This window comes from Rhodococcoides fascians A25f, assembly GCF_000760935.2.
Classification (GTDB): Bacteria; Actinomycetota; Actinomycetes; order Mycobacteriales; family Mycobacteriaceae; genus Rhodococcoides.
This window is the reverse complement of sequence record NZ_CP049744.1, coordinates 57,672-288,357: the sequence shown is the minus strand read 5'-3', so window position 1 is coordinate 288,357 and position 230,686 is coordinate 57,672. Positions and strand designations below refer to the sequence as shown.

At 64.2% G+C, this 230,686-nt stretch carries 211 protein-coding genes, 3 tRNA genes and 1 riboswitch (2 of these 215 only partly in view); of the genes, 103 read left to right on the top strand and 111 right to left on the bottom strand.

Annotation, left to right across the window (positions count from 1 at the left end; genetic code table 11):
* Positions 1-900 carry the 5' portion of a formamidase gene (gene fmdA, locus BH93_RS01415; protein ID WP_037174873.1) on the bottom strand. 354 nt of this gene lie to the left of the window's left edge, so the window shows 900 of its 1,254 coding nt (coding positions 1-900); it begins with the start codon at positions 898-900; the stop codon falls past the left edge of the window.
* A 140-nt stretch (positions 901-1,040) separates the two neighbouring features.
* On the opposite strand from fmdA, the gene BH93_RS01410 reads away from it, so the two are divergent.
* Positions 1,041-1,328 (top strand): FmdB family zinc ribbon protein, encoded by a 288-nt coding sequence (locus BH93_RS01410; RefSeq protein WP_155291024.1) that lies wholly within the window; start codon positions 1,041-1,043, stop codon positions 1,326-1,328.
* Positions 1,329-1,370: 42 nt separating this feature from the next.
* Positions 1,371-2,591 (top strand): FAD-binding domain-containing protein, encoded by a 1,221-nt coding sequence (locus tag BH93_RS01405; RefSeq protein WP_037174874.1) that lies wholly within the window; start codon positions 1,371-1,373, stop codon positions 2,589-2,591.
* 48 nt (positions 2,592-2,639) lie between these two features.
* Here BH93_RS01405 and BH93_RS01400 read toward each other — a convergent pair whose 3' ends face one another.
* From BH93_RS01400 to BH93_RS01390, 3 genes are read right to left on the bottom strand one after another with little or no spacing between them, the layout of a single operon-like run.
* The gene (locus BH93_RS01400; RefSeq protein ID WP_037174875.1) at positions 2,640-3,413 is read right to left on the bottom strand and encodes a DUF4097 family beta strand repeat-containing protein; all 774 of its coding nucleotides are present in this window, start codon (positions 3,411-3,413) and stop codon (positions 2,640-2,642) included.
* A complete protein-coding gene (locus BH93_RS01395; RefSeq protein ID WP_037174876.1) occupies positions 3,410-4,066 on the bottom strand; it encodes a response regulator transcription factor in 657 nt (218 codons plus the stop codon). Before BH93_RS01395 ends, BH93_RS01400 begins: the two co-directional genes overlap by 4 nt.
* Positions 4,057-5,331 carry a sensor histidine kinase gene (locus tag BH93_RS01390; protein ID WP_052065272.1) on the bottom strand — a complete coding sequence of 425 codons (1,275 nt, stop codon included), beginning with the start codon at positions 5,329-5,331 and terminating at the stop codon, positions 4,057-4,059. The genes BH93_RS01395 and BH93_RS01390 overlap by 10 nt, the downstream gene beginning before the upstream one ends.
* 135 nt (positions 5,332-5,466) lie before the next feature.
* Between BH93_RS01390 and BH93_RS01385 the strand changes: the two genes are divergently transcribed.
* Complete coding sequence (locus BH93_RS01385; RefSeq protein ID WP_037174877.1) at positions 5,467-6,099, top strand: DedA family protein; 633 nt, start codon at positions 5,467-5,469, stop codon at positions 6,097-6,099.
* 38 nt (positions 6,100-6,137) lie between these two features.
* Positions 6,138-6,320, top strand: coding sequence for a hypothetical protein (locus BH93_RS01380; protein ID WP_230592311.1), 183 nt, complete (start codon positions 6,138-6,140; stop codon positions 6,318-6,320).
* Here the strand turns inward: BH93_RS01380 and BH93_RS01375 are convergent.
* From BH93_RS01375 to BH93_RS01345, 7 genes are read right to left on the bottom strand one after another with little or no spacing between them, the layout of a single operon-like run.
* A complete protein-coding gene (locus BH93_RS01375; protein WP_037174878.1) occupies positions 6,308-7,138 on the bottom strand; it encodes a MerR family transcriptional regulator in 831 nt (276 codons plus the stop codon). The two genes, BH93_RS01380 and BH93_RS01375, sit on opposite strands and share 13 nt — an antisense overlap.
* Before the next feature lie 36 nt (positions 7,139-7,174).
* Positions 7,175-7,678 carry a GNAT family N-acetyltransferase gene (locus BH93_RS01370; protein WP_197914525.1) on the bottom strand — a complete coding sequence of 168 codons (504 nt, stop codon included), beginning with the start codon at positions 7,676-7,678 and terminating at the stop codon, positions 7,175-7,177.
* A 35-nt stretch (positions 7,679-7,713) separates the two neighbouring features.
* A complete protein-coding gene (locus BH93_RS01365; protein WP_037174879.1) occupies positions 7,714-8,805 on the bottom strand; it encodes an ABC transporter ATP-binding protein in 1,092 nt (363 codons plus the stop codon).
* 21 nt (positions 8,806-8,826) lie between these two features.
* Positions 8,827-9,993 (bottom strand): galactokinase, encoded by a 1,167-nt coding sequence (galK, locus tag BH93_RS01360; RefSeq protein WP_037174880.1) that lies wholly within the window; start codon positions 9,991-9,993, stop codon positions 8,827-8,829.
* Entirely contained in the window at positions 9,990-11,135 is a 1,146-nt protein-coding gene (gene galT, locus BH93_RS01355; RefSeq protein WP_080739117.1) for a galactose-1-phosphate uridylyltransferase, read from the bottom strand. The genes galK and galT overlap by 4 nt, the downstream gene beginning before the upstream one ends.
* Positions 11,122-11,937 carry a DeoR/GlpR family DNA-binding transcription regulator gene (locus tag BH93_RS01350; protein ID WP_032378862.1) on the bottom strand — a complete coding sequence of 272 codons (816 nt, stop codon included), beginning with the start codon at positions 11,935-11,937 and terminating at the stop codon, positions 11,122-11,124. Before BH93_RS01350 ends, galT begins: the two co-directional genes overlap by 14 nt.
* Positions 11,937-13,970, bottom strand: a complete 2,034-nt coding sequence (locus BH93_RS01345) for a beta-galactosidase (protein WP_037174881.1) — start codon at positions 13,968-13,970, stop codon at positions 11,937-11,939. Before BH93_RS01345 ends, BH93_RS01350 begins: the two co-directional genes overlap by 1 nt.
* Positions 13,971-14,181: 211 nt before the next feature.
* Between BH93_RS01345 and BH93_RS01340 the strand changes: the two genes are divergently transcribed.
* From BH93_RS01340 to BH93_RS01325, 4 genes are read left to right on the top strand one after another with little or no spacing between them, the layout of a single operon-like run.
* Positions 14,182-15,477 carry an ABC transporter substrate-binding protein gene (locus BH93_RS01340; RefSeq protein WP_032401573.1) on the top strand — a complete coding sequence of 432 codons (1,296 nt, stop codon included), beginning with the start codon at positions 14,182-14,184 and terminating at the stop codon, positions 15,475-15,477.
* Between the two features lie 58 nt (positions 15,478-15,535).
* Positions 15,536-16,435, top strand: a complete 900-nt coding sequence (locus tag BH93_RS01335) for a carbohydrate ABC transporter permease (protein WP_037174882.1) — start codon at positions 15,536-15,538, stop codon at positions 16,433-16,435.
* Positions 16,435-17,364 (top strand): carbohydrate ABC transporter permease, encoded by a 930-nt coding sequence (locus BH93_RS01330; RefSeq protein WP_080739118.1) that lies wholly within the window; start codon positions 16,435-16,437, stop codon positions 17,362-17,364. Before BH93_RS01335 ends, BH93_RS01330 begins: the two co-directional genes overlap by 1 nt.
* Positions 17,361-19,493: an alpha-galactosidase gene (locus BH93_RS01325; protein WP_197914523.1), complete on the top strand. Its 2,133-nt coding sequence runs from the start codon at positions 17,361-17,363 to the stop codon at positions 19,491-19,493. The genes BH93_RS01330 and BH93_RS01325 overlap by 4 nt, the downstream gene beginning before the upstream one ends.
* 18 nt (positions 19,494-19,511) lie before the next feature.
* On the opposite strand, the gene BH93_RS01320 is transcribed toward BH93_RS01325, so the two are convergent.
* Together BH93_RS01320 and BH93_RS01315 are read right to left on the bottom strand one after the other, a co-directional pair.
* Positions 19,512-19,787, bottom strand: coding sequence for a YrhK family protein (locus BH93_RS01320; RefSeq protein WP_037174883.1), 276 nt, complete (start codon positions 19,785-19,787; stop codon positions 19,512-19,514).
* Between the two features lie 50 nt (positions 19,788-19,837).
* The gene (locus BH93_RS01315; RefSeq protein WP_037174884.1) at positions 19,838-21,100 is read right to left on the bottom strand and encodes a reverse transcriptase family protein; all 1,263 of its coding nucleotides are present in this window, start codon (positions 21,098-21,100) and stop codon (positions 19,838-19,840) included.
* 464 nt (positions 21,101-21,564) lie between these two features.
* Here BH93_RS01315 and BH93_RS01310 point away from each other — a divergent pair, with 464 nt between their 5' ends.
* Entirely contained in the window at positions 21,565-22,116 is a 552-nt protein-coding gene (locus tag BH93_RS01310; protein ID WP_080739138.1) for a DUF3558 domain-containing protein, read from the top strand.
* 26 nt (positions 22,117-22,142) lie between these two features.
* Positions 22,143-22,529, top strand: coding sequence for a hypothetical protein (locus tag BH93_RS01305; protein WP_037174886.1), 387 nt, complete (start codon positions 22,143-22,145; stop codon positions 22,527-22,529).
* A gap of 30 nt (positions 22,530-22,559) precedes the next feature.
* Here the strand turns inward: BH93_RS01305 and BH93_RS01300 are convergent, their stop codons facing one another.
* Both BH93_RS01300 and BH93_RS01295 read right to left on the bottom strand, forming a co-directional pair.
* On the bottom strand, positions 22,560-24,875 hold the full coding sequence (locus tag BH93_RS01300) for an ABC transporter permease (protein ID WP_242459088.1): 2,316 nt from the start codon (positions 24,873-24,875) through the stop codon (positions 22,560-22,562).
* Positions 24,876-24,987: 112 nt separating this feature from the next.
* Positions 24,988-25,707 (bottom strand): ABC transporter ATP-binding protein, encoded by a 720-nt coding sequence (locus BH93_RS01295; protein ID WP_165712601.1) that lies wholly within the window; start codon positions 25,705-25,707, stop codon positions 24,988-24,990.
* Between the two features lie 250 nt (positions 25,708-25,957).
* Here BH93_RS01295 and BH93_RS01290 point away from each other — a divergent pair, with 250 nt between their 5' ends.
* Entirely contained in the window at positions 25,958-26,509 is a 552-nt protein-coding gene (locus tag BH93_RS01290; RefSeq protein ID WP_080739119.1) for a DUF3558 family protein, read from the top strand.
* Positions 26,510-26,535: 26 nt separating this feature from the next.
* Positions 26,536-26,922 (top strand): hypothetical protein, encoded by a 387-nt coding sequence (locus tag BH93_RS01285; RefSeq protein ID WP_037174889.1) that lies wholly within the window; start codon positions 26,536-26,538, stop codon positions 26,920-26,922.
* Here the strand turns inward: BH93_RS01285 and BH93_RS01280 are convergent.
* Positions 26,906-27,436, bottom strand: coding sequence for a GNAT family N-acetyltransferase (locus tag BH93_RS01280; RefSeq protein WP_037174890.1), 531 nt, complete (start codon positions 27,434-27,436; stop codon positions 26,906-26,908). The genes BH93_RS01285 and BH93_RS01280 overlap by 17 nt on opposite strands.
* 279 nt (positions 27,437-27,715) lie before the next feature.
* On the opposite strand from BH93_RS01280, the gene BH93_RS01275 reads away from it, so the two are divergent.
* The 4 genes from BH93_RS01275 to BH93_RS01260 all read left to right on the top strand — a co-directional run bounded on the left by BH93_RS01275 (position 27,716) and on the right by BH93_RS01260 (position 31,279).
* Complete coding sequence (locus BH93_RS01275; protein ID WP_080739120.1) at positions 27,716-28,663, top strand: ABC transporter ATP-binding protein; 948 nt, start codon at positions 27,716-27,718, stop codon at positions 28,661-28,663.
* Between the two features lie 9 nt (positions 28,664-28,672).
* On the top strand, positions 28,673-29,455 hold the full coding sequence (locus BH93_RS01270; protein ID WP_037174891.1) for an ABC transporter permease: 783 nt from the start codon (positions 28,673-28,675) through the stop codon (positions 29,453-29,455).
* Between the two features lie 73 nt (positions 29,456-29,528).
* On the top strand, positions 29,529-30,674 hold the full coding sequence (locus BH93_RS01265) for a sensor histidine kinase (protein WP_037174892.1): 1,146 nt from the start codon (positions 29,529-29,531) through the stop codon (positions 30,672-30,674).
* Entirely contained in the window at positions 30,671-31,279 is a 609-nt protein-coding gene (locus tag BH93_RS01260; RefSeq protein WP_037174893.1) for a response regulator transcription factor, read from the top strand. Before BH93_RS01265 ends, BH93_RS01260 begins: the two co-directional genes overlap by 4 nt.
* An 84-nt stretch (positions 31,280-31,363) precedes the next feature.
* Here BH93_RS01260 and BH93_RS01255 read toward each other — a convergent pair whose 3' ends face one another.
* Positions 31,364-32,191, bottom strand: a complete 828-nt coding sequence (locus BH93_RS01255; RefSeq protein ID WP_037174895.1) for an SDR family oxidoreductase — start codon at positions 32,189-32,191, stop codon at positions 31,364-31,366.
* 167 nt (positions 32,192-32,358) lie between these two features.
* A complete protein-coding gene (locus tag BH93_RS01250; protein WP_037174896.1) occupies positions 32,359-32,916 on the bottom strand; it encodes a helix-turn-helix domain-containing protein in 558 nt (185 codons plus the stop codon).
* Between the two features lie 66 nt (positions 32,917-32,982).
* On the opposite strand from BH93_RS01250, the gene BH93_RS01245 reads away from it, so the two are divergent.
* The 4 genes from BH93_RS01245 to BH93_RS01230 all read left to right on the top strand — a co-directional run bounded on the left by BH93_RS01245 (position 32,983) and on the right by BH93_RS01230 (position 35,922).
* Positions 32,983-33,681 carry an AzlC family ABC transporter permease gene (locus BH93_RS01245; RefSeq protein ID WP_037174897.1) on the top strand — a complete coding sequence of 233 codons (699 nt, stop codon included), beginning with the start codon at positions 32,983-32,985 and terminating at the stop codon, positions 33,679-33,681.
* Positions 33,678-33,989: an AzlD domain-containing protein gene (locus BH93_RS01240; RefSeq protein WP_037174898.1), complete on the top strand. Its 312-nt coding sequence runs from the start codon at positions 33,678-33,680 to the stop codon at positions 33,987-33,989. Before BH93_RS01245 ends, BH93_RS01240 begins: the two co-directional genes overlap by 4 nt.
* Positions 33,990-34,497: 508 nt before the next feature.
* Positions 34,498-35,517 (top strand): DUF5914 domain-containing protein, encoded by a 1,020-nt coding sequence (locus BH93_RS01235; RefSeq protein WP_037174900.1) that lies wholly within the window; start codon positions 34,498-34,500, stop codon positions 35,515-35,517.
* Positions 35,518-35,922, top strand: a complete 405-nt coding sequence (locus BH93_RS01230) for a VOC family protein (protein ID WP_037174901.1) — start codon at positions 35,518-35,520, stop codon at positions 35,920-35,922.
* On the opposite strand, the gene BH93_RS01225 is transcribed toward BH93_RS01230, so the two are convergent.
* A complete protein-coding gene (locus BH93_RS01225; protein WP_037174902.1) occupies positions 35,906-36,394 on the bottom strand; it encodes an SRPBCC family protein in 489 nt (162 codons plus the stop codon). The genes BH93_RS01230 and BH93_RS01225 overlap by 17 nt on opposite strands.
* Positions 36,391-36,735, bottom strand: a complete 345-nt coding sequence (locus tag BH93_RS01220; protein ID WP_037174903.1) for an ArsR/SmtB family transcription factor — start codon at positions 36,733-36,735, stop codon at positions 36,391-36,393. Before BH93_RS01220 ends, BH93_RS01225 begins: the two co-directional genes overlap by 4 nt.
* Before the next feature lie 227 nt (positions 36,736-36,962).
* Here BH93_RS01220 and BH93_RS01215 point away from each other — a divergent pair, with 227 nt between their 5' ends.
* The gene (locus BH93_RS01215) at positions 36,963-37,412 is read left to right on the top strand and encodes an Hsp20/alpha crystallin family protein (RefSeq protein WP_032402026.1); all 450 of its coding nucleotides are present in this window, start codon (positions 36,963-36,965) and stop codon (positions 37,410-37,412) included.
* A 38-nt stretch (positions 37,413-37,450) separates the two neighbouring features.
* On the top strand, positions 37,451-37,624 hold the full coding sequence (locus tag BH93_RS01210) for a hypothetical protein (protein ID WP_155291025.1): 174 nt from the start codon (positions 37,451-37,453) through the stop codon (positions 37,622-37,624).
* A gap of 51 nt (positions 37,625-37,675) precedes the next feature.
* On the opposite strand, the gene BH93_RS01205 is transcribed toward BH93_RS01210, so the two are convergent.
* Genes BH93_RS01205 through BH93_RS01175 form a run of 7 tightly spaced genes read right to left on the bottom strand, consistent with a single transcriptional unit; the run spans position 37,676 to position 44,265 of the window.
* A complete protein-coding gene (locus BH93_RS01205) occupies positions 37,676-38,131 on the bottom strand; it encodes a GNAT family N-acetyltransferase (RefSeq protein ID WP_037175177.1) in 456 nt (151 codons plus the stop codon).
* Positions 38,132-38,139: 8 nt separating this feature from the next.
* Positions 38,140-39,657: an NAD(P)/FAD-dependent oxidoreductase gene (locus tag BH93_RS01200; RefSeq protein ID WP_037174904.1), complete on the bottom strand. Its 1,518-nt coding sequence runs from the start codon at positions 39,655-39,657 to the stop codon at positions 38,140-38,142.
* On the bottom strand, positions 39,654-40,391 hold the full coding sequence (locus BH93_RS01195; RefSeq protein WP_037174905.1) for a class I SAM-dependent methyltransferase: 738 nt from the start codon (positions 40,389-40,391) through the stop codon (positions 39,654-39,656). The genes BH93_RS01200 and BH93_RS01195 overlap by 4 nt, the downstream gene beginning before the upstream one ends.
* Positions 40,388-40,621 (bottom strand): RNA-binding S4 domain-containing protein, encoded by a 234-nt coding sequence (locus BH93_RS01190; protein WP_032401604.1) that lies wholly within the window; start codon positions 40,619-40,621, stop codon positions 40,388-40,390. The genes BH93_RS01195 and BH93_RS01190 overlap by 4 nt, the downstream gene beginning before the upstream one ends.
* Before the next feature lie 43 nt (positions 40,622-40,664).
* Positions 40,665-42,851, bottom strand: a complete 2,187-nt coding sequence (locus BH93_RS01185) for a heavy metal translocating P-type ATPase (RefSeq protein WP_037174907.1) — start codon at positions 42,849-42,851, stop codon at positions 40,665-40,667.
* The gene (locus BH93_RS01180; RefSeq protein ID WP_037174909.1) at positions 42,848-43,726 is read right to left on the bottom strand and encodes a hypothetical protein; all 879 of its coding nucleotides are present in this window, start codon (positions 43,724-43,726) and stop codon (positions 42,848-42,850) included. The genes BH93_RS01185 and BH93_RS01180 overlap by 4 nt, the downstream gene beginning before the upstream one ends.
* A 26-nt stretch (positions 43,727-43,752) precedes the next feature.
* The gene (locus BH93_RS01175) at positions 43,753-44,265 is read right to left on the bottom strand and encodes a GNAT family N-acetyltransferase (protein WP_165712597.1); all 513 of its coding nucleotides are present in this window, start codon (positions 44,263-44,265) and stop codon (positions 43,753-43,755) included.
* Between the two features lie 124 nt (positions 44,266-44,389).
* Between BH93_RS01175 and BH93_RS01170 the strand changes: the two genes are divergently transcribed.
* A complete protein-coding gene (locus BH93_RS01170; RefSeq protein WP_242459087.1) occupies positions 44,390-46,069 on the top strand; it encodes a cutinase family protein in 1,680 nt (559 codons plus the stop codon).
* Positions 46,070-46,091: 22 nt separating this feature from the next.
* Here BH93_RS01170 and BH93_RS01165 read toward each other — a convergent pair whose 3' ends face one another.
* Positions 46,092-47,324: a hypothetical protein gene (locus BH93_RS01165; protein ID WP_155291026.1), complete on the bottom strand. Its 1,233-nt coding sequence runs from the start codon at positions 47,322-47,324 to the stop codon at positions 46,092-46,094.
* A gap of 16 nt (positions 47,325-47,340) precedes the next feature.
* The gene (amaB, locus tag BH93_RS01160) at positions 47,341-48,876 is read right to left on the bottom strand and encodes an L-piperidine-6-carboxylate dehydrogenase (RefSeq protein WP_037174912.1); all 1,536 of its coding nucleotides are present in this window, start codon (positions 48,874-48,876) and stop codon (positions 47,341-47,343) included.
* Positions 48,877-49,000: 124 nt separating this feature from the next.
* Here amaB and lat point away from each other — a divergent pair, with 124 nt between their 5' ends.
* Positions 49,001-50,329, top strand: coding sequence for an L-lysine 6-transaminase (lat, locus tag BH93_RS01155; RefSeq protein WP_037174913.1), 1,329 nt, complete (start codon positions 49,001-49,003; stop codon positions 50,327-50,329).
* A gap of 68 nt (positions 50,330-50,397) precedes the next feature.
* Positions 50,398-50,802: a hypothetical protein gene (locus tag BH93_RS01150; protein ID WP_037174914.1), complete on the top strand. Its 405-nt coding sequence runs from the start codon at positions 50,398-50,400 to the stop codon at positions 50,800-50,802.
* 1 nt (position 50,803) lies between these two features.
* On the opposite strand, the gene BH93_RS01145 is transcribed toward BH93_RS01150, so the two are convergent.
* Positions 50,804-51,658 (bottom strand): LysR family transcriptional regulator ArgP, encoded by an 855-nt coding sequence (locus BH93_RS01145; protein WP_037174915.1) that lies wholly within the window; start codon positions 51,656-51,658, stop codon positions 50,804-50,806.
* Between the two features lie 75 nt (positions 51,659-51,733).
* Between BH93_RS01145 and BH93_RS01140 the strand changes: the two genes are divergently transcribed.
* The 4 genes from BH93_RS01140 to BH93_RS01125 all read left to right on the top strand — a co-directional run bounded on the left by BH93_RS01140 (position 51,734) and on the right by BH93_RS01125 (position 53,769).
* Positions 51,734-52,351, top strand: a complete 618-nt coding sequence (locus BH93_RS01140; RefSeq protein WP_032378816.1) for a LysE/ArgO family amino acid transporter — start codon at positions 51,734-51,736, stop codon at positions 52,349-52,351.
* Positions 52,352-52,471: 120 nt separating this feature from the next.
* Positions 52,472-52,825 carry a PLD nuclease N-terminal domain-containing protein gene (locus BH93_RS01135; RefSeq protein ID WP_032401614.1) on the top strand — a complete coding sequence of 118 codons (354 nt, stop codon included), beginning with the start codon at positions 52,472-52,474 and terminating at the stop codon, positions 52,823-52,825.
* 33 nt (positions 52,826-52,858) lie between these two features.
* Complete coding sequence (locus tag BH93_RS01130; RefSeq protein ID WP_037174916.1) at positions 52,859-53,380, top strand: mycothiol transferase; 522 nt, start codon at positions 52,859-52,861, stop codon at positions 53,378-53,380.
* Positions 53,377-53,769, top strand: a complete 393-nt coding sequence (locus BH93_RS01125; protein ID WP_037174917.1) for a VOC family protein — start codon at positions 53,377-53,379, stop codon at positions 53,767-53,769. The genes BH93_RS01130 and BH93_RS01125 overlap by 4 nt, the downstream gene beginning before the upstream one ends.
* Positions 53,770-53,773: 4 nt before the next feature.
* Here BH93_RS01125 and BH93_RS01120 read toward each other — a convergent pair whose 3' ends face one another.
* Positions 53,774-54,199: a VOC family protein gene (locus BH93_RS01120; protein WP_052065274.1), complete on the bottom strand. Its 426-nt coding sequence runs from the start codon at positions 54,197-54,199 to the stop codon at positions 53,774-53,776.
* On the bottom strand, positions 54,180-54,557 hold the full coding sequence (locus BH93_RS01115) for a VOC family protein (protein WP_037174918.1): 378 nt from the start codon (positions 54,555-54,557) through the stop codon (positions 54,180-54,182). Before BH93_RS01115 ends, BH93_RS01120 begins: the two co-directional genes overlap by 20 nt.
* A 51-nt stretch (positions 54,558-54,608) precedes the next feature.
* On the opposite strand from BH93_RS01115, the gene BH93_RS01110 reads away from it, so the two are divergent.
* From BH93_RS01110 to BH93_RS01100, 3 genes are all read left to right on the top strand, one after another.
* On the top strand, positions 54,609-55,433 hold the full coding sequence (locus tag BH93_RS01110; protein ID WP_242459086.1) for a helix-turn-helix transcriptional regulator: 825 nt from the start codon (positions 54,609-54,611) through the stop codon (positions 55,431-55,433).
* Between the two features lie 115 nt (positions 55,434-55,548).
* Positions 55,549-56,619, top strand: coding sequence for a phospho-N-acetylmuramoyl-pentapeptide-transferase (gene mraY, locus BH93_RS01105; protein ID WP_032379473.1), 1,071 nt, complete (start codon positions 55,549-55,551; stop codon positions 56,617-56,619).
* A gap of 16 nt (positions 56,620-56,635) precedes the next feature.
* Positions 56,636-56,848, top strand: coding sequence for a hypothetical protein (locus BH93_RS01100; protein ID WP_032378810.1), 213 nt, complete (start codon positions 56,636-56,638; stop codon positions 56,846-56,848).
* A gap of 11 nt (positions 56,849-56,859) precedes the next feature.
* Here the strand turns inward: BH93_RS01100 and BH93_RS01095 are convergent, their stop codons facing one another.
* Positions 56,860-57,522: a hypothetical protein gene (locus BH93_RS01095; protein ID WP_155291027.1), complete on the bottom strand. Its 663-nt coding sequence runs from the start codon at positions 57,520-57,522 to the stop codon at positions 56,860-56,862.
* Positions 57,523-57,734: 212 nt separating this feature from the next.
* On the opposite strand from BH93_RS01095, the gene BH93_RS01090 reads away from it, so the two are divergent.
* Positions 57,735-58,865, top strand: a complete 1,131-nt coding sequence (locus tag BH93_RS01090; protein ID WP_052065344.1) for a Cmx/CmrA family chloramphenicol efflux MFS transporter — start codon at positions 57,735-57,737, stop codon at positions 58,863-58,865.
* A 28-nt stretch (positions 58,866-58,893) separates the two neighbouring features.
* Positions 58,894-59,358, top strand: a complete 465-nt coding sequence (locus tag BH93_RS01085; RefSeq protein WP_052065275.1) for a MarR family transcriptional regulator — start codon at positions 58,894-58,896, stop codon at positions 59,356-59,358.
* Positions 59,359-59,360: 2 nt separating this feature from the next.
* Here the strand turns inward: BH93_RS01085 and BH93_RS01080 are convergent, their stop codons facing one another.
* Positions 59,361-59,585, bottom strand: coding sequence for a hypothetical protein (locus BH93_RS01080; protein ID WP_037174921.1), 225 nt, complete (start codon positions 59,583-59,585; stop codon positions 59,361-59,363).
* Complete coding sequence (locus BH93_RS01075; protein WP_037174922.1) at positions 59,578-60,303, bottom strand: haloacid dehalogenase type II; 726 nt, start codon at positions 60,301-60,303, stop codon at positions 59,578-59,580. Before BH93_RS01075 ends, BH93_RS01080 begins: the two co-directional genes overlap by 8 nt.
* Positions 60,304-60,605: 302 nt before the next feature.
* Between BH93_RS01075 and BH93_RS01070 the strand changes: the two genes are divergently transcribed.
* Complete coding sequence (locus BH93_RS01070; protein WP_052065276.1) at positions 60,606-60,989, top strand: cupin domain-containing protein; 384 nt, start codon at positions 60,606-60,608, stop codon at positions 60,987-60,989.
* Complete coding sequence (locus BH93_RS01065; protein WP_037174923.1) at positions 60,986-61,450, top strand: GNAT family N-acetyltransferase; 465 nt, start codon at positions 60,986-60,988, stop codon at positions 61,448-61,450. The genes BH93_RS01070 and BH93_RS01065 overlap by 4 nt, the downstream gene beginning before the upstream one ends.
* Before the next feature lies 1 nt (position 61,451).
* Here BH93_RS01065 and BH93_RS01060 read toward each other — a convergent pair whose 3' ends face one another.
* A complete protein-coding gene (locus tag BH93_RS01060) occupies positions 61,452-62,525 on the bottom strand; it encodes an aldo/keto reductase (protein WP_037174924.1) in 1,074 nt (357 codons plus the stop codon).
* Positions 62,526-62,652: 127 nt separating this feature from the next.
* Here BH93_RS01060 and BH93_RS01055 point away from each other — a divergent pair, with 127 nt between their 5' ends.
* The 3 genes from BH93_RS01055 to BH93_RS01045 all read left to right on the top strand — a co-directional run bounded on the left by BH93_RS01055 (position 62,653) and on the right by BH93_RS01045 (position 65,101).
* Positions 62,653-63,513 carry a helix-turn-helix transcriptional regulator gene (locus tag BH93_RS01055; RefSeq protein ID WP_037175186.1) on the top strand — a complete coding sequence of 287 codons (861 nt, stop codon included), beginning with the start codon at positions 62,653-62,655 and terminating at the stop codon, positions 63,511-63,513.
* Positions 63,514-63,601: 88 nt separating this feature from the next.
* Positions 63,602-64,471 (top strand): AraC family transcriptional regulator, encoded by an 870-nt coding sequence (locus BH93_RS01050; RefSeq protein ID WP_037174925.1) that lies wholly within the window; start codon positions 63,602-63,604, stop codon positions 64,469-64,471.
* Between the two features lie 138 nt (positions 64,472-64,609).
* Entirely contained in the window at positions 64,610-65,101 is a 492-nt protein-coding gene (locus BH93_RS01045; protein ID WP_037174926.1) for a hypothetical protein, read from the top strand.
* 102 nt (positions 65,102-65,203) lie between these two features.
* Here BH93_RS01045 and BH93_RS01040 read toward each other — a convergent pair whose 3' ends face one another.
* Positions 65,204-65,650 carry a MarR family winged helix-turn-helix transcriptional regulator gene (locus tag BH93_RS01040; RefSeq protein ID WP_197914521.1) on the bottom strand — a complete coding sequence of 149 codons (447 nt, stop codon included), beginning with the start codon at positions 65,648-65,650 and terminating at the stop codon, positions 65,204-65,206.
* Between the two features lie 57 nt (positions 65,651-65,707).
* On the opposite strand from BH93_RS01040, the gene BH93_RS01035 reads away from it, so the two are divergent.
* Both BH93_RS01035 and BH93_RS01030 read left to right on the top strand, forming a co-directional pair.
* Positions 65,708-66,235 (top strand): phenolic acid decarboxylase, encoded by a 528-nt coding sequence (locus tag BH93_RS01035; protein ID WP_037174929.1) that lies wholly within the window; start codon positions 65,708-65,710, stop codon positions 66,233-66,235.
* Position 66,236: 1 nt separating this feature from the next.
* On the top strand, positions 66,237-66,692 hold the full coding sequence (locus tag BH93_RS01030) for a DUF3237 domain-containing protein (protein ID WP_037174930.1): 456 nt from the start codon (positions 66,237-66,239) through the stop codon (positions 66,690-66,692).
* An 81-nt stretch (positions 66,693-66,773) separates the two neighbouring features.
* Here the strand turns inward: BH93_RS01030 and BH93_RS01025 are convergent, their stop codons facing one another.
* Both BH93_RS01025 and BH93_RS01020 read right to left on the bottom strand, forming a co-directional pair.
* Complete coding sequence (locus tag BH93_RS01025) at positions 66,774-67,205, bottom strand: PPOX class F420-dependent oxidoreductase (protein ID WP_032401631.1); 432 nt, start codon at positions 67,203-67,205, stop codon at positions 66,774-66,776.
* Complete coding sequence (locus tag BH93_RS01020; protein ID WP_197914519.1) at positions 67,202-67,702, bottom strand: tetratricopeptide repeat protein; 501 nt, start codon at positions 67,700-67,702, stop codon at positions 67,202-67,204. Before BH93_RS01020 ends, BH93_RS01025 begins: the two co-directional genes overlap by 4 nt.
* A 37-nt stretch (positions 67,703-67,739) precedes the next feature.
* Here BH93_RS01020 and BH93_RS01015 point away from each other — a divergent pair, with 37 nt between their 5' ends.
* From BH93_RS01015 to BH93_RS01005, 3 genes are all read left to right on the top strand, one after another.
* Complete coding sequence (locus BH93_RS01015; RefSeq protein WP_037174932.1) at positions 67,740-68,642, top strand: LysR family transcriptional regulator; 903 nt, start codon at positions 67,740-67,742, stop codon at positions 68,640-68,642.
* Positions 68,643-68,756: 114 nt separating this feature from the next.
* A complete protein-coding gene (locus tag BH93_RS01010; RefSeq protein WP_052065279.1) occupies positions 68,757-69,866 on the top strand; it encodes an isocitrate/isopropylmalate dehydrogenase family protein in 1,110 nt (369 codons plus the stop codon).
* 3 nt (positions 69,867-69,869) lie between these two features.
* Positions 69,870-71,186, top strand: a complete 1,317-nt coding sequence (locus BH93_RS01005; protein WP_037174933.1) for a CitMHS family transporter — start codon at positions 69,870-69,872, stop codon at positions 71,184-71,186.
* Position 71,187: 1 nt separating this feature from the next.
* Here the strand turns inward: BH93_RS01005 and BH93_RS01000 are convergent, their stop codons facing one another.
* Positions 71,188-71,556 carry a glyoxalase gene (locus BH93_RS01000; RefSeq protein ID WP_037174934.1) on the bottom strand — a complete coding sequence of 123 codons (369 nt, stop codon included), beginning with the start codon at positions 71,554-71,556 and terminating at the stop codon, positions 71,188-71,190.
* Between the two features lie 60 nt (positions 71,557-71,616).
* On the opposite strand from BH93_RS01000, the gene BH93_RS00995 reads away from it, so the two are divergent.
* The gene (locus BH93_RS00995; protein WP_197914517.1) at positions 71,617-72,087 is read left to right on the top strand and encodes a nuclear transport factor 2 family protein; all 471 of its coding nucleotides are present in this window, start codon (positions 71,617-71,619) and stop codon (positions 72,085-72,087) included.
* Between the two features lie 119 nt (positions 72,088-72,206).
* Here BH93_RS00995 and BH93_RS00990 read toward each other — a convergent pair whose 3' ends face one another.
* The 4 genes from BH93_RS00990 to BH93_RS00975 form a co-directional block, all read right to left on the bottom strand.
* On the bottom strand, positions 72,207-72,965 hold the full coding sequence (locus BH93_RS00990) for an ABC transporter ATP-binding protein (RefSeq protein WP_032378793.1): 759 nt from the start codon (positions 72,963-72,965) through the stop codon (positions 72,207-72,209).
* Positions 72,962-73,987, bottom strand: coding sequence for a FecCD family ABC transporter permease (locus BH93_RS00985; protein ID WP_037174936.1), 1,026 nt, complete (start codon positions 73,985-73,987; stop codon positions 72,962-72,964). Before BH93_RS00985 ends, BH93_RS00990 begins: the two co-directional genes overlap by 4 nt.
* On the bottom strand, positions 73,984-75,012 hold the full coding sequence (locus BH93_RS00980) for an ABC transporter substrate-binding protein (protein ID WP_037175192.1): 1,029 nt from the start codon (positions 75,010-75,012) through the stop codon (positions 73,984-73,986). Before BH93_RS00980 ends, BH93_RS00985 begins: the two co-directional genes overlap by 4 nt.
* An 18-nt stretch (positions 75,013-75,030) precedes the next feature.
* Positions 75,031-75,145: riboswitch (cobalamin riboswitch) on the bottom strand.
* A gap of 43 nt (positions 75,146-75,188) precedes the next feature.
* Entirely contained in the window at positions 75,189-76,388 is a 1,200-nt protein-coding gene (locus BH93_RS00975) for an MFS transporter (RefSeq protein WP_037174938.1), read from the bottom strand.
* Positions 76,389-76,435: 47 nt separating this feature from the next.
* On the opposite strand from BH93_RS00975, the gene BH93_RS00970 reads away from it, so the two are divergent.
* The 4 genes from BH93_RS00970 to BH93_RS00955 all read left to right on the top strand — a co-directional run bounded on the left by BH93_RS00970 (position 76,436) and on the right by BH93_RS00955 (position 80,071).
* Complete coding sequence (locus BH93_RS00970; RefSeq protein ID WP_242459085.1) at positions 76,436-77,485, top strand: LacI family DNA-binding transcriptional regulator; 1,050 nt, start codon at positions 76,436-76,438, stop codon at positions 77,483-77,485.
* Between the two features lie 106 nt (positions 77,486-77,591).
* Positions 77,592-78,941, top strand: a complete 1,350-nt coding sequence (locus BH93_RS00965) for a putative bifunctional diguanylate cyclase/phosphodiesterase (RefSeq protein WP_052065280.1) — start codon at positions 77,592-77,594, stop codon at positions 78,939-78,941.
* A 15-nt stretch (positions 78,942-78,956) separates the two neighbouring features.
* Positions 78,957-79,376: a TIGR03668 family PPOX class F420-dependent oxidoreductase gene (locus BH93_RS00960; RefSeq protein WP_037174941.1), complete on the top strand. Its 420-nt coding sequence runs from the start codon at positions 78,957-78,959 to the stop codon at positions 79,374-79,376.
* A 140-nt stretch (positions 79,377-79,516) separates the two neighbouring features.
* Positions 79,517-80,071 (top strand): GNAT family N-acetyltransferase, encoded by a 555-nt coding sequence (locus BH93_RS00955; protein ID WP_037175196.1) that lies wholly within the window; start codon positions 79,517-79,519, stop codon positions 80,069-80,071.
* Here BH93_RS00955 and BH93_RS00950 read toward each other — a convergent pair.
* Positions 80,053-81,036 carry a hypothetical protein gene (locus BH93_RS00950; protein WP_037174942.1) on the bottom strand — a complete coding sequence of 328 codons (984 nt, stop codon included), beginning with the start codon at positions 81,034-81,036 and terminating at the stop codon, positions 80,053-80,055. The two genes, BH93_RS00955 and BH93_RS00950, sit on opposite strands and share 19 nt — an antisense overlap.
* Before the next feature lie 303 nt (positions 81,037-81,339).
* Between BH93_RS00950 and lysX the strand changes: the two genes are divergently transcribed.
* The 5 genes from lysX to BH93_RS00925 all read left to right on the top strand — a co-directional run bounded on the left by lysX (position 81,340) and on the right by BH93_RS00925 (position 87,854).
* Positions 81,340-84,651 (top strand): bifunctional lysylphosphatidylglycerol synthetase/lysine--tRNA ligase LysX, encoded by a 3,312-nt coding sequence (lysX, locus tag BH93_RS00945; protein WP_037174943.1) that lies wholly within the window; start codon positions 81,340-81,342, stop codon positions 84,649-84,651.
* Between the two features lie 108 nt (positions 84,652-84,759).
* Entirely contained in the window at positions 84,760-85,656 is an 897-nt protein-coding gene (locus BH93_RS00940; protein ID WP_197914515.1) for an alpha/beta fold hydrolase, read from the top strand.
* Positions 85,657-85,756: 100 nt separating this feature from the next.
* Positions 85,757-86,761 carry a beta-ketoacyl-ACP synthase III gene (locus BH93_RS00935; protein ID WP_032378786.1) on the top strand — a complete coding sequence of 335 codons (1,005 nt, stop codon included), beginning with the start codon at positions 85,757-85,759 and terminating at the stop codon, positions 86,759-86,761.
* Between the two features lie 164 nt (positions 86,762-86,925).
* Positions 86,926-87,327 (top strand): PPOX class F420-dependent oxidoreductase, encoded by a 402-nt coding sequence (locus tag BH93_RS00930; protein WP_037174944.1) that lies wholly within the window; start codon positions 86,926-86,928, stop codon positions 87,325-87,327.
* Between the two features lie 50 nt (positions 87,328-87,377).
* The gene (locus BH93_RS00925; RefSeq protein WP_052065281.1) at positions 87,378-87,854 is read left to right on the top strand and encodes a DUF4190 domain-containing protein; all 477 of its coding nucleotides are present in this window, start codon (positions 87,378-87,380) and stop codon (positions 87,852-87,854) included.
* On the opposite strand, the gene BH93_RS00920 is transcribed toward BH93_RS00925, so the two are convergent.
* The gene (locus BH93_RS00920) at positions 87,840-89,069 is read right to left on the bottom strand and encodes an MFS transporter (RefSeq protein WP_052065346.1); all 1,230 of its coding nucleotides are present in this window, start codon (positions 89,067-89,069) and stop codon (positions 87,840-87,842) included. The genes BH93_RS00925 and BH93_RS00920 overlap by 15 nt on opposite strands.
* An 82-nt stretch (positions 89,070-89,151) precedes the next feature.
* Here BH93_RS00920 and BH93_RS00915 point away from each other — a divergent pair, with 82 nt between their 5' ends.
* The 3 genes from BH93_RS00915 to BH93_RS00905 all read left to right on the top strand — a co-directional run bounded on the left by BH93_RS00915 (position 89,152) and on the right by BH93_RS00905 (position 92,278).
* Positions 89,152-90,063, top strand: a complete 912-nt coding sequence (locus tag BH93_RS00915) for a LysR family transcriptional regulator (RefSeq protein WP_155291029.1) — start codon at positions 89,152-89,154, stop codon at positions 90,061-90,063.
* A 4-nt stretch (positions 90,064-90,067) separates the two neighbouring features.
* A complete protein-coding gene (locus tag BH93_RS00910; protein ID WP_037174946.1) occupies positions 90,068-90,682 on the top strand; it encodes a histidine phosphatase family protein in 615 nt (204 codons plus the stop codon).
* A gap of 87 nt (positions 90,683-90,769) precedes the next feature.
* Positions 90,770-92,278 (top strand): phage infection protein, encoded by a 1,509-nt coding sequence (locus BH93_RS00905; RefSeq protein WP_037174947.1) that lies wholly within the window; start codon positions 90,770-90,772, stop codon positions 92,276-92,278.
* Here the strand turns inward: BH93_RS00905 and BH93_RS00900 are convergent.
* Positions 92,213-92,509 (bottom strand): putative quinol monooxygenase, encoded by a 297-nt coding sequence (locus BH93_RS00900; protein ID WP_032378781.1) that lies wholly within the window; start codon positions 92,507-92,509, stop codon positions 92,213-92,215. The two genes, BH93_RS00905 and BH93_RS00900, sit on opposite strands and share 66 nt — an antisense overlap.
* 98 nt (positions 92,510-92,607) lie before the next feature.
* Here BH93_RS00900 and BH93_RS00895 point away from each other — a divergent pair, with 98 nt between their 5' ends.
* Positions 92,608-94,134 (top strand): MFS transporter, encoded by a 1,527-nt coding sequence (locus BH93_RS00895; RefSeq protein ID WP_037174948.1) that lies wholly within the window; start codon positions 92,608-92,610, stop codon positions 94,132-94,134.
* On the opposite strand, the gene BH93_RS00890 is transcribed toward BH93_RS00895, so the two are convergent.
* The 4 genes from BH93_RS00890 to BH93_RS00875 all read right to left on the bottom strand — a co-directional run bounded on the left by BH93_RS00890 (position 94,113) and on the right by BH93_RS00875 (position 101,756).
* The gene (locus BH93_RS00890; RefSeq protein ID WP_032378779.1) at positions 94,113-95,015 is read right to left on the bottom strand and encodes a cutinase family protein; all 903 of its coding nucleotides are present in this window, start codon (positions 95,013-95,015) and stop codon (positions 94,113-94,115) included. The two genes, BH93_RS00895 and BH93_RS00890, sit on opposite strands and share 22 nt — an antisense overlap.
* Before the next feature lie 207 nt (positions 95,016-95,222).
* Positions 95,223-96,674, bottom strand: a complete 1,452-nt coding sequence (locus tag BH93_RS00885) for a glutamate synthase subunit beta (protein ID WP_037174949.1) — start codon at positions 96,672-96,674, stop codon at positions 95,223-95,225.
* Complete coding sequence (gltB, locus tag BH93_RS00880) at positions 96,667-101,256, bottom strand: glutamate synthase large subunit (RefSeq protein ID WP_037174950.1); 4,590 nt, start codon at positions 101,254-101,256, stop codon at positions 96,667-96,669. The genes BH93_RS00885 and gltB overlap by 8 nt, the downstream gene beginning before the upstream one ends.
* 414 nt (positions 101,257-101,670) lie before the next feature.
* Positions 101,671-101,756, bottom strand: a tRNA-Leu gene (locus BH93_RS00875).
* A 207-nt stretch (positions 101,757-101,963) separates the two neighbouring features.
* Between BH93_RS00875 and BH93_RS00870 the strand changes: the two genes are divergently transcribed.
* The 7 genes from BH93_RS00870 to pknB all read left to right on the top strand — a co-directional run bounded on the left by BH93_RS00870 (position 101,964) and on the right by pknB (position 111,792).
* Positions 101,964-103,466, top strand: coding sequence for a DUF3662 and FHA domain-containing protein (locus BH93_RS00870; protein WP_037174951.1), 1,503 nt, complete (start codon positions 101,964-101,966; stop codon positions 103,464-103,466).
* A gap of 170 nt (positions 103,467-103,636) precedes the next feature.
* A complete protein-coding gene (locus BH93_RS00865) occupies positions 103,637-104,101 on the top strand; it encodes an FHA domain-containing protein FhaB/FipA (protein ID WP_032378775.1) in 465 nt (154 codons plus the stop codon).
* Positions 104,098-105,540 carry a PP2C family protein-serine/threonine phosphatase gene (locus BH93_RS00860; protein ID WP_037174952.1) on the top strand — a complete coding sequence of 481 codons (1,443 nt, stop codon included), beginning with the start codon at positions 104,098-104,100 and terminating at the stop codon, positions 105,538-105,540. Before BH93_RS00865 ends, BH93_RS00860 begins: the two co-directional genes overlap by 4 nt.
* On the top strand, positions 105,537-106,994 hold the full coding sequence (locus BH93_RS00855; protein WP_032378773.1) for an FtsW/RodA/SpoVE family cell cycle protein: 1,458 nt from the start codon (positions 105,537-105,539) through the stop codon (positions 106,992-106,994). Before BH93_RS00860 ends, BH93_RS00855 begins: the two co-directional genes overlap by 4 nt.
* Positions 106,991-108,475 (top strand): peptidoglycan D,D-transpeptidase FtsI family protein, encoded by a 1,485-nt coding sequence (locus BH93_RS00850; RefSeq protein WP_037174953.1) that lies wholly within the window; start codon positions 106,991-106,993, stop codon positions 108,473-108,475. The genes BH93_RS00855 and BH93_RS00850 overlap by 4 nt, the downstream gene beginning before the upstream one ends.
* Before the next feature lie 6 nt (positions 108,476-108,481).
* Positions 108,482-109,858 (top strand): serine/threonine-protein kinase, encoded by a 1,377-nt coding sequence (locus BH93_RS00845; protein ID WP_032378771.1) that lies wholly within the window; start codon positions 108,482-108,484, stop codon positions 109,856-109,858.
* The gene (pknB, locus tag BH93_RS00840; RefSeq protein WP_032378770.1) at positions 109,855-111,792 is read left to right on the top strand and encodes a Stk1 family PASTA domain-containing Ser/Thr kinase; all 1,938 of its coding nucleotides are present in this window, start codon (positions 109,855-109,857) and stop codon (positions 111,790-111,792) included. Before BH93_RS00845 ends, pknB begins: the two co-directional genes overlap by 4 nt.
* An 8-nt stretch (positions 111,793-111,800) precedes the next feature.
* Here the strand turns inward: pknB and BH93_RS00835 are convergent, their stop codons facing one another.
* Positions 111,801-112,442 carry an aminodeoxychorismate/anthranilate synthase component II gene (locus BH93_RS00835; protein ID WP_037175204.1) on the bottom strand — a complete coding sequence of 214 codons (642 nt, stop codon included), beginning with the start codon at positions 112,440-112,442 and terminating at the stop codon, positions 111,801-111,803.
* A 13-nt stretch (positions 112,443-112,455) separates the two neighbouring features.
* A complete protein-coding gene (locus BH93_RS00830; RefSeq protein ID WP_037174955.1) occupies positions 112,456-113,199 on the bottom strand; it encodes a DUF881 domain-containing protein in 744 nt (247 codons plus the stop codon).
* A 202-nt stretch (positions 113,200-113,401) separates the two neighbouring features.
* Here BH93_RS00830 and crgA point away from each other — a divergent pair, with 202 nt between their 5' ends.
* Complete coding sequence (gene crgA, locus BH93_RS00825) at positions 113,402-113,665, top strand: cell division protein CrgA (RefSeq protein ID WP_032378768.1); 264 nt, start codon at positions 113,402-113,404, stop codon at positions 113,663-113,665.
* Positions 113,666-113,701: 36 nt separating this feature from the next.
* Positions 113,702-114,187, top strand: coding sequence for a PH domain-containing protein (locus BH93_RS00820; RefSeq protein ID WP_052065282.1), 486 nt, complete (start codon positions 113,702-113,704; stop codon positions 114,185-114,187).
* A gap of 97 nt (positions 114,188-114,284) precedes the next feature.
* Here the strand turns inward: BH93_RS00820 and BH93_RS00815 are convergent, their stop codons facing one another.
* Entirely contained in the window at positions 114,285-115,211 is a 927-nt protein-coding gene (locus BH93_RS00815) for a rhomboid family intramembrane serine protease (RefSeq protein ID WP_037174956.1), read from the bottom strand.
* A gap of 24 nt (positions 115,212-115,235) precedes the next feature.
* On the bottom strand, positions 115,236-115,772 hold the full coding sequence (locus BH93_RS00810) for a peptidylprolyl isomerase (protein WP_094616207.1): 537 nt from the start codon (positions 115,770-115,772) through the stop codon (positions 115,236-115,238).
* A gap of 82 nt (positions 115,773-115,854) precedes the next feature.
* On the opposite strand from BH93_RS00810, the gene BH93_RS00805 reads away from it, so the two are divergent.
* On the top strand, positions 115,855-116,235 hold the full coding sequence (locus BH93_RS00805) for a hypothetical protein (protein WP_052065283.1): 381 nt from the start codon (positions 115,855-115,857) through the stop codon (positions 116,233-116,235).
* Here the strand turns inward: BH93_RS00805 and BH93_RS00800 are convergent.
* From BH93_RS00800 to dnaA, 15 genes are all read right to left on the bottom strand, one after another.
* A complete protein-coding gene (locus BH93_RS00800) occupies positions 116,230-117,861 on the bottom strand; it encodes an alpha/beta hydrolase (protein WP_052065285.1) in 1,632 nt (543 codons plus the stop codon). The two genes, BH93_RS00805 and BH93_RS00800, sit on opposite strands and share 6 nt — an antisense overlap.
* A 137-nt stretch (positions 117,862-117,998) precedes the next feature.
* Complete coding sequence (locus BH93_RS00795) at positions 117,999-118,997, bottom strand: GGDEF domain-containing protein (protein ID WP_230594633.1); 999 nt, start codon at positions 118,995-118,997, stop codon at positions 117,999-118,001.
* Positions 118,998-119,202: 205 nt separating this feature from the next.
* Positions 119,203-120,153: an acyl-ACP desaturase gene (locus BH93_RS00790; protein ID WP_032379456.1), complete on the bottom strand. Its 951-nt coding sequence runs from the start codon at positions 120,151-120,153 to the stop codon at positions 119,203-119,205.
* Positions 120,154-120,566: 413 nt separating this feature from the next.
* Positions 120,567-120,639 (bottom strand) — tRNA-Ala (locus tag BH93_RS00785).
* A 190-nt stretch (positions 120,640-120,829) separates the two neighbouring features.
* Positions 120,830-120,903, bottom strand: a tRNA-Ile gene (locus BH93_RS00780).
* Between the two features lie 109 nt (positions 120,904-121,012).
* Positions 121,013-122,374, bottom strand: a complete 1,362-nt coding sequence (locus BH93_RS27845) for a DUF3566 domain-containing protein (RefSeq protein ID WP_037174957.1) — start codon at positions 122,372-122,374, stop codon at positions 121,013-121,015.
* A complete protein-coding gene (gene gyrA, locus BH93_RS00770) occupies positions 122,375-124,918 on the bottom strand; it encodes a DNA gyrase subunit A (protein WP_037174959.1) in 2,544 nt (847 codons plus the stop codon).
* A 68-nt stretch (positions 124,919-124,986) separates the two neighbouring features.
* Positions 124,987-127,029, bottom strand: a complete 2,043-nt coding sequence (gene gyrB / locus BH93_RS00765) for a DNA topoisomerase (ATP-hydrolyzing) subunit B (protein WP_032401659.1) — start codon at positions 127,027-127,029, stop codon at positions 124,987-124,989.
* 256 nt (positions 127,030-127,285) lie between these two features.
* Positions 127,286-128,383: a PDR/VanB family oxidoreductase gene (locus BH93_RS00760; protein WP_037174960.1), complete on the bottom strand. Its 1,098-nt coding sequence runs from the start codon at positions 128,381-128,383 to the stop codon at positions 127,286-127,288.
* A 32-nt stretch (positions 128,384-128,415) separates the two neighbouring features.
* Positions 128,416-129,333, bottom strand: coding sequence for a metal-dependent hydrolase (locus tag BH93_RS00755; RefSeq protein ID WP_037174961.1), 918 nt, complete (start codon positions 129,331-129,333; stop codon positions 128,416-128,418).
* Between the two features lie 167 nt (positions 129,334-129,500).
* On the bottom strand, positions 129,501-130,064 hold the full coding sequence (locus BH93_RS00750; protein WP_032378760.1) for a DUF721 family protein: 564 nt from the start codon (positions 130,062-130,064) through the stop codon (positions 129,501-129,503).
* Positions 130,061-131,311, bottom strand: coding sequence for a DNA replication/repair protein RecF (recF, locus tag BH93_RS00745; RefSeq protein ID WP_037174962.1), 1,251 nt, complete (start codon positions 131,309-131,311; stop codon positions 130,061-130,063). Before recF ends, BH93_RS00750 begins: the two co-directional genes overlap by 4 nt.
* Entirely contained in the window at positions 131,312-132,235 is a 924-nt protein-coding gene (gene gnd / locus BH93_RS00740) for a phosphogluconate dehydrogenase (NAD(+)-dependent, decarboxylating) (RefSeq protein WP_037174963.1), read from the bottom strand. It lies immediately after the preceding gene.
* 65 nt (positions 132,236-132,300) lie between these two features.
* Entirely contained in the window at positions 132,301-133,485 is a 1,185-nt protein-coding gene (gene dnaN / locus BH93_RS00735) for a DNA polymerase III subunit beta (RefSeq protein WP_032378757.1), read from the bottom strand.
* A 584-nt stretch (positions 133,486-134,069) separates the two neighbouring features.
* On the bottom strand, positions 134,070-135,602 hold the full coding sequence (gene dnaA / locus BH93_RS00730; protein WP_037175211.1) for a chromosomal replication initiator protein DnaA: 1,533 nt from the start codon (positions 135,600-135,602) through the stop codon (positions 134,070-134,072).
* A gap of 653 nt (positions 135,603-136,255) precedes the next feature.
* Here dnaA and rpmH point away from each other — a divergent pair.
* From rpmH to BH93_RS00685, 9 genes are all read left to right on the top strand, one after another.
* Entirely contained in the window at positions 136,256-136,399 is a 144-nt protein-coding gene (gene rpmH / locus BH93_RS00725; RefSeq protein WP_026347786.1) for a 50S ribosomal protein L34, read from the top strand.
* 30 nt (positions 136,400-136,429) lie between these two features.
* Positions 136,430-136,810, top strand: a complete 381-nt coding sequence (gene rnpA, locus BH93_RS00720) for a ribonuclease P protein component (RefSeq protein ID WP_037174966.1) — start codon at positions 136,430-136,432, stop codon at positions 136,808-136,810.
* Entirely contained in the window at positions 136,807-137,136 is a 330-nt protein-coding gene (yidD, locus tag BH93_RS00715; protein WP_037174967.1) for a membrane protein insertion efficiency factor YidD, read from the top strand. Before rnpA ends, yidD begins: the two co-directional genes overlap by 4 nt.
* Positions 137,137-137,140: 4 nt before the next feature.
* Complete coding sequence (gene yidC, locus BH93_RS00710) at positions 137,141-138,229, top strand: membrane protein insertase YidC (RefSeq protein ID WP_037174968.1); 1,089 nt, start codon at positions 137,141-137,143, stop codon at positions 138,227-138,229.
* 109 nt (positions 138,230-138,338) lie between these two features.
* Positions 138,339-138,941: a Jag family protein gene (locus tag BH93_RS00705; protein ID WP_080739140.1), complete on the top strand. Its 603-nt coding sequence runs from the start codon at positions 138,339-138,341 to the stop codon at positions 138,939-138,941.
* A gap of 1,815 nt (positions 138,942-140,756) precedes the next feature.
* On the top strand, positions 140,757-141,434 hold the full coding sequence (gene rsmG, locus BH93_RS00700) for a 16S rRNA (guanine(527)-N(7))-methyltransferase RsmG (RefSeq protein ID WP_037174972.1): 678 nt from the start codon (positions 140,757-140,759) through the stop codon (positions 141,432-141,434).
* Positions 141,435-141,516: 82 nt separating this feature from the next.
* Positions 141,517-142,527 (top strand): ParA family protein, encoded by a 1,011-nt coding sequence (locus BH93_RS00695; protein WP_032378750.1) that lies wholly within the window; start codon positions 141,517-141,519, stop codon positions 142,525-142,527.
* Between the two features lie 4 nt (positions 142,528-142,531).
* Entirely contained in the window at positions 142,532-143,608 is a 1,077-nt protein-coding gene (locus BH93_RS00690) for a ParB/RepB/Spo0J family partition protein (RefSeq protein ID WP_037174973.1), read from the top strand.
* Between the two features lie 235 nt (positions 143,609-143,843).
* A complete protein-coding gene (locus BH93_RS00685) occupies positions 143,844-144,524 on the top strand; it encodes a hypothetical protein (protein ID WP_037174975.1) in 681 nt (226 codons plus the stop codon).
* A gap of 49 nt (positions 144,525-144,573) precedes the next feature.
* On the opposite strand, the gene BH93_RS00680 is transcribed toward BH93_RS00685, so the two are convergent.
* The 8 genes from BH93_RS00680 to BH93_RS00645 form a co-directional block, all read right to left on the bottom strand.
* The gene (locus BH93_RS00680; RefSeq protein WP_032378747.1) at positions 144,574-145,767 is read right to left on the bottom strand and encodes an N-acetylmuramoyl-L-alanine amidase; all 1,194 of its coding nucleotides are present in this window, start codon (positions 145,765-145,767) and stop codon (positions 144,574-144,576) included.
* A gap of 136 nt (positions 145,768-145,903) precedes the next feature.
* Positions 145,904-146,236: a thioredoxin gene (gene trxA / locus BH93_RS00675; protein WP_008711582.1), complete on the bottom strand. Its 333-nt coding sequence runs from the start codon at positions 146,234-146,236 to the stop codon at positions 145,904-145,906.
* A gap of 43 nt (positions 146,237-146,279) precedes the next feature.
* Entirely contained in the window at positions 146,280-147,269 is a 990-nt protein-coding gene (trxB, locus tag BH93_RS00670; protein WP_037175214.1) for a thioredoxin-disulfide reductase, read from the bottom strand.
* Positions 147,270-147,395: 126 nt separating this feature from the next.
* A complete protein-coding gene (locus BH93_RS00665; RefSeq protein ID WP_037175215.1) occupies positions 147,396-148,133 on the bottom strand; it encodes a hypothetical protein in 738 nt (245 codons plus the stop codon).
* 59 nt (positions 148,134-148,192) lie between these two features.
* On the bottom strand, positions 148,193-148,774 hold the full coding sequence (gene sigM / locus BH93_RS00660) for an RNA polymerase sigma factor SigM (protein WP_052058538.1): 582 nt from the start codon (positions 148,772-148,774) through the stop codon (positions 148,193-148,195).
* Between the two features lie 99 nt (positions 148,775-148,873).
* Positions 148,874-153,100, bottom strand: a complete 4,227-nt coding sequence (locus BH93_RS00655) for a lipid II flippase MurJ (protein ID WP_037174978.1) — start codon at positions 153,098-153,100, stop codon at positions 148,874-148,876.
* Positions 153,097-155,529 carry a glycoprotein gene (locus BH93_RS00650; RefSeq protein WP_371832080.1) on the bottom strand — a complete coding sequence of 811 codons (2,433 nt, stop codon included), beginning with the start codon at positions 155,527-155,529 and terminating at the stop codon, positions 153,097-153,099. The genes BH93_RS00655 and BH93_RS00650 overlap by 4 nt, the downstream gene beginning before the upstream one ends.
* Positions 155,530-155,531: 2 nt before the next feature.
* Complete coding sequence (locus BH93_RS00645; RefSeq protein ID WP_032379451.1) at positions 155,532-156,104, bottom strand: NUDIX hydrolase; 573 nt, start codon at positions 156,102-156,104, stop codon at positions 155,532-155,534.
* Between the two features lie 101 nt (positions 156,105-156,205).
* Here BH93_RS00645 and BH93_RS00640 point away from each other — a divergent pair, with 101 nt between their 5' ends.
* Complete coding sequence (locus tag BH93_RS00640; RefSeq protein WP_037174981.1) at positions 156,206-157,672, top strand: CCA tRNA nucleotidyltransferase; 1,467 nt, start codon at positions 156,206-156,208, stop codon at positions 157,670-157,672.
* A 51-nt stretch (positions 157,673-157,723) separates the two neighbouring features.
* Here BH93_RS00640 and BH93_RS00635 read toward each other — a convergent pair whose 3' ends face one another.
* Genes BH93_RS00635 through BH93_RS00625 form a run of 3 tightly spaced genes read right to left on the bottom strand, consistent with a single transcriptional unit; the run spans position 157,724 to position 161,519 of the window.
* Entirely contained in the window at positions 157,724-159,226 is a 1,503-nt protein-coding gene (locus tag BH93_RS00635; RefSeq protein ID WP_037174982.1) for a DUF4185 domain-containing protein, read from the bottom strand.
* Between the two features lie 57 nt (positions 159,227-159,283).
* Positions 159,284-160,570: an MFS transporter gene (locus BH93_RS00630; RefSeq protein ID WP_037174984.1), complete on the bottom strand. Its 1,287-nt coding sequence runs from the start codon at positions 160,568-160,570 to the stop codon at positions 159,284-159,286.
* A gap of 10 nt (positions 160,571-160,580) precedes the next feature.
* Complete coding sequence (locus BH93_RS00625; RefSeq protein ID WP_037174985.1) at positions 160,581-161,519, bottom strand: NAD-dependent epimerase/dehydratase family protein; 939 nt, start codon at positions 161,517-161,519, stop codon at positions 160,581-160,583.
* Positions 161,520-161,637: 118 nt separating this feature from the next.
* On the opposite strand from BH93_RS00625, the gene BH93_RS00620 reads away from it, so the two are divergent.
* Complete coding sequence (locus BH93_RS00620) at positions 161,638-162,327, top strand: TetR/AcrR family transcriptional regulator (protein WP_032379450.1); 690 nt, start codon at positions 161,638-161,640, stop codon at positions 162,325-162,327.
* Positions 162,328-162,389: 62 nt separating this feature from the next.
* Positions 162,390-162,998, top strand: coding sequence for a YqgE/AlgH family protein (locus BH93_RS00615; RefSeq protein WP_037174987.1), 609 nt, complete (start codon positions 162,390-162,392; stop codon positions 162,996-162,998).
* A 104-nt stretch (positions 162,999-163,102) separates the two neighbouring features.
* Here the strand turns inward: BH93_RS00615 and BH93_RS00610 are convergent, their stop codons facing one another.
* The 4 genes from BH93_RS00610 to BH93_RS00595 are packed head-to-tail and all read right to left on the bottom strand — an operon-like array spanning position 163,103 to position 166,899.
* Entirely contained in the window at positions 163,103-164,464 is a 1,362-nt protein-coding gene (locus tag BH93_RS00610; protein ID WP_037174988.1) for a glutamate decarboxylase, read from the bottom strand.
* 34 nt (positions 164,465-164,498) lie between these two features.
* The gene (locus BH93_RS00605) at positions 164,499-165,500 is read right to left on the bottom strand and encodes a bile acid:sodium symporter family protein (protein WP_037174989.1); all 1,002 of its coding nucleotides are present in this window, start codon (positions 165,498-165,500) and stop codon (positions 164,499-164,501) included.
* A 9-nt stretch (positions 165,501-165,509) separates the two neighbouring features.
* The gene (locus BH93_RS00600) at positions 165,510-166,490 is read right to left on the bottom strand and encodes a hypothetical protein (RefSeq protein WP_037175217.1); all 981 of its coding nucleotides are present in this window, start codon (positions 166,488-166,490) and stop codon (positions 165,510-165,512) included.
* 4 nt (positions 166,491-166,494) lie between these two features.
* Complete coding sequence (locus tag BH93_RS00595; protein WP_032379448.1) at positions 166,495-166,899, bottom strand: SdpI family protein; 405 nt, start codon at positions 166,897-166,899, stop codon at positions 166,495-166,497.
* 68 nt (positions 166,900-166,967) lie between these two features.
* On the opposite strand from BH93_RS00595, the gene leuS reads away from it, so the two are divergent.
* A complete protein-coding gene (gene leuS / locus BH93_RS00590; RefSeq protein WP_037174990.1) occupies positions 166,968-169,790 on the top strand; it encodes a leucine--tRNA ligase in 2,823 nt (940 codons plus the stop codon).
* Between the two features lie 34 nt (positions 169,791-169,824).
* On the opposite strand, the gene BH93_RS00585 is transcribed toward leuS, so the two are convergent.
* Positions 169,825-170,433, bottom strand: a complete 609-nt coding sequence (locus BH93_RS00585) for a hypothetical protein (protein ID WP_037174992.1) — start codon at positions 170,431-170,433, stop codon at positions 169,825-169,827.
* Between the two features lie 219 nt (positions 170,434-170,652).
* Here BH93_RS00585 and BH93_RS00580 point away from each other — a divergent pair, with 219 nt between their 5' ends.
* Positions 170,653-171,339, top strand: a complete 687-nt coding sequence (locus BH93_RS00580; protein ID WP_155291030.1) for a hypothetical protein — start codon at positions 170,653-170,655, stop codon at positions 171,337-171,339.
* Positions 171,340-171,348: 9 nt separating this feature from the next.
* Here BH93_RS00580 and BH93_RS00575 read toward each other — a convergent pair whose 3' ends face one another.
* Positions 171,349-171,774: a pyridoxamine 5'-phosphate oxidase family protein gene (locus BH93_RS00575; protein ID WP_032378735.1), complete on the bottom strand. Its 426-nt coding sequence runs from the start codon at positions 171,772-171,774 to the stop codon at positions 171,349-171,351.
* A gap of 46 nt (positions 171,775-171,820) precedes the next feature.
* Between BH93_RS00575 and BH93_RS00570 the strand changes: the two genes are divergently transcribed.
* Both BH93_RS00570 and BH93_RS00565 read left to right on the top strand, forming a co-directional pair.
* Positions 171,821-172,588 carry a molybdopterin-dependent oxidoreductase gene (locus BH93_RS00570; RefSeq protein ID WP_242459084.1) on the top strand — a complete coding sequence of 256 codons (768 nt, stop codon included), beginning with the start codon at positions 171,821-171,823 and terminating at the stop codon, positions 172,586-172,588.
* Positions 172,572-173,180 carry a cytochrome b/b6 domain-containing protein gene (locus tag BH93_RS00565; RefSeq protein ID WP_037174994.1) on the top strand — a complete coding sequence of 203 codons (609 nt, stop codon included), beginning with the start codon at positions 172,572-172,574 and terminating at the stop codon, positions 173,178-173,180. Before BH93_RS00570 ends, BH93_RS00565 begins: the two co-directional genes overlap by 17 nt.
* 6 nt (positions 173,181-173,186) lie before the next feature.
* On the opposite strand, the gene BH93_RS00560 is transcribed toward BH93_RS00565, so the two are convergent.
* The 3 genes from BH93_RS00560 to BH93_RS00550 all read right to left on the bottom strand — a co-directional run bounded on the left by BH93_RS00560 (position 173,187) and on the right by BH93_RS00550 (position 177,848).
* Positions 173,187-174,611, bottom strand: coding sequence for a phenylacetate--CoA ligase family protein (locus tag BH93_RS00560; RefSeq protein ID WP_037174996.1), 1,425 nt, complete (start codon positions 174,609-174,611; stop codon positions 173,187-173,189).
* A 128-nt stretch (positions 174,612-174,739) separates the two neighbouring features.
* Positions 174,740-176,614, bottom strand: coding sequence for an ATP-binding protein (locus BH93_RS00555; protein ID WP_155291031.1), 1,875 nt, complete (start codon positions 176,612-176,614; stop codon positions 174,740-174,742).
* A gap of 46 nt (positions 176,615-176,660) precedes the next feature.
* A complete protein-coding gene (locus tag BH93_RS00550; RefSeq protein WP_155291032.1) occupies positions 176,661-177,848 on the bottom strand; it encodes a TetR family transcriptional regulator in 1,188 nt (395 codons plus the stop codon).
* A 284-nt stretch (positions 177,849-178,132) separates the two neighbouring features.
* On the opposite strand from BH93_RS00550, the gene BH93_RS00545 reads away from it, so the two are divergent.
* A complete protein-coding gene (locus BH93_RS00545) occupies positions 178,133-178,507 on the top strand; it encodes a helix-turn-helix transcriptional regulator (protein WP_155291033.1) in 375 nt (124 codons plus the stop codon).
* Between the two features lie 180 nt (positions 178,508-178,687).
* Here the strand turns inward: BH93_RS00545 and BH93_RS00540 are convergent, their stop codons facing one another.
* Both BH93_RS00540 and BH93_RS00535 read right to left on the bottom strand, forming a co-directional pair.
* Positions 178,688-179,359 (bottom strand): SDR family oxidoreductase, encoded by a 672-nt coding sequence (locus BH93_RS00540; RefSeq protein ID WP_037175000.1) that lies wholly within the window; start codon positions 179,357-179,359, stop codon positions 178,688-178,690.
* A gap of 13 nt (positions 179,360-179,372) precedes the next feature.
* Positions 179,373-179,888: a DinB family protein gene (locus BH93_RS00535; RefSeq protein WP_032402798.1), complete on the bottom strand. Its 516-nt coding sequence runs from the start codon at positions 179,886-179,888 to the stop codon at positions 179,373-179,375.
* A gap of 106 nt (positions 179,889-179,994) precedes the next feature.
* Here BH93_RS00535 and ggh point away from each other — a divergent pair, with 106 nt between their 5' ends.
* Complete coding sequence (ggh, locus tag BH93_RS00530; RefSeq protein ID WP_037175002.1) at positions 179,995-181,332, top strand: glucosylglycerate hydrolase; 1,338 nt, start codon at positions 179,995-179,997, stop codon at positions 181,330-181,332.
* 9 nt (positions 181,333-181,341) lie between these two features.
* On the opposite strand, the gene BH93_RS00525 is transcribed toward ggh, so the two are convergent.
* On the bottom strand, positions 181,342-182,028 hold the full coding sequence (locus tag BH93_RS00525) for a thioesterase domain-containing protein (RefSeq protein WP_037175222.1): 687 nt from the start codon (positions 182,026-182,028) through the stop codon (positions 181,342-181,344).
* A gap of 231 nt (positions 182,029-182,259) precedes the next feature.
* Between BH93_RS00525 and BH93_RS00520 the strand changes: the two genes are divergently transcribed.
* Positions 182,260-182,934, top strand: coding sequence for a glycoside hydrolase family 25 protein (locus tag BH93_RS00520; protein ID WP_052065347.1), 675 nt, complete (start codon positions 182,260-182,262; stop codon positions 182,932-182,934).
* Here BH93_RS00520 and BH93_RS00515 read toward each other — a convergent pair.
* Entirely contained in the window at positions 182,882-184,159 is a 1,278-nt protein-coding gene (locus BH93_RS00515) for an MFS transporter (protein ID WP_052065288.1), read from the bottom strand. The genes BH93_RS00520 and BH93_RS00515 overlap by 53 nt on opposite strands.
* 78 nt (positions 184,160-184,237) lie before the next feature.
* Between BH93_RS00515 and BH93_RS00510 the strand changes: the two genes are divergently transcribed.
* Together BH93_RS00510 and BH93_RS00505 are read left to right on the top strand one after the other, a co-directional pair.
* The gene (locus BH93_RS00510; RefSeq protein ID WP_037175005.1) at positions 184,238-184,783 is read left to right on the top strand and encodes a PadR family transcriptional regulator; all 546 of its coding nucleotides are present in this window, start codon (positions 184,238-184,240) and stop codon (positions 184,781-184,783) included.
* The gene (locus BH93_RS00505) at positions 184,784-185,500 is read left to right on the top strand and encodes a hypothetical protein (RefSeq protein ID WP_037175006.1); all 717 of its coding nucleotides are present in this window, start codon (positions 184,784-184,786) and stop codon (positions 185,498-185,500) included. It abuts the gene before it with no gap.
* 3 nt (positions 185,501-185,503) lie between these two features.
* Here the strand turns inward: BH93_RS00505 and BH93_RS00500 are convergent, their stop codons facing one another.
* The 7 genes from BH93_RS00500 to BH93_RS00470 all read right to left on the bottom strand — a co-directional run bounded on the left by BH93_RS00500 (position 185,504) and on the right by BH93_RS00470 (position 207,575).
* The gene (locus tag BH93_RS00500) at positions 185,504-186,538 is read right to left on the bottom strand and encodes an alpha/beta hydrolase (RefSeq protein WP_155291034.1); all 1,035 of its coding nucleotides are present in this window, start codon (positions 186,536-186,538) and stop codon (positions 185,504-185,506) included.
* Positions 186,535-201,063 (bottom strand): non-ribosomal peptide synthetase, encoded by a 14,529-nt coding sequence (locus BH93_RS00495; protein WP_242459083.1) that lies wholly within the window; start codon positions 201,061-201,063, stop codon positions 186,535-186,537. The genes BH93_RS00500 and BH93_RS00495 overlap by 4 nt, the downstream gene beginning before the upstream one ends.
* Before the next feature lie 429 nt (positions 201,064-201,492).
* Complete coding sequence (locus BH93_RS00490) at positions 201,493-203,544, bottom strand: PhoX family protein (protein ID WP_037175008.1); 2,052 nt, start codon at positions 203,542-203,544, stop codon at positions 201,493-201,495.
* Positions 203,545-203,624: 80 nt separating this feature from the next.
* Positions 203,625-204,353 (bottom strand): amino acid ABC transporter ATP-binding protein, encoded by a 729-nt coding sequence (locus tag BH93_RS00485; RefSeq protein ID WP_037175009.1) that lies wholly within the window; start codon positions 204,351-204,353, stop codon positions 203,625-203,627.
* 1 nt (position 204,354) lies between these two features.
* Positions 204,355-206,163, bottom strand: a complete 1,809-nt coding sequence (locus BH93_RS00480; protein WP_037152058.1) for an ABC transporter substrate-binding protein/permease — start codon at positions 206,161-206,163, stop codon at positions 204,355-204,357.
* 85 nt (positions 206,164-206,248) lie between these two features.
* On the bottom strand, positions 206,249-207,013 hold the full coding sequence (locus BH93_RS00475) for an LLM class F420-dependent oxidoreductase (RefSeq protein WP_037175010.1): 765 nt from the start codon (positions 207,011-207,013) through the stop codon (positions 206,249-206,251).
* 52 nt (positions 207,014-207,065) lie between these two features.
* Positions 207,066-207,575, bottom strand: coding sequence for a TIGR04338 family metallohydrolase (locus tag BH93_RS00470; protein WP_037175011.1), 510 nt, complete (start codon positions 207,573-207,575; stop codon positions 207,066-207,068).
* 98 nt (positions 207,576-207,673) lie between these two features.
* Here BH93_RS00470 and BH93_RS00465 point away from each other — a divergent pair, with 98 nt between their 5' ends.
* The 6 genes from BH93_RS00465 to BH93_RS00440 all read left to right on the top strand — a co-directional run bounded on the left by BH93_RS00465 (position 207,674) and on the right by BH93_RS00440 (position 214,785).
* The gene (locus tag BH93_RS00465) at positions 207,674-208,399 is read left to right on the top strand and encodes an ATP-binding cassette domain-containing protein (protein WP_037175012.1); all 726 of its coding nucleotides are present in this window, start codon (positions 207,674-207,676) and stop codon (positions 208,397-208,399) included.
* Positions 208,396-209,145, top strand: coding sequence for an ABC transporter ATP-binding protein (locus tag BH93_RS00460; protein WP_037175013.1), 750 nt, complete (start codon positions 208,396-208,398; stop codon positions 209,143-209,145). The genes BH93_RS00465 and BH93_RS00460 overlap by 4 nt, the downstream gene beginning before the upstream one ends.
* Positions 209,142-210,659, top strand: a complete 1,518-nt coding sequence (locus BH93_RS00455) for an ABC transporter substrate-binding protein (protein WP_052065290.1) — start codon at positions 209,142-209,144, stop codon at positions 210,657-210,659. Before BH93_RS00460 ends, BH93_RS00455 begins: the two co-directional genes overlap by 4 nt.
* 4 nt (positions 210,660-210,663) lie before the next feature.
* A complete protein-coding gene (locus BH93_RS00450) occupies positions 210,664-212,415 on the top strand; it encodes an ABC transporter permease subunit (protein WP_197914513.1) in 1,752 nt (583 codons plus the stop codon).
* A complete protein-coding gene (locus tag BH93_RS00445) occupies positions 212,412-213,677 on the top strand; it encodes an MDR family MFS transporter (protein ID WP_037175014.1) in 1,266 nt (421 codons plus the stop codon). Before BH93_RS00450 ends, BH93_RS00445 begins: the two co-directional genes overlap by 4 nt.
* 295 nt (positions 213,678-213,972) lie before the next feature.
* Positions 213,973-214,785: a MerR family transcriptional regulator gene (locus BH93_RS00440; RefSeq protein WP_080739123.1), complete on the top strand. Its 813-nt coding sequence runs from the start codon at positions 213,973-213,975 to the stop codon at positions 214,783-214,785.
* On the opposite strand, the gene BH93_RS00435 is transcribed toward BH93_RS00440, so the two are convergent.
* Positions 214,786-215,604: a DUF2786 domain-containing protein gene (locus BH93_RS00435; RefSeq protein WP_037175228.1), complete on the bottom strand. Its 819-nt coding sequence runs from the start codon at positions 215,602-215,604 to the stop codon at positions 214,786-214,788. It abuts the gene before it with no gap.
* A gap of 189 nt (positions 215,605-215,793) precedes the next feature.
* On the opposite strand from BH93_RS00435, the gene BH93_RS00430 reads away from it, so the two are divergent.
* From BH93_RS00430 to BH93_RS00415, 4 genes are read left to right on the top strand one after another with little or no spacing between them, the layout of a single operon-like run.
* On the top strand, positions 215,794-217,074 hold the full coding sequence (locus BH93_RS00430; protein WP_032378716.1) for an ABC transporter substrate-binding protein: 1,281 nt from the start codon (positions 215,794-215,796) through the stop codon (positions 217,072-217,074).
* A gap of 14 nt (positions 217,075-217,088) precedes the next feature.
* Positions 217,089-218,135 carry a carbohydrate ABC transporter permease gene (locus BH93_RS00425; RefSeq protein ID WP_176457401.1) on the top strand — a complete coding sequence of 349 codons (1,047 nt, stop codon included), beginning with the start codon at positions 217,089-217,091 and terminating at the stop codon, positions 218,133-218,135.
* Positions 218,132-218,953: a carbohydrate ABC transporter permease gene (locus tag BH93_RS00420; RefSeq protein ID WP_032367661.1), complete on the top strand. Its 822-nt coding sequence runs from the start codon at positions 218,132-218,134 to the stop codon at positions 218,951-218,953. The genes BH93_RS00425 and BH93_RS00420 overlap by 4 nt, the downstream gene beginning before the upstream one ends.
* Positions 218,950-219,123: a hypothetical protein gene (locus BH93_RS00415; RefSeq protein WP_165430164.1), complete on the top strand. Its 174-nt coding sequence runs from the start codon at positions 218,950-218,952 to the stop codon at positions 219,121-219,123. The genes BH93_RS00420 and BH93_RS00415 overlap by 4 nt, the downstream gene beginning before the upstream one ends.
* Here BH93_RS00415 and BH93_RS00410 read toward each other — a convergent pair.
* Positions 219,107-219,991: a LysR family transcriptional regulator gene (locus BH93_RS00410; protein ID WP_037175015.1), complete on the bottom strand. Its 885-nt coding sequence runs from the start codon at positions 219,989-219,991 to the stop codon at positions 219,107-219,109. The genes BH93_RS00415 and BH93_RS00410 overlap by 17 nt on opposite strands.
* Positions 219,982-220,401 carry an MmcQ/YjbR family DNA-binding protein gene (locus BH93_RS00405; protein WP_037175016.1) on the bottom strand — a complete coding sequence of 140 codons (420 nt, stop codon included), beginning with the start codon at positions 220,399-220,401 and terminating at the stop codon, positions 219,982-219,984. The genes BH93_RS00410 and BH93_RS00405 overlap by 10 nt, the downstream gene beginning before the upstream one ends.
* Before the next feature lie 108 nt (positions 220,402-220,509).
* Between BH93_RS00405 and BH93_RS00400 the strand changes: the two genes are divergently transcribed.
* Positions 220,510-220,860 (top strand): nuclear transport factor 2 family protein, encoded by a 351-nt coding sequence (locus tag BH93_RS00400; protein WP_037175017.1) that lies wholly within the window; start codon positions 220,510-220,512, stop codon positions 220,858-220,860.
* Positions 220,861-221,002: 142 nt separating this feature from the next.
* Here BH93_RS00400 and BH93_RS00395 read toward each other — a convergent pair whose 3' ends face one another.
* From BH93_RS00395 to BH93_RS00370, 6 genes are all read right to left on the bottom strand, one after another.
* Complete coding sequence (locus BH93_RS00395; protein ID WP_032378712.1) at positions 221,003-222,085, bottom strand: inositol-3-phosphate synthase; 1,083 nt, start codon at positions 222,083-222,085, stop codon at positions 221,003-221,005.
* Positions 222,078-222,668 (bottom strand): PadR family transcriptional regulator, encoded by a 591-nt coding sequence (locus BH93_RS00390; RefSeq protein ID WP_032378711.1) that lies wholly within the window; start codon positions 222,666-222,668, stop codon positions 222,078-222,080. The genes BH93_RS00395 and BH93_RS00390 overlap by 8 nt, the downstream gene beginning before the upstream one ends.
* A 163-nt stretch (positions 222,669-222,831) precedes the next feature.
* Complete coding sequence (locus BH93_RS00385; RefSeq protein WP_052065292.1) at positions 222,832-223,833, bottom strand: ArsR/SmtB family transcription factor; 1,002 nt, start codon at positions 223,831-223,833, stop codon at positions 222,832-222,834.
* Between the two features lie 12 nt (positions 223,834-223,845).
* Positions 223,846-224,058 (bottom strand): hypothetical protein, encoded by a 213-nt coding sequence (locus BH93_RS00380; RefSeq protein ID WP_155291036.1) that lies wholly within the window; start codon positions 224,056-224,058, stop codon positions 223,846-223,848.
* A gap of 122 nt (positions 224,059-224,180) precedes the next feature.
* Positions 224,181-225,023 (bottom strand): DUF1707 SHOCT-like domain-containing protein, encoded by an 843-nt coding sequence (locus BH93_RS00375; protein ID WP_037175018.1) that lies wholly within the window; start codon positions 225,021-225,023, stop codon positions 224,181-224,183.
* Positions 225,024-225,048: 25 nt separating this feature from the next.
* Positions 225,049-225,864: a DUF1707 SHOCT-like domain-containing protein gene (locus tag BH93_RS00370; protein ID WP_242459082.1), complete on the bottom strand. Its 816-nt coding sequence runs from the start codon at positions 225,862-225,864 to the stop codon at positions 225,049-225,051.
* A 121-nt stretch (positions 225,865-225,985) separates the two neighbouring features.
* Between BH93_RS00370 and BH93_RS00365 the strand changes: the two genes are divergently transcribed.
* Positions 225,986-226,396: a DUF5318 family protein gene (locus BH93_RS00365; protein WP_230592444.1), complete on the top strand. Its 411-nt coding sequence runs from the start codon at positions 225,986-225,988 to the stop codon at positions 226,394-226,396.
* Between the two features lie 518 nt (positions 226,397-226,914).
* Here BH93_RS00365 and BH93_RS00360 read toward each other — a convergent pair.
* Positions 226,915-227,178 carry a hypothetical protein gene (locus BH93_RS00360; RefSeq protein ID WP_165712581.1) on the bottom strand — a complete coding sequence of 88 codons (264 nt, stop codon included), beginning with the start codon at positions 227,176-227,178 and terminating at the stop codon, positions 226,915-226,917.
* Between BH93_RS00360 and BH93_RS00355 the strand changes: the two genes are divergently transcribed.
* Together BH93_RS00355 and BH93_RS00350 are read left to right on the top strand one after the other, a co-directional pair.
* A complete protein-coding gene (locus tag BH93_RS00355; protein ID WP_037175019.1) occupies positions 227,129-229,216 on the top strand; it encodes a transglycosylase domain-containing protein in 2,088 nt (695 codons plus the stop codon). The two genes, BH93_RS00360 and BH93_RS00355, sit on opposite strands and share 50 nt — an antisense overlap.
* A gap of 113 nt (positions 229,217-229,329) precedes the next feature.
* On the top strand, positions 229,330-230,686 hold the 5' portion of the coding sequence (locus BH93_RS00350; protein ID WP_052065351.1) for a glycosyltransferase family 87 protein. Its footprint extends 95 nt past the window's final position; 1,357 of the gene's 1,452 nt are visible here — the first part of the coding sequence; it begins with the start codon at positions 229,330-229,332; its stop codon lies beyond the right edge, outside the window.

The following is a 230,686-nucleotide window of genomic DNA, read 5'->3' as shown; positions in this document are numbered from 1 at the left end:
ATTTTCGCTCACCCCGTAGGTCTCCATACCACCCTTGATCAGGTCGACGTGCAGGTCCATGAAACCACCCATTTCGATGGCTCCGCAGAACGTGATCTCCCCGTCTCCCTGCGAGAAGTGCAAGTCTCCGAACGACAACTTCGCCCCCGGCACGAACACCGGATAGAAGACGCGGGTGCCCTTGGTGAGGTTCTTGATGTCCTGATTTCCGCCGTTCTCTCGGGGCGGTGCCGTCCGCGCGGCTTCACCTGCAACACGGGAGAATTCGTCACCGCTCAGGGAACCGAGGATCGCACCGTCGAGTTCGGGAGCCAGCGCCAGTGGCGGGACACGATGAGGGTCCGTGGCGATCAGGGCACCTTCACGGGCGTTCCACTTGGCCAGAAGAGCAGCCGACGGCGCGGTCCCCATCAGCCCTGGGTGGGTGATTCCCGTGTACTTCACGTGCGGTACGTGGCGAGATGTGGTGGTCTGCCCGGAAAAATCCCAGATCGCCTTGTACGCGTCGGGGAATCGATCGGTGAGGAACCCGCCGCCGTTCTCCTTGGCGAAGATACCCGTGTAGCCCCAGCCCTGGCCGGCCAGCGGACCCGAATCCTCCTGCGGGATCGGTCCGACGTCGAGAATATCGACGATCAACAGATCACCGGGCTCGGCTCCTTCGATATGGAACGGCCCGGACAGCGTGTGCACGTTGTTGAGCGGCGCATTCAGGATGTCCTCGGCCGAGTCGTCGTTGTGGATGGCACCGTCGAACCATTCGCGACAATGCGCTCGAAAGGACGTGCCGGGTTTGACCGTAACCGCCGCCGGGATATCGGGATGCCATCGGTTGTGGCCGACGATCTCCTGTTCGGTGAAGCTCTTCGTCGAGTCGAGCGGAAACAGCAGTTCGGGCACGAGGCACCTCCGGTTGCGCGGATTCTCCTCCCTCGATCATTGCACCGTCGTGAAGTATCCGGCCCGGTATACCGTGTAAATCTTGTATGACGTTGCGCCGGAACGCCACTGATTCGGCACCTCGCGCTACTCTCGGATGCGTGCCCACCTACAGCTTCCGCTGCGCACAGCGTTGCGCACCCGTCGAGCAGCGATTCGCCATGGCCGGCGTTCCCGGCGAGGTGCCGTGCCCGGACTGTGGCGAGGCAGCTGCACGACAGATCTCTTCTCCGGCCCTCGGCAGAGGAAACAGCACTGCGATGAAGGCACACGACGCCTCACGCGCCACGGCGGACACGCCTGCCGTCGTCTCGTCTCTGCCGGGCGCGGGCCGATCCGCAACCAGGACGACATCGAACCCGCTCCACCGTCGCCTGCCCCGCCCCTGACAGCTGCGTTTCCCTTCCGGACCGACGGGGAAGTCCGACGGCATGCCCGAGCTGCCCCCTCCCCCGTCCATCACCGACGGTGCCGCCACCGACGACGTCGTCGCCTGGGTTGCCGAGCATCTGGGTGATCTGACGCGCGAGGGATCGGACGGGGTTGCCGCCGGCGCCATTCGCGGTGGGCAGTCGGCTGCCGACGTCGCACTGGCCGGGCTGGACATCACCGGCTACGCCCGCGACCGCAGCACCGTTCTCCCGGTGAATCGCCGCGGCGCAAGCCGCATGTCGCCGTACATTCGCCACGGACTGCTGACGCTACGAGAAGTCTGGGACGCGGTCGCCGACGCTCCCCCACGCGACCGTGCCCGGTACCGCGACGAGCTCATGTGGCAGGAGTATGCCCGCCATCTCTACGCACGAGTCGGCACCGATCTGGGTCGTTCGCTACGCCGTGAGCAACCGCGTCCGCAGGGCTGGACGGCGCAGCCCTGGCCCGAGGAGATGAACTGCATGTCTTCGGTGCTGGGTGAATTGCACGAGGACGGTTGGCTGGTCAACCAAACTCGCATGTGGTTGGCCTCCCAGTGGGCAGTGCGCGCCGGAGCGACGTGGCGCGACGGTGAGGACGAGATGTTCGCGCATCTGCTCGACGGCTCTCGCGCCGCGAACCGCCTCGGCTGGCAGTGGACCGTCGGCACCGGAAGTGGAAAGGTCTACGGCTTCAGTCGATGGCAGGTGAACAAGCGTGCGCCCTCCCTGTGCCGCAATTGTGCACTGAAAGACGCGTGTCCTATCGAGAATTGGCCCGACGACGATCTCGGACCGGCGGTCGACGGCCCCGATCTCGACAAGGGACCGGTACCCGCAGGTCCGGCTCACGTGGAAGGCGATGGTGCAGAACAGGTCTGGCTGACAGCCGAATCGCTCGGCACCGCAGACCCCGCCATGGCGGCCGACCCCGATCGACCTGCCGTCTTCGTGTTCGACGAACCACTGCTGCGAAAGCTGAGACTGTCCGGGAAACGGTTGGTCTTCCTCGCCGAAACGCTCGGCGAGATCGCGTCGACCCGGCCGTTGGAGGTGCGTCGCGGCCGAGTCTCCGACGAGCTCTCCGGGCGGTCGCTGGCCGCCACCTGGGCGCCCGTTCCCGGCTTTTCCCGCATCGCCGACGCCATCGCGCCGGTCGAGTTGCATCCGTGGCCCTGGCTGACGCGTCCCACCACATCCTCGGTCCGTTCGTTCAGCGCATGGCGTCGGAGTCATTGAACGGCAGTCATCGAACAGCAGTGATCGAACAGCAGTCGTTGACCGGAACTACCTACGCTGCACCGAGATCTGGCCTTCCTCGCTGGTGATCGACACCGATCGCCGCGAACTCGGATCGTCGATGACGTCGGTCTCGACGTCCCCCTTCTCCGACGACGCATCGACGTCGTAGAATTCGGCCGCCGGTAGCTGGATCGTGCTGTCTCCCATCGTGTTCTGCACGAGTACCGAATCGGGTGGAACTCGCGAGTCCAGAACGACCTGACCGAATGTCGTGTCGACCTCGATCGCAGACACAGCCGCATCGCTGATGTCCACGTCACCGAATCGCGTGGTCACATCCAGGGTTCCTGCGGAGCCACGAGCGATCACCGCCCCGGAGGCAGTTGTCACCGATGTCTGCGCATCCACGTTGGAGAGAACGACATCGCCCGCCATCCCGTTGATATCGAGCACCGACCCGGCGGGAATCCGAAGCTCGACATCGACATCGCAACTGCCCCGATTTCGGTGCGAACATTCCACCGCGATCTTCGATCCGTCGTCACTGATATCGACCGTCGGGATATCTCCCCGGTAGGACCCGTCGGCCCGTACGTGCACCTCGGAATCGGGGCTCATCGACACCGTCACATGTGCATACCTCGTCGTGAACGCGAGATTGTTCCCGGACACGGCATGGTCTTCGGTGTAGTCGAAAGACTGCATCTTCGGCGTGGTGAAGCCGTATGCGATCGCTGCCGTCGTAGCTGCACCTGCGGTGCCCACGACCACCACGGCAACCGACACGGCAACGATGTTGCGCCACAACACTTTCTTCATCGAATAGCTCCCAGGTATCGTAGAACGGCCATGACGCGGCGATGATCAGCGCTGTCTCCGAGCAGACCGAGCTTGGCGAAGATGTTTCCGATGTGCTTCTCGACGGCTGCCTGACCGACCACCAGCGCGGCCGCGATGCCGGCATTGGACTTACCTTCGGCCATGGCCGTCAACACTTCTCGCTCCCTCGGCGTCAACGAATCGAGAGGATCCGATCGCGGTGCGCGAGCCAGAATCTGCTGCACCACCTCGGGATCGATGACGGTACCGCCGTCTGCAACCGTGCGTACGGCGTCGGCGAAGTCGTCCACATCGGCGACACGATCTTTCAACAGGTACCCGACGCCGTCGGTACTCTGCCGGATCAGCTCGGCCGCGTAGCGTTCCTCCACGTACTGCGAGAGCACGAGAACACCTACGGCGGGCCATCGTTGGCGAATGACCAACGCTGCGCGCAGACCTTCGTCCAGAAAGGTGGGCGGCATCCGTACATCGATCACGCACACGTCGGGGAGCGGGTCGGCAGCAGACATCGACGCGAGTAGCTCCGACGCATCGCCCACCTTGCCGATCACGTCGGCTCCAGTGTCGGTCAGCAGTCGAGCAACACCCTCTCGCAGCAGAACCGAATCGTCGGCGATGATCACTCGCACGGGATGGTCACCTCCAGACTTGTCGGGCCGCCGGTCGGTGAGCTGACCGACAACGTGCCGTCGATTCCGCTGAGCCGATCCGCGAGACCGGCCAAGCCTCCGTTCGGAGCGATATGCGCACCACCGCAACCGTCGTCGACCACCTTCACATGCACAGCGGACCCACTCCTCGTGACGTCGACTCGAACGCGGCCGGCGCTTGCGTGTTTGCTGACATTGGTCAGGGCCTCCGAGACGACGAAATAGACGGTCGCTTCGGCGGTGGCGTCCGGGCGTTGCGGCCCGGACAGGGCCGGGTCCACCTCGATCGTCACCGGCACCGAACACAGGGCCGCGACCGACGACAGTGCCGCATCGAGTCCTCGGTCGGTCAGGATCGGCGGATGCAGACCACGGGTGAGGGTTCGGATCTCGCCGATCGCATTCTTGGCTTCCCGGTGAGCGTCGTCCAGCAATTCCTTCAGCACCGCATCGTCGTCCGCGGAGACGCGCGACTTCGCCTGCCCCAGCGACATCGCCACCGAGACCAGGCGCTGTTGGGCCCCGTCGTGCAGATCGCGTTCGATGCGGCGGCGCTCGGCATCTGCGGCGTCGACGACCCGTGCCCGGCTCACCGTCAGCTCGTCCACTCTCCTACTCGATTCGGACTGTCCGAGAAGCGCTGCGGCACTCCACCAGTCGAGTCTCGCCAAGCCGGTCACCAGCAACGGCAGTCCCGCGACGAAAGTGGCCAGAGCAGCGACGCCGACCAGCGCGACGAGCGGGAAGCCCACCCGATCACCGATTTCGAGCTGATTACCGACCGGGTTCGTCACGATCCACGCGAACGGTGCCGCTGCGAGAACGGGGAGAACCAGAAAGAGCGCGGGCAGCAGGAACACCAGGACAGCCGAGACCGGAATGCGAGCAAGCCAGTAACACAACGACTTCCACAGTCCGACGTCACGGACGCACCAGACGAGCTTGCGCCAGCTGGTGGGATAGACGATCACCGTCGGTCCCGCGATGGCGATACCGCTCGTGAAACCGATTCCGGCTCTAGCGGCGATATCCATCCATCGAAGCACCACTATCGTCAGCGCGAAGACCAGCACTCCGCTCAGCGCAAACGGGAGTGCGCAGACAGCGAGCACCAGCAAGCCCAGGATCATCCAGCCGCCGAGGCCGGCCAGCATCGACGCGAGCAGCGAGCCCAGCGCCAGCCACCAGTTCGGAGATATCCAGGCCCTGAGCGGATTCAGGGGAATCGGTAGTGCCTCGTTCATGCGGATCAGCCTAAGTGGGCGCTTGTCGACTTGTCCCCACTGTGAACCCACGGCTCATGGTAGGGCGCGCACTACCATCGATCGGTGGGACGACCGTGGTGTTTCCCTATCGGCTGGCGAGAATATTCGACGGGTATGAACTTCAACCTATTCGACGTCGATCGACTCTCGGCCGTGCCGGTCTGGGTCGTCCTCGCAGGTGTCGTAGTGCTGCTGGCCTTCGAATCCGGCTCTCTGCTCGGTCTTTTCACGCCCGGGAACAGTGTGCCGATCACGCTGGGAGTACTGACATCGATAGGCGTCGTACCGTGGTTTCCCGCCGTCGCCACTGCGGCGTTGGCGTCGAGCACGGGAGCCCAGTGGGCGCTCTGGCGCAGTCGCCGCAGCAAGACGATTCTCGGGTCGGGCCGCATCGAATCCGCGTTGCCGCGCACGCTGACCCGGGTGGTCCTCGGAGTGACTGCGTCGGCACAAGCACGACCACGCACGGTGGCGGCCGCAGGCCACCTCGTTGGAGGCATCCGCACCATCGCCCCTCGACTCGTCGCTGCAACCACCCTGCGACGGCGTGAATACGCGGTGATCAGTCTCGTCGCAGCCGGGGTCTGGGCCACCGCGTTGGTGAGTGTCGGCGCATGGTTGGGCGACCACACTGCCATCCGGACGGCTCTGGGATACGCCTGGATTCCGGCCGTGACGGTCGTGGCACTCACCCAGCTCAGGCGTCGAACACGCTGGTCTTCTCCCGAACTTGTCGGAGCCCGGTGATATCAAGGATGTAGGAAAAACGACAGAAGGGAATTCGCGTGTCCACCAGCTTCGATACTTGCCACGGCACACTCGTGATCCATGCGGTCGGCGGTGCGGAGTGCACGGAGCCGGACTGCGTGGACCTCGAGTACGTCCGTCACTTCCTAGTGCTCGAGTGCGAAGAAGTCACCGGCGGCTGCCAGTGCACCGCACTCGTCGAGCTCGCTCAGGCGTCCTGACGTCGGACCACCGGCTGCTGGAGTTCGGTAACCCAGTTCTCCTGCGGCTGCGGCTCCGACACCAGGTAGAACTCCCGGCAGACGCCTGAGAGCTCGTAGCCGTTGGCCTCGATCCACGCCATCAACTGCTCCCACGTTTCACCGATCGTGGCCATCGACCCGTGATGCACGGTCGTGGCAGCCAGATCGACCGGCGGCAGTTCCCGTACCTCGTATCCCTCGCCGGCCACGACCTCGGGCCCCACCTCGAACGCGGCGTGCACGGTGATGCCCGTGCCGTCTCCGTCGTCGACGGCTTCGTACATGGCGATCGACGAGGGGCCGAACGTCACGCCGTGCCCGGCGAGCGTCTGAGCGAGTCGGGCATACATCGGACCGATGACCGGGCCGATGTTCTGCGGACCGAACCCCGCGGCGGTCTCCGTGACGGCAGCGATGCGAGTGGCAGGCAACGACTTGGTGTCCACGGTGATCATCGAAATCCCTTCGGTGTGGGAGAGCCGCGCATCGATGCGACGCAGCCGAGCGGCGTCGAGATCGAGTCGACGCACGACGTCATCGCGCTTCGCGGCAAGCATCTCGCGTAGACGGTCACCATCGACCTGGCCATGCACGATCTGCGTCACCTCGTCGAGCCGGAACCCGAGGTCCTTGAACATGAGAATGCGTCCCAGAACCTCGAACTGCGAGCCGTCGTACGAGCGGTATCCGGTGAACGAATCCACCCGTGCCGGCGTCAACAACCCGATCTCGTCGTAATGCCGAAGCATGCGAACCGACACCCGGCCGATAGATGCGAACTCTCCAATGCTGAACATGACCCTCCGAGAATCTCGTCTCACACAGTGTGAGGGTCAAGCGCAGAAAATCGGGTGCACAGGAATCTGGAAGCGAACCGCCGACCCGGTGCAGTCGACACGTTCACCTCCGACACGCTTCAGGGTCGCTATCGAGGCCGCGTTGCCCACCTCGCATACCGCCGTCACTCGGGTCATGCCCACGTCTGCGGCGAGCCTCAGCACCTCGCGTACTGCCCGAGAGGCGACTCCCCGACCTCGTTCGGACGGTCGAACCCCGTAGCCGATGTGCCCGAGACGGTCGGCGAGCTCGTGGCTGTCGTGTCTGAGTGCGACGCCGCCCAATACGCGTTCGCCTTCCACGATCCACCGGTACGTACATCCCGCGTCGCTCCGAAGCCGATCGATCCAGTCCGAGAAACCCTCGACGCTGCAGACATCATCGGCGGCCGTCAATCCGAACCCGTCCTCGTGAAAGCCCGGCCCCCACTCGTTGTGGGCATCCAGCCACGGCTCGCGCAGGTCGACCGTCGGAGCGGCCAGTGTCGAGTGAACCGGCACAGATACCCGCCTCCGTTTTTGATCAGTGCACCAGCTCAGGGGCGCAGATTCAATCCCGTCTTCGTCGAGAAGTAGTGCACCGTCTCGGCGCGCGGGGCGATTCGAATGACGTCTCCCTGAGAGGGCGTCGCGATGTCGGGGATCCGGGCGATGATCTGCGCCCCCAGCGTGCCGAGATTCGACGCGTCCTCGACGGTGCGGCCGTAGATGTAGGCATCTGCACCGAGTTCCTCGACAACGTCGACGACGATGTCGGTACCGGAATCGGACAGCGTCCACGCTTCCGGTCGCACGCCCATCGTCACGCGGCTGCCGTCGATGCGGTCGGCAATCGATCGCTCGATGGGCACCGTCAGCGATCCGATTCTCGCGGCACCGGCGACAACGTCCACCTCGAACAGGTTCATCGCGGGCGAGCCGATGAAGCCGGCAACGAACGCATTGACCGGACGCTCGTAGAGCTCCTTCGGGCTGGCGCACTGTTGCAGCACACCGGCTTTCATGATCGCCACCCGATCGCCCATGGTCATGGCCTCGACCTGATCGTGGGTGACATACACCGTGGTGGTGCCGAGCCTGCGCTGCAGCAGGGAGATCTGCGTACGGGTTTGGACGCGAAGCTTGGCGTCGAGGTTCGACAGCGGCTCGTCCATGAGGAACACCTGCGGGTTCCGCACGATCGCACGGCCCATCGCAACACGCTGACGCTGACCACCGGAGAGCGCCTTGGGTTTACGGCCGAGGTAGTCGGTCAGGTCCAGAATCTTCGCCGCTTCCTCGACGCGTCGGCCCACCTCTGCCTTGTCCATACCGGCGATCTGCAACGCGAAGCCCATGTTCTTCGCGACGGTCATGTGCGGGTACAGCGCGTAGTTCTGAAACACCATCGCGATGTCACGTTCCTTGGGTGCCAATGAAGTGACGTCGCGGTCACCGATCTTGATGGCACCGTAGTCGACGTCCTCCAGCCCGGCGAGCATGCGCAGCGAGGTGGACTTTCCGCAGCCGGAAGGACCGACGAGAACGAGGAATTCGCCGTCCTCGATAGCGAGATCCAACGATTCGACCGCTGCAACGTCCGATCCCGGATACAGCTTGGTCGCTCCTTCGTAGGTGACCTGTGCCATGGGAGTGCTCCTTTGTAGAGGTTAGAAGAATCGATGCGCGGAGCCGGCGGGCTCGGCGCGGAGAAATGTGGGCTGTGGCAGTCCGGCTCGTGCTGCACTGGAGTCGATCTCGACCACCACGGCGTCGACGATGTCCGACGGCACCAGGGCAATGGCCGATCCGCCGAATCCTCCGCCGGTCATGCGAGCCCCATGCGCACCTGCGCGAAGCGCTGCGTCCACGGCACTGTCGAGTTCCGGAGAGCTGACCTCGTAATCGTCTCGCAACGATACGTGCGAGGCCGTCATCAACTCACCGAGTTCGGAGCCTGCGGCACCGCGATCGAGTAACTCGGCTGCCTGCTCCACCCGCCCGATCTCACTGATGACGTGGCGAACTCGGGAGAGCAGAGTGTCGTCGACGAGGCGCGAGGCGGTCTGCTCGAGATCGAGGCCGCGCAGCGTCGTGACCCCCAATTCGGCGTATGCGGTGTCGAGCGACTTCCGACGCGCTCCGTACTGGCCGTCGACCAGCCGGTGCGGTGCGTTGGTGTCGATCACCAGCAGCCTGGTTCCCGACGCATCGAGATCGAGGGGGATCTGACGCGTCGACCCGTCGAGACAATCGAGCAACAGCGCGTGTCCCGGCCGAGCCGACATCGCGATGTTCTGATCCATGCCGCCCGTCGACGCACCGGCGATCTCGTTCTCGGATCGAATGCTGGCGTCTATCAGGATGTTTCGATCGACCTGCAGATCGAAAAGCTCACTGAGCGCCAGAGCGAACGAGCACTCGAGGGCTGCCGAACTCGACAGGCCCGAACCCACCGGCACCGAAGAGTGCACGGCAACATCGACTCCGCCTATTCCGTGCTCCTGCAGCGCCCAGGCCACGCCCGCCACGTACGCGGCCCACCCCGACGGTGTGCCCGGGCCGATTTCCGCGAGATCACCCGTCCACGACTCGTCGGTGTGCGTCGATACGGCGCGCATCACCGTGTCCTCGCGGCGACGTACCGCGACCGCGGTGGCGTAGGGCAGCGCGAACGGCAACACGAGCCCGCCTGCATAATCGACGTGCTCGCCGATGAGGTTGACCCGCCCCGGGGCGATCCAGACGCCATCGGGTTCACCGCCGAACGCGCTACGAAACAGCGCTGCGGCCCCGTCGGCGAGATCTTCCTCGCCGACGACATCGAGCCACTTCATCCGAGTACCTCGCGCAAACGATCGGCGATCCGTTCCGGCGTAGTGTCGTTGACCCACGCGCCCATCGCCGATTCGGATCCGGCCAGGAACTTCATCCGACCCGGTGAGCGCATCATCGAAAACAGTTGCAGGTGCAGTCGTCCCAGTTCGCGGCCAGCTCCCACGGGGGCTTGGTGCCACGCCGAGATGTACGGCACCTCGTCGACGCCCTCGAAGAACGCATCGACTCCGCGCAGCAGGTCTCGGTAGACCCCGGCAAGTTCGTCACGCTCTGCGTCGTTCAACTCGGCGAGGTCCGCCACATCGCGACGAGGGGCGAGGTGAACCTCGACCGGCCACCGCGACGCCGCCGGCACGTAGGCGACCCAATGCTCGGCGTCGACGACGATGCGTCGACCCGAACGCAGTTCGGCAGCGAGGACATCGGCCAGCAGTACTCGTCCGGTGCTCTCGAAGTGCTTGCGAGACTGTCGCATCAGCGCATCGGTCCGGGGCGGGAGGTAGGGGTATGCGTAGATCTGACCGTGCGGGTGCGTCAGCGTGACGCCTATTTCCTTGCCGCGGTTCTCGAAACAGAAGACCTGCTGCACGCCGGGGACCGCGGAGAGCGCAGCGGTGCGGTCGGCCCAGACGTCGATGATGGTGCGGACCCGAGAGAGCTCCAGCGAGACGAAGGAAGCGTCGGGATCGCTGGCGAAACAGATCACCTCGCAGCGACCGGTGCCGGGCGCGAGTGGCCACAGTGCCTCACCGTCCACCTCTGTCGGAAGTGTCTGCTGTGCAGCAGTTTCCGACAGTGACGGGAATCGGTTCTCGAACACGACCACGTCGTAATCCGCAGCCGGGATCTCCGTCGCCGGCCGGTCCGGTCGGCTCGGTGCCAGCGGCGACGCGTCGGCCGGCGGCAAGAACGTCCGGTCCATCCGCTGAGCGGCGATGACGATCCATTCGCCGGTGAGAACGTCGAATCGCATCTGCGACTGCGACATCGACGGCGAGAGCGCGCGGGTGTCGACCAGGTCGCGGGTGGCTCCACCGGAGACGTAGGGCTCGGTGTCGTCGTAATAGATCAGCTCTCGACCATCGGCCAGAGTGGTCGACGTCTTGCGCAGTGCGTGCGTCGTGGCGTCATGCGCGGTCATCGAGTACTCGTTCCTCGTTCGTGTCGACAGGGCCTCCGGCGATCACCACGTCGTCTACCACCTCGGACAACGCGTCCTGTACGCCGGAGTCGAGTCCGGCATCGGTGACGAACACGTCGACGCGAGAGAGCGGAATGGTGTTGGCGAGCGCACGGACACCCCACTTGGTGTGGTCGGCCAGCACGATGACGCGGCGGGACGACGCCACCAGCGCCTGATTGGTCTGTGCCTCCATGAGATTGGGGCAGGTGAGCCCCGATTCGATGTCTACCCCGTGCGTCCCGAGGAACAGCATGTCCAGGTGGATGCTCTGCAGTGCACTGACCGTGAGCGGCCCGACCAACGCGTAGGAGGGTGTGCGTTCCCCGCCGGTGAGCAACACGGTTTGATCCGTCCGGCCACCGGTGTGAAACAGGTCGGCAACGGGAAGAGAATTGGTGACGACGGTGATGTCCGGGACGTCGAGCAGTTCCTCGGCCAGCGCGTGCGTTGTAGTGCCGCCAGAGATACCGATCGATGTTCCCGGCCGCACGAAACGCGCAGCGGCTTTCGCAATTGCGGCCTTGGCGTCGCGATCGAGTTCGGACTTGGCCGAGAACCCCGGCTCGAACACACTCGCCGATCGGGGGAGGGTGACGCCGCCGTGTACTCGCTCGACCAGACCCCGGGCGACGAGTTCGTTGATGTCGCGTCGAATGGTCATGTCCGACACCGACAGCGCTGCACCCAGATCGGCGACCTTGACTGCGCCCGAGGCCGTCACCTGGTCGAGGATCTTCTGCTGACGCTGATGGGCGAGCATCAGCGGGTCTCGGCGATCACTGCGCTACCGCCTGCGGCCACGATCAGCTCACCGTCGACCTGTGCCCCACTGACCAGGTCGGTACCTGTGGCCGGCACGCTGACCTTGTCGCTCCCGTGGTTGAGTACGAAGAGCCAGGACTGCTCCCCTGCCGATCGTCGCACGATCTCCACATCGTCTCCGAGGTCGCGTCGGGTATCGATTTCTGCTGCAGCGCAGAGCTTGTCGGCCAGCGTGGCCCAGCCCGCCGCGTCGGGGACGGTGGCCGCGTACCAGGCGGCACCGGAGCCGACTGCGCGCGTGGTCAGCGCGGGAACTCCGCGCAAGTGGCCCTGGGTGTGCCGCGCGAGTACGTCGACATCCTCGGACGCAGTGAGGTATTCGCTCCAGATCTCCCCGAGGGTCTCGTTGTCGAGAGTCAGGGTCTCGCCCTCGGCGAGCGGAAAGAACTCCTCGACTCGGACGCCGAGCAGCTCGCGGAAGGCACCCGGGTAGCCGCCGAGTCGCACGTGATCGTCCTCGTCGGCAATTCCCGAGAAAGCAGTGACGAGCACCTGCGCACCTGCTTCTGCGGCGTCGGCTATCCGCGCCGCGGTCTCGTCGCTGCACAGATAGAGAGCCGGAACCACGATCACGTCGTAATCGCTCAGGTCCGTCGACGACGGGACGACGTCGCAGGTCACGCCCGCGGAAGTGAATCCGCGATGTGCGCGTCGAGCAATCTCCATGGGCTGCATCGCCATCGACGGATGGCCCTCCTGCTCGCACGCCCACTGCGAGGCCCAGTCGAAGAGCACGGCAACCCGAGCATCGACGGTGCTGCCTGCCACCGGGGCCATGCGACGCAGAGCCGCGCCGAGCTCGACGACCTCGCGCCAGCGGGCGGAGTCCTCACCGGCGTGGGGAACCAGAGCCGAATGGAACTTCTCCGCACCCGCCTTGGAGGCACGGAACTGGAAGTAGGCGATACCGTCTGCTCCGCGAGCCATGTGCGCCAGCGAGTTACGCATCATCTCGCCGGGAACTTTGGCGCGGTTGATGTGCTGCCAGTTGACGGCGCTGGTGGAGTGCTCCATCAACAACCATGGTCGACGGCCGGCCACGCCACGGGTGAGGTCGGCCGAGAACGAGAGCTTGTGATGTGCTGCGGCGTCGCCTGTTTCGGGTCCGACGAGGTAGTGGTCGGTGGAGACGATGTCCTGCTCGGGGGCCCACGACGCGTAGTCCATGTTGCCGGCGAGCGCGGGGCCCTGTCCCATACCCACCATGAAGTTAGTGGTCACGGGAATCTCGGGGGTGATGCTATTCAGCACGGCCTTCTCGGCGCGGTACTGCTCGAGCAGTGCGTCGGAGCAGAAGCGTCGCCAGTCGAGCTGGTGGGTCGGGTTGCCGAACGTGGTGCTCACCGATGGAGGAACGATCTCGTCCCAGTCGCTGTAGCGCTGGCTCCAGAAGTCGGTGCCCCAGGCGGTGTTGAGGGTCTCGAGGTCGATGTACCTGGCGCTGAGCCATTCCCGGAACGCGTAGGCACTGTCGTCGGAGTAGCACAGGGCGTTGTGGCAGCCGAGTTCGTTGGAGACATGCCACATCGCCAGCGCGGGGTGCTCACCGTAGCGGTGCGCCATCTTCTCGACCAGCGCGAGTGAATGTTCGCGGTACACAGCGGAACTGGGGCTCCACGTCTGACGACTTCCGATGGCGTACCGGTAGCCGCGATCGTCGACCGGACGCATCTGCGGGTAGGCCGTGGCCAACCAGGGTGGGGGCGACGCGGTAGCCGTGGCCAGATCGACCCGAATCTCGCCCTGGTGCATCAGGTCCATGACCCGATCGAGCCACTCGAAGTCCCACGTCGTCGCGGTCGGCTGGAGGCGCGCCCAGGAGAAGACACCGACGGTCACGAAGTCGACACCGGCCTCGTGCATCAGCTCGACGTCGCGATGCCACACGTCCTCGGGCCACTGCTCGGGGTTGTAATCGCCCCCGAAAGAAATTCCCTGGGTCGGCCAGGTGCTGCGTCGCGCTGTGTCCATGCTCACAATATGAACGAGCGGCTCTCAGATGTCAACATGAATGAACATTTTCCCACTGGCGCAGGTGAAGGGACCATCTAGAGCTTGACAGACGCTGCCGAGTCATGTTTCTGTAACCTGCATCACCCCGAACGGTCAGTAAACGCACATCGTTGAACATCGTTGATGTTCGTTTCTGATCGTTATCGACATTTTCCGGCGAAGGATTCTCATGAACCCACACGAGTGGCCGCGTACGTGGCAGCCGTCTCGGCGCGACTTCCTCAGGTCAGCGCTCGTTGCCGCCGGCGCAGTGACCGCCGGTGGCGTGCTGTCGTCGTGCTCGAGCAGTCTCGATCCCAACACGGTCACGCTCGGCTCGCGGCTGTCGGACAAGAACTCCAAGGTCGGAGTCGAGGACTTCGTTGCCATGTATCGGCAACAGACCGGTGGCGACATCCGCGTCAACACCGTCGATTCGACGTCGTTCCAGGAGAACGTCAACAACTACCTCCAGGGGACGCCGGACGACGTGTTCACCTGGATGGGCGGCTACCGAATGAAGTACTTCGCAGACAAGGGTCTGGTGGAGGACGTCTCGAATGTGTGGGCGAGCAACGGCGGCGGATACAGCGACAGCTTCAAGGAGAACTCGACCGGATCCGACGGCAACCAATATCTGATTCCGTTCTTCTACTACCCCTGGGCAGTGTTCTACCGGCCGAGCCTGTGGGCCGAGCGCGGATACGAACCGCCCAAGACCTACGACCAGTGGGTCGCGCTGAACAAGCAGATGCAGGCCGACAACATCACCCCGATCGGCTTCGGTGCCCGTGACGGCTGGCCACCGATGGGGACGTTCGACTATTTGAACCTGCGCCTCAACGGTGTCGACTTCCACCGCACCCTGTTGGCCGGTGATGTCAGCTGGACCGACAACCGCGTCCGCACGGTGTTCGACACCTGGCGCGAGCTCTTGCCGTTCCATCAACCGCAGCCGTTGGGCCGCAAGATCGCCGATGCGCAGACGGCGTTGCTCAACAAGAGCGTCGGGTCCCTGGTCGCCGGCATGTTCGTCGCACAGAGCTTCCCCGCCGGGGCCGAGCGGGACGATCTGGACTTCTTCCCCTTCCCCGAACTCGACTCCGCCATCGGCAGTTCCGCGGTCGAGGCACCGATGGATGGCTTCATGATGCGCGCCGACCCGCGCAACCGTCCCGCTGCCGAGAAGCTCCTGACCTTCCTCACCGGACCCGAGCCTGCAGTGGCCTATGCGAAGCAGGATCCGCAGGCCATCCCCGCACACCGTGATGCCGACCTGTCGGATTTCCCTGCACTGGTGCGTAAATCGGCAGACCTCGTGCAGAACGCCGGATCCATCACTCAGTTCTTCGACCGCGACACGCGACCCGACTTCGCGTCCATCGTCATGATCCCGGCTCTGCAACAGTTCATCGGCAACCCGAACGATGTCGACGGATTGGTCCGCAGCATCGAGCGCCAGAAGTCGGCGGTGTTCGGAACATGATCGTGCGCAGTGTGATTCGACCCCCATCATTCACTCGACCTCGAGATCAGGTAATGCCATGACCGCACCCGAACGGGTCAAGTCGCCGAAGATTCGGCGCAGTGTTCGCGAGAAGTGGACCATCGCAATGATGCTGGGCGTTCCCGCGATGATCGTCATCGGTCTCGTCTGGATTCCCACCGTGTTCACGGTGATCCTCTCGTTCGCACGCTGGGACGGAATCGGCGGCACGTCGAGTATCGAGTGGATCGGTACTCAGAACTACGTCGACGCGGTCCAGGCGTATCCACCGTTCCAGCAAGCACTGCAGAACAACGTGCTGTGGCTCGTCTTCCTGTTCCTCGTCCCCACCGTCATCGGTATCCTGCTCGCAATTCTGCTGGACAAGAATCTCAAGGGATCTCGGCTCTACCAGAGCATCTTCTACATCCCCGTGGTGCTGTCGATGGCCCTCATCGGATTCATCTGGCAGCTCATCTACTCCACCGAGGGCGGCGTCCTCAACAGCCTGCTCGGCACGGACGTCGACTGGCTCGGCGATCCGGACATCAACATCTGGGCCGTCATGGTCGCGGCAGGGTGGCGTCACACCGGCTACATCATGCTGTTGTACTTGGCCGGCCTCAAGGCCATCGACCCGTCCGTCCGCGAGGCTGCGGTGATGGACGGTGCCGGGCCGATTCGCACGTTCTTCAGCGTCATCTTCCCGCTGATGAAGAACACCAACCTGCTGATCATCGTCATCACCGTCATCGAGGCGCTACGCGCTTTCGACCTCGTGTGGGTGATCAACAAGGGCCGCAACGGACTCGAGCTGATCTCGGCTCTCGTGACGGCGAACGTCGTCGGTGAGGCGAGCCGGATCGGATTCGGTTCGGCACTGGCCACCATCATGCTCGGCATCTCGCTCATCTTCATCGCCCTGTACCTCGCCATCGTTCTTCGGAGCAAAGACTGATGACCACTTCACTCACGCGCACAGCACCTCCCGAGCGCGATCCACTGACCCGCAACCGGGCCGCCGTCGCCAATCGTCGACGCGCGGGCACCGCACAGATCGCGATCTACGTGCTGCTGACGGTCATGGCGCTGGCCTGGCTGTTCCCACTGGTGTGGGCGGTGTACAACTCGTTCCGCGACTACGACTACGTGCTGCTCAACGGGTACCTGTCGGTGGGCGGCTTCACGTTCGACAACTACATCGACTCGTGGCAGATCGGCGGCATCCCGCACTACTTCCTCAACTCGATGATCATCACCGTTCCGTCGGTGCTGCTCATCCTCTTCTTCGGCTCGATGGCGGCGTTCATCCTGGCGCGCTTCAGCTGGAAGTTCAACATCTTCATGCTGGCGGTGTTCATCGCCGGCAACCTGCTGCCGCAGCAGACCCTGCTGACCCCTTTGTTCCGGCTGTACAACGCAATTCCGGTTCCGTACTGGATGAGTTCCTCGGGCTCGCTGTACGACAGCTACTGGGGCCTGATCATCGTGCACGTCGCCTTCCAGACGGGCTTCTGCGTCTTCGTGCTCAGCAACTACATGAAAACCGTGCCGTACGAACTGCTCGAGGCCGCGACCGTCGACGGCGCAGGCTTGTTCCGGCAGTACTGGCAGGTCGTCATGCCGCTGTGCCGGCCCGCGCTGGCCGCACTCGCCACCCTCATGGTGACGTGGATCTACAACGACTTCTTCTGGGCCCTGGCCCTGATGGTCAGCGGTGACAAGCTTCCGGTGACAACGGCGCTGCAGAATCTGCAGGGCAGCTTCTTCACCGACACCAACCTGCTCGCGGCGGGCTCGGTACTGGTGGCGCTGCCGACGGTGCTGGTTTTCATTGCGCTGCAACGCCATTTCGTGTCCGGTCTGACGATGGGTGCCAACAAGTGAGCTTCACCGTCCTGCGCCGCGACGGCGTCATGGTGATCCTCGGACCGTCGTCCACCGCCGTTCCCGCCGTGCTGCACTGGGGCTCCGATCTCGGTGAGCTCACCGAACACGACCTCGCCGAACTACGCAGGGCAGCAATACCGGCGGTTCCGCACTCGAGTGTGGATGTGCCGCGGTGGCTCACCCTCGCACCCGGCGGCGACGACGCCTGGCAGGGCACCCCGGCTCTGGCGATGCATCGTGACGGTTCGGTGCAATACCCGCGCTGGGCTGAAGTGACGATCTCCGCGACCGAATTCGGTTGCACTGTGGCCGCTTCCGATAGCGAGCTGGGCATTTCGTGGTCGATCGAGTTGTCCCTCGAGGTCGGCGGATCACTGCGCGTTCGTCAGGGTATCCAGAACGTGAACGGTGGACCCCTGACCGTCGACGGCGTTGTGACCCTGATGCCGTTGCCGGACACCGCAACAGAACTCCTCGATCTGACGGGCCGTCATTGCCGCGAGCGCACTCCGCAGCGTCGACGGTTCGACCACGGTGCGGTGGTGCGCGCGTCGCGCCGCGGACGAACGGGGCACGACGCCACCCTGGTTCTCACCGCAGGCAGCGAGGGCTTCGGCTTCCGCAGCGGCGAGGTGTGGGGTGCCCACGTCGCGTGGAGCGGGGATCACCTGCACCTGGCCGAGCGGCTTCCCGAGCGGGCCGGTCAGGCCTCGGGCGTTCTGGGCGGTGGTGAACTACTCGCGCCCGGTGAGGTGGTGTTGCAGACCGGCGAGACCTACTCGACGCCGTGGGTACATTTCGTTTATTCGGCTGTTGGACTTGACGGTTCGGCGCACTCGCTGCACCGCTGGATGCGCTCCCGTCCGGCGCATCCCTCGTCGCCGCGGCCGGTGGTGCTCAACGTGTGGGAAGGCGTCTACTTCGACCACGATCTCACCCGGCTTCGCGGTATCGCCGATGTCGCCGCGCGCGTGGGAGTCGAGCGATTTGTGCTCGACGACGGTTGGTTCCGCCACCGACGTGACGATCGAGCCGGTCTCGGTGACTGGCAGGTGGACGAGGGGGTCTGGCCCGATGGCCTGGCCCCGCTCTTCGATCACGTCCGAACGCTCGGGATGAGCCCCGGCCTGTGGTTCGAGCCCGAGATGGTCAACCTGGACTCCGATATGGCTCGGGCACATCCCGATTGGCTGCTCGCAGCGCCGGACCGCATTCCCCTCGAATGGCGTCATCAGCACGTACTGGACCTGACCCGTGACGACGTATTCGACTATCTCCTCTCGGCCATCGATGCGGTGTTGACCAACGAGCGGCCGGACTACGTGAAGTGGGACCACAACCGGGACCTGATGCTGGCGGTCGATTCCGACGGTCGCGCTGCGGTGCACGCACAGACCTCGGCGTTCTATCGATTGCTCGACGCCTTGCGATCCCGCCATCCACAGGTCGAGTTCGAGTCCTGTGCATCGGGCGGTGCCCGCATCGATCTGGAGGTACTTGAACACACCGACCGCGTCTGGGCGTCGGACACCAACGATCCGCTCGAACGTCAACGCTTGCAACGGTGGACGACGCAGTTGTTGCCGCCGGAGTTGATCGGCTCGCATGTCGGTCCGCAGATCGCGCATACGTCGGGCCGATGGTCCACTCTCCAGTTCCGTTGCCTGACATCACTGTTCGGCCACGCAGGGCTGGAGATGGACGTCACCGAACTGTCGTCCGAGGACCACGAGTACCTGACGACGTGGACCGGGCTGTACAAGGAATTGCGCGGGCTGTTGCACTCCGGCGATGTTGTGCGCGCCGACCATCCCGACCCGAGTGTCTGGGTACACGGAGTCGTGGCGGCGGATCTGTCGGAGGCCGCATACTCGGTAGTGCGGATGGATACCTCGCCCGAGGACCGTACCGATCGCGTCCGACTCCCGGGTCTGGATCCACATGTTCGGTACCGCGTCGAGTTCGTGCGGGAGCTCAGCGACCTGGGCAACGGCATCGAACTTCCACCCTGGATCGCCGACGGCGGGACAGTCGAGCTGTCGGGGTCGATGCTGGCGCAGGCGGGCGTGGCTCTTCCGGTGCTGTTCCCGCAGACCGGGGTTCTGCTGCGGGTGCGAGCCCTCTGAGGCGTATCGGGCCTGCGGTCAGTAGTCCTCGTCGCTGTCCGCGGCCGACTGGCCGCGCCCGATCCTGGTGAGATGCACGCGCCGGGCGAGGCGGATCATCGGCCGGATGAGCAGTTCGATACTTCCGAGGAGGAACAACCACGTGCCGGCCACGGTGGTGCTCTCGTGGAAGAACAGGATGCTGCCGATGATGAACCAGACCGCAACGAGGATGTCGTTGATGATGCTGACTACTTCCCATCGCTGACGGATCACCAACTCCTCGCGTCCGATGGTGAAGGTCAGGTCGTTCATAGCGGCTCCTCGGAGGAATGAGTGGTTCGGAGTCGCCTACCCCATTCGCGCTACTCGAACCATCGGACCCCAGACGCCATGGATAATAACTTTGCGCGACGCGTCTCGTTCGTCTCGCCGATCCGGGCGATACGTCCGTAGACGTGTGCTCGAAAGTCGTTGTGGTCATGCAGGTTCTGCTCAGCTGGTCCGGTGCTGATGCAGTTGTGCAGCAGTGCCCTGAGATTGTCGTATTCCTCTCGGGGTACTGCCGGCCACGAGTTGACGACGAGCCCGGTCAGCTGTTGTCGCTGATGAGCGCGTCGAACCCTGGTCTTGTCGGGATGAATCGTGAAGCCTTCGTCGTGTGCAATCTGCGAAATCAGCCACAGCAGTCTGTCCACGTCGATGTCTGCACCACCGGAGAACGCCAGATCGTCGGCGTATCGGCTGTAGCGAGCGCCGACGGACCGGGCCAGGCCTGCGGCCCGGATATCGAGCTGTCGCGCAGCCAGATTCGCCAACGCGGGTGACGTGGGCGCGCCCTGCGGCAAGTGGGTGGCGCGAAGCCGCGCCGAAGTGGGACGGTCCACGCCGACCAATTCGCGGGCCGGGGTCACCGTGGTGCACAGCGCGGCGAGATTCGCCGCGACCTTCCTGGGATAACCGACCGCCTCGAAGATCGCGACCACGCGATCGAACCCGATGGACGGAAAGAAGCGTCGGAGATCCACCGAGATCACCACGTCGCGTTCGGAATGCGGCATCGCGAAGGTACGCGGGCTGCGGGCCTTCCTGAACCCGTGCGCAGCCGGGTGAGCTGGAATTCGATCGAGTATGCGGCGCAGTATCTTTCGCTGTATCTCACGCAGGCGCGGTTTCGGCACTTCCAGCAATCGAATGCCCTGACGTTTGTCGAGTCGTGCAGATCGATAGTGCTGCAACGGGAACGGCGCAGTACGTAGCCTGCCCTGCAGGTCAGCGAACCATTCCATTTCGGAGATCGTCAGGTCGAGAGACCGTGCAAGCTGACCGGTCGTTTCGTACCGTGGTACCTCGAATCGCCAGGGCTTGAAGCCGGAGCTCGTCTTCGGTCGCTGCGAGGACACGGAGGGTTCCGGGATGAACGGAAGATCGCGTAGCAGAACGAAAATCGATGCCTCGTCGAAAGGCGGGCTGGAATACAGATTGATGATTCGGTCTGCGAGCCACGAGGCTCTTTCGGGCATGAAACGTGCGAACGCAACCTCGAGCCCCGACCGCGTCCACTCGGCCTCGGCGGCCAACCGCGCCAAAGTCGCGGCCGCCCGTGGGGTCAATTCGCGTTCGGTCACAGGCGGCTACCGATCGGGTGCAGCGCTGTGACATGCAAGGCTGTGACATGCAACGACGCGGGGCGACCGAAATCTTTCGTCCTCGGAGCAGGCGAGCACGCGGAGCGTGCAGAGCTGCTTCGGACGCAGTGCTCGATTTTCGTGATGTACCCAGGGGTTACCCCTGAGACCGGTCCCGCGGACCAACTCTCGCCCACGCGCCGCTGCATCCCTCCACCATGCCAAATCGACGCCGATCTGTCAGCGCGTTGCCCGCGGGACCGTCACGGAAGGATCGATTCGAGTGCGCCCATGACATCGGAGATCTGTGGCCGCACCTGATGGTTCACTATCGTCCACCGCGCGCGACTACCCGCCGGTGGATTGCGATTCTGATCGCCCAGGTTCGAAGCGAAGGTAGTGGAACCATCACGAGCCCCGCCGCGTCCAAGAACGTAGGTGTTCTCGAGGAACGGACAAGAGCAATGCGCAGGGCACGTCGATGGATCCCGATGATGGCGACACTTCTGCTGATCGCGGGCTGCTCGAGCACTACCGAAGGGGAATCGACGCCGCGGGTGGAAACCAGCACCACCGTCGCGGCACCAACTACGCCATGGGATCCCTGCACCATCCCCGACGAGGCAATCGAGCGAGCGGGATTGAACGTGGAGACGAAGGAGTCGGGAATCTTCGGACGCGATCAATACGGATTCAAGATTTGTGGTTGGGAGAACCAGGCACCAACCGGTGTGTACTACTTCTCGATCTTCGTCGGGCTCGAAAGCATCGACTACATCGACGAACCGAGTACTTTCGATCGACTCCAGCCCGTTCGAGTGGGCACTCGCAACGCCATCCAGTATCAGCAGGTCAATGCCGATTCGACGCGCAACTGCGGTGTCGCGTTCACCGCCGGACCGGAATTGATAAGAGCAACTTGGATCACTGGCGCACTCGTCCGCAAACCGGCGTACGACCCGTGCACGGAGCTCAACTCCACGGTCACAAAGCTCGATTCCGAATTTCCCAGCTAGATCTTCGATCGAAGGATGCCGAGACTGTGACCGACGCCCAGCCGAACCTCATCGCACATTGGCAAGACCTGAACGCCCAAGCCGACGCCGGCACGATCACCATTCCCGCCGATGTCGCCGCGAAATGCGACGCAGCCTGTGTCACCTACCTCGCTCACCTTCAAAAGATGCACGCACAGGCGACCCAGCTGGGCGAATTCCAAGACTGGGGCGACTTCAAATCCGCCCAGGATTTGCAAGGCAAATTCATGCGTCTCGCCACCGGCACCGATCGGTCTCTCGACATCATTCTTCAACAGCACGTCGAGGTCATCGAATCCATGCGGATGCTCTTTCGTCGCTATTTCGACGAGACCGAGGCTACCGATGACCGGACATCCGCGAACATCACTGCACTCGCTCCAGAAAACTGAATGCGCACATACATTCTCGGTTGCCCACGGCTATCCGGTCCGTACCCGTAGTCCCCGTCGGGTCACCAGCACGGTTGCCGTCGTCGCCAGAGCCCAACATCCCGAGACCACCCACAGCACCGTCGACCACGACATCTGCAGGCCCACTACGGTTTCGGTCACCTGAGACAAGCCGGCCGCCATCGCCAGCAGTGGAGGCACGGTGACCATCACCCCGAGCGCAGAGCCGATCAGAACAATCACACCAGTCTCGCCGACGGCCTTCGTCAGCAGTTGCCGGTCGGTTCCACCGGACGCTCTCAGGACGGAAATATCGTCCTTGCGTCGGTACGCCGATATAGCCGTGCTGTTTGCCACCGCGAGACCGCTGTACCCGACGCCCATTGTGATGAGCACGGCCGCAAGCCAATTGGTGAGGCGCGCGTCGACCATGTAGTCCTGCAACGCGAAACTGTGTGCGTCTTCGACCCTCGCACCTGCGGTCAAGTGTGTCGGTGCCATGTCTTCCGGAACGAACACGACCTCGGTCAATGCCGACGGATCATGATCGCGTACCAGTGCGCGCGGCAGCACGAATGCACCACGCGCGGGGTCGAGCGGGAGCACCTGCGACACCACCACGCTCTCGGAACGACCGTCTGCGAAGGTCACCGACATCTCCTCGCCGGCCCGCACATCGAACAGACTCGCTGTTGCCTCGTCCAGCACTGCCCGCCCCGGTGCGGCGCACCGTTCATCGAGGCTGCCGACGGCGTCGACGACGGTCACGGTGCCGTCAGGTCCAGGAACGAATACGCGTGACGGTAGTCCGGCAGTTGTTCCTACCGGACCCGCCGCTGTTTCGGCTACCACCTGATCGCTCAGACCCCCGGTTCCATCGGGGGTCACGGCTGCCAGTCCGCGCAACTGCTCGGTCTGCTCGGCCGGATACGCCACGGCCATCGTCTGCACCATTCCGCTCAGCAGCACCGCGAAGCCGACGGCGGCAATCACCGGAGCCACGGTAGCGGCCGCACGGCGTGACCCCGTCATTAGCTCCGCTCTGACCAGCATCGATGCCGCCGATCGAGAGCGCCGTGTGAACGGCCGAGTCACGACGCCGGCGATCGGCCCGATCACGATCGGCGCAAGTAGCGCCGCAGCCAGGATCAGCAGCATGGCCGCAGCGACCGCGGTATTCACTCTGCTGTCGGTAGCCGCTGTTGCTGTCGACACCGTCGCACCCAGACCACCGATGAGCGAGGCAAGCCCGATGAGCCAGCGCAGCGTCGTCATGGGACGTCGTTCGACGGCGGCATCGAGAAGGGCCTCGATGGGATCCACTGTGGCGGCCGATCGAGCGGGCATCCAGGCACCGATCAACGCCACGGTGATGCCGATGCTCACCGCCACCAGTAGAGGCCACGCCGATATCCGAACCTGCAACTCCGGCGGTTGAACGTCGAGTTTCAGCAGCAACATTCGCAGCGCAGGTGACGCTGCGATGCCGAGGCCTGCACCGACGAGACCACCCACGAGGCCGATGACCGCGGCCTCTCCGAGCACCAAGCGTCGTACTTGTCCCGTGGCAGCACCGATGGTTCGCAGCAGGGCGATCTCCCGTCGGCGTTCGGATGTCGCGAGGGCGAATGTCGATCCCACAACGAAGACGGTCGTGAACAGGCCGATGGTGGCCATCGCGACGATCAGCTGAGTGCCCAGATTCCGCCGGTGCGAGACGAACTCGGGCTCCAGCGCTGCGCGATCGGTGCCAGTGGCCACTCGTCCCCCGTCACCCAGCTTTTCTTCGACCCTTGTCTCGAGATCGTCCAACCGCCCATCGGGCGTCGCTACGACGCCTATAGCGCGTACACCGGGGTCCAGCTGCGCGGCACGTTCGTCAGCGAAATAGAGCCCTGGCCCGTCCTGCGTTCCCGCCACCGCGAAGTTCTCGAGCCCCGCGGCGAGATTGACCGAGACCGTGTCGCCTACCGCGAGACCCAGTGAATCGGAGACAACAATCTGGTCGGGGTTCGTCGGTGCAGCCCCCGATGTCAACCGAAGGGGTGTCAATTGCGCACTTGCCCAACCGTGTCCAGCGTCCTGCGCTCTCTCGTCCTCGACCGGTGCACCGTCGATGAACGGCTGGGCATAGAAAGACCTATCGGTGACGACTGCCTCCACTCCGGGCACGGCACCGAGATCGGCGGCAACCTGCCGAGCCCGCTCTGCACTCCAGGGAATGAAGTCCGCCGTGTTGCCGAACTCGTTCACGGCCTGCGCGGGCAATGCGAGTAGCGCCGCACCCTCCAGCCGCGGCTGAACCACCGGTCGTGCGGAGTCGTAGATGATGAGCGTCGCGCTCATCAGGGCAACCCCGAACGTCGTGGCCAGCAGTGTTGCCAGAAAGCTTCTCCAATGAGTGCGAAGGTTCGCCGATGCCAGCATCATCCGTCCAGTCCGGCCATGCGAGCGGCAATCACGGCCGCAATGTCCGGTCGCTCCCGTTCGATCTCCAAGGAATCGACGATGAGCCCGTCTTGAGAAAGATTGCTACGTCGGCGTAAGAAGCGGCAAGTGGGTCGTGCGTGACCATCAGAGTGGTCTGCTGGTGATCGTCGACGAACGTGCGCATCAGCGACAGAACATCTTTCGATGAGCGCGAGTCCAGGGCACCGGTCGGTTCGTCCGCGAAGAGAACGTCCGGCCGGGTGATGAGGGCCCGCGCCAGGGCAACTCGTTGCTGCTGACCGCCCGACAATTCGGCAGGACGATGGAACGCGCGATCCTCGAGCCCCACTGCCGCCAACGCCGCCGTCACTTCACTCGCCGGAATACGAGACCCAGCGAATCGTGCTGGTAACTCGATGTTTTGCGCTGCGGTCAACGAATTCACCAGATTGAACGCCTGAAATACGAATCCCACCCGGCGGCGACGCAATTCGGTGCGCGCCTTCTCGTTGAGTTGGGCGATGTCGGTGCCCGCAATCGTGACGATGCCACTGGTCGGACGATCCAGACCTGCTGCGCAGTGCAGCAGCGTCGACTTACCCGAGCCCGAGGGTCCCATGATCGCAGTGAAACTACCCCTCGCGAAGTCCATCGACACTCCGTCGAGAGCTGTGACTGCACGATGGCCCTCGCCGTGCACCTTCCGGACATCGTCGAGCCGGACCGCCGGTGCGTCATCTCGAATCATGCAGTAATTGAATCTGTTTCGTCGACGCGGCACAGTGCCGCACGCACTACACAATATTCGGGGGTCTGCCCTACCAACTGCGACGAGCGATGTGCCTACGATGGCCGGCCCCTCGATCCACGCCCCGGATCGTGAAATAAACCGGCAATCCCAGCATCAGGCGCGTAGCTGGTACCTGGCCCGTCCCGGGAACCGAAAACAGCTGGCCTGCGTCCAAGCAGATGGGACTTTCGCGAGAACAGGTGAGGCAATGCGTGGAGCACGTCGATCGGTACCGGCAGCAGTGGCGCTTGTGCTGCTCACTGGCTGCTCAGGTGCCACTGCAGGGCAGCCGTCACCCGGGGTCCAGACCAGCAGCACCGTCGCGGCCCCCACTACGCCATGGGATCCCTGCTCCATCCCCGACGAGGCCATCGAGCGAGCGGGATTGAACGTGGAGACGAAGGAGTCGGGAGTGTTCGGACGCGATCAAAACGGATTCAAGATCTGTGGATGGGAGAGCCAGCCATCGGATAGCAAGTACTACTTCTCGATATTCGTCGGATTGGAAGATATCGACTACATCGACGATCCGAGCAAGTTCGACCGACTCCGGTCCGTTCGAGTGGGAACACGCGACGCCACTCAGTATCAGCAGGTCGGTGCCGACGCGTCCTTCAATTGCGGCGCTGCCTTCACTGTTGGGGCCGAACTGATCATGACGACACTGAACACGAGCGCATTGGTCGATCTCGTACCGTACGACCCTTGCACTGAACTCAGCGAACTCACCGCCAGCCTCGATTCCGAGCTACCCAACTAGACCTGCGATCCGAGGATGTTCAGACTATGACCGACGCCCATCCGAACCTCATCGCCCACTGGCAGGGCCTCAACGCCCAAGCGGAAGCCGGCATGATCACCATTCCAGCCGATGTGGCCGCGAAATGCGACGCCGCTTGCGTCACCTACCTCGAGCATCTCGACAAGATGAAGATCGACGCGACAAAGCTGGCCGTGGTCACTTCTTGGGGTGACTTGCCGTCCGCACAGGCGTTGCGTGACAAGTTCCTCGCGAAAGCCACCGGCACCGATCGGTCTCTCGACGTGATTCTTCAGCAGCACATCGACGTCATCGAATCGATGCGGATGCTCTTTCGTCGCTACTTCGACGAGACGGCCGACACCGATGATCGGACGTCGTCGAACATCACGGCGCTCACTCCGGAGAACTGATAGACCGCAACGCTTTTCTGTGGACCTCGACTTTGCGTTTGTCGTTGTCCAGTCGCCGTTCGACCGGCAGATAGCCGAGTGAACGCCACCATCCGATGCTCTCGACCATGCTCACCATCGGACCCACGAACACATGGGTCCACCCCTGTGCCACAAGAATGCGCTCGAGCTCCGCCAGCACCGGATTCGCCACACGCTCATGCTCTAGTTCCCCGTCGACGATCAGACTCCCCACCCACGGTTGGCCTTCGCGGGGATGCGGAACCAGCAACGTCATCACGCCCACGATTCGTTCTGATGCACGAATCACCAGGCAGTGAGAGTTCTCCATGACCGTGTTGTGCCAGAGAAATTTCTCGACATCCACCTCGGTGAAGACGGTGACACCGGTGTGCAACGTACTCGCGTCGAGGAACTCGGGGTTGCTGTTGAACACGGCCAGGAACCGCTCGGTGGTGTCTCCGCCATCGACCTCACGGACCGTATACGAACCCGCGGCGAATCCGATTTCCATCACGCCACGATAAGTCCACTACCCAATCCACGCCCTTCATCGTCATTCACGCCCGCTCTAGGCGGTGTGAATCCCCACGAGGGGCGTGAATCCCTGCATCGGGGCACTTACGTGACACCTGGTCCGTAGTTGCACGTGACAGATGTCAGCAGTTCGCCATGACGGCCGAAACGACCTGGCAATTGGCGTTGACCTGCGCTTTCTTCTAGGTGGAGAGTCTGATGTGTCGCCGAGGAACACGGCTGAAGATCCACAGACGAAAGAGCGAAGGGAACACACATGATCACGCAGAATTCGACTCGCACCGAGGCGGTGGGTACCGAGACAGCATTCGCGGTACACGCCACCGGTGTCCACAAGTCGTTCAGCGACTCCACGGGCTCGAAGTTCCGCGCCGTTCGCGAGTTGAACCTCTCGATTCCCCGCGGGCAGGTTGTGGCGTTTCTCGGGCCGAACGGCGCAGGCAAGAGCACGACGATCGACATGATCCTCGGACTCACCGAACCGGACGGCGGCACCATCGAGGTGCTCGGCACCGATCCGCTGACCGCCGCGTCGACAGGACGCAGCGCAGCGGTACTGCAGTCCGGTGGACTGTTGCCGGACGTCACTGTCGGCGCACTGGTCGCGATGATGGGCTCGCTGTACATCGGGGCCGATCCTGCCGCCGCGATCACCCGCGCCGGGCTCGGTGAACTGGTGAATCGACGCGTATCGAAATGCTCTGGTGGCGAACAGCAGAAGGTGCGGTTCGCCCTCGCATTGCTCTCCAACCCCGAGCTACTACTGCTCGACGAGCCGACCGCCGGCATGGATGTCACTGCGCGCAAGCACTTCTGGCAGGCGATTCGCGCGCAGGCAGCCAACGGCACGACCGTCATGTTCGCAACCCACTACCTCGAAGAGGCACAGGACTTCGCCGATCGAATCGTCGTCATCGTCGACGGTGCCCTCGTCGCCGACGGCACGGTGGCCCAGATCAAGGCCACCGTCTCCAATCGGACCGTCGACGCCAACCTGCCACGCTCCGAGGCCGAATTCGTTGCAGCGCAAACCGGCTCGCGACTGCAGGAACTCGCCAACGGCCGGTTCCGCTTCGTGTGCACCGATACCGACCCCGTGGTGCGCGCACTGAGCACGTCGACCTCCGCGACCGATATCGCGATCGTGTCGGCCTCACTCGACGAAGCATTCTCGGCGCTGACCGACCGCACTCACCAGAACTGAGGACATCCGATGACCACTACGACATCACTACGCCCCCGCCGCGGACTACACCCCACGTTCGTACTGCACGACATCCGCAGGCAGATCACCCCACAGAATCTGATCTTCACCGTCGCGCTGCCCGCCGTGCTCTACCTCGCCCTGTTCCGCGTCGTCGAGCCCAGCGCCGGAGTCGATCTGCCGCACGGCAACTTTCAGACCTGGATGATGATCGGAATCGCCGTCTACGGTGCGTCGATCGGCACCATCTCGCGGGCCGCGGGCATCTCGAACGAGAAGGCCAACGGCTGGCTGCGGACAATTCGCCTGTCGCCCTTGGGTGCCGGCGGCTACGTCGCATCGCGCATCATCGCCTGCCAGGTGTACGCGGCCATCCCGGTCATCGTGGTCGGCATCCTCGGAGCACTCACCGGAGCCCGCGCCGACGCGATCGTGTGGATCACCGGCCTCGTCGTGGCCTGGATCGGATCTGCCATCTTCTCCGCCCTCGGCCTTGTGCTGGGGATGCTGCTGCCACCCGAGGTCGTCACCCACGTTCCTGGCGTCGTCATGACCGGCCTCGCCTTCCTCGGCAACATCTTCATCCCGCTTTCTGGCGGCATGCTCGCCGTCGCACAGGTGACACCGCTTTACGGTGTGGCGACGTTGGCCCGCTACGCGCTGACCGACGGCTACAACCTCGACGGATCTCACGCCTCGCTCGCAGGTGCCCTCATCAACGTCGCAGCCTGGTTCTTCGGATTCTCCTTCGCCGCCGTCCGACGATTCGCTGGGGCGACCGGCCGCCAGTGACATACAGGTCACGGTTGCCCAGCGCGGAGGCGTCGTCGATAGTGTGGGTTCCTCACCGGAGAAAGTGACAGCAGTGACCACGCAGAAAACCGATGCCCGACGCAACGAGCGGTTCCCCAGCGCGTTGGTCGCGTTCATTGCGAGTTGGTTCGTCGTCGCGCTGTTCACGTTCATTTCACTGACAACGGTGTTCGATCACCGGGAAAGCATCGGATACGGGCTTGCTCTCCTGGCCGCAGCGATGGTCGTCTTCATTGCGGTGATCCTGGTGCTGGCACAACGCATGTCGGTACTGGGACGCGTCGATTCACGGCTGACGGTGGCGGCATGGATCGCCATTCCGCTCGGCATCGTCCTCGTCCCGCTTTCCGAGGTCTGGGAGATGAGCGCGATGTCGGTGGCGATCGCGGCGACCTTGGTACGTGGGCGCTGGGCACCAGCCGTCGTCGGCGGTGTGTTCGTCATTGCGACCGTTGTCACTGTCGGCGTGGACCGCGCTGAGCCCCTAGAGGCGTTCGGAATCACGTTGTTCAACACGTGTACGACTGTGGTGCTGATCGTACTCACCGAGCTTGCACTGGCACTCGACGCTTTGCGGGCGTCTCGTGAACAGGTTGCCAGGCTGCTCGTCGATGCTGAGCGACATAGGATTTCGCGGGATTTGCATGACGTCATCGGCCGAACTCTGGTGACCGCGCAGCTACGCAATCAGGCTGCACTGCAGATGTTCGAGAATCAGCCGGAGAAGGCCCGCGAGCAGCTCGGGCATGTGCACGAGGTCCTCAACAGTGGTCAGGCCGATCTGAGGAGGATTACCAGCGGACCCATCCTCGACGACTTCGTGTCGGAGCTGGCAGCCGTCGAAGCGATGTGTGCCCGGCTGGGCATCGACTGCCTTACCTCGGTGGAAGCGCCGCCGGGCAGCGACGTGGACCGCATCTTCGCCGCGGTCGTACGCGAATCGTCCACCAACATGCTCAAGCATGCTCACCCACGCAGGTGCACCGTTCGAGTCACCGCTGAGAAGGACTGCGACGTCTTCGAGTTCACCAACGACGGCGTCACACGTGAGGAGACCGACGCAGGTACGGGAACCGGGATCGCTGCACTGACCCGTCAGGTGGAAAACGTCGGAGGCAGATTCACAGCCGGTAAGACGGTAGCGGGTACCGAGTTTCGAGTCGTGGCCACCATCCCGCGGGCAAAGGCAGACGTATGACAATCACAGTGTTGCTCGCCGAGGATGTCGCACTGCTCGCCGATGCATTCGAGGTGTTGCTGTCCACCGACCCGGACGTAGAAGTGGTCGGTCGAGTGTCGCGTGGAGACGAAGTATGCGATGCCGTATCTCGCCTGCGCCCGGACCTCGTCCTGATGGACATCGACATGCCCGGGATGACAGGCATCCAGGCCACCGCCGCCCTTCGAGCAATGAATGATCGCACCCCAGTGCTGCTACTGACCGCGCTCCCCGGCAGCGGACATGTGCACGATGCCTTGGCCGCTGGAGCGAATGGGTATCTCCTCAAGAGCACGGACGCGGTGCACCTTTTTGCCGGCATCAAGGCGGTGTTCTCGAAACACACCGTCATCGATCCGGCCCTGGCTGCGGAGGCGTTGCGGGCGGGGCCGAATCCACTGAAAGAGCGCGAACTCGATGTGTTGAGGCTCGTCGACCAGGGCCTGTCCACCAAACAGATCGGCGAACGGCTGTTTCTGAGTCCCGGTACCGTACGCAACTACCTCTCGAGCACCATCACCAAGCTGGGCTCGACCAGTCGACTCGAGGCCATAAAGTCCGCACGCGAAAACGGGTGGCTGTAGACGCACCCGGTGGTTCACGATCGATCTCGATGCGCGAGAAGCCGCCGATCGGATGCGATCGTGAACCTTCAGGTCCGCCGAAGCTCAGCCTCCGTGCGCCTCGACGGCCACAGGCTGCCATTCGCGCCAGTTGGCCAGTCGCGACTCGTAGTCCTTCGTCGCGATTTGCAGCGGTGCATCGCCGAAAAAGACTCGCAGTGGCGGCTTTTCGGCGTCGATCACCTTGAGCAGTGCCGACCGTGTTGCGCTCGGATCACCGGGAGTTGCCTGCCGGGCACTGCGCAGCTTCGCGGCCTTTTCCCGAATCGGGTCGTACGCGGCGATGTCGGTGGACTTCTTGGCAGACGGGCCGGACCAGTCTGTGGAGAACCCACCCGGCTCGATCAGCGTCACGTGGATACCGAAGTCTTCGACCTCCTGGGCCAAAGCCTGACTGAATCCCTCGAGGGCCCACTTGGAGGCGTGGTACGCACCGACATTCGGGAATGCGGAGATTCCGCCGATGGACGACACCTGAAAGATGTGGCCACTCCCCTGCTCACGCATGAACGGCAGCGCCGCCTGCGTGACCCACAGCGCTCCGAAGACGTTGGTCTCGATCTGCGCGCGGGTGTCCTCCTCGGAGATCTCCTCGATCATGCCGAACTGACCGTAGCCGGCGTTGTTGATGACGATGTCAAGTGAGCCGAACTTGTCGTAGGCCTGCTGCACGGCCGCGAAGTCGGCCGCGCGATCGTTGACGTCGAGCTCGATCGGCAGGATCGCGTCGCCGTACTGCTCCACGAGATCCTTCAGAGTGTCGGTGTTGCGAGCAGTGGCTGCGACCCGGTCGCCACGTTCGAGGGCTGCGATCGCCCACTCGCGACCGAATCCCTTGGATGTACCGGTGATGAACCACGTTTTGGGTGCCATGAATCTCGTCCCTTCGCTACACGGACAAAAGTAGGGACGACGTCCGCTGCAAACGCCTCTCGGCGAGTGGTCGCTCGTAGCGACAAATGGGGTGAGGCCCGGGGCTTGCCAAGCGAACGCCGTCGAAAGAGTCCAACGAGGTGCCGTCGCCGACTATTCCCCGCACGTCAGCTGTGTTCGGTGATCATCACCGCCATGGTGTTCGGCTCCAGCGCCTCGAAGATGTGCGGCACATCGCCCGGGTAGGCGACATAGTCGCCCGGTACCAGTTCGACGGCCTCCCCCGTCGGCCCCACCATCGCTCGTCCTGCGCTGAGCACCACATGCTCGACGACATTCGGCGAGTGCGGGTCCGAGCGCCTCGGCTCGCCGACGTCCGCGCTGATCAGATAGATGTCCCGTCGCGCGTTCGGCGGTGACGACGCCAGCAGCGTTGCCGTGTAGTCCGCCCTGTCCGACGCGAATCTCGGCCCCTCTCCTGCTCGAATCAGGCGGACCGACTGCTTCGCGGGCTCGACCAGCCTGGAGAACGGCACGCCCAATGTGACGCTGAGCGCCCAGAGCGTTTCGAGACTCGGGTTACCGGTTCCCGATTCCAGTTGCGACAGAGTCGACTTCGCAATACCGGCACGGCGAGCCACCTCGGCCAGAGAGAGGCCGACGCGTCGTCGTTCCTGCTGGAGGGCTGCAGCGATAGCTGCTATCGGTGGACCGGCATCCGCCATTCGTTCACTCCATCGGTACGTACGTTTGATTTGACGAACACTCTAACATCGTCCACTATAACGATCATGCGTTCGACATGGCGAACCCTGCAGGGGGTCAACATCCGCGACATCGCGTTGGTCTGTCTGGCCGATGCCCTCGTCGGAGCCTCGTTCGGTGCGATCTCCGTGGCCGCCGACCTGCCGCTGTGGCTACCGGTGGTGATGTCACTGGTGGTCTTCGCGGGCTCCTCACAATTCATCTTCGTCGGCATACTGGCCGTCGGCGGTAATCCCGTCGCCGCAGTGGCCAGCGCGTTGCTCGCCAACACCCGACTGGTTCCGCTCGGCTTCTCCATCGGAGCTGTGTTCGAGAACGTGTCACCGCTGAAGAGACTGCTGGGCACCCACCTGATCACCGACGAGGCAGTCGCCTTCACCGTCGCAGAAAAGGACGAGGGCGGCCGTCGAACAGCGTTCTGGCTGTGCGGAATCGGACTGTTCGTCACCTGGAACATCGGGGTCGTGATCGGCACCCTCGCCGGTGGCGCGATCACCGATACGGCCGCGCTCGGACTCGATGCGGCGTTCCCGGCCATCCTGCTGGGACTGATCATGCCTGCCCTCCGAGACCGAGCTACCCGCAATGCCGCCCTCGTCGGCGCAGTGATCGCCCTGGTCGCCTCGATGTTCCTGCCCAGTGGACTCCCGGTGCTCCTCTCGTTGATCGCCGTCGTTCCGGCCATGCTCTCCACTGCTCCTGGCACCCAGAAGGAACCCGCATGAACCTCACGATCCCGCTGATTGCCCTGGTCGTCGGCACCTACGCGCTACGCATCGCTGGGCCGGCACTGCGCACGCGCATCACCATCTCGCCGCGCATCGACAGGGTCATGAACACGTCCGTTGCCGTCGTGTTCGTCGCGTTGGTCGCCACCTCCTCCCTGCTCGTGGGCAAGGAATTCGCGGGCTTCGCGGCCCCGATCGGCGTCACCGTCGCGGGCATACTCGCCTGGCGAAAAGCACCCTTCGTCGTCATCGTGATCGCCGCAGCAGCAACCACTGCGGGGCTGCGCTGGATCGGCGTCAACTGACATCCACATCCGAACCACATCCACAACGAATCCGAATCCGTCCCGCGCGCTCCCCGACACCGCACCCAAGTCCACTCGATGTGACATTGACCCGCGAAAAGGCCACCAGATGTCACATCGAGTGCAGCGGAACGGGAACAATTGCGACCAAGCCACCGAACCTTTCGTGCACTCCCGACACGGCAACCAACCGATTGCGCCGCATTAGCGATCTCCCCTCCTGGGTGCCATCGACACACGGCTTCGCTAGGTGATCGATACCTCGAGCCAACTGACCTGAGCGTCCACTATTCACCTGCAACCACGGAATACCGCTCCTTGAGCCAAATTGTGGACACTGACAGCAGTCCACTCGAACAGCCGCCTTCCTCCCCGTTCACCGACGCCTCAAGTCCACTCGATGTGACATTGACCCCCGAAAAGGCCACCAGATGTCACATCGAGTACCGAGGAACGGGAACAATGGAAGAGGAACACGGGAAAACGACTGTCGACTTTGGGAGCAGCAATGACCGCGCTGGATGCAGTACGACGACGGTGGCCGAAGACGATGCCTCTGCAGCCGTTGCCGTCGGAGTCGTGGGCCAAGCAGGAGCCCACCTGGAAAGGCGCGAATCCCCAGGTCATCGAGTCCGCTCTCAAGCGCGCAAAGACGCGGACCTCGGGCAACTGGTTCGTGTTCGCCGCCAGTCGCGACATCAAGGCCGACAAGCCGTTCGGTCGTTATGTGGGCACGACCGAACTGGTTGCCTGGCGTGACTCGGCAGGCAAAGTACACATCGGTCCCGGCGCGTGTCCGCATCTCGGTGCGGCGCTGGACACCGCGAAGATCGAGTGCGACGCGCTGGTCTGTCGCTGGCACGGTCTGGCGCTCGGCCCGAAGGGCAAGCCGGGTTGGCGTCCGGTTCCCGCATTCGACGATGGAGTTCTGGTGTGGGTGCGGCTCGACGAGGTCGGCGGGGAGGAGCCGACGCCCGTCCCCGTGGTCCCGATCCGCCCGCCCGCCTCGACCGCAATCGCCGGCGTGGTCACCCTTGTCGGCAAGTGCGAGCCCGACGACATCATCGCCAATCGCCTCGATCCTTGGCACGGCGCGTGGTTCCACCCGTACTCGTTCGCGAGACTGAAGGTGGTCAGCGCGCCCACCGAGATCGACGTGCCCGACGAGGACGATCGCTTCCTCGTCGACGTGACCTTCCGAGTCAGCCGCGGCGTCGGAGTTCCGGTACGGGCCGAGTTCGTCTGCCCCGGTCCCCGCACCATCGTCATGCGCATCCTCGACGGTGAAGGTGCGGGCAGCGTCGTCGAAACGCATGCGACGCCACTGGCCCCAGCAGCCGACGGCACGCCGCGCACCGCCGTCATCGAAGCCACGATCGCCAGCTCCGATCGCCCGGGATTCCAGATGGCGCGCAAGGTATCCGGGCTGCTGCGACCGGCGATGAACTTCACCGCCGCACGCCTGTGGAAGGACGATCTCGACTACGCCGAACGCCGCTACGAACTGCGCTCGACAGGCCGGGCCTGAGTGCAGCTCTACCACGTGTGCTTCGCCGTGCAGGATCTCGACGCGGCGATGTCGGACCTGTCGGCGACGACCGACGCACGGTGGCGAGCGCCTCGTACAGGCACGCTGGGCGAGTGGACGTATCGCATCGTATTCTCCGTCGCCGCTCCGCATTTCGAGCTGATCGAGGGACCACCCGGTAGCCCATGGGACTCCACAACGGGCCCGCGATTCCACCACCTCGGGTTCTGGTCCGACAACATGGACTTGGACCGCACGGCCCTGGACGGCGTCGGACAAACCGTGTTCGACGCCTGCCCACTCGGCCGGCCGTTCAGCTATCACCGGATCGACAGCATCGGAGCGAACATCGAACTGGTCGACCGCTCAGCCGAACCGGGCTTCCGCACTACGTGGGATCTTTGACCACCTGACCCTCGACAAACTCGGCCAGTTGACCGATGACGGTTCCCCAACCGTCGTAGAACCCGTAGTCCTCGTGCATCTTTCGATCCTCTTCGTTGCGGTGCATCACGTGGGCGCGGTAATCCGTCCCGTCGGGATGATCGGCGAACGTGATCACCGCGGTCATGAACAACTGCGGTGCGGGCCGCCATCCCTCGACGAGTGAATTCGTGAACACGATGCGCTCACCGTCGTCGACGGCGAGGAAACAACCGTCGATGTGAGGCTCGTATGGTCCGCCGGATTCGCTGATCAGTGTGCGGAATGCGCCACCGGGCTTCGGATCCCAGGCATCGACGCGGCACAGCGCGGGCGCCGGAATCCACCACTTCTCGAATTTCGACGGGTCCGTCCATGCGTCCCACACGGCGGCGCGCGGAGCCTTGATGACGCGGGAGATGGTCAGGTCAAGAGCAGGATCGATCGATGTCATTGCGCTTCACTTTCTTTCGAGGTGCCGGTGACGAAGTGTTCGAGGCGATCGGTGCGGGATTCCCAGACGGCCCGCTGCTCTTGTAGCCAGTGACCGGCGACGTCCAAGTTGGCTCGTTCGATCGTGCATGCGCGCACTCGACCGACCTTGCGCGTGCTTATCCAGCCACTGCGCTCGAGCAGGTGAATGTGTTTCATGAACGACGGCAGGGTCATGTCGAACGGTTCGGCAAGTTCGCCCACCGTGGCCGGACCGGACCCCAACCGGCTCAACACGGCCCGGCGGGTCGGGTCGGCCAGCGCCTGGAACACGTCGTCGAGAACAATCGAATACTGAGCCATACGGCACACTATCCAGATCTGATACTTAGCGCAAGAGCTAAGCGTTGGCGACGCCGTGTAGGAACTCGACCTCTGCTGCGCCGCAGCACTATTGGTGCTGAAAATTTCCCAAGAAACTGTCCCAAGACTCTTGGCACTCGCCACATGAGAGTGCTAATTTCTGTTCTGCACAGTCAAGAGCGACTCGCCACAGGGGTGAGCGCATCTGCGTACAGGAGGTGGTTGCTGTGCTTCGATTCGATCCGTTCCGTGACGTCGATTCACTGGCCTCGGCGATGCTGGGTGTCTCTTCCGGTTCGGACCGCGCCCCACGATTCATGCCGATGGATCTGTACAAGGTCGATGATCACTACGTACTCAGTGCCGATCTGCCAGGCATCGACCCCGGATCTATCGACGTCGACGTCGATCGCGGCACCTTGACGCTCACCGCCCATCGTTCGGTACCGGAAAGCTCGGGTGTGCAGTGGATTTCCTCGGAGCGCTTCGCCGGAACCTACCGTCGCCAGGTTTCACTCGGTGATGGCGTCGACACCGAGCGTATCGCCGCGTCCTACGACAACGGCGTTCTGTCGGTGACGATTCCGCTCGCAGAGCGTGCGAAACCTCGAAAGATCGACATCGCTCGCACCGAGTCGACCGGCGAGCAGAAGTCCATCGAACACGAGCCGGCCTGAATCGAACCGACCACGACACGGCAGTGGGGGTGATGCGCATGGAATCCGATGCAGTGGTGTGGGCGGAATCGACCGATCGTGAGCACTGGTGGCGCACGGTGGTGGGCGTCGAGACGAGCATGAGGGAATGCTCGACGGCTGATGTGCTCGATCAGTGTCGAGCCGAGCCCCTCGATGACGATCTGTACCCGCACACTCAGCAAGCAGCGTGACGAGAGGGGCCGGCACCGAACACTCGGTGCCGGCCCTAGTCGCCCGAACCCCTACAGCGACAACGAGTAGAACGTGCTCGACGGATCCAGCACATAGTCCGCGAAGGGCGGGCACTCGACGAATCCGTGGCGCACATACAGCCTGCGGGCGGCAGCGAAATAGTCCTGGGTTCCCGTTTCCAGGCTCACCCGCACGTACCCGCGACGACGCGCATCGTCGAGCACGTGCACGAGCAGACTCGACGCCACTCCGCGTCCCCGCGCCTCCGCCGACGTGCGCATCGACTTCAACTCGCCGTGCTCAGGGTTGAGTTCCTTCAGCGCTGCAATGCCCCAGAGCGTGTTCACATCCCATACCGTCCATACGCTGACGTCCGATCGGCTCAGTCCGGACAGATCGAGGGCATGCACACTCTCGGCAGGCGAGGTGGCGTGCATGTCCGTGAGATGCTCGGTGAGCAGTGCACGGACTTCCGGACGCGACAGATCGTCGACCTCGATCCGCATCTCCGACGTCACCGATTCATGAGCTTTTCGATGGCGTCGAACATCTTGAATCTTCCACTCGTGGGCACTGTTTCGATGTCATGTCCCGCGATACCCCAGCTCGACAGAAGGGTGTTGGCAGCCTGCAACCCTGTGGTGGCTGCGCGCTCCATCAACGCTACCGGCAGATCGATGCGGATGCCGTCGCCGGCGAGGACCAGCGCAGGTTCGGGGGTGCGGACCGTAGGCCGCTCGGCGAACGCTCCGAGTCCGAACATGGGGCAGTCGTCTCGCCATTCGGACCGCTCGGCAATCACTTCTGCCGCAGCCGTTTCCGGATAGATCTCGTGCATCCGATCCATCAACTGCGCGCGGGTGACTTCCTCGGATTCCTCGGCAGCGTAGGCGTGCAGTTCGACGACGGAGCCGCCGGTGCGGGCAGCCCACTGCGCGGCCTCGTCCTCGAACCGTTCGAGCACACTGATGTTGTCGATCGGCGGCATGCCCCCGGTGCCGATGAAGGCGGGGCGATCTGCGTTGACCGGTTTGCTCAGCCACACCCGGTGCACCAGGAACGGCGGTGTGTTCTGCAGCGCGGCAATCTGTTCCCGCCACGCGGACGTCCCGAGTTCGGGTGACTGCGCGAGCACTCGCTGCAATCCTGCGATGTCGGTGGCGAGGACCACCGCGTCGGCATCGATGATTCCGCCGGCATCGACGCGGAACTTACGCAGTCCGCCGCGGGTGATCTCGCCACACGGTGTCGACGTTCTGATCTCGACACCGAGCCCGGTGAGGTACTCACCCAACGGATTCCACAGCGCCTGTGGGTACGCGTCGCATGGAACGTCGAAGATCAGGCCCTCGGAAGAACCCAGGAAGTAGATGTGGAACATCATCGCCAGCTCGGCGGCAGACATCTTCTCGGGATCGGCGAAGAAGCTACGCGAGAACACCCCGAATGCCAGATGCCGCGCTGCCTCGGGAAAGTTGATGTTGCGCAAAAACTCTGCGGCCGGAGTGGTGTCCAGCTCGTCGAAAGTCTTGGGCACGCTCACCGTCATCAGCGGCAGTGCCGCGATGCCGTTGAGGTCGGTGAGGTCTTTCCACCGGAACGTCGGACTGCGCTTGACGAACGCGAACGCGTTGAGCGGCGGCGTATCCGGTAGCCCCTTGAATCCGTCGATTCGGCCGTCGCCGTCGATCAGCGGGTAATCGTCCACCGGACGCAACCGAGCCAACCCTGGATCTGTGCGGCGCAACAGGTTTCGGAGGTTGTAGTACTGACGGAAGAATGCGTGAAAGCCGCGGCTCATGGTCGCGGGCGAGCCGTCCTCGAGCGTCGTGTCCCACCCGCCGACGCGGCCGCCGAGGTAGCTCTCGCGCTCGACCACGTGCACCTTCACGCCGCGCTCGGCCAGGGCGGTTGCGGCGCTCAGTCCGGCGATACCGCCGCCGACCACCACCACATGTGGAACGTCGGCCAACTGGCCGGCATCGGAATACCCCTGCGGCGCAGCATGGGTGACCTTCTTGGAATCGGTCAACGCTCTTCCTCCGCGGGCCGGGAGCCGAGGAACGTGTGCACCACACCGTTCTGCCATCCGGTCATCGTCTCTCTGGCGACGCCGGTGTAACCCGCGCGCTGCATCCGCCGCATGAAGGCAGAGGCACCGTCGAAGGTCACGACACTGCGCCAGAGGTGCCGGTACAGGGTGGCGTCGCGCGTCGCCAGCCAACCGAGCGGAATGATGATGCCCCAACTGACCACGTTCCAGGAGATCCTGGCTCGCAGCGAATCGTGTACCGAGTACTCGTGGAATGCGATGGTCGAGCCCGGGCGGAGCAGCGACAGAAGCGATTTGAGCTCGGTGTCGGGTTCGTCGACATTTCTGATGAGATACGCCGCCAGGATTGCGTCGAACGGGCCGTCGACCCCGTTGACCGCCAGGTCCTCGACACGCGAGTGCACGAACGTCACGTTCGCCGGCCAGTCCTTGCTACGGGCCACCTCGAGCATTTCGGCAGACGCGTCGGCAGCGACGATCTCCGCATGCGGAGCGGCTTCGAGCAGCGCGGCAGTGGATGCACCCGTGCCGCAACCGATGTCGAGCAGACGCAGGCCCGCACCGAGATCGGGGATCCGCAGGCGCTGAGCCGACTTGAGCAGGTGTTCGTGATAGCCGGGGTTCGCTCCGACCAGTCGGTCGTACGCCTTCGCGCCGACGTCGAATGCTCCGGGAACTTCGTTACGCGGCAGTCCGCTCTTACCGACCTTCACAGTGCCTCTTCCTTGCTCACGCGGGCAGAGGGCCCACCCTGGACCGTTACGACATCACCGTGCTGCAACTGCCGTCCGCGCCGCACATCGACGTCGCCGTTGACGCTCACCAGACCGTCGGCGATGACGCCCTTCGCCTCGGCACCGGATTCGATGAGGTTGGCGAGCTTGAGGAACTGACCCAATCTGATCGATTCGTCGCGAATGGGGACATCGTGTGCGTCGGACATGGCTCCATCCTGTACTAGCGCGCCGTTCGCTGCTACCAACGAGTCACATCGACGAACGGAACCTCCGCAATCGCAGGCTGTTGGTCACCACGAACACCGACGACAGAGCCATCGCGGCACCGGCGAGCATGGGGTTGAGCAGGCCCGCAGCGGCCAGCGGAACGGCAGCGACGTTGTAGGCGAAGGCCCAGAACAGGTTGCCCTTGATGGTGCTCAGCGTGCGCCGTGAGAGCCGGATGGCATCGCCGACAGCCCGCAGATCTCCTCGCACCAAGGTGAGATCACTGGCCTCGATCGCCACATCGGTGCCGGTCCCCATCGCGAGGCCAAGGTCGGCCGTGGCCAGCGCGGCCGCGTCGTTGACGCCGTCGCCGACCATCGCCACCACCTTGCCGGACGCCTGCAGCTCTCGGACGGCATCGACCTTGCCCGACGGCAACACGCCTGCGATGACCTCGTCGATTCCCACCTCGGCAGCGATGGTCCGGGCGGCGGCCTCGTTGTCTCCGGTCAGCATCACCGGAGTCAGGCCGAGTGCCCGCAGCTCGGCGACGGCCTGCTTCGAGGTCGGCTTGACCGAGTCGGAGACCACCAGCACCCCGCGGGCCTTGCCGTCCCACCCGAGCGCGACGGCTGTCCGGCCCTGATGCTCGGCGGTCTCGAAGGCGTCGGCCAACTCTGCCGGCAGGGGCATCGACCAGTCGGCCAGCAGTGTGCGACGGCCGATGACGGCAGCGCGCCCATCCACGACGCCCTGCACCCCGAGACCCTCGAGGCTGGTGAACTCCTCGACAGCCGTGGACTGGGTCGAACCCGCGATGGCCCGGGCGATGGGATGCTCCGAACCCGATTCCAATGCTGCCGCCACGGCACGGACAACGTCCTCGTCCTCACCGTCGGCCACGTGCACCGAATGCAGTGTCATCTCGCCGGTGGTGACGGTGCCGGTCTTGTCCAGTACGACGGTGTCCACGCGTCGGGTGGATTCGAGAATCTCCGGGCCCTTGATAAGAATCCCGAGTTGCGCAGCCCGGCCGGTGCCGACCATCAGCGCGGTGGGCGTGGCCAATCCGAGCGCGCAGGGGCACGCGATGATGAGCACTGCGACCGCAGCGGTGAACGCGCCGGCCGCGGAACTGCCCGCACCGAGCCAGAATCCGAGCGTGGCGACCGAGATCGCGATGACGATCGGCACGAAGATGCCGGAGATACGGTCGGCCAAGCGCTGTGCCTGCGCCTTACCCGTCTGCGCGTCCTCGACCGCTTTCGCCATCTGCGCCAACTGGGTATCCGATCCGATTCGGCTTGCGCGCACAACGATTCGGCCACCGACGTTGACAGTCGCACCGACCACGGCATCGCCGAGGCCGACCTCCACAGGCACGGATTCGCCCGTCAGCATCGATCGGTCGACGGCCGAGGAGCCGCTCTCGACGGTGCCGTCGGTGGCTACCTTCTCACCCGGACGAACGACGAACAGATCTCCGACGACCAGCTGTTCGATCGGAATCTGTTGTTCTTCATCGCCTTTCAGGACCGAGACCGTCTTGGCACCGAGGTTCATCAGCGCGCGCAACGCTGCCCCGGCCTGCCGCTTGGATCGACTCTCGAACCAGCGGCCGGCGAGGATGAACGTGGTCACGCCCGCCGCGGCTTCGAGGTAGATGTTGTTCGCCCCGTCGGTCCGCGCGATCGTGAACTCGAACGGATGCGTCATACCGGGTGTTCCTGCGGTTCCGAAGAACAGTGCGTACAACGACCATCCCAGCGCCGCAAGGGTTCCCATGCTGACGAGGGTGTCCATTGTCGACGTGCCGTGCCGCAGGTTGGTCCACGCGGCGCGGTGGAACGGTAGAGCCCCCCACACCACGACGGGCGCAGCGAGCGTCAGCGAGAGCCACTGCCAGTTGGTGAACTGCAACGCCGGAATCATCGCCATCGCGATCACCGGAACGCTGAGCACTGCCGAGACGATCAACCGCTGTTTCAGCGGATCGGTGGGGAGTTCGTCCGCAGGCTCGGCGGCGTGCACAGTGGCGGTGTAACCGGCAGCTTCGACGGCGGCGATCAGATCCTCGGTGGCCACGCCGTCACTGGTGACGCGTGCCTTCTCGGTGGCGTAGTTGACCGTCGCCGACACCCCGTCGAGCTTGTTGAGCTTGCGTTCGATGCGGTTGGCGCACGACGCACAGGTCATGCCGCCGAGGATCAGTTCTGTTTCCTGGCTCATGCCTGCCCCTCCCGTACCTCGATGGTGAATTCGGCCGTGTGCACGACGCCTCCGTGCTGGAAGTCCAGATAGAGCGCATATGTTCCCGCGGTGGGGGCATCGACCGTGAAGTCGACCGTCGGACCCGGCGGCCCGTCTTCGGGGTGTACGTGCAGGTACGCCAGGTCGTCTGCCCGCAGAGCCACCAGATGCCCGTAGGCACCGAGGTACGGCTCGAGATCGGTGACCTCGTGACCGTCCTGCTCGATCGCCAGCAAGACGGTGGAGTTCGTGCCCGCGGTGACCGCGCCGGCGAGTGTCACGGTGTAACCGTCGACACTCGATGTCACATTTGGTGGACTCAGAGGCTGCGGCCGATAGTCGCCGGGAACGGTCAGCTCGGCTCCGAGGGTGATGTTCTCCCCGCCGGCCGGGGTGAAGTCCGCGAACAGACGGTGCGGGCCGGGCGTAGTGAGATCGAGAGCCGTCGACCATCTTCCCGACGCGTCACGCGTCGGATGTACGTGCTGGAAGTCCGTCAGATCGCGCCGAACGACGATGAGGTGCAGCTCCTCGGTGTGCATGACGTCGTAGTCGGTCAGCGCCGCCCCGTCCGGTCCGGTGATCGTGAAGGCGACCGGTACGTCCGGTCCGGACTCGACGACGGATCGATCGAGCTCGAGGGTGTAGCCGTCCTGGGTGGCCTGGAGCCCGGCCGGAATCGACGTCTCCTCGTTGTGCTCGTCGTGACCGGTGTGTGACGCGGCCGCGGTTGCCGGGGCCGCTGGTCCGATCGTGTCGCCGACGAACAGTGCCGCGAGAAACAGAAATGCGATGCCCACGAAGAATCCGACGAGTTTGGTGGGGGCGTCGAGTTCCTGTCGTCCGAAGTTCATGGAACTACCCTACCCCCCCAGGGTATCTAAGCGGTAGTTCCGAGATGCATCTTGTAGCCGACGTGGGAGTCGACGAAGCCGAGACGGGTGTAGAAGCGATGCGCGTCCGTGCGACGGACATCGGAGGTCAACTGCACCAGAGCACATCCCCGCTGCTCGGCCTCGTCTATCGCCCACGTGATCAGCGCGCCGCCGAGTCCCCGGTTGCGCCACCGAGCGTCCACTCGAACGGCTTCGATCTGCGCCCGCAGCGCTCCCCCGCGCGCCAGCCCCGGAATGACCGTCAACTGCAGTGTTGCCACCACCTCGTCACCGTGCATCGCCACGACCTGCAGGTTCCGCGGATCCGACGAGATGTCATCGAAGGCGGCGCGATACCCGTCCATGTCGTCGGCGGACTCCCGCGTGACACCCAGCGGGTCGTCGACCAGCATTGCCACGATCGACTCCAGGTCCGACGCAACCGCCTCACGCACGGCACACGTCGACCCGTCGGTCAGGTCGAATTCCGTCGATGTCATTCGGGGGTGAATTGTCATGCGCACGACGGTAAATCATCCGCTTTGTAACGCGAATGACCCCGAGGACGAAATGCCGGGTAACCCACTGGCAACTGCAGTCGGGAAATTCGGTGTCGGGCCGTGAGCGATGGGGATCGAAAACATGATTGTTGGCAAGTCGAAGCGAGTGCGCGTTGCCTTGAGCGCGTTCGCAATCGGAGCACTCGGTGCCGGAGTGGTCATCGCCGCACCGTGGTCCACGTCGTCGACGACTACCGAAGCGTCCATCGAACTGGTGTCGACGGCAACGTGCTACGACATGGTCAGCATCGCCATCGGCGGCCGCGGCGACACACCCCGCGAGGGCGTCAAGTGGCTCACCACACCCGACGGCGAACGACTGCCTGCCGCGATGTCCGGCGACTACTCCAGCGACTGGATCGACCAGGCCGTACGCGCGCCCAACAACGGCAACGTCGTTCCGGATTCGTACGCCGCGGTGTACGTCGAATACCCCGCCGATCTGTCGAGCTACGAGAACGCTGTACAGACCGGTGTCACCAACTCGCAGACCATCATGAAGTCCATCACGGCGTCCTGCCCCAAGACGCGATTCGCCATCGTCGGGTACAGCGAGGGTGCAGACGTCGCCCGCCGCACCGCCATGGAGGTCGGCAACCAGGTTGCCGCGGCCGATGGCACCTACGGAATTGTCGATCCCTCGCAGGTCGTCGGAGTCGTCATCTTCGCCGACGCCGGCCGCGTCTCGGGAGAAGGCCCCTTCCCCGGTGCCGAGAACCCGTTCAGCAACCCCGACGGCTTCGACACCAAGTACCAGAACGGCAACACCGCAATTCCCGGACAGGGCGCACTGCCCGGCACGTCCGGCGGATTCGGAGCGCTCGACGGCCGAGTGGCATCCTTCTGCTCCGACGGTGACCTCACCTGCGCACTGCCGGAGAACACGTCACTGATTCACCTGGCCGCCAACGTCGGTCGCCAGGTCAATGCCGACGCACTGCAGAACGAGCAGCTCACCCCCGCCACCGGTGCAGATCTCGCACTGGCGCTGGGACGGATCGCAGTCAACGCCTTCAACGACATCGCCTCGCAGCCCAACTGGATGCAGAGCGACGAGACATTCCTCGACGTGCTGATCAAGGTGTCCGAGCCCAACTACAAGCCCGGCACCGTCACCACTCCCGTCTCGGCCAAGGTCGACGGCGAGCAGGAGCCGATCGAAACCGGTCAGATGGTCGACCTGGCATACCTGCCGCAGAAGATCTTCCGCGAGATCACCGGCTTCATCGCCTCCAACCAGAACACCGTTCCGGTGATCATGAACGACCCGTACGGCCTCACCTTGGGCCCCGGATCGGGACACCACTTCGATTACTGGCGTGACGCCGATGCCGCCAACGGCAAGCCGTTGACCTCGGTGCAGTACGCCGCGGCCTGGTTGACCCAGCTGGCGGAAGAGGCCAACAGGGGCGAGCCGATCAAGTCCGCAGCGGTTCAGGAGAAGGCCGGACGTGCAGCGGTCGAGACGATCGTGGCACCCGCGACCACCTCGGCAACGCCGACTCCGACGGCCACGACGACCGCACCGGTCACCACCAGTCCCGTAGTGACCACCACGGTTCCGGTTGTGCCTGCACCCGCCGCAGAAGCACCGGCACCGGCGTCCGAGCCGGTCACAACCCCCGAGTGCACCGTCCCCGTCGAGGGTGTGACGCCCGTCGAGGGTGCACCGCCGCTCTGTGTGACCCCGACCGAGACGGCTGCTGAAACAGCGACCGAGACCGTGGCTCCGACCACCACCGAGGTTGTACCTGCTCCCTAGGTGAACGGAAACTCGTAGTCCGCTACGAAGTTCCGCGCACGACGGTGGGTCTGCGCATCAGCAGCGCGCAGGCACCCGTCATCACCGCAACAACCACGAGCCCGGCCACCGATAACACCAGGTGGTCGGGCTCGCTTGTGCGCGTGGCGACTGCAACGTCCGAAGACAGGCCCGGCTGATAACTCGCGGCGTACACCACCACCGGCAGAGTCATGGTGAACAGCGCGGGCAGCGAGAGTGCCAATGCACCCGGTGAGGTCGTCAGAGCGGACACCACAACGTAGGCAGCGACCAACGGCAGCACGAACCCCGTTCCTGTCGGCACCTCGAAGTAGCCCTCGATCACGCCCGCAAAGGCGATCACGAGCAGCCCGCCCAGTCCGATGTACAGCTGCGGCCACCGGTAGCCGATCCCAGCTCCGACGATCAACAGTCCAACACCGAGAGCCAGCTCGGCACTGTCCCCAGCGGCCAGGCCGAACGAGCCGAACACACCTGCCGACAGCGCACAAAGCACCAGCAGCACGCGTCCATCGCGACCAGGAAGAAGAAACGACGCCAGCACTGCGAAGGCCGTCACACCGGCGAGGCTGCCGAGCCAGAACGCGCTCCCGGCGTTGTGACCGGCGGCAATCCAGCTCAGGACTCCCGCTGCGACGGGCAGTGGAATGCCGACCAGCAGAATTCGCCGGGTCTCGTACGGCTGTAGCTCCTCGCGGCGGTGCGCCAGGAACAGCGCAACCGCGGTGCCCGACGCGAAGATCACCATCACTATCGCTCGCTGCGGGCTCACGTCGTCCTCGGCACCGACCACATCCCAGACGAACACGGGACCGTCGTTCGCCTCCAACAGCGCATCCAGCGCACCACCGAGCAGACCGGCCCCGAGGACGGCAACTGCCAACGCGGCCTGTGCACCTCGATGCCGCCCGGCCAACACTGCAGCCGCGGCGAGTAATGCACCGGTGGCCAGTGCGCCGGCCCAGTGGCCGAGCAATCCGGTCACCATTCCAACGGTCTGGAACACGATGACGAGCACCGCTGCGATCGCCATCACGATCGAGGTGCGTGCGCTCGCACGTGCCAGCCCGACCGAGGCCACGCAGGCAGAGATCGCAACGACGGTCAGCCCGTTGACAATTGCCCAGAACGAATGGAATTCCGCGGTGCTGCTCAACAGGGATTGAAGCGGGCCGATGTCACTGATGGCATAGCCGACGACAAAACCGGCCAGGACCATCGACAGTACTTTCATACTGCCGATCATGCCGTCAGCCGAATTTCACTCCCTGCGCCAGGGGCAGTTCGTTGGAGTAGTTGACGGTGTTGGTTGCACGGCGCATGTAGGCCTTCCATGCGTCCGAACCGGATTCGCGTCCGCCGCCGGTTTCCTTTTCACCACCGAAGGCACCGCCGATCTCTGCGCCGGAGGGTCCGATGTTGACGTTCGCGATGCCGCAGTCGGAGCCGGCGGCAGACAGGAAGCGCTCCGCTTCACGCAGGTCGGTGGTGAAGATCGACGACGAAAGTCCCTGCGGCACATCGTTGTGCAAGGCGATCGCCTCGTCGAGGGTCTCGTAGGTCAGGACGTACAGGATGGGCGCGAAGGTCTCGTGCTTGACGATGTCGGTCTGCGCGGGCATCGTCACGATCGCGGGCTGAACATAGAACGAGTACTCGTCGACCACGTTCACCCGCTCGCCGCCGACCACCACGGTTCCGCCGTCGGACACTGCGGTCTCGAGGGCTTTCCGATAACCCGAGAAGGCACCAGCATCGATGAGCGGGCCCACCAACGTGTCACTGGCCAAGGGAGATCCGATCGACAGCGTCTCGTACGCCGCAACCAGCTTGCCGACCAGTTCGTCCGCAACCGAGGCATGCACGATGACGCGTCGAAGCGAGGTGCAGCGCTGACCTGCCGTGCCGGCGGCCGAGAACACCAGTCCGCGCGTCGTCAGATCGAGATCGGCCGACGGCGTCACGATCGCCGCGTTGTTGCCGCCGAGTTCGAGCAACACCCGGCCGAATCGTTCGGCAACCCGCGGGGCCACGGCCCTGCCCATTCTCGTCGAACCGGTGGCCGACACCAGTGCGACACGTGAATCGTCCACCAGCGCTTCGCCGGATGCGCGTCCACCGACCACCAACTGAGCGATCTTGGGGTCCACGCCTGCCGCAGCGGCGGCACGCTCGAACAGTGCCTGCACTCCGACGGCAGTCAACGGGGTCTTCTCCGACGGCTTCCAGATGACGGTATCGCCCGCGACGAGCGCGAGGGCGGTATTCCAACTCCATACCGCAACAGGGAAATTGAAGGCGGTGATGACGCCGACGACTCCGAGCGGGTGCCACTGTTCCATCATGCGGTGCCCGGGCCGCTCGGTGGCAATGGTGTTGCCGTACAGCTGACGTGAGAGTCCGACGGCGAAGTCGCAGATGTCGATCATCTCCTGCACCTCACCGAGGCCCTCGGACACGATCTTTCCGGCCTCGATCGACACCAGCGCGCCCAGATCCTCCTTGTGCACCCGCAGTAGTTCGCCCAGTTCGCGGATCACCTGACCCCGCACCGGGGCGGGCACCTGCGACCACGAGGAGAACGCGGTGTGCGCGTCGGCGATGACGCTCTCGACGTCGGCTGCAGACGCAGACGTCAGCGACGCCAGGTTTCCGCCGGTGATGGGCGAGCGCGCGACGATCGCGTCGGGTCCAGCGGGAGCGTCGAGCGCGATAGTCGCACCCAGCCGGTCGAGGATGGCGCGAGTGCGCACACTCAACTCGTCGTGGGTGATGGATGCAGACATGCGCGTACACCTTCCGTGGAGAGAACCGAACCGTCGGAGATCAGCCTACCGACGAGGGTCACGACCGTATAATTTCCTGCGTATTGGGCTTGCTTACGGAATATTAACGCGTATCTTCGACGTCATGACGCAAGTATTACAGCGCACCGGAGTGACGATCGACGCCTCCAACGTTCGCAACGTGATCGGTGAACACCTACTGGCCGACGGCTTCGAGCTGGTCCTCGACCTCGATGGCTCGACCGGTTCCACCCTGGTCGACGCCAGGGACGGCACCCGCTACCTGGACCTGTTCACGTTCTTCGCGTCCAACGCCCTGGGCATGAACCATCCCGCCCTCATCGACGACCCCGAGTTCCGGGCGGATCTGATGCAGGCGGCGATGAACAAGCCCAGCAACTCCGACATCTACACCGTGCCCATGGCCCGGTTCGTCGACACGTTCGCCCGTGTACTCGGTGACGATCGATTGCCGCACCTGTTCTTCGTTGAGGGCGGCGCACTGGCAGTAGAGAACGCGTTGAAGGTGGCGTTCGACTGGAAGTCACGCTGGAACGAAAGTCATGGTCTGGACCCATCACTGGGCTCCCAGGTGATGCACTTCGAGCATGCGTTCCACGGCCGTTCGGGTTACACGATGTCGTTGACCAACACCGACCCGAACAAGGTTGCACGCTTCCCGAAGTTCGACTGGCCACGAATTCCGTCCCCGTTCATCAGATCCGACGCGAACATGGACGAGTTGGAAGACGCTTCATTGGCAGCGGCCCGCCTGGCCTTCGAGGCCAACCCGCACGACATCGCTTGCGCCATCATCGAACCCATCCAGGGCGAGGGTGGAGATCACCACTTCCGGCCTCGCTTCCTGCAGAAGTTGCGCGACCTCTGCCACGAGTTCGACGCCTTGTTCGTCATGGACGAAGTTCAGACCGGTGCCGGAATGACCGGTACCGCATGGGCTTTCCAGCAGCTCGACGTCGTGCCGGATATCGTCGCCTTCGGCAAGAAGGTGCAGGTCTGCGGCGTCATGGCCGGCGGCCGTGTCGACGACATCGACGACAACGTCTTCGCCGTCAGCTCTCGCATCAATTCGACGTGGGGTGGCAACCTCACCGACATGGTGCGGTCGCGTCGAATACTGGAAGTGGTCGAGTCCGAGAAGCTCATCGACCGCGCCGGCACGCTCGGAGTAGTGCTGCTGACCATGCTGGAGGAGTTGGCAACGCGACACACCGTGGTCTCGGAGGTACGCGGACGCGGTCTGATGTGCGCCTTCTCCTTGCCCGACGCCGCCACTCGCGACCGAGTGATCGAGCTGTTACGTACCGAGGAACATGTGCTGGCGCTCGGCTGCGGTGACGCGGCAGTGCGATTCCGCCCCGCACTGACGATCACCGAAGCCGAGCTGACCCAGGCCGTCGCGGCCATCGATCGGGTGCTGACCATGCTCTGACGTTGTCAGGTAAATCTTGACAAACCGACCTCCTGTTGTCAGGCTGTTCCTGACACAGGAGGTCGATCATGGATCCCATCACCCTCGCCACCGAGGCGGATATCTCTGCTGCAACGCGGGCAGTCGTGACAGCAGCGGCCATCGAGGCCGGACGAGTTGCCGACGAGATCATCGGCACAGGCCCCCTGCCGGGAACACCGGAATGGGATGCCGAGCAATCGACCGACCTGCCCGCACGACGCAGCCTCGCGTGGCATCTGTTGAGTCTTCGCGTGCAACTGGCAGCGGGGCTCGACGGCCTCGAAACCGTGGTGGTGCTGAGGGTTCAGGGTACAACGTGGGCGACGATCGGAACGGCAGTCGGCATGTCACGACAGTCGGCCCACGAGCGGTGGGGTGCCCGATCGGCGGCCGTTCTCGATCCCGTCGGCGACGGGCTGCCCGAGATCGTGCCGAACGACAACCCGGCCTGAGCTACAACAGCATCCTCGCAGCACCTGCTGCCACGGCGTCGGCTGCTCGCTGGAGTGCGGGAGAGGACAGCGACCACTGCTGCCAGTACAGCAGCACATCGTCGATTCCATTGTCGTCGAAGCACTTCAGCGAGTCACGGGCCTGCAGATCGGGGATCATGCCCCAGCCGAAGCCGAGGTCGACGGCCCGCGCATAGTCCGCGGACGCCGGCACCAGATGCCGCGGAGGCTCGTGTGGTTCGATACCGAATCGCTGTAAGTAGTTGTCCTGCAACCGGTCATCGACGTCGAAGACCACCACCGGGGCGACGCGCAACGCAGCGGCCGTCACCCCTGTAGGGAACCACCGTTCGATGAATTCAGGCGTGGCCGACGGCCGGTAGCGCATCGAACCGAGGCGCCGAACGGTGCAGCCACGAACCGGATCGGCCACCGATGTGATTGCGGCAGAGACGATCCCGTCGTGCAGCAGTTGAGCGGTACGATCCTGATCTTGCCGATGCAGGTCGAAGGTCGTCTGGGACGCCAGTGGCGCGAGCACAGGCAGTACCCAGGTCGCCATCGAATCCGCATTGACGGCAATGGAGACAGGAGCGGCGATTCCGTCGTCGTTCAGTTCGGCCCGAGTCTGGTCGGTCAAGGTATCGATCTGGCGAGCCAGACGCAGTACTGCAATGCCGGATTGAGTGGCCACCACAGGTTTGCTTCGCTGCACCAATGTTCGCCCCAACGACTGCTCGAGCGACTTGATTCGCTGGCTTACCGCCGACGGCGTCACGTGCAGCGCCCGAGCCGCAGCCTCGAACGTTCCGCCGTCGACCACGGCTTTCAGGGCTCTGAGCTGCTCGATCTCCATCGTATGAAGGTACTCTAATCAATACTGAAAAACATTCGCTGGACCTAACTGTGGCTTCCTCCTAGCGTTACAGTCATGACATCGCTTGCCGCCGCACAATCGACGCTCACCGGATTGGGCGTCGGGCTCTCGCTCATCGTCGCCATCGGCGCGCAGAACGCGTTCGTGCTGCGCAAGGGCCTGCAACGCACCCATGTGTTGCCGGTGGTGGCGGTGTGCGCCCTGTCCGACGCGGTACTGATTCTGGCCGGGGTGGCCGGCATCGGGGTACTCGTCGACCGCTTCCCCGTCGCTCTGCGCGTCGTGACCGTCCTCGGTGCCGTGTTCCTCCTCGTCTACGGACTGATGGCACTCAATCGAGCGCGCACTCCCTCGACGATGACGACCGAGACGACCGGTGGCGGTTCACTGATCGCGGCCGTCGCCACCTGTCTGGCACTGACCTGGCTCAATCCGCACGTCTACCTCGACACGGTGGTGTTCCTCGGTTCCATCGGAAACCGTCAGCCAGGAGACCTGCGTTGGTGGTTCGCCATCGGCGCGATGCTGGGCAGCGTGCTCTGGTTCACCGCGCTCGGCTACGGCTCACGTGTGCTCAGTCCGCTGTTCGCGCGGCCGTTGGCCTGGCGAATCCTCGACCTCGGGATCGGGATCATGATGCTCACCCTGGCGGCACTGCTGGTATTCGGCTGAACCCTGACTATCTAGGTCGTTCCGCAGGCTCCACTCCCGACACTTGATCCGCGGTACAACGAGTGATCTGATAGTCGCGGTAGACCGACCGCACGGTCTCGAAAACCCTGGAGGACTCCCGTGCCGTACCTCGGCCTGTTGATCATGCTGATGGCCATCTTCTGTCTGATCGACGTCATCACCGCCGATGACTCCGGCATCCGCCACCTCCCGAAAATGGTGTGGCTACTACTCGTCATCGTCCTGCCGTTGGCCGGCTCCATCGCATGGCTCGTCGTGGGAAGACCCGAAGGCGGCGGCATCTGGGGTGGCAGCGGTGCACCGCGCACCGCGTCGGCATACCCCGAGTACGACGCCAAACCCGGCCGGGCCGTCGCCCAGTCGCAGGAAAGCGACGAGGAGTTCCTCCGCCGCTGCCGCGCCCGCGCCGAGGAACAGCGTCGCATCGCCCGCGAACAGCGCAAGAGCGAATGAGCCAACAGCGCTCAGTGCACGCGGAATAGCACCATGGCCAAGCTGACGACGTTTCCCGAACCGAACTCCGCCCTGTCCGATCCCGCCGACCTGTTTCGCGAGTACCTACGCTTCTATCGCGGCGAGTTGGTTCGGCGAATCACTGCCCAGAGCGACGATTCCCTGACCACCACAACCGTTCCCTCGGAGTGGACCCCGCTGCAGATGTTGACCCATCTGGTGCACATGGAGCAGCGCTGGTTCGTCTGGGGGTTTCTCGGCAGGGCGGTCGACGCGCCGTGGGGTGACGAGAAGGACGGCTCCTGGCATGTGCCGGCCGAGGTGGACGCCGAGACCCTCCTGACCAGGCTCGACGACGGTGCCAGGCTCACCGAAGAAGTATTGAGCACACACCGGATGGACGAATTGGCCACGCTCGGTGGAAGATTCACCGATGAGCAGCCGACTCTGATCTGGATCTGCTTCCATGTACTCCAGGAATACGCCCGTCATCTCGGCCACCTCGACGTCGCTGTCGAACTGGCCGGCGGGCCGAGAGGTGAGGGACCGGCATGAGAATCAACATCACCAGCGTCTTCGTCGACGATCAGAGCAAGGCGCTGACGTTCTACACCGACGTACTGGGCTTCGTCGTCAAACACGATGTATCCATGGGTGGACCCGATCGTTGGCTCACGGTCGTCTCACCGCAGGATCCGGAAGGTACCGAGCTGCTACTCGAGCCCAGTGGTCATCCCGCAACCGCGCCGTTCAAGGATGCGCTCTTCGCAGACGGCATCCCGTTCACGCAGTTCGCGGTGGACAGTGTTGCAGCAGAATACGATCGGCTCATCGGCCTCGGCGTTCGGTTCACTCAGCAGCCCACCGAGATGGGCCCGGTGATCACTGCGGTGTTCGACGACACCTGTGGAAACCTGATTCAGATCATCGCTCCGGCGAGCTGACAACTCAGACGTTCGCGTACAGATCGACGGTGGTGCCGTCGGGATCGTGCACGACGGCATAACGCTGACCCCAGAACGCATCCCACGGCTGCAGGTGGCCGGTGTACCCCGCCTCGGTCACCGCTGCCCACGCCGCGTCCACTCCGGCGGCGGAACCGCAATCGAAGGCGAGCGCAACGCGATGACCGCCGCTGGGCGGCGTCCACGTCGGGTCGAAGGAGGTAATCGTGGACGGGAGATCGAACAACAGTCGAACGCCGCCGAGGTCGACCTCCACATGTTGCTCGGCATCGGCGTCGGCCGGAATATCCAGTCCCAGAACGCGATAGAACGCCAGTGCGGCAGCCATATCGGCGACGACGATTTCGATTCCTGCCAGACGTGGTTTCACGACGACAAGGCTAGCCGCGTCAGCCCCAGTTCGCGGCATTTGTCAGGCAGAAGGGATGCCCTGCCGGGTCGAGCAGGACGAGCCAGGTCTCACCCGGCTGGTCGTCGGGCAGCGTCGCCCCGAGTTTCACGGCGACCGCCGCCGCAGCGTCGAGATCCTCGACCGCAAGATCGAAGTGAAACTGCTTGCTGCCATTGAGATTCGGCCACGGCGGCGGCTGATAGTCGTCGACGCGACCGAATCCGAGCGCACTGCTCGGACCCTGCAGCATCGCGTACTCCTGCTCCGAATGTACGACGCTCCAGCCCAACAAGGACGACCAGAATGTCGCGTTGGCCGCAGGGTCTGCGCAGTCCAGGGTGACCATCTTCAGCGTGGCCACGGGTGTCTCGGTCATGGTGTTCCTCCTTCACAGCGAATGTCGGACCAGACTCCTACACTGACGCCCGTGCCGGATAGGAAAAATGCGACAGCCACCCAGTCCGGCGTCCTGCGGCCGGATCAGCTGGCGCAGTACGTCGACCTGGTACGGCTGCCGTGTGCGGCGGAGTTGGAACCGTGGGTCGAGAACTACTGGCAGCTGCAATGGGATCTGCCGCCCGGCATCTCGTACCGCAGTTCGACGCTCCCGCACCCTGCCTGCACGCTCAGCGTCGAACGCGGCTGGACCAGAGAAGGTGTCGTCGACCCTGTAGTGGTGACCGGAGTGCTCACGCGCCGCTTCGACGTCGTGCTCGCCGAATCCGGTTGGGTCTTCGGCGTCAAGTTCCGGCCGGGCGGCTATGCGGCCTTCACGGGAACGGTGGCTCGAAGCCTGCGCGACGTCCAGGTGGCTCCGCCCACTCCGTTCCGAGCCGACACCGTCGACGCATTGGCCGAACTGGGCGGACATCTGGACGCCGACCACTGCCGAACCGTCGTCGATGCGGTTCTCACGCCCTATGCACCGGACGTCGAGCCGGAGTACGAGGTCGTTCTGGACATCATCGGGACCATGCTGGGCGATCGGACGCTGATTCGCGTCGCCCAGGTGGAAGAGCGGTGCGGGATAGGCACTCGGCGGGTGCAGCGGCTGTTCGAGCGTTATGTCGGAGCGACGCCCAAGTGGGTTCTCGGCCGGTATCGCATTCACGATGCGCTCAGTGAGCTCGACGGCGGCTACTCGGGTCCACTGGCAGACCTTGCGGCGCGATACGGCTGGTTCGACCAGGCGCACTTCACGCGCGAGTTCACCGAATTGGTGGGAATGCCACCGAGTTCGTATCAACTGTGAGTAACGCCTTCGTCACGCATTGGGACTTTTGCCGGTTCGTTTGGCACAGTATCCCGCGGTGCTCGGTAGTTTCGGGCGGGGAACAGCAGCACAGAGGAAGAGTGGGCTCCAACGCATGATCAACATTCTTGTTGCCGGTGGTATCGCGTTGGCGGTCTCGATTCTGTTGACGCCGTTTCTCATCGCGCTGTTCACCCGGCAGGGCTTCGGCCAGGAGATTCGCGTCGAGGGCCCGGCAAGTCACCAAGCCAAGCGAGGGACCCCGACGATGGGCGGCGTCGCGATCATCGTCGGTCTGTGGGCCGGCTATCTCGGCTCCCACCTCGTGGCGATGGGCGGGGACGGCCCGTCGGCGTCTGCCCTGTTGATCCTCGGTCTCACGACTGCTCTCGGCGTCGTCGGTTTTCTCGACGACTACATCAAGGTCCGCATGAAACGAAGCCTCGGTCTCAAGGCAACCGGCAAATACGTCGGGCAGATCAGTGCAGCGGTGATCTTCGCAGTGTTGGCGCTGCAGTTCCGCAATGGGAACGGGCTGACGCCGGGCAACGTCGAACTCTCGCTGGTGCGCCAATCGACGTTCTTCACGATGGCCCCGATCGTTTTTGTGCTGTTCTGTGTATTCCTCATCGTCGCGTGGTCCAACGCGGTCAACCTCACCGACGGGCTCGACGGTTTGGCGGCAGGATCGATGACCCTCGTCCTCGGCGCGTACACCGTGATGACGTTCTGGCAGTACCGGCAGTCGTGCGCGACCAACTCCGTCGCCGGGTGCTACCAGGTACGCGATCCACTCGACCTCGCCGTCGTCTGTGCCGCAGCCGCAGGAGCCTGCATCGGATTCCTGTGGTGGAACGCCGCCCCGGCCAAGATCTTCATGGGCGACACCGGTTCGCTCGCCCTCGGTGGACTGCTCGCAGGCCTGTCGATCGTGAGCAAGACCGAGCTGATCGCCGTGGTCTTCGGAGCTCTGTTCGTAGCCGAAGCTGCATCGGTCGTCATTCAGGTCGCCTCGTTCAAGAGCACCGGCAAGCGGCCGTTCCGAATAGCGCCTATTCACCACCACTTCGAGTTGGGCGGCTGGGCGGAGACGACGGTCATCATCCGGTTCTGGCTGTTCGCCGCGATCGCGTCGGCATTGGGGCTCGGGTTGTTCTACAGCGAATTCCTTGCGGCCGTCGGCTGACCTCTACGATTCCGATATGACTGACGAATTGTCCCCGGTGGCCAAGGTCGATGCTCTCGCCGCCGAACTCGAACAACTCGATGCTCGACGCGTCGCCATCGGGGTCGAGCTCGTCAACCTTCAATTCGGCCTCGACGGGGATGCCAAGATCCGCGCGACAGAGGTGTTTCACAGCGACTACCTGGAGCGTCTCTTCTCGTTGGTCGACGAACTGCGCACCGACGAATAGTTCTGGCCTCGCTACACCGCGTCCGGGTCCGAGCGCGACAGCAGAGTCAGCCGGAAGTCTCTCAGCGACAGAGTGAGTGCGGCCAATGCTGCAACAAGTACGTCGCCGACCGGAAACACCAGCCACGGATTACTGATGGTGGGGGTGAAGGTCGATGCTTCGCCAATTCGTGTGATGTAGGGCGTATCCGAGACGTAGGTGTCAGAGACGTAGGTGTCCGAAACTGAACTACCGATTGACGTCCAGCCGAAGTCAGCTGCAGGAGGCGAGTTGATCTCGATGCTCAACGGATGCTCCCACGACCAATTCGACGCGGATTCGGTTGGTTGCGGTGGCCAATGCGTCCAGGCGAGTGCACTGCCCGCTCCCAGTGCCGCACCCACGACGATCAACAATCCGAACAGGTGGATGCGGCTGCGTTCACGATCCCGGACGATGCGCAGACCCGAATCGACGAGAAACGACGCCGCCACCAAACCGATCACCAGACCGGCACCGACGAGATAGAAGGTGACGGGAAACCAGCTCGGCCGCAGATAGGCCGCACCGATATCGGGCGCGCCATCGGACGAGCCGGCAATGGCGACATGCCACACGACCGCTGCCGCACCACCTATCGAGGCACCGACTGCGGCGAGCACCGCCACGAGGCCTTTCCCTGATGGGCTGTCCACGGTCGGGACTCTACCCACGACGGAAACTCGGTGGCGTCGGAGGGAAACCTCGCGTTACGGTGTTTCGGTGAGTTCACCCGAGGCATCCAGATTCGAGCTACCGGCACCCCGGTAGCTCGACGAAACCGAAGCACTCGATCACGACACGTTCGGTGAGCACCCGTGTGCCGGTCCATTTGTCCTGGACCCGTCTCACATTCGGAGAAACCTCCATGCCACCGCTCGTATTCTTGCTGTCCACAGCTGTCTTCGCGCAGGGAACGTCAGAGTTCATGCTGGCCGGACTGCTGACCGACATCGCCACCGATCTCCACACAACGGTCCCCCGCGCTGGATTGCTGACCTCGGCATTCGCCATCGGCATGATTGTCGGGGCACCGGTCATGGCCGTAGCGACACGGCAGTGCCCACCGCGTCTGGCCCTGTGCTCATTCCTGGCGACCTTCATCGCGATGCACGTACTCGGCGCATCGACCAACAGCTACGCGCTGCTGTTCGTCTCGCGGGTAGTGGCCGCATTCGCCAACGCCGGTTTCCTGGCACTCACCTTGGCCATCGTCTCGGCATCGGTCACACCCGATCGCCTCTCTCGCGCCGTCGCCACGATCCTTGCCGGCACCACTCTCGCACTCGTTGTCGGCGTTCCGTTGGGCACACTCGTAGGAACACTTCTGGGTTGGCGTGCGGCACTGTGGGCTGTGGCGTTGCTGTCGGTTCCTGCGCTCGTCGCCGTGGCATCGGCTGCACCCGCCACCCAGGACGTGCGAGCCATGGGTTCGCTGGCCACCGAATTGGCTGTCCTGCAACGACGCTCAGTGCAGCGGGTCCTCGTTCTCTGCGTTCTCGTCAACGGTGCCACCTTCTGTTCGTTCACCTACTTGGCTCCCGTCGTCACCGAACGAGCGGAATTGCAGACAGCGATGGTGCCGGTAGTGCTTGCGTTGTTCGGACTCGGCGCTCTGGGGGGAGTCTGGACCGCAGGCAGGTACGGTGACCGGCACGCGAGGAGAGTCGTGACGTTGGGTGGCACAGCGCTTCTCGTCGGTTGGTGTCTGTTCGCGCTGCTATCCCAGAGCCCGGTCGCCATGTTGGTCTTTGCCTTCGTGCAGGGCGGACTGTCGTTCGCCCTCGGCAGCACACTGGCGAGCCGAGTGATGCTCAACGCGGTCGGTGCGCCGACGATGGCGGGCTCGTTCGCAACAGCGAGCTTGAACATCGGTGCTGCCGCCGGGCCTGCTCTCGGCGGAGTGGTCTACAGCTCGGCACTCGGACCGATCGGGCCACTAGCCGCCAGCGCAGTCTTGGTGGGTACAGCTCTTGTGGCATCTGTCCTGTTGACCTGAAGCGTGGTTGAGGTTCTACTGTCGTTTCATGAACTCACAAGCACACCGACAACCACGACCGATGCAGCCACCCGAGCGACAGCCGATCGGATTCTGGACCGCGCGCGCCGGAGAGGCCATCCGAGCACGTACCCGCGGCGCCCTCCACGACATCGGCATCACCCAACCCGAATGGTGGCTCCTGCATCAGGTCTCGCTGCATCCCGCAGGGGCCGACAGGGAAGCGACGATCGAGAAGATCGGCCACAACGACACCCCGGAGGCAATCGTCGAGGCACTCGGCTCCGCACGTGCGAAGGGCTGGATCACGGAGTCCAATTCACGTGTGACGTTCACCCCGGACGGTAAGGAACAATTCCGACGTGGGGCGGACGTTCAGCAGATGCTGCAGGACGAACGTATGCAGGGCATCGGTGAGGACGAGTTCGTCACCGCAATTCAAGTGTTGCAGCGAACGATCCAGAACGTCGGGGGCGACGCCTGGCATTGGTGAGCTCAGCTGCGTCGAATGCGGCCGACCGATACCGCAATCGCCAGTCCCAGAAGTGCACCGAGAACAGGCAGGCCGAATACCAGGACCATCCAATCGGGCGCACCCTGATACTGCTCGTCGCCGACGAATGCGTAGTTCACCCGCTGCGGCTGGCGCTCCCACAACAGATAGCCGACCGCACCGATGAGACCGACCGTAAAACCGATCAGCGTGAACAACTTACGCATTCGGGCGCGCCTCTCGGGCAGCTGTTGCGAATGCGGCCATACTCGGGAACTTCATATCGAAGCTGTACTCCTCGGACGGTTCCGGTGTCGCACCCCATCCGGGGCGATCGTGCCGCCGATCGATCCACACCGACGCGAGGCCATGACGTTTCGCCGGTACGTGATCGTGGAACAGACTTTGCGCGACGTGGAGCAGACGCGACCGGGGCACGCCCAGGTTATCGAGTACTCCATCGATTGCGTCGAAGTGGTTGTCGGCCGGCTTGTATGCCCCGACATCCTCGGCAGTGACAATGGCGTCGAACTGAACGCCGAGACGGCGATTGCTACCCGCAAAACCGTCGCGGTGAACGTTGGACAGTATGACCAGCTTGTACCGCTGGGCGAGCGACGCCAGCGCGTCGGCTGAGTCCGCGAAAGCCGGCCAATCCGGAACAGATGCTCCGAGCTTGTCCGCCCAATCGGCCGAGACAGAAATTTCCAGTGTGTCACCGGTCCTCACGAAGGCCTCGGCGAGTATTCGGGGGTAGAGGGCGGCCGGAGAATCTCGCTGCGCCCCAGCTTCGTTGGGGCCATAGGCCGTAAGCAACTCGTCGTCCGACAGCTCCGAGCCGGCCTGCTGCGCCCACGCTCTGAGCACCTCGAGAATGCCGGCTTCCCAGTCGATCAACGTCCCGTAACAGTCGAAGCTCAGCACGTCGTAGTCGGCGAGATTCATGTGGCAGCGCTCCTAGCGAAAATCAATGGCGGACGACGAGTCGTGCCGATACCGTCTGCAGGTCATGAGCATCGTACTGCCCTTGACCTGTTCTCGACATCTGACTGGCGCTGCTATCGCCAGATCGGACACTGATCGATCGTGATTCAAACCTGTTGCGCTACAGCACATATGACTCGGAGCGCGGAGTCCTATCCGAAAATATCCGACAAGCGAACAGTCTCGCAACGATTGCGCCGGGCCGTCGGCCAGAACCGAGTAGAGTTTCACCGAGCCGACTCGACGGACAACGAAGGTAGCCCATGAGCATCGACAGCGGCAGTACCGGCAACCACAAGCGCAACGTCGACGACGCCCTGAGCAAGATCGACAAACCCTGGCAACCGCACCGACTCGCCAGCATCAACGACTACGACGTCAAGGTGGTCAAACTTCTCGGCGAATTCGTCTGGCACACGCACCCGGACACCGACGAGATGTTCTTCGTCCACAGCGGAGAACTCACCATCCAACTGCGTGACCGCGACGTTGTACTCGGGCCCGGTGATGTTTTTGTCGTCCCGGCAGGCGTCGAGCACTGTCCCAAGGCAGCCGAAGAGGTGTCGGCTCTGCTGTTCGAGCGATCGGGCACCGTCAATACCGGCGATGCAGGCGGCGACAGGACCTCGCAGGTCAAAGAGTTGTGACGGCAGTTCTGCTGCGCCCGGCTGTTCGGTCCGACGCCGAGTTTCTGTTCTCCATGGCGTCGGACGTCGAGGTAGTTCGATGGGTTGGCGACGGAAACCCATGGAGTAGAGAGTATTTCGATCATCGTTTTGCGGTGGCACTGAACGCGACGGGCAGCCGCGAGCCGGACGTGCAGAAGTGGTTCGTCGGGACTACCGAGGAGCCGGCGCGTGTGGGGTTGCTCAGCACCATTCGTCGATCCGACCACCTGGAGGTCGGCTATTGGGTACATCCGGACCATTGGGGTCGCGGCTACGCGGGCAAGCTTCTCGTTCACGCGCAGGAGCATGCGTCCGGTCTACCGTTGGCAGCGCAGGTGTATCGGGAGAACGGAGCCTCTTGTCGGGTTCTCGAGCGGGCCGGGTTCGCACTCGTCGACGATGGAGATCCCCTCACCTACCGGCGTAATCCGGTGCCCTGACTCACCACGTCCTGACAGGCCGGGGACGAACGGTGGTGCGGCCGGTCGTGACGCCACGCACCATCGGGCGCATCAGAAATTCGTGGGGAAACCCGGGATCGACAGCGCTGACTGCATGCAGTGTGTCGAGCTGCGATCGGTCGAATGCGACATCGAGAGCAGAGATGTTCTGCTGCAACTGTTCCAACGTCCGCGCCCCGATCAGCGAACTGACGACCGATGGATGCCGAAGGGTCCATGCCAACGCCACCTGAGCAGCGGTGACCCCGAGTTCGTTCGCGACGTCGACGACGGTATCCGCAATCTCGAGCCCGCGCGCGGTCAACGTTCCGTTCGCCTTCGCGTGATCGCGCCGCGTCCCAGCTGGACTCGCTGAACCGACCGCCACAAGGTCTGCGGCAGTGTATTTCCCCGTCAGCACCCCACCGCCCAGTGGGGCCCACGGAACGACGCCGATGCCCAGACTCGCTGCCATCGGCAACAATTCCCGCTCGGTCGTCCGTTCGATCAAGCTGTACTCCACCTGGAGTGCCGCAAACGACGGCCAGCCGCGTAGCTCCGCTGTGGTCTGCATGCGCGCGACTTCCCATGCCGGTGTATCCGAAATGCCGATGTACAGAACCTTTCCCGAACGGACCAGCTCACCGAGCGAGGCGATGATCTCGTCACCGGGCGTCACGCCGTCCCAGGCGTGCAGGTACAACAGGTCTATGTAGTCGGTGCCGAGGTTCCGCAGGCTTGCTTCGACGGACCCGCGCAGGCTCTTCCTACTGCCCCCACCCGCATTCGGATCCGACGGATCACGCGTCGCCGCGTATTTCGTGGCGACGACAACCGAATCACGGCGGCCCCGGAGGAGTGGGCCCAGGTACTGCTCCGACTGGCCGTCGGTGTAGATATTGGCGGTGTCGACCATGTTTCCGCCGGCATCGAGGTAGGCGTCGAATATTCTTCTCGAGTCGACCTCGTCTGCACCCCAGCCCCAGGCGGTTCCGAATGTCATCGCTCCCAGCGAGAGTGGTGATACTCGAAGACCGGAGCGGCCCAGCAATCGGTACTCGTCCATGCGTGTCATCGATCATGTCTCCTTCGTGTGCGGTCCCACTCACCGTCCTTGCCCCGTCGGGAAACGGGAAGGACAAGATCATCCTGGGACGAGCGATACCAGGCTGATCGCACCGAAGTGGCCTACCGTGGATCGGGTGAGTACTCGGTTGGGTCGAAACGAACTGGCAGCATTTCTGCGTGCCAGGCGCGAGGCGCTCAAGCCGTCGGATGTCGGTCTACCACCACGGATAGGGGCTTCCCGGACACCCGGTTTGCGGCGTGAGGAGGTCGCTGCGTTGGCTGGAGTGAGCGTGGACTACCTCGTCCGGCTCGAACAGGCACGGGATGTTCGGCCATCCGCCCAGGTGGTTCAGTCCCTGTCGAATGCGCTCAAGCTGTCTCCCGATCAGACCGGCTACCTGTTCTCGCTCGCCGGCCATCGTGCACCGGAGCGGGCCTCCGCCCACGAGGTGCCCGACGGCATTCGGCAGCTGATCGACGACGTCGCCCCACTGCCTGCGATGGTGCTCGATCACCGGCTCGACATCCTGGCCACGAACGACATGATGGCCGCATTGCTGCTCGACATCGACCGACGACCCGTCGTGGACCGCAATGTTCTTCGAATGTGTTTCCTGGACAATCGATTCGATGGATTCTACGAGGCCCGTGATGATGTCGTTCGGGGTGCAGTCGCCGACCTTCGCGCTGCCTGGGTGAACCACTCACACGACGCGAAGTTGGCAGCGTTGATCGAGGAGCTCGAACGAGGGAGCACGGAATTCTCCCGCTACTGGCAGTCCCGGGAAGTGTCCGTGCGGAACCGAGGTGACAAACCGATGCGGCATCCACTTGTCGGGCAGATCACCGTGACATTCGATGTCCTCACCCCGCTCGGTGACCCGGACCTGCGGCTCATCGTCTACCGTCCGGCGGACGCGCAATCCCGTTCTGCGTTGAACGAACTCGGGCGTCTGCGCACGCAGCGATCGCAGCGGCGCCTGCACACCATCTGAATCCGACTGTGCCGGGCACAGAAAGTCGGGTTTGCGCTGCCGTTTCTGCCTATCGTTTCGGTCAGAACGAGGGAAGGTCTGGCGGCACATGCTCGAACGATGGAACGCAGCACTCGACTACATCGAGGACAATCTCGACCACGAGATCGAAACGACCGAGCTCGCCCGCATTGCGCTGACATCGGAGTACCACTTCCGACGCGTGTTCTCGGCTCTTGCCGGGATCCCGCTGTCGCTGTACATCCGAGAACGCCGAATGACATTGGCAGCAGCGGAAATCCTCGACGGACAGGGCGTGCTCGACATTGCGACGAAATACGGATACTCGGCCGATGCATTCACCCGAGCCTTCCGAGATCTGCACGGCGTCACACCGTCTCAGGCACGCCGACCCGGAGCCATCCTTCGTTCCCGACAAGCAGTGACATTCCACCTGACCATCGAAGGACGAAGCACCATGCGATACCGCATCACCGACCTGCCGCCATTCCACATCGTCGGCAAAACCACCCGAATCCCACTTCGGTTCACCGGCGAGAACACCGCAATGACCGAATTCCACCGAAGCCTGGCCCCGGGAACCGGCGACCGACTGCGCGAACTCGCCGACCTGCCCGAACTCCCCCAGATCCTGTTCGTCAGCGACGGCTTCGAACCCGAACGCGAGGACGGCAGTCTCTTCGACTACTACTTCGCCGTCGCCACCACATCGCCCGCACCACCCGAATGGAACACCCTCACCGTCCCCGCATCGACCTGGGCGGTATTCGAAACACGCAGCGATACCGCACTCGCCCCCGCCCTCCAACAACTCTGGGCCGACGCCTTCGGCGAATGGTTCCCCTCCAACCCCTACGAAACAATCCCCGGACCTGAAATCCTCACCGTCACCGAAAACACCTCCGACTGGTCCTCCGGAGCAGGAGAACTGTGGATCCCGATTCGACGAAGTCTCTAGCCATTGCCTCGGTTCTTCTCGCGCACCCCCATTCCCTCGGCACTCAATGTGACCTTCGGTGGCCTTTTCGGGGGTCAATGTCACCTTCGGTGGACTGCGCGAGGGGGTCCGGCATCCAGTTCTCGATAATCTGGCGATATGGGTACGAGTCGACGGCAGGTATTACGTCGTCGATATTTGTCCCTGGGGTTGGGAGAGTTGGCCGCAGCCGGGGTGTTCCTGACGATTGCGCTTGCCATGGTGGTGCCAAGGCTCGACAAGGAAAGCCGTCTAGCGTTGTGGTTCGCGCTGGTCCCTTTGCTGGTCGTGCTGGTGCAAGCAGGAATCTATTGGCTGCTGGCACGCTCCTGGGTCGAGCGTCACCCAATGCCGCCTTCTCTGCGCACTATCTACCGCGCCTTTCGCAGAGTGGACCTCGCGTTGCTGGTCGGCGGTTTACTGGGAGTGATGGTGTGGCTCCCCGACAACCTCGGTACCGGTCTCGGAGTTCTGGCCATCTGGTTCTTCGGGGTCATCGAATACGTCAACTACTTCGCGATTCGACTGTCCTATCCCCCGCGCCTCTGGCTGTCGACCGTGGGCCAGTTGCGCACACCTCGCCTCGTCCGGGATCTGAACACCGGTAGTTGACCCCTCAGAGCACGGGCGCGCAGTGCACTCGATGTGACATCCGGTGGCCTTTTCGGAGGTCAATGTCACATCGAGTGGACTGCACGATCCCGGCCGTTGAAATCAAGAAGGCCGGCGAGCCAAGATCGTCGTCAGGTCGGCCAGAGCTGAAGTTGCCGCAGACAGTGCTCGACGGCCGTCCGGGGTCAGTTCGTCGAGCGCCTCGGAGAGCACCTGAGAGCTGACCGCGTCGTATTCGGCCAAGAGGTGCATTGCCTTCGGTGATGCGGTGAGGGCCGCTCCGCGCAGGTCGTCCGACGAGACCGATCTTTCGACGAGTTCGGCATCAACCATTGCTTTGATCAGATTGCTCACGGTGGACCGAGCGAGGTTCAGGTGTGCGGCGAGGCTCCCCGGGCTCATATACGGCTCAGCGACAAGAGCTCTCATGACCTCGATGTGCGAATCGGGAATGTCTGGTAGTTGCGCGGCTTCTCTCGTCGCACGAAGCAACGAACGTCGCAGCGGTCCCAGTTGTCGACCGAGTTCGATCGCGGTGGAGTGCATCATTCGATGGTCCCACAATTAGTTTTGCCGCAAACATAGTTTTGTGACAAAATGGCTTTCATGAGCGCAGACACCACCGTCCACAACCTTGTTCCGGCTCAAGACCTCAGCGGCATAGTCGGACACCGCTTCATCTACACCTACGCGAACAACTGGCAGTACGAGATGTACGTCAAGAACGCAACCACCATCGACTACCGCATCCACACCGGCATGGTCGGCGGACGATGGGTCAAGAACCAGGAGGTCGATCTCGTCCAACTCGACGACGATGTCTACAAGATCTCCTGGAACGAACCCACAGGAACATCCGTCGTCGTCAACGTCATACCCGGTAAGCGACGTCTGCACGGCACTATCTTCTTCCCTCAGTGGATCGAGCTGGACGGTACGAAAACCGTTCTGTACCAAAATGATCATCTCGACGAGATGCGCGCCTACCGTGATGCCGGACCGACCTACCCCATTTACGTGGTCCCCGAATTCGCCCGCATCACTCTGTTTGAGTACGTCGGCATCGACGACGAGACGATCGTGTCGGTCGCGCCCAGCGATTTGCCCGACGGATTCGCCGACCGAACGAACTGACGTGGGCCCCGAGCTGATCTTCGTCGCACATCTGTCGGTGACCGTGGGCGAACCGATCGACATGGGCGAGGTGGTCGATGGTCACCGTCGCATCGTGCCGATCCTCGGCGGGACCGTCGAGGGCCCTCTACTGCGCGGACGAGTCCTGCCCGGCGGAGCGGATCACCAGATTCTCCGCACGGCCACACTCACCGAGTTGGACGCCAGATACGCGCTCGAGACCGATGCGGGCGAACGAATCGCCGTACACAACATGGGCATGCGAAGTGGTGCCGAAGATGACATCGACGCACTTGTCCGCGGTGAACATGTGCCCCCCGAGCGCATCTACTTCCGAAGCCAACCACGCCTGTCCTCCGCCGCGAGCCGCCTCACTTGGATGAACGAACGACTGTTTCTCGGATCCGGTCAGCGATTGCCGAACTCCGTGGAGTTGGACGTGTATCAGGTCACCTGAGCGGTGCGATGACGTGCACTCAATGTCACCTTCGGTGGCCTTTTCGACCGTCGATGTCACATCTAGTGGACTCGAGGGCGGTCAGGTGAGGGACTGCCCGTAGACGTGGGTCACAGATATCGTCACCAACACTCGTCGGTCGGCGACCATGACTGCTCGGTATTCGTTCCAGTCAGGGTGCTCACCGGCCGCAGCGCGGTAGTAGTCGACCAGAGCCTCGATTTCGGGGCTGTTCGGTGACGTACCCGGGCCGGTGAGGGTGACGGTTCCTTCCGCCGTTGCCCATGCCGTGCCGTCGGCGTTGGTCACTTCGAGAGCGGCACGTGGATCTCGGCGCAAGTTGGCCGTCTTCGCTCGTCCTTCGGTCACCGAGATCCGGATGGTGTCGGCGGCGCGATCGTAGAACGGCGTCACCGGCGACAACTGCGGAAGTCCGCTGGACTTGATGGTGGCCAGCACGCCGATTCGGCTCTGCTCGAGAAGGTCGTGTGGATCGAATGCGCTGTCGGTCATGGATTCCCCTCAGGTCGTGTGGACAACTCGGCCGCGTATGCCCCGATTGCTCGACGATATTTCCCCGTCGCCGGGTTCGCGGCCTGAAGTGCACTTCGTAGCGCCTGTGCCGCATCCCCGATATCCCAGAGAGTCAGCGCCACGAATGCGTCACGTGCAGAGATGTAATCGTTCGAGAACTCGAAATCTCGCAGCACCTGAAGCGCTTCGTGCAATCGCCCCACGTTGCGCAATGAGCTCGCCAACTGGATCCGGGCTTGATTCTCTCGGTCGCCGTCGAGCCCAGCGGACAGGGAGGCTTCGTACAACGGGACCGCACCCGCTTCGTCGCCCAAGAAGTCTTCGAGCGATGCCCGCTCGAACAGCACTCGAGCATCCGAATACGATGTGACCGAAAACAAGTGCTCCATCTCGACTCGCATCCGGACGGGGTCGGCGTCGTCCGCGTCGCGCCAGAACGCCGCTACGGGGTCCACGTTGTCTCCTCCTGTCGTCACGCGCTCCATCGTCGCAGACACCGCCTAGTCTCGACAGATGGATGTGGAACTGTCCCTTCTCAAGTTGCTGGTGGAAATCGACCGCAGTGGGTCGATGACGGCCGCCGCCGAACGGCTCATGTTCACCCCTTCAGCGGTGTCACAGCAGGTCAAGAGGCTCGAGGCCGTCGTCGGAACCCCCGTCCTCGAGCGACACGCGCGCGGAGTGCGCCTCACCGAGGCCGGTCGGCTCGTAGCCGGACGAGCGTCCGCGATCGACACGCAACTGTCTGCCCTGCGCGCCGACCTCGACGATCTACTCGACGCCCGCAGCGGCCACGTCAACCTGGGCGTCTTCCCCTCCTTCGCTGCATCTCTTCTGCCTGATGTCATGGGCGCATTTCGCTCGGCGCACCCGGGGATCGAACTGGGCATACGGTCGTCACGACTGCGCGACCTGCACGCCATGCTGCTGGGACGTGAGGTAGATCTGTCCCTGGCATGGGACTACCCGGAATTGCCGATGGTGGTCGACGACGTCGAGACCGAAGTCATCGCCGACGACGCCACGGTCCTTCTCGTTCCAGCGGGTTGGTCGCGCGGAGGTCCGGTTCTGCTCGAATCGCTCGCAGACGAGCAGTGGATCGTCCGCGCATCGCAGCACCCCATCACCACGATGTTTCGATCATCCTGTCGCAAAGCGGGTTTCGAGCCGAGGGTCCTGGTCGAGTCCAACGACTACATGGAGTCTCAGGCAATGGTGGCCGCCGGGCTGGGACTCACCGTGGCACCCGCCATGACCACTCGCTATCTGCGCGACGGCGTCGACTCCATCGCCCTGGACGAACTGTCGAAACGGCGAATCCTCCTGTGCCGACTCGATCAACGGAAACCGACCCCCGCGACGGACGCCATGAGATCGGTCCTCGTCGCACTGTTCGCAGCCATGAATCTCACTTAAGTCAGATGTAAGAAACAGTCTCTGGTCTTCACGCTCACGGCCCGGCAAGGTATGCCACAGGTCACAACGAGGACCGAGTCCGCAACGGTGCGGACGTGAACACCTGGAGACATCGTGACACCCGGACATTCCGCAGACGCCGCTACCAACACCGTCGACCTGGTGATACTCGCCGGGGACGGCATCGGTCCCGAGATCAGCGTCTCGACGGTCTCGGTCGTCGAGGCCGCGCTCGCACGCAACGGCATCAGCGCTACGTTCACCGACGGCACCATCGGCTTCGACGCACTTCGCGCATCGGGGACGACGATGCCCGACGCAATCGTCGACCTCGCACGCGCAGCCGACGGCGTCGTCCTGGGCCCGGTGTCCCATCTGGACTATCCCCCGACCTCGGAGGGTGGCGTCAACCCGTCTGGAATTCTGCGGCGAAAGTTGGACCTGTACGCCAACATCCGTCCGGCCAGAACCATCTCGGCTCTGCCGAATCCGCTCAACAAGAGTTTCGACCTCGTGATCGCCCGAGAGAACACCGAGGGCTTCTACGCCGATCGCACCATGTTCGCAGGTGGAGGCGAATTCATGCCGACAGAGGACCTTGCCCTCGCCGTCCGAAAAGTGACTCGACGCGGTTCCGAACGGATCGTTCGCCGCGCCTTCGAGCTTGCCCAGACGCGTCGATCGAAGGTCACAGTGGTACACAAGGCCAACGTTCTCAGGCTGAGCGACGGGCTCTTCCTCGAGGCGGCGAGGGCCGTCCGGCAGGACTTTCCCGGCGTCGACTACGAGGAGTTATTGGTGGACGCAGTCGCCGCATTGCTCATCCGTCGACCGGAGTCGTTCGACGTCATCGCCACCACCAACATGTTCGGGGACATCCTGTCCGACGAGGCGACCGAACTCTCGGGCAGCTTGGGGCTGGCAGCGTCGCTCAATGTCGGCGACAGTCATGCCGTTGCGCAAGCCCAGCACGGATCGGCACCCGATATCGCCGGGCAAGGAATCGCCAACCCGGCATCCTTGATCGGTTCGGCAGCCATGCTCCTGGACTGGATCGGTCAGCAGCGGGGCGACGAAAGACTCTCTACAGCCGGACGATCGATTCATCGAGCCATCGACGCAGCCGTGGGCAGGCCCGAGACGCGCACCGCGGACCTCCACGGAACCGCGACCACCGAGCAATTCACGCGCGCGGTGATCGAGCACCTCGATTCGGAGATCTGAATCATGTTGGCAGTACTCGGATTCTTGTCTCTTGCATCCTTCATGCTGGTCGTCATCAAGAAATGGGCGACGGCGCTCGTAGCCGTCGTCACCATCCCCATCGCCGTTCTGCTGATCAGCGGTCAGGGCGCAGCACTGCCCGACATGGTGGCGGAGGGCATCGAAACCGTGGCTCCCACAGCGATTCTTCTGCTCTTCGCCGTTCTGTATTTCGGAATCATGATGGACGCCAAACTCTTCGACCCCATCTCACGTGGCATCATCCGATTGTCCGGCGGGGATCCCGTCAAAATCTGCGTCGGCACAGCGGTTCTGGCACTATTGGTCGCACTCGACGGTGACGGCACGACGTCGTACATGATCATTTGCTCTGCGTTTCTGCCCATCTATCGCAAGCTCGGAATCAACCCCCTGGTGATTGCCACAATTGCCACGATGGCTCTCGGGACGATATCCGGCACCACACCGTGGGGTGGGGCTGCCACCCGAGCGATCAGCGTGCTGCAGATCGATGCCACCGACTACTTCGTGCACATGCTGCCTGCCATGCTGCTGATGTCTGCGGCGATCATCGGGCTTGCGTACCTGTTGGGGCGCAGCGCACGTAAGAAGATTTCCTCGGACCGCATCGCCGAAGTCACCGCACACGTATCCTCTGGTGGGCACCAAAAGGGCTCGGAGGGAACACTTCTGACGAAGGCAACCTGGCGAACCTGGGTCAACGCCGCACTCACGGTCACACTGCTGGTACTGCTGGTGCTGGGAGTTGCAGACCTACTGGTGCTGTTCATGCTCGGGTTCATCATCGTGCTGATCGTGAATCACCCCAAGCCCTCCGATCAGGGCGACGTGATCCGATCGCATGCGGCCAACGCCGTCCCCGTCGTCATATTGGTCCTCGGTGCCGGCGTGTTCACCGGCATCCTCACCGAAACCGGTATGACAACCGCCATGGCAGACGCGCTGATCTCGCTGATTCCGGATGGTGCCGAGGGCATGATCCCTGCCGCAGCAGCACTGATCGGCATACCGTTGAGCTTCTTCATGGCCAACGATGCCTACTTCTTCGGCATCGTGCCGGTCCTCGCGGAATCTGCTGCGCAATACGCCATCCCACCCGAAGAGATGGCGCGCGCCGCAGTGATCGGACAGATGGCTCACTCGATCGGGCCCGCGTCGGCACCGCTGTGGGTTCTGCTCGGCTTGGTCCGCGCATCACTGGGCGACTTCCAGCGCTTCGCATTCCTGTGGGTACTGGCCGCGTCGCTGATGTACATCGTCTTCGCGATACTGACCGGAGCCATCTCGGTGGGTCTGTGATCTATTGTGCTGCTACAAATTCGATGCGATTGCCCACCCCGTCGCTGGTATGGAACCGTCTTCGCCCCGGGATCTCGTCCGAGTCGGCCCAGTCCACCGGATAGCCGGCAGCCAACAACGCCGTAGCAGTCGCATCGACATCGACGACGAAGGCCGGATGAGCCTTCCGCGCCGGCCGGAAGTCGTCCTCGATGCCGACGTGGACCTCACCGTCGGGACCGCCCACCCCCGGCACACGAAACCAACAGCCCCCGCGCACAGCCAACAGCGGCGGCTTCGCGATCTCCTGCCAGCCCAGAGCGCCCACGTAGAACTCACGCTCGCGGTCCTCGCCGCCCGCCGGACATGCGACCTGCACATGGTGAATCATCGAACGAACGTACCGCCATCTCGATTGACACGTCGGTGAACGGTAGGCAAACGTATGGGTATGCAACTGAGATTTCTGGCCGGCGTCTCGACGGCCTTTGCAGTCAAGCTCCTGGTGATGCGAGCGCTGACACTCAAGCTGCAGCGAGACATCGCGGCACTCAACAACGGCGACTACCGACCCCTGCTGTCCTCTTTCCACCGAGATGCAGTGCTCAAATTCGCCGACGGTGACAGCCGCTGGTCTGGTACCCACCGCGGCCGCCCGGCCATCGAAAAGTTCTTCCAGGACTTCGTCGCCGCCGGCATCAAGGGGCAGATCACCGAAATCTACAGCGGCGGGGCACCCTGGCGAATGACCCTGCTCGCGCGCTTCGACGACCACGCCCACACAGCCGAAGGTAGCGAGCTCTACAGCAACCGCACGGTGCTACTGGTCCGCACGAGCTGGGGAAAAATCGTCTCGCAGGAAGACTTCTTCGAGGACACCACACGCATAGACGCATTCGAGAAGAAACTCCGCCAACTCTGAAATCGCCCGCCGATTCCTCCGGTGCACCATTTCCGCCTGCACTCGATGTGACATTTGGTGGCCCTTTCGGGGGTCAATGGCACATCGAGTGGACTCATGGGGCCCGGTAGCGAGAGGAATCAGGGACGTCGGTAGGTCACCTGTGGATAGTTGTCGGCATTCGTGACGCTGGCGTGCACGTTGTACACCGTGCGGACCAGGTGTTCGGTGATCACATTTTCCGGGGTTCCCGATGCCACGATGGTTCCGTTGTTCAGGACGACGATGCGGTCGCAGAACATCGCGGCGAGGTTGAGGTCGTGCAGGGCGATGTAACTGCTCAGAGGTAGGCCTGCGACGAGGGTGAGGATGTCGAGTTGATGTTGGATGTCGAGGTGATTGGTCGGCTCGTCGAGCAGTAGTTCGGTGGGCTGTTGAGCCAGGGCGCGCGCGATCTGGACGCGTTGGCGCTCGCCGCCGGAGAGCGTGTGCCAGCGCCGGGTGGCTTTCGACGCCATGGCGGTGTCGGTCAGTGCTCGGGCTATCGCGATGTCGTCGTCCGCCGCGTCTCCACCGAGGATTCCGTGGTGCGGTATTCGCCCGAGACGCACGACATCGCGGACGCTGATGTCGACGTCGGTGTCGGAGTGTTGGTCGACCATCGCCACGCGCCGGGCCACGCGCCGTCGACGCAACGTACGGAGGCTGTCTCCGTCGAGCAGCACGTCGCCACTGTCGGGGGCGACGATGCCCGCAAGGATTCGTAGCAGGGACGACTTGCCCGATCCGTTGGGGCCGATCAGACCGATGGTCTCCCCCGGTTCCGGCTCGAAGCTGATGCCGTCGAGAATGGGGTGTCCGCTGCGTGTCCATCGAATATCTCTGGCGTGCAGTGTCATCGGGATCTCCTGAGCCGGAACAGAATGAGGGCGAAGGCAGGCACTCCGATCAGTGCAGTGACCACTCCCACGGGAATTTCCTGGGGTGCGAACACTGTTCGGGCAATGGTGTCGACCCAAACCATGAAGATGGCGCCGATGACCACCGTCGTCGGCAATAGTCGACGGTGCCGCGCCCCGACGAGAAAGCGGGCGGCATGCGGGAGGACCAGCCCCACGAAGCCGATTGCCCCTGCCGCGCTGACGAGGGCGGCGGTGATCAATGCAGTGATGACCAGCAACAGGATTCGCACCCATTTCACCGGAACGCCGAGAGATGCGGCCGCGTCGTGCCCGAACGTGAAGGCGTCGAGGGCAGAGGTGTTGAACAGGCACACCGTCATCCCCAACAGCGTGACCGCACCGCACAGTGCCACGTCCGTCCAGTCGGCACCGCTCAGGGAGCCGAGCAGCCAGAACAGCACCCCACGAGTCTGCTCGGCATCGGCCGAAGAGATGACGATGAACGACGTCAGGGCCGAGAACAATTGTGTGCCAGCCACTCCCGCCAGTACGACGCGGTCGTTCCCACCGCCCGCTCCGGCGGCGAGCAGCATCACCAGGACGAACGAGAGCAGCGCACCCGCGAACGCTCCGGTCGACAGTGACAGTGCGCCGCCGCCGACTCCGAGCACAGCTACGACGACGGCGCCGGTGGACGCTCCCGACGAAATTCCCAAGACGAACGGGTCGGCCAGGGGATTGCGCAGCAGCGACTGCATGATTGCGCCGCACAGCGCCAGTCCGGCGCCACACACGGCGGCGAGCAACGTCCTGGGCAGCCGCAGCTCCCAGACGATGCCGTCCTCGATGCGACTGACCTCCGCCGTCCCGATACCGATGTGCCCCAGTATCACTCGATACACATCGGATACCGACACCGACGCCGGGCCGATCGTCACGGCCACCCCGATCGACAGCACCAACACCGCACAACCACCGAGCAGAAGCGGGATCAACAACCCGCGATCGGTTCGGGTCATCGGGTGGTCAGTCCCCAATTCTTCAGAGCTGCAGCCACTTTCTCGACTCCGTCGACGGTACGAATCGACGGGTTGAGGTCGGCACCGTTGACGACGATGTAGCGCTTGTTCTCGACGGCCGTCAGACGGCTCGTGACGGCATTCGATTCGAGGAACTCGATCTTGCTGTCGAGGGCATCTCCTGCGATGCTGCGACGGCTCAGATCCGCGAGAACGAGCGCCGTCGGATTGCGGTCGAGAACACTCTCCCAATTGACCTGGGGCCATTCGTCGGTGGTGTCGGAGTAGATGTTCTCGGCGCCGACAGAATTGGTGATGATGCCCGACGACCCGCAGCACCCCGCCATGTAGGGGGTGTCGGTGTCGGCGAACCAGTACGCCAACGTCGTACCCGAGGCGTCGACCGCACCGGAAGCCTTCGCGAAGCGGTCCTGCAGCTCGCTGACGAAGCGCTCACCGCGGTCGCGCACGTCGAAGATCGCCGCCAGGTCTCGGATCTCCTGATAGACGGTCTCGATCTCGAGCGGCCGGGTGCGAGCACCGTCGGAATTGACGCTCTCGTCGGTCTTTCCGTTGCAGTCGGTCGGTGAGAGGTAGTTCGGTACACCGAGTCGATCGAACTGGCTTCGGTCGGCGACACCCCCCGGACCGAGGGTCCCGCCGAAGGAGGCAGACACGAAATCGGGCTCGGTGTCCAGCACGACCTCGAGTGACGGCTTGTTGTCGGCCAGTCTCGGAACCTTCGCGTTGTCCGCTTCGAGATCGGAGCGAACCGGGTCCGTCCACGTGGCGGTGCCCACCATTCGGTCGGCCAGTCCCAGGGAGAGGAGGATTTCCGTCGAGCTCTGATTCAGCGACACTGCGCGTTGCGGCGGTGCGTCGACGACGACCTCGCGGCCGCAATTCTCGATGGTCAGCGGATAAGTGCCGGTCGTCGGAGTGGCCGCGTCGGTGGTCGCCGCGGACGAACAACCGGCGAGAACAAGGATGGAGACAGCGCCTAGGACGGCGAGAGTGGTGCGCATCGTCAGAGCTTCCTGCTGAGGGCTCGTGTCGCGGAGCCGCGGATGGAGGTGAATCACGACGTCCGAGCATTCGGACTTCGAGCTCTCACCCGTCACCGTTGCGCGCCAGCTCCGGAATTGCACCGGATTCCCTCGTTCGTCGCGTGCTGACCCTATCGTGCGGGGTACCGCAACGGTCAGCGTGTCGCTGCTGTCACCGGCTCCTGTGCGTGGGCTCGCGGGAAAGTGTTGCGCGCCAGTAGAACCACCGCCAGGGCGCCGGCAACCAGGACCGTTGCAGCAGCGGTGACGGCCACGATGCCACTGACATCGACGACGACACCGCCCACCAGGGCGCCGGTGGCGATGGCCAGTTGGAACGCGACCACGTAGATCGCCGACGCCTTGTCCGCGTCGGCCGGTGCCGCCCGCACCACCGCAGATTGAATGCACACCGGGAGCGTGGTGAATGCCAGCCCCCACAACGCGATGGCCACGACGGCGAACACGGCGAAGCTGCCCGGTGCTCCACTGAGCGTGCACCACAGAATCGCCACCGCGACGGCAACTGCACCGAGGGCAGCGATGGTGGAGTGACGGGGCCAACGGTCGTACGTTCTGCCGATCACCCAGATGCCGACCACTCCGAACAGGCCGTACAGCATCAACATCAGCGTCAGTGTGGTTCCGGCCGAACCGATTGCCCGATCGACGATCAGAGCGAAATAGGTGTACGCGGCGAAATGACCGAGGACGGCCAGAAACGTCACACCACACAGAATCGCCAGGGTGCCGTCGAGCACCCGCGGTGTCGTTTTTTTGTCCGAAACCGTGCGGCTGACCGGCAGGGAGGGAAGTACGAAATACAGCGCCACCGCGATGGCAGCCGCGACTATCCCGAGAATCGTTGCAGCGGTGCGCCATCCGAGCCATTGACCCAGGGCAGCGGTGAGCGGATTGCCGGCAACCAATGCCAACGAGGTGCCCGCGTATACCGTGGCGATGGCCTTGCCCTGCTTGCCGGGTAACGCCAGCGACGCTGCGACGGGCGCAACGACGGCCCAGAATATGCCGTGCGTTGCGGCACAGAGCATTCGCGAGATCACCAACATCGGATAGCCGACGGACACTGCGGAGAGCAGTTGCGAGAGTGCCAGCGCGGCAACGGTGATCACGACGACTCGGCGACGTGGCCACTCGCGCACGAACCTGATCAGCGGCATCGTCATCACAGCGACGCCGTAGGCGTAGAAGGTCAGCAGGAGCCCGACGGCCGCTTCGCTGACACCGAGATCGCCGGATATCTCCGGGAGCAAGCCCACGGGCAGGGTTTCCGCCGTGACGTAGATGAAGGCGGCCGCGGCGAGCACGAGAAGCTTCGGTAGTGGTGACGACATGCTGTGTATCGTTACACAACATGGCGGTATCGCGCTACAGTTGCCCGGTGAACACTCGGGTGACCATGGCGGACGTCGCCGCGGCGGCAGGCGTCTCCACCATGAGCGTGTCGTACACCTACAACCAACCGAACCGCGTTTCGGAGACCACCAAGGACCGCGTCCACGCAGCAGCGGCGCATCTCGGTTACACCGGTCCCAACCGCGCGGCCCGCTCGTTGCGGAGCGGCAAGCACAACAGCATCGGCGTCGTACTCGGAGAAAAGCTGACCTATGCCTTCGAGGATCCGCAGGCTCGACGCTTCCTGTCGGGTATCGCCGACGCGTGTCTCGACGCCGACACCGCGCTCGTGATGCTTCCGAACCTGCATCGCGACAAGGATATTGCTCGAATCCGTGACGCCCAGGTCGACGGATACGTGGTGTGGACCACCGAGATCGCCGACCCCCTCCTCGACGTACTCGTCGACACCGGCCGTCCGACGTGCATCCAGGGTGGGCCCGACCATCCGGGTCTGGAGTGGATCACCATCGACGACCGCGCAGCGGCCGACGCCGTGGCCACTGTTGCGCTGAAGGACCGACTACACCCGGCGATCGTGGCCCTTCGACCCGATTCGCTACGCACGTCGACCGTCGTACGCGGCGCGGACCCGTCGGCCGCCTCGATGCCGGTGACGCGCGCTCGACTGGACGGTTATCGCGACGCGTGCCTGCGCGTGGGTATCGACTGGTCGACGGTGCCGACTCTGTTCACCACCCACAACGCGCGCGCAGAGGGTGATCGCGCCGCGCGACTGTTGTTGCAGGACAACGTCATCGACACCTTGCTCGTGATGAGCGACGAACTCGCACTCGGAGCTCTCGACGCTGCAGCGGCGTCCGGTGTCGAGATTCCATCACGGCTGGCCGTCACTGGATGGGACGACTCCAGCGCTGCAGCGGCCGCGGGGTTGACCACGGTGGCGCAGTCCTTGTTCGACCAGGGACGCTCGGCGGCTCGGTGGGCACTCGGGCTCGACGACTCCGTGGACGCCGCGGCCTGGAAGGTCGAAGAACGAGGCTCGACAGGAGCCGAAACGGGCCACAAACCGTGAACAGCGTGATCTAATAGGTCATAAAAAGGGGATGTCCCCGGTTTATAGCGTTAAAGCAAACTCTCAGCTAGTATCCGTTGTGGCTATCCGGCCATGAGGGGGAACAGTGAGCCGAGAGCACGACGCGCCGCCCCGTCATGTCGCCGCCCGCCACGATGCGCTGACCGGACTTGCGAGCCGTGACGAGATTCTTGCCCTCATCACCGCAGAATTCGATTGCCGGAGCTCGGACCGCCACTTCAGCGTCCTGCTGGTCGACATCGATGGATTCCGAGAATTCAACGACGCACTCGGGCCGGCCCAAGGTGACGAACTGCTGTGCATGATCGCCGACCGACTCACCGCGTCTCTGCGCCCCGGCGACACCATCGGCCGACTCGCCGGCGACGAATTCGTCGTCATCGCACGCCGATGCCACTCCATCGCCGCCCGGGCAATGGCCGCGGGATTCGCGAGCATCTTCGAGCCCGCCTTCGAGCTCGGCAATCGGCAACTGACCCTCACGGCCAGCGTCGGAGTCGCCTCCAGTACCGACACAGACATCAGCGCAACGCAATTGGTTCACAATGCCACCGCAGCGATGCACGCAGCGAAGGCCGTCGGGCGAAACAAGCATCACGTCTTCACCGACGAGTTGCACAACACCAACCGCACCCGACTGGAACTCATCGAACGGCTCCGCGGCGTCGCCATGGTCGAGCGTGAGCTGACGATGGCCTATCAGCCCATCGTCGAACTGGCGACGGGAACCGTGGTCGGCGCGGAAGCGCTCATCCGATGGAACCACCCCGAACTCGGCCTGCTGATGCCCGATACCTTCATACCCCTCGCCGAAGACGCCGACCTCATCGTCCCACTGAGCATGTGGATCATCGCCGAGGTCGCGGGCACGATAGCCGATTGGCAGGCCCGCGACATCCACCTCCAGATCGGGGTGAACGTCAGCCCGGCACACTTCGCCACCGGAACCCTCGCCACGGACGTCATCGACATCGTCGACACCTATCGCATCGAACCCGGACGGCTTGCGCTCGAACTCGCCGAATCGCAGACACTGCACGATCTCGATGCAGTGCACTACCAACTTCGCGACGTCCAACGCCACGGCGTTCTCATCGCCATCGACGATTTCGGCAGCGGCTTCTCCTCCCTCGAGCGACTCGCTACCCTTCCCGTCGACATCCTCAAGATCGACAAATCTCTCACCCAACACCTCGACAGCGACAACCTGCACCGGCGCCGCGCCATGACCACGCTGTGTACCGCCCTCGTCGACGTCACGTCCACCCTCGGCAAAGACACCGTCATCGAGGGAATCGAGACCGCGGAACAACTCCAGATCTGCACCGACATGGGCGTAACGTTCGGCCAAGGACACCTGCTCGGACGCCCCATGTCCAGTGCGGCACTCGAACAATTCATCGCCCGACACAGCACCCACAGCGAATCCGCATAACCCGAGGAACCGAACGTGAAGATCGACAACGAAGTTCAGCGCTTCACCGACGCACCCCGAGCTCAGCTCTCCACCATCAACCCCGACGGCACACCACACCTGGTACCGATCGTGTTCGCCGTCACGGACACCGGCGACCGCATCGTCACCGCCATCGACTGGAAGCCCAAAACCACCCAGAAACTCCAGCGACTGGACAACATCCGCGCCGACTCCGCCGTCAGCCTCATCGTCGACCACTACACCGACGACTGGTCCCAACTCTGGTGGATCCGCGCCGACGGAAACGCCCACATCGCCGAATCCTCCAGCACCGACGGCACAGCGGCCATAGACGCCCTGGTCGCGAAATACAGTCAATACAAGAACAACAGACCTGAGGGCCCGGTGATCATTATCGAAAAACTGTCCTGGCGATCCTGGTCCGCTTCCTGACACGCGATCGGCTCGTCCACTCAATGTGACATCCGGTGGCCTTTTCGACCGTCGATGACACATCGAGTGGACAGGACAGCGGACGAACGTGCAACGAAATTCGTTCGCCGATATGCCTCGCAGTCGTCAGACTGATCACTATGGTCGCTGCGCCTCCCGATTGGATCGAGACCGAACGCCTCGTGATTCGTCGTGAGTCGGCGCACGATTCCGTCATCGTTGCCGATGCGATCGCTCGCAATCACACGCGGCTACTTCCGTGGATGGGGTGGGTGACGGATGAATCTGCCCAGGTCGCTACGCAGGTTGCTCGTATCGCAGACGCGCGTGAGCAATGGGACGCCGGCGAGATGTTCGACTACGGGATCTTCGACCTGGTCGACGGGTCCTTCATGGGCAAGATCGGTATGCATCGCAGAATCGGTCCGCACGGAATCGAATTGGGGTACTGGCTCGACGCCGAGGCCGAAGGACGTGGAGTGATGACGGAGGCGACCGCGGCGCTCGTGCGGGAGGCACTCGAACTCGACGGCATCACGCGGGTCGAAATCCATTGCGATGCAGCGAATTCGAGGAGCCAGGCCGTACCCGAGAGGCTCGGTTTCGCCCTGGACCGCATCGAGCATCGATCGATCGCGGCGGCATCCGAAACCGGCCGACACATGGTGTGGGTGTATCAGCCGGATCGTCGGTAGGTCCGGTCCGGTGTCGGGCGCACCCTGACGTTGGGACGCTCCCGTGCTTTGGCCTGCTCGTAACGTGACCGCAGGTCCGACAGCACCCGTTCCGGATCGTCGCGTATGTCGCTCGGAAGGTGTGTCACCACGATGAGGCCGGCGTTCTGCGCTCGCTCGCGTCTCTCCACAGTCGCTCTGTGGGCCGTTGGCGACAGGTGGTACTCGAGCGAGTCGATCTCCCAGTCCAATGCAACGTCGTCGAGCCAATTGTCGGCGATCAAGAGAAATTTTCCCTGCGCGTCGTAGACAGCCACGTTGTGTTGCATCGCCGGAAGTCCGCTGCGTCGATACAGCTTCTGGGCTTGGGCTTCGGCCACAGAATGTGCGCCCGCAGCCAGTTCCCGCAACACTCGCCGGGGCATCGCAGTCCCTCGGGTGCTGCCGGCGTCGAGTTCCTTCATGATCGCGTCCACGGTGGCCGCTCCCCGCTGAACGACGCTCGCAATCAGACCCATGCACTGTTCGGTATTCCTCATCCGCCGAACCGCATCGCACAGGCACCGAACAACCGGCGCGACGCGCAGCCCCGACTTGATCTCCGGGGTCGGCATCCGCCACGTACGCTCCACCGCTGCGAAACCCACGGACTTGCGATGCTGCGACTCGGGAATGAGTGCAAACGTTTCATCGAACGACCCGGCCGACCCCAATCCATGCAACGCCAACCCGGCCCGACCGCTGATCACGGCATCGCGTCCGCAGTAGATCGACACTGCAGTCGCTCGTTCCATCGGCGTCAACGACCGGTTCTTCAAGAACACCAGTCCGGGCAGCGCCCGAGACCAGATGCCGTCGGGCAGGGTGCGTCGAACAATTGTCTTCGACGCCACCCCGAGCTCCAGCAGATGCGACGTCCGCACCAATCCACGGTCCGACGCAGCCGCGATCACCTTCGCATCGATCTTTGCGCCGCCCCGCTTCATACCCCTGATGGTGCTCTGCCCGCACGGGCGCAATCTCACTAAACGACGGTGAACGTGCTGGGCTGTGGATAACTCACACCCTGTGGACAAACGCCTGACCCTCCGATGCCGCACCGGGCGATGGTGATCCCACAATCGGCGTCCAGTCGGGAGTCAGGGGCCACTCGATGTGACATTGACCGTCGAAAAGGCCACCGTCGGTCACATTGAGTGGCGAGCGGGGTGGGAATCCGTCGCCTGACTCGGGGCTGACGGGGATACCGTCTACCTTGCATAGGTGCATTCTGACTTCGGGAGTGAGATATGACGGCGACAGCAGTTCCCTCGGAGCGGTCCGGATCCTCGGTTCCCCGGTCGTTTTCGCCACCCGAGCGCGGTCGTTTGCGCGAGGTTCCGCACATCGCGGGGCTGGTGCTCGGGGTGTTCGCGGCGGCGTTGTTTCTGTGGAGTCTGTCGCCGACTCTTCGCTATCTCGTTCACGCCCCTCGCGAATACGTCGACAGGTACTACTTCGATGCGCCGGATACGAGTTTGTCCTGGGCGCTCGTTGTCGGGCTGCTGGCGGCGGCGTTGGCGAGTCGAAAGAGAATTGCGTGGTGGTTGCTGACCATCTATTTGGTGTTGTTGGCGATCACCAATGTCGTCGAAGGTATGCAGGACAAGGACATCAATTCATGGATTGCGCTGGCGGTCCATGTAGTTGCGGCAGGGTTGCTGATCTCTGCGCGTAAGGAGTTCTACACCCGTGTCCGTCGCGGTGCGGTGTGGAGGGCGCTCGGCGTGCTCGTTCTCGGAGCGACCATCGGAACCGTCATCGGGTGGGCGTTGGTGGCGTTGTTCCCTGGGTCGCTGCCGGAAAGCCAGACATTTCTGTGGGCCTTCAACCGCGTCACGGCGTTGGCGACCGTGGACAACGAACAGTTCGACGGCAGGCCCAACGGCTTCGTCAACACGGCGTTGGGACTGTTCGGCGCATTGGCGCTGTTGGGGGCCGTGGTCACGCTGTTCCGATCGCAGCGCTCCAGCAACGCGCTCACCGGTCGCGACGAATCGGCGCTGCGCGGCCTGCTCGACAAATGGGGTGCCGACGATTCCCTCGGCTACTTCGCAACGCGCCGCGACAAGGGCGTCATCTTCGCCACCAGCGGCAAGGCGGCGGTGACGTATCGCGTCGAGGTGGGGGTGTGTCTGGCGAGCGGTGACCCGATCGGCAACCCCGAGGCCTGGCCGCATGCCATTTCGGAATGGCTCGACCTGGCCGAGAAGTACGGCTGGACCCCAGCTGTCATGGGGGCCAGCGAGATCGGAGCTACGGCCTACAAGCGCGCCGGGCTCAGCGTCCTCGAACTCGGCGACGAAGCAATCCTGAAAACCAAGGATTTCAACCTCAATGGACGCGAGATGCGCCCCGTGCGTCAGGCGGTCAACCGGGCTCGCAAGGCGGGTGTCGTGGTCACGGTGCGTCGTCATCGCGATATCTCCTCGCAGGAGATGACAGAGATCATTTCCTGCGCGGATGCGTGGCGCGATACCGAGACCGAGCGCGGATTTTCGATGGCATTGGGCCGGTTGGGTGATCCGCTCGACGGCGATTGTCTTCTGGTGCAGGCGGTTCAGGGCGAGAAGGTGGTGGGTGTTCTCTCCCTGGTGCCGTGGGGACGAACCGGCGCCTCGTTGGATCTGATGCGCCGCGATCCAGCGTCACCCAACGGAGTGATCGAGCTGATGGTGACCGAATTGGCCACCGGTGCAGATCATTTCGGTGTCAGCAAGATTTCGCTGAACTTCGCGGTGTTCCGCGCTGCATTCGAGGAGGGCAGCCGAATCGGTGCCGGTCCGGTGCTGCGGATCTGGCGCAGCATGCTGGTCTTCTTCTCTCGGTGGTGGCAGCTCGAGGCGCTGTATCGATCGAACGTGAAGTATCTGCCGGAGTGGGAGCCGCGCTACCTGTGCTTCGCCGACAATCGAGTGTTGCCCAAGGTCGGCATCGCGTCCGCCATCGCCGAGGGCTTCCTCACGCTCCCGACGTTCCGGCGCGCATCGAAGCACACCGGGTCTCATGTCGCGGTGCCCGCCGCTCTGGCCGACGCCGAGGACATCCATCCCGACGGCAGCGGACCGAACACTCTCGCAGACGAACCCGTGCCCGGCCGAAAACGTCCGGACCAGGTGCGCGTTCGCATGTCGAAACTCGAACGCCTCCGGAACGAGGGTATCGAGGGATATCCCGTCGCTTATCCCCCGACCCACACGGTCGGCGACGCGGCGGCCTCGCCTCAGGGAACGACGGTCCGGATCGCGGGCCGCATACTGCGTATCCGCGACTACGGCAGCGTGTCCTTCGCCGTCATCCGGGACTGGTCGTCCGATATCCAGGTGCTGTTCGACCGCGAACGCGTCGGCGACAGAATCGAAGAATTCGATACCGACTTCGACCTGGGTGACCTCATCGAGGTCAGCGGAACCATCGGGTACAGCAGGCGTGGTGAGCTGTCGCTGCTGGCCACCGAGTGGCGGATGAATGCCAAATGCCTACATCCCTTGCCCGACAAGTACCGCGGTCTGACCGACCCGGAAGCACGGGTGCGGCAACGCTACGTCGATCTGGCGATCAATCGCGATGCTCGCTCCCTACTCATTGCACGGTCCAATGTTGTGAAATCCCTACGTGATTCGTTGGGAGAGCGCGGCTACATGGAGGTCGAGACCCCGATCCTGCAGCAGGTGCACGGCGGTGCGAACGCGGCACCGTTCGTCACTCATATCAACGCCTACAACCTGGATCTGTATCTGCGGATCGCCCCGGAGCTGTATCTCAAGCGCCTGTGCGTGGGCGGTATGGAGAAGGTGTTCGAGATCGGCCGGGTGTTTCGCAACGAGGGCGCAGATTTCAAGCACAATCCCGAGTTCACGATCCTCGAAGCCTACGAGGCGCACAGTGACTACGAACGCGCAATGGTGTTGTGCCGCGAGCTGATTCAGCGGGCGGCCGTTGCGGCGCACGGTCGCGAGATCATCCTGCGTCCCGACGGCCCGAACGGGGAAATGATCGAGATCGACATCTCCGGCGAGTGGCCTGTCAAGACACTGCACGGTGCCGTCGCCGAGAAGCTGGGGGTACCCGTCGAACCGGAGACTCCACTGGAGGAGCTGCAGCGACTGTGCGACGAAAACGACATCCCGTACGAGAAGTCCTGGGATGCAGGGGCGCTCGCGCAAGGAATGTACGAGCATCTCGTCGAGGACTACACGGAGTTCCCTACGTTCTACAAGGACTTTCCGACGTCGATGTCACCGTTGACCAGACCGCATCGGAGCATTCCGGGCGTGGCAGAGAAGTGGGATCTCGTCGCGTGGGGCGTGGAACTGGGTACCGCGTACAGCGAACTGACCGACCCCGTCGATCAACGGCAGCGCCTCACCGAGCAGTCACTGTTGGCAGCCGGCGGCGACGAGGAAGCGATGAGCTTGGACGAGGATTTTCTGCAGGCGCTCGAACACGGAATGCCGCCGACCGGCGGTCTCGGAATGGGTGTCGACCGGGTGGTCATGTTGATCACCGGAGGCAGCATCCGTGAAACGTTGGCTTTCCCGCTGGCCAAGCCACGTCAGTGACGCCTGAGTTCACAGTTCCGACTGGACTGAACGACGCAAAACAGGGAATATGGTTGTAAACCGTGGCGAAAACCGGAAACGCGTCACCGCTATCGCCCTGGAGAGAACATGGACCGTGGAGACAGAATCGAGCCCAGTGCGTTGTTTCCCGTGAAACATCCGCCGGGACGCTTCGTCGAGGTCGACGGCCAGCGCCTCCACGTACTCGTGCGCGGCTCCGGCCCCACGGTTGTCCTGTGCGGCGGACTCGGCAGCAACTGGTTCGACTGGCAGGACACCGTCGACATTCTGGGCCACAAGCACCACGTCGTGGTCATCGACCGTCCCGGCTTCGGACTCAGTGATCCGCTTCCCGCCGGTGTCACCCCCACCGTGCGGGGCGAAGCCGAACGCATTCTCGGAGTTCTCGACGCGCTCGGCGTCACCGAACCGGCGGTGGTTGCCGGCCATTCGATCGCAGGCTTCTATGCCGAGGCTGTCGCCCGGATGTACCCGTCTCGCATCTGCGGGGTTCTGCTTCTCGACTCCAGCGCCGAATCCGACCCGCGACGCATCATCCCGGCGGCCGTGCGCATCGAGGCCGCACGCAGGATCGCAGCGGTGCTCAGTGGAACCGGCCTGCAGAAACTGGTCGGCCCCCGTGTTCGACGCGTCCTCAATCAAGCAACGCCGCCCGACGGCATACCGCAGGAAACGTTCGACTGGGTGGACGACATCTACCGCCGGCCCACCTATCTCGCCGCCGCGCTGACCGAGGACGTCGTGTATCCGGATCTCGCTGTCGAACTGAATCGCATTCGTAAGCAGTTCCGACTCGACGTCCCCGTTATCGTGGCGGCCGCACACACCGGCAGGCCGTCGCCGTGGGGCAAGAGATGGATACGAACGCAGCGCAAACTCGCCGCCTACCTGCAAGCGGATTTCACCGTCGTCATGCCCGCCCATCACCACGCCATGATCGACAAGCCTGCCGAGGTCGCGGCCCTCATCGCCGAACTGGTGTGAACTCCTCGCGGCGACGCACGTAACGTGTGTCACCGAGCCCGCAGCCCAAGACCCGAGCCGAAGCTCGGCGATGGCGCGGTAGCACGAGAGGAAATTCAAGATGGGTGCGATCAGCACAACGCAGGGACGACAGTCGAAACTACTCGGACTCGGCGTTCACCGCCCCGAGCGAGTCGTGACCAACGACGAGATCTGCGAATTCATCGACTCGAGCGACGAGTGGATCCAGACGCGATCGGGAATCAAGAACCGGCGCTTCGCCGATCCCAAGGAAAACGTCGTGGAGATGTCCATCGCGGCAGGCCGTAAGGCGCTCGAAGCCAGCGGAATCACGGCCGACCAAGTCGACACCGTCATCGTCGCCACGTCGACTCATCTCGAGCTGACCCCTCAGGCCGCCGCAAAGGTGGCACACGGCCTCGGCACCAAGGGGCCGGCCGCATTCGACATCTGCGCCGGCTGCGCAGGCTTCTGCTACTCCCTCGCCGTCGCATCGGACCTGGTCAAGGCCGGAACGTCCAAGTACGTCCTGGTCATCGGCGCAGAACAGCTCAGCGTCACTACCGACCCCTACGACCGCACCACACGATTCATCTTCGCCGATGGCGCCGGTGCCGTGGTGGTCGGACAGAGCGACGAAACCGAGATCGGGCCCGCCGTCTGGGGCTCGGACGGCTCGCAATCCGACGCCATCGTCCAGACAACCGACTGGTACGACTACATCACCGAGGAAGGCCTCGAGCGACCCTGGATCCGGATGAACGGCATCTCCGTCTTCCGCTGGGCCGCATTCGAAATGGGCAAAGCTGCGCAGCGTGTCCTCGACGTCGCCGGCATCAAAACCGACGAACTGCACGCCTTCATCCCCCACCAGGCCAACAGCCGCATCACCGAACTGCTGGCCAAGAGCCTGAACCTCGCCGACGGCACCCCGGTCGCCAACGACATCGCGGAAACCGGCAACACATCGGCAGCCTCGATTCCCCTGGCCATGGAAGAACTGTTGCGCACCGGCAAAGCAAAAGCAGGAGATACCGCACTCCTCCTCGCCTTCGGTGCCGGACTCTCCTACGCAGGACAGGTAGTCAAACTCCCCAACCTGTAGTCGACACCTGGACTCGACTCGATTCCCACCGCGCCCGGATCCCCCAGTCGCTCGATGTGACATTCAGTGGCCTTTTTGGCAGTCAATGGCACATCGAGTGGACTTCGGGGGGCGGTGTGGGCGGAAGCAGGACCGGAGCGGTGGTCGAGTCGTAAGGTTGATGTATGCCGAAGCCCCCGTTGCCCGATGATGCTGTGGAATTGTTGAAGAAGCCGAATCCCGCGGTCATGGCTGTGGTTCGTGCCGATGGAACGCCGATCACCGCACCCACTTGGTATTTGTGGGAGGACGGGAAGATTGTGCTCAATTTCGACGCGTCTCGGAAGCGTCTCGAGCACATCAGGGCCAATCCGAAGGTCTCCATTTCGGTGTTGGACGAGGCCAGTTGGTACACGCATGTGACGGTGCACGGCTCGATCGAGTTGCAGGACGACCCGGATCTGGTGGATATCGATCGCATTTCGACGCATTACACCGGGAATCCGTATCCGGTTCGGGATCAGCCTCGGGTGACCGGATACGTGACCGTCGACGCGTATGTGGGCTGGGGCAAGCTCGGGACGTAGCCACTGCGTGCGCTCTTGCGGCGGCGGTGTCGAAGTGTCAAACTCCCGCAATGGTGAATCCGCAGGGCGAGGGCAGCGATCCGTTCGACGCATCCGACAAGGATCAGCCCTACCCGGGCCAGCAGCAGTACCCGCCGTACCAGAACCCCCAGTACCAAAACCCCGAGTTCCAGAACCCTCAGTACCCCAACACCCAATATCAAAATCCCCAGTACCCCAACCCGCAGTACGGGAATGCACCGTATGCCGGTGGGGGATATCAGACGCCCGCACCCACCAACACGCTGGCGATCGTCTCCCTCGTGTTGGCGATTCTGGGTCTGACGTTTCTGCCACTGATCGCGTCGGTGTGCGCCGTGGTCTGCGGCCACCTGTCGCGTGGTCAGATCAAGCGCACCGGCGAGGGCGGATCCGGGTTCGCTACGGCGGGCCTGGTGGTCGGGTACGTATCGATCGCGCTGTTCGTCATCGTGGTGGGGGCCATCATTCTGTTCGCGGTGGCGGCGTCGACCTCATCGACCTACTGAGACTGGCCGCGCCAGCCGACCGCCCAGGCACGCAGCCCAGATTCCTGCGACGACGGCCAACGCAATGACGAACAGCGCCAACGCGTTCCATCCCAGGGATTGGAAGACCACGCCGCCGAGCCAGCCGACGATGGACGATCCGCCGTAGTAGAAGAGGTTGTACAACGAGGTCGCCTGAGCGCGGCCGTGCACTGCGCGTTGCCCGGTCCATCCCGACGCGATGGCGTGGGCGGCGAAGAAGCCCATGGTCAGGATCACCAGGCCGATCAGGATCACGGCGAGGTTCGACGCCATCGTCAACGCCACTCCGACGATCATCGTGGCGGTGGCTCCGGCGAGAACTGCTGATCGTCCGTGCTTCGTCGCCAGCTTCCCGCCCACTCGGGACGAGACGGTACCGCTCAGATAAGCCACGAAGATCAGGCTGATCAGCGATTGCGGTAGCCCGAAAGGCACGGCCTCGAGCCGGAATCCGAGGAAATTGTAGATCGCGACGAACCCGCCCATCAGCAGGAAGCCCTGGCCGTACAGCGCCAGCATTCCCGGTTCGCGTAGGTTCACCCACAGCCGACTCGGCAGGTCGCGGATTTCGCTGTGTGCCAGTGTGGTTCGCGGTTTCGGGGCCAGCCACACGAAGAGCGCGGCGGCCAGCGCGGCAATCAACGAGACGGTCAACGTGCCGATGCGCCAGTTGGTGTATTCCGCAACGGGTCCGGCGACGATGCGGCCCAGCAATCCGCCCAGCGTCGTCCCCGAAACATAGGTGGCGGCGGCGAGTGCGGTGTGACTGCGGTGCACTTCCTCACTGAGGTAGGCGATCGCAATCGCCGGAAGTCCGCCCAGTGCAGCACCTTCGAAGAATCGAACGACCAGCAACACCTCGAGCGAGGGCGACAGGGGAACCAGCAGACCCAGCGTCGTCGCGACGAGGATCGAGGCCGTCATCGCCCGCACTCGGCCGACGCGATCGGCCGCCACGGACCAGGGAATCACCGACACTGCCACCCCGACCGTCGCGAGACCGACGGCCAGCGACGACTGCGACGGCGTGATGTCGAGGTTTGCGGCAATCAGCGGCAGAATTCCCTGCACCGAATACAGCTGAGCGAAGGTCGCAACTCCGGCGAACAGCAATGCCAGCACCAACCGTCGGTACTCGCGCGATCCCCTGGGGTGTCCCTCCCACTCGAGGACGTCGGTACGCGTCGTAGTCATACCGATCACGTTAGAAGCGCTCACTACATTCGTCCAATGCATGAGACGTGTCCAATCGATACGGCAGAGCTATGATTCGACCATGCGGCGCGAAACGATCGGGCTGTTGCCCCTATTGCCGACGCTCGTCGCGGTAGCCGACACCGAACACATCACCGACGCCGCTCACGTTCTCGGCGTTCCACAACCCACCGTCAGCCGTCAGGTCGCTCGCGCGTCGGCGATCCTCGGCGTCGACATCGTGGAACGACGCGGCCGCGGCATCGTGCTCACCAGCGTCGGACGCGTGTTGATCCCGTACCTGCAGCGAGCGTTAAGCGACCTCGACGCCGGCATCGACGCCATGACCGAGCACGACGCCCGAGCCAGGGGCCGCATCGCCGTGGCGTTCCAGAACACTCTGGGCGAGGACGTCGTACCCGCGCTGATCCGTCAGTTCCGCGTCGACCACCCGGCCGTCACGTTCGATCTGGACCAGGGCGCCCGCGCACGCTGCCTCGAGCGGCTCGCCGATGGGGCGTCGGACCTGGCGTTCGTATCTCTCAGCGCCGAGCACACCGACGCCAATTCGTTCCAGCTCTACGACGAGCGGCTGATGCTCGTCGTGCCCTCCGATCATCGCTTCGCGTCGAGAAGAACCGTCGATCTCGCCGACACTGCAGACGAGAACTACATCGCCATGGGCCATGGTTTCGGAATGCGATCGATCTGCGACGAGTTGTGGGCCGACGCCGGCTTCAGCCCGCGCATTGCATTCGAGGGCCAGGACACCCACACCGTGCGCGGACTGGTCGGTGCCGGTCTCGGGATAGCCATCCTGCCGCGAATCCGTGCGCACGGCGGTGAGGGCGGGACCGTCGACATCGGCCTCACCCAACCCGCGGCACGCAGGCGCATCGGCATGGTGTGGAATCCCCGAGCCGACCTTCCGCGCCAGGTGGCCAGTTTTCGGTCGATGGTGCAACGCAGCGGTCGAACACTCGTGATTAGGTGAGTCGATGCAACTGGTTCTGGTGCGGCATGCGCTGCCGCAGCGTTCGGAGACCTCGGCCGATCCTGCTCTCGCCGAGCTCGGCGTCGAACAATCCCGGCGTGTGCCGGATGCGGTGGCCCGGTTCCCGATTTCTCGAGTCGTCGCGAGTTCCCAGCTCCGCGCCGTTCAGACGGCACAGCCGTTGGCCGATCGGCTCGGTCTGACCGTCGAACCCGACGAGCGCTTGGCCGAATACGATCGCGATTTCGGCGGCTACGTCCCGATCGAAACGGCCAAGACCGAGTTCCGCGAGGCCTTCGATCGCATCAAGGCCGGGCATCTCCCCGAACAGGTCGACGAGCACGCGTTTCGTCAGCGCGTGCTGGCCGGGGTGGCCGACATCGTGTCGGCGAGCAAGCACAACGACACCGTCGCACTCTTCGCCCACGGCGGCGTCATCAACATCCTGCTGCAGGACATCCTGCACACCCCGAAGGTCCTGGGTTTTCCGATCGACTACTGCTCGGTGACGCGCATTCTGTTCTCGCGGAGCGGTGCGCGATCGGTGTCCTCGGTGAACGAAACCGAGCACGTATGGGACCTGCTACCTCGCAATCGGCAATCCACAGAGACCTCTTAAAATCCCAGGTCAGCACCATCGAACACGGCGTTTGCGATTGCTCGTCGGTTCGGAACGCCGTCAGCGGCAGTTAGCCTCGAACTCATCATGGGTGAACTGCGTATCTTCCGACGTCCTGCCGTTGCTCTCACCGCACTGGCGTTTCCACTGGTGGCAGTCGGTGCTTTCGCACTCGGCACCGGCTACGACCTCGGCGGCGAGTCCGCTCCCGACACGACCACGGTCGCGGCCGAGACCGAGCAGGCACCGGCATCCGAGCAGGCGTCGGCAGATCCCCTGGCTGCGGCGCGGACCAGTCTGAACAGCGCGTCCCTTCCCATCACCTTTCTCTCCAGTGGTATCGGTCAGCTGACTGCCGGCGGAACGCAGCTCAACGACGGCGTCGGGCAGCTCGCCGACGGCATCACCCAGGCTCACGACGGAACCATCCAGCTCGCCGACGGGTTCGGGCAGTACCGCGACGGCATCGGCCAGCTCGGTGACGGCGCATCGCAGATCAGCGGTGGCGTCGACCAGGTGGTCGACCAGCTCACCGGATTCGGAGCTCTGCAGGCCGACTTCACCGCAAAGCTCGCCGCCACCGCGGACCAGGTCGATCGCTTTCCACACCCGGGATCCGACGCCATATCCGGGGAAATCCGGGGCGTCATCGACACCCTGAACACACAGGCCTTCGGTCCCGATACGCTCGCGCAGCTGCAGACCCTCAAGGGTGGCGCTCAGCAGCTCTCGACCGAACTGAACGACCCGAACAGTCAGTTCCTCGGTGCCACCGCGCAGCTCGGCGACGCGACCGTGCAGTTGCGTGACGGACTCGGCCAACTCGACGACGGCGGCCAGCAGCTCAAGGCCGGCACCGATCAGCTCGTGACGTCGGTCAAGCCGGTCGAGGGAATCGTCAACGGCATCGCCACCAACGTGCGTGACGCCTCCGCGGCACTTCCGCAGGGAGCCGCAGCCGCCACCGAGGACGCCACCTCCGATCAGAACGTCGCCGCCACGTCGACGAGCACCGGCACCGGTGCCACCCCGTACCTGATCGCCGCCCTGGTTGCCCTCGGAGCTCTCGGCTGCGTCAGCCTCGTGCGGGTCCTGGGCAGGGATACCAAGCCGCGCTGGCTCGCCGTCGGAGCGGCCGTCGCCGCGGTGGGCGTCAGCGCCGCATTCGCGTTCGCCTTCGCCACCGACGCCGCCATCGGACCGGTGATCGGAGCGGGCGTGTTCCTGATCGTCTCCGCCGCGGCATATCTCGCCGCAGCGGGCGCAATTCAACGCGTACTCGGTGCTGTGGTGGGTCAGATCGTCAACGTTGTCGCCCTCGCGGTGCAGGTCGTCGTCTGCGGCTTTGCGTACGCATCGACGGCACCGATCTGGGGCGACCTCGCCGCATTCATGCCGATGAGCTACACCGCCGCCGGTGCCCGCATCATCGCGTCGGGCGAGATGAGCGGGACCGGGTGGCTGGCGATCGGTGCCACGGTTGCTCTGCTGGCTGTCTCGGCACTCGTGTACGTCAGCGCGCGGGGTGACTCAGCCGACGGGCCGGAGCGGGTGGATAGCGGGCGGGGCCGCGAGATGGGCACCGAACTCGCTTAGAGCCTGCTGCAGATGTGGAGTCTGCATGTGACCGTCCAGGTCCTCCTGCGACTTCCACAACTCGACGGTGACGAAGGTTCCCGGCTCGACTGCCGACTCGAACAGCTCGTACGAGATGTTGCCCTCTTCCTTCCGGGTTTCGGCCACCAGGGCCGACAAGCCGTCGCGCACAGCGTCGATAGCGTCGGGCTTGGCGATGATCGTCGCGACAACCTGCAGATCGTTGCTCATGAGGTGATGTTTCCTTCTCTCGGCGAGTCCCACTTTCCTCACCGAACGTACTCCCGACACCCCTAAGCTGAGGTGTCCGTACGGAAAGGGAAGTCACAGTGAGCCACAGGACCACCGAGCAACGCGCCACCAAGAAGGATTGGCTCGGCCTCGCTGTCCTGGTGGTACCCATCCTCGTCGTGTCGATGGACATGTCGGTGCTCTATCTGGCTCTGCCGTTCATGACGGCCGATCTCGAACCCACCAGCAATCAGACGCTGTGGATTCTCGACATCTACGGATTTCTCCTCGCCGGCCTGCTCATCACCATGGGCTCTCTCGGTGACCGCATCGGCAGGCGGACCGTCCTGATGATCGGCGCAGTCGTGTTCGGTGCGGCGTCACTCGCCGCGACGTTCTCCACGTCCCCCGAGATGCTTCTCGTCGCACGCGCCCTGTTGGGGATCGGCGGAGCGACCATCGCGCCGAGCACACTGTCGTTGATACGCAACATGTTTCACGACCCCGCTCAGCGCAAGGAAGCAATCGGACTGTGGACCGCAGGGTTCGCCGGCGGAGCCGCAGTAGGCCCCGTCATCGGAGGTGTTCTGCTGGAACATTTCTGGTGGGGTTCGGTGTTCCTGATCAACATTCCGATCATGGTGGTGCTGTTCGTCGCGGCACCGCTGCTGGTCCCCGAGTTCAAGGATTCGGACCCCGGAAGATTCGATCCGATCAGCGTGATACTCGCAATCTCCTCGATGCTCTCGATCGTCTATGCCATCAAACACGGCGCGCAGGAGGGGATCGACGCAGCAACGATCACCACGGCCGTGCTCGGGCTGGCGCTGGGCACGGTGTTCGTCATCCGGCAACGGAAGGCCGCGAATCCGCTCATCGACGTGACGCTCTTCGCCGAACGAGCCTTCAGCGCAGCGGTTGTGGTGCAGTTCCTCGTCATCTTCGCCATGACCGGGTTCAGCCTGTTCGCTTCGCAGTACCTGCAACTCGTCGTAGGCCTCGGACCGCTCGAAGCCGGACTGTGGCTGCTGATACCTGCCGTTGCGGCGGCGGCCGGTGCCGTCCTTGCGCCGACACTGAGCAAGGTGATCAGGACCGGCACCATCATCGCCGGGGGCCTGCTGTTCATCGCCTTCGGTTGCGCGGCAATGGTCTTCGTTGCTGCCGACTCGGGCCTGCCGTTACTGCTCACCGGGATGGCCCTGTTGACGTTCGGAATCGGAGCGGCGTCGACCCTCAATTCGGACATCGTCCTCACCGCCGCCGCACCCGAGAAGGCCGGTGCCGCATCGGCATTATCGGAAACCGGAGCCGAATTGGGCGGGGCCGTCGGCATCGCGATCCTCGGCACGATCGGCAGCACCGTCTACCGCCACCGCATGGAAGACGTCATCCCGGTCGGCACGCCCGCCGAGATCGCCGATCCCGCCAGAGAAACCATCGGCGGTGCCATCGCCGTCGCCGACTACCTGCCGGAACCGTTCGGCTCGCAACTGACGGCCGTCGCCAACTCGTCGTTCATCGACGGCTTCAATCTGGCGGCCGGATGGAGCGCTGGTCTGATGGCCGTCAGTGCGGTGGCTGTCTTCGTGCTACTTCGCCGTCAGACCGCGTCGGAGAGATAGCGCGCCAACCAGCGCGTCGCGGACTGGCCGTTGTCGACGTCGTAGCTCTGGTATTCCTGATGGATTCCCGAGCGGTAGAACGCTTCGATCTCTCGGCTGCGCTGTTCGTTCGCCTGGTCGGTGAGCTGACCCTGCAGAACCGGAAGGCCCCCGGCCGCCGCCAAGTCCGCGATCAACGACTGCGCTTCCTGCGAGTACTGATCGGCTACATCGGGCGCGGGGTTGGAGGAGACAGCGAGGAAGCCGGCCAGACGCGCCACGTAGTCGTCCTTCGGTGTCGAGCAGTACAGATCGCCGACGGCGCAGAACGTCCGCACCACGGGGCTGACGTAACCGAATCCTCCGACGCGAGGTCCACCGACCCCGGTGCCCACCACGGCAGGACCGACCAGAGCGTCGGTGTCGGAGCGCTTGGGATCCGAGATCAGACCCACCGCCACCACCTTGTCGGCAGGCACAACACCGACCCCGGTGCCGATCGCCGCGGCGAGATCACCGGCTGCGTCGGCTCCCTGGCTGTAGCCGATGATGCCGAGTTTTGTTGCCCCACAACGATCTGCCATCGCCTTCAGCATCCCGCCGGCATTGGTGACCGCAGCGGCGCGTGACTGCCCGTAGACCTCGCCCTCCCACGGGAACGCGGTGGCCGGATACGAGACGTAGTCGGTGCGAATGTCGTCGCCGAGACGATCGGTGACGTCGGTGAGCATCCCCGGCTTCGGTGCAGCACCCGAGCTGGTCTCCCACGTTCCCGGAATGGCCACGACGTACATGGACGGGCAATCGCCCGGATCAGCAGCGGCGGGCGATGCTCCGACGACCAGACCGGATGCAACCGCTGCAGCGACGCCGACACCGGCGCAGATCTTCTTGACACTCATGGGGAGGGGGCCTCGCTGGGTGATCGAACGCTTCGTTGTTCGATACCGACAATGCCAGGGGCCTGTGACCATCAGATGCCTACATGGTTAACGGACGTAACCGTATGGCGGATTCTCGGCACCCACCCGGTGGGATCAATGTGAGATTCAGTCGCTCAGAATGCAACAAAGGGACATCGATCCCACCGGGGGGCGTTCGAGTGTTGTCTACCGCTGCGGTGCCTGGGTGGGCACGATCGGCGACGGCAGTGCCGTTGCTCCCTGCAGGAAGGTGTCGACGGCGGCCGCGCAGGACCGGCCCTCGGCGATGGCCCACACGATGAGCGACTGGCCGCGGCCCATGTCGCCGGCGACGAACACGCCGGGGACGTTGGTGACCCACTCGTTGGTGCGCTCGACGTTGCCGCGCTGGTTGAAGTCGACACCCAGGTCGGTCAGCAGGCCGCCCTTCTCCGGTCCGACGAATCCCATGGCGAGCAGAACCAGATCGGCCTCGAGGGTGAATTCACTGCCCTCGACCTTCTCGAATTTGCCTGCCTTGAACTCGACCTCACAGGCCTCGAGTGCGGTGACCTTGCCGTCCTCGCCGACGAAACGCTCGGTGTTGACGGAGAAGACGCGTTCGCCACCCTCTTCGTGAGCCGAGGCCACCCGGTACATCAGTGGGTACGTCGGCCACGGGGTGGACGTCGCACGCTCCTCGGGCGGGCGGGCCATGATCTCGAACTGGTGGACGCTTTCTGCGCCCTGACGGTGCGAGGTCCCGAGGCAGTCGGCCCCGGTGTCGCCGCCGCCGATGATGACGACCTTCTTGCCCTCGGCGCTCACCGGCGGCGCGGCGAAGTCGCCCTGCTGGACGCGGTTGGCGTGCGGCAGGAACTCCATGGCCTGGTAGATGCCGTCGAGCTCGCGGCCCTCGATGGGCAGGTCGCGCCATGCGGTGGCGCCGCCGGAGAGGACCACGGCATCGAACTGCTCGCGCAGTTCGTCGGCCGAGATGTCGACGCCCACATCGACACCGGTACGGAAGACGGTGCCCTCGGCCTCCATCTGCGCGAGCCGTCGATCGATGTGGCGCTTCTCCATCTTGAACTCGGGAATGCCGTAGCGCAGCAGTCCTCCGATGCGGTCGGCCCGCTCGAACACCGTGACGGTGTGGCCGGCGCGGGTGAGCTGCTGCGCTGCAGCAAGTCCCGCGGGTCCGGACCCGACGACGGCAACGGTCTTACCGGTCAGGTGCGTCGGGTAGACCGGCGTGACCCAGCCCTCTTCGAAGGCCTTGTCGATGATCTCGACCTCGACCTGCTTGATGGTGACCGGATCCTGGTTGATGCCCAAGACACACGACGCCTCGCACGGAGCCGGGCACAACCGCCCGGTGAATTCCGGGAAGTTGTTGGTGGCGTGCAGTCGATCGATGCTGTCGCGCCAGCGATCCTTGAACACCAGGTCGTTCCACTCGGGAATCAGGTTCCCGAGAGGACAACCGTTGTGGCAGAACGGAATACCACAATCCATGCACCGGCTGGCCTGGGTACGCAGAGTGTCCTTCGAGAAGTCCTCGTAGACCTCTTTCCAGTCCATCAGGCGCAGATCGACGGGCCGCCGCTTGGGTACTTCGCGAACCGTGTTCTTCAAAAATCCCTGTGGGTCACCCACGAGCTGCCTCCATGATCGCTTCGTCCACGTCCGCGCCGTTCTTCTCGGCTTCGGAGATGGCCAGCAGTACCTTCTTGTAGTCGCGAGGCATGACCTTCACGAAATGGTTCACCTGCTGTGACCAGTCCGCGAGGATCCGCTCGGCCACCTCGGAGCCGGTCTGCTCCTGGTGACGGGTGACGATGTCCTTCAACCAGGTGAATTCGTCGCCCTCGAGCTCGTCGATGTCGACCAGCTCGGTGTTGAGGTTGGCCTCGAACGTCTTGTTCGGATCGAAGATGAACGCGACGCCGCCGGACATACCGGCACCGAAGTTACGGCCCGTCGTGCCGAGGATGACCACCTTGCCGCCGGTCATGTACTCGCACCCGTGGTCGCCGACGCCTTCGACGACGGCCTCCGCGCCGGAGTTACGTACGGCGAAACGCTCGCCGACGACACCCCGGATGAGAGCCTCGCCGCTGGTGGCACCGAACAGGAAGACGTTGCCGCCGATGATGTTGTCCTCGGCGACGAATCCCTTGGGAGCACTCAACGACGGCCGCAGCACGAGATGTCCACCGGACAGTCCCTTGCCGACGAAGTCGTTGGCATCACCCTGCAGCCGGAGCGTCATTCCGGACGGAACGAACGCACCGAAACTGTTGCCGGCCGAGCCGGTGAACGTGATGTCGATGGTGTCGTCCGGGAGCCCGACGCCGCCGTACGCCTTGGTGACCTCGTGTCCGAGCATCGTTCCGACGGTGCGGTTGACGTTGGTGATCTTGGATTCGAAGACGACCTTCTCGCCCTTGTCCAATGCGTTGCGGCTGGCCGCGATGAGCTGCTGATCCAGAGCCTTGTCGAGGCCGTGATCCTGAACCCCGGTGTTGTAGAGGTTCTGGTTCATGAAGGCAGATTCGACCTCTTCGAGAATCGGCGACAGATCCAGCTTCGACGCCTTCCAGTGCTCCTTGGCAGCGGTGGTGTCGAGCAGACCGACCTGTCCGACGGCCTCGTCGAGTGTGCGGAACCCGAGCTCGGCCATGAGCTCGCGAACCTCCTCGGCGATGAACATGAAGAAGTTCTCGACGAACTCGGGCTTGCCCGCGAAACGCTTGCGCAGCAACGGGTTCTGCGTAGCAACGCCGACGGGGCAGGTGTCGAGGTGGCAGACACGCATCATGATGCAGCCCGAGACGACGAGCGGAGCGGTGGCGAAGCCGAACTCCTCGCCGCCGAGCAGCGCGGCGACCATCACGTCGCGGCCGGTCTTGAGCTGGCCGTCGACCTGTACGACGATGCGGTCACGAAGACCGTTGAGCAGCAACGTCTGCTGGGTCTCGGCCAGGCCGAGCTCCCACGGTCCACCTGCGTGCTTGACCGACGTCAGCGGCGTTGCGCCGGTGCCGCCGTCGTGGCCCGAGATGAGCACCACGTCAGCGTGCGCCTTCGACACACCGGCCGCGACCGTTCCGACGCCCACCTCGGAGACCAGCTTCACGTGGATGCGGGCCTGTGGGTTGGCGTTCTTCAGGTCGTGGATCAGCTGCGCGAGATCCTCGATCGAGTAGATGTCGTGGTGCGGCGGCGGCGAGATCAGACCGACGCCTGGCGTCGAATGCCGAACCTCGGCGACCCACGGGTACACCTTGTGCGCCGGAAGCTGGCCGCCCTCACCGGGCTTGGCTCCCTGCGCCATCTTGATCTGGATGTCGGTGCAGTTGGTCAGGTAGTGCGAGGTGACACCGAAGCGTCCCGACGCGACCTGCTTGACGGCCGACCGTCGCCAGTCCCCGTTCTCGTCGGGGGTGAACCGCGAGACATCCTCGCCGCCTTCACCCGAGTTCGAGCGTCCACCGAGACGGTTCATCGCGATGGCGAGGGTCTCGTGCGCCTCGGCCGAGATGGAGCCGTAGCTCATCGCACCCGTGGAGAAACGCTTGACGATCTCGCTGGCCGGCTCGACCTCGTCGATCGAAATGGCCTGTCGCTCTTCGGTCTTGAAACGGAACAGACCGCGCAACGACGCGAGGCGCTCGGACTGGTCGTCGACCATCTTCGTGTATTCCTTGAAGACGTCGTACTGACCGGTGCGGGTGGAGTGCTGCAGCTTGAACACGGTGTCGGGGTTGAAGAGGTGGTACTCCCCCTCGCGGCGCCACTGGTACTCGCCGCCCGTCTCGAGCTCACGGTGCGCGCGTTCCTGACGGTTGTCGAGGTAGGCAACCGCATGTCGCGCTGCGACGTCGTCGGCCACCTGATCGAGATCGATGCCGCCGAGGTGGCTGTTGAGGCCGGTGAAGTACTCGTCGACCAGTTCCTGCGAGAGGCCGATGACCTGGAACAGCTGCGCTCCGGTGTACGACGCGAGGGTCGAGATGCCCATCTTGGACATCACCTTCAGCACGCCCTTGCCTGCGGCCTTGATGTAGTTGCCGACGGCCTTGTCGAACTCGATGCCCGTGAGTGCGCCGCGTTCGATCATGTCCTCGATCGACTCGAACGCCATGTACGGATTGACCGCTGCGGCACCGAAACCGATGAGCAGGGCCATGTGATGGACCTCGCGGGCGTCACCGGCCTCGATGATCAGACCGACCTTGGTACGGGTCTTCTCCCGAACCAGGTGATGGTGCACCGCAGAGGTCAGCAGCAACGACGGAATCGGAGCGAGCTTCTCGCTCGATTCACGGTCGGAGAGCACGATGATCCGTGCGCCGCCCGAGATGGCAGCGGAGACCTGAGCTCGGATGGCCTCCAACGACTTTCGAAGACCTTCGCCGCCCTCGGCAACCGGGTAGAGGCCGCGCACGACCACCGAACGAAGTTCTTCCTGCGTGCCTTCGTCGTTGATGTGCACGAGCTTGGCGAGATCGTCGTTGTGCAGGATCGGCTGCGGCAGCACGATCTGCTTGCAGCTCTCGGCATCCGGGTTGAGCAGATCGCCCTCGGGGCCGATCGTGCCGCCGAGGCTGGTGACGATCTCCTCGCGGATCGCATCGAGCGGCGGGTTGGTGACCTGCGCGAAAAGCTGCGAGAAGTAGTCGAACAACATCCGCGGGCGAGCCGACAGCACGGCAATCGGGGTATCGGTACCCATGGATCCGATGGCCTCGGCACCGGACTTCGCCATCGGCGAGACGAGCACGTTCAGTTCCTCGGTGGTGTATCCGAAGATCTGCTGACGGATGAGCACGCGATCGTGCGGCATGTGCACGTGCGGGCGCTCGGGCAGATCGTCGATCGAGGTCAGACCCTCGTCGAGCCACTGCTGGTACGGATGCTCGGCAGCGAGCTCGTCCTTGATCTCGTCGTCGGAGACGATGCGGCCCTGTGCGGTGTCCACCAGGAACATCCGGCCCGGCTGCAGCCGAACCTTGCGGACGACCTTGGACGGGTCGATGTCGAGAACGCCGACCTCGGACGCCATGACGACCAAGCCGTCGTCGGTGACCCACAGCCGGCTCGGGCGCAGGCCGTTGCGGTCGAGGACCGCTCCGATGACGGTGCCGTCCGTGAAGCACACCGATGCCGGTCCGTCCCAGGGCTCCATCAGCGAGGAGTGGTACTTGTAGAACGCCCGACGCGCGGGGTCCATGGACTCGTGCCGCTCCCATGCCTCGGGGATCATCATGAGTACGGCGTGCGGCAGGCTTCGTCCACCGAGATGCAACAGCTCGAGCACCTCGTCGAAACGTGCTGTGTCGCTTGCTCCGTGGGTGACCACGGGGAAGATCTTCTCGAGCGCCTCGGAGCCACCGAACACGTCGGAGGTGATGAGCGCCTCGCGGGCACGCATCCAGTTCTCGTTGCCGGTGGCGGTGTTGATCTCGCCGTTGTGCGCGACGCGCCGGAACGGATGCGCCAGCGGCCACGACGGGAACGTGTTGGTCGAGAAGCGCGAATGCACAAGCCCGAGTGCACTTTCCACGCGCTCGTCCTGCAGGTCGAGGTAGAAGCCCTTGAGCTGAGGAGTTGTCAGCATGCCCTTGTAGACGAAGGTCTGCGAGGACAGCGACGGGAAGTACACGGTCTCGCGACCGGGGCCGTCCTTGCCCGCACCCTCTTCGCCCAGCTCGTGCTCGACGCGCTTGCGGATGACGAACGCACGACGCTCCAGGTCGAGATCGGTGACCGATGCGTCGGGAGCGGCGAGGAACAGCTGACGGAAGGTCGGCATCGCGTCGCGCGCGAGCGCTCCGAGCGACGAGTCGTCGGTGGGAACCTCACGCCAGCCGAGAACCGTCAGGCCCTCGCTCTCGACGATGCGCTCGACACCCTCGCAGGCACGTGCCGCGTCGCTGCGGCCCTGCGGCAGAAATGCGACACCGGTTGCGTAGGCACCGGGAGCGGGGAGCTCGAAATCTACGACGGCGCGGAAGAACGCGTCCGGAACCTGGATCAGAATGCCTGCACCGTCACCGGTGTTCGGTTCGGAGCCGGCGGCACCGCGGTGCTCGAGGTTGACCAGTGCGGTGATCGCCTTCTCGACGATGTCGCGACTGCGGCGACCGTGCATGTCCACCACGAACGCGACACCACAGGAGTCGTGCTCGTTGACGGGATCGTAGAGGCCTTGCGGGCCCGGAGTGTGCTTCATACCTAGCCTTCGGATAAGTCCAGCCTTGAAACTCGTCGGCGACGGTGTGGTGTAACCGGCTGCTCGAACGGCCTGCGGTGCGTCCTCGCCGTTGAAGCAGCACCTGTCGATCGTCGACGCTTTTCCTCTGCACGAGCGGGTGAGCTCATGGTAGAAAAGTGAGGGTCTCGACGGATCCGGCCGTGGTGAGGCCGATCCAACTACGAACGATAAGTCAGCACCTGGGTACCCCCGCAAATAAGGTAAGCCTATTGTGGGCTCTCACCTGCGAATTTCCCGACATCGGTCGACGTATCGGCCCCCTTTCGAGACGGCGGGGACGCGACGGCCGAAAAGTACACGCGTGTAAGACGATCGGACCGCAACCGCATCGAAAAAACTGGCCGCAGCGATCGAGATCAGCTGCGGCCAGTGTGGTGGGCGGAGGGGGACTTGAACCCCCACGTCCCGAAGGACACTGGCACCTGAAGCCAGCGCGTCTGCCATTCCGCCACCCGCCCGGGTGACGGCGAGAACACTAACACGCACCCTGCCGCGCTCGAAAATCGCGGTCTCGCGTCGCCCGGAGCGAACGGCGGCAGGCGGTCTGCGTCGGCGGCACCGTATATCATGCTTGAAGCGCGACCTCGTGATGACACGCGGCTGTCGCACCCTGCGCACCTGCAGGCACCACACGGTGGAAGAACACAGTGAGAGGAGGGGTCACGATGGGCATCGTTCAACGTTTCGAGCGCAAGCTCCAGGGCGCTGTCGGCGACGTCTTCGCCCGCGTGTTCGGCGGTGGCGTCGTACCGGCCGAGGTGGAAGCGGCGCTCCAACAAGAAGCGTCGGATCTGGTTCGGCCCCTCGACGGCGGCCATTACCTGGCACCGAACAGCTACGTGATCACCATCAACAGCTCGGACCACGACGAGCTCGCAGGCGATCGAGAACTCACGGTCAAGGCATTTTCCCGCCACCTCGACGATTACATCCGCGATCAGGGGTGGCAGACCTACGGTGACGTGGTGGTTCGCTTCGAGCCGTCGCCCACTCTGCACACCGGTCAGTTCCGGGCCAGTGGCTCGGTCGACCCCGATGTGGGACGATCGGCGACTGCTGCACGAAACCCGTCTGCGCAGCACGGCGCGTCGGCCGAGCAGAACGTATCGGCCCAGCAGAACGTATCGGCCCAGCAGAACGTATCGGCCCAGCAGAACGTATCGGCCAAGCCGGCACGAAGTCCCGTCCCTTCAGCTACGCAGCGACCGTCTGCCCCACCGATGTCGATACCAGGAGCCGGCCACATGACGCAGAACCCAGGCTACGACCCGCAGCGCGACCCCGCGGACGGTCATCGTCCCGATCCGCGCGCTCGCAACGGTTACGCCGGTGGCCAAGATCCCCGCTACGCCGCGCGTGAGCAGAACGGCTACGACGCCCAGGCCTACGCGCCTGCCGATTACGATCCGCGCTACGACCAGCAGCAGCCGTACAACGGTCAGGGCTACGACGAGCAGCAGTACGCCGAGCAGGGTCAGGCATACAGCGCGGCGGGCGGCCAGGACCAGGGTTACGACCCGCACGCCTACGGCAATGCCAACGGTCAGGACCAGGGCTACGACGCCCAGGGCTACAACTCGCAAGGCTATGACGCACAGGGGTACAACGCGCAGGGCTACGACGCCCAGGGCTACCAGTACAACGGTGCCGACGGCGGCGCCTACTCCGAGTCCCCGTACCAGGAGCAGGCCTACAGCGACCCGGCCGGGCAGTACGCCGAGCCCCAGGCCGCCGGGTATCAGCAGCCCGGCTACCAGCAGCCTGCATACGACTACCCACCTGCCCCGGCTGCCTACGGTCGCGGCTACCCGCAAGGCGCGGCCGATCGTAACGACGGGTACGGCTACGACCAGCCCGCCGCGTACGCCGGTCAGGCTCAGGCGCTCGCAGCGACACTGCAGCTCGAGGACGGCAGCGGCCGTTACTTCCAGCTCCGTGACGGTCAGAACATCATCGGCCGCGGCCAGGACGCGCAGTTCCGGCTGCCCGATACCGGTGTCTCGCGGCGGCACATCGAGATTCGCTGGGACGGCCGAGTGGCCATGCTCTCCGACCTCGGCTCCACCAACGGCACCACCGTCAACGGTGCCCCGGTTCAGGACTGGCAGCTGGCCGACGGTGACGTCATCAGGGCCGGACATTCCGAAATTCTGGTCCGGATCGTCTGACACAAGGGCTGCCAGGCACGAGCGATGGTCGACTCTCGTGCTCGTCCACCCGAATGTCGTCCACACGAGCGGCTTCACCCTATGATGCTGCGAGACAACCATGTCTGCCGCGCCGCAACGCTCAGGCGTGTGGGGACCAGGTCCGATCGCGAAGGAGGAGGTGAATCGTCGTGCAGGGATTGATTCTGCAATTGACCAGGGCGGGCTTCCTGCTTCTGCTGTGGTTCTTCGTCTGGGCCGTCCTTCGCACCCTGCGCAGTGACATCTACGCGGCCGCAGGCATGCGAGTACCAGCGCGCTACACCGGTGGCTCCAAAGTTCTTCCGTCGTTCAACAAGCAGAAGGTGGCCAAGTACCTCGTGGTGACCCAGGGCGGTCTCGCCGGAACGCGCATCTCACTCGGTACGCAGCCCGTCCTCATCGGACGTGCAGACGATTCGACTCTCGTTCTGACAGACGACTATTCGTCCACCAGGCATGCCCGTCTCTCACCTCGTGGCGGGGATTGGTACGTCGAGGACCTCGGCTCGACCAACGGGACTTACCTCGACCGAGCCAAGGTGACCACCGCAGTGCGCGTACCCCTGGGAACCCCGGTTCGTGTCGGCAAGACCGTGATCGAGTTGCGCCCGTGACCCTCGTTCTCCGCTACGCCGCCCGCAGCGACCGCGGTCTGGTCCGCTCCAACAACGAGGACTCCGTGTACGCCGGAGCTCGACTGTTGGCACTGGCAGACGGTATGGGCGGTCACGCTGCCGGTGAAGTGGCCTCCCAGTTGATGATCGCCGCATTGGCCCACCTCGACGACGACGAGCCGGGTGAGGATCTGCTGGGCAAGCTCGAGGCGGCCACCCGTGAAGGCAACGCGTCCATCGCCGATCAGGTCGAGGACGAGCCCGAGCTCGACGGTATGGGCACCACGTTGACAGCAATCCTGTTCGCGGGCAAGCGAATCGGGCTCGTTCACATCGGTGACTCACGTGCGTACATGCTGCGCGACGGATCGCTCACCCAGATCACCCGCGACGACACCTTCGTCCAATCACTCGTCGACGAAGGCCGCATCACCGCCGAACAGGCGCACACGCACCCGCAGCGATCGCTGATCATGCGTGCCCTCACCGGCAACGAGATCGAGCCGACGCTCACCGTCCGAGAGGTGCGAGCAGGCGACCGCTACCTGCTGTGCTCCGACGGCCTGTCCGATGTCGTCAGCGACGAGACCATCGAGAACACGATGAACGAGGGCGAGACCGGTCCCTGCGCCGATCGTCTCATCGAACTCGCACTGCGCAGCGGTGGACCCGACAACGTGACCGTCGTCGTCGCCGATGTCATCGACCTCGACTACGGACAGAGCCATCCCATCCTCGGTGGCGCCGCCAGTACCGAGGACGAGGAGGACGCTCCTCCCCCCAACACCGCAGCAGGACGCGCCGCGGCGATGCGGCCGCCTCGCTCGACGCCCAAGCGCGTCACCACCCCGGTGGTCACCCCGGAGAAGAAGTCGCACAAGCTGCGCTGGACGCTGATCGCCCTCACCCTGGTGGTCCTCGCCGCAATCGGTGCGCTCGTTGCCAATTCGATCATCAGAGGCAACTACTACGTCGGTGCCGACAACAGCAAGGTCACGGTGCTGCGGGGCCTGCCCGGCTCGGTGCTGGGGTACTCGCTGCAGAGCGTGGAACTGACCGGATGCCTCGACGGCGACGGAGCCGTGACACTGACCGCTCCCGATGCCGAGCCTGCTGACTGCGTTCCTTTCGAGATCGACGACCTTCTGCCCGCCGCCCGCGAGCAGGTCACGGCCGGACTGCCGTCGGGATCCCTCGACGATGCGCGTGGCCAGGTGCAGCGCCTGGCGTCGGGCGACCTGTTGCCTGTCTGCGAGACCGAGCCCGCCGTCACCACCACCCCCGAAGCGACCCCCACGACGACGATCATCCCGCCACCCGGGGTGCCGTTGCCGCCGACCGCGGAACCCGTTCCCGAGGCCGCGCCGACGACCACCGCGGTACCGACACCGACGGTTCCGCAGATTCCCGGCCAGAACTGCAGGACCGGTACTCGATGAGTTCCCCTACTTCTGCCGGAGGGTCCTTTCCGAGTCCGCCCGGGGGTTTCGCTCCTGCACCGATCCAATCGAACCGGCGCGGAGTCGAGTTGCTTCTGCTCGGGGCCGCGGTTCTGATCACAACGATCTCGTTGGTGCTGGTCGAGGCCAGCCAGGAACAGACCATCACCTGGGATCTGGCGAAGTACGCGCTCGCGTATCTCGCGCTGATGACGGTGGCGCACTTGGCCGTACGACGCTTCGCGCCTCATGCCGATCCGCTGCTGCTCCCGATCGTGGCTCTCCTCAACGGCCTCGGTCTGGTGCTCATTCACCGACTCGACCTCGCCGATCAGCAGCAGGCGCAGTACCTCGGTAATCCGATCCCTTCACCCGATGCCAACCAGCAGGTGCTGTGGACGACACTGGCGATCGCCGGTTTCGTGGCGTTGCTGGTGCTGCTCCGCGACTACCGCACCCTGGCCCGCTACGGCTACACCGTCGGTCTCGCCGGCCTGATTCTTCTCGCAATCCCGGCGATGCTGCCGTCCGCATTCTCGGAGGTCAACGGGTCGAAGATCTGGATCCGGCTGCCCGGCTTCAGCATTCAGCCCGGTGAGTTCGCGAAAATTCTGCTGCTCATCTTCTTCGCTTCGCTGCTGGTCGCCAAGCGCGAGTTGTTCACCGTCGCGGGCAAGCACGTGCTGGGTATGGATTTCCCGCGCGCCCGCGATCTGGGTCCGATCCTGGTCGTCTGGGTCGTCTCGGTCGCAGTGCTGGTGTTCGAGAAGGACCTCGGCACGTCGCTGTTGATCTTCGGAACCGTGCTGGTGATGATCTACATCGCGACCGAGCGGGTCGGCTGGTTGATCATCGGGTTCGGCCTGCTGATCGTCGGATTCCTGTTCGCGTATCAGGTATTCGGCCACGTCAAGATCCGAACCGATACCTGGCTGCACCCGTTCGACGACTACAACGACACCGGATATCAGATCGTCCAGTCGATGTTCAGCTTCGCCACGGGCGGATTGGCGGGCACCGGCCTCGGAAGCGGACGCCCGTCCCAGGTGCCGTTCGCCAAGACGGACTTCATCATCGCGACCGTCGGCGAAGAGCTCGGCCTCATCGGCCTGACCGCGGTGCTGATCCTGTACCTACTGTTCATCATTCGCGGCATGCGCACCGCGCTGGCCGTCCGGGACAGTTTCGGCAAACTGCTGGCCGCCGGCTTGTCGTTCACCATTGCAATCCAACTGTTCGTCGTCGTCGGCGGCGTCACCAAGCTCATTCCGCTCACCGGCCTCACCACGCCGTATCTGTCCTACGGAGGATCTTCGCTTCTCGCCAACTACCTGCTGCTCGCATTGCTGATCAAGATCTCCGATGCGGCCCGTGAGCCGGCAACCCCCAAGAAGAAGCCCGCTCCTGCAGCACCTATCGCGGACGCTCCGACCGAAATGGTGAAGCGCCCATGAACACTCCCCTACGCCGCGTGTCCATCGCCGTGATGGTCATGGTCGTCGCGTTGCTCGCCAACGCCACCTACCTCCAGGTCATCAAGGCCGACGATCTGCGAACCGACCCCCGCAACTCACGTGTGTTGCTCGACGAGTACTCACGCCAGCGCGGTCAGATCTCGGCCGGCGGCCAGGTTCTCGCGTCCTCCGTCGCGACCGACGACCGCTACAAATACCTGCGGACCTACCCGCAGAACTCGATCTCTCCGGCCAGCCCCCAGGCCAACGCGCCGATCACCGGCTACTACTCGATGCTGTACTCGAGCAACGGCCTCGAGCGGGCCGAGGATCCCGTGCTCAACGGATCCGACGACCGCCTCTTCGGCGGGCGTCTGTTCGACCTCATCTCCGGCCGAGATCCGCGCGGCGGCAACGTCGTCACCACCATCGACCCCGTCGTCCAACAGGTCGCATACGACCAGCTCACAGCCAAGGGGTACACCGGTTCGGTGGTGGCTCTCGATCCCGCCACCGGCAACATCCTCGCCATGGCCAGCACCCCCAGCTACGACCCCAACCTGCTGGCCAGCCACGACGGCAGCACGACGACCACGGCGTGGGAGAACCTGAGCAACGACCCGAACAAGCCGATGGTGAACCGGGCGATCTCGCAGACCTATCCCCCCGGATCCACCTTCAAGGTGATCACCACCGCCGCCGCACTCGAGGCGGGCGCGACGCCCGACACTCAGCTCACAGCCGCGTCGAACATCACGTTGCCGGGAACCTCGACGACACTCGAGAACTACAACGGTTCGACGTGTGGCGGCGGCCAGACGGCAAGCCTGCGCGAAGCGTTCGCACGGTCGTGCAACACCGCCTTCGTCGAGCTCGGCATCGACACCGGAGTGGACAAGTTGCGCGACGCCGCGGCCGCTTTCGGTATCGGAGCGGACACCTCCATTCCGCTCCCCGTGGCCGACAGCACCATCGGCCCGATCGACGACGACGCGGCCCTCGGCCAGTCCAGCATCGGCCAGCGCGACGTTGCGCTGACCCCCTTGCAGGACGCCGTCATCGCAGCCACGGTCGCCAACGGCGGCGTGCGGATGGCCCCGAACCTGGTGCAGCAGCTGCAATCTCCCGACCTGTCCGACCTGTCGAGCTACCAGCCGAAGTCCATGGGAGAGGCCATCAGCTCCGATACCGCTGCGACCCTGACCGATCTGATGATCGGCTCCGAGAACAACACCAGTGGCGAGGGAAAGATCCCCGGAGTCCAGATCGCCTCGAAAACCGGTACCGCAGAACATGGTTCCGATCCACGCAACACCCCACCCCATGCCTGGTACATCGGATTCGCGCCCGCGAACGATCCCAAGGTCGCCATCGCAGTCATCGTGGAGGACGGCGGAGACCGAGCCCTGGCTGCAACCGGTGGATCCGTGGCCGCACCCATCGGGCGCGCCGTCATCGCAGCCGCATTGCAGGGGAGGTGACATAAGGTGCCATTGAGCAACGGAGCCGTAATCGCCCAGCGCTATCGACTGCTGCGCCTCATCGCCACCGGCGGTATGGGGCAGGTGTGGGAGGCGATGGACAATCGTCTCGATCGCCGAGTGGCGGTCAAGGTACTCAAGGCCGAGTTCTCCGAGGACCCGGAGTTCTTGCAGCGCTTCAGGTTCGAGGCTCGCACCACAGCGCAGCTGAACTACCCGGGGATCGCCGGGGTCTACGACTACGGCGAGACTCGTGACGGCGCAGGCGAATCGCTGGCCTACCTCGTGATGGAACTGGTCAACGGTGAGCCGCTGAACGCAGTGCTGGGCCGTATGTCCAGGTTGCCACTCGGCCATGCCCTGGACATGCTCGAGCAGACCGGCCGCGCTCTGCAGATCGCACACACGGCGGGCGTCGTGCACCGTGACGTCAAGCCCGGCAACATCCTGATCACCCCCACCGGGCAGGTCAAGATCACCGACTTCGGCATTGCCAAGGCCGTCGACGCGTCCCCGGTGACCAAGACCGGAATGGTCATGGGCACCGCGCAGTACATCGCCCCCGAGCAAGCACTCGGCGAGGAGGCCACCTCGGCCTCCGACGTCTACTCGCTCGGCGTCGTCGGATACGAAGTGCTCGCAGGCACGAGGCCGTTCGTCGGAGACGGTGCCCTCACCGTCGCGATGAAGCACGTCCGCGAACAGCCGGCACCGATGCCGGTCGACCTGCCGCCAGCCGTGCGCGAACTCATCGAGATCACGATGGTCAAGGACCCGGCCACGCGCTATGCCAACGGCGGCGAATTCGCCGACGCGGTCGCCGCGGTCCGTGCGGGTCGCCGACCCCCTGCACCCGGGAACTCCCGCGGCTCGGGCACCGGCCGGGTGATGATGCCCGGCGTCGTGCCGAGTCCACAGCCGCCTCCGCCGTCGAGCACCCAGATGATGCCGACGTCCCAACGCGAGTACCGCGGACCCGCCACCGGAACGGCTGCTGCAGCTGTGCCCGAGCCCACCGGGATGTCCTCGGCGCAGAAGGCACTCGCCTGGGGTGGCGGCGCGCTGCTCTTGCTCGCCATCCTCATCGGCGGTTACGTACTGCTGACCGGGGGTCGAGACGACACGCAGACGCCGTTCGTGCCGCCGACCACCACCACGCAGCCGGTCACGACCACTCGGACGACCACCGAGCCCACGACGACCACCACCGAGGAAACGACCACCGAAGAGACGACCACAACAACCACCACCACGACCACCGAACCCACCACCACGACGACGAGCCCCACCACGACGTCGGAGGAGCCGACGCAGACGACGACCACTACCCCCCGGCCGCTATTCGAGAATCCGTTTCAGCAAGAGCCACAAGGACAACGATGACGACTCCCCGTACGCTCTCCTCTCGCTACGAGCTGGGCGAGATACTCGGTTTCGGCGGTATGTCCGAGGTCCATCTGGCCAGGGACACCCGACTCGACCGTGACGTCGCCATCAAGGTCCTGCGCGCCGATCTCGCCCGCGATCCCACGTTCTATCTGAGGTTCCGACGCGAGGCCCAGAACGCTGCTGCCTTGAATCACCCCGCCATCGTCGCCGTGTACGACACCGGTGAAGCCGAGACCGAAGCCGGTCCGCTCCCGTTCATCGTCATGGAATACGTCGACGGCGACACCCTGCGCGATATCGTCCGCGCCGAAGGACCCATGCCGCCGCGCCGGGCCATGGAGGTCATCGCCGACGTCTGTGCCGCGCTCGATTTCAGCCACCGCAACGGCATCGTGCATCGCGACGTCAAGCCTGCGAACATCATGATCAACAACGCCGGCGCTGTGAAGGTGATGGACTTCGGCATCGCGCGCGCCATCGCCGATTCCTCGTCGCCGATGACCCAGACCGCCGCCGTGATCGGAACCGCGCAGTACCTCTCTCCCGAACAGGCTCGCGGCGAACAGGTCGATGCGCGATCGGACGTCTACTCCCTCGGCTGTGTGCTCTTCGAGATCCTCACCGGAGAACCACCGTTCAAGGGAGACTCACCGGTCGCCGTCGCCTACCAGCACGTGCGCGAGGATCCTCAGCTACCGTCCCTCGTCAACGACACGGTGCCGCGCGAACTCGACTCGATCATTCTCAAGGCGATGGCCAAGAACCCGGCCAACCGCTACCAGAGCGCTGCCGAGATGCGTACCGATCTGGTTCGCGTTCTCGGCGGTCAACGGCCGAGCGCGCCGATGGTCATGAACGACGAGGACCGCACCACCATTCTGGGGTCGGTCGACTCCCGTCAGGCCGACTTCTCCGGACGGGACAAGCCCGCCGCGGCCGCCGAAGCATCTCGCCCCTCGCGGCACGCCGGACCCGACGACGAGCGCCGGAGCCGACGCGGCCTGAAGATCGGGCTCGTCTCGGTCGCGGCCGTGATCGTCGTCGCCATCGTCGGTGCCTTCCTGTGGTCGCTCGGACCCGGTGCGGACCCCAAGACCGTCACGGTGCCGACCGTCGTCGGACTGGCCGCGGACGAAGCCCAACGCCAGCTCGAAGACGTCGGACTCCGGGTCACGATCCAGGAGAAGCCCGACGCGTCGGTGCCGGAAGGATCTGCGATCGGTACCAATCCGGCGGCCGGGTCGCAGACCGAGTCCCCCGGAGCCATATCGCTCGACGTGTCCTCCGGACCTCAGCAAGTGCAGGTTCCGCGACTGACCGGTCGAACGCAACAGCAGGCATCCGACGCGTTGAACGAGGTGGGACTCGAACTCGATCCCACCATCGCCCGTGCACCGTCGACGCCGGAGAATCTGGACAAGGTCGTCGAGCAGAATCCGTCGTCGGGCGTGAGCATGAACGCCAACTCACAGGTGCGCATCACGCTGGGATCCGGACCTGCCCAGGTACGCATGCCCAACGTCGTCGGCCAGCTCGTCGACGTCGCTCAGCCGAACGTCGAGGGTGCCGGCCTCCGCGTGCAGGTCCAGAACATCGATTCCTCGCAGCCGGTGGGTCAGGTCGTGTCGACCGATCCCGCGGGAGGAACCAACGTCGCCGAGAACACCGTCGTCACGCTGCGGGTCTCCAACGGTGACAAGATCCCGATGCCGGACCTGTCCGGACTCACCGAAGCTCAGGCCCTGACGGCACTGGAATCGGCGGGATGGACCGGGACCGCGTCCAACCTGTCGACATCGAGGCAGTCGACGCTCGACCCGCTGATGGTCGGACGAATCGTCAACCAGACTCAGCCCGCAGGCTCGGAGATCAGCAAGACCGACACTCTCTCCGTGAGCATCGGCGCACTGGGGATTCCCACCGGCTAGTCGGCAACTCAGGCGAAGGCTTCGGATACCTGAGCTTCGAGCTTGGCGACGAGGCCGGCGTCGGTGGGCATGCCGCAGACGGCGAGCCAGTTGGCCAGCATGCGGTGCCCGCCCTCGGTGAGGATGGATTCCGGGTGGAACTGAACCCCGTGAATCGGCAGCTCGGTGTGTCGCATGGCCATCACGAGACCCGATTCGGTGCGACCGATGATCTCGAGTTCCGCCGGAATGGTGTCTGCACGGACGGTCAGTGAGTGGTACCGAGTGGCGGTGAAGGGATCGTTCATCCCTTCGAGAACTCCGACGCCCGAATGATGCACCAGACTGGTTTTTCCGTGCAGCAGTTCCGGGGCCTTCTCGACGGTCGCACCGAACACGGCTCCGATGGCCTGGTGTCCGAGACAGACTCCCAGCAGCGGCGTCTTCGCGCGGGCGGCGGCCGACACCAGATCCATCGTGGCACCGGCGCGCTGCGGAGTACCCGGCCCGGGGCTGAGCAGAATTCCGTCGAACTGGGCCGCGACCGCATCGCGATCGGTGAGCCGTTCGTCGTCGTTGCGCCAGACCTCGACATCGACGTTCAGCTGGCCCAGGTACTGGACGAGGTTGAAGACGAAGCTGTCGTAGTTGTCGACGACGAGAATGCGCATGTCGACAGCGTACTCAGCGTGGCTGCGCATACCGCATGCGCACCGATTCGGTGTACGCGGGCACCGAGACGTCCGCCGAGGTCTCGACGTCGTAGCGCAGGCCGTAGCGCAGCGCGTACTGCTCGTACAACCGCACGCCGGGCTCGTTCCTCAACGCTGCGCGCAGCCGGTCCTGGTCGCCGATCGCCGTCATCACGTACGGCGGACTGTACGTCCGGCCGCCGAGCAACAAGGTGTTGCCGATACAGCGCGGAGCAGACGAGGCCACCAGCCGCTGATCCTGCATCGCGATCGCCGAGGCACCGCCGGCCCACAAAGCATTGAGCACGCTCTGCACGTCGACCTGATGGACCACCAGATCGTTGGGCGAGGCGTCGGATGCATACGCGCCGTCGGGGCCCCGGGACGCGTCGGCCATCGTCACGGTGAGTCCGGCGCCGGACGCGGCCTCGCGTCCTGCCGCGTCGGCGAGGGAATCGATGCGAGTCAACGCGTCGGCGACGTCGGTGTCGCCGGAGGCGGTGCGCTGCTGGATCGTGTCGACCTGTTGCTCGAGCGCGTCCCTGCTGCGTTGGGCATCCTCGCTGCTGCCACGAGCCGAGTCGACGAGATCGGCCAGACGGGTGGTGTCTCCGCTGCGCAGTTCGGTGCCGTCCGAGATATGCCTGGTGGTACCGAGCAGCAGACCGACGACTGCACACACCGCGACGGCGAGAACCCACCAGCGGGTGTCGGCGCGGGTCGATCGTCGTGTCACGGGTGCTCGCAATTTGTCCGGTGGGTCGGTGCTGGGCTCACCTGGGTTAGCGTGTACAGCAACCGGGTCGATCACTGTCACGGTCCTCGAGGAGACAATAGCCTGGGGATGCGCGACACCTGTCGATCCACAGGTTCCCGTCGTCAGTTGTCCACAGGTCGGTCGCAGGACCGACAGCCGTCAAGAACGCGAAGAGGAAGCAATGCCGAAGTCGAAGGTACGGAAGAAGAACGACTACACGATCAACCCGGCGAACCGCACGCCGGTGAAGGTCAACGCCGGACCGTCTCCGGTCTGGTACGTGGTCCTGATGCTGGGATTCATGCTGGTCGGCCTGCTGTGGCTGATCGTCTACTACCTCGCTGCAGACGACATCGCATTCATCGGAAACCTCGGCGCCTATAACTTCCTGATCGGCTTCGGCTTCATGGTCGTCGGGCTCGTCATGACCATGCGGTGGCGCTGACAGTCGAGCGAGTTACACCGATGTCATTCATCCCCAATGTGGATAAATTCTGTGGATAACTTCTCGAACGATCCACAGGGTGTGTACGAAGAGCGCTGGGCAACACCCGTCGTCGCCATCGCAGCACTGGTGGTGGGCGGTTTCGCCCTCGGAATCGGTGCAGTGCTGTCCTCCACCGACGCCGCGGGGACGTTCCTCGTCGGACTGGCAGCCGCCGGAATGTGGGTGATCGCGGCACTCGCCGCCGCACAGCGTCCCCGTCTGGCCATCACGCGCGACGGATCATTGACGATGAAACGCCTCGGCGGCATACGCACGTACTCCCGCACCGACATCGTGCGCGTCAAAATCGTGCGCTACCCACGACTCGGCCGACGCGTCCCGATGCTCGAACTCGACATCCGCCCACCCGGCGAGGACGACGACCGACTGATCATCTTCGGCAGATGGGACCTCGGCACCGACCCACGGGATGTGTTCGACGCCCTGAACACACGCGGCTTGGTGCCACCGATTTCCTGATCGCCGAGCGGCCCGGGGGTACTCGATGTGACGTTCAGTGGCCTTTTCGGGGGTCAATGGCACATCGAGTGGACTCGGGTCGGCACGCGGCGGGCGGTCAGATGCCCATCCGCGCGCGGAGGTCGAGCATTCGTACCGCGATGATGCCGAGGGTCACCAGAGCGACAGCGATCACCGAGATCCAGGCCATGGACACACCGGATGTTCGTGGACTCTCCGGCCCGCGGCGTCGGTTGGGGAGAAACACCAAACCGGCGGTGGCGGCGGCACCGGCGACGAGTCCGCCCATATGACCCCACAGCGAGATGCTGGGGATCGAGATGCTGATGAAGATGTTGAGTGCGATGACGATCAGAACCGGTGCCGGGCTTCGCTTGAGCCTGAGCAGGATGACGGCCTGGGCACCCAGTAGCCCGAACACCGCTCCGGAAGCGCCGGCGGTGAGAGACAGCGGGTTCTCGAACACCATGACCGACGCGCTACCGCCGAGCAGCGACAGGAAATAGACGGCGAGATACCTGCTGCGGCCGAGGACCAGTTCGACATCGCGACCGATGAGATAGAGCGCGAACATGTTGACCAGCAGATGAATCGGCCCGATGTGCACGAATCCACTGCCGATGAGGCGAAACACATCGCCGTTCGCCACGAGCAAACTGTTCAGAGACCACGCCTGAGCCAGAGCAGAGCCGGTGAAGTTGCTGGTGACATTGCCGGACTGAGCGGCGGTGATGCCGAAGACCACGACGTTGATCGCGATCAACGCGTAGGTCAACGGGGTCTTGGCAGATCGCGTGACCGGCGCTCCGGCGACCGTCTGCGCAGTGCGGACGTTCTTGTTGCCCTCCCGCACACAATCGACGCAATGCTGACCTACAGCGGCGGCCTGCAAGCACTGCGGGCACGCCGGGCGACCGCAGCGCGAGCACGCCAGGCCCGTAGGGCGGTCGGGATGTCGGACGCACACCGACTGGGGTGGGTTGGGTTGGTCGCCGTACGGGCCACCCCAGCCGGGGTTCGTCATCGTGAATCTTTCTGTGGAACTAGATCAGGCAATCGTGACGCTGTTGATGACGACCTCGTCCACCGGGCGATCGCCGCGGCCGACCTGCGTGCTCGAGATGGCGTCGACGACCTTCTTGGACGCCTCGTCGGTGACCTCACCGAAGATGGAGTGCTTGCGGTTGAGGTGCGGGGTCTTGCCGGTGGTGATGAAGAACTGCGAGCCGTTGGTGCCGGGGCCTGCGTTCGCCATGGCCAGCAGGTACGGGCGATCGAACGAGAGCTCGGGGTGGAACTCGTCCTCGAACTTGTAGCCCGGTCCGCCGGAGCCGGTGCCGGTCGGGTCGCCGCCCTGGATCATGAAACCGTCGATGACGCGGTGGAAGACTGCGCCGTCGTAGAACGGTCCGGTCTTGGCACCCGACGCGTTCTGCGTCGTGTATTCCTTCGACCCGTCCGCGAGACCGACGAAGTTCGCGACGGTCTTGGGGGCGTGATTGCCGAACAGTTCGATGACGATGTCGCCGCGGTTGGTGTGCAGCGTTGCCGTTTGGGTCTTGTTTGGTGAAGTCACGCCCACCATCGTGCCATCTCGGGCGTTCGGGTAGTTCACAGGTGGTGTATCGGGAGGGTCGATCGGGGTGCTGTTGTGGAACAGTGAGGGTATGACGAGCACTACGAAAACCGAGCAGGTTCACTCCTCCACCGGCACGGCGGCATCGGCGCTGCTCGGTGCCGCTACCGCCGTGAGCAAGGGCCCTGCCGGAGTGGGTCTGCTGCTCGCCAAGCGCGGCTACGGTCTGGCCCGCAAACAGGCTGCACAGCGTCGCGTCGCAACTGCGGAACGGATCGCCGAAGCCAACCTCACCAGGACGGCTCTGACGGTCGACCCGAAGTCGGGAAACAAGCGCCGCGTTCTGGTGTTCGGGGTTGCCGCTGCCGTCATCGGTGGTGTCGTGTTCTACCTCGGCCGTCGCCGAAACGAGGTACCGCCGCCCGCCGACGTTCCGCCGAGCCTGGCCGACTACGACGAGGGCTCGTCATAGATACAGAATCTTCTGCAGTAGGTCGAACAAGGCCGGCCTGGTTCTGACCACGGCGTCCTCGCTGCGGTCGGCGACGACAAGCGCGGCGTTGTGACGACTGGTCGATCCCTCGGCAAAGTAGTCGCTGTGACCGATCGATCCGCTGCGGCCGTCGGAGCCATCGGTCGAGAGCAGCGTGACCCCGTCCATCGCGCCTGGATCGCGACCGAAGGCACCGAGGTCGGCGACGATATCGCCACCGGCTTCGGCGGAGAACACGTGTCCGTCGGGTAGCCGAAGATCCGAGACCGTGTGCGTACCCAATCCTGGGGACCCGAGAGCCACGAAGTCGTCGACCCCGGTGTCGGCTCGAAGCGCCGACGCCGCGGTGAGCGACCCGTACGAGTGGGCCAGCACCGACAGGTGCGGATCGCTCGCACGAGCTGCGTCGAGTCCGTCCAGAAATGGACCGAGCCGATCTGCCCCCACTTCCGCCACAAGTGGGGACATCACGGTTCGGTCAGGTTCGAGCAGTCCCCAACCGAGTTGGGGCGCCTGGTAGTTCATCCACGTCACGACCGCCGCACTCTCACCCTGGTCTCCTGGAAGCAGTTGCTGCACAGTTGATTTCAATCCTTCCATATCACCGTCGTAGCTCTCGATGTCTCCGTGCACGGTCGAACCGAGACCGGGTACGAACACGGCCACATGAGTGGCTGTGTCGACATCACCCACCGCAACAGCCGCTGTGGTCTCCTCGTACGAGGAGTTGTCCAACACCAGAAGCTGCCGATCTCCCTGCGCAAGGACAGATTCGATCGCATAGAGCGACTGAAGTCGCTTGCGCGTCTGTTCCAGCCCCGCATCTGCGTCGCTGAAGATTCCTCCGAAAACGTTGTTGTCCAACTCCTTCCGTAATTCGGCCTCGACGGCGAGGAGGCGAACACGCTCGGCGGCCAGAACCCGCCGATTGGCACTGTCTCGCACCCGACCCGGCAGACCGTCGAGACTGCCGATCAGCGCGGGCTGCTCCACCATCAACCTGGTTCGCGCGGCTGGCGAGAGCGCGCTCCAGAACGCAGAATTGGCAGCCGGAGTTGCGCCCGGGGTCACCGAGGCCGCAATTGCGGTCGCGACCTGTATCTCCGGGGTTCCCCCGGCGAGGCGTCGAGCAAGGGTGTCGTCGAAAGCCGTTGCCGTGCGGATCAACTGAGAGACTCGCGCCGCCAACTCCTCACGGAGACGCCGACGATCCCGCGTCGTCGACCACAGGTCCGAGAGCGCAACCGAGTACGACTCGACCGAGTCGGTCACCGAACCGTCGGAGTGGATGCCGAACCGAGATTCGCCGGCTTCCTGCTCTATCGTGCGCAGAGCTGCGATCAGGCTCGCCATGTCGATCGAGGCGTCGGCGACGCAGCTCGCGATCCGAAGCAGCTCGTCGGAGGAACCGCGTACATCGGATCGGACGCCTCTCATCGCCTCTCGGGCAGCATCGGCGGCCGCACCGACCCAGTCGTCGCCGAGCACCGCGTCCGCGGACGCACCATGTACGACGACCAGTTCGCGCCACTGCCGCATCAGACCGTCGGAGGCGGTGATCAACTCACGGCTGTTCCACGATCTGATCTCGTCGAGTGTGACCATCGTGAATCCCCCGCAGCGTCGTCGTATCCGACGAGTCAACGCGAAAGACGAGTCCGGCCGTGAAATCTATCCCCAGCCTGTGGATGAAATCTGGGGATCAACGCAAGCTGAGGATCAACGGAAGCGTTCTGTGCACGTCACCGCGCGATTCTGTGAACCGGTCCGCTGAAGCCGTCTCCCGGATCGGTCGGACGACTGGTCCGAGGCGGTCTGCTCCGCTTGGCCCTGTAGAGATCTGCGTCGGCTGCCCGGTAGATCTCACCCCAGCGACGACCCGCGGGCATACACGCCAGGCCTACGCTCCACTCGGCCCGATGGGCACGGCGCAACCGATCGATGATCTGCAAGGCTTCTTTCTCGAGGACTCCGGGCATGAACAACACGAACTCGTCTCCACCGAGGCGACCGAGAACATCTCGTTTGGTCAGCTGCCCCTTCCACGCTTTCGAGACCCGAGTCAGGAGTACGTCACCCGCGATGTGGCCGTACTCGTCGTTGATCTCCTTGAAATTGTCGAGATCGAGCACCGCGAGGCTGACCGAGAGTCCGCGGGCAGCGCAGGCCGGAAGCATCTTCTCGATCTTGGACTCGAACCCGAAGCGGTTGAGAAGTCCGGTCAATGCGTCGTGGGTCGAGAAATACCGCATCCGGCGTGCGAAGACGCCGAAGACCTCGGTCGCACCGACGATTCCGAGAGCGACGAGAATGTAGGAGATGAACGGTGTTCCGTACGGCGCGATCGCGGCACCGATCACTGCTGAAACAGCAAGTACCGCAACCCAGATACCGGCGTTTCGCTCGGACCAGAAGGCGCCGATGTGCATGCCGAGGAACATCGCGGCCTGCACACAGATCAAGAAGGCAGGCATGGTGTCGCTGCTACCCAGCGCACACGCGAGTCCCACCACCGACAGCGCTGTCGCACAACCCACCGCTCGTTTGGGACTCGGCACACCCGCCCGCACCAGAACCACGATCGCCAATGGGCCCATCAGCAGCGCCAACGCCGCCAGAACCTGCTGGGGACCGGACAGATTGGACCACGAGGCGACGGCGCTCGCGGCGTAGAGGACGGTGGTCACAGCCGCGAACACCGCGAGCATGCGGCCGGACTCGTCGAACCTCGGCCTGCTCACCAGTCGGTGCCGGTTGCGTCGGGCAATGCCTGCTCGTGCTCGCGGCAACGCACACCGAACCGGACCACACCACTCACCTGATACCCCCCAGGCACCATCGGCCCTCCCCACGCACTACGGCCATCGCCTCACATGACCCAACGATGCCCGGACTCTAACACCTTCGAGGCGCGACCACGACTCTACGCAGGGAAGACGCAGCAGGTCAGGACGCCTTCTCGGCGCGCGCAGCCTCCCTGGCGAGCAATCGATCCCTCGACTCCTCGAACTTGGTCGCCTTGGACTCCAAGTCCTCTACGAATGCAGCCAGCCGATCGCGATCCCGCTCGCCCTCACCGGTGAAATCGTTGCGCTCGAAGATCTTCCACTTGCGCAGCACCGGCATCAGGACTTCGTCCAGATGCTGCCGGAGATCGTAGATTCCATTCTTGGCCAGAATCATGGCGTTCTTGCGGAAATTCGGCATGTTCAGGCCGGGCATCTGGAAGTCCGTTGCGACATCGGCGATGGCGCGAACCATCTGGTCGGGCACGAGATCCAACGACGCCTCACCGAGGTTCCGATAGAAGATCATGTGCAGATTCTCGTCCGCAGCAACTCGAGCCAACATTCGATCCGCCACCGGATCACCACACGCCAACCCCGTATTACGGTGCGACACCCGAGTCGCCAACTCCTGAAACGTCACATACGCAACCGAATGCAGGAAGTTTGCCCCGTCCATCGGCGCATCCACGCCGACAGTCATGTGATGCATCCGAGCCCGCTCCAACTCCACCGGGTCGACTGCACGCGTCACCACCAAATAATCGCGCATGACGATCCCGTGGCGATTCTCTTCTGCGGTCCAGCGCCCCACCCACGTACCCCAGGCACCGTCCAACGAAAAATTGTCTGCCAATCCCCGGTGATACGACGGCAGATTGTCCTCGGTGAGCAGATTGGTGATCATCGCCGTGCGGGCCAGTTCCGACAACGACGACTGCTCGAGAGACCAGTCCTCCCCACCCATCGCCGCGAAATTCCGGCCCAGATCCCACGGAACGTAGTCATGCGGATGCCATTCCTTCGCCATCGACAGATGGCGATTCAAATTGGCTTCCAGGGTGCCGTCGAGTTCGGTCAACAGCTCTTCATGATCGAGAACACGTGTCATCTGCGGGGCTCCTTCGAACATCGAGGTGCCCGAACCGACAATCGATTCGAGACAGGGGCGAACAATGTCCGCCGAGACAGCTGCGACGGCACACCCCCCTGCGGTGCGCCGTCGCGACCGTTCACGCCGGTCGTGGGACCGACGGTTCTTGCACACCGACAACGCTAGGGACCACGCTCCCGATGCGAAACAGAACAGTCGAGTGTCTGGACATATGGGCGCCGGCGACGAGCACCCTTGGGTACGGTCACAACCCTCGCGCTCGGCCCGCCTCGGACCACCAGGCTTCCTCGGCACTCGATGTCACATCTGGTGGCCTTTTCGGGGGTCAATGGCACATCGAGTGGACTTGGGCCGCCGGAGAGGGTGCGAACACGAAAAAGGACGCCCACGAAGTGGACGTCCTTTTGTTGTGGAGCCTAGGAGATTCGAACTCCTGACATCTGCCTTGCAAAGGCAGCGCTCTACCAACTGAGCTAAGGCCCCGGGTGTTGCGGTTGAACGTGCACGAACATTACACGTTCGATCCGAGCGATTGTCACCCGGTGGAGATACTGTGCCAGACGCCGTCCGAGCTGCGCGTCGAGCGCACCTTCGATACTGTCAGCACTGCGATCACCACCGATGCGACGAGAAGAAGGATTTTCACGTCCTGCCTCTTTTCGTTCGTTCGGTGTGGGCCTAGGAGGACTTGAACCTCCGACCTCTTCCTTATCAGGGAAGCGCTCTAACCGCCTGAGCTATAGGCCCTCATCACTGCTTTCGGTCGAAGAATTCCTCTCCTCGAACCGAGGGATGAGATTACCGTATCGGGCCGCTGTCTTCCAAAACGGCCCGATACGGCTACTCGTTGTGCAGGTCAGTCGCGGTCTGCCAGCGTCACTTCGACGCCACCGACCAGGTCCGACGACAGGTTGTAGATGAATGCGCCGATTGTGGTGAGAGCGGTGAAGAGTACGACATTGATCACACCGATCACCGCTGCGTAGCCGAACACCTGTCCGGCGCTGACGAGTCCACCGTCACCGGATTCGTTGACGATCTCGGTGAACGCACTGTTGAGGCGGTCCCATACGCCCATACCGTCCAGCACGGCGTACAGCAGGCCGACGGCCACCATCCAGACGAAGAACAGTGACACCGCGATGACGAGCGCAATCTTGAGCGTCGACCACGGATCGATCTTGCGGATCTGAATGGTTGCGCGCAAAGGATTGCCGTCCGCGCTGGGCACTGCCGTGATGGCGGCGGGCGCGGCGCGGTCGGCCTGGCTCTGCTCGGGATGCCGGACGGCCGACAGATCGGGCATGTCCTTCGCCAGATCCTTGCGTTCGATATGACGGGTCGGCCCGTCGATCACCGCTGCCTTCGATCGAGCGGCCTCGCGCCGTTCGGTCTTGTCCTCGGTGGACTCACGTTGAACGGGCTCGGCGGTCGTGCGGGCAGACCGGTCGAACTCGGCATTCGGTGGAAGGGCTGCGCCTCGACCGGAGAGATTGGTCTGCGGCTGGTTCTGCGGCTGCTGACGGTCCTCCGTGCCCTGCTGCGGCGGACGCTGACCGGCGCCACGCTGCCACGGCGGCGTTCCCGACCCACCCTGCGGACCCTCGACCGGCTGAGCAGGCATTGCCTGGGTGGCGGCCGGTGCGGCGTGGTCTTGCTCGCGAGCAGCCTGGGGCACCGGTCGATTGGCGCGAGTCGCGTCATCACCCTCGGCCGACCCCTCCGGTGCCTGCGACACCTCGGTGGGTGCCGGGCCCCGCGGCGGAGCCGGACGAGACGGCGGTCCTGCCGGCGGTGCCTGTCGCTGCGGGGGCTGACCGTTTGCCGGTCGATCCGCAGTGGGCTGACCGGAACCGGGCTGAACCGGCCGAGCCGTCGGGGGGCCCTGATTCGTCACTCCCGGCTGAGACTGCGGCGGCGGTCCCTGAGGTGCGGGTCCCTGAGGTGCAGGCGGCCGCTGCGGGGGCGGGCCCTGTGTCGGTCGTGCCGGACCGTTGGGAGCACCCTGTGCCGGACGCACCGGCGGACGGGAGTTCCCCTGGGGAGCCGGTCCGCGGCCGGCAGCGGGTGCCGGTCGAGTGGCTGGCTGCGGTCGGCTACCGGGACGAGCTCCCTCGGGCGGCGCAGGCCGCGCGGGCTGCTCGGCCCGCGGTGCCTCGCGGCCGTCCGGTGCGCCGCTGGGGCCGGGCCTGCTACCAGGCCGGTTGGGAGTGCTCACTTACGACTCCTTCGCTGCATCGTCTTCGGTGCCCACGGCATCCGGTTCGATCTCGTCGGCGTTGCGCGCGATCGCGAGCAGTGTGTCGCCTTCACCGAGATTCATCAACCGCACGCCCTTGGTCTGTCGGCCGGCTTTCCGAACCTGCTTGGCAGCAGTCCGAATGACGCCACCACTGGATGTGATGGCATACAGCTCGTCCTCGTCGTCGACGATGAGAGCTCCCACCAGCGTGCCACGCTTGGGGTCGTACTGGATTGTCAGTACTCCCTTTCCGCCGCGGCCCTGCTGCGGGTAATCCTCCATCGCAGTGCGCTTGGAGTAGCCACCCGATGTCGCGACCAGCAGGAACTTGTTCTCGCTGACGACGTTGAGCGAGAGCAGCTCGTCCTCACCGTTGAATCGCATCCCCTGCACACCGGACGTCGCGCGGCCCATGGGTCGCAACACCTCGTCGGTGGCGGAGAACCGGATGGACTGACCCTGGGCCGAGACGAGCAGCAAATCGTCGTCGGAAGACGCCAGAACTGCACCGACCAATTCGTCCTCGCCGCGCAGGTTGACCGCCACGATGCCGCCGCTGCGGTTGGAGTCGAAGTCGGTCAGGCGTGACTTCTTGACCAGACCGCCCTTGGTGGCGAGCACGAGGTAGGGAGCATCCTCGTACGTCTTGATCTGAATGACCTGCGCGATGCGCTCGTCGGGCTGGAACGCGAGCAGGTTGGCGACGTGCTGTCCGCGAGCCGTTCGGTTCGCCTCGGGCAGTTCGTACGCCTTGGCCCGGTAGACGCGTCCCTTGGTGGTGAAGAACAGGATCCAGTCGTGTGTCGAGCAGACGAAGAACTTGCTCACGATGTCGTCCTGCTTGAGGCCTGCACCCTGCACGCCCTTCCCGCCGCGCTTCTGCGAGCGGTACAGATCGGTTCTGGTGCGCTTGGCGTACCCGGTCTCGGTGATCGTGACGACCACGTTCTCCCGGGCGATCAGATCCTCGTCGTTGACGTCGCCGTCGGCGGCGATGATGCGGGTACGACGGTCGTCGCCGAACTTCTCGACGATCTCGGCAAGCTCGTCGCGCACGATCTGGCGCTGACGCTCCGGCTTGGCCAGGATGTCCTGCAAGTCGGCGATGGTCCGCTCGAGTTCGGCCAACTCGTCGATGATCTTCTGGCGCTCGAGTGCGGCCAGGCGGCGCAACTGCATGTCGAGAATGGCCTGGGCCTGGATCTCGTCGATATCGAGCAGATCGATCAAGCCCTGCTTGGCGAGATCCACCGTCTGCGACGCGCGGATCAAGGCAATGACGTCGTCGAGCGCGTCGAGCGCCTTGACGAGTCCGCGCAGAATGTGGGCGCGTTCCTCGGCTCTACGCAACCGGTACCGGGTGCGCCGCACGATCACATCGAGTTGATGGGTGACGTAGAAGCGGATCATCTGGTCCAGACGCAGTGTGCGCGGAACGCCGTCGACGATCGAGAGCATGTTGGCACCGAAGCTGGTCTGCAGCTGCGAGTGCTTGTAGAGGTTGTTGAGCACGACCTTCGCGACGGCGTCGCGCTTGATCGTGACCACGATGCGCATCCCGACGCGATCGGACGACTCGTCGTCGATCTTCGAGATACCGGACAGCTTGCCGTCGCGGACCTGCTCGGCGATCGAGGTGATCAGGTTGTCCGGATTGACCTGATACGGCAGCTCGGTTATGACGATCGTGGTGCGACCGTTGGAGTCTTCCTCGATCTCGACGACACCGCGCATGCGGATCGAACCGCGTCCGGTCGAGTACGCATCCTGAATACCCTGACCGCCGACGATGAGTCCGTGGGTGGGGAAGTCGGGACCCTTGACGCGTTCCATGCAGGCCGCGAGGGTCGCTTCCTCGTCGGCCTCGAAGTTGTCGAGGGCCCAGAACACTGCGTCGCCCAGTTCACGCAAGTTGTGCGGGGGGATGTTGGTGGCCATACCGACGGCGATGCCGTTGGAGCCGTTCATCAACAGGTTGGGCACTCGCGACGGAAGTACCGTCGGCTCTTGAGTTTTGCCGTCGTAGTTGGGGATGAAGTCGACGGTTTCCTCGTCGATGTCGCGCAGCATCTCCATGGCGAGCGGGGTCAGGCGCGCTTCGGTGTATCGCATGGCGGCGGCGCCGTCGTTGCCGCGGGAGCCGAAGTTGCCCTGGCCGTCGACCAGTGGGTACCGCATCGACCACGGCTGAGCCAGACGCACGAGCGCGTCGTAGATCGAGGTGTCGCCGTGGGGGTGGTAGTTACCCATCGTTTCGGCAACGGGGCGTGCGGATTTCACGTAACTGCGGTCGGGACGGAAGCCCGAGTCGTACATCGCGTACAGCACGCGTCGGTGCACCGGCTTGAGACCATCGCGGACCTCGGGCAGGGCACGGCCGACGATGACGCTCATCGCGTAATCGATGTAACTGCGCTGCATTTCCTGCTGGATGTCGACCGGATCGATCCGGTCTCCACCCTCGGCATTGGTGGTCGAACCCGGCGGGGGTCCTACCGGCGGTTCGGTGATGTCAGACATGCAAATCTCCTCGAGAAACGGTCACCTTCACGCGCCGAGAGCACTCGTCGGCGCGTGAAGGGAAGTGACTAAACGTCAAGAAAGCGAACATCTTTCGCGTTGCGGGCGATGAAGCTTCGGCGTGCGGACACGTCCTCGCCCATCAGCACGCTGAACAGTTCGTCTGCGGCAGCGGCGTCGTCGAGGGTGACCAGACGCAGCACTCGCACTGCCGGGTCCATGGTGGTTTCCCACAGTTCCTTGGCGTTCATCTCGCCGAGGCCTTTGTACCGCTGGACGCCGTCTTCGACGTTGATCTTGCGCTTGTTGGCGATACCGGCTTCGAGCAGTCCGTCGCGCTCGCGATCGGAGTACGCGAAATCGGGCTCTCCGCGGCTCCACTTGAGCTTGTACAGCGGCGGCATTGCGAGATACACGTGACCGTTCTCGATCAGCGGACGCATGAACCGGAAGAGCAGGGTCATGAGCAGCGTCGAGATGTGCTGGCCGTCGACGTCGGCGTCGGCCATCAGCACGATCTTGTGATACCGCAGCTTGGTGATGTCGAACTCGTCGTGGATGCCGGTGCCGAACGCGGTGATGATCGACTGGACTTCGTTGTTCTTGAGGACGCGGTCGATGCGCGCCTTCTCGACGTTGATGATCTTTCCGCGCAACGGCAGGATCGCCTGGAACATCGAGTCGCGGCCCGATTTGGCCGAGCCACCTGCGGAGTCGCCCTCCACGATGTAGATCTCGGACTTGCTCGGATCGTTGGAACGGCAGTCGGCCAGCTTGCCCGGCAGACCGCCGATATCGGTTGCGCTCTTGCGCCGCACCAACTCTCGTGCCTTGCGGGCAGCCATCCGCGCCTGCGCGGACGAGACGGCCTTGTTGATGATGGTCTTGGCGTCGGCGGGGTTGGACTCGAACCAGTGCGAGAGATGCTCGTTGCAGGCCTTCTGCACGAACGACCGAATCTCGGTGTTACCGAGCTTGGTCTTGGTCTGTCCCTCGAACTGCGGCTCGCCGACCCGCACCGAGATGACAGCAGCCAAGCCCTCACGGATGTCGTCACCGGTGAGCTTGACGTCCTTCTCCTTGACCAGCTTCTTCTCGATCGCGTACTTGTTCACCGTCGACGTCAGAGCGGTACGGAAACCCTCTTCGTGGGTGCCACCCTCGTGCGTGTTGATCGTGTTGGCGAAGGTGTGCACCGACTCGGAGTAACCGGCGTTCCACTGCATCGCGATCTCGACCTCGTGGCCCTCACCCTTGCCGGTGAAGCCCACGACCGAGTTGTGGATCGCAGTCTTGGTGCGGTTGATGTGTTTGACGAAATCGACCAGGCCGTCCGGGTAGTGGTACGTCCGCTTACGCACCTTGGCCGGCTTCGCGTTGGCCGCGTCCGCCTGCTCTTCCTCGGCGGTCTTGGGCGCCTCGGCGGTCTCACCTAGTTCTTCCTCGGTCGCGTCGGTCGCTGCGACTCGCTCGTCGGTGAAGTTGATGGTCAGTCCCTTGTTCAGGAACGCCATCTCCTGCAGGCGACGGTGCACGGTCTCGAAGCTGTAGTCGAGGGTCTCGAAGATCTTGCCATCGGCCCAGAAGCGAACCGTGGTGCCGGTCTCGCTGGTGTCGCCGACAGTCTCGAGAGGACCGGGCTTGGCGTAGTCGTAGGTCTGCTTGTAGCGGTGCCCGTCACGCGCGATCTGCAATTCGACCTTGGTGGACAAGGCGTTGACGACGGAGATACCGACGCCGTGCAGTCCGCCGGAGACGGCGTAGGAGTCGGAGTCGAACTTGCCGCCGGCGTGGAGCTGGGTCATGACGACCTCGACGGTGGGAACACCGGAGGAGTGCATGGCGACGGGGATACCGCGGCCGTCGTCCTTGACCTCGACGCTGCCGTCTTCGTGGATGGTGACGTCGACGGTGGAGGCATAACCGGCCATGGCCTCGTCGACGGAGTTGTCGACGACCTCCCAGATCAGGTGGTGCAGGCCTCGTTCACCGGTGGAACCGATGTACATACCGGGCCTCTTACGAACTGCTTCCAGGCCCTCGAGGACCGTGATGGAAGATGCGCCGTAATCCTTGCTGTTCTCACTGTTACCTGACTTCTGGGCAGCCACGGTTAGCTGGTTCTCCTTCTACGCGTCCACTACCCCGCTCACACCTGTACCAGGTGCTACCGCAGAGGGTCGGCACGGTCTTTCGACCGTGCGCGTTCCATGCGTTTGTTCCGGGCTTGATGTCGTACCGGTCCATAGTACTGGTTGGGTGCGACAGCATGGGCACGATGACACCCCTAAAAGGCCCCTGATTGCTTCACAGACGCATTTTTTCGATACCGGACGGCAAAGATGAAGGGTAAAACCGGCGATTCGGCTACAGATCGAGAACGATCCGCTGTCCGTCCGAACGCGACACACAGATCAACATCTCGTTCTTCTGCTCCTCGGACGTGAGGCGATTCTCTCGGTGTTGCGGTGTTCCGTTGAGTACTCGCACCCGACAGGTACCGCAGAACCCCTGCTGGCACGAGTACGCGATATCGGGCCTAACCCGTCGAATGGCATGCAGCGCAGTCTCTTCCGCACCGACAGACAGAATCTCTCCCGAGTCGACGAGCTGCACCTCGAATTCCGTACCGTTCTTCACCGGCGGCGGCGAGAAGCGCTCGAAGTGCAGATGTGTAGCCGGGAGGGCATCGAACGACGCGCGAACCAGATCGATCATGGGCGGTGGACCACATACGTAGACCGATCCGCCGGGCGCCGTCGATCCGAGCAGATCCATGCTCGACGGCATGCCCTCCACGTCGTCGGTGCGGACGGTGACCCGTGCCGGATCCCAGCCGGCGATCTCGTCCAGGAACGGCATCGACTCACGCGAGCGACCGCAGTAGACGAAGTGCCAGTCCATCCCGAGATCACGAGCTCTACGCACCATCGAGATGATCGCGGTGATACCGATTCCGCCCGCCACGAACACAGCCTGTTCGGACGGGACGAACGGAAATCCGTTGCGCGGTCCCCGAATCGACACGTGCGTGCCCACCGTCAGAGCATGCATCTCCGGAGATCCACCGCCGCCGTCGGGCACCAGCCGCACGGCGATCGAGTACGTGTTCTCGCTCGGTAGACCGCACAGTGAGTACTGGCGTCGACGACCGGACGGAAGGTAGAAATCCAGGTGCATCCCCGGCGCCCACGCCGGCAGAGCAGACCCGTCGGCCGCGGCGAAGGTCAACAGCACCACCTGCTCGTCGACGCAGAGCACCTCCCGGGAGACCAACGTCAGTTCTCGGGTACGCGCAACCGGAGGTGCCGCGAACGAATCGTCGTACTTCTCGTTGTCGAGTAGGGCGAACCACTTGTCGAGTGCATCGGTGACCAGCGACACCGTCTGATCCGGCTCGTCACGCCCGTACAGATTCCGAGGAATCGTACGACCCACTCGAAACGAGTCGACCTTCCGAGCCATTGCGCCGAGCTTGCTCCGCAACGTGCGTTTGGTCATCGATCAGCGGACCGCGCCGCCGGAGAGGTGGCGAGGTACTGCACGGCTTGAGCCGTCGAGCCTTCCTGCGACGGGTGATAGGTGCTCTTGAAGTACCGCAACGACGCCTTGACCATGGACATCGGTGTAGGAAACAGACCAGCCTTGGCCACTCGTCGGAATTCGCGGAACGACGGCGTGCGCTGCTTCGGCGACAGATGCGCCAACGTCGGATCCTGGCTCATCAGGTAGCGAACGCCGCGCGTCCAGAACCAGACGAGGGTGGGTGCAATGACGACATAGGTACGGATTCGCCGCGCCGGCCGGACATCGAAGTAACGCATCACCTCGTATGCCACCGAACGATGTTCGACTTCCTCGGCACCGTGCCAACGCAGCAGGTCCAGCATCACCGGGTGGACGTCGGCATCGTCGAGCTCCTTCGCATTGAGAACCCAGTCGCCGAGGAACGCGGTCAGGTGCTCGGCTGCAGCGATCAGAGCGAGCCGCTCGACCAGACTGTTCTGTCCGTGGCCCGAACGATTACCGAGAGCGCGGCCGAACAGGAACTTCATCTGATCCACGTATGGATCGACATCGATGCCGTGTGCACGAAGCTGGTCGTGGACGTCGGTGTGGGCCTGCGCGTGCATGGCTTCCTGGCCGATGAAGCCGATCACGTCGTCGCGCAACTGATCGTCGTGAATCAGCGGCAACGCCTCCTTGAACGTGCGCACGAACCACTCCTCACCCTCGGGCAGAAGAAGGTGCATCACATTGATCAGGTGCGTGGCCAGCGGATTGCCGTCCATGTAGTGCAGCGGCAGAGTTTCCCAGTCGAACTCGACGTTCCGAGCGTGGAGAACCACTCTGTCTTCGGGGGTCCCATCGACGTCGACCGCCGTTGTCGACGCCTTCCTCGTAGGTGCAGACACAACTTCTCCTTGTCCGATGGCCGCATGTAACAGTATTCGGTCCCCCGACCGTCGCGTGTTCCGAATCACGCTACGCACACGGACAGTCTCACAGCAACACTGTCCCCAACATCTGTTGAGGATCACGTGGACCAGGCACTACGACCAACCGACTTTGGGAACAATCACTATCCGTAGGTGTCCCGCGGACCCCGACCGCGGACGTGACGTTCACCTTTTCGCCAGCTCTGCGTGGTCGGCCCGGTGATACGGAGTGAGGTCACCACACCGTGGCCGACCGCCGCGGCGATCTTCGCCAGAATCTGCGACTGCATCAGCCTCAGTTGCGTCGCCCAGGCCGTCGACTCGGCGGAGATACTGAGCACTCCGTCCTTGAGCCCGGTGGGATCGGCGTGCGCCGAGATGTCCTCACCGACGACGCTGGCCCACCTCCCCAGCACGGCGCCTTCGGACACCTTGGCCGACCATCCACGCTTGGACGCGATCGAATTGGCGAGTGCGCCGAATGCCTGCGGATCTCGGTCGTCGGGCCCGGCTCCCGACCAACCCCGTCGCCGACGCCCCCGCAGCGCACGGACGCCACCCGTCGGAGACGACCGCCCTTGCCCCACCGACTTTCCACTGGCTTTGGCCGCGGCGCGCGCGTCCTCGAGTGCACGACGTGCGAGATCGACGCCCTTCAACTCCGGCGTCTCGCCCTTGTCTGCGGATGCTCCTTCGTCGTCGTTCATCGAGCCTCGCTCTCCTCGCGTCCGGCGTCGACGGTGATCGACAGATTCGTGATACGCGAGATACGGCCTGCTGCACCGGATTCCGAGTTCTGCTGTGCTTCGACGCCGTAGCGACGGGCATCGAGTTCGGGTGGTACGTCCTCCGGTACCGCGGCCGTGATCAACACCTGCTCGGCACCGGCCGCCACCGTCGCGAGCGCAGCACGCCTCTTTCGGTCGAGTTCGGCGAACACGTCGTCGAGCATCAGCACGGGATCTGTGCCGTCCTCGCGCAACAGGCCGAAGGACCCCAGCCGCAACGACAGAGCATACGACCACGATTCACCATGGCTGGCAAAACCTTTGGTGGGCTGATCACCGAGCATCAACTCCACATCGTCTCGATGAGGCCCCACCAGACACACACCGCGTTCGATTTCTCGCTGTCTCATCACCGAGAGTTGGTGCAGGAAAGCGGCTTCCAGCACATCGACGTCGTCCGGTAACGGGGCCCGGCCGGCATCGGAGAATTCCGGCGGCAATGCTTCGGCAAGGCTGCAGCGATAGGACAGAGTCGCGGGTCGCGATTCCGGCGCGATGGACCCGTAGGCCTGCTGCACGAAAGGCATCAGCTCGTGCACCAAACCTATTCTGGCAGCGAGCAATCGAGCTCCGTGCGCCGCGAGATGCCCGTCCCAGACGTCGAGGGTGGCGAGAGCACTTGCACCGTCGCTCGACGACGATCCTCGACGCAACGAGCCGCCGGCCGTCTTGAGCAGTGCCGAGCGCTGACGCAGAACCTTGTCGTAATCGGCACGGACAGTGGCCATTCGAGGAATTCGGCTGGTGAGCAGTTCATCCAGATACCGTCGACGCTCGCCGGGATCGCCACGCACGAGGGACAGGTCCTCGGGAGCGAACAGCACACTCTGCAACACGCCCAGAATCTCCCGCGGTCGTCGCAACGGCGAGCGGTTCATCCGAGCCTTGTTGGCCTTGCCCTCGAGCAGCTCCACATCGATGATCAGCTCACGACCATGATTGACCACGGCGCTGCCCACGAACGCCTTGGGAGCACCCGCCCTAATCATCGGAGCATCCGTCGACACGCGATGCGAGGACAACGTCGACAGATAGTTGAGGGACTCGAGCAGGTTGGTCTTGCCGTGCCCGTTCGGTCCCACGAACACCGTGGAGCCCGGTCCCAGGTCGACGGTGACGTCGTCCCAGGATCGGAAGTCGTGTAGCTGCAGAGACCGGACGAACACTTACTCGTGTTTCGGGGCCGGTGCGCGCAGGGTCTCGTCGGCGTCTGCCTTCTTGACCGCGTGCCCACCGAATTGGTTTCGCAAAGCCGAGACGGCCTTCATTGCCGGCGAATCCTCTTGACGCGAAGCGAATCTCGCGAACAGCGCGGCAGAGATAACCGGAGCGGGTACGGCGTGGCGAATAGCTTCCTCGACGGTCCAACGACCCTCACCGGAGTCCTCGGTGTATCCGGAGATCGCACTGAATTCCGGATCCTGACCGAGTGCTTCGACCAACAGATCGAGCAACCAGGACCGCACGACCGTGCCCTTGCTCCACGCCCGCAGCACACCTTGCACGTCCTGCACGAGCTCTTCCGCTTCGAGGATCTCGTAGCCCTCGGCATATGCCTGCATCAATCCGTATTCGATGCCGTTGTGCACCATCTTCGAGTAGTGGCCTGCGCCGACCGGGCCGGCGTGAACGAATCCGTCCGCGCGTTCACCTTCCGGACGCAGGGCGTCGAAGATAGGCATCGCATGGGCGACGTGCTCGTCCTGACCGCCGACCATCAAGCCGTAGCCGTTCTTCAGGCCCCACACACCGCCGGATACACCGGCATCGACGTAGCCGATTCCTTTGGCGTCCAACAACTCTGCGTTGGGCTTGTCATCGGTGAATCGTGAGTTCCCACCGTCGATCACCAGATCGCCCGGCTCGAGAACCTCAGCCAGGCCCGTGATCGTATCGCGGGTGATCTGGCCGGATGGAACCATCACCCACACCACCCTCGGTGCCGTCAACGCCTCAGCCAGACCGGCCAACGACGGGGTGTCCGTCACCTCCGGCCGGGGGTCGTAGCCGATGACCTCGTGACCATGCTCGCGCAACCTCTCGCGCATGTTGAAGCCCATTTTTCCGAGACCGACCAAGCCGAGCTGCATGATGACGCGTCCTTGTCTGTGTCAGGTGCGAAGGTTCCCGCGGGTCCAACAGTAACCAGGCAGGATCAGCCCGGCAGCCTGACGGGCATCAGCAGATACGTGTATTCGGATTTGGGCGCCGCGAACTTGCCCGCGTCGTCGGCCACCAGTTCTTCGTCCGACGTCGGACGCAGCACTGCAGGCCGGCTCGGCGTCGTGAACCCGAACGTCACCTTTTCGCTGTGCAGCGAGGACAACCCGTCGATGAGATATCCCGGGTTGAAGGCAATGGTCAGTGCTTCGCCCTGGAAGTCGGCAGGCAGAGCTTCCTCGGCGCGACCTGCATCGTCGCCACCTGCGGACAGCAGTACACCGTCGGCGTTGAATTCCAGGCGGACCTGCGCACCGCGCTCGGCCACCAGTGCCACACGCTTGATCGCCTCGACCAGCGACGCGATCTCGAGAGTCGCCACTGCAGTGTGCTCGGCCGGCAGCAACTGACGGAACTTCGGGAATTCGGCGTCGAGCAAGCGCGTGGTAGTGCGGCGCCCATCGCTGACGATGCCCAACAGGCCGTCGCTGCCGATGGACGAACCGGAACCGAGAGCCAGTTCGACCGGCGAGCCGGAGTTACCACCCAGAGTCTTCGCCGACTCGGACAAAGTCTTGGCCGGGATGAGCACCGCGGTGGTGGTGTCGGCCCCGGCGGGAGCCCACTCCACCTCACGAACCGCCAACCGGAAACGGTCGGTGGCAGCAAGAACGACGTTGGTGCCGTCGATCTCGACGCGGATACCGGTGAGCATGGGAAGCGTGTCGTCCTTGCCCGCCGCGATGGCGACCTGGGCAATTGCCTCGGAGAAGACATCACCGGCCAGCGAACCGGTGTTGCTGGGCAACTCGGGGAGCTGGGGGTAGTCCTCCACCGGCATCGTCGGCAGGGAGAACTTGGCGCTTCCGCAGTTGACCAGAACGCGGGTTCCATCGACCGTGACGTCGACCGGCTTGTTCGGCAGCGACTTGGTGATGTCGGCAAGTAGCTTGCCCGACACCAGAACTCGGCCTGCCGTGGCTACCTCGGCAGAGACTTTGACCTGAGCGGAGACCTCGTAGTCGAATCCGGAGACCGTCAGACCCTGCTCATCGGCGGCAAGAAGAACTCCACCGAGAACGGGAACGGGCGGCCGTGACGGGAGGCTACGGGCCACCCACGCCACGGAATCGGAAAAATCTTCACGAGCAACGCGAAACTTCAAACTTCCAAGCTCCATCGCTCGGCATTTCCTCTCGTTCGGTGGCGTTCGTCCTCACGGCCGGAGCGGTGCAACCACGATGGTTGCGGCTCGAACCGATGCAACGACGAGTGTGGCACATCCAGCGCAAGCACACCGTATGCCCTCCGAACCCGAGACGAAAGCTCGAGGTTCGAGCCGTACGTGGGATTCGGGTGATCTCGTCGGGCCTGTGAACGGATCGTTCCCCAACACCTGTTTTCAAAGAAGTTCTTTCAAGGAGAAAACAGAAGTATTAATAGGTCCTGTGCAATCTGTGCACGGACGGTTGGATCTGCTGGTCGCCTCGCGTGGTGTCGTGGGGATGAATTCGGGACCAATATGCGATTGACGGGCGGCTGCCTGTGGACGAATCCCATCGGTGCACAGGCGCCCACACTCCATCCCCAGAACTTCGATGTTGTCCACATGGTTATCCACAGGTGTGAATCAATGGTCGACGCCGGAAAAATAGGTTGGCATCGAGTCGAAAATTGGCGCCCATCATGGACGAGAAACGGCGACGGCACCGAACCCGCGATGGGATTCGGTGCCGTCTTCTGCGTTGGTCTGTGCCCGGTGGGCTACCGCTTCGAGCGTTGCTTGATCCGTGCAGTGAGCTCTTGGACCTGGTCGTACACCTTCCGGCGCTCGGTCATCTCCTTGCGAATCTTCTTGTCCGCGTACATGACCGTCGTGTGATCTCGTCCGAACGTCTGGCCGATCTTGGGCAGCGACAAGTCGGTGAGCTCGCGGCAGAGATACATGGCGATCTGCCTGGCCATCGCCAGCGCTCGGGCCTTACCCGGGCCGCACAGGTCCTCGATGGAGGTGTTGAAGTACTCCGCCGTGACGGCCATGATCGTTGCGGCATTGATCTCGAGACTCGACGAATCGGGAATGAGATCGCGCAGCACCACCTCCGCCAGTGTGAGGTCGAGCGCTTGCCCGTTGAGCGATGCGAATGCCGTCACACGAATGAGGGCGCCTTCGAGCTCACGGATGTTTCGTTCGATGCGGCTGGCGATCAGTTCGAGTACGTCGTGGGGCACGTCGAGTCGGTCCATCCGAGCCTTCTTGCTCAGAATGGCGATGCGCGTCTCGAGCTCGGGCGGCTGCACATCGGTGATCAGGCCCCACTCGAAGCGGGTACGGAGCCGCTCTTCCAGGGTGGCCAGCTGCTTCGGGGGCCGGTCGGACGAGACGACGATCTGTTTGTTGGCGTTGTGCAGTGTGTTGAAGGTGTGGAAGAACTCCTCCTGGATGCCTTCCTTGCCCTCGATGAACTGAATGTCGTCGACGAGCAGCACGTCCGTCTCGCGGTAGCGGCGTTTGAACGCCACTTTGCGGTCGTCACGAAGACTGTTGATGAAGTCGTTCGTGAATTCTTCGGTGGAGACGTACTTGACCCGCATTCCGGGGAACAGTCGCTGCGCATAGTGACCGGCCGCGTGCAGGAGATGAGTCTTGCCCAATCCCGACGCACCCCACACGAACAGCGGATTGTAGGCGCGGGCAGGTGCTTCGGCGATGGCCACGGCAGCTGCGTGAGCGAACCGATTGGAGGCGCCGATGACGAACGTGTCGAAGGTGTACTTCGAGTTCAAGCTGTTCGCGCCCGACGACGGGGGTGACGATTCGGGGGGTTTGGTGAAATACGTCGGCCACGAGTTCTGCACGCTCGCCAACGCTTCGCGCTCGTCGTCCACCTCTTCGTAATCGGCGGTCTCGGAATCGGAAGGTTCGTCGTCTCTGCTGGTCAGGACGCGGCGCCGGTAGGTGGGCGAGCTGACGGCGTCGGGAAAGGCCGACCGCTCGGAGTCGATCTTCTCGTCCTCGGGAGCGGAGATGCGGACCCCGAGGCCCTCGACGCCCTGCCCGAGATGTCGGCCCAGTGCTCCGAGGATCGGCTCTCGAAGGTCTCGCTCGATCGCTTCTTGAGCGAAAGTCGAGGGAACGGCCAGCAGGGCGAACCCCTGCGTCAGAGTCAGCGGTTTGACCAGTGCGAGCCAGGCCTTCTGGCCCTTGGTGAGGGGAGACCCACTGTGACGGTCGGAAGTGAGCTCCGCGACCACCTCGGGCCAGATACGCGCGAGCGCATCCGGATCGTCGTTCACGTCGATCCCTCCGTTGTCGAGCATCGGTGTCTCGGCGGTGGTTGGACCGCCGAGCATTGGTCTCGTACGGGTACGACGCGTCGAAACTCGTGCGTCGTTTCCTGCCCGCGCGACGTCGGCGTCGGATAGCGTCGTCGATCGTGCGTCGCCGCGGCGGAGACCAGGGTCCGTGGGTGGACCCCGCAAGGTACGAATATGCCACCTGATCTGTGTTTCCACACAATTATCCACAGGTGTGGATAAACGACACCGATGTGACCCCAGGGCTCCTCCCTGCCCGTGGTATCACGCACGCACAAGTCTGACCTGCATGGATGGTCGCTGTCTGTCGTACGATCGGACGAACCGCGTGGGCTCGATCGGTCGTCGGCGAGCGATGTCGAGGCACATCACACCCTCGGTCGCCGAATCCTCCGGTGCCTGTGCATGAACGGCCGAGCCGATCGGTTCGGAGCGAGTTTGACCACCGGTGACTCGATCAGTACTCTCGAACAGTCACCCAATAGCGAGGTGGCCGATGCTTGCTGGCTGCTCACAGTCTGTCTTCACTCGGATTTCTCGCTCGGGAGGCAAGCGACTTCATCCGAACTCGCTGGAACCTTTACAGCAGGCGCCGACAGATCGGCGTCTTCGAATCTCGAGGAGTGTTGACCGTGGCCAAGGGCAAGCGGACGTTCCAGCCGAACAATCGCCGCCGCGCGCGCGTTCATGGCTTCCGTCTTCGTATGCGTACCCGTGCGGGTCGTGCAATCGTTTCCGCACGTCGCGGCAAGGGCCGTAAAGAACTCACAGCCTGATATTCGTTCGTCCGGACCTTGGAGCTCGGGATGCTTCCTGAGCCGAATCGACTGCACCGAGCACGTGATTTTTCCGTAGCGGTGCGTCGAGGACGCCGAATGGGTAGATCTGATCTGGTCGTTCACGCCGTTGTGCGGGACGAGCAGGACATCGCATCGACCGTTCGGGGACCACGATTCGGATTGATCGTCAGCAAGGCAGTCGGGCCGGCCGTAACTCGTCATCGAGTTGCGCGCCGGCTTCGGCATATCTGTACCGACGTGGTCGGTGAGCTCCCCGAGACCACCGACGTGGTCATCCGCGCATTGCCGGGTGCCGCGACAGCGTCCTCGGCAGATCTATTGGTTCAACTGCGTTCAGGATTGAAGAAGCTCGGTCTTCTCGAAGCTCCGAAGGGTCCGCCGTCATGACATTCATGGGCAACCTTCGTTCCATTCCTGCTCGAACTCTCATGTATTTCATCGGGTTGTACCGAACCTATGTGTCCCCGATGAGACCTCCTACCTGTCGCTTCTCCCCCACCTGCAGTGAGTACGCCATCGAGGCGCTCGAGGTGCACGGGATGTTGAAGGGCTCGTTGCTGGCAGTCGTCCGCCTCCTCAAATGTGCTCCCTGGCACTCTGGAGGATGGAACCCGGTGCCTGAACCCGGTAAGTGGCGCGCGAGCGTCACCGAGATGACCGAAACCGAAGAACACCACGATCTCGTGCGAGTGGAAGAACAGAGGAGTACATAGAGCCGTGCTCGACTTCATTTACTATCCGGTTGCCTGGATTCTCTGGGTGTGGCACAAGGTGTTCGGCTTTGTGTTCCAGGATCCCAGCAATGGATTCGCCTGGGCACTGTCCGTCGTCTTCCTGGTCTTCACACTGCGCTTGATTCTGTACAAGCCCTTCGTCAAGCAGGTTCGCACGACGCGGCAGATGCAGGAGCTACAGCCGCAGATCAAGGCTCTGCAGAAGAAGTACGGCAAAGACAAACAAAAAATGGCCGTCGAGATGCAGAAACTGCAGAAGGAACACGGCTTCAACCCGCTGATGGGCTGTCTACCCGTGTTGGCACAGGCGCCGGTGTTCATCGGACTGTTTCACGTGCTTCGTTCGTTCAACCGCACCGGCACCGGCGTCGGTCAGCTCGGTCTGAGCCCGGAAGAGAACCGCGAACTCTCGAACTATGCGTTCAGCGTGGCCGATGTGCAGTCGTTCCTCGACGCTCGACTGTTCGGAGCCCCGATTTCGGCATGGATCACCATGCCGCAGGAGCAGCTCAACGCGTTCGCCGTGGGACCGGGCGCCTCCATTCCGTCGACGTTCGTCATCGCGGCGGTGTCGATTCCGCTGATGATCATCGCGGCGATCATGACCCACATGAACTCGCGTGCATCGGTGGCCCGTCAGAGCGCTGCAGCAGCTGCGAATCCGCAGTCCGCGATCATGAACAAGCTTGCGCTGTACGTGTTCCCGCTGGGCGTGTTGGTCTTCGGCGCCCTGCTACCGATCGCGATCCTGCTGTACTGGGTCAGTAACAACACCTGGACGTACGCACAGCAGCACCTGGTATTCGGAAAGATCGACAAAGAAGAAGCTGCCAAGGCTGTCGCTGCCGTGGAGAAGCGTTCCGAGAATGCGCCGAAGCCGGGCGTGAAGCCGGTATCGGTGACCAAGCCGAAGCCGGGTGCGCGGCCCAAGCTGTCGAAGATGGCGCCGGTAGACGACGATGCGACGACCGACAGCGGTGACACTTCGGGTACCGCCAACGGTGCGGCAACTCCGGTCAGGCCGAGGCCGCAGGCGAACCGGAACAAGTCGACCAAGCGCAAGCGGCGCTGACCGACACGTCGAGAGAAGGACGAACATGGCAGCGGACGTAGAAGAAGCTCAGAACGACGAAGTACAGAAGCCAGTCGGTGCGGTATCCGGGGATGGAGTGAATGACGTGATGGTCGAGGCCGATCAGCTCAGCGCGGTCGACGCGGATGCGGACGAGAATGCCGTGATAGAGCAATCCCCCGCGTCCGAGGTGGTCGAAGACAAGGCCGCGAAGGCCGCGCCTGACGATGACGACGACGATGATGACGACGAGGACTACTTGGTCGAGGAAGGCGAGATCGCCGGCGATTACCTCGAACAGCTTCTCGACGTTCTCGACTTCGACGGAGATATCGACCTGGACGTCGAGGGCGACCGGGCCATCGTCAGCATCGACGGTGGGGACGATCTCGCCAAGCTCGTAGGCCGTAAGGGTGAGGTTCTCGATGCTCTTCAGGAACTGACCCGATTGGCCGTTCAGCAGTCGACCGGAGAGCGCAGCAAGCTGATGCTCGACGTTGCCGGCTGGCGGGCGAAGCGTCGTACCGAACTGGGCAATCTCGGTGCCGAAGCCGCGCGTCGAGTGTTGGAATCGGGCGAGCGAGAAGAACTGACTCCGATGACTCCGTTCGAGCGCAAGATCGTGCACGATGCAGTCGCCAAGATCGACGGCGTTGCCAGCGAGAGCACAGGAGTCGAGCCGTCTCGGCGGGTAGTTGTCGTCAAGGGATAGCAACGCTCCACCTCCCGACAACCTGTTCGGGTTGCACGATCTGATGGCCCCCACTTCGGTGGGGGCCATCGTCGTACGTGGACATTGGTGTCCAGGCGCGGCTCGAATGTCATCCGTGTAATTCTGACGCGCAACACTGTCCGAGAATCGTTTGCGATCGAACTTTTCGTCGAAATATTTCGATCCAGGTATGCGCGACGCTTTCGTCACTGTGACGCGTGTACGCGGCTCGGTTGTTGGTGGTCGATGAGTCGAGTGTTGTGGTTTCACGTGAAACAACGCCGGAAGTCTTCAGGCACTCGGGAAGGGGCACGGTTGGGCAGCGCTCCGAAACCGAGGGTTGACGACGGGGAAGTACGCGCCGGGGACGGTCACGACCGACCTTTGATGTTTCACGTGAAACCGGGCTTCCGTGCGCAGCTGGGGCGAATCGATTTTTTGACTGTCGCTCGGGTAGGTCATGAAGAGGTTCTCGGCATCGGGTGTTCGAGTCATGACGCCGGCCTCTCCAGGTATCGCCGGACCGGCATCTCCAGACCCGCGTCGGACACGAATCGGGGCCGCGACTGTGATCGGAGATATGGTGCGGCGGGATCAGCGACGAATGGTCAGTTGCCGCGATCTCTTGCCACCATCTGTCAGTGGATGGTGGAGATTGCACCAATGACGTCCGCCCGCGCTTGGTTACTCGGATCCTGGACGCATCGTGAGCACGGGCTTCGGACGAATTCCCGACCAGATCTTCGAGTGTGCAGACCGTCAGGGTGGCCGGCTCTGTAGTCCTCGCTGTGGTTGTGCGGAGTCTCCCTTGACCGGTGCCGCCTCTGTCCCTCACGGACGCATCGCGTCGGGCCCACGAACTGGGAGCGGCGGCGCGGTTGGCCATCAGGTGGAGCGGGCGGCTAACCGCTCCCCCGGCTCGCTCGACAGGTCGATGATCAGTCACAGCGGGGAAGCAAACGCGACGATCTTCACCGAAGGACCCACGCCCCGGATCCGAGACGCGACCGCACGTGTCACCCGTTCGCGCGGGGCGATCCGGCGATGGGGTGATCGGTCAGCGTCACGCAAGAAATCGTGGTCGCCGATCCTATGGATTCTGAATACAGCCGGACTTCCCGAGCTGATCGGATCTGAGGTGTTCGCACGATGGCACTCGAAGTGTCGAACGTGAAGTGTGTCGGTTTGTCGACATCGTCCCCACCGGACTGGATCCGCTCGCCTCGACCGAGAGGCCTCGGCAATCGAGGGAAGGCTGCAACAGCAAAGTCTCCGGCGCGTCGAATAGGAAACAGTTTCACGTGAAACATCGTCGTCGGTGATCCACGCCGGATTGCTCGACGCGACGAAGGTGCGTATTCGTCGTTGCTTAGACCGCGATCCCTCCAGACGGGATCGCTCGGTTCTGGCGAGCCTCTGTAGTAATCGGTCGAAAGCTGCCACAGCAGAACCCCCGCGTCCGTCGGGCGGGAAGAAGTTTCACGTGAAACATATGGCACCGCCGCCGACACTGGACAAGCCTCGCGACGGGTGATCGAGCCGTGTGGCTCTCGTCGGGCGACTCGTCCGGGGTGCACCCCGGACGGCGTCGTCGAGAACTGGGAGCCGATGAGATCCGGATCCTCAGGGAAGCAGTTCGGCGGACGCCACCCACGGGATCAGGAACCGTACGTGGTCTGGACAGATACGAGGGATGGTGCCGCCCGGCTTCAGAAGTATCGGATAACCCGCCGAGGAGAGCGATGTCCGAATCAGTGTGCAGTTTCGCGTACTTACAGCGATGTCGTTTGGCGTTCCGCGCCCAGGCACGGGAAGATGTTTCACGTGGAACAAGAACGCTCGGATAGCACCCAGTTGATGGCAATCGCGGAGCAGGTATTCGGGGACCGAATCGAATTGGCCCGGCAGTATCACGACTCGTTGGCGACTGCGGGCGTCGAGCGTGGGCTCATCGGACCTCGAGAGGTTCCACGACTCTGGGAACGCCACATCCTCAACTGCGCGGCGATCGGCGAACTCATAGACGAGGGCGAGACCGTCGTGGACATCGGCAGCGGCGCGGGACTCCCCGGAATCCCGTTGGCAATCGCAAGGCCGGACCTACGTGTCACTCTTGTGGAGCCGCTTCTTCGCCGCACCGTGTACCTCGCCGAGTTCATCGAGGAGCACGATCTGAACGTCCTGGTTGTACGCGGTCGCGCTGAACAGCCCGGCGTGAAGAAGGAGGCGGGCGGCGCCGATGTGGTCACGTCGCGGGCAGTCGCCCCGTTGGAGAAGCTCGCCAAGTGGTCGCTTCCTCTGGTTCACGATCACGGTCGGATGCTGGCTCTGAAGGGATCGAGTGCCGGTGAAGAGATCGAGCGAGACCGGGCTTCCCTCACTCGTATGGGTGCTGGCAAGCTGGAGGTCGTGGAGTGCGGAGTGGGCCTGCTTCCTACTCCAACCATCGTCGTCAGAGCGGTCCGTCAGCCTCGGCGACCGGGTCGTCACTGACCTTCGGTTGCGGACTCGTCAGTCCCGCGCTCGTCCTTATCGATCGTATTGAACACAGTCAGTTCCGCACTAAGGAGCACATATGTCGGGTGGGTCCGATTCCGCTGTTTCACGTGAAACAGCATCCAAGAAGAACGCGTCCAACTCGTCCGAGTCGGCACCGGCGGTGAAGAAGAGCTCCGACTTCGAGTACACCAACGCGATCTCGCCCGACGACACTCCGATCGGTGCCGCGGCACATCGAGCCAGTCAGGTTCTGCACCCTGGATCGGTATCGCTCCCGAAGCCGGCAAAGCGGCGCATGCTGACGATCGCCAATCAGAAGGGCGGCGTCGGCAAGACCACCACCGCCGTGAACCTGGCTGCCGCGCTCGCCCTTCAGGGCCTGACAGTCCTGGTGGTCGATCTCGACCCCCAGGGCAACGCCAGCACCGCTCTGGGCGTCGAGCACCACTCCGGTGTGCCGTCGAGCTACGAGGTGCTCATCGGTGAAGTCAGCGCCAAGGATGCCGTGCAGCAGAGCCCGCACAGCGAGCGACTGTTCTGCATTCCGGCCACGATCGATCTTGCCGGAGCAGAGATCGAATTGGTGTCGATGGTTGCCCGTGAAGGCCGACTGAAGACAGCCTTGTCGGTCGAGGAGCTCGGGGGAATCGACGCGGACTTCATCCTGATCGACTGCCCTCCGTCACTCGGCCTGCTGACGGTCAACGCGCTCGTTGCAGCGACCGAGGTACTCATTCCGATCCAATGCGAGTACTACGCACTCGAAGGAGTGGGACAACTCCTGCGCAATATCGAGCTGGTGCAGTCGCATCTGAACCCCGAACTTCACGTCTCCACGGTGATCCTGACGATGTACGACGGCCGTACGAAGTTGGCGGACCAGGTCGCGGAAGAGGTCCGCAAGCACTTCGGGGACGCCGTCCTGAGGGCCGTCATTCCTCGGAGCGTGAAGGTATCCGAGGCACCCGGTTACGGCATGACAGTGCTCGATTACGACCCCGGTTCACGAGGTGCGATGAGTTACCTGGACGCCGGACGAGAACTCGCCGCGCGGTCGGCCGGCATCGACGAAGCACGAAAGAAGTAAGTAGATGAGCCAAACGCGTAAAGGTGGCCTCGGCCGAGGCCTGGCCTCGCTCATTCCGACGGGACCCGATGCCGGGCCGCGCCTCGGCAGTGCAGCCGCAGACGTGATCATCGGGGCGGATCGCAATGCCAAGGACAAGCCGGATACGTCCACGAAGCCGAAGCGCACGCCGGCGTCCGACGACGCAACGGAGACTGCTACGGCTCCCACCCCGACGCCGCCTGTGCTCAACGGAGACGACCTCTCCCCCGTCGGCGCCGTGTATCGCGAGATCGCACCGGATCGAATCGAAGCCAATCCGAAGCAGCCGAGACACGTCTTCGACGATGAATCTCTCGGCGAATTGGTGCACTCGATCCGCGAATTCGGGCTCATGCAGCCCATCGTGGTTCGACTGGTTTCGGGTACCGCCGCCGCCGGAGACGGAAAATATCAGCTCGTCATGGGCGAGCGTCGGTGGCGTGCGAGCCAGGAAGCCGGCCTCGAGTCGATCCCCGCGATCGTACGCGAAACAGCAGACGACGCAATGCTGCGCGATGCGTTGCTCGAAAACATCCATCGGGTACAGCTCAATCCGCTCGAAGAGGCGGCGGCGTATCAGCAACTGCTCGAAGAATTCGATGTGACCCACGAGGAATTGGCCGCAAAAATTGGGCGTTCACGTCCGGTCGTGACCAACATGATTCGACTGTTGAAGCTACCGATTCCGGTCCAGCGTCGAGTGGCGGCGGGAGTTCTGTCGGCCGGGCACGCTCGTGCACTGCTGTCGTTGGACGCAGGTTCCGATGCACAGGAGTCGTTGGCTGCGCGGATCGTTGCCGAAGGATTGTCCGTCCGCGCGACCGAGGAAGCCGTCACCCTTGCCAATCGGGAAGATGGAACGAGCCCGGAACCGGCACCTCGACGTAAGCCGATTCAGATGCCCGGGCTTCAGGACGTCGCCGACAGGCTCTCCGATTCCTTCGATACGCGGGTGACGGTCAGTTTGGGCAAGCGAAAAGGCAAGATTGTGGTCGAGTTCGGGTCGGTGGACGACCTCGAAAGGATCGTCGAGATGATGGAAGCGCAGAAGAAAAAGTAGCGGCGTTTTTTCAGGACCAGACATACGCGGGCGAAACGTCACTGTGACGTAGCTCCACGATCTACGGTCTCGAAAGTCGCGATTGATGTCGAAAAACATTGTCATGCAACCTATTTCAGGGAAACGGTCCGCGCGAGAGGGTCGACGATCGGATCGCCTATTCTTGTCGAGGTACGGATCGGCTCCGAGACAGAATTTTCCCGTTGGAACGAATGCACGAAGGCTGAGGTAAGCGGTGTCGGCGATGGTGACCGGAGTGACTCTCGGTTCGTTCGAGCATCTGCCGTCGCATTCGCGGCGCTGTAGCTTCTGGGTGCTCGATCCTGCATCGGAGGATTTGTCGGTCGACCTCGAGTTCGAGAACGAAGTGTGGTTGTCGACCATCATGCTCGAGTGGGGATCATGTGGGCAGCTGTTGTCCGTCGACGGCAAGACGATCGGCTGCGCACTCTATTGCCCACCCCGTGCCGTTCCGCGGGCGAGTACGTTTCCGACGTCGCCCGTCAGTCACGACGCGGTTCTGCTGACGCAACTACGAATCGATTCTCCGGATGATGCCGATCTGCACTCGGCCACGCTGATTCAGGCAGTGGTGGGAGATCTCGTCAATCGAGGTGTTCGCGCCCTGGAGGCATTCGGCATTCGGCACAACGCCGACGACGCAGCGCCGGTGGTTCCGAATGCGACTGCACATCTGACGTGTTCGGCGTCGACGTGCATGATCGAAGCCGATTTTCTCGAGAAGGTCGGATTCGAAGTGATTGCACCCCACCACAGATTTCCCAGACTACGACTCGAGCTGGATCGGGATCACGGATGGAAGCAGGATGTCGAATCGGCATTGGAACAGTTGCTCATTGCAGCGAGCATCTCCGTCGTCGACATCGAACAGAAGTCGACCGTCGGAGCCCGCTGATTCTCGACCAGGAGATCAGGGCGACGGGGAGATCAGGGCGACTGGGAGATCAGGGGCGATCGGCGGCGGCGAGTTCCTCGGCGAGCAATTCGGCGAACGTGAAGGTTCCGGTCGGCTGATCGTCCTGACCCAGTAGATACAGCCGTTTCACGGCGATCAGAATTGCCTCGGCGATGATGTCGCGGAACCGCGGGTCGCTCAGCACCTCGACGTCGGATTCGTTGGTGAGGTATCCGACGTCGATCTGAATGGTCGGCATGTTGGTCAGGCGCAACAGATCCCACGTTCGGCCGTGGCTGCGGCAATCGAGAAGCGGTGTGCGAGCGACAATTTCGCGCTGCACATAGCTGGTGAGCACCTGCCCGATCATGGACGTCGAACCGTGCGAATTGCCGAAGTGGAAACTGGCGACGCCGTTGGCCACCGGGCTGGTGCTCGAGGCACACCGGAGGGAGATCATCAGATCGGCACCCCAGGCATTGGCTGTCTCGGCGCGATCGGCCACAGAGGGATTGGTGCCGCGGGCACGGGAGAGGAACGTATCCATTCCGGTCGCAGCCATTCGGCCTTCGAGGCGACTGGCCAGGTCCCACAGAATTTCCGATTCGGAGACTCGACCCAGCGCTCCGTCGACGATGCGTCCGGTATCGGCACCGCCGAGGTCGGGATCGATGACGATGCGCTTGCCGGTCAGCTGTGGTCCCGACTTTCGGACGAGCTCTTCTTCGCTCATGGCATGCGGTGATCCACCGGTGACACGCGTGCCGAGGAGATCGAGCGAACGCAACGTTGCCGGTCCGCAGATGCCATCCGGGGAAAGTCCGATTTCACGCTGGAACGAGGACAAGCCCTCGTGGGTGCGAGGGCCGAAGAAGCCGTCGACGCGTTCGTTGTAGAAACCGAGGTCCTGCAGTCGCGTCTGCAGTGAGGCGACGTCGTCTCCGTACAGCGGAGCGGACAACTGGTAGATGAGGGTTCGTGCGCCGAGATGGTACGACGCTTCTTTCAACGCTCGATACGTGGCCGGGCCGACGACACCGTCGACCAGCAGACCACGGTGCTGCTGGAATGCGCGTACAGCCCCACCGAGGGCACCGTCGAAGACGGAACCGGGAGCTGTCCAGTGACCGTCGTCCATGGGACCGGGCGGAACCACGGCCTCATGAAGGAAGCCGAGAGCCGACAGGGTGCCGCGGACCTCGGCGACGGCGGGTCCGGAATCGCCGTGACTGAGTTCCTGCATCCTCGAAATGCCTCCAGATCGTTCTGACTACACCGCATCCCGATGCGGCTGATGTGCCGACGCTGGGCATCGGCACATCAGATGATTGTCGCAGAAAGACTGCCTTCCGCTGCAATCCACACGATTCGGAGGTGAATCAGATAACGCCTTCGAGGTCCTTGAGCAGCGCGGCCTTGCCCTTGGCACCGACGATTTGCTTGACCGGCTTGCCACCCTGGAACAGGATGAGCGTCGGAATCGACATGACCTTGAAGTCGCGGGCGGCCTGCGGGTTGGCGTCGATGTCGAGCTTGGCGATCGTCAGCTTGTCCTTGTGCTCGGCGGCGATCTCCTCGAGAACCGGAGCGACCATCTTGCACGGGCCGCACCAGGTTGCCCAGAAGTCGACGAGGACGGGCTTCTCGCTGGTCAGCACGTCGTCGACGAACGACGCGTCGGTGATGGTGACTGTGCTCTTGTCGTCGGACATTTCTATCTCCTTGATGTAGGAAGCGGTGTGTGAACGGGGCCGGTCAGGCGTTGACTGCGTCGACCGGCTGGTCGGCGTGTTCGAGCGTGTTGCTGGTGATGTCGCCCTGCTCGGCCAGCCAGCGCTCGGCGTCGATCGAAGCGGTACATCCGGTACCGGCAGCGGTGATCGCCTGCTGGTAGACGTGATCGACGAGGTCTCCGGCGGCGAAAACGCCCTCCACCGAGGTGGCCGACGACGGGGACGCGACCTTGACGTAGCCGGCGTCGTCGAGTTCGACCTGACCCTTGACCAGCTCGTTACGGGGATCGTGGCCGATGGCGACGAACATCCCGGTGACGTCGAGAGTCGTCTTCTCTCCGGTCTCGGCGTGCTCGAGCGAGATGCCGGTGACACTGGTCTCGCCCAGGACTTCGAGGACCTTGGTGTCGGTGAGGAAGCGGATCTTCTCGTTGTTCTTGGCACGCTCGAGCATGATGCGCGACGCACGGAACTCGCTGCGTCGGTGCACGATGGTGACGCTACGAGCGAACCGGGTGAGGAAGGTGGCCTCCTCCATCGCCGAGTCGCCACCACCGATGACGGCGATGTCCTGGTCGCGGAAGAAGAAGCCGTCGCAGGTGGCGCAGGCGCTGACGCCGCGTCCGAGAAGCTTTTCCTCGCCCGGGATCGACAGGTAGCGTGCTGCTGCGCCCATTGCGAGGATGATCGCGCGAGCCTTGTAGGTCTCGCCGCCCGCGGAGACGGTCTTGATCGGACCGGTCACATCGAGCTCCTCGACGTCCTCGGTGCGGATGTCGGCACCGAATCGCTTCGCCTGCTCGCGCATCTGCTCCATCAGATCGGGGCCCATGATGCCCTCACGGAACCCGGGGAAGTTCTCGACCTCGGTGGTCGTCATGAGTGCTCCACCGAACTGGGTTCCCTCGAACAGGATCGGTTCCAGCTCTGCGCGGGCCGCGTAGACACCGGCGGTATAACCGGCCGGTCCCGAACCGACGATGATGAGATCGTGAACCTTGGGGGTACTCAATGCAGACCTTCCGATCTTGTGCGGCGTGTACTGGCCGCCGACAGCCGAGTGCACACTGCACGCGCCGGTCGACGTACATCTGGTCAACACCACCCTAGAGGCAGTTGTTCCCCGGAGAGAGATGTGTCAGCCGATATCGCGCCGAGTCAGCACGTCGGGGTTGGTACCGCCGCAGTCGTTGCCCACCGCCAAGGCGATGAACTGGGCCGGCTGCGCGCCTGCCAGCACCAGCAGGGTTCCGTCTCGGCCGTCGATCCTGACCCGAGTGGATCCGAGGACGGAGGTTGCGGGGTCGACGTCGTTGGCCGCCAGACACGCCTCGAGGTCCGCCGGATCCGACAGGGCGCCTGCATCACGCTTGCCGAGAATGCTGAAGGCGAAACCGGAGTCGAGGTCGGCGGAATCGAGAATCAGTGACCCGTCGGGTGCCGACGACGGTTCTGCGGCAACGGATTCGGGTGCGTCCGGGGTACGCCACACCGCTGCGAACACGACCGAACCGGCAGCGAGAAGTGCTGCGGCAGCGGCAATTCCGAGAACGACATGACGCCTGCGGGACCGGAACGGAACGACAGCCGGATCGCTGAATTGCGGACCGGATTGCTCGACGGAATGGATCGTGCGATCGATCCGTTCGACGACGTCGGGTGGAATCGACAACGTCCCGGTCGGATCCTCGCCCATCTCGTTGAGCCGAGCCGACACCGCGTCGAGACCGGCGAGGACCTGCATCGACTGCTCGTCGCGACGGACCAGCGGCCACAGCCGACTGCTGACATCCTCGGGCAGGGCATCGGCATGCAGTTCGGCCAACAGCTCCGGTGAGAACGGGGCATCGGGTAGCGCATCGGTGCTCGACGACACGTTCCTGCCTCCCTTCGCCGAATCTGCTTTCTCTCTCACACGATATAGACGCGAGGGGTCTAGATTCGGTTCCCTGCGTCTTTCAAGTAGGCGAGCTGCGTCGAGAGTTTGAGTCGACCACGTGCGCATCGACTCTTGACGGTACCGGTGGGAACGCCGAGCAGAACGGCTGCGTCGGCCACCGAGTAGCCCTCCATGTCCACGATGACGACAGCCGCACGCTGATCGGGCGGCAGCGTCATCAGAGCCTGCCGAACCAGAATGGTGGTCTCCGTCTCGGAGATGCGGTCCCTGGGCGACGCGGGCTCGTGACTTTCGTTCTCGCTCAACGGAACCGAGGGCCGTACTTTGTTGCGGCGGATGCGGTCCAGGCAGGCGTTGACGACGATCTTGTGCAACCAGCTGCGGACGGCGGCGTCGGCGCGGAACGACCCGGCGGTGCGATGGGCGGAAAGCAGAGCCTCCTGCAGAGCATCGGAGGCGTCCTCGGGTGTGTAGCTCGTGCGACGAGCTGTCAGCCACAGATGCTCGTGGTGTCGGTAGATCAAAGTGGCGAATGCGTTCGGCTCCCCGGCCGCATGAGCAGCCAGAAGTTCCGCATCCGTGCGCTCCCCTAGCGCCGAATCGATACGTTCGGTCATACGAAAACGGCTCCCCCCGTGTTAACGCATTGGGGGGAGCCTAGGCCATGGAGACCGTGAAGTACGAAACGAGCCCGGATTCCGTACCGAGCGTCGGGTCTAGGAGTCGAAACCGATCCCGGAGATCGACGTGGCGATGCGGCCGCCCTGCTCTCCGAGTGTGGTGATCCAGACGAGCACGTTCCCGGTGGGCTCGGCGTCGTCGAGGGCGATGTCGGTTCGGCCGTTCTGCAGGGTGGCTTCACCGAGCAGCGTGGTGTCGCTCAGGCTGGGCGAGTCGTTCGGTGCCGACCGGATCTCGACGACGGTTCCCGGGGACGTCGACTCGATCCACGCATTGTTCAGCGCTGTCGCCGGAATCGTGACGAGCAGGCCCACGCCGTTCTTCAGAGCGGGGAACTGCTGAAAGTACGAGTCGGTCGTCCACGCCGTGCTGGGGTCGTTGTCGATCACGTTGGACGCCGTGCTGGGGTTGTCGGCCGAACCCTGCGGCGAGAAGACGCTGACACCGTTCAAGGCAACGGGCCCACCCGTCTCGGCAGGGGGTGCGGCAGTTTCGCCTGCGGGAGGCGCCGCCGCCGGAGTGGTGAGGCCGAATTCCTGGCTGTCGAGGGGCGCATCCGTGCTGTCACCGGCGATCGAGGTGAACAGCCAGTAGCCGGCGAACGCCAGAATGACGACCGTCAACGCACCGAGGATTGCGATGGCGATATTGGTGCGGGTCGATTTGGCCTTCTCGGCGGCGATTTCCTCGGGGTCGGCGAGCGAATGCCCGCTGGCCCCCGGTGCGCGCTGGCCCAGTCGCAGAGCCGGCATCAGATCGGTCTTGTCGTTGACGACGGCGGCCTGATCGAGGACGTGCTGCACGGTGGCAGCCGTACGGATGCCACTGTTCTGCTCCAGCGCCCGCACTGCGACCGCAGAGATCTCGAACGGAACGTCGGGACGAACCTGCCTCGGCTCGAGCGGCGCGCCCTTGTCGTCTCGGTCGGCCGGACGCATGCCGCCGACGCTGCGAGCCGGAGCCGCATCACCGGACACGACCGATCCGCCGGTGGTGTCGGACAGCGGCCACCTGGCCGTGATGAGGGCGTAGAGCATGGCACCGAGACCGCGGACGTCCGAACTCGGATCGGCGTCGGCGAGCGTGGCCGGGAAAGCGAGGACGGCATTGCCGCTGGAGCTGATGCGCACGCGATCGGGGTGATCGATCGACAGGGCACCGCCGCTGCGGTGTGCTGCCTCGGCCGCCGCAGCCAGAACCTTGATCGCGCGAGCAGCCCCGGTGGGAGCAGGCACGGTGTCGGCCATTTCGCGTAGCGACCGGCCGGGCGTCCACTCTGCGACGACGATGCCGCCGGAGCTGCCACGCACCACGTCGAGCACGCGCGCAAGCCCGGGCGAATTGATCCGACCCAGGCGCAGTGTGCGCGAGAGGATCGCCTGCGGACCCTCGGTGCGGTCGGTGGGTGACGCGGTGGACTGCTGGTCGGCGTCGACGAACGTCAGCGCCACCTCGCGGTCCAGCTTGACGTCGTGGGCCTGCCAGAACTTGAGTCCACGTGCGCCGCCGTGCGGAGCCAGGAGTCGGTACCGTCCACCAGCGACGGAGGCACCGGGAATGAGCGTCGGGCCACGAAGAGTCCGCTCGGGCGCGGGGGCAGCCGCACCGGTCGCCTCGGACTTGTCAGTGGTGGCCTTCTCCGTCGCCTTGTCCGTGGTCGGAGCCGTTGCCGTGTCCTCGGACACCGCCTCGGGCTTCGAATCCTTGTCGGTTGTCTTCTTGTCGGCGGGCTCTTCGACCGGCAGTTGTGCCTTCGAGATCGAGATGGTCTTGTCGGTCGGGCGCGACGCCGGAGCGGACTTGGAGATGGATACCGTTCGATCGGCCGGCTTCGGAGCAGGCTCGGTGGCGGCGCTCTTGTCGGTAGTGGCTTCTTCGGCGGTGGCGTCTTCGGCACTCGTCTTGTCGGTAGTCGCCTTGGTCTCCGATTCGACCGCGTCGGCCGTCTCTGCCGACTTCTCGCTGCCCTTCTCGGAATCCGCGGCAGCCTTCGCGGCCTCCGAGGACGCAGGAGTGATTGCCTTGGCGGGAGCCGCTGCCTTGGCCGGCGTCTTGGGCTCGGCCTTCACGGGCTCGGTGCGGTCCTGGGTGTCGACTTCGACTCCGCCGCTCGTTCGGTCGGCTTCGTTTGCTGGAGACTGTGCCGGCCCCCCAGCAACATCGTCGTCGGTCACTGTCACTCCTTCAGGCGAATATGCCCCGTGTTGTTCTGCAAACGGTCGACCCGTGTGGGCGTATGCCCCCGGGTGCCGAGGACCAGGGTACGGGAGCCGATCCCGCGCAGTGTCCCATGTGGGCTCGGTTCGAATAACCGGAATCACGCCGGTTTCTGCAGCGGCCAGATCGGCGTCCCGGTCGGGTGGCGCGCCGCGGAATCTACGAACGACGCGGCTCAGGGCCACCGTGACCGCCAGGACTTCGGGAATCTTGCCGAACCAGAGGATCGAGAACGTGATGCCGAGCATGACGATGGCGTCGATCGCGACGCGGACGAAGTTTCCGATCCAGCCGTTCGTCATTGCATCGAGCCCGAGGATCCGGTCGATCGCGAGCATGGCAGCACCGCCGGCCAGCGAGGCGATGAGGACCAGCCAGATGGTTTTGCCGACGTTGGCCATCCGCAGGTTGCCCAGGCTCTTGTGCAGCAGGTATCCGCCGATGATCGCGCCGACGGTGTAGCCGAGGCCGGTGGCCGTTCCGAGGAGCAGCACCACCTGGTTCGGATCGGACGCGACCATCGGGGCGAGGAGCGACAGGCCGATCTTCACGGCGGTGATGCCGAGGATGATCCAGGTCGGTGTCCAGGCCTGTTCACGTGCGTAGAAGACACGCAGGTGGATCAGCACCAGGGCGTACGGGATGAGGGAGAACGCCGACCAGCTGACGGCCTCACCGAGTCGGCTCGCAACGTCGGCGAATCGGCCGAACCCGTACAGCGCCTCGCCGACCCACGGCCCCGCGAAGGTCAGGAACACCACGATCGGGACCAGCGTCACCATCGTCAGCCGGGTGGCAACGGACAAATCGTCGACGACCGACGGAGTGTCACCGTTGGCCGCATTGCGACTGAGCCTGGGCATGATGGCCGTCAGTACCGTCACGCCGAGGATGCCGTAGGGCAGCTGCAGCACGATCCAGGCCTGCGAGTAGATCGTGTTGCTCGCATCGTCGGTGCCCGACGCGATGTTGGTGGCAACGATCAGCCCGACCTGGCTGATGACGACGTAGAGCACAATGGCGGCGGCCATCGCGCCGAACTTCTTGAGGCGTTCGTCGAATCCCCACAGTGGGCGTAGGTCGATGCGTTCGCGTCGCAGCGCGGGAATCAGGGCCAGTACCTGCGTGATGACACCCGTGGTGACGCCGAGGCCGATGACGAGCACCTGCGTGGTGCTCATTTCGTTCGGATTCAACGTGGGGTCGTCCGGAATCAGGAAGTAGATCCCGAAGACTGCCAGTACGACCAGGTTGTTGAACACCGGAGCCCACGCTCCGGGCTTGAAGTTCTGCCTGGTGTTCAGCACCGCGGTGAGCAGACCGGACAGACCGTAGAACAGCAACGCCGGAAGTACCAGGTACGTCAGCGAGATGGTCAGGTCCTCGTTGACCTTCGGATCCCCCGACAGCATCAGCCGCGCCAGCAGCGGCGCGGCCATGGTCGCTCCGAGCGCAACGGTCCCCAGCAACGCGACTGCGATGGTGAACAGGCGTCGAACGAATGCCCGCCCGCCGTCGGCGTCCTCCTGCTCGGCCCGGACCAGCACCGGAACGACGATCGCTCCCAATACCGCGCCGAGGACCAACTCGGAGATCATGTTCGGCAGAATCGTCGAGACGGTGAACGCACTGGCCAGCCCTGCGCCGAGGGTGGCCGTCATGGCGACCTGCTTGGCGAATCCGGTGATGCGGCTGACCAGGGTTGCTACCGCGATGGATCCCGACGCGGCCAGCAACGACTTCTGCGGCCTCGGCTCGGGCTGCGATGCCGGGTCTGACCCGCCCGGCGGAACTTTCGACGGAGGAACCGTTCCCGACGGCGCCTGGGGGTAGTCCTCGTCACGGAACCGCGGGATGAGTTGGGTGACGGCGTCGTCGGCGGCCGGTTGACCGTCCAGCGGGGGCGGTGCCGGGTACGAGCGCAGCTCGGGAGTCGACTGCCGTTCCCAGGGTGCCGACCGCGGTGGCGTCGTGCGCCGGAAAACCTGTGCTGCCGGCATACGCGACCGCGGCAGGTCCCCGTCGTACGGGACGTTTCCTGTCATGGTCTCTCGTACCCTTCGTCGGCCGGGTCGGGTTGGCCTCTGAATCGATGCCAGAGTCGTCGACCTGCAAGTAACAGTAGGAGAGCGCCGGCGCAGGCGGTAATTATGGCCAGCGCCTGGCCGTACGCGTTCGACCGTACGGACACCGTGGACACTTCGCCGAGTCTGCTGCCGTCGAGCGCCGTCACGGAGAAGTCCACCGACAGGTTGCGGGTGGCGTCGACCTCGGCCGGGACGGTGATGGTTCGTGAGCCACGGGCCGGGAGCTGGGTGACGCCGACGTCACTGATCGTCATTTCCGGTGGCGCATCGACTCGGAGCAGCACGTTGACCGGCATCGGCAGGTCGTTGCGCGCGACGAGCAGCAACGGGCTCTGTTCGGAGGCGAGGGTGTACACGCCGCCCGGCGCGAGCACGGTCACCGATCCGTAGATGGTGTCGATGCCGATCCGGGTCGCGGCGAGTCGGGTGAATGCCATGGTGCCGGTCTTGTCGGCCATCGAACTGGCTCGGCCCGCCGTCGAGAGTGCGCGGAGCATGTCTTCGCGCAGCGGTGCGGTGAACAGACGCGGGGTGAGCGCCGATTGGGGGTCGTCGACCAGCGACTGCATGAGGGTCTCGATCCGATCGCTCTGCGATCGCACCAGGCCGATGGTGCCGGTGTCCAGTTCGGTGGCCGCATCGATGCTGGTCACCGGAGTGCCCGACGTGGGCTCGGCAATCAGCTCTGCCAGCGGGCGAGGCGTCGCCAATCCGGAACGCAGCAGCGAGGACACCGTCGAGAGAATGGCCGACGGCTCGTCTCCCCCTGCGGTCCAGTACTGCGGGGGTGCGACGGTGACGGTGCGCCCGGGCCGATCGGTGCCGACGAGAGCATGGAAGTTGATGGCACCGAGTGCGTCCTGCAGTCGCGCCGTGCGGGAGTCCGTGTCGAGGTCGTAGCGCTGCTCGGCGGGAGTGAGGGCGGGAGTGGACGGGGTAGCTCCCATGCCGGCCAGTGCCGCTGCGGTGGCCGCGTCGTAATGGGCAGCGGCCAGCGTCGAGGGCGGCTGCGATCCCGACGACGGGGTTTCCGACGGCTGGGTTCCGGTCGGAGGAACGTTCGTCGACAGCAGCTGGGCCATCGGTGCCGATGTCGGTGGACTGATGCTGTTGTCGGCCACCAACACGGTTCCAGTGCCCGCCGCGCGCAGAGCGTCGGCGGTGTCGGCGTCCACGCCTCCGGTGGGGCTCCAGGTGAAGCCCCGCGTCGAGGTGATGCCGAGGATGCCGTCGACGACATCTGCAGGCGTGGAGATCGCGCTCTGGATCAGCGAGGCGTCGCCGATGTCGGCCACCGCCCCCAGGTCTGTCTGCGCGAACGGCATCGCAGTCACACAGGTGCTCGACGCGATGGTTTCCAGGCGAGAGAGCCATTGGGTCGCAGCCGCGCTCCCGGTGCCGTCCCGAGCGGTGCTCGCGGGATCGGCCGGATCGTCGACGACGAGGTAGCCGCGGGTCATGTTCGAGACGGTGACCAGTAGGTCGGGATCGATGCCGATGCACAGGCTCGACGCGAGGTTGCCGCCGGGATCGAGGCCCGGTTGCGTCGCGAACTCCACGGCCTTGAGCAGGGTGTCGAGTCGTCCGCCCGAGGCGAGCTCGCCGGCCAGTTCGTCGTCGATCAGTCGCACACGCTCGTCGACCGAACCGGGTAGTCCGGCGGCAAGGCGCGGAATGTCGGCCAGTGGCCACAGCACGGTCATCGCGACGGGGTTGCGCGTGTTCGGAGGCAGCGGCAGCGCGTCGGGAGCAGCTGGGTCCATCTCGCCCGGGTTACGCGGCAGCCCGACGACAGGGAGCAAGAAGCGTGCGTCGTCGAGTCGTGCGGTTCCGCCGTACTCGGGCGTGCCGTTGACATTGAGCAGCAGCGGGTAGACGCCGGGCGCCTCGATCCCGAGCGAGGGCTCGGTAGTGCTGCGCAGTTGCATCGACAGGTCGAACTGGCGGCTCTCGTCCTTCTCCAACGACTCGGCCACCGTGACGAAATCGCCGACGCGGTCGAATCGTTCCTGGTCGAGGGTCAGCGAGGTGCGCAGACCTGCCGTGGTGTCGATGGCGGCCGAGGCCTGCATGCGGACACTGACGTCGTCGACGCGTCGGTCTCCGGTGTTGGTCACCGTGGCCCGGACGGTCACGAACGGGTCGCTGCTGGTGGTGACGGTCGACGGGGCGACGGTCTCGATGCTCAGCGTCAGAAAGGGGTTGCCGGCCTGCGTCATCGGGGTGTCCGGAACGGCGCTGGTGGACTCGACATCGCCGACGGACGCGTCGGGCTGAGCTGTGGCCATCGGAAGCTGCGTGGGGACGACCGCCGCCACCCCGACGGCCGGCGCCACCGCAAGGAGGAACGAGGTCAGTGCGGCGGCAGTGACCTTCCGAGCCCGCACGATCACTTCTCGCCGGGGGTCGGTGCGCTCGAGTTCCCGTTGTTCGTGCTGCTGTTCATGTCGTCGATGAGGCGGGTGGCGATCGCGGCGAGTTTGCGTTCGTCTGCGTAGGCGAGTCGCGACGGCAGTTCGCTCAGCGGTACCCAGGCGACCTCGGTGACTTCGAGGTCCTCGTCCGAGAGTTCGCCGCCGAGGAATCGGAGCAGGTAGTGGTGGACGGTCTTGTGGACGCGTCGGCCCTCGGTGACGAACCAGTAGTCGATGCTGCCCAGCGATGCCAGGACGGTCCCGCGGATGCCGGTTTCCTCGGCCACTTCGCGCATGGCTGTCTGTTCGGCGGTTTCGCCTTGCTCGATGTGACCCTTGGGCAGGGACCAGAGCAGACGTCCGCGACGGTCGGTACGTCCGATCAGGGCGGCGCAGCGGGTGGCGGGCGGACCGTCGAGGCCATCGACCACCAGGCCGCCTGCCGAGGTTTCGCGGACGGTCCGCAGCTTGGGTGCTTCGGTGTCGGCGCGTGCCTGACGCCGCCGCGGGTTGCGGCGACTCCTGTTCGATCGTTCGGCAGCAGACACCCGATCCATACTAGTTGCCCATGCGCACTCTTCTGCCGTGCCGCACCGCGGGGTAAAGGCCGGGACAATCGATCGCCTCGGCGCAAGTAGGCTCTTCCACCGTGGCCGATCAGTCCCTGTCTTCCGTTTCCGCCGAGCAGACCGATGCCCGCCGGGAGAGGTTGCTGGCCGGAGCAGCGGTGACGCTGCGCGAGCTCGCTCCGGTGCTGACTCCGCTCGGTGCTCTGTTCGCGGCCGCCGGGCACGAGCTGTATCTCGTCGGCGGGACGGTACGCGACGCGGTTCTCGGTCGACTCGGCACCGATCTGGATTTCACCACCGACGCCAGGCCCGAGGACGTGCAGGCGATCCTGTCGGGCTGGGCCGATCATCAGTGGGATACGGGCATCGCGTTCGGCACCATCAGTGCGGCCAAGGACGACCAGCAGATCGAGATCACCACCTACCGCACCGATTCCTACGATCAGGTCTCGCGTAATCCCGAAGTGCAGTACGGCAACAGCCTCGAAGAAGATCTCGTTCGACGCGATTTCACGGTCAACGCCATGGCCGTGCGTCTGGGAGCCGACGGCGCACAGGAGTTCGTCGATCCGCTCGGCGGGATGGATGCGCTGCTCGAGGGCGTACTCGACACGCCGTCGGCACCGGAGGTCTCCTTCGGCGACGATCCCCTCCGCATGCTGCGCGCCGCGAGGTTCGTCTCCCAGCTCGGATTTTCGCTGATGCCCCGGGTGCACCGGGCCATCGAGGACATGGCGGATCAGATCGACCGGATCACGGCCGAGCGCATCCAGGTGGAGTTGGACAAGCTGATGCTCGGCGCGCACCCGATCGACGGCATCGACGTGATGTGCGAGACGGGGTTGGCGCAGCGGATCATCCCCGAGGTTCCCAACATGAAGCTCGAGATCGACGAGCATCACCAACACAAGGACGTGTATTCGCACTCGCTGACGGTGCTGAAGCAGGCGATCGATTTGGAAGACGGCGATCCGGATCTCGTATTGCGTTGGGCTGCACTGCTTCACGACATCGGCAAGCCCGATACCAAGCGAAACGAGCCGGGCGGTGGAGTGAGTTTCCACCACCACGAGGTCGTCGGAGCCAAGTTGGTGCGAAAGCGTATGCGCGCCTTGAAGTATTCCAAGAAGATGATCGAGGAAGTCTCGCATCTGGTGTTCCTGCATCTGAGATTCCACGGCTACGGCAAGGGTCAGTGGACCGACTCCGCCGTCCGCCGCTACGCCACCGATGCCGGCGAGCTACTTTCGAAGTTGCACAAGCTCGTTCGAGCTGATTCGACCACCAGGAACAAACGCCGCGCGGCCGCGCTGCAGGCAACGTACGACGATCTCGAAGAGCGCATCGCCCGCATCGCCGAGCAGGAGGATCTGGCCCGGGTACGCCCCGATCTCGACGGCAACGCGATCATGGAGTTGCTCGGCATCCCGGCCGGTCCCGACGTGGGCAAAGCATGGAAGTTCCTCAAGGAACTCCGACTCGATCGCGGACCACTCTCCCGCGAGGACGCCGAAGCAGCGCTGCTCGAGTGGTGGCCCACGCACTAGGCGCGTCCCGCGCACGTGCGCGGAACCTCGTAGCCCACTACGAACTTCCATTCACGACGAGCGAAGCTCGGCCTTGACGAGGTAGACGTTGTAGCTGTCCCACTCCGACATGGTGAAGTACAGCTCGTTCGGCGTCGACCAGGGGTGGATGAAGCCGCCGTACGCCTTCGGGTACTCGGCAGTGTCGATCAACGTGCTGGGCGGGGTCCACTCCCCCTGCGGTGAATTCGCTTCTCGCAGGACGATATCGCCGCGAACGGGGTCGAGGTAGGTCATCTGCCAGAGACCGCGGGTGTCGTCGTGATGAACCGACAGTTCCCCGGCCATACCGTCGGCGATGGGGGTGGCCTCGTTCGAGTCGACCGGAGCCCAGGTGCCGTTCACCCAGTATTGGTATGCGGTCTTGTTCAGCACGTCCGCCTTCGGGACGCGAGCGAGACCGACCTGTCCGACGCGTCCGTTGACGGTACCGAACATGTAGACGTACTCCCCCGCCGGGACCATCGTCGACACCTGGAACTTGGAGAAGCCGAATACGTTGTCCCACTTGGCATGGTCGTCCTTGACCCAGGTGGAACCGTTGTCGTCGGAATAGGCGATGCCGCCGTAGTTGGTCCACCACAGTCCGGGAATCGCGCTCCAGCGCCTGATGGACATGTACGACATGTACTGCCGATCGTCGATGGCGAACCCGGAGGTGGGGATGACTGTGGTCTCCCAGTTCTTGATCTTGCGGGAGGGCAGCAATTCGGCTGCGTGACAACGGGAATCCTGCACCATCGAGTTCAGGGTCATACCGTCGGAGAGGTCGGCGTCGGTGCTGTGTCCCAGGACGTTCGACCGCCAGTCCTCTCCGCCGACGACGCCGAACTCCCACCCCTTGCCGAAGGAATCGCCGAATGCGACAGCGACCTCGCCGGGTCTGCTCTCCCACATGATGCCGAGGTCGGTGCCGTCGACCTGCCAGCGCTTGTCGGTGCGGTTCTCCGATCCCGGTCCGGTCAGCTGCGAGACCACATCGACGTTGCCGACGGCGGGTGCCGCCGGCGGTGGCGTACTCGGCCCTGGCTCTGCTGCGGTGACGGCCGGGGCAGGGGGCGGTGTTGCCGGGGCGCCACCGGGGCCGGGGATCGGAATGGGGATGGTTTCGGGCTGTGGGTCGATCTCGATTCGGGGGAAGGGCAGGCGGCCTGCAGACCCTGTCCCCGACGTGGGTGATTCGGCGGGGTCGGTCAGATCGGGGCACGGGTCCGCGCACGGGTCGCTGAGCGGATCGGCCTGGACGCGGGTGTTGTTCGGGGCCGGGTCGGGTACCGGAACCAGTTCGAGGGACGGGTACTGCACGGGTATCACCAGGCGGTCCGGTAGCGGGGGGAGCTGCGGCGGATTTCCCGGGCCGATGGGTTCGGGTGGATGGTCCTTGGGATCGAATCCTGTTTCGCCGCAAGAGTTCACCGGGGGTGGGGGCGCGGCGAAAGTCGGGGGCGCAGCAAGGACGGCTGTTCCCGCGGCAACCGCGAAGACACAGCCGAGCGATGTTGTGCGGCCGTACATGTGGTTCCCCATCTCCCCGACGAAACGTCCCGGCCCGATACGGAAAGGTACACCACGTCAGCGGCGTGCGCGCCTGCTGACGAGGGCCACTGCAACCAATCCGAGGGCATAGAGGCCCGCTCCGGCGAACACCAGGGCATGCGCAGTGGGATCCTGGTTCAGATCGGTGGTGGTGGGCCCGACGACGAATGCCGCCGCGGCCAGAGCGCCGACGAACGCGATGTTGAAGACCGTGTCCTGCAGAGCGAACACCCGCCCACGGTGGGCATCGTCGATCTCGATCTGCATGGCGGCGTCACCGCTGAGTTTGACGGTCTGCCCGGCGATCCCGAGAAAGAAGGCCCCGATCAGCAGGCTGTTCTGCGTCAGTCCGGAGACGGCTCCGAGCTGGGCCGCGATGGCAAGGACGAGGGCCGTGGCGATCGTGGGGGTCCGTCCGAACCGCGGAACGACGAACGGGGTGATGACGGCCGCGAGGAACATACCGACGGCTGTGGCACCGACGGCTATCCCGAAGCCCGCGAGCCCTCCCGGCAAAGTGCTCGCGGTGGCCTCGCGCAGAACCAACACCATGATCAACGTGTTGATGCCGAACACCACGCGGTGTGCGCCGATACCGATCATGGCTGCCGTCACTCCGGGCGCTCGCCAGACGGCGAGAGCACCCGACTTCAGTCCGGCAGCAACATCTTCCACGGGATTGTCGGTTCGGATCTCGGTGCCCGGTCCGAGTGACCGTGGTCGGAAGCGTGCCGCCGCGATCGCCCCGACGATCGACCCGGTGGCGGCGACACCCACAGCGACACCCGAGCCGAGGTCGCCTGCACCGACGAGGCTGATCACGGCGACGGCGAGCCCGGCACCGGCGGCAGCGAAACCGGACCCGACGGTGGCCAACACCGAGTTCATCGGGACCAACCAGGACTGCCGAACCACATGGGGCAGTGAGGCAGAGGCCCCGGCCAGGACGAACCGGCTCAGCCCGACGGTGGCCAGCGCCAACAGCAACAACGGCGTCGCGTCGACTCCGGCGCACAGCAGGATGGCAGTAGCGACGATCAGAACGATGCGAACGATGTTCGCCCACAACAGGACCGATCGCCGGTCCCAGCGATCCAGAAGGGCTCCGGCGAAAGGCCCGACCAACGAATACGGTACGAGCAGCACCGCAAATCCGGCCGCGATCTCCGCTGGATTGGTCGCGCGCTCGGGATTGAACAGGATTGCACCGCTCAGTGCCGCCTGAAACAATCCGTCGCCGAACTGACCGGCGAACCGAATGGTGGTGAGCTTGCCGACTCCCGGGGACCGACGTAGGCGGGTACGGAAGGAGGCGTCGTTCACCGAGGGGACTTTAGTTGCCGCTGGCCACCGCAGGAACCGCAGCCTTCCACCACGCCATCGTTGCGGCGGTGCCGTCGGCGAGCGAGGTGGGCTCGAGTCCCAGAATTCTCTCGCTGCGGCTCGAGTCGAGGACGTAGGGGTAGCGGAACTGGTACAGGGTGTCGCCGAGTTCCTTCATCGGTCCTGGCACGACGCTCAGTGCCCGCATCACCCAGGCCGGAATGGTGCCTGTCTTGGGAGTGGGCACGTGGGCCGCGGCCGAGAACATCTCGATCATCGACCGCTGCGATACCGCGGGAGCAGTAGGTGCGTGCAGGACGGTGTTCCAGGTCGTCGGTGACGCGGCGGCCGTGATCATCGACGCGGCGAGATCCGGCACGTAGGTGAACGAGTGGGGTAGGTCCGCGGAGGCGATGACGCGGATCGTCTTGCCGGCCAGGATGGGCGCGATCACCCTCTCGCCCATGTGGGACGTCATGACGCGAGGCCCGTAGAAGTCCGAGGCAGCGACGCTGACAGTGGGAGTCGAGTGCTTCTCGCGAGCCGCCAGGAGCTGCGTACGCACACCCAACTTGCGGTAGGTGGCGTTGCGGGGAGTGTTCTCGCGGATCGGACCGTCGACTCGGCCGTAGGCGTACAGACTTTCGGGGAACGCGACGATCGTGCCCGCGGCCGCGTCGAGCACTCGCTTTTCCATCGCTTCGAGCTTGTCCCGCCAGACCGTGTTCTCGTAGGCGGCGTGGGTGCAATGGTAGATGGCGGTGGCCCCGCTCAGATGGGGTCGAAGATCATCGGATTCGATGTCGACGGCGCGGCGCTCGATCATCGGATGATCTGGTCCGCTACCGGACCGGGTCAGAACCCGCACCGAATGGCCCTGTGCAGCAAGTTGTTCGGCAACGGTCCAGCCGACGGGCCCGGCTCCGGTGACGACGTGTAGTTCGGTCATGATGTGCTCCCTTTCCTGCAAACGAGAGCGGTGCTCTCTGTTGATACGAGTGTGCACCCTGGACGCACGAAAAGCAAGAGCAGTGCTCTCTCGCAAGAGCGGCAGTTACAGTGAGCCCATGGCGAGCACCCCCCGGACCCGAGCCCGCGCGCAGACCCTGGCCGACATCACCCGTATCGGGCGCGATCATCTGGCCGCCGGTGGCGCGGCCGCATTGTCGTTGCGGGCCGTCGCGAGGGATCTCGGAGTCGTGTCCTCCGCGGTGTACCGATACGTCTCGAGCCGGGACGAATTGCTGACCCTGCTCGTCGTCGACGCGTACACCGAGCTCGGGGACACCGTCGACGCAGCGGTGGACGCCGCCGAGGGACCGAGAGAGAAGTTCCTGGCCCTCGGCCGGACGGTGCGGCAGTGGGGATTGCGAGAGCCGGCACGGTATGCGTTGCTGTTCGGCAGCCCGGTACCCGGCTACCACGCTCCCGCGGAGCAGACCACCGGGCCGGGCACCCGCGTGATCACCGCGCTGGTCCAGGTCCTCGACTCCGCCTGGGCGGATGCCCGGCCCGCGGCCCCGACCGATGTGTCGGCACCGGCATCACTGCACGGCAGCTTCGAGGAGATCCGCCGGGAGATGGGAACAGACCTGCCCGACGAGCTGATGGCCCGGGGAGTGATGGTGTGGGCGTCGCTGTTCGGCGCGATCAGCTTCGATGTGTTCGATCAGTACGGTGCCACGACATTCGCCAGCAGGGACGACTTGTTCGAATATCAGTTGGGATTGTTGACGAAGATCGCGGGGCTCGAGTAGGACCGAAGACTGGCCGTCGTGCTTGTGCCACATCCGGCGGTGCGCGGTGCCACAATGGCTACGTGGCAACGCATGCGGAGGAACCCGAGGACCAGACGGCGTCGGCGTTGCGCGATGTCCAGCCCGGCAGTCTGTTGGTGTCGTCGATCGAGCTCGTCGAGCCCACGTTTCGACGCACTGTCATCTACATCATCGAACACAACGATGCCGGCAGCCTCGGTGTCGTCATCAATCGTCCCAGTGAGACGGCCGTGCAGAACGTGCTGCCCGACTGGTCCGAGTTGGCCGCCAAGCCGCAGGCGCTGTACGTCGGTGGTCCGGTCAAACGAGATTCGGCACTGTGCCTTGCGACGCTGCGGACCGGCGTCTCGATCGATGGCGTTCCCGGATTGCGCCGCGTCGACGGCCGAGTGGTGATGGTCGATCTCGACTCCGATCCCGCCGATATCGCGCCACTGATCGAGGGTGTGCGCGTATTCGCCGGCTACTCGGGCTGGACGTTCGGTCAACTCGAAGGCGAACTGGACCGCGAGGACTGGATGGTGTTGTCTGCCTTGCCATCCGATGTGATCGGCCCGCCGCGCATCGATCTGTGGGCACACGTGTTGCGTCGTCAGCCGATGCCGTTGGCTTTGCTCGCATCCCATCCGATCGACGTCGACCGGAACTGAGCGGCTGCGCCGCACGTGCGCGGCAGTGCCTTTGGGTCGTTCCGCAGGCTCCACTCCCGCCTCGTAGCAGGGGTCGACTTTCCGCTCACATGCGGCGGAGCCGCTCAATGAGCGAAGGCCTGCGCGCTCGAATGCCCGCCTGACTTCAGGCCATCGATCACCTCGTCGATGGCAATGCACAGCATGCGACCGAGATCCGCGCTGAAACCCTCTCGAACAACGACTCTGAGTACCGCGACGTCGGTGGCGTTGTCGGGCATCGTGTATGCCGGTACCTGCCAGCCGCGGGCGCGTAACTCGTGGGACACGTCGAACACGGTGAAGTCGCAGTGGTCCTTCAGCATGAAGGAGAGCACCGGAATGGCCGATCCGTCGGTGATCACCTCGATGTCCGGGTGCTTCTCGAGGTGTCGGCTGACGCGAACAGCGGTGTCGCGCAGTGCCTTCATGATGTCGGTGTAGCCGGAGCGGCCCAGACGCAGGAAGTTGTAGTACTGACCGATCACCTGGTTGCCCGGCCTGGAGAAGTTCAGTGTGAAGGTGGGCATGTCGCCGCCGAGGTAGTTCACGCGGAACACCAGGTCTTCGGGGAGGTCTTCCTTGGTTCGCCAGACGGCGAATCCTATTCCCGGGTAGGTCAATCCGTACTTGTGTCCGCTGGCATTGATCGACTTGACGCGGGGCAGTCGGAAGTCCCATTCGAGTTCCGGATACAGAAACGGAACGACGAAGCCGCCGCTGGCCGCGTCGACATGAACCGGTACGTCCGGCCCGCCGCCGTCGGCGATCTCGTCGAGTGCAGCGCAGATTTCCTGGACCGGTTCGAGTTCTCCGGTGAACGTGGTGCCGAGGATCGCGACGACGCCGATGGTGTTCTCGTCCACCGCGTCGCGAACCTGTTCCGGGGTGATGACGTAGCGACCGCGCTCGACCGGAAGGTACTTGGGCTCCACGTCGAAGTAGCGGCAGAATTTCTCCCACACCACCTGAACATTGCTGCCCAACAACAGGTTCGGAGTGCCGGTGCCGGCTCCCTTGGCTCGCCAGCGCCACTTGAGCGCCAAGCCGGCCAACATGACGGCCTCACTGGATCCGATCGTCGAGACCCCGGTGGCCGACGACGGGTCCTCGCGGTCGAGTCCGGGGGCATGGAACAGATCGGCGACGATGTTGACGCAGCGTTCCTCGATGGCTGCGGTGGACGGATATTCGTCCTTGTCGATCATGTTCTTGTCGAAGGTCTCCGCCATGAGCTTCTCGGCCTGAGGATCCATCCAGGTGGTGACGAACGTCGCCAGATTGAGGCGCGAGCTGCCGTCGAGCATCAGTTCGTCGTGGATGTAGCGGTAGGCCGCGTCGGGGTCGAGTTGTTCCTCGGGAAGGCGCAGTGCGGGAACAGGATTGGTGGCGAGCCGGCCGGTGTAGGCCGCCGAGACGACACCGTCGGTGTGAAGTTTCCTGGTCATCGTCTTCTCCCCATTGCCTCGAGTGACACCCAATCTAGTCCGCCGCGGAGGCCGCCGGGCTCGGTTCCGATTCCGGTCGCCGAGCGAATCGCTGAGCGATCACGGTGCACACCATCAGCTGGATCTGGTGGAAGAGCAACAACGGCAACACGATCAGTCCGACGGGTTGTCCGACGAACAGCACCGCGGCCATCGGCAGGCCGCTCGCCAGGCTCTTCTTGGACCCGCAGAACAGCAGCACCAGTCGATCCTCGAGGGGAAAGCCGAACCATGTGCCCGCGTACCAGGTGATCGTCAGCACGACGGCGAGCAGCACAGCGCACACCGCGACCACGACGGCGATGCGCCACACCGCCACCGAGGACCACACGTGCTGGTTCATCGACTCGCTGAATGCGGCGAAGACGACCAACAGGATGGAGCCCCGGTCGACGAGCTTCGTCGGCGCGCTGTGCCGCGTCAACCATCCCGTCACCCATGGCCGGATCAACTGACCGACGGCGAACGGCAGCAACAGCTGGAGCACGATGTCGAGGATCGAGCCCGGATCGATGCTCACCGATCCGGCGGTGGTCATCAATGCGATCACCAGTAGCGGGGTGACGAACACCCCGATGATGTTGGAGAACGACGCGCTCACCACGGCGCCGGCGACGTTGCCGCGGGCGATGGAGGTGAAGGCAATCGAGGACTGCACCGTCGAGGGAACGAGGCAGAGAAACAGCACACCCGTGTAGAGGTCGTCGCTGATCAATCCGGGTTCGAGTATTCGCAGAGCCAGGCCGAGCGCGGGGAACAGCAGATAGGTCGACGCCAGGATCACCGAGTGCAGCCGCCAGTGCTTGAGGCCGTCCCACGCGTCTCGAGGCGACAACCTCGCACCGTAGATGAGGAACAGCAGCGCAATGGCGATCCGGGTGACCCAGCCCAGCACGTCCTCGGCCGTGCCGGTCGCCGGGAAGAGACTCGCCAGTACCGCCACTGCGAAGATGCTCAGCAAGAAGGGATCCAGCACGGTATCCCGCAACAACTTCACTCGGCTAACTTAATTCACCGTTGCGGTTCGAGTGCGGGCGGTCAAGGTGTTCAGGGTGCCTGCGATCGTGTCGGCCTGGACGGAACCGATGGTGAGCCGGTCACCGTTGGCGAAGGTGACGAAGGCTGCGGGGCCGGCTTCGGTAGCGACGGCGTAGTTCCCGCGCCCCTTGGCTCGCAGACCCCAACCGCCGAAGTCCTTACCCGGATCGACGGTCCGCACCGAGGCACCGGTGATCTCGTCGATGTCGTAGTCGAATGCCGCCATGCCCAGGCTGGACACGTAGAGCCCGTCGCTGTCGATGTGCACGGTGAAGCGCAGCAGCGACAGAATCAGAATCGTCAGCGGGACGAAGAGAAAGATCGGCCACGGCGAGCTGGTCAGATAACACGTCAACGCGGCTCCGGCCAGAGAGATCACTACGACGGTGATCCCGGCGACGCGGCTGGCACCGACGCGGACCACCAGAGGTAGCTCGGGATTGCAGCGCGGGAGATCGGCATGCGGCGCAGAGGTGGCGACGACGCGTTCGCGGTGGTCACGCAGCCTGGACGCACCGAACAGCCCAGCGGCGAATCCGATGACGGTGCCCATCGCGATGGCCCAGCCCGGGATGGTGACGCTCTGGCCGGACGAGAGGTCCAACTCCCGCGTCAGGGTCGCAATCTGGAGAACACCGATCATGCCGACGACGGTGAGTCCGATGACGAGCATCGTTCGGCGCATGATCAGCAGCACCCGAGCCAGCGACGCGACGGCGCTGCACCCGCCCCCCACCAGCACGATCACGACGGCCAGCGTCCAGGCATTGGAGAGTGGATCGGCGAGGTCGTCCGGTTCGGTGCCGCTGAAGTGTGTGGCGACCTGGTCCGGTAGTCGGCCCTGCCACAGGTAGGCCAGGACGAGGACCAGGGCAGCGACGGCGAGTGGTCCGAGAACACCGAAGACCACTCCAGCGGGGTCGAACGTGCGCGCAGCTCCCGTTTTCATCTGCTCAGCTCGGCTGGCAGGCATCCTTGAGGCTGCACGAGATGCACGAGCTTCCGCATCCGTCCGCCTCGGCGGGTGGCGGGACGGCCGCTGCGGCGCGGGCCCCGATGGATCCGCCGGCCGCAGCGATGAACAGTGCGGCCACGAGGGCAACGACGACTGCGACGACGGCCGATACTCCGCTCAACGCAACCGCGGCCACTGCGCCCAGGGCCAGCACCAGAGCCGATGCCGCGGTGGTCGGCCCGGCGACGCGATTGGCGAGAACGAACGTCTCGTCGTCGCGCATGGCCTCGGTGGTGCGAACACCGGCGAAACGGTTACGCGGGAGCCGACCCAGCAACGACAGCGCAGCGACAGCGCCGACGACGAGGGCGAGCACGAACAACACAACCGAGACGATGACCACCTCGCCAGGATACGGCGCAGCGAGGTCCTGGTACCAGGCGGGCCGCGTCACACTTTAGGCTGGTCGACGTGACCGATTCCGTTGACGCATCCACCGAGTCCGTTCCCGAACACCGCTATACCGCGGAGCTCGCCGGGCAGATCGAGGAGCAGTGGCAGGACCTGTGGGAGACCCAGGGCACCTTCGACGCGCCCAACCCGGTCGGCACGCTCGCCGGAGACGTCCCGAAAGACAAGCTGTTCGTCCAGGACATGTTCCCGTATCCGTCGGGCAGCGGCCTGCACGTCGGCCATCCCCTCGGTTACATCGCCACCGACGTCTTCGCGCGCTACCACCGCATGCAGGGCCGCAACGTGCTGCACGCGCTGGGGTACGACGCGTTCGGTCTGCCCGCCGAGCAGTACGCCGTGCAGACCGGCACGCACCCGCGCAGCACCACCGAGGACAACATCGTCAACATGCGACGCCAGTTGCGACGTCTGGGCCTCGGGCACGATCGTCGACGGTCCCTGGCGACGACGGACGTCGACTTCTACCACTGGACGCAGTGGATCTTTCTGCAGATCTTCAACTCGTGGTTCGACACGGACCTCGGCAAAGCGCGGCCCATCGCGGAACTGGAGGCGGCCTTCGCCTCGGGTGAGCGGACTTTGGACGACGGCCGCTCCTGGGAGTCGCTGACCGTCGGCGAGCGCCGTGAGGTGATCGACGGCTTCCGTCTGGTGTACGAGTCCAACTCGATGGTCAATTGGTGCCCCGGCCTGGGTACGGTGCTGGCCAACGAAGAGGTCACCGCCGACGGCCGCAGCGATCGCGGTAACTTCCCGGTCTTCCGGAAGAACTTGCGGCAGTGGATGATGCGCATCACGGCATACTCCGACCGCCTGGTCGACGACCTCGAGTACCTGGATTGGCCCGAGAAGGTCAAGACGATGCAGCGCAACTGGATCGGACGCTCCCGCGGAGCGCAGGTCTCGTTCTCCGGCATCGAGGTGTTCACCACTCGCCCCGACACTCTGTTCGGCGCGAGCTACGTGGTGCTCGCGCCCGAGCACGATCTGGTCGACGGGCTGATCGCTCCCGAGTGGCCGGCGGACGTCTCCGACAAGTGGACCGGCGGTGCCGCGACTCCCGCGGAAGCCGTTGCGGCATACCGGGCGTCGATCGCCGCCAAGTCCGATCTGGAGCGGCAGGAGAACAAGGAGAAGACCGGCGTCTTCATCGGCGCCTACGCGACGAACCCGGTGAACGGTGAGCAGGTGCCGGTGTTCATCGCCGACTACGTGCTGACGGGCTACGGCACCGGTGCGATCATGGCCGTACCCGGCCACGACGCCCGTGACTGGGAATTTGCGACAACTTTCGGTCTGCCTGTGCGAGAGGTCATTTCGGGCGGCGACGTCACCGAGGCAGCGTACGTCGGCGACGGTGCGCTGGTGAACTCGGACTTCCTCGACGGCCTGCCGGTCGACGAGGCCAAGGCCGCCGTCATCGCACGCCTGGAAGCGGACGGCACCGGCCGCGGCACGATTCAGTACAAGCTGCGCGACTGGCTGTTCGCGCGCCAGCGGTACTGGGGTGAGCCCTTCCCGATCGTCTGGGACGCCGAGGGCAACCCGCACGGCTTGCCGGATTCCGCTCTGCCGGTGGAACTTCCGGAGATCGAGAACTACGCCCCGGTGTCGTTCGATCCGAACGACGCCAGCTCCGAGCCGTCCCCACCACTGGCCAAGGCCGACGGGTGGGTCAACGTCGAGCTCGATCTGGGCGACGGACTGCAGACCTACACCCGTGATACCAACGTCATGCCGCAGTGGGCCGGCAGCTCCTGGTACCAGCTGCGCTACGTCGACCCCACCAACTCCGAGGCCTTCGCGGACCCGGAGAACGAAAAGTACTGGGTCGGACCGCGTCCGGAGATCCACGGACCCAACGATCCGGGTGGGGTCGATCTCTACGTGGGTGGCGTCGAGCATGCGGTGTTGCACCTGCTGTACTCGCGCTTCTGGCACAAGGTGTTGTTCGATCTGGGTCACGTCAGCTCGAGCGAGCCGTACCGCCGGTTGTACAACCAGGGCTACATCCAGGCCTACGCCTACACCGACGCGCGTGGGGTCTACGTGCCCGCGGCCGAGGTGATCGAACGCGACGGCGGTTACTTCTACCAGGACCAGCCCGTCAACCGTGAGTACGGGAAAATGGGTAAGTCACTGAAGAACTCGGTCTCCCCCGACGAGATCTTCGCCGAGTACGGTGCCGACACCCTGCGGTTCTACGAGATGTCGATGGGCCCGCTGGACACCTCCCGGCCGTGGGCGACCAAGGACGTCGTCGGCGCGCAGCGGTTCTTGCAGCGCGTCTGGCGACTGGTGCTCGACGAGGTGACCGGCGAGGTCCGCGTCACCGATGCCAAGCCCACCGAGGACACGCTGCGAGTGCTCAACCGAGTGATCGACGGCGTGCACGCGGATTACGCTGCGCTGCGCGACAATACGGCCGGTGCCAAGTTGATCGAGCTGACCAACCACATCACCAAGGCCTACCCCGACGGTGCCCCGCGCGGGGTCGTCGAGCCGCTGATCCTGATGCTGGCTCCTTTGGCTCCGCACCTGTCGGAGGAGCTGTGGGGCAAGCTCGGTCACGAGAAGTCGTTGGCGCACGGGCCGTTCCCGCGCGTGGAGAAGAAGTGGCTCGTCGCCGATACCGTCGACTACCCCATCCAGGTCAACGGCAAGGTACGCAGCCGCATCACCGTCTCTGCCGATGCAACGAAGGACGACGTCGAGAAGACGGCTCTTGCGGACGAGAAAATCGCGGCCTTGCTCGACGGCAAGGCCCCGACCAAGATAATCGTGATCCCGGGTCGAATGGTCAACATCGTCCTGAAGTAGTGCGCCTCCGGCGCAGTGGTGCGGTTGAGTGCCCTCAGGGGCTCCTGTTCGCACTACTGCGTCGGAGCAGCACTGCCAGTGCAGCGGCTGCGGCCGCAGCGATGAGGCCGACCACCCAGGGAACGTAGTTCGTGTGATCTGGACTCTGTTCGGCTGCTACAACTTCCAGTGGCGGGGGCTCGATGATCGGGCGAGGTTGCCCGAACACCGACACCGCGGACTCCACCGAGACGCGATCGCTGGCGAGACTGGTGCCACCGCACGACGCCGCAGACCAGGTGGCCCCGTTCGTGTTTTGCGACGATGCGACGACGAGATACTCGGTTCCCACAGTGAACCCGGCACCGCACGCGGTCGTCTCGGTAGCGGTGGACACCGTGGTGATGGCCTGGACTTGCCCGTCGAGTACTCCGGCGACGTCGAAATCGACGATGTAGCCCTGGGCGTCACTGCCCGTGGTCTTGGAGGTCGGGGTTCCGAGGAACACGGCTCCTGAGCCCGCAACGCTTTCGAAGACGGCCGACGTCTTCTGCATGCTCATCGGCACGGCGCAGCCACAAGCGAATGCAGTTCCCGGTGTACCCAGCGCGAACACCGCGCTACCCGCGATAACCAACAGTGCTGTGATCAGTCGTCCGAACATGGGCACATCCTCCGCCGAGCTCGAAGTTATGGATGAAAATCGCTCAGTATTCGTCCATAACTTCGAGTTCGGCGTCGCGTCGGGTGCGTCACCGGGTACCTCTCCGCGTAGTTGCAGCGAGTCCGTACTTTCGCGAAATACCACGTGGTTCGTTATGGTTCATCGCAGGCAACCGGGGGGTGACTGCCCGGCCTCCACTACCCACGGAAGGACGGACTCATGCACGGTCCAGGCAACTACGGCTATCAGCCACCACCGGTTGCGTATCCGCCGCAGCCACCGCGTCCTCAGCCTCGGATGTCACCGCGGCCGAGCGTCGTGTCGATCGTGATACTCGTCGTGGGGTGCGTGATCGGTCTCGGTTTGCGACTCGCGATGGGGCCTCTCGGCAGCACGTCCCTCCACCTTCTCGCAGCGAATACGATTCCGTCTCTCGCGTTGGCCGTGTTCTGTGTGCTTCAGCCAGTTGCTCCGGTCCGACGCATCGTTGCCGTTGCTGCGTTGAGCATTTCGGTCTTGATTTCGGTGATTGCGGAGTTGGGGCCGGTCTACTTCGGCATCAGCGACTACGTGGTCTATGCGGCGTTTCTGTCCATCATCGTGATGGTGCCTGCCGTACTTGCGTGGGTTCTGGTCCGACGCCGCTCACTGGTGACCTTGGTGGTGGTCGCGATTTCCGCAGTGGTGGGGTCGGTATTTCAGCTTTTCGCCCACTGGTTGATGTTGGACGCATTCAATTCTCGAGCGACGCCCGCGGTTCTCGATGTTGTGCTGTTGGTGAGTATCGCGGTGCCGGCCTGGATTGCCGTCGGTATCGATGCGGTAATAGGTCCGAAGAGGAACAACCCCGTCGCGCCGACCTACAACAGTCCTCCTCCGGGATACGGACCGCCGTTCACACGGTGATCGACGCGGTCAGATGGCCCCGAGATCGGCCGACAGCCAATGCTCCGGTTGCAGGTAGAACACCACGTTTTCTTCGTGTTCGCTGTTCGCCATCTCGAGGTAGCCGTCGACCTTCTCCGGGGGTAGGTAGCGCGCTGCCATGGCGCGCAGAAGCTCCGGCGTGTTGGGCTCTTCGCGTACGACCGGCCCATCGACGGACACGTATTTGATCGTCGGATTCGACTGCTCGACCATGAGAGTGAATCGACCTGCAGCCCTGATCAATTGGGCCTTCTTCGACGTCCTGCCGGTGAGGACCCACGCGTCACCGCCCGGGGTGTAGTCGTACCAGATGGGGACGGTGAGCGGCCCCCGATCGGGACCCGCAGCGACGGACAAGGCGGCGATCCGAGACTCGGCCAGAAATTCTTCGCGTTCTGCCTTCGACAGTGCCATGTCTTCACGGTAGGACTTCCGGCGTCGAACATCCAGACTTCGAGCGGTGCCAGGTGACGGATCGGCGTCGAGCGTGGACAGTGGAGGGATGCCGATCGACGAGCGAGAGATCCCGGGTAGTCCCGTGGGTCGCCGAGTCGTGCTCGGCCTGTTGGCAGCCGGTGCCGCGGGCATCGTGGGCGGCGGGGCGATCCAGAAGGGGTTGGCGTCCGTTCTCGGCCCACTCGGCAATCACGATCCAACGGGATTGATCGGGCTGATTCCCGTCGGGAACAATTTCCGGTTCTACTCGGTGACGCAGGGCGCGCCGCGTAAGGACGAGAATTCCTACGCCCTGACGGTGGGCGGTTCCGTCGACGCACCGCGCACGTTCACTCTGCAGGACCTACGTTCGATGCCGCAGACGTCGTTGGTGCGTGACTTTCAATGCGTCACGGGATGGCGAGTACCCGAAGTTGCCTGGAGCGGAGTGCGATTGGCCGATATTCTCGATGCCGTCGGACCCACCGCGTCGGCGAACTCGCTTCGCTTCACCTCGTTCGACGGGACCTACACGGAGAGTCTGACGCTCGAGCAGGCACGTCGCGACGATGTCCTGATTGCGCTGACGATGTTGGACGCTCCGGTGACCCACGACCACGGCGGGCCTGTTCGGCTGTTCGTGGCCTCGATGTACGGCTACAAGAGCATCAAATGGCTCGGCGGCATCGAGCTCACCGACAACGTGGTGCCGGGCTACTGGGAGAATCGCGGATACGACATCGACGCATACGTCGGCGAATCGAACGGGCGTCGTGATGACCCCACGGGCTGAGCTCGCCAGATTCGGACGGGTCGAACGATACGTGCACTGGGCCGTCGGGATTCTGGTGATCGTCTGCATCGTCACCGCTGCGATCCTGTACATCGGGTCGCTCGCAGTGCTGGTGGGGCACCGCCCGATCGTGGAGTTCGTGCACGTGTGGTCGGGCTTCCTCCTTCCGGTTCCGTTGATCGCCGGTGCGATATCCAGTGGCTACCGACGGGACCTGGAGCGTCTCAACAGATTCGTCGACGACGACTGGAAGTGGTTGCGTTCCAAGGCTCGTCGCCTCGGCGCGGTGGGGGTCGGTAAGTTCAACGCCGGCCAGAAGCTGAACGGCGCGCTCAGCGGTGGGTCGATTCTCGTGCTGCTGCTGACCGGTGCGGTGATGTACTTCCAGAACTGGAGCCCGCTGAACTGGCGAATCGGCGCGACCTTCGTACACGATTGGTTCGCACTGGGATTCGGCCTGCTGGTGGTCGGGCACATCACGTACGCGTGGAAAGACACCGAGGCCATGCGCGGGATGACCGAGGGAGTCGTCACGCGAGAGTGGGCCCGGCGCGAGCATCCGGAATGGGTAGACGAGAACCGAGATGGCTGACGGTTGCTAGTCGATCGACTTCTGCTTTCCTCCGGTGACGAAGCCGGCGGAGCGGAACGGGCGCAGGCGTACGACGGGTTCTGCGTCGTGACCCTTCTGGTCGTGCACGATGCGGTATTCCGCGCTCAATTGCCGCAGGCTGGCGATGGACAGCTGCCGGAGTTGTTCGGCAGTATCGGGATCGGATTCCATTGTGGGCCGAAGCTCGGCGTCGAGCGTCAATGTCTGGCGCTGGTGGCTGTCGGTCTCGCAGCGAGCGATGAACCGTCCCGTCAATCGTGTTGCCAGAGAGATGTGTTCGACGGCCGGTCGGAAGTAGTCGGGATAGATGTTGACGGCACTGTAGATGGCGGCGACGTCGGTTCGGCCGAACACCAGCAGGTAGTGAGCATTCGGGTCGATGTCTTCAGCGAGAGCGGAATACCCGGCATCGGCGAGGCGGTCGCGGACTTCGTTACCGACGAGCGTGTGGCCCCTGTCGTTCACGCGGTAGCGAACCAGTGGCAGCACTCCACCCACGGTGAAGAGTAAGTACCCGTCGGGGTCGACTTCGATGTAGGTGAACTCGGGTCGATACTGCACGAATGCGGGTTGTTGCACGACATCTTCATCGGCGTACTCGGTGCCGAATATCGCGCCGTTCAAGGCCGAATCCTCTGCTGCCGCCGAACGTATGGCAGTCGTGGCTGCCGTTTCATAGCCGACGAATCCAACGTCGGTTGCCCCGTAGACCACACGTACGCGGTCTCCGTCGGGGTCGCCGAGCATGCCGTGGACGAGGGATCGCCACGCCTCGCTGACGGGTTCACCCCCGACGATGACCACCACGTCGTGCCGTCGAAGCAGCTCTCCATGGGTGTCGAGCAGGTCCCGGGCGATCGGGGGGTACGCGAAGATCACGATCTGCTGATATCCGTCTGCGGCCTCGGACACCACTTCGGCAATGACGTCGGGATCCATACCGGGGGTCGCTATCGAGAGCCGATGGCCTCGCTTTCGGAGTTCGAGCAACATGGCGTACATGAAGGCACCTCCGATGTACGGACCGAGTGGAAACGTCACGAGTGCGAGGGTCGTTCTGTGCTCGGTGTCGGCGCATTCCCGCAGCACGTGCCCGAACATCGCTGCTCCGTGATCGGTGCTCCGCTGTCCGCGTGACCAGAAGGTCGGGGTTCCCGACGACCCTGCGCTGCTCGCGATGGTCTCGACTTCTTCGGGTCCGCCGGCCTGCAGATCGGAGAGGATGTTGGTTCTTCGGTAGGTGTCCTTCGAGGTGGTCGGCAATCGAGCGAGGTCGGTCATCGTTGCGATCGCGTCGATCTCGATTCCGTGCTCGGCGAGCAGACGGCGATACGCGGGTACCGAGAGTGCGATGGACTGGACGAGCCGAAGAGCTGTGCGTGTCGGGTCGTGCCGATCTGCCTGGTTCATGGCCTGACCTTTCGATCATGTCCACCGCCGGCCGGGCGGTGGACGGGAATCACGTTGGGGAACGGGGTAATTCGATCGTGTGGCGTGCTTGTTCGACTTCTCGAGAAACTCGGAACTGGCGACGAACATCATCGACCTGCGGATCCGCCATGCCCGTCCCTGGCATGGCGGGCATCGTCCGCCGCCTGAGCCGCGGCCACATAGGCGTCGTGCAAACGTGTGAGGTCGAAGCGCTCACCGATGGTGTCCCCGTGGGCATCGATGTCGGCGCAGAGCTTTCTTCCGGGTGCACTCCAACTCGAACCGGCTTTCAGCCGATAGAACGCAGATCGGGAAATGCTGAACAAGATACGGCCGAGATGATCGTCGTCCTTGCTGCCGGCGGCGCGTCGAATCGCACGGTAGGCCTCGTCCGTCGCACGTTCGAGATCACGCCGCCGTGCCTCCACGCGGTGCAGAGCGCGAACGAGGCGCTCTTGGTACATGGTGAGTTCGTCAGGCTCCCGGGAATCCGACGGGTGAACCGAGCTGTCGTGAGGCGACAGTATTTCGTGAAAAGTACCTGTTCCTGTTCCCCTGGGAACGATGTCGAGCCGGTTGCCGAAATCTCGTGCACGCTCGGCGAATTGCCGTGAATCCAGCAAGGGCAGCGTCGTCAGGTATCGACGCAGCCGGTCATCGGCGACCGCAGCGAACATGTCGGTGGTGAGCTCGAGTATCGCAGGATGATGCGCCCACGCGGTCATGGCAATCGAGATGGGATACGGGAGCCCGGTGCGGATGAGGGTCTGACAGCTCGCGCGGACAGCGGGTCTGGCCAGTAGATCTGCTCCCAGGATGATCAAGGTTTGTTCCACCACGGCACCGACGAACAGATCGTCGGGCGTCTGTGCAACACGAGCGATCAATCGCGGCAGTTCATCCTCGGCCCCCCTGTTGGCAAGCCCCTTGGCGGCGGCGAACTCGAAGAACGTTTGATGGAGAAACCGGGCACGATTGTCGGTTGTGACCAGTACGCCGCGCCGGGTCAGTGCCCGTACGTGTCTGCGCAGGACCACGTCGTCGTATGTATGGTCCGCCGATGCCGCGACCTGCGCCGCGCGTCGAACGACGACGTCGACGGGTGGTTCGGGTGTTCCCAACGCGAGCATGGCAATCGCCAGAAACCCGGCACTGGCCGAAAGGTCATCAGTGTCCTCAGCCGGTACCTCCGGTCCGGAGCGGTGATCGCTGACGATGCGCCGAGACCAGAACAGGTTGTAGAGACCGGTGACGTCGAGTTCGAGCTGAGGAAAATGTGGTGCCGACAGTGAGAAGAGAAGTCTGAGCAGCAAGGGGCTGGTGCACACGTCGTCGACGAGAGCGCCGCGGGCCAGGGCGGACTGGATCGCCGTCACCGGATTCGGTGGCATCACCGAGTCGTCGGCGATGAACTCGACGGTCAATGCCTCGATTGCGGTCGGAAGTTCGGAGTTCGAGGAGAACGGCCCGAGGGTGATCTTGTGCCCCAGGTTCGTGGGAAGGCTTTGACCTTCGAGCGGCCTGGTCGTCAGAACTACGGGGACTGCCGTCCGAGCGAGCACAGTGACCAGGTCGATGATGTCGTGGCGAGCAGAGCGGCTGTGCAGCATCAGGTCCGCGGTGTCGAGCAGCAGTACTGCGCCCGGTCGACCGGTTACGGCGGCGATGATCTCGGCGGTCGAGGCTGTACGAATGCCGTCGTCGCCGGGATGGAGCCAGGTGGCAGAGACCAGTAACGGATGGAGCCCCTGCTCCTGTAGCGCTCGGTGGAGCGACCACAGCAGTGTCGATTTTCCGTGCCCGGCTCCACCGACAACTATCTGTGGCTCGGATCCTCGGACCGTGCGTCGAAGCAACGCGGCCTCGATATCGCGACTCACATACCAGGTGCCGTCGTCTCCGGATCCCACTTCGATGTCGTCGAGCAGGTGCTGCGACAGTCGTGCCAATCGATCCCAGTGCATGGGATCGATTTCGGTCACACTCACCTCGCCACGCCGCAAGCATGGGCGCGGTGGTGCGGCACCCTTATGGGGTCCTAGTTGCGATGCCGGGCATGAGCAGTCGGAGAACGCCGTCGACAACGTCGATCGCCGTTTCGGTCGGCCGCGTCAGGCATCGAAACAGGACGTTGTTGGTCAGCATGATTGCAGCCTCGATCGTCGGTGCATCATCGCTGAACACGCCCGCTTGGCGTCCCCGTTCGAGGATCGGTACCACGGCAGATGGAAGGTAGAGGTTTTCCAGAACTGTGGTCACGGTGTTGGGTTGCTGAAACTGCTCGAAGCTCAAGGCGAGCAGCATCCCGGAACTCATGGCACGGTTGTCGATCACGAATTCCCCAACTTCGATCAGAGTGCGGCGCAATGCGATTGCAGGGTCGATGCCGAGGCGCTCGTCGGCTCGACGCAGTCGCAGGACGCGATCGAATTTCGGTTTCAGCGCGGCGACGATGATGTCGACTTTGCTCGGGAACAGCCGTCGAAGGTCGTCGGCTCGGAGGCGTGCGGCCGCCGCGATATCGGCGAGGGTGACGAGAAAGTATCCGTTGTCGACGAACAGAGCTTCCGTTGCGGCGATCACGTCGGCCTCGAGGTCTGGCCGTAGCGCGTCGGAGTCGTCGAAAGGATATTCCGGTTCGGGGTCGGGTGTCTGTCGATCGGAATGCAGTGGATCGATCGCCCACCGCAGGATCGAGGTGGTCGCTGCAGCGATGTCGTCCCCGGAGAAGGACCCGGGAGTCAGCATCTCTCGGAGTGCGAGTCCGTCCAGCAGAGCTCCGAGGACGGTAGAGAGGGAGGTCAGTGACATAGGTTGGCGGACGGACCCGCCCTGAGCTTGAATCGCCTGACCCACCTTGGTGCGCAGGTCTGCATCCAGTCGCTCGAATTCTGGAGTGACGGCCTTGCGGGCCCCGTCGTGGTCCGCAGCCAGCAAGGTGGCGATCAGGCGCCGCCGCATCAGGCCGGAGGTCAGGTCCTCGAACAGGGCGGATACCGGTGCGGCCGCGTCTCGCAGCCCGGCAGGTGGATCGGTGGGTGCAGTGCCGCTGTAATTCACGGTGAGGTTGTCGAGCAGATCCGCCACAAACGCTTCTTTGCCGCCGGAACCTCCGCTACGAGAGTTGCCGGGGTAAGTGTTGTGGAATGTTTGATGCGACAGCCCAGCACCGTCGACTACCGCCGAGATGGACAGCGACCGGGCGAGATCGGTCATGTCCACTTCGCTCAGGAGCCGGTATCCGGCGTGGAGAAATTGCTCACGCGGGACAGGCCTAGGGTTCAACGTCAACCGCCTTCACTGGACTTCACAGCACCTGAATAGATCACGAACTATAGCAATTCAGTGGTCGAGCCCGCACGGTTTAGTTCAGACTACATCCCTGTGTAGACGACACACTCGAATCGACATTCTTCTCGAATTGGTTTGTGTTGCAGAGGGTTCAACGCCCGTGGTCCGATGTACATCGGCCTCAAGGCCGGTATCTCGAGGAGGATCAGATGGTGTTGATCGATCATCGACCCCAAGTGCAGACCCGAGTCGCAGTGCCCAGGACTGTGCGCAACCCCCTCGGCCCGAGGCCGCCCGTCACGCGCACTGCTCTTGCGCCGGGGCGCATCCATGGCCAACGACCAGCGCCGGTCTACGCGTCACCCGGGCTGACCGACCGCGAGGTCGTAGTCCTGAAGGTCTGGTTGGACTGCGACTCCAAAGTCGAAGTCGGTGCGCGCCTCCACATCGCGCTGGGAACCGTCAACACCCACCTGACACGAATTCGGGACAAATACTCCCGCGTCGGTCGGGCTGCACCGACGAAGGCGACACTCGTCGCCCGGGCTCTGCAAGACGGGATAGTGAAACTCGACGACCTCTGAGCGACGAAGGTGATCGGGCGGTCGTTCTGCAACGTCGACGCCGGTTCAGGGGCGGTCCAGTGCGCCTATGGCAGTGCATCTAGCCGGTCCCCGCGCACGTTCGTTTGACCAACTGACTGTCGGAACCACGCCAAACCCCTTGTCGTGAGCGGAAACTCGACCCCCGCTACGAAGTTTCGCTCACCTGGTGCGAAGCACCACTTCCGTCGGGTGTGCGTCGGCAGGAGTATCGATGGCATTGCGCACTGCGAGGGCAACGGTACTGGGCTGCAAGAACTTCGAGCCGTCGTACACCCCACCCTCGTGCGCGACGATCCCCTGTTGCATCTCGGTGTCGATGCGGCCGGGATGCACCGAGGTTACTCGCAACGACGGTTCCTCCAGGCGTAATGCATCACCGAAGGCGCGGAGTGCGAACTTGCTCGCCGCGTAGGCGCCCCAACCCGGGTTGGCGCGAATCCCGGCTCCCGAATTGATCAGGACCACATGGCCTTTGGCGGCGCGCAGTGCAGGAAGCAGCAATCGAGTGAGTTCGACGACGGCGATGACGTTCACCTCGTACTGGCGACGCCAATCCTCCGCCGTCGACTCCTCGACCGTCCCGAGTGCTGCCACTCCGGCGTTGTGCACCAACACGTCCAGAGAATCGATGCTCGACGCGGCCGCCGCTACCGCGTCGGGATCGGTCAACTCCACCGGCCATGGGGTGGACCCGGCCAATTCCGACGCGATGGGCTCCAGCGACTCGGCCGATCGTCCCCCCAACAACACGTGGTGATCCGGAGCGAGCAGTCGAGCGATATGGGCCCCTAGGCCACGGCTTGCTCCGGTCACCAGTGCAGTACGAGTCATGCAATCAGGTTAGCTAGAAGCTCATCCCCGCCTCGGAGGCCCAGGTCTGGGTGGTGTTCGCACCGTCGAGTTCCTCGCGAATGATGTCCGCGTGGCCGGCGTGCTGCGAGATTTCGCGCAGGATGTGCAGCACGGTGAATCGTGCAGTCTGCCAGATTCGTTCAGGTGCCCAAGGTGCTGTCGGGACCGGGACGGACAGGTTCAGATCCAACGTTGCGAGGGCATCGGTGGTGGACCGCGCCACCTCTTCCCATTCGGAGATCAGTCCTGCGACAGTCTCTTCGTCGCCCATCACGTACTCGCCGCCGGCGCTGGCCATGTCGAATTCGGCGGTCTCGTCCAGGTCTGCGATCACCTTCATCCAGTGCCGTTCGTTGCTGACAACGTGGTGCAGCAGCCCGCCCAGGGTGAGCTCGCTGGCGGTCGTTCGGGTGCGTGCCTGCTCGTCGGTGATTCCGCGGACGGTGATGAGAAAGTTGGCGCGCTGTTCGGCGAGCATTTTCACGATGTCGGTGCTTTCGGTGGTCATCTTTTCCTCCTGGTGGCTGGTGAAATTCACACTAGGCCCGATAGCGGTCAGGTTCGGTCCGCAATCCAAACGAGCGGAATTGCGCGTATGGACGCAAACTGTCTGCATGGGCGATCGAGGTTTCACTTCCACGCAGTTGGCGGCACGGGCGGCGTACCTGCTTCGAGGAAACGACCTGGGCACCATGACCAGCGCGGCCCCGAGGCTGTATCCGCACATGTGGAGCTGGGACGCGGCATTCGTCTCCGTCGGGCTGGCACCGCTGAGTGTCGAGCGTGCCGTGGTGGAAATGGACACGCTGCTCTCGGCGCAGTGGAAGAACGGGATGATCCCGCACATCGTCTTCGCCAACGGGGTCGACGGCTACTTTCCCGGTCCAGCGCGGTGGGCCACCGGTACCCTCGCCCCGCAGGCTCCGATGAACCCGCAGACCTCCGGCATCACCCAACCCCCGGTGCACGCGATTGCCGTGCAGCGCATCCTCGATCACTCCAAGCGCCACGGGCGGACCACGCGCGCCGTCGCCGAGGAGTTTCTCGATCGACGCTGGGGCGATCTGGTGCGGTGGCATCGTTGGCTCGCGCAGGCTCGCGACGTCGACGACAACGGACGCATCGCGTTGTTCCACGGCTGGGAGTCGGGTATGGACAACTCGCCGCGCTGGGATTCGGCCTACGCCAATGTTGTTCCCGGAGAGATGGATCCGTACTTCAGGGAGGACAAGGCGGTCATCACCGACGCCTCTCAGCGGCCCAGCAACCTCGAGTACGACCGTTACATCTGGTTGGTGGAGGAGATGAAGCAGGTCGGGTACGACGACGACGCGTTGAAGACCAAAATGAGCTTTGCTGTCGAGGACGTGTTCGTCAGTGCCATCTTCGCGGTGGCATGCGACGTGCTCGCCACCATCGGGGAGGACCATTCGCGTCCGCGCTCCGACGTTCGCGAGTTGCGCTCGTGGGCCGAGAAGTTCCGCAAGGGCGTCGTCGCGACGACGGATTCGCGCTCCGGTGGGGCTCGTGACTTCGATCTGCGCACCGGCCAGTGGATCGGTACCGAGACCATCGCGATGTTCGCGCCGTTGTTGTGCGGTGGTCTGCCCCGCGAGCAGGAGCGCAATCTGTTGCGAATCTTCGAGGGCACACGATTCTGCGGCCATCCGGATCTTCGGTACGCCGTCCCGCCCTCGACGTCGCCGGTGTCGAAGGACTTCCGCGCCCGCGAATATTGGCGCGGGCCGGTGTGGCCGGTGATGACGTGGTTGTTCTCGTGGGCGTTCGCGCGTCGCGGTTGGTCCGAGCGGTCACTGTCCCTGCGGGACGAGGGATTGCGTCAGGCCAGCGACGGTAGCTTCGCCGAATACTACGAGCCGTTCACCGGAAAGCCGCTCGGCAGCATGCAGCAATCCTGGACGGCCGCGGCGGTGCTGGACTGGCTGGGATAGGGCAAGAGATCAGCTGAGGTAGCTGTCCACCAACGGGCCGACGACGTCGAACGAGGTGGCGTCGGGCACGAGGTACTTGGCGACCGTGCCGCACACGAAGGGATGCCATGCGGAACCGGAGTCGGTTCCCACGGACGAGACGGCGAGGATGTCGCCGAAGTAGATGCCGGGCAGGTGCCGCTGCACGAGCTCGTCGTTGTGCGAGGCGACGGCCAGCAACTCCTCGACGTGACTGCGATCGATCTCGTCGCCCATGGACGCGAGGAGATCCGCTCCCTCGGCGCGGGCGCGGACCGGGTCGCTGTCGAGCAGCGTCAGCGCTCCCACGGTGACGCCGCGGCTCTGTAGTTCGACGGCGATGGCGTGGGCGAGAACTCCGCCGAACGACATCCCCAGGAGGTGGACTGCACCGGCGGGCTGGACACGAACGATGTCGTCGGCGTAGGAGGCGGCCAATGCCGCGAGGGACTCGGAGCGTTCACCGGACGCCGGTACCTGGACGCCGTAGATGGGCCGGGCGTCGTCGACGTGAGTGGCCAGACCTGCGTAGCAATCGACCAGACCTACCAGCGGGTGGACGCAGAACACGGGATCGAGATGGCCGGTGGTTCGGATCGGCGCAATGGTGGGTACCGCATAGTTCGACGGGTCGAGTTCCGTGAGGGCCAGATGGGGAAGATCGTTCACGACAGTCATGGGTGCGCCTCCGAGCCAAGAGATGTAGTTCGTGTTTCCATAGGGTTTGTTCGTGCCGACTCTGGGTATGTCGCCGTCGGCAGCGTGAGTGTTACCCACGTCTCATTACCGACGACTCAACCACGTCTGTGAACAGAGCGCATTAGTGACTGTTCACCATTGAGTGCCCAGGTCCGGGCCCCTAGCCTCAGCCCGGTGGTCTTCTCTCGCACAGTTCGTGCCCTCTTCGGAATCCTGTCGGTCGGCGTCATCACGTGTGCCGTGCCTGCGGTCGCCTCTGCCGTTCCGCAGGGACCGGACGTCTCGTCGTGGCAACACATCGACGGCACTGCCATCGATTGGCACACCGTCAAAGCCGCAGGCCACGGGTTCGCGATGGTCAAGGCGACCGAGGGTCTCGACTACGTCAACCCGTACTTCGTCGAGGACTCGATCGTCATGCGTACGGCCTCCGTGGCGCGCGGGGCGTACCACTACGCCGATGTGACTCTCTCCCCGGAACTGCAGGGCGCGTACTACTCCGCACTGGTGCTGGGCATCAACGGCCCGGGCGATCTGCCGCCGGTACTCGACCTCGAAGACGCCAAAGGCAAGTCTCCTGCCGAGCTGATCGACTGGACGCACCGCTACCTGAACACCGTTCAGACGCTGACCGGACGTCAGCCGTTCATCTACACGTATCCCAACTTCTGGCGGACGGCGATGGCCGACACCCACGAGTTCAACAACTACCCGCTGTGGATCGCCGACTACAACGACGAGCTGGGGCCCTTACCCGGCGGCTGGACCGAATGGCTGTTCTGGCAGTTCACCGACCGCGGCACGATCCCCGGAATCGACGGGCGCACCGACGTCAATCACTACGCCGGCACACCGGAATCGTTGAGGGCATTGGCTCGCTGGTAAGTCGCTCGACCTGCATGTCCCACAGCCACACCAGTAGGGCGAGGACGGCGAATCCGGCTCCGGCGACGCAGACGCCCGTCCACTCGAAGTGTTCCCAGGCCAGTGTGCCGACGGCAGAGCCGGCTGATGCGCCCACGAAGTACGTCGTCATGTATACGGAGTTGATGCGGGCGCGAGCGGCCGGATCGAGGGCGTAGACGACATTTTGATTGCTCACGTGCACGCCCTGCAACGCCAGGTCGACGAGCACGAACGAGATCACGAACACCACCCAGTACTGCCCGCCGAGGGCGAACAGTGGCCATACCGCGATCAGCAGGACGGCGCAGGTACCGCTGGCCCACTGGACCAGTCCGCGGTCTGCAAGTCTGCCTGCGACCGAGGCCATCAGAGCGCCTGCTACGCCGGTCAGTCCGATCAGACCGATCTGTGCGGCACTGAATCCGAACCGGTCACCGGAGAGCAACAGCGTCATGCTGGCGAACACGGTGCTCACCGACGCGAAGGCCAGGCCGCCGAGCAGAGCGCGCGTGCGCAGCCGCGCGTGGGTGCGCACCAGCCGACCCATGGAGAACAGCGCCGAGCCATAGGTGACGTCCGCCGTGGCGGTGCGACGCGGCAGTACCCGCCACAGTCCGGCAGCGGAGATGAGCATCAGCACCGCGGCGAGCCGGTAGACGCCCTGCCAGCCGGTGACCGAGGACAGCAGTCCCGAGATGCTGCGGGCCAGCAGGATTCCCGTCAGCAGTCCGCCCATCACGATGCCGACGATGCGTCCGGACTGTTCCGGGTGGGCCATCGATGCGGCGAACGGCACGATCACTTGCGCGGCGACCGAGAACAATCCGGCGATTGCGGTGCCGACCAGTAGCCACGACAGTCCCGGTGCGAAGCCGGTGACAGCCTGACCTGTTGCTGCGAGAACCATGAGGCCGACGCTGAGTTTCCGACGGTCCACCACATCGCCGAGAGGAACGAGCAGCAGCAGCCCCAGCGCGTACGAGATCTGTGCGACGGTCACCGAGACCGCGGCGGCCGATTCCGAGACACCGAACTCGGTGGCGATGAGATCGAGCAGTGGCTGGTTGAGGTAGTTACCGCCGGCGGAGAGTCCGGTGGCGACGGCCATCAGCGCAACGACGGGCGTGCTCACCCCGGTGCGCGAGGTAGTTGCTGTGTTCACACAACAAGAATTCACGCATCCGATCGTGCTGTCCAAACCCATCCCGGTCGGAACAGCGCTGAGTGAAGGAGGGCGACGTGCCACTCTTGACATGTCGAAATTGGAATCTAAGCTCCCGGTATGTCGCTCCCGCACGCACTGCTCGGCCTTCTCGCCATCGAGTCGCGTAGCGGATACGACCTCACCGAAGCCCTGAGCGCAGAAGGAATAGGCAAACATGCCTGGACAGCCGGGCACACCAGCATCTATCCGGAGCTGAACCGCCTCGACGCTGCCGGTCACATCGAGGTGATCGAACGTGGAGCGCGGGGCAGGCGGACGTACTCCATCACCGAGGCCGGACGAGACGAACTCAGGCGGTGGCTGGTCGAGACCCCGATTCGCCCGGCTGTTGTGCGGAACGAAAATATCCTTCGGCTGTTCCTGCTGTCGGCACTCGAGCCCGAGGATGCGATCGACGTGCTGACGCGGATTCTCGAGCATGCGGAGTCGGAGGCGGCCGAGCTCCGCCGTGTACGGGAACCGAACCGCGATCTCGTCCCCGAAGGGCCCTCGGCGTTCGGGCATATCGCCGCGGAGTACGGAATCCGCGCAGACGACGCTCTGGCCGACTGGGCCCGCTGGGCGATCGACCATTTCCAGCGCACCATCGACGGAGGTAAGTGAATGGAACCGCAGCCGTTCGTACTCACGACGCCCGACGCACTACGTCAATGCCACGATTCGTTCGACGTCTATCGGGCACCGAACAACGCACCCGGTGACGATGCACTTCGGCCCGCAGTCGTCTTCGTTCACGGCGGTCCGCGTCCGCCGGGCGTCGAATGGCGACCGCGAGATCAACCGGTCTTCGTCGGGTACGGATCCATCGCCGCAGCAGCAGGGGTCGTCGGTGTCGTACTCGAACATCACATGGCTTCGTTGGCCGAGTGTGCTGCAGCTGCCGATGAGATCGCCATCGGACTCGACGAGGTTCGACAACTCCCCGGAGTGGATCCGAATCGAGTTGCGCTGTGGTTCTTTTCCGGGAGCGGGTTGCTCGCTGCCGACTGGCTGAGAGACTCTCCGGCGTGGCTGACCTGCCTCGCGTTGACATACCCGGTGCTACAAACGCTCCCTGAATGGGGCGTCGAGCCGCGATTCGATCCCACTCTTGCCGTATCGGATTCGGGCGAACTGCCGATTCTGCTCACGCGCGTGGGTCGCGATCGTCCTGAATTCGCCGCGGGGGTACACGCTTTTGTCGAGGCAGCCCACGGTGCGAACCTCGAGATCATCGACGTACCAGACGGACGACACGGATTCGACATGCTCGATCACACCGACGAAGCACGCAGTGCGGTCACTCGAGCAATGACCTGGGTTCTCGCTCACGTGCGGTGATCGCTAGCTCAGCGACCGCTCCAGTGTCGGCCACGATGCCCTCAGTGCGTCCTGCCAGTACTGCCACGAATGAGTCCCGGCCGCAGGGAAATTCGTGGTGACGGGGATGCCCAGTTCGCCGAGTCGGTTCACCAGATTGTGAGCACAGGCGTTGGCTCCGGCCTCGATGAGACCACCGAGCACCACCTGGTCGGCCAGCGGCGGCGAACCGGCCGGGCGGACGTTGCCGGGCACCTCGTAGGGCCCGGGCAGCCCGCTGGCATTGGAGACGAACAGATCGAGTCCGCGGAGTTTCTCGGCGTTGACGAGTGGGTCGTGTTCCACCCAACGCGGATCACCGTCGGGTCCCCACATGTTGTCGGTGTTGCCGCCACCGCGCAGCTGTACCAACGCACGAATGAAGCTGCGAGTCACCGGATCACTGGTCTGCGCGCATCCGCTGTACGACGCCACGCCTCGGTACAGTCCGGGAGCCTGGATCGCGAGATCGAGCACCGATCCCGCCGACATCGAGAGCCCACCGATGGAATTGACGCCGTTGGCCCCCAACGCCTCGTCGAGCACCGGCGGTAGCTCGTGGGTGAGAAACGTCTGCCACTTGTTGCGACCGAGCTTCGGGTCGTCGCGCTCCCAATCGGTGTAATAGCTCAGGTACCCACCGACGGGCATGGCGACGTTGACGTTCTTGTCCGCGAAGAAGTCCACGATGTCGGTCTTGGCCAACCAGTTGGCACCGTCGACACCTGCGCCGGCGCCGTTGAGCATGTACAGCGTCGGCCGCGGCACCGACGAGTCGGCGGGCCGGATCACCTGAATCTTGATGTCGGCGTTCATCGACGGCGAGTAGACGAGCACATCCCAACGGACGTCGTCGATCTTGTCGATTCCTCGGACGGTTCCCACCGGCCCTCGGTCCTGCTCGGCCGCAGGTGTCACCGGATCTGCCGTTGCTACCGCGGGCAGGCCGAACAGCAATCCGACTGCCAGTGTCATCACCGCGAGGCGGCGGACGGTGGCCGTCGGGAATGGAGCTTTCATCGATTCGTCATTTCTTTCTTCTCGGTGGAGCGAAGTTCGTGGGCGATCCGCGGACCGATGGCAGCGAGCGTGGCGGGTGCGCACATCTGCCAGTGCGTGGCCTGTGCGGAAACGACCGTGGTGGAGCCCGCGACATGCGGATACCACTGTCCGACGCCGTCACCGTCGTCCAGTCCGGCCGCGACGTACAGGACATCACCCGGATAGACGCTCGGTCGATGTCGTTGCAGCAGTGAGTGATTGTGCTTCGCTGCGCCGATGAGTCGCTCGATGTCGGCGCGGCCGAGGATGCCACCGGTGTCGACGGAGTCGAGCAGTTCGCCTGCAGTGTCGAGAGAGACGACCTGACCGTCGGGCACCGCGAGATCGAGCCCGAGCCCCGACATCAGGTCCGCCACCGGAATCGTCTCGGCCCACTCGCCCCGATCTCCGTGGTGGGCATCGAGCAGCGTCAGCGAGGCCACGGTTCGGCCGGACGCGGCGAGCTGCGCCGCCATCTCGTGCGCGATGACGCCGCCCAGCGACCACCCGAGTAGGTGCACCGGGCCATCGGGTGCAACGCGGATGACCTCGTCGAGGTAGCGAGAAGCCAACTGCGCCAGCGTGGTCGGTAGTTCCTTCGGTGTCGGAGTTTGCAGACCGTACAGCGGATTGTCGATGTAGCTTCCCAATCCGGCGTAGCACCAGGACAATCCGAGGATCGGATGGACACCGAACATCGGAGCACCCTCGCCGGACTCCCGAAGCGGTAGCAGTACGGCCAGCTCCTCGGCGTCGACCGAATCGGACGAGATCCGCTCGGCGACTGCCGTCACCGATGCATCCATCAATAGCGACTGCATGCCGATGTCGTAGGAGCGCGTTCGAAGCTCGCCGATGACGCGCATCGCGGACAGTGAGCTGCCCCCGAGGTCGAAGAAGTTGTCGTCCAGTCCTATTCGTCGTGTCTCCAACACGGACTCGAAGGCCTCGACCACCGCGATCTCGGCCGCCGTCCGGGCGGGCCGGTAGCCGGTGGTACCGAACACCGGTGCCGGGAGCGCGGCGACATCGAGCTTCCCGGTTCCGGTGCGAGGAATCTGGTCGATGACCGTCACGGCAGATGGCACCATGTGCGCGGGCAGCAGTCGTCGCGCATGCTCGCGCACGGCCTCGGGTGCCGCGGTGCCGGTGACGTACGAGACCAATGTCTGCTCCCCCGCGGGGCCCGGCACTGCGAGCGTCACCGCGACATCGACGTCGGTGTGCGTGGTCAGCGCCGCGTCGATCTCTCCCGGTTCGATGCGGAAGCCGCGAACCTTCACCTGCTGATCGGCGCGGCCGCTGTAGAGCAGTCGACCGTCGGCGGTGCGCCGCACCACGTCGCCGGTGCGGTACATCCGCGTTCCCGGGTCGAGTGGGTCGGCAACGAATCGTGTTGCGGTCAACCTGGATCGGCGATGGTAGCCGCGCGCCACAGCGGGCCCGGCGACGTACAGTTCTCCGCGCACTCCGGCCGGCACGGGACGCAAACGCGCGTCGAGCACCATCGCGCGTAGCCCGTGCAGCGGTCGGCCCAGCGTGATCGGCTCGCCGGGGCGAACCTCACCGAGCGTCGAGATGTCGGTGGCCTCGGTGGGCCCGTACCCGTTGAGCAGCAGCCGCCCTGGGCTCCACTTGGCCACCAGTTCGGCGCTGCACGCCTCACCACCGACGCACAGCACTTCGAGGCACCCGAGTCCCTCCGGATCGAGGGTCGACAGCGCCGAGGGCGTCATCAACGCATGGGTGATCTGCTCGTCGCGGATGAATGTGGCCAGCTCCGCGCCACCCAGAATTGCGGGCGGGGAGACGACGAGCGTCGCGGCGGCAGACAGTGCCGAGATCATCTCGCCGACGGCCATGTCGAAGCTCGGAGAAGTGTTGTGCAGGAACCGAGACGACGGTTCGATGCGATGCAGCTCCCTGCGGGACGCGGCCAGATTCGCCAGTCCCCGGTGGCTCACCACGACGCCCTTCGGTCGGCCGGTGGAGCCGGAGGTGTAGATGACGTACGCGGCGGTGGAGGCTGACACCGGGCCGAACAGTTCGGCTGCTCCGATGGCCGACGCGGGTGCCAGGTCGAGCTCGGCGATCGTCGCGGGATCGTCGAGTTCCACCCACGGCACCTCCGACGGCAGGCCGCGTCGGGCCGTCGACGACGTCAATCCGAGCACGGCGCCGGAATCGGCGACCATGTGCGCGATGCGCTCAGCAGGATAGGCGGGATCGACCGGTAGGTACGCCGCGCCGGTTCGCGTGACGGCCCAGGTGCACAGAACCGATTCCGCCGATCGCGGGAGGGCGACGGCCACCACGGTCTCGGGACCGACCCCGTACCCCAGCAGAACGCGAGCCAACCGATTCGCGTACGCGTCCGCCTCGCGGTATGTGTAGTCGATCCCGTTCCAGCGCAGGGCAACTGCATCGGGTCGAGCAGCCACGGCATCGTCGATCAGCTGACCGAGGGTGCGGGCCGGGACGTCGACCGGGCCGATGAGCACGGCGTCTTGGCACGGGGCGAGATCTCCGATCGGTGCCGACGGATCGGCCAGTGCCGCGTCGAGCAGAGCGGTGAACTCGTCCGCGAATCGCCCAACAGTGGCCTCGTCGAACAGATCGGTTGCGTAGCGCAGCGATCCGCCCAGCCGGTCGGAATCGGTGACGGTCAATGCCAGATCGAAGCGAGTGACCTCCGATTCGTACGGGAACGTCGTGATCTCGAGACCGGGCAGCTGCATGTCTTTCGGCCGCTCGGTCTCCAGAGCGATCAAGGCCTGGAACAGCGGGGAATGCGCGGTCGAGCGAGCCGGTGCCACCGCCTCGACCACTCGCTCGAACGGAACGTCGGAGTGTTCCATCGCGGCCAGATCGACGGTGCGGGTCTGCGCAACGAGTTCGGTGAACGATCGACTCGGGTCGACGTCGAGACGCAACACGAGGGTGTTGACGAACATGCCGACGACGTCGTCCAGTGCCCCCGATCCGCGGCCCGACACCGGGGTGCCGACGGGGATGTCGTTGCTTCCGGTCAGCCGGGCCAACAGCGCACCGTACGCCGCGTGCAGCACCATGAACACCGAGGATCCGGTGGACCTGGCGAGTGAGCGCACGCCCGCAGTGGTCTGCTCGGGGAACGAGAATCGCACGGCGCGTCCACGTTTGGATGCCACCGCCGGCCGGGGTCGGTCGGTCGGAAGTTCGAGCACGGCGGGCAGGTCGGCCAATGTCTGCGTCCAGTACCGAATCTGTTGTGCCAGCACCGAAGTAGGGTCCTCGGCGCTGCCCAATGCCTGTCGCTGCCACACCGCAAAGTCGGCATACTGCACCGGAAGCGGAGTCCACTGCGGTGGAGTGCCGTGGGACCGCGCCCCGTAGGCCAGTGCGACATCGCGTGCCAAGGGAGTCATCGACAGACCGTCGGCGCTGATGTGGTGCACGACGAGGACGAGTACGTGCGCGCTCGGTGCGGTCCGGAGCAACACACCGCGCAACGGCACACCGTCGGTGACGTCGAATCCGCGGCCGATCACCGCAGCCACTCGGGCCAGCATCTCGCTGTCGTCGACGTCCACCGGGCACAGGTCGAGTGCCACGTTCCGGGCGATCACCTGTGCGGGATCCCCGTCGACCACCGGGAAGTAGGTTCGCAACGACTCGTGTCGGGCCAGCACATCGTCGACGGCGAGTTGCAACGCCTCGTGGTCGACGGTGCCGTTCAACTGCACTGCAAAGGCGATGTTGTACGCCGCCGACGTCGGATCGAACCGATTGAGCAACCACATTCGCATCTGCGCGAACGACAGTGGGACGACCGACGGCCGCGGACCGGCGACCAGACGCGGCAACGCTGAGCGCTCGGCGGAGTCGACCGCCACGGCCAACGACCGCACCGTCGTCGACTCGAACAGCGCGCGGACCGGCAGCGCGGTTCCTGCGGCGTCGTTGATGTGCGCGATCACCCGGGTGGCCGAGAGCGACGTACCGCCGAGGGCGAAGAAGTCGTCCCCGGCACCGACGGATGGCCCATCGAGGACCACGGCGAAGGCGTCGGCGACGATGCGCTCGGTGGCAGTCGCGGGCTCGACGAACACCCGTGTCGAGACAGTCGGTGCCGGCAGTGCCGCCCGGTCGATCTTTCCCGGGCCGGTCCGCGGCAGAGCCTCCAGAATCATGATCACCTGCGGCACCATGTGAGTGGGCAGGAAGCGGCGCGAGTGTTGTCGAATCAGCTCGGGGTCCAGCACCCGACCGACCGCGGGGACGACGTATCCGACCACCTGCGAACCGATCACGGCACTCACCGATTGCGCGACGCCGTCGTAGGTGGCCAGTACCGCGTCTATCTCGCCGAGTTCGATCCGGAATCCGCGGACCTTCACCTGAGCGTCGCGCCGTCCGATGTACACGTAACGACCCTTGTCCTGCCGAATCAGGTCGCCGGTGCGATACAGCCTCCGGCCGCGGTGGTCGGCGACGAAACGTGTTGCTGTGAGCCCGAATCGGCGGTGGTAGCCGCGTGCCAGGCCGTCTCCGGCGAGGTAGAGCTCCCCGATGGTTCCGGTGGGCACCGGATGCATGCGGTCGTCGAGAATCACCGATTCGACGCCTCGAACCGTGCTCCCGATCGACACTGGAGCCCCTGGCTCGAGCGGTCCGTCGATCGTGGCGAAGATGGTGGTTTCGGTGGGTCCGTACCCGTTGAACATCCGCAGGCGTGCGGACCACGCGTCCGCGAGAGCTGGTGGGCAGGCCTCGCCGCCGACGACGATCGTGGTTGTCTCCGAAACATCGGAGGGGTCAACGGTGGCCAATGCAGCAGGGGTCACGAAGGCGTGAGTGACGCGTTGCAACGCTGCAGCGAGTTCGACCCCACCGAATACGTCGGCGTCGGCGATCACCATCGTCGATCCGGCACCGACGGCCAACAACAGTTCCAGCACCGAGGCATCGAAACTCGGTGATGCGAAATGCAGAGTGCGTGAGGAGTTGTCGAGTTCGAAGCGATCGACGAGGTCGGCCACCAGATTCACCAGTCCGCGGTGCGAGACGACGACCCCCTTCGGTTGCCCGGTGGTGCCCGAGGTGTAGATCATGTAGGCGGGATGATCCGATCGGAGCATCTCGGTTCGGTCCAGGTCGCCCACTGGCGTGCAGTCCGAGTCGACGTCGGCCACATCGTCGATGGACATCCAGGTGGGTCCGTTCGGCAGAGATCCGAGATGCCGATCGTCCGTGATCCCCAGTACCACAGCGGAATCTGCGAGCATGTACGCGAGGCGCTCCGCTGGATAGGTGGGGTCGATCGGAACGAACGCGGCGCCGGTCTTGGCCACGGCCCAGGTTGCGAGTATCGAGGACAGGCCGCGACGCAGTGCGACTGCCACGTACTGCTCCGGTCCGACGCCGCGTCGAATCAGCCTGCGCGACAGCACGGTCGCCGCGTCGTCGAGCTCGGAGTAGGTCCACCGGACTCCCCCGGCCTCGAGGGCGAGAGCGCTGCCGCCTGCACTCATGACGGCCCCCGCCAGCAGATCCGGCAGGGTGCGGTGAGCCAGCGCGGGTGCGCCCTGCAGCCGCGGTGGCTCGTCGGCGAAGAGAACCGGAATGTCTCCGACCGGGAGATCGGGATCCGCGAGCGCCGTCGTGAGGATCGTGCGATACCGCTCGGCTATCCTGGCCACGGTGTCGGCATCGAATACATCCGTGGCATAGACGAACTCGATCGATGCGGTCGCAGGTGACGACCAGGAGGCTGCGTCCGATGAAAACGAGACGGTGACGTGCAGGTCGAACTTGGCCGCCACGTACGCGGTATCGAGGGGGCGAACCGACAGGTTCGGCAGCTCCACCGCCGGTGGCGACGCATCCTCGATCGACAGCATCACCTGGAACAGCGGGTGATACGCCGTCGAACGTGGGGGTTGGAGGATCTCGACCAGTCGCTCGAAGGGGATGTCGGCGTTGGCGTAGGCGTCGAGATCACGCTCGCGCACCGCGCCCAGGACGTCGGTGAACGTGTCGGACGGCTCGATCTGCGAGCGCAACACCAGAGTTCCGACGAACATTCCGACGAGGTCGTCCAGTTCGCGTTGCCCGCGGCCGGCCACCGGATTGCCGATGGTGATATCGCGGGCACCCGAAATGCGGGAGAGTGCCACGGCGAGTGCCGCGTGCGCGATCATGAACCGTGTCGTTCCGGTGCGTTCGGCCATCGAGGTCATTGCTGCGACGGTGCCCGGTTCCAGATCGATCGACAGTCGGCCCCCGCGATGGGACGCCACCGGGGGGTGGGGCCGATCGGTCGGCAACGCGAGTCGCTCGGGCACACCCTCCAGTGCGGCAGTCCAGTATCGGATCTGTTGGGACGCAATCGAATCGGGATCGTCCTCGGCACCGAGACGGCCCAGGGTCCACAGCGCGTAATCGGCGTACTGCACCGGCAGCGGCGTCCATTGCGGGGCGTGGCCGGCGGCACGGGATCCGTAGGCGATCATGACATCGCGAGCCAGTGGGTTCATCGACCACCCGTCGGCGGCGATGTGGTGCGCTACCACCACGAGTACGTGGTCCGCGGGCGACACTTCGAGTACCGCCACACGCAGCGGCGGAGCAACGGTCACGTCGAATCCTTGCGCTGCAACTGCGTACAGGGCTCCGTCGAACAGCGGCTCGGTGGTCCGGGCGACGGTGACGTCCGGGTACTGCGAGGTGACGACCTGTTGGGGTCCGTCCGGGCCGTCGGGGTAGACGGTACGCAGAATTTCGTGATGTCCGACGACGTCGATCAGACCGGTGCGCAGTGCGTCGACGTCGAGGGCGCCGACGACGCGGAAGGCGGCCGCGATGTTGTACGCCCCGGACGACGGATCGAATCGGTTGAGTAGCCACATCCGGTGCTGGGCCGGCGACAACGGAATCCGGTCCGGTCGAGGTCCGACGACGATGCCGTGGCTGCCGACGCCACGGCCCAGACGGGTCGTAAGCAGACGGACGGTCGGGGCCTCGAACAGGTCTCGGACGCCGAGGTCGGAGTCGAGTTCCGCATTGATCCGCGCGATCACCTGGGTGGCGGTGAGCGAATCGCCACCGAGGGCGAACCACGACCGGGTGACACTCACGCGTTCGGTGTCGAGCACGTCGGAAAAGATCTGTGCCACTGCCTCTTCGGACACTCCCGACGGTGCCACGACACTCTCGGGCGAGACCAGTGGGTCCGGAAGTGCAGTGCGGTCGAGCTTTCCGGTGATACCGAGTGGCATTGCATCGAGCACAACGATGTTCGACGGCACCATGTAGTCGGGGAGGGTGCGCTCGGCGTGCGCCGCCACGGCGTCGGTGTCCGCGGTGCCCACGATGTAGGCGACGAGGCGGTCCGAGTGCACGACGGCAACGGCCGAGTGCACACCGTCGACCGCGAGCAGGGCCGATTCGACCTCGCCGAGCTCGAGACGCTGGCCACGGATCTTGACTTGGAAGTCGTTGCGGCCCAGATATTGCAGAGATCCGTCCTCGGACCACCGAACGAGGTCGCCGGTGCGGTACAGCCGGCGTCCCGAGTCTGCGGCGACGAAGCGGGCGGCCGTCAGGTCCGGCCGCGCGGCGTAACCGCGGGCCAGCTGTACTCCGCCCAGATAGAGCTCGCCGGTGACGCCCACAGGCACGGGTGTCAACAGTGAATTCAGAACGTGGACAGTGGTGTTCCAGACCGGTGCGCCGATCGGGACAGGGCCTCGTTCGCCGGCTCGGGTGCGATGGTAGGTGACATCGACGGCAGCCTCGGTCGGTCCGTAGAGATTGTGCAGCTCGGCGTCGATTGCCCCGTGGTATCGGTCGACGATGGCCCGGGGCAACGCCTCACCGCTGGCGAATACCTGCCGCAGGGAGGTGCACTGCTCGGGAGTGCCGTACGTGAGAAACAACTCCAGCATGGAGGGTACGAAATGTGTTGTTGTGACGCCGTGTTCGTGTATCAGACCCGACAGATACATCGGGTCGCGATGGCCGTCGGGTTCGGCGATGACCGTCGTGGCACCGACGAGAAGCGGCCAGAACAATTCCCATACCGAGACATCGAACGTGGCCGGAGTTTTGTGCAGCACTACGTCGTGGGACGTCAGCGGATACTCGTGCTGCATCCACAGCAGCCGGTTGACGATCGCGCGGTGGGAGACCGTGACGCCCTTGGGCTTTCCTGTCGAGCCGGAGGTGAACAGAACGTACGCTGCGTGGTCCGGCCGTAGCTGGGGCAGCGGATCGAGGGGCGCGGTGCTGAAGCCGCTCAGATCCAGTGACTCGAGGTCGACCACGTCGACCGGAACATCCACCAGCGCACCGAGAATCAGCGATGGTGACGCGGTGGTGATCAGGTGCTCGATGCGGGTGCGCGGCATCGACGGGTCGATGGGCAGGTAGGCACCGCCTGCGGCCACGACAGCGTGAACCGCGACGAGCTGATCGAGCGAGCGCGCCATCGCCACACCCACCACGTCGTCGGGTCCGATTCCGATACTGCGTAGGTAGCGAGCCAAGCACCGCACCCGGGCCCAGAAGTTCGCGTACGTCAGGCTCTTCCCCTCGAACACCGCTGCGGTCTCGGCAGCGTGTTCGTCCCCCGCGGCAGCGAGCAGGTCGACGAGGGTGAGCGCGGCCACCGGGTGCTCGGTGCGATTCCAGGCTGCTCGACGCGCATGCTCGTTCTCGGAGAGCAGGTCGAGTTGCGCTACCGGGCGCCGTGGATCGCCGGTGAGTCCGTTCAGGGCCCGGCGGAAGCGCTCGACGATCGACGCCGCTCGAGACGGATCGATGGTTCCGGCAGCATATTTCAGCGTCATGCGCACCGTCGGCTCGAGGACGGTGATCAGCGTCAGGGGATAGTGGGTGGCGTCGGTGACGTGCAGGTCACGCACCCGAAGCCCGGCGATGTCGGTGTTTCGATCGAGTGCCGAACGGTCCACTGGGTAGGACTCGAAGACCGTCAGCGTGTCGAATCCGGCGCCGGCACCCACTCGCGAGCGGACCTCGGGCAACCCCACGTGATGACTGTCCAGCAGGTCCACGCTCTGGGCCTGTACTCGGGTGAGCAGTGTTGCGACGGTGTCGTCTCGGTGCACACGAACCCGGACCGGGAGGGTGTTGATGAACAGCCCGAGCGTGTCCTCGACGCCGGTCAGATCGGCGGGCCTACCCGAGACGGTCGCACCGAACACTACGTCGTCGCGCCCGAGCTCGGCGGCGAGCACCAGAGCCCACGCTGCCTGCACGACGGTGTTGACGGTGACCGAGAGGTCCCGAGCGGCGGCTTCGAGGGCAATCACGGAGGCGTCGGCCAGGGGCACCGCCAGCTCGGCGGGTATCTCATGGTCCGCTTTGTGGCCGGGAGCGAGCAGTGACGGTTCTTCGACCCCCGCCAAGGCATCGGCCCACCTGTCCAGTGCACCGGTGTGATCGCGCTCGTCGAGCCATTTCACGTAGTCCCGGTACGTCCTGGCCGGAATCGGAATGGGACCGTCGGCGGCATAGAGCACCAGCAGTTCCTTGACGAAGATCGGCATCGACCAGCCGTCGAACAAGATGTGGTGGTTGGTGACCACGAGGGACGCGCCGTCCTCGGTGTTGACCAGTACGAACCGCAGCAACGGTGGTGCGTCCAGGTCGAATCGCGTGGTGCGTTCGGCATGGGCAATGGTGGGCACTTCGGTGGTCTCGGCATCGATTGTGCGCCAGGGTAGTTCGGGATCGGTGAGGACCAGCGCCGCCGCGGTTCCTCGGTTGTCACGAACGAAGGCCGTGCGCAGGCTGTCGTGGCGGGCGAGCAGTCTGCGTGCCGCGCGCTGCAGTCGTGCCCCGTCGATCTCGCCCGCGAGCTCGAACACCAGCTGGGCGGTGTAGACGTCGACGTGCCCGCGGGTGAGCTCGGAGTGGAACATCAGTCCGTGCTGAAGCGGGGCCAGTGGCCAGATGTCGTCGAGTGCGCCGTGAGCGCCCTCCCATCGATCTATCTGGTTCTGATCGACATTCACCAGCGACACATCGCTCGGCGTCAGTCCACCCGCATCCGGTGCGGATGCATGCTCGGCCAGGCGGGCAAGCGCTGCCGTCCATCGATCGGCCAGCCTGTCGACCTCCGCGCGGTCGAGCACCCCACGGGGGAACGCGAACGTGGCCTGCAACCGATCGTTGAGGACCACCGCATTGATGTCGAGTGCGACCGTGACCGGCAGCCGATCACCACTCCCCGACCCGATGTCCATCGACGCGTCCGGGATCCAGCCCCGCCCGCGCAAGGCGTCGGGAATGTCGGTGGCGATGCGTCCCAGATAGTTGAAACCGATCTGCGGAGAATGGCTTTCGGCGAGGACGGCGCTGGTGTCGTCGTTCAGGTGCCGCAGTAAGCCGAACCCCGAGCCCGCTCCCGGTATCGCGCGGATCTGCTCCTTGATGCGCTTGACGGAATCGGAGGCCGACACGTCACCGGCCAGGACACGCTCGGTATCGATACCGTCCAGGCACAGGCGTACCGGATGGGAGGAGGTGAACCAGCCGACCGTTCGAGACAGATCGGCACCGGGTACCAGATCCTCGTCGCGGCCGTGACTTTCGACCGACACCAGGAACGACGATGGACGTTCGGACCAGACGGCCAGCGCCAATGCGGTGAGAAGGACATCGTCGACGGTGCCGCGGTAGGCGCGCGTGAGCGGCCCGATCAGTGCCTCGGTGACCCCCGCGGTGAGCTCTACCGAGACCTGATCGCGGGTGGCACCGACGTCGATCGAAGGATCGAGTGGACGTCGACCGATGAGATCGTGCGGACCGTCGAGAAGCGCTGTCCAGCTAGCCAATTCCGACTGTACCTGCAAAGCGACGTCATTCAACCCATGGGCCCACCGGCGCATCGAGGTGGCCACCGGTTGCAGCTGCACCGCGGCCTTCGACTGCACCTGATGCCACGCTGCGGCCAGGTCGGGAACCAGAATGCGCCACGACACGCCATCGATCACGAGGTGATGCGCGATGACGATGATGCGACCGATGCCATGGGTGTCGATGATCTCGGGGTGGCCGGTGTCGGGTGCCACCCAGACCACCTGCAGCACGACGCCCGCACGCGGTCGAAGGCGCGCAGCGAACACCCGAGCGGATTCGACCAGCACAGAGGTGAACTCGCGACTACCCGGCCTGCTGGTGGTGGACACGCGGGTGACGACAGTATCGAGATCCACACTGCCGGTCGGCCGGATCGTCAGGCCGTCGTCGGTCAGTATCGAGCGCAGTGCGTCGTGATGGTCGAGTATCGCGGCGACGGTCCGGCGTAGACCGTCCAGTTCGAGATCTGCAGGCGCGGTGAGTACGACGGTCTGGTGGAACGCGTCCATGCCGTCGGGCCGGGTCAGCGACCGAACCGTCTGATTCATGATGGGGGTCAACGGCATATCGCCGACGCCTCCGCCCGGCAACTCGTCGAGTGTCACCTGATGCGCTACGTCCGAAGCGACCTCGGCCAACCCGGCGACGGTACGACGCTCGAAGACGTCACGAGCAGTGATCACCACTCCGAGCGACTTCACGCGAGCCACCAGCTGGATGGCGATGATGCTGTCTCCGCCGAGTGCGAAGAACGATTCGTCCACACCCACCGAGTCTCGCTGCAACACAACGGCCATGGCGTCGGCAAGAATTCTCTCGACCGGCGTCGACGGGGCGCGGTAGGCCGTGGCGTCGGAGTCGAAGGTGGGCTGTGGGAGTGCGGATCGGTCTACTTTGCCGGTCGGGGTCAGGGGTATGGCGTCGAGTTCGACGAACACCCCGGGCACCATGTGAGTGGGCAGGGATCGAGAAGCGAAGGCACGCAGCGCCGTGTGATCGAGAGCGTCTGCCGGTTTGACGTACGACACCAGGATCGATGCCTCGCCGCGACGGTGCACCACCGACACCGCGAAGTCGACGGCCTCGAACTGCGATAGGACTGCATCGATTTCGCCGAGTTCGACGCGTTGGCCGTGGATCTGAACCTGGAAGTCGCTGCGGCCGACGAACTCGAGCCCGGCGGAGTCCAGCGGACCGGTCCACCGCACGATGTCTCCGGTGCGGTAGAGACGCCGTCCGTGACCGAAGGGGTCGGCAACGAAGCGCGCGGCCGACAGCCCGGTTCTGTGGTGGTAGCCGCGGGCGATGCCGGGGCCGCCGAGGTAGAGCTCTCCCGCCGATCCCGGCGGCACGGGCTGCAGCCGGCGATCCAGCACGACTGCGTGTGAGCCCTGGACGGGACGGCCGATCGTGATGGCGCGGGGATCGGTCTGCGGCTGTGTCATCGTCACGACGATGGTGGTCTCGGTGGGTCCGTAGCTGTTGAACAGCAATGCTTTCGTGCCGAACCGATCGACCAGGTCCGGCGGCATCACGTCTCCGCCGACGACAACGGCGTCGAGGTCGTCGAGCTCGGTGGCGTCGACGGTGGTGAGCAGCGCTGGTGCGCAGATGATGTGGGTGACGCGATGGTCACGAAGGAAATGAGTCAGTTCCGCACCGCCGATCACGGTGGGCGGGGCGACGATCATCGTTGCTCCCGCACTGAATGCCTGGGTCATCTCGAACAGGGACGCGTCGAAACTGGACGACGAGAAGCGCAGTAGTCGTGACGAGGTATTCACGCGCAGTTCTGGCCTGGCGTCCGAGGCGAACGTCGCCAAGCCGGCATGGGTGACCAGAACACCTTTCGGAGTGCCGGTGGACCCGGAGGTGTAGATCATGTACGCGGCGTGGTCCTCGAGGAGGGTCGCGCGTCGATGCGCGTCGGTGATCGGCGCAGTCGATCTGCCCGCGCATTCCGCTCGAAAGTCTTCGTCCTCGAGGTCGAGCCAGCCCACTCGCTGCGGAAGCTGCTGCGAGAGCGCGTGTTCGCTGATCCCGATGGCTACCGCGGAGTCGACGAGCATGTGGGTGATGCGCTCGGGAGGGTAGCCGGGATCGATCGGAACGAACGTGGCACCGGACGCAGCGACGGCCCACAGCGCGACGATGGAGGCGATCCCGCGAGGTAGTGCGACGGCGACCCCGGTGCCCGGCCCGGCTCCGCGCGCGATCAGGGCACGTGCGATCGCGTTGGCGCGTTCGTCGAGTTCGCGGTAGGTCAGCTTTTCGGCACCGAACTCGACTGCGATGTTGCCGGCCGCAGCATCCACGCCCCGGCGCAGCAGGTCTGGAAAGAGTGCGGGCACAACTGCATCGGGCCCGACGAGCGGGACGAGGGTCGATCGCTCGGCGGCGTCGAGTACATCGAGTTCGAGAATCCGTGTGTCGGAGTCGGCCGTGAGGAAGCGCTCGAACAATGTCAGGAAGCGACGATGCAGGTCCGAGAACTGTTCGGCTCCGTAGATGTTGGGGTTGCCCTCGAACTCCAAACGGGAGCGTGTTCCGTCCGAGGCCGGGTAGATGTTGATCGAGAGATCCTCCACCGGTCCGGTGGAGAGCACGTTGAACTCGCCGGTGAGCGGGCCGAACGTCACCTCGGTCTCGTAAGCCATGATGTTGATCGCCGGGCCGAAGAATCCGCGAGTCTCACTGCCTGCGCCGGCATCGCGGCGGATGTCCTCGGCTCGATAGCGCTGGTGTCGCAGCGCACCGGTCAGTTCCAACTGCACGTCTTCGACCAACGCCGACAGCGTGCACTGCGGGCCGATGCGTACCCGGACGGGCAGCACGTTGGAGACCATGCCACCGGAACGTCGCAGCAGGGCCGTCGTGCGGCCGGCAACCGGCAGGCTCAGCACCACGTCGTCGGTGCCTGTCATGCGAGCCAGAAAGGTCGCCACGGCGGCGATGGCGAGCGGAGCGAAGGCGGAGTCGAGTCGGTTCGAGGCGTTGTCCAGTACCCGCTCGATCGTCTCCGGGAGGTACCCGCCGCGCACGTATGCCCTGGCCGCGGGCGGTGCGAGAGCGCCGGTGATGGACGGCGGCGGGGGCAGATCGGTCGTCTTGCTCTGCCAGTACCGACGATCCTTGGCGAAGCGGGGGGACTGCCGATACTGCGCCTCGGCGGCGTAGACCTCCCCGAGCGAGCCCGCCCGGGACGGTGCGGGATCGCGGCCCTCGCTGACGTCGGTGTAGATCGACGCGACGCGACGCATGAACTGAACTGCGCCGTAACCGTCGAGCACGATGTGATGGACGTGGGAGTACCAGAACGTGCGGTCGTCGGAGATGCGGAGCATCGCGCCCTTGATCAGGCGACCGTTCGTCAGATCGACAGCGGTGCCGTACGAGGTACGCATCCACTCGCGCGCCGCATTCTCCGGATCGGATTCTTGCCGAAAATCCACTGTCTCCGAATCGTCGCCTTGCTCGACGTCGATGTACTGGTGGGGTTCTCCGTCCTTCTCGAGCAAACGCAGAGATCCGACTCCGAACTCGCGCGCCGTGCGTCGGCAGGCATAACGCATCAGATCGAGATCGACGGCACCGCGAATATCGAGGTAATTGGCGATGGTGATCGGAACAGTACTCAACAAATGTTGAGCAAACCATAAACCGCGTTGGGCGGCGGTGAGAGGAAAAGGTCGGGTGTCTTCTGTGGACGTCCGATCCAGTTCTTCTTCCCGAATCGTCAGTGAATCAACGGATTCCAATGACTCGCCTCTTCGCGCAACATAAGGGAGCAGTTACCGGCACGCCGTCGTGCGATGAAAGGAAATCGACGTTGCCCCGAAACGTCCTCCATTGCGAGCACTGCCCGAATGGAGTTCCAGCTACCGGCCTATCGACGTAGGTTTACACATCCGTTACCAACGGGTCAACCATCTTTGGCGCATCGCCGTAGACCTTGTGAATTCACAGAATCCCCGTCGGGCATTCGATGACACCTAACAACACCGAAAGGCACTTACAGCCGACTTTTGCCGACTATAAGTGCCCCGGTTCAGGCGAAACAGGTACGGCTAAGCCGATTTCCAGACTGCGACGACGGACGGTCGCGGTTGGGTGTTGCCGCCGTCGGGCCAATGCGAAATCGGCGCGTCGGCGGTGGCGTCGTCGCTCTCGCCGGGGTGCTGCACACACACCATGACACGCTCGTCGGTGACGATCGGACCGCAGGTCTCGCCGCCGGCGGGAACCGTCAGGAACTGTCGGGTCTCGCCGCGACGTTCGCCGTCGAGCACGACGGCGAACAGGCCGTCGTTGGAGTCGAGGGCATTGCCGTCGGTGGAGACCCACAGGTTGCCCTTGGCGTCGAACGCGAGGTTGTCGGGGCACGAGATGGGGCTGACCTGGCTCTTGTCGAAGCCGCCGAAGTAGGTGTCGGCCTCGTTGGGGTCACCGCAGACCAACAGCAGATTCCAGGTGAAGGACGTGCCCGCGTGGTCGTCGTCGAGCTCGAGTACCTGACCGTTCTTGTTGGTGTTGCGGGGGTTGGCCTCGTCGGCCGCAGCCTTGCCTTCGGTGCCGCGGTTGGAGTTGTTCGTCAGCGCAACGTAGACCCGGCCCGTCACCGGGTTGGGCTCGAAGTCCTCGGGACGGTCCATCTTGGTTGCGCCCACCTTGTCGCCTGCCTGACGGGTGAACACCGCGACCTCCTCGGCCGACATACCGTCGACGAGGGATGTGCCGCGGCCGTCCTCGCCGGTTTCGAGCAGCGGGATCCACGTTCCGGTGCCACGGAATTCGCCGTTGGACGGCAGGGTGCCGGATCCGTCGATCTCGTCGGGAGTATCGCCGGTGAGGGTGGCGACGTACAGCGTGCCCGCGTCGAGAAGCGTCAGGTTGTTGCGCATCGCGGCCTGGCCGGTGCCGGGCATCATCTTTCGGCTGGAGACGAACTTGTACATGTAGTCGAAGCGCTCGTCGTCGCCGCTGTACGCCACCACGGTGCCGTCATCGGTGACGTGGATCGTCGCGGCCTCGTGCTTGAAGCGGCCGAGGGCGGTGTGCTTGATCGGAGTCGACTGCGGGTCCCACGGATTCACCTCGACGATGTACCCGAAGCGGTTCACCTCGTTCGGCTCCTGCGCCAGGTCGAAGCGCTTGTCGAAGCGCTCCCACTTGCGGTCGCTCGCGGCACCTTCGATTCCGTAGCGCGAGAGCCGTTCGGCCACAACGGGATCGGTGACCGACTCGGCATTGCCGAAGTACTGGTTGAAGTTCTCTTCGCCGGAGAGCACGGTTCCCCACGGTGTCAGGCCGCCCGAGCAGTTGTTGAACGTGCCGAACACCTTGGTGCCGGTGGGGTCGACGCTCGTTTTGAGGAAGTTGCTACCCGCGGCGGGGCCGGTGACGACGAATTCGGTGGTGCCGGTGATGCGGCGGTTGTATTGCCCCATGGCCGGGGTCAGCTTGCCGGTGCCCGACTCGCCCTGCACCTGTACCACCGAAAGTCCGTGTGCGGCAAGGGCGACGTCGAACTGCTCCCGGGTGGGGTTCTCCGCGTCGTAGCCCTTGAACATGGCCGGCTCGGTGCTGTACTCGTGGTTGACCACCAGCAGGTGCGCGTTCGGTGTGCCCTCGATCGGCAGAAGGCCGGCGAAGTCGTTGTTGAAGCCGAACTGCTTCTCCTGCGCGGCGGCCGTCTGGTTGTCGAAGTCGAACGCCGGTGCGCCTGCCACGACCGCGTCACCCCAGCGGATGACGACGCCTTGTTCGTAGCCCTCGGGTACCACTACCGCGTCCTCGGTGTTCGGTTCCACCGCAACGAAGTCCACGCCGTCGACCGGAGGGGTGTCGGTGCCCGAGGTGGTGGAGGTTCCGGTGGCCGCCGGCTCGTCGGTGGAGCACGCCGCCAGAGCACTGCCCGCGCCCACGGCGAGCACTGCCATCGCTCCACCCTTGATGACGCCACGCCGGGACATCGCGGTCTTGACGATGTCGCCGAAGTACTCGCCCTTCGACGTATTGGGAATCTCGTGGAAGCACGCATCACCGCACTTGTACTTGCACGTCAATGATGAGCGCTTGGAGCTTCCGTCGTGAACGGCGAACAAGGGTAGTGGCTTCATGTCACGGCACGCTGTCACCCAAAAGCGAAAGTAAAGGAACGTTCAGGTGAAGTTGGGGATAACGAGGCTGCCCTAACGTGCTACAGCACCTGCGACAGAAACGCTTTCAGTCGATCGGTATGAGGATCGTCGAACAACTGCTCCGGCGTTCCGGTTTCGACGGCGCTGCCGTGATCCATGAACAGCACTTTGTTCGAGACCGATCGCGCGAAGCCCATCTCGTGGGTCACCACCACCATGGTCATGCCGCCCTCGGCGAGGTCGGCCATCAATGCCAGCACTCCCTTGACCAACTCGGGATCGAGAGCGGAGGTGGCCTCGTCGAAGAACATCACCTCCGGCTTCATGGCCAGAGCGCGGGCAATGGCAACGCGCTGCTGTTGGCCGCCCGAGAGATTGCCCGGACGCGAGTCCGCCTTGTTGGTCAGTCCCACCAGTTCGAGTTGATCCATCGCCGCCGCGCGGGCAGCCTCCTTGGACAGGCCGAGCAACTTCTGTGGGCCGAGCGCAATGTTGTCGGCAACACTCTTGTGCGGGAACAGGTTGAACTGCTGGAACACCATGCCGATACGCTGGCGCAGCTTGTCCGGGTCGTCCTTCAGAACCGACTTGCCGTCGAGCAGAATGTCGCCCTGCTCCGGCTCGTGGAGTCGGTTGAGGGCACGCAGCAGCGTGGATTTGCCCGATCCGGACGGGCCGATGACCGTCGTGGTCGTGCCGGCCGGGACGTCGATGCTCACCCCGCGCAGCACCTTGTTGGTGCCGAACGACAGGTGAATGTCCTTGCCTTGCAGCGAAACAGAAGTCATGTCAGCCTCTTTCCACGACGACGGCCTGCTCCACCGGATCGAGCGTCTGCTCGGCCTTACCGGTGCGCAATCGCTTGTCGATGTAGTTCACGAGATGGGTGAGCGGCACGGTCAGCACCAGGTAAAACAATCCGGCGGCGACGAGCGGAGACAGGTTTCCGGTCTGCGCGTTGAGATCTCGACCGACGGCGAACAGCTCACGCTGGGTGGCGAGCAACCCGAGGAAGTAGATCAGCGACGAGTCCTTGATCAGCGAGATGAACTGATTCATCAGAGCCGGCAGGACGCGTCGGACACCCTGCGGGACGACGACGAGGTTCATCGAACGACGACGGCTGAACCCCAGTGCCCGTGCGGCTTCCATCTGGCCGGCCTCGACGCTCTGGATACCGGATCGGAAGATCTCCCCGATGTACGCCGCGGCGAGCAGCGAGAGTGCCGCTGCGCCGAGCCAATACGGATTTCCGCCCGTCAGACCCTGCACCACCGGTCCGATACCGAGTCCGATGATCAGAATGATGACCACCGCGGGCAGTCCGCGGAAGATGTCGGTGTAGACCCGTGCAGGCCACCGCAGCCAACGCGTGCGCGACAGGCCGGCCAGGGCCAGCAGCATGCCCAGGACCGTACCGATGATGCCCGACGCCAACGCCAGAATCAGCGTGTTCGGCAGACCGACCTTGAACAGGTCGGGGATGGCCGACTTGTACAGCGACCAATCGAAGAACGTATCCCCCAGCTGCGCCAGCGTGGATTTGGGTTGAACGGCAACGGCTTCGGGAGCGTTCGCATCGTTCTGAGCCGCGATGGCCGCGAAGTCGGGTAGCTCCGGCTGGGGGGCGGCCTTGCTGCCCGGCTTGAAGCCGTCGGGCAATTCGCGCGGGACCCAGTCGGAGTAGAGGGTGGCCCAGGTACCGTCGGCGATCACCGCGTCGAGGCCGGAGTTCAGCGCGTCGATCAACGGTTGATTGTCGCGGGCCACGGCCCAGCCGACGAAGTTGTTCAGCGAGAACGTGTTCTGTGTGATCGCGGTGCCGTCCTCGGGCTTGACCAAGCCCTCCGCCTGCTGTGACGGGGCGACCCATGCGTCGATCTGGCCGGTCTTGAGGTTCGCGTAGGCGGTGTTGTAGTCGGGGAACTTCACCGGATCGAGGCCGAGCGTGTTCACCACGTAGTCGTCCTGCACGGTGCCCTGCACCACGCCGATCCTGGTGCCCGGGTTGAGGTCCTCGAACTTGGTGATCGGACCGCCGGCCTTCGCAACGAGGGAGAAGTAGCCGAAGTCGTAGCCGTTGGTGAACCCGACGGTGTTCCGGCGTTCGTCCGTTGTCGTGATCGAGGACGAACCGACGTCGAAGCGGCGGCCGGCCACCTGCGCGAGCAGGCCCGAGAACTCGGTGCCCGAGAAGTTGATCTGCAGGCCGAGCTTCGCAGCGACGGCCTTCAGCAGTTCGTTGTCGTAGCCGGTGTACTCGCCGGCCGAGTCCAAGCAGATGCTGGGCGGGGCGTCGGACAACGTGCCGACGGTGAGGACGCCCGGCGTCGCCAATCCGAGGGATCCCGTGTCGATCCGGTCCAGCGGGGTGACGTTCGCTGTCGTGTACTTGTCCTCCGTCGCGGCAGCGGCCGCGGCATCGAAGTTCGTCGGCGTCGACGACGCACTGTCGACACCGGGAGGGGCACACAGGTCGGTGGGACCTGCGGCCGCCTGATCGTCGGAGGACGACGTGCCACACGCAGCGAGCGTGAGAGCCATCAACAGTCCGAGAACGAGAACCACGAGCGCGCGTGAAGCGCGTACGGCAACCATGGACAAAACCCTAAGCGGACCAGGGCCCACTCACCCAAACGCGCCACGCGCAAGGGTTTCGCTCAACGAACTGCAGTGGCGTGTACTACTGGTGCGAGTCCCGCCACGCGATTGCATCGCCGAGCTCCGTGAGGTCGTATTCGGGGCCTCCGGTACCCACGGTGAACAGGGTGGCTCCAGCGTCGACGAAGTCCTGAGCGGTGTCCGCGCCCGGCCACGAGACCGATCGAGTGATGCCCGAGACGTCCCGCCCGACGGTCGTGCCGTGCTCGGCGAGGATCTCCGACTTGCGCTTCAACGCCTCGAGGTCCGCGAAGCTGTGCCAGATGTGCGCGTACTCGGCCACCATCTTCAGCGTCTTCTTCTCACCGCCGCCGCCGATGAGGATCGGGATGTCGCGGGTGGGGGCCGGGTTTCCGACGTCCAGGCGGTGGCGGATTCTGGCCAGGCTCTCTTTCAGCAATGCCAGACGCGAACCCGCCGTGCCGAACTCGTAGCCGAAGTTGTCGTAGTCCTTCTCGTTCCAGCCGGCACCGATGCCGAGGATCAAGCGGCCGCCACTGATGTGGTCGACGGTGCGCGCCATGTCGGCCAGGAGGTCCGGGTTGCGGTAGCCACCGCCGGTGACGAGGGCGCCGATTTCGACGTTCGACGTCTGCTCGGCCCAGGCACCCAGCATCGTCCAGCACTCGAAATGAGCGCCGTCGAGATCGCCGTACAGCGGGTAGAAGTGATCCCAGTTGAAGACGATGTCGACGCCCGCATCCTCCGACCGCAACACCGCGTCGCGGATGAGTTGGTAATCGGGAGCGTGCTGGGGCTGAAGCTGAACACCGATCTTGACGGTCATGCGGGTCTCCTCGTCGTGTGGGCTGCGTCTCCCATGATGCACCCGAAAACGACTAGCCGATGCGGACGCCGCTCTCGGCCATCATCGCCCGCAGTACGAACCCGGCCTCGTAACCGACGATCTCGCTGACGAGGGTGATGTAGCGATCGACGAATGCGCCTCCGTGTTGCTGCTCGTCCTCGCCTGCGAAGTGGTGCGCAAGCTCGTGCAGAACCACCAGTTCCCGCAACGCCCACGCTCTGTTGCCGTGATGCAAGGGAACGGCGATGGTGGCCGTGTCCGGTTCGTAGTGCGCGGCACCCGAGCCCGAACGAGCTCGGACGGTGATCACACGACCGGCGTCGGGCCACGTGGCTGCGACCCAATCCAGTGCCAGGACCGCGTCGATGTAGGTCTGCACGGATTTCAGCGACGCGAACTTGCGCTCGATCGGCAGGGTGATCTGCGAGCCCATCACCTGCACTACACGAATGTCACGCTCCTCGGCGCGATCGAACATGGTGCGCACCAACTGTTCGGCGTCGTACACCGCGGACCGCTGCGTGTCCCTCCCCCTGCTCACCCGGTCAGCCTAATTTGTGTCGCTCGCTCCCCTCGCCTAGTGTCTTTATCGACAACGATTGTCGAAGTCGTTCCCAGTTCCAGTGTTCAGGAGATTCCGTGCTCGTCGTCGAAAACCTCTGCATCGACGCCGGACGCACCCGCATCGCCCGGCACGTGTCCTTCGAGATACCCGACGGTCGACGCCTGGGTTTGCTCGGCGCATCGGGATCGGGAAAGTCGCTGATCGCCTCGGCGTTGGTCGGAGCGCTTCCGCCGGGCATCACCTGCAGCGGCAGCATCGTCGTCGACGGCCACAACGTCACCGGGATTCCGACACCACGGCGGCCCCACGCCGCACGCCCGGCTATGGTCTTTCAGGATTCGGCCACCGCCCTCAATCCGATGGTCACCGTCGGCAAACAATTACGTACGTCCGACGCCGCCGAATTGCTCGGGCGGGTGGGTCTGTTCGATGCCGAGCGCATCCTGGCCGCGCACCCGCTCGAACTGTCCGGTGGCCAACGTCAACGCGTCTGTATCGCAGTCGCATTGGCGCGGGCGAGGTCACTGGTGATCGCCGATGAGCCTACGACGGCCCTCGATGTGGTCAGCCAGGCTCGGGTGCTGGATGCCCTCCGTGAGGTGCCGTCGCTGTTGATGATCACGCACGACATCGCCGTCGCCGCGCAGCTGTGCGACCATCTGATGGTTCTCGATTCAGGACACATCATCGAATCTGGTTCCACAGCAACAATTCTGGAACACCCTGCGACCGACATCGTTGGACGCATGGTCGATCACGCGCGTGCTGCCGATCCGTTTCGTCAGCTGGTCATGCCATGACCACGGGCTTGGTGGCCACGGATATCACGCGCACCTATGTTCGGCACGGCTCGTCTCGTACTGCGCTGGACGGCGTCTCGTTCACGCTGCCGCCGGCCGGTCGCACAGGAGTGGTCGGCGAATCCGGTTCGGGGAAGACCACGTTGTTGTGCATGCTGTTGGCGTTGGACACGCCCTCCGAAGGAACCATCGAATTGGACGGACGCACAGTGCGTTCCGGATCCTCGCGATCGCTGCGGTGGTTTCGCAGACTTGTGCAGTACGTACCGCAGGATCCCGCGACCAGTCTCGATCCGCGACGCAGCGTCCTCGATCTGGTCGCGACGCCGCTGCGACTACTCGGCGTCGACGGGGATCATCGAGCCAAGGCAGGTGCCGCACTCGCTGCCGTCGGGCTGGACGAGCGATACTTTCAGCGCCGACCGACGGAACTGTCCGGTGGTCAGAATCAACGCGTCGCCATCGCGCGTGCGGTGGCGTGCGAGCCGCAGTACCTGCTGGCGGACGAGCCGGTCAGCGGATTGGACCCCGATCTGCGTGAGCAGGTCCTCGCAGTCCTGGCCGGACTGCCGAGCGCAGTGCTGATCGTCAGCCACGATCTGTCGGCAGTCGCTCGGCTCTGCGGGGACGTAGCGGTGATGCACGACGGCCGGATCGTCGAAACCGGCAGCGTACGAGACATTCTCACCGCACCGCGGCACCCCTGTACCCGAGACCTGATCGACGCCGTACCCCGGCTTGCATGACCATCACAGGAGATTCCTTGATCACCACTCTGTTGTCTACCAGCGTGTTCCGTATCGGCGCCCTCGCGTGCGTGGGTGCACTCACGCTCACCGGCTGCTTCGCGTCCGGGCCCGCGTCCGGGGATGCAGAGAACCGCGCCCGTGTGGCGATGCTGCAGCCTCCGCGCTCGGCGCTCTCGCAGTTCAGCGACGACGCCTTCAAACTTTCACGCTGGTCGACAGCCGAAACCTTGATCTCCCTCGACGACCTGGGTGATGCTCAGCCCCTGTTGGCGACAGCCTGGAATCGTGTCGATGACCGCACCTGGAGCTTCGACCTCCGCCCCGACGTGACCTTCCACAACGGAGCGCCACTCGATGCCGCCGCCGTCGTCACCGCCCTGACCGCTGCCACCACGGCCGCGCCGAAGCCGCGCATCCTCGACGGCGTCGAGCTGACGGTGACTGCCACCGACGAAAACACCGTCGAGGTCACCACCGAGGACGTCGATCCGTTGGTGCCGCAGCGACTCTCGAGCCCGCAGCTGGCAATCCTAGCGCCCGAGGCCTACTCCGCAGAGGGTAGCGACCCCGTCGGCACCGGCACCGGACCGTTCGTGTTGACTGCCGTGGACGGTACGTCGAGTGCCACTCTCGATCGCAACGAGAACTACTGGGGTGAGACCGCGAAGCTCGCCGGCATCGACGTCGATTTTGTGCCCGACGGCACCGCCCGTGCCGCTGCGCTCCGCAACGGGACGGCCGATGTGGTGGAGGCGATTCCGGTGTCGCAGGCCGCCAACATCGACCGAGCGCTGGTGCACGAGGTCCCCATGCCGCGTACCAATACCCTCTACGTGAACACCGCGTCCGGGGTATTCGCAGATCCGACCATGCGTGCCGCCGCACGGGAATCGGTGGACAAGGATCGTCTGGTCGAGCAGGTCTACGAGGGTCGCGCCGACGCCGCGAACGGACTGCTCGGCCCCGCGCTCCCGTGGGCCGCGGACCGCCCCGCGCGCACCGAGACCCCAGCGGGCGACGCCACAGGTAAGACGATCACCCTCGCCACGTTCACAGACCGCGCCGAGCTCCCCGAGGTCGCGGTACTGCTGCAGCAGGAGCTCGAGGCGAAGGGCTTCGTCGTGAACCAGGTGGTGCGTGAATACCAGTTCATCGAAACCGATGCTCTCAGCGGGGCATTCGACGCGTTCATCCTCTCCCGTGCCACGGTGCTCGACTCCGGCGATCCGGTGGCATATCTCTACTCCGACTTCGCCTGTGACGGATCGTTCAACATCTCGCAGTTCTGCGACCCGCAGGTCGACGCCGCCCTGTCCGACGCATCGGCCACCGAGCCGGGTGACGAGCGACGCGCGGCGATCCTCGAAGCCGAGAAGCTGATCCTGGAGCAGGATGCGGCCGTGCCGATGCTGCACGAACGCGTGATCCAGGGTGAATCCGGGGCCATCACCGGCGTCGCCCGCGATCCTAGGGAACGCACGCTCATCACCAACCAGACCACATTCGAGTAACGGAGTGCGCACTACCGCCTCACGTCTGGTTGCCGTCGCCGGTGTCGTCCTTCTCGTCGGGATGCTGCCCTGGTTGTCGAATCGCGATCCGGCACTGAGCATTCTGCGGGCTCGGTCGGCCGAGCAGGAAGCAACACCTGAGGCCCTGGCCGCCATTCGCCGCGACCTCGGGCTCGATGCCGGGCCGCTGCGGTTGTTCTGGGACTGGATCACCGACATCGCGTCGGGCAATCCCGGAACGTCCTGGAACACAGGCCAACCGGTGCTGCCGGGTGCCCTCGATGCCTTGACGGTCTCGCTCACACTCATGGGATTCGCGATGGTGGGTGCAGTCGTCACGGCGGCGCTCGTCGTAGTACCCAGTGTGCGAACAGGTTTGCGCGGCTGCCCGAAACGAACCGGGGGTGGCGTCGCCGCAGCGTTGACATCGCTACCGGAGTTCCTGCTCGCGTCGGGGCTCGTCCTTCTCGGAGCCGTGTGGCTGTCCTTTCCGGCGTACGGCTGGAACGGCCCCGAGTACGCGGTGCTACCCGCACTCGCACTCGGGCTACCCGCGGGCGGACTCATCGGCCGACTGCTCGCCGACGCAATCGCCGTCACCTTCACCGAGGGATGGGTGACCACGTGGACGGTCGCAGGATTCTCCCGACCGGAGATCGCCTGCGCGGTACTGCGCCGTGCACTCCCGAGTATTGCGTCGCAGATCGGTCTGGTCATGGTCGCCATGACGGGCGGCGCGGTGGCCGTCGAAAAGGTGTTCGCCATACCGGGATTGGGTCGTGCCACCCTCGGTGATGCGCAGTCTCAGGACCTTCCTGCCCTGCAGATCGACATTCTGCTCCTGCTGGCTGTCAGCGCTGCCCTTGGTATCGCTGCAGAACTTGCCCGACGGTTGCTCCTCGGCAGCGCAGTGCACGAGAAGGCTATGCCCATCCCGTCCGGAGTTTTCCATCCGGCACCGCGACGGTGGTTGGTGCCGATCGCTGCCGCGTCGGTCCTGCTGGTCGTGGTGCTTGCCGGACTCCCACGCGACGGCCAGGCGACGACGAGGGAGAAGTTCGCGGCTCCATCCCTTGCCTACCCGTTCGGAACGGACGCATCAGGGCGAGATCTGTTGGCCCGGGTCGCCGACGGCGCACTGCGGTCGATTGGACTCTCGCTGGCGGTCACGCTCGCGGCGCTGGTGGTCGGTGTGTTGCTGGGTTTGGTTCCGCGCGCGTCGAGGGGCCTGGTCGAGGCGACCAACGCGGCACCGCCGGTGGTCACCGGAATTCTGATCGCGGCGATCTGGGGTCCGAGCGCAGGCGGCGCGGCCGTCGCGGTCCTGATCGTCACGTGGGCTCCGCTTGCGGCGCACACCGCCGCGCTCGTCGAGGAAACCCGCGCTCGGCCGTACATCTCCATCCTGCCCACGCTCGGGGCAGGCAACGCAAGAATCCTGTTCGGGTCCGTCGTCCCCACTGTGGTTCCGGTAGTGCTGCGGCACGCCATGATTCGTCTGCCCGGAGTCGCCCTGGCCCTGGCCGCACTCGGATTTCTCGGTCTGGGACCGCAACCGCCGACGGCGGACTGGGGGTTGATCCTGTCCGACGGAGTCGCAGCGGTCGAGCGAGCACCGTGGGTGGCGGCAGCTCCGCTGGCGTCGTTGATCACCCTCGCCGTTCTCGCTGTATCTCTCGCGGCGGCCACGTCGGGTCGAGTGAGGTCGACCGGTAGCGTCGTCGAGAAAGTCGATGCAGGAGGGCGCAATACATGAGCACGAGGACCGACAAGTCGCCGACGCGATGGCGGTGGTCGTTTCTCGTCGATCTGCGGCGGGCCACCCCCACCGTCCGACTTCTCGTACTCACCCAGATGACCTTCAACATCGGCTTTTTCATGGTGTTGCCGTATCTCTCGGTGCATCTGACTTCCGATCTGGGACTCGGGGCGGCGCTCGTCGGAGTTGTGCTCGGAATCAGAACCTTCTCGCAGCAAGGACTGTTCTTCGTCGGTGGCACCCTCGCCGATCGGTGGGGCATCAAGCCGGTCGTGCTCGTCGGCTGTGTGTTGCGGGTGGCGGGCTTCGTGGGCCTGGCGTTCGCCGATTCGCTGCCGGCGGTGCTGATCGCCACGGTATCGATCGGATTTGCTGCCGCACTGTTCTCTCCCGCAGTCGAATCCGCGGTCGCAATCGAGGCGGGCAAGAGTGAGCGCAGTGGCTCCGTTACTCGGGTGGAGACGTTCGCGCTCATGTCGGTGTGCAGCCAGATCGGCTCGTTCACCGGCCCGCTCGTCGGATCACTGTTGCTGTTGGTCGACTTTCGGGTCGCATGCCTCGTCGCCGCAGGCATTTTTGTCCTCGTCATTGCCGCACACATCAGATGGTTGCCGCGTGAGCCCGGCGAACACCGCGACGATCCGTGGCTCTCGGGATGGACCGATGTGGTGCGCAACAGAACTTTTGTGCTGTTCGCGGTGGCCATGAGTGCGCAACTGGTTGCCTACAACCAGCTGTATCTACTGCTGCCACTCGAGGTGGAGCGGGCGTGGGGATCGCAGACGGTACTGGGGTGGTTCTTCGCGATCTCGGCGGTACTCGTGGTGTCGGCGCAGATGCCGATCACCCGACGCGTCGCGGGTACGGCACCGCGTCTCACGCTGCCGATCGGATTCGCCGTCATGGCAGCGTCTTTCGTTCTCGTAGCTGTTGCCGCGCCGCTCGAACTGCACGGATGGGTCGGTCTGGTCCCGGCGGCACTGTTCGTGCTGCTTCTCGCTCTGGGCCAGATGATCGCCATGCCCCAGGCGCGGGACCTGGTGCCGCGCATGGCCGCCGAACGTCGACTGGGCTCGTACTACGGCTTCATGGCCTCACTCGGTGGCATCGGAGTACTGATCGGATCGATTGCCCTCGGCGCGGTGATCGACGCCTCCCCCGACACCGGTTGGGGTGCAGCCATCCCATGGTTGGTCGCGGCGCTGTTCCCCATCGCCAGCGTCGTCGGCCTTCGCGTGGTGCTGAAGCGTCTGGACTGACCCGCAGCCCCGATCGCCCGCTTCCCCATATCCGCAGCCCCGATCGCCCGCTTCCCCATTCCCGCAAACGCGCGCGCGTTGGTCATACGCGAGCGAGTTCGCTTCCGATTCGATGCGAATCTGCGCGCACCTGGCGAACGCGCGCGCGTTCGCCGAACGACCGGCCACACCCGAGTCCGTCGATGTCGCGAGCTCGAAGTAGCGGCCGATGATCTGTGATTCGGTCACGAACCCAGCACCACTCCCAGACAGGGAGAGTCCACTCTCCCCCACCGGGAGGGGTGAGAATGTCGGCATGAACGGATTGCTGACGATCGGCGAGTTCTCTCGGATCACGCACCTGTCGGTCAAGACGCTGCGGCGCTATCACGAGTCGGGTCTGCTCGAGCCTGCGACCGTCGACGACTATTCGGGCTACCGGTACTACGACACCGAACAGGTCGCAACGGCGCAGATCATCAGACGGTTCCGCAGCATGCAGATGCCGGAGAGGGAGGTGCGGGCGATCGTCACCACACCGGATCCCGACGCCCGGGCCCGGTTGATCACCGAGCACCTCACTCGGCTCGAGAGGCAGTTGGACGACACCCGATCAGCGGTGACGGCACTTCGCCGGTTATTGGATCCGACCCCGCCGACTATCGAGGTCCAGCGCATACTCACCGAACAGTGTTCGGTCGCAGCAGTTTCCGAGATGGTCGACGCGTCCGAGGCGCTGGTGTGGTACTCCGACGCGATGGCCGAGATCGACGCAGTCGTCTCCGACGTCACCGGACCACCGGGTGGGCTGTACGACAACGAGCTGTTCACCGAAGGTCGCGGGGTGATGACCGTGTACGTCCCCGCTTCGATGGCACCGTCCGTCGGCCGAATTCGTCCGATGACGTTGCAGCCCAATGAACTTGCCGTGACGGTCCACCACGGACCTCACGACGACATCGACGTCACGTACGGCGCGCTCGGGGTGTACGTCGAGACCAATGGCCTCGCCATCGCGGGACCGGTACGCGAGGTCTACGTCGTCGGTCCGCGTGATACCGGTAACTCGACGTTGTGGCGCACGAAAATCGGATGGCCGGTGTTCACGGCGACGTCGAACGCGCCTTGATCAGCGACCCAGCTGTCGGCTTGCGCCGTCGAGTTCGGCGTGCGCACCGATCTTCGCGTTTCGTCCCGCTCGATCTCCGGCCTTGCGGGCACCCTCGGAGTACCCGGCGTTCGCGCTCTGACCCCGCCAGTGTCCTCGCGCAGTCGACGTCTGCCGATAGTAGTCGCGTAGCTCGACCTCCTTGTTGCGCAACACCAATGCGGTACCGGCACCCTGCTGTTCCTGAGCGATCGCTTTTGCCTCGGTGTCTTTCTTCACTTCGCCCAGTCGATGACCGATGCGGGCTGCGAACGCGGTCTGAAAGTTCAGTCGTGCCGTCACGGCAGCGACGGGCACTTCCTCGCGACGGGTGTAGCGTCGGCGATTCTTGATCTCGGTGACGGTACGGATGGCCGTCTCGGATTTGTAGGCACCGGATTTGATGTACGCGTCCGACGCTCGGACCATCTGGATCAGCAGCGAGGAGTACAGGGCCTCGGTGGTCTCGATGTCGGAGTCGAAGCCGTAGGCGAACACCTGCGTCGACGATCGGGACACATCGCACTGGACGTCGTTGGCATGGGCGATGGCGACGAACAATTGAACGTAGGTCTTGAGCCCACGCTTGCCGGGTTCACCGATAGGGATGACCTTCTGCGTAGGCGTCGCCTGCCGTTCGCGCGATGCGCTGTGCGAACGCGCCACCGCGAGATCCACCGATGCCGACGTGGCCAAACGCTGAGCAGCCTCCATGAAGGCCTCGGCCTCGTGGGGGTTGTCGGTGGACTCCGCCTGGCGCAGCAATCCGCCGATTCGCGTCAGCATCTTGTCCGAACTCATGAGCGAAAGGGTACCGGGCAGCTCCGACACGTCCGGGTTGACCGATTCAGGAACGCGATAATGACCACCACGAGGTGAGTTGTGTGCCACAGTACCCATCGACATATGTGTCGGGGGAGCATCACTGCACGATTCTGCATGCCGATCTCCGGGCGCATACCACCGCGTAGAAGTAAGTGGAGAGAACACATGGCGTCTTTGATCACGAAGGTGGCGGTGGTTGCAACGGCAGCCACGCTGCTGACGCTCACCGGATGTTCGAGCGACAGCGGTTCGAGCGGCGATTCGGGTGCTGCATCCGAAAACGCCGACGGCCGTGGACCTATCACCTATGTAGAGGGCCAGGACACCACCGAGACCGGTGTCGTCCAGCAGATCGTCTCGGAGTGGAACTCCAGCCACCCCGAAGAGCAGGTCACCTTCAAGGAACAGTCCGCCGACGCCGACCAGGCTCACGACGACTTCGTTCAGCAGCTCCAGGCACAGCAGAGCGACTACGACGTCATGGCACTCGACGTCGTCTGGACCGCAGAGTTCGCGGCCAAGGGCTGGCTCGTGCCGCTCGAGGGCGAATTCGCACTCGACAACGCAGGCGTTCTGCCCGCGACCGTCGCGAGTGCCACCTACAACGGCAAGCAGTACGCCGCACCGAAGAACACCAACGGCGGACTGCTCTACTACCGCAGTGATCTGCTCCCCGAGGCACCCACCACCTGGGCCGAGCTCACCGAGGACTGCCAGGTCGCCCGCGACAACAACATCGATTGCTACGCCGGGCAATTCGCCCCCTACGAGGGTCTGACGGCCAATGCGTCGGAGATCATCAACGCGCACGGCGGATCGATCGTGGCCGAAGACGGCAAGACCCCCACCGTCAACAGCCCGGAAGCCAAGGCCGGACTGCAGACCCTGGTCACCGCGTTCGAGACCGGCGTCATCCCGGCCCAGGACACCACCTTCAAGGAGTCCGACAGCCAGCAGGCGTTCCAGGACGGAAAGACACTGTTCCTGCGCAACTGGCCGTACGTCTACGGCACCGCCGCAGAAGAAGGTTCGGCTGTGGTCGGCAAGTACGCGGTCGCACCGCTTCCCGGAGTCACCGGAGTGGGCACCTCGACGCTCGGCGGATACAACGCCGCGATCAGCGCGTACTCCGAGAACAAGGCCACTGCGGCCGACTTCCTGCGATTCATGCAGGGCGAGAAGGCGCAGCGCATCATCGCCGAGGGTGCTTTGCCGCCCGTGCTCTCGTCGCTGTACGACGATCCCGCGCTGATCGCCGCGATGCCGTACCTTCCCGCGTTGAAGGCCTCCATCGAGAACGCCGTTCCGCGTCCCGTCACCCCGTTCTACCCGGCCGTCTCGAAGGCCGTGCAGGACAACGTTTCTGCTGCCATCAAGGGTGAGAAGAGCGTGGACCAGGCGATCACGGACATGCAGGCCGGTATCGAAACCGCCGGCGCCAACTGATTTCGGGAGAACCAATGGCTGTACCTGCTGGTGTGACCAGTGGGGCCGCCGCAACCACCGCGGCCGGGGGCTCGTCCCCCGGCCGCGGTCGGCATGTGCGGTCCAAGAACAAGCGGTTCGGCCTGACGCAGGGTCGGGCTTGGCTGTTGATCGCACCGACGATGGTGATCCTCGCGATCGTCATCGTCTACCCGGTGATCCGAGCTCTGGTGATGTCCTTCTCCAAGGATCCCGGTCTCGATCCCGCCACCGGCATGTTCGTCACCGGTGGTTCTGCCGGCTTCGACAACTACACGCACTGGATTCTGCAGCAGTGCACCTCGGCGTCGGGCACGTTGGTGCCCTGCCCGCCGGGAACTCTCGGTTCTCAGTTCTGGGGTGCGGTCGGAAACACAGCGTTCTTCACGGTGGTGACCGTGTCCATCGAGGTGGTGATCGGCTTCGGGATGGCCGTCATCATGGGCAAGACCTTCGCCGGACGCGCTTTGCTGCGCGCGGCAATCCTGATCCCCTGGGCTATCCCGACGGCGGTCACGGCCAAGCTCTGGTACTTCATCTTCGCGTACGACGGCATCGCCAATCGCATTCTGGGAACGAACATTCTGTGGACCGGCGACGCATGGCCCGCTCGTTTTGCGGTCATCATCGCCGACGTGTGGAAGACGACACCGTTCATGGCGCTGCTGATTCTGGCCGGGTTGCAGATGATTCCCGCCGACGTCTACGAGGCTGCTCGCGTCGACGGGGCATCGGCGTGGCAGCGTTTCACCAAGATCACGCTGCCATTGGTCAAGCCCGCGTTGATGGTGGCAATTCTGTTCCGCACGATGGACGCACTGCGTATGTACGACTTGCCGGCCATCCTCACCGAGGGCAATCCCGCGACACGAACCATCTCGATTCTGGTGGTGGACCAGATTCGGCAGGGATTCAACAGCGCGGCGTCGTTGTCGACCATCTCGTTCATTTTCATATTCGTCGTGGCGTTCATCCTGGTGAAGTTCCTCGGTGCCAATGCCGTTGCCACTCAGGACAATCAGCGTAAGGGGCCCGGCCGATGAAGCAGGCTCGCATCTATCTCGGTGTCGTCGTCATTCTCGTCTGGGGACTGGCACCGTTCTATTGGATGGTCGTCACCGCATTCCGCGACCCGCGCTACACCTTCGACACGACGCCCTGGCCGACCCATGTCACGTGGGAAAATTTCGAGAACGCGTTGTCGACGGCGAACGGCAACAATTTCCTGCGTGCGGTGGGCAACAGTCTGATCGTGGGCGGCGCGACCACGCTGATCGCGTTGGTCATCGGCATCTTCACGGCATACGCGCTCTCCCGCATCGACTTTCGCTTCAAGTACGTGGTGACGGGCATCATCCTGGGGGCGTCGATGTTCCCCGTCGTCGCGTTGGTGACCCCGCTGTTCCAGTTCTTCACCAACATCGGGTGGATCGGCAGTTACCAGGCGATGGTGATCCCCAACATCTCGTTCGTCCTGCCGTTGACGATCTATACGCTGGCGGCGTTCTTCGCCGAATTGCCCTGGGAACTCGAAGAAGCCGCGCGGATCGACGGTGCCGGACGTTTCCAGGCATTCCGCCTGGTGATGCTCCCACTTGCCGCACCTGCCTTGTTCACCACCGCGATCCTCGCGTTCATCGCAGCAGTGAACGAGTACCTGCTGGCCAGTCAGCTCTCGAGTGACAAGACCGAACCGGTGACCGTGGCCATCGCGCGGTTCACCGGCAACGATCCGCTGGTGGTGCCGTACGCCGCGATCATGGCCGCGGGCACCATCGTTGCGATTCCATTGGTGATCATGGTGCTGCTGTTCCAGCGCCGCATCATCTCCGGACTGACGGCGGGCGGCGTCAAGTCGTGACGGCGCAGGACCACCTTCAGCTGCTCGCGGGGATCCTCGGGTTCTTCGCGCTGGTAGCTCTCGGTTTCGCCGTAGCCGGGATCATCGGAGGAAATCCCGGCGTACTACCGTCCGTGACGTTGCTCGGTCTGCTTGTTGCACTGTGGTTCGTCGTCAAGAGGATTCGCTGAAACTCGCCGTCGCCACGGACACCAGTTCGGTCAGTGCAGGACTCATCGCACTGCGCCACACCAGGGCCAACATGGCGGCGGTGTGTGAGTCGGTCAGCTCGACTGCGACGAGCTTGTCGCCGTAGAACTCCGCCATCGATCGGCTGAGGATCCCCACCCCCAGACCGCGGGCTGCGAGGTCGGCCACCGCGTCAGGTGCACTGGCCTGCAATGTGATCGACGGAGTCAGACCTACTCCATAGCAGTCCCTGTCGAACACCGCACGAATGCCGGTACCCGATGGTAAGGCGACGACCGGGTACTCGCACACCTCGGCGAGTGTCGCTTCCTGCTGCGCCGCCAGTGGATGCTCCGCCGGAACGGCTGCGACGATCCGCTCGTCGATCACGACCATCGATTCGAGCCCGTCGGGGCTGCGGGCGGCGACACCTACCAGCGCGAGATCAATATCTCCCGCGCGAACAGCGGCCACCAGGCGATCCGAATTGTCCTCGCGTAGTGCAAGTTCGACGCCGGGATGAGCCGCGTGGAAGCGCGCCAAGGCGTCGAACAGTTGTGGAACGGTGCAGGCGGTGACCATACCGATGCTCAGTGAGCCGCGCAGTAGCCCGGTCACGTCGTCGACGGACTGTTTGACGGATCCGGCTGCGGCCAATGTGGCGCGAGCCTGCGTCAATGCAGCCTTGCCGGCCGTCGTCAACGTGGCTGTGCCGCCGGATCTGTCGATCAACTCGGCGCCGAGTTCTCTTTCGAGCGAACGGATCTGAGCGCTGACCCCCGACTGACTGATATGCACGCGGGCCGCGGCTCGGGTGAAGTTCGCTTCCTCTGCGACGGCCACGAAGTATTCGAGTTGTCTCAGTTCCATTGCTGGACTCCAAGATTCGGACCCTCGCCGACGTCGAGCCTCGCCACAGTGCGCTTCGGTGCAGTGACGCGGTAGCTGCAGTCGATCAGTTCGGCGGCTTCGGCCCAGACGTCGTCGTCGGCATCGGACAGGTCGAAGCCCACCCATCGTGATGGACCGAGGTAGGCGGGATGGAAGTAGCGCGGTTCGAGCTCGCAGGCCCGCTGCTCCTCGGCGCTCTCGCATTTGACCAGAATCGACAGATCGAACTGGTCACCACCTTTGACGCCACCGCCGAAGTAGGCGAACACCGTGGATGTACGGAACGTCGGCCTGCCGTGGGAAATTTTCTCGGTCACGTCGGGGTAGGCGAACGCCAGTGTCCGGACGCGTTCGAGGACCGGATGTTGGGAGGTGGGATCGATGGCCACTCGAGAACGATAGCGCGTGTTGTCTAGCTGCGGCTATGAGTAGAACTTCTAGGCTTTATCGGAACCAACTGTTGGACTTCTGACTCTGCTCGTTCGAGACTCGAAGTCATGACACCGACACCCGAAGAAATTGCTGCGACCTACTTCGAGGCCTGGAAGGGCAAAGATTTCGACACCCTGGCGACGATCCTGCACGAGAACGCAACGTTTCGCGGGCCACTCGGCACAGCGGCCAGCGGTGCCGAATGTGTGGCCGGATTGAAGGGAATGTCGCAGATCGTGACCGATATCGATATCGCGCACGTCTTCGTGGATGGCCCGAACGTACTGACGTGGTTCGACCTGCACACGTCGATCGCACCGCCGGCCTCGACCGCGAATTGGCAGCGAATCGAGAACGGAAAAATCATGGAAATCAAGGTGACATTCGATCCGCGCGACATCATCGCCGCGGGATAAGCGAACGCCCGCCGGCACTCGATGTGACATTTGGTGGCCCTTTCGGGGGTCAATGTCACATCTGGTGGACCGGCGGGCGTTTTGCGTAGTGGTGCGGACGAGTGCCGCTGGGGGCACTCGGTCACACCACTGCCGCAGGCGCTTATGCGTCGATGATGAACGCTTCGAGCTGCTCGCGGGCGACGTCGTCGGCCAGCTGCTTCGGCGGGCTCTTCATCAGGTATGCGGAAGCCGGGATGACCGGTCCACCGATGCCGCGGTCCTTGGCGATCTTGGCGGCGCGGACAGCATCGATGATGACGCCGGCGGAGTTGGGCGAGTCCCAGACTTCGAGCTTGTACTCGAGGTTGAGGGGAACGTCACCGAAGGCGCGGCCTTCGAGGCGGACGTAGGCCCACTTGCGGTCGTCGAGCCAGCCGACGTGGTCCGACGGTCCGATGTGGACGTCCTTGGCGTTGAACTCCTTCTGGAGGTTCGACGTCACGGCCTGGGTCTTGGAGATCTTCTTCGACTCGAGGCGGGTGCGCTCGAGCATGTTGAGGAAGTCCATGTTGCCGCCGACGTTGAGCTGCATGGTGCGGTCGAGCTGCACGCCGCGGTCCTCGAACAGCTTCGCCATGACGCGGTGGGTGATGGTGGCACCGACCTGGCTCTTGATGTCGTCGCCGACGATGGGGACGCCTGCGTCCTCGAACTTCTTGGCCCAGACGGGATCGCTGGCGATGAAGACGGGCAGTGCGTTGACGAAGGCGACGCCTGCGTCGATGGATGCCTGTGCGTAGAACTTGTCGGCTTCTTCGGATCCGACGGGGAGGTAGGACACGAGCACGTCCACCTTGGCGTCACGAAGGGCCTGTGCAACGTCGACGGGCTCGGCGTCGGAGATCTCGATGGTCTCGGAGTAGTACTTGCCGATGCCGTCGAGGGTCGGTCCGCGCTGGACGCTGACGGTGCTCGGGGGCACGTCGGCGATCTTGATGGTGTTGTTCTCGCTGGCGAAGATGGCCTCGGAGAGGTCGAAGCCGACCTTCTTGGCGTCCACGTCGAACGCGGCGACGAACTCGACGTCGCGGACGTGGTACTTGCCGAACATCACGTGCATCAGGCCGGGAACGGTGGCGTTCTCGTCTGCGTCCTTGTAGTACTCGACACCCTGGACCAGGGATGAGGCGCAGTTGCCCACACCCACAATGGCCACGCGGATTGCGTTGTTGTTCTCACCCATGGTCGGGTTCTCCTTCTGTCTTGACTGTCCGGTTCGGTGCTGTGTGGGACGGTGCTGGGTTGGGGCCGGCCTGCTCGGCCGCGATGACTTCGTTGAGCCAGCGCACCTCGCGTTCGCTCGATTCGAGACCGAGCTGGTGTAGCTGCCGGGTGTAGCGGTCGAGAGTCCCGTTCGCCTTGGCCACTGCGTCGCGGAGGCCTTCTCGGCGCTCCTCGACCTGGCGACGTCTGCCTTCGAGAATGCGGACCCGAGCTTCAGCCGGGGTCCGGCTGAAGAAGGCCAGATGTACGCCGAATCCGTCGTCGGTGTAGTTCTGCGGTCCGGTGTCGGCCACCAGTTCGGCAAATCGTTCCCTGCCGAGTGGGGTGAGCACGTACACCCGTTTTGCTCGTCGTTTCACGAGCAATTCGGGACCGGCGTCCTCGGCGATGAGACCGTCGGTTTGAAGTCGACGGAGTGCCGGGTACAGCGATCCGTACGAAAATGCTCGAAAAGCTCCGAGTAGGCCAGTGAGCCGCTTGCGGAGCTCGTAGCCGTGCATGGGGGATTCGAGAAGCAAACCGAGGATTGCGAGCTCGAGCATGCAACTCCCCCTTCTCGACTCCGACGACACAACATGGCGATGCGATTGACTGCACTATCGAAGAATGTATCGCGCCGATACATTGAATGACAAGCCGGTGTCCGGTTTGTCGTGCCGAGACGCTGCCGTGAGCTCGAATCGAGCGATGGAGCGGTCAGGTCGGTTACCGATCTCCTCGATGCTGTGCCGCCATCTGTGTTCCGAGCGGCGTGAGCCGGTACAACACCGACCGGCCGTGTCGAGAGCCCTCGATCAGTCCGTTGTCGCGCAACACCCGAAGGTTCTGTGACACGGCGCTCGGCGTAACGGAGAACCGGTGCGCGAGCTGCGAGGTGGAAGCGGGCTCGGCGAGCGCGAGCAGCAGCTCGGCCTTCGCGCTTCCGACCAACGCCGCGAGTGCAGGACCTCGGTCGAGTGGGGTGTACTCCCCGATCATCGTTCCCTGTCCGCGCGCCGGATACGACAGCCACGAGTGGCCGGGTGACGCCTGGTTCCAGATTGCCGTCACGTTCTTGGTGAAAACGGACGGGGTGAGCACCAGTCCTCGGTCGTCAGGTGACCCGTCGCCGACGGACGACGTCGTCAAGTGCACTTCCAACAGTCCGTTGTCCAGCCACCGAATGGAGCTACCGAGCCCGTCGAACAGTCCCGTCGCACCTCGCTGTGCGAACTCTCTGCCGCGAAAGATGATGTCCGACTCCAGGACTCGGTTGATCGCCGACCAGTATGGAGCGATTACTGCGCGGTGGTAGTCGTAGAGGGCGTCGGCCACCACCTGCGCTGCGCCCTGCGGGTCATCGAAGACTCCGGCCAGCGCCGCCGGCGGCGGACGACCCTCGAACACAGTCATGAGGTCGTGTGCGACGACGGTCGGATCGGACGTCGCGATCAGCTCGCACTCCTCCTCTAGACCGAGTCGTTTGTCGGTGGGCAGCGGTGTGATGAAGTCGGGAATCCGTGCTCCGGAAGGGGATACGAGTGCGCGCACCAGCTCGGCGTCGTAGTGCGCTTCGGCATTCCGGGCTTGCTCATGCCACTGCGTCAGATGAAACCTGCCCTGCGGCCCCAGCACCAGGGCCCACAAACTCAATGCCGTTTCGGTCATCGCCGAGTACGCCAGCCGCACGCGAGCCAGATCGTCGACGCCGAGCCGATAGGTGATCATCGTGCTGCGACGCTAGACCGACGTCGCGCGATGCCGCAAGAGTGGGCGGTGGTCGGGCCTCGACCGAAGTACGGCGTCGACCAGGCGGGTCAGGAGCCGCGGACGACGCGCGATCGGGTCGATCTGCTGGGCCCGCGCCGCGTCGTGCAGGTCCGCGATCCGTGCGTAGACGAGCGCGGCGGGTGGGTCGGCGGTCAGGTGGTGGAACGTTCGGAACGTGTTCATGCCGTTCACTGAACGCCCAGGGGTGACGGGCAGGGAATCGATTTAGAGGGCACCTACATCGTCGGGAAGTCTCGGGCGGAAGCGACGGTGGTTTCCAGTCGAAGGCCAGGACCTGCGACGTCCTATCGGCTGACCGAGACGATGTTGCCCGCGAAGTCCGCCTCGACGCGTCCGCCTTGGGCGTCTTCGTTGCTGGTGCTGATCGAGATGCGTTGGTTGCCGCGGGTTTCGGTGATCATGATGTACTCGACGACGGAGTTCGGTATTCCCACGGCTTCGGGTGTTCCCGCAACGAGACCCGCCAGAATCGCAGAATCGATTGTGGCCCAATCGAAGGTCGCGTCGTCGGTATCGGGAGCCTCGGTATCGAGACCCACCTCGAAACCTCCGGCGACGAACACTCGCTCGCGCCGGCCCTCCGCCGTCGGGCGATAGACATCGGCACGGTTGTTGTTCAGCTGGATGAACACCTCGAGAACCTGTGAGCTACCGAAACGCTGTACGTATCGTTCTCTGAAATCGTCGAGTCCCGCCGTGGTGTCGAAGACGAAGGGACGGGCAACGATCGGCGTGACGTCCACCGGCAGGTCCATCGTCACGGTAGGGACGACTCTGCTCGTTGTCGTGGACGCGACGCCGGCCACAGCCGGTACCGGTTCTTCGCCGTTCCTGGTCGTCAGGAACACCACCAGTGCGACGGCGACGACGACGACCGAGCCGAGTGCCAGGAGTAGCCGGTTTTTCGGTTCGACGGTTCGCGGAGCCGGTTCGGGAAGGTCGATGTCGATTTGCAGGTCGGAGACCAGGCGTCGTAGGTCGCGCAGGGTGACGGCTACCCGCGCCCGTTCGCTGCGCAGGCGGTGCTCGTCGAACGTGAGTTGGCCGTCGGCGTAGGCGGTATCCAGCACGGTGACGGTCAGCGCGCGGTCTATTTCGCGAGCGCGAAAGTCGGGTCGTCGGTCCATGTTGCGGGCTTCCTTTCGGGAATGATCAGCCGAACGAAAACGGAGTTACACGCAGGAAGTTGCCCGCGGGATCGAATGCGAGGTTGCCGCTTTCCTGGTCGGTGTTCTCGGCCGAGACGTAGATCTCGGGCCCGTTGTCGCTGCCGTAGAAGCTCACGCTGTAGCTGTCGATGCGTGACATGTTCAGGCTCTCGGAGGCACCGGCGATGATCCCCGCGGTTGTGGTCAGATCGATCGTCGCCAGGTCGATCTGAGGTTCGTCGAAGTCGCGCGTGCTCGAGAAATTGTCGTCGTAGTCGTCGATGACGCCGTCGCGGTAGGTGTAACTGACTTGCTTCTGTGGCAGCCCGGGTGCGGGTGCCGAAATGACGGCGTACTTGTCGTACAAACCGAGCCGGTCGACAACAGACGTGCCGATCTTCTGTTGCAGGGCATCGACGATGGCTGCGACGACTGCAGGATTCTTGTACCCCGCCGTCCCGAGACTCGAGGCCGGGTCATCTGTGCTCGAGCAAGCGCGAATACCGAAGGTGAGCGCCACCATCGCTGCAACCACGGGCACCGCGACGGTCATGAAGCCCAGTCGGGAGCCCTTGGCCGTCGCGATCGGATGCCTGAGCTCGATGGGATCGGCCATCGGCTGCAGGTCGGTGTCGTTCTGCAGGTCCTCGATGAGGGTGTGCAGATCGGCGATGGTCGCGGCTTCTTTGGCCAAGTCGATTCTTGCCGCGTGCTCGAAATCGGACAGCTGGCCGTCGGCGAGCGCCTCGTCCAATGTGGCGCAGGTATTGGAGCGATCCACATCACGCGCCCTTGTGGTGGGCGGCAGTCGCGTCGGCACAGGTGGAGCATAGTTTCTCGGGCCCGAAAGGGGAGCCGCTCGTCGCCGAGGCGGGGGTTCGCAGGTCCCCATCGGAGGGGGCGCACGTACTCTGGTCCTCGTGCGACTTCAGCGACAGGTGGTGGACTACGCCCTTCAGCGTCGGTCGCTGCTGGCCGAGGTCTACTCCGGTAGGACGGGTGTCGCGGCGGTCTGCGACGCGGATCCGTACCTGCTCCGCGCTGCCAAGTTCCACGGACGCGGTAGTGATGTGGTGTGCCCCATCTGCCGCAAAGAGCAGCTCACCTTGGTGTCCTGGGTTTTCGGTGAGAAGCTCGGTGCGCTGTCCGGGTCGGCGAGAACGGCCGACGAACTCGTCCGGCTCGCTGCGACCCAGGAGGAATTCTCGGTCCACGTGGTCGAGGTGTGCCGCTCCTGCAGCTGGAACCACCTCGTCCAGTCCTATGTCCTCGGGGCCGTCCCCGCACCCAAGCAACCCCGTCGCCCGCGATCGGGTTCCCGCCAACCGAACCGTCGTACCGCGAGTGAGTGACACAATCGCTCGGCTGATGCCTTTTCGCGAGAAGTCGACGCGGCCGCCGAAATTACTGGAGATCTGTACGTGAGTTCCCCCTACGACAACAACCCCGGTAACAACGAACCTGGCCGCAGCGACTCCGGACGGCGTCCCGACGTGCCGGGACCCCCGCGCGGCAGCAGGCATTCCGATCCGCCCGGGCGTCGCCCAACACCGCCGCCCGGTCAGCGTCCGATGCCTGCGCCCGGCCAGCGTCCGATGCCGCCTCAGGGTCGGCCACCGATGCCTCCCCCCGGTCAGCGACCGGGACCTCCCCCGGGACAGCGTCCTGGACCTCCGCCCGGTCAGCGTCCGATGCCGCCTCAGGGCCGGCCACCCATGCCTCCGCCCGGGCAGCGTCCCGGTCCTCCGCCCGGTCAGCGTCCGATGCCGCCTCAGGGCCGGCCTCCGATGCCTCCGCCCGGTCAGCGTCCGGGACCAGCGTCCGGTCAGCGTCCTTTACCGCCTCAGGGTCGGCCCCCCGGTGAGCGCCGCTATGGGGAGCCGCCGGTCACGCCCGCTGCGCGCTCCGCAGTAGGGCCGGCAGCCGCTGCGGCCGGAGTGACCCGATCGGGATCCGTCCCGCCGCCACACGAACCGAACGATCCATCAGTCAGCTCCTCGGGCAGCGAACCGCCCGAGCCGCCCGAAAGAGGTCCCGCCGCGAAAACGAAGAAGAAGTCCAAGTGGCGGGTTGTTCGGCGCACGATGTACGCGTTGATCGCCTTGGGTCTGATCGTGCCGATTCTGGCGTTCATGGTGGCGTACACGCTGGTCGACGTCCCGCGTCCGGGTGACCTCAGAACCAACCAGGTCGCCACTGTCTTTGCGTCCGACGGCACGAGCGTGATCGGCAAGGTGGTGCCCCCCGAGGGCAACCGGACCGATGTGACGATCGACCAGATCCCGGAGCACGTACGCAATGCCGTGCTCTCGGCCGAGGACCGCGATTTCTACTCCAACCCCGGATTCTCGGTGACCGGATTCGGCCGAGCTCTGCGGGACAACGTGCTCGGACGCGACAGCGCAGGCGGCGGTTCCACGATCACCCAGCAGTACGTGAAGAACGCCTTGGTCGGTAACGATCGGACGCTGACGCGCAAGATGCGCGAGCTGGTCATCTCTTCCAAGATGGCGCGGCAGTGGTCCAAGGACGACATTCTCGCGGCCTATCTGAACACCATCTACTTCGGTCGTGGCGCGTACGGCATCGCAGCCGCGTCGACGGCGTATTTCGGTAAGTCCGTCGATCAGCTCTCGGTCGAAGAAGGTGCCGTGCTGGCGGCGACGATTCAGCAGCCCTCGGGTCTGGATCCCGAGTTCAACCCCACGGGTGCTCAGGCGCGTTGGAACTACGTGCTCGACGGCATGGTGTCGCAGGGCCAGCTCGACGCGACCCAGCGAGCCGCGATGCAGTATCCGCCGTGGATCCCCAGCTCCCAGGTGGACTCCGGCGATGCGGACGACGCGGGTCCCAACGGACTGATCAAGGCCCAGGTGCTGCGCGAGTTGTCCGCTGCCGGGGTCAGTGAGCAGGACCTCAACACCGAGGGTCTGCAGATCACCACGACGATCGATGCGAAGGCGCAGGCCGCTGCGGTCGAGGCCGTGGACAAGAACCTCGAAGGCGAACCGTCGGAACTGCGGACGGCGTCGGTGTCGATCGATCCACGCAGTGGCGCGGTCCGTTCGTACTACGGCGGCGCGGACGGGCGCGGATTCGACTTCGCGCAATCGGGCCTGCAGACCGGCTCCTCGTTCAAGGTGTTCGGCCTGGCCGCTGCCCTGGACCAGGGCATTCCGCTGTCGAAGATGTACGACAGCTCCTCGCTCGACGTCAACGGCATCCAGATCAGCAACGTCGAGGGCGAATCCTGCGGAACCTGCACCATCGCCGAGGCCCTCAAGCGGTCGCTCAACACGAGCTTCTACCGCATGATGCTGGGCATGGACAACGGCCCGCAGGCCATCGCGGACATGGCTCACAAGCTCGGTATCCCGCAGGAGATCGAGGGCGTCGGCCCCACGTTGACCGAGCCCGACAACGCGGGCCCGAACTACGGAATCGTGCTCGGTCAGTACCAATCTCGGGTCCTCGATATGGCCTCTGCCTATGCGACACTCGCGGCGTCCGGGGTGTACCACACCCCGCACTTCGTACAGAAGGTCGTCACGGCCGATGGCACGGTGTTGCTCGATCGTGCACCCGAGGCGGGCCAGCAGGTGGTCTCGGCGGCGGTCGCGGACAACGTGACCTCGGCGATGCGTCCGATCGCCGGATACTCCAACGGCCACAACCTCGCCGGCGGTCGTCAGTCGGCAGCCAAGACCGGTACCGCTCAGCTCGGCGACACCGGTCAGAACAAGGACGCGTGGATGGTCGGCTACACCCCGTCGCTGTCGACGGCGGTGTGGGTCGGTACCGAACAGGGTCTGCCGCTCGAGAACAGTTACGGCGGTCCGATCTACGGATCGGGCATACCGTCGGACATCTGGAAGGCGACGATGGACGGGACGCTGGAGGGCACCTCGAACGAGACGTTCCCGACGCCCGAGGCCATCGCCGGTCAGGCAGGCGTCCCGCAGTACTCGGCGCCCGCTCCGACTACCACGGCGGCACCGTCCGCTCCGCCGCAGGTGACATTGCCGATTCCTACGGAAATCTCCCCACCGGTCGTCATCACTCCACGGCAGGTCGAAATTCTGCCCGGCGTGACGATCCCGCTGCCCGGATTGGCACCGGCTGAGCCGGCACCAGCACCGGCAGCGCCCGAACCGGCTACACCCGGGCAGTAGCGACTTCACCGGTGACGACCGAACCCGACCGTAAGGGTCGACCATTGGCGAGCCCCGGTCGCCTCGACTCGGCGAGCGTAGCGGGCCGAGATCTGCCCAGTCGGACCGATCCGATGGCCGAGGAACTGTCCTCGGTCATCGGCGGTCCCGTCGGACGGCACGCGGTGATCGGACGGCAACGGTGGTTCACCGCATTGCGGGTGATCCTGCTGCTGGCGGTGATTTTTCTGTGCTTCGGTTGGTTCGCGAAAGCCGCGTGCATTCAGCAGGCTCCGGTGGGCCCGGGCGGTGAGCTCGGACTGGATTGGAGTGGCAGCCGGCAGTACGTGGCGATGTGCTACTCGGACACCGTTCCGCTCTACGGTGCCGAGCGACTCGACCAAGGTGCGTTCCCGTACAAGAAGTCCTGGGAAGAAACCAAGGCCGACGGCTCGACCCAGGTTCGGTACATGGAGTACCCGGTGCTTGCGGGGCTGTACCAGTACGGCTCGATGGTCGTCGGGAAGACGTGGAACTCGCTGAGTTTCCTTCCCCAGGCCCTGCCCGTCGTCGTGTATTTCAACGTGGTTGCCCTGGGGCTGGCCGTCGCCTGGCTGGTCACCGTATGGGCCACGGCAATAGCCGCCGGACGGCGAATCTGGGACGCGGCCCTGGTGGCTGCGTCGCCGCTGGTGATCGTGCACGGCTTCACCAATTTCGACGCTCTGGCAGCCGCTTTCGCGCTCACCGGTCTGTTGGCATGGGCCAAGAAGCGGCCGGTTCTCGCCGGTGTGCTGATCGGGTTCGGCGGTGCCACCAAGCTCTATCCCCTGTTGTTCCTCGGTCCGCTGTTGGTGCTGTGCTGGCGCACCGGACGGATGCGCGAGTGGGGCCTGACCGCCGGCGCCGCGATCGGAGCCTGGCTCGCCGTCAATCTTCCTCTCGCACTGCTGTATCCGTCGGGATGGTACGAGTTCTTCCGGCTCAACTCCGAGCGCGGGGCCGATCCGGATTCGCTGTACAACGTGGTCACCTCGTTCACCGGCTGGCCCGGTTTCGACGGTCCGCTGTACGCAGGTGCCAAGCCCTTGATCCTCAATGCCGTGACGCTGGTGTTGTTCGCCATCGTGTGTGCGGTGATCGCCTACATCGGCACTACGGCCCCGGTGCGGCCGCGGCTCGCGCAGTTGGTGTTCCTGGTGGTGGCCGGCTTCCTGCTCACCAACAAGGTGTGGAGCCCGCAGTATTCGCTGTGGCTGGTTCCACTGGCCGTACTGGCACTACCGCATCGCCGAATACTGTTGGCGTGGATGACAATCGACGCATTCGTCTGGTTTCCACGGATGTACTACTACCTGGGCGTGGAGAACAAGGGTGTGCCCGAACAGTGGTTCACCGCAGCTGTCGTGGTGCGCGATGTCGCCGTGATCGGGTTGTGCGCGTTGATCATTCGACAGATCTACCGGCCCTCCGAAGACCTCATTCGAAACG

What these genes read in the sequence shown, in the direction of transcription:
- BH93_RS01405 (WP_037174874.1), top strand. Translation starts at nt 1,371, where the DNA reads ATGCCCGAGCTGCCCCCTCCCCCGTCCATCACCGACGGTGCCGCCACC.
- BH93_RS01400 (WP_037174875.1), bottom strand. Translation starts at nt 3,413, where the DNA reads ATGAAGAAAGTGTTGTGGCGCAACATCGTTGCCGTGTCGGTTGCCGTG.
- BH93_RS01390 (WP_052065272.1), bottom strand. Translation starts at nt 5,331, where the DNA reads ATGAACGAGGCACTACCGATTCCCCTGAATCCGCTCAGGGCCTGGATA.
- BH93_RS01385 (WP_037174877.1), top strand. Translation starts at nt 5,467, where the DNA reads ATGAACTTCAACCTATTCGACGTCGATCGACTCTCGGCCGTGCCGGTC.
- BH93_RS01375 (WP_037174878.1), bottom strand. Translation starts at nt 7,138, where the DNA reads ATGTTCAGCATTGGAGAGTTCGCATCTATCGGCCGGGTGTCGGTTCGC.
- BH93_RS01365 (WP_037174879.1), bottom strand. Translation starts at nt 8,805, where the DNA reads ATGGCACAGGTCACCTACGAAGGAGCGACCAAGCTGTATCCGGGATCG.
- galK (WP_037174880.1), bottom strand. Translation starts at nt 9,993, where the DNA reads ATGAAGTGGCTCGATGTCGTCGGCGAGGAAGATCTCGCCGACGGGGCC.
- galT (WP_080739117.1), bottom strand. Translation starts at nt 11,135, where the DNA reads ATGACCGCGCATGACGCCACGACGCACGCACTGCGCAAGACGTCGACC.
- BH93_RS01350 (WP_032378862.1), bottom strand. Translation starts at nt 11,937, where the DNA reads ATGCTCGCCCATCAGCGTCAGCAGAAGATCCTCGACCAGGTGACGGCC.
- BH93_RS01345 (WP_037174881.1), bottom strand. Translation starts at nt 13,970, where the DNA reads ATGGACACAGCGCGACGCAGCACCTGGCCGACCCAGGGAATTTCTTTC.
- BH93_RS01340 (WP_032401573.1), top strand. Translation starts at nt 14,182, where the DNA reads ATGAACCCACACGAGTGGCCGCGTACGTGGCAGCCGTCTCGGCGCGAC.
- BH93_RS01335 (WP_037174882.1), top strand. Translation starts at nt 15,536, where the DNA reads ATGACCGCACCCGAACGGGTCAAGTCGCCGAAGATTCGGCGCAGTGTT.
- BH93_RS01330 (WP_080739118.1), top strand. Translation starts at nt 16,435, where the DNA reads ATGACCACTTCACTCACGCGCACAGCACCTCCCGAGCGCGATCCACTG.
- BH93_RS01320 (WP_037174883.1), bottom strand. Translation starts at nt 19,787, where the DNA reads ATGAACGACCTGACCTTCACCATCGGACGCGAGGAGTTGGTGATCCGT.
- BH93_RS01310 (WP_080739138.1), top strand. Translation starts at nt 21,565, where the DNA reads ATGCGCAGGGCACGTCGATGGATCCCGATGATGGCGACACTTCTGCTG.
- BH93_RS01300 (WP_242459088.1), bottom strand. Translation starts at nt 24,875, where the DNA reads ATGAGCGCGACGCTCATCATCTACGACTCCGCACGACCGGTGGTTCAG.
- BH93_RS01295 (WP_165712601.1), bottom strand. Translation starts at nt 25,707, where the DNA reads ATGATTCGAGATGACGCACCGGCGGTCCGGCTCGACGATGTCCGGAAG.
- BH93_RS01290 (WP_080739119.1), top strand. Translation starts at nt 25,958, where the DNA reads ATGCGTGGAGCACGTCGATCGGTACCGGCAGCAGTGGCGCTTGTGCTG.
- BH93_RS01285 (WP_037174889.1), top strand. Translation starts at nt 26,536, where the DNA reads ATGACCGACGCCCATCCGAACCTCATCGCCCACTGGCAGGGCCTCAAC.
- BH93_RS01280 (WP_037174890.1), bottom strand. Translation starts at nt 27,436, where the DNA reads ATGGAAATCGGATTCGCCGCGGGTTCGTATACGGTCCGTGAGGTCGAT.
- BH93_RS01275 (WP_080739120.1), top strand. Translation starts at nt 27,716, where the DNA reads ATGATCACGCAGAATTCGACTCGCACCGAGGCGGTGGGTACCGAGACA.
- BH93_RS01270 (WP_037174891.1), top strand. Translation starts at nt 28,673, where the DNA reads ATGACCACTACGACATCACTACGCCCCCGCCGCGGACTACACCCCACG.
- BH93_RS01260 (WP_037174893.1), top strand. Translation starts at nt 30,671, where the DNA reads ATGACAATCACAGTGTTGCTCGCCGAGGATGTCGCACTGCTCGCCGAT.
- BH93_RS01255 (WP_037174895.1), bottom strand. Translation starts at nt 32,191, where the DNA reads ATGGCACCCAAAACGTGGTTCATCACCGGTACATCCAAGGGATTCGGT.
- BH93_RS01250 (WP_037174896.1), bottom strand. Translation starts at nt 32,916, where the DNA reads ATGGCGGATGCCGGTCCACCGATAGCAGCTATCGCTGCAGCCCTCCAG.
- BH93_RS01245 (WP_037174897.1), top strand. Translation starts at nt 32,983, where the DNA reads ATGCGTTCGACATGGCGAACCCTGCAGGGGGTCAACATCCGCGACATC.
- BH93_RS01240 (WP_037174898.1), top strand. Translation starts at nt 33,678, where the DNA reads ATGAACCTCACGATCCCGCTGATTGCCCTGGTCGTCGGCACCTACGCG.
- BH93_RS01235 (WP_037174900.1), top strand. Translation starts at nt 34,498, where the DNA reads ATGACCGCGCTGGATGCAGTACGACGACGGTGGCCGAAGACGATGCCT.
- BH93_RS01225 (WP_037174902.1), bottom strand. Translation starts at nt 36,394, where the DNA reads ATGACATCGATCGATCCTGCTCTTGACCTGACCATCTCCCGCGTCATC.
- BH93_RS01220 (WP_037174903.1), bottom strand. Translation starts at nt 36,735, where the DNA reads ATGGCTCAGTATTCGATTGTTCTCGACGACGTGTTCCAGGCGCTGGCC.
- BH93_RS01210 (WP_155291025.1), top strand. Translation starts at nt 37,451, where the DNA reads ATGGAATCCGATGCAGTGGTGTGGGCGGAATCGACCGATCGTGAGCAC.
- BH93_RS01205 (WP_037175177.1), bottom strand. Translation starts at nt 38,131, where the DNA reads ATGCGGATCGAGGTCGACGATCTGTCGCGTCCGGAAGTCCGTGCACTG.
- BH93_RS01190 (WP_032401604.1), bottom strand. Translation starts at nt 40,621, where the DNA reads ATGTCCGACGCACACGATGTCCCCATTCGCGACGAATCGATCAGATTG.
- BH93_RS01185 (WP_037174907.1), bottom strand. Translation starts at nt 42,851, where the DNA reads ATGAGCCAGGAAACAGAACTGATCCTCGGCGGCATGACCTGTGCGTCG.
- BH93_RS01180 (WP_037174909.1), bottom strand. Translation starts at nt 43,726, where the DNA reads ATGAACTTCGGACGACAGGAACTCGACGCCCCCACCAAACTCGTCGGA.
- BH93_RS01175 (WP_165712597.1), bottom strand. Translation starts at nt 44,265, where the DNA reads ATGACAATTCACCCCCGAATGACATCGACGGAATTCGACCTGACCGAC.
- BH93_RS01170 (WP_242459087.1), top strand. Translation starts at nt 44,390, where the DNA reads ATGATTGTTGGCAAGTCGAAGCGAGTGCGCGTTGCCTTGAGCGCGTTC.
- BH93_RS01165 (WP_155291026.1), bottom strand. Translation starts at nt 47,324, where the DNA reads ATGAAAGTACTGTCGATGGTCCTGGCCGGTTTTGTCGTCGGCTATGCC.
- amaB (WP_037174912.1), bottom strand. Translation starts at nt 48,876, where the DNA reads ATGTCTGCATCCATCACCCACGACGAGTTGAGTGTGCGCACTCGCGCC.
- lat (WP_037174913.1), top strand. Translation starts at nt 49,001, where the DNA reads ATGACGCAAGTATTACAGCGCACCGGAGTGACGATCGACGCCTCCAAC.
- BH93_RS01150 (WP_037174914.1), top strand. Translation starts at nt 50,398, where the DNA reads ATGGATCCCATCACCCTCGCCACCGAGGCGGATATCTCTGCTGCAACG.
- BH93_RS01145 (WP_037174915.1), bottom strand. Translation starts at nt 51,658, where the DNA reads ATGGAGATCGAGCAGCTCAGAGCCCTGAAAGCCGTGGTCGACGGCGGA.
- BH93_RS01140 (WP_032378816.1), top strand. Translation starts at nt 51,734, where the DNA reads ATGACATCGCTTGCCGCCGCACAATCGACGCTCACCGGATTGGGCGTC.
- BH93_RS01130 (WP_037174916.1), top strand. Translation starts at nt 52,859, where the DNA reads ATGGCCAAGCTGACGACGTTTCCCGAACCGAACTCCGCCCTGTCCGAT.
- BH93_RS01125 (WP_037174917.1), top strand. Translation starts at nt 53,377, where the DNA reads ATGAGAATCAACATCACCAGCGTCTTCGTCGACGATCAGAGCAAGGCG.
- BH93_RS01120 (WP_052065274.1), bottom strand. Translation starts at nt 54,199, where the DNA reads ATGCCGCGAACTGGGGCTGACGCGGCTAGCCTTGTCGTCGTGAAACCA.
- BH93_RS01115 (WP_037174918.1), bottom strand. Translation starts at nt 54,557, where the DNA reads ATGACCGAGACACCCGTGGCCACGCTGAAGATGGTCACCCTGGACTGC.
- mraY (WP_032379473.1), top strand. Translation starts at nt 55,549, where the DNA reads ATGATCAACATTCTTGTTGCCGGTGGTATCGCGTTGGCGGTCTCGATT.
- BH93_RS01100 (WP_032378810.1), top strand. Translation starts at nt 56,636, where the DNA reads ATGACTGACGAATTGTCCCCGGTGGCCAAGGTCGATGCTCTCGCCGCC.
- BH93_RS01090 (WP_052065344.1), top strand. Translation starts at nt 57,735, where the DNA reads ATGCCACCGCTCGTATTCTTGCTGTCCACAGCTGTCTTCGCGCAGGGA.
- BH93_RS01085 (WP_052065275.1), top strand. Translation starts at nt 58,894, where the DNA reads ATGAACTCACAAGCACACCGACAACCACGACCGATGCAGCCACCCGAG.
- BH93_RS01080 (WP_037174921.1), bottom strand. Translation starts at nt 59,585, where the DNA reads ATGCGTAAGTTGTTCACGCTGATCGGTTTTACGGTCGGTCTCATCGGT.
- BH93_RS01075 (WP_037174922.1), bottom strand. Translation starts at nt 60,303, where the DNA reads ATGAATCTCGCCGACTACGACGTGCTGAGCTTCGACTGTTACGGGACG.
- BH93_RS01070 (WP_052065276.1), top strand. Translation starts at nt 60,606, where the DNA reads ATGAGCATCGACAGCGGCAGTACCGGCAACCACAAGCGCAACGTCGAC.
- BH93_RS01060 (WP_037174924.1), bottom strand. Translation starts at nt 62,525, where the DNA reads ATGACACGCATGGACGAGTACCGATTGCTGGGCCGCTCCGGTCTTCGA.
- BH93_RS01050 (WP_037174925.1), top strand. Translation starts at nt 63,602, where the DNA reads ATGCTCGAACGATGGAACGCAGCACTCGACTACATCGAGGACAATCTC.
- BH93_RS01045 (WP_037174926.1), top strand. Translation starts at nt 64,610, where the DNA reads ATGGGTACGAGTCGACGGCAGGTATTACGTCGTCGATATTTGTCCCTG.
- BH93_RS01040 (WP_197914521.1), bottom strand. Translation starts at nt 65,650, where the DNA reads ATGATGCACTCCACCGCGATCGAACTCGGTCGACAACTGGGACCGCTG.
- BH93_RS01035 (WP_037174929.1), top strand. Translation starts at nt 65,708, where the DNA reads ATGAGCGCAGACACCACCGTCCACAACCTTGTTCCGGCTCAAGACCTC.
- BH93_RS01025 (WP_032401631.1), bottom strand. Translation starts at nt 67,205, where the DNA reads ATGACCGACAGCGCATTCGATCCACACGACCTTCTCGAGCAGAGCCGA.
- BH93_RS01015 (WP_037174932.1), top strand. Translation starts at nt 67,740, where the DNA reads ATGGATGTGGAACTGTCCCTTCTCAAGTTGCTGGTGGAAATCGACCGC.
- BH93_RS01005 (WP_037174933.1), top strand. Translation starts at nt 69,870, where the DNA reads ATGTTGGCAGTACTCGGATTCTTGTCTCTTGCATCCTTCATGCTGGTC.
- BH93_RS01000 (WP_037174934.1), bottom strand. Translation starts at nt 71,556, where the DNA reads ATGATTCACCATGTGCAGGTCGCATGTCCGGCGGGCGGCGAGGACCGC.
- BH93_RS00995 (WP_197914517.1), top strand. Translation starts at nt 71,617, where the DNA reads ATGCAACTGAGATTTCTGGCCGGCGTCTCGACGGCCTTTGCAGTCAAG.
- BH93_RS00990 (WP_032378793.1), bottom strand. Translation starts at nt 72,965, where the DNA reads ATGACACTGCACGCCAGAGATATTCGATGGACACGCAGCGGACACCCC.
- BH93_RS00985 (WP_037174936.1), bottom strand. Translation starts at nt 73,987, where the DNA reads ATGACCCGAACCGATCGCGGGTTGTTGATCCCGCTTCTGCTCGGTGGT.
- BH93_RS00980 (WP_037175192.1), bottom strand. Translation starts at nt 75,012, where the DNA reads ATGCGCACCACTCTCGCCGTCCTAGGCGCTGTCTCCATCCTTGTTCTC.
- BH93_RS00975 (WP_037174938.1), bottom strand. Translation starts at nt 76,388, where the DNA reads ATGTCGTCACCACTACCGAAGCTTCTCGTGCTCGCCGCGGCCGCCTTC.
- BH93_RS00955 (WP_037175196.1), top strand. Translation starts at nt 79,517, where the DNA reads ATGGTCGCTGCGCCTCCCGATTGGATCGAGACCGAACGCCTCGTGATT.
- BH93_RS00950 (WP_037174942.1), bottom strand. Translation starts at nt 81,036, where the DNA reads ATGAAGCGGGGCGGCGCAAAGATCGATGCGAAGGTGATCGCGGCTGCG.
- lysX (WP_037174943.1), top strand. Translation starts at nt 81,340, where the DNA reads ATGACGGCGACAGCAGTTCCCTCGGAGCGGTCCGGATCCTCGGTTCCC.
- BH93_RS00940 (WP_197914515.1), top strand. Translation starts at nt 84,760, where the DNA reads ATGGACCGTGGAGACAGAATCGAGCCCAGTGCGTTGTTTCCCGTGAAA.
- BH93_RS00935 (WP_032378786.1), top strand. Translation starts at nt 85,757, where the DNA reads ATGGGTGCGATCAGCACAACGCAGGGACGACAGTCGAAACTACTCGGA.
- BH93_RS00930 (WP_037174944.1), top strand. Translation starts at nt 86,926, where the DNA reads ATGCCGAAGCCCCCGTTGCCCGATGATGCTGTGGAATTGTTGAAGAAG.
- BH93_RS00925 (WP_052065281.1), top strand. Translation starts at nt 87,378, where the DNA reads ATGGTGAATCCGCAGGGCGAGGGCAGCGATCCGTTCGACGCATCCGAC.
- BH93_RS00920 (WP_052065346.1), bottom strand. Translation starts at nt 89,069, where the DNA reads ATGACTACGACGCGTACCGACGTCCTCGAGTGGGAGGGACACCCCAGG.
- BH93_RS00915 (WP_155291029.1), top strand. Translation starts at nt 89,152, where the DNA reads ATGCGGCGCGAAACGATCGGGCTGTTGCCCCTATTGCCGACGCTCGTC.
- BH93_RS00910 (WP_037174946.1), top strand. Translation starts at nt 90,068, where the DNA reads ATGCAACTGGTTCTGGTGCGGCATGCGCTGCCGCAGCGTTCGGAGACC.
- BH93_RS00905 (WP_037174947.1), top strand. Translation starts at nt 90,770, where the DNA reads ATGGGTGAACTGCGTATCTTCCGACGTCCTGCCGTTGCTCTCACCGCA.
- BH93_RS00900 (WP_032378781.1), bottom strand. Translation starts at nt 92,509, where the DNA reads ATGAGCAACGATCTGCAGGTTGTCGCGACGATCATCGCCAAGCCCGAC.
- BH93_RS00890 (WP_032378779.1), bottom strand. Translation starts at nt 95,015, where the DNA reads ATGAGTGTCAAGAAGATCTGCGCCGGTGTCGGCGTCGCTGCAGCGGTT.
- gltB (WP_037174950.1), bottom strand. Translation starts at nt 101,256, where the DNA reads ATGAAGCACACTCCGGGCCCGCAAGGCCTCTACGATCCCGTCAACGAG.
- BH93_RS00870 (WP_037174951.1), top strand. Translation starts at nt 101,964, where the DNA reads ATGGGCATCGTTCAACGTTTCGAGCGCAAGCTCCAGGGCGCTGTCGGC.
- BH93_RS00855 (WP_032378773.1), top strand. Translation starts at nt 105,537, where the DNA reads ATGAGTTCCCCTACTTCTGCCGGAGGGTCCTTTCCGAGTCCGCCCGGG.
- BH93_RS00850 (WP_037174953.1), top strand. Translation starts at nt 106,991, where the DNA reads ATGAACACTCCCCTACGCCGCGTGTCCATCGCCGTGATGGTCATGGTC.
- pknB (WP_032378770.1), top strand. Translation starts at nt 109,855, where the DNA reads ATGACGACTCCCCGTACGCTCTCCTCTCGCTACGAGCTGGGCGAGATA.
- BH93_RS00835 (WP_037175204.1), bottom strand. Translation starts at nt 112,442, where the DNA reads ATGCGCATTCTCGTCGTCGACAACTACGACAGCTTCGTCTTCAACCTC.
- crgA (WP_032378768.1), top strand. Translation starts at nt 113,402, where the DNA reads ATGCCGAAGTCGAAGGTACGGAAGAAGAACGACTACACGATCAACCCG.
- BH93_RS00820 (WP_052065282.1), top strand. Translation starts at nt 113,702, where the DNA reads ATGTGGATAAATTCTGTGGATAACTTCTCGAACGATCCACAGGGTGTG.
- BH93_RS00815 (WP_037174956.1), bottom strand. Translation starts at nt 115,211, where the DNA reads ATGACGAACCCCGGCTGGGGTGGCCCGTACGGCGACCAACCCAACCCA.
- BH93_RS00810 (WP_094616207.1), bottom strand. Translation starts at nt 115,772, where the DNA reads ATGGTGGGCGTGACTTCACCAAACAAGACCCAAACGGCAACGCTGCAC.
- BH93_RS00805 (WP_052065283.1), top strand. Translation starts at nt 115,855, where the DNA reads ATGACGAGCACTACGAAAACCGAGCAGGTTCACTCCTCCACCGGCACG.
- BH93_RS00800 (WP_052065285.1), bottom strand. Translation starts at nt 117,861, where the DNA reads ATGGTCACACTCGACGAGATCAGATCGTGGAACAGCCGTGAGTTGATC.
- BH93_RS00790 (WP_032379456.1), bottom strand. Translation starts at nt 120,153, where the DNA reads ATGACACGTGTTCTCGATCATGAAGAGCTGTTGACCGAACTCGACGGC.
- gyrA (WP_037174959.1), bottom strand. Translation starts at nt 124,918, where the DNA reads ATGTCTGACATCACCGAACCGCCGGTAGGACCCCCGCCGGGTTCGACC.
- BH93_RS00760 (WP_037174960.1), bottom strand. Translation starts at nt 128,383, where the DNA reads ATGGCTCGGAAGGTCGACTCGTTTCGAGTGGGTCGTACGATTCCTCGG.
- BH93_RS00750 (WP_032378760.1), bottom strand. Translation starts at nt 130,064, where the DNA reads ATGAACGACGACGAAGGAGCATCCGCAGACAAGGGCGAGACGCCGGAG.
- gnd (WP_037174963.1), bottom strand. Translation starts at nt 132,235, where the DNA reads ATGCAGCTCGGCTTGGTCGGTCTCGGAAAAATGGGCTTCAACATGCGC.
- dnaN (WP_032378757.1), bottom strand. Translation starts at nt 133,485, where the DNA reads ATGGAGCTTGGAAGTTTGAAGTTTCGCGTTGCTCGTGAAGATTTTTCC.
- rnpA (WP_037174966.1), top strand. Translation starts at nt 136,430, where the DNA reads ATGCTTCCTGAGCCGAATCGACTGCACCGAGCACGTGATTTTTCCGTA.
- yidD (WP_037174967.1), top strand. Translation starts at nt 136,807, where the DNA reads ATGACATTCATGGGCAACCTTCGTTCCATTCCTGCTCGAACTCTCATG.
- BH93_RS00705 (WP_080739140.1), top strand. Translation starts at nt 138,339, where the DNA reads ATGGTCGAGGCCGATCAGCTCAGCGCGGTCGACGCGGATGCGGACGAG.
- rsmG (WP_037174972.1), top strand. Translation starts at nt 140,757, where the DNA reads ATGTTTCACGTGGAACAAGAACGCTCGGATAGCACCCAGTTGATGGCA.
- BH93_RS00695 (WP_032378750.1), top strand. Translation starts at nt 141,517, where the DNA reads ATGTCGGGTGGGTCCGATTCCGCTGTTTCACGTGAAACAGCATCCAAG.
- BH93_RS00690 (WP_037174973.1), top strand. Translation starts at nt 142,532, where the DNA reads ATGAGCCAAACGCGTAAAGGTGGCCTCGGCCGAGGCCTGGCCTCGCTC.
- BH93_RS00680 (WP_032378747.1), bottom strand. Translation starts at nt 145,767, where the DNA reads ATGCAGGAACTCAGTCACGGCGATTCCGGACCCGCCGTCGCCGAGGTC.
- trxA (WP_008711582.1), bottom strand. Translation starts at nt 146,236, where the DNA reads ATGTCCGACGACAAGAGCACAGTCACCATCACCGACGCGTCGTTCGTC.
- sigM (WP_052058538.1), bottom strand. Translation starts at nt 148,774, where the DNA reads ATGACCGAACGTATCGATTCGGCGCTAGGGGAGCGCACGGATGCGGAA.
- BH93_RS00655 (WP_037174978.1), bottom strand. Translation starts at nt 153,100, where the DNA reads ATGACAGGAAACGTCCCGTACGACGGGGACCTGCCGCGGTCGCGTATG.
- BH93_RS00635 (WP_037174982.1), bottom strand. Translation starts at nt 159,226, where the DNA reads ATGTACGGCCGCACAACATCGCTCGGCTGTGTCTTCGCGGTTGCCGCG.
- BH93_RS00625 (WP_037174985.1), bottom strand. Translation starts at nt 161,519, where the DNA reads ATGACCGAACTACACGTCGTCACCGGAGCCGGGCCCGTCGGCTGGACC.
- BH93_RS00620 (WP_032379450.1), top strand. Translation starts at nt 161,638, where the DNA reads ATGGCGAGCACCCCCCGGACCCGAGCCCGCGCGCAGACCCTGGCCGAC.
- BH93_RS00610 (WP_037174988.1), bottom strand. Translation starts at nt 164,464, where the DNA reads ATGACCAGGAAACTTCACACCGACGGTGTCGTCTCGGCGGCCTACACC.
- BH93_RS00600 (WP_037175217.1), bottom strand. Translation starts at nt 166,490, where the DNA reads ATGAAAACGGGAGCTGCGCGCACGTTCGACCCCGCTGGAGTGGTCTTC.
- BH93_RS00585 (WP_037174992.1), bottom strand. Translation starts at nt 170,433, where the DNA reads ATGTTCGGACGACTGATCACAGCACTGTTGGTTATCGCGGGTAGCGCG.
- BH93_RS00580 (WP_155291030.1), top strand. Translation starts at nt 170,653, where the DNA reads ATGCACGGTCCAGGCAACTACGGCTATCAGCCACCACCGGTTGCGTAT.
- BH93_RS00575 (WP_032378735.1), bottom strand. Translation starts at nt 171,774, where the DNA reads ATGGCACTGTCGAAGGCAGAACGCGAAGAATTTCTGGCCGAGTCTCGG.
- BH93_RS00565 (WP_037174994.1), top strand. Translation starts at nt 172,572, where the DNA reads ATGACCCCACGGGCTGAGCTCGCCAGATTCGGACGGGTCGAACGATAC.
- BH93_RS00560 (WP_037174996.1), bottom strand. Translation starts at nt 174,611, where the DNA reads ATGAACCAGGCAGATCGGCACGACCCGACACGCACAGCTCTTCGGCTC.
- BH93_RS00550 (WP_155291032.1), bottom strand. Translation starts at nt 177,848, where the DNA reads ATGACCGATCTCGCCCGGTCGCTGTCCATCTCGGCGGTAGTCGACGGT.
- BH93_RS00545 (WP_155291033.1), top strand. Translation starts at nt 178,133, where the DNA reads ATGGTGTTGATCGATCATCGACCCCAAGTGCAGACCCGAGTCGCAGTG.
- BH93_RS00540 (WP_037175000.1), bottom strand. Translation starts at nt 179,359, where the DNA reads ATGACTCGTACTGCACTGGTGACCGGAGCAAGCCGTGGCCTAGGGGCC.
- BH93_RS00535 (WP_032402798.1), bottom strand. Translation starts at nt 179,888, where the DNA reads ATGACCACCGAAAGCACCGACATCGTGAAAATGCTCGCCGAACAGCGC.
- ggh (WP_037175002.1), top strand. Translation starts at nt 179,995, where the DNA reads ATGGGCGATCGAGGTTTCACTTCCACGCAGTTGGCGGCACGGGCGGCG.
- BH93_RS00525 (WP_037175222.1), bottom strand. Translation starts at nt 182,028, where the DNA reads ATGACTGTCGTGAACGATCTTCCCCATCTGGCCCTCACGGAACTCGAC.
- BH93_RS00515 (WP_052065288.1), bottom strand. Translation starts at nt 184,159, where the DNA reads ATGGGTTTGGACAGCACGATCGGATGCGTGAATTCTTGTTGTGTGAAC.
- BH93_RS00510 (WP_037175005.1), top strand. Translation starts at nt 184,238, where the DNA reads ATGTCGCTCCCGCACGCACTGCTCGGCCTTCTCGCCATCGAGTCGCGT.
- BH93_RS00505 (WP_037175006.1), top strand. Translation starts at nt 184,784, where the DNA reads ATGGAACCGCAGCCGTTCGTACTCACGACGCCCGACGCACTACGTCAA.
- BH93_RS00500 (WP_155291034.1), bottom strand. Translation starts at nt 186,538, where the DNA reads ATGAAAGCTCCATTCCCGACGGCCACCGTCCGCCGCCTCGCGGTGATG.
- BH93_RS00490 (WP_037175008.1), bottom strand. Translation starts at nt 203,544, where the DNA reads ATGAAGCCACTACCCTTGTTCGCCGTTCACGACGGAAGCTCCAAGCGC.
- BH93_RS00485 (WP_037175009.1), bottom strand. Translation starts at nt 204,353, where the DNA reads ATGACTTCTGTTTCGCTGCAAGGCAAGGACATTCACCTGTCGTTCGGC.
- BH93_RS00480 (WP_037152058.1), bottom strand. Translation starts at nt 206,163, where the DNA reads ATGGTTGCCGTACGCGCTTCACGCGCGCTCGTGGTTCTCGTTCTCGGA.
- BH93_RS00475 (WP_037175010.1), bottom strand. Translation starts at nt 207,013, where the DNA reads ATGACCGTCAAGATCGGTGTTCAGCTTCAGCCCCAGCACGCTCCCGAT.
- BH93_RS00460 (WP_037175013.1), top strand. Translation starts at nt 208,396, where the DNA reads ATGACCACGGGCTTGGTGGCCACGGATATCACGCGCACCTATGTTCGG.
- BH93_RS00455 (WP_052065290.1), top strand. Translation starts at nt 209,142, where the DNA reads ATGACCATCACAGGAGATTCCTTGATCACCACTCTGTTGTCTACCAGC.
- BH93_RS00445 (WP_037175014.1), top strand. Translation starts at nt 212,412, where the DNA reads ATGAGCACGAGGACCGACAAGTCGCCGACGCGATGGCGGTGGTCGTTT.
- BH93_RS00440 (WP_080739123.1), top strand. Translation starts at nt 213,973, where the DNA reads ATGAACGGATTGCTGACGATCGGCGAGTTCTCTCGGATCACGCACCTG.
- BH93_RS00435 (WP_037175228.1), bottom strand. Translation starts at nt 215,604, where the DNA reads ATGAGTTCGGACAAGATGCTGACGCGAATCGGCGGATTGCTGCGCCAG.
- BH93_RS00430 (WP_032378716.1), top strand. Translation starts at nt 215,794, where the DNA reads ATGGCGTCTTTGATCACGAAGGTGGCGGTGGTTGCAACGGCAGCCACG.
- BH93_RS00425 (WP_176457401.1), top strand. Translation starts at nt 217,089, where the DNA reads ATGGCTGTACCTGCTGGTGTGACCAGTGGGGCCGCCGCAACCACCGCG.
- BH93_RS00420 (WP_032367661.1), top strand. Translation starts at nt 218,132, where the DNA reads ATGAAGCAGGCTCGCATCTATCTCGGTGTCGTCGTCATTCTCGTCTGG.
- BH93_RS00410 (WP_037175015.1), bottom strand. Translation starts at nt 219,991, where the DNA reads ATGGAACTGAGACAACTCGAATACTTCGTGGCCGTCGCAGAGGAAGCG.
- BH93_RS00400 (WP_037175017.1), top strand. Translation starts at nt 220,510, where the DNA reads ATGACACCGACACCCGAAGAAATTGCTGCGACCTACTTCGAGGCCTGG.
- BH93_RS00395 (WP_032378712.1), bottom strand. Translation starts at nt 222,085, where the DNA reads ATGGGTGAGAACAACAACGCAATCCGCGTGGCCATTGTGGGTGTGGGC.
- BH93_RS00390 (WP_032378711.1), bottom strand. Translation starts at nt 222,668, where the DNA reads ATGCTCGAGCTCGCAATCCTCGGTTTGCTTCTCGAATCCCCCATGCAC.
- BH93_RS00385 (WP_052065292.1), bottom strand. Translation starts at nt 223,833, where the DNA reads ATGATCACCTATCGGCTCGGCGTCGACGATCTGGCTCGCGTGCGGCTG.
- BH93_RS00380 (WP_155291036.1), bottom strand. Translation starts at nt 224,058, where the DNA reads ATGAACACGTTCCGAACGTTCCACCACCTGACCGCCGACCCACCCGCC.
- BH93_RS00375 (WP_037175018.1), bottom strand. Translation starts at nt 225,023, where the DNA reads ATGGACCGACGACCCGACTTTCGCGCTCGCGAAATAGACCGCGCGCTG.
- BH93_RS00355 (WP_037175019.1), top strand. Translation starts at nt 227,129, where the DNA reads ATGTACGCGTTGATCGCCTTGGGTCTGATCGTGCCGATTCTGGCGTTC.
- BH93_RS00360 (WP_165712581.1), bottom strand. Translation starts at nt 227,178, where the DNA reads ATGAACGCCAGAATCGGCACGATCAGACCCAAGGCGATCAACGCGTAC.